The organism is Microbacterium sp. 20-116 (assembly GCF_041079415.1).
GTDB lineage: Bacteria > Actinomycetota > Actinomycetes > Actinomycetales > Microbacteriaceae > Microbacterium.
Genome location: NZ_JBFYGP010000002.1, coordinates 335,243 through 562,351 on the forward strand (window position 1 = coordinate 335,243; position 227,109 = coordinate 562,351).

The following is a 227,109-nucleotide window of genomic DNA, read 5'->3' on the forward strand; positions in this document are numbered from 1 at the left end:
TCGCGCATGAGCGTGCGGTTGTCGGTGACGCCGGGAGCCGAAAGGTTGACCGGCCCGGCGATCTCGTCGTGGTCGCGGATGAAGCGGACGGATGCCACCACATCGTCGATGTGGATCCAGCTGAAGCGCTGTCGCCCCGACGTCCTGCTCCAGCTCGAGCGCACGGGGCCCGTGGGACGGGGGCCGATTCCGCGGTAGCGACGGTGCGGGAACCACCAGCTGTCGATCTGGGGGCCGCCGAGACCGAGTCGCGCGAGGGCCAGGAGGATTCGGGTCGCCGGCCCGTCGCCGAACACGATCGCCATGCGCAGGGCCACGCGGCGCGTGGAGGGGAGGTCCCCCTCGAACAGGGCGCGTTCCCAGTTGGTCGCCACGTCGACCGAGAAGCCCTCGCCCGTGACGCCGTCCATCTCGTCGTTGCCCCGCTCGGTTTCGTGCCGATACAGGGTCGCGGTCGACGCGTTCATCCAGACCCGGGGAGGGTGCTCCGCGGTCGCGACGGCGTCGCGGAGCGCGCGGGTGGTGTCGACTCTGGAGCGCAGGATCTCGTCGCGATTCGCGTCGGTGTACCGGCACGACACGATCTTGCCCGCGAGGTTGATCAGCACGTCGGCTCCATCGACCCGCTGCGCGATCGCGTCCGCGTCCGTCCACACGGCGTCTCCGGTCCGTCCCACCGTCGCCACCTCGTAGCCGTCCGCGCGAAAGGCGTCGACGAGCGCGTGGCCGATGAAACCGCTTGCGCCGGCGATCACGACACGGGGTGGGGTCACGGCGTCCTCCTGGCCTGGGTGGGTCCCAGCCTAGGGGCGGGCTTCGTCGCGGCGGGTCTCGAGATGGGCAACGCGACCGCGAGGTATCTCGCCGTCGTCGGCTCGTCGTCGCTCTGACCACCGGGGCGTATCTCCTCTCCGGCCGACGACACCCGTCAGGCTCGGGCGCCCGCGCCTGACACAATGAGTTCCATGCGACGACAGGCCCGGGCGACGCGCGTAGCGCGCGGCACCGCCGCGGCATCCGTCGCCACCTTCGTCGCTCTGCTCTCGCACGTCAGCGGCGGAGGAGAGATTCCCGGCCTGTTCGGTGTCGCCGTGCCGCTCGCTCTGTCGTTCGTCGTGTGCACGGTGTTGGCCGGGCGCCGCCTGTCGACCTGGCGCCTCGCGGTGGCCGTTGCGGTGAGCCAAGTGCTGTTCCACACGCTGTTCGTGCTCGGCAGCTACGACCTGGCCGCCGCGGCGCACGTCCACGGCTCCGCTCTACCGGTGCTCACGGGCACCGCGCTCCCGGCGGTGAGCCCGGATGCCGCGATGTGGCTCGGCCACGCTGCCGCCGCTGTCGCCACGACCGTGGCCCTGCACCGGGGCGAGCGGACGCTCGCAGCCCTGCGCGTCCTCGCGGAGCGCAGCGTCGTCTGGCTCCGCGCGCGGGTGCGTGTCGTGCTGACCCTTCCTGCGGCGCCGTCCGTGCGGCGAACCGTGCCCGCCGTCGTCGTCGCGGTGCGTCCGCACTCGGCCCTCGTGGTCTCGTCCGCGCACCGGCGCGGGCCTCCTCTCGCGTCATCCTGAGTCTCGCTCCGCCCGCCTCTCGCGGCGGTGGAGCGATCGACCGCTGTGCCGTGCACCTCGCCGGATCAGCGCGATCGTCGACGTGTCTTCGGGCGCGTCCCACCCTTCCGGCCCACGCCGTCGCCCCTGAGGAGGGGCCGCCGTGGGCGACGGCGTCCGCACTGCGCGGCGTCCTGTCGCGAGCGCATCCTGCGCTCGGAAAGAGACCTCGATGTTTCCTGCTCGTCCCCTCACGCCGATCCCGGCCCCGCCGTCGATCGGAGCCCGCGCGTGACCGCCGTGGGCGCTGACCCGAAAGCCACACCGTCCGCTCCCTCTGCCGCAGCGGGGGCGTCCTCTCGCGGGTGGTTCACCGCGCTGCTGCGGCGCCTGCACTTCTTCGCGGGCCTGCTGGTGGGGCCGTTCATCCTCGTCGCGGCGGTGAGCGGCGCGCTGTATGCGATCACCCCGACCCTCGAGAGCACCCTGTACGCGCATGAGCTCACCGCCGCCACGACGGCGCCGGCGGTACCGCTCGCCGAACAGGTGTCGGCCGCGGAGCAGTACGTCGGGAGCGGGGCGACTCCCGTCGCCGTGCGTCCGGCACCCCAGGCCGGGGCGACCACGCGCGTGATGTTCGCCGACGACACCTTGCCCGAGAGCACGACCAGGGCGATCTTCGTCGACCCCGCCACCACCGAGATCCGCGGCGACCTGCCGGCCTACGGCACGAGCGGTGCGCTGCCGTTGCGGCACTGGATCAGCGACCTGCACCGCTCGCTGCACCTCGGAGACGTCGGCCGCTGGTACAGCGAGCTCGCGGCATCCTGGCTCGGGATCGTGGCGCTGGCGGGACTGGGACTCTGGATCGGACGGTTCGTGCGCAGCCGCAGGGGGCGCCGCGATCTGCTGCGACCGAACCGACGGCACACGGGTTACCGGCGTCTGTCGGGCTGGCATTCGGCCGTGGGCATCTGGGTCGTGGTCGGGGCGCTGTTCCTGTCGGCCACGGGCATCACGTGGTCGACGTTCGCGGGCGCGAACGTGGCCGAGCTTCGCACCCTCGTGGGTGGGGGAACTCCCGCTCTCACGACCACGCTCGACGGGGCGGCCGCGGCCGGAGGCGAGCACGCGCACCACGGCAGCGGGCATTCGTCGGGTGCGCCGTCCGCGGATCCTGCGACCTTCGACGCGGTGTGGGCCGTGGCCCGAGACGCGAACGTGAACTCCGGCGACCTCGAGATCCGTCCTCCCGCGTCCGCGGGCAAGGCCTGGGTCGTGCAGGAGATCCACCGGAGTTTCCCGACCGAGGTGGATGCCGTGGCCATCGACGCATCGACTCTGCGGGTCACCGACCGGGTCGACTTCGCCGATTACCCGCTGCTGGCCAAGCTCTCGCGCTGGGGCGTCGACCTGCACATGGGAACCATGTTCGGCCTGGCGAACCAGCTCGTGCTGTTCGCTCTCGCGATCGGCATCGCCGCTCTCGTGGTGCTGGGGTACGCGATGTGGTGGAAGCGTCGTCCGACGGGAGGAGCCACGGGCGCCCCCGCCCGCGGCGTGCTGCGCCTGGCACCGTGGTGGGGGATCGGGGCGGTGCTGGTCGCGTCGGTGGCGATCGGGTTGGTGCTGCCGCTGGTCGGGTACACGCTCGCGGTGTTCGTGCTGGTCGACGTGGTGATGGGGTGGCGTGCGCGGCGCAGCCCGAGATCCCTCTCGAGAGGGAGGTGACGACGAGGCGGCGTGCGTAGCGTGGGATTCTCCCCCCCCCGGAAGGAACCCCGTGACTCTCGCCCGCCGCCTCGCCGCCGTCCTCTCCGCCGCCGCCGTCGCGGCCCTCACCGCTTGCGCCAGCGCGGCACCGGATACGCCCGCGAGCCCGGCGGCATCCGTCGACGTTCCGAACACCCCCGTCGGGGAGCGCGTGACGTGGATCATCGACAAGCTGGAGGCCGAGGCCGACACCACCCCCGGGGAGTGGGCCCGCGTCCTGCACGAGAGCTTCCTCGCGCAGGTTCCGGCGGAGCAGGTCGCCGAGCTCGTCAACCGTCAGTTGCGACCGGCCGCCCCGTTCACCGTCACGGCCTACCAGGGCACCGAGACCCAGGCGGTGGCGACCCTCGCGGGCGCCCTCGGCGACCCCTTCGATCTCTCGCTCACGATCGACGGCGCGAGTCGCATCACCGGGATGGTCTTCGGCCCCGTGGCGAAGCCGTGGACCCCCTCGACCTCTCTCGACGAGGTCGAGCAGCGCCTCGCCGACCTCCCGGGCGAGGTCAGCGCCCTCGTGCTTCGCGGGGACGAGGAGGCGCTCGCCGTCGATGCGAACCGGTTGGCCCCTCTCGCCTCGGCCTTCAAGCTGTACGTGCTTCTGGCGGTGGCGGATGCCGTGGCCTCCGGCGACCTGTCGTGGGACGAGAAGCTCGTCCTCCGTGACGCCGACCGGAGCCTCCCCTCCGGCGAGCTGCAGACCGCGCCCACCGGGACCGAGGTGTCGGTGCGGGACGCAGCCTCCGCGATGATCCGCATCAGCGACAACACCGCGACCGATCTGCTGATCACGCGGCTCGGGCGCGAGCGCGTGGAGGCGGCGGTGGTGCGGTCGGGTCACAGCGACCCGGCCGTGCTCTCGCCCTTCCTCTCGACCAAGGAGCTGTTCACCCTCGGCTGGGGCGACGCCTCGCTGCGGACCGAGTGGGCCGCCGCCGACGACGCGGGAAAACGTGCCGTACTCGACCGCATCGACGCGGCGCCCCTCGCCGTGGAGGTCGCCGACGTCACCACCCCCGTGTGGCAGGACGGATTCGACTGGTTCGCCAGTGCGAACGACATCGCCGCCGTCCACCGCGCGCTGCAGCAGACGCAGGATGCCGAGGTGCTCGGCATTCTGAGCGAGAACCCCGGGCAGGGGCTCGATCTCGGAACGTGGCCGTACGCGGCCTTCAAGGGCGGGTCGAGCCTCGGTGTGCTGACGGGCAGCTGGTTCGCGCGCGACGGCGATCGGGAGGCGACCGTGGTGTGGCTCCTGTCGGACGACGACGCTCAGGCGGTCACGGGGGCGATGAGCGACTTCTTCCACCTGGCTCAGGACGCCCTGCGCCTCGCCCACTGAGACGACCGATCCGCGCACCCCGCGCGAGAGGCACGGGGTGCGCGGATCGTCGAGGCGCACGTCAGGCGTCGTCGGGGTGGGGCAGGCTCTGCGCGATCTTGCTCGACGCGGCCGAGTCGCGTCCGACGCCCGGCTGGAATCTCGCGATGGGGTCGTCGCCGTCGACATGCGGCTCGCCGCCGTCCTTCGACCGCGGCGGGGAGGCGGGAGTGCGGATCGCCCCGTCTTGCGTGTCGTCGTGCGGCTGAGGCTCGGGGCGGCCGGTGTCCTCGGTGTGGCGCGAGGTGGATCCACCCTCGCGACGGGCCTCGTCGGTTCCGCGCTCGGTCATGCCGTCGGCGGCACGCGTGCCGACGCCGGGAAGGTCGTTCTGGCTCGAGATGCCCTGGAGGCGCGCCTCGTCGTCGGGATCGATACGGGCCGTGCCCACGGCGCCGGAGTCCGCACCGGCGGCACCCGCGGGGACATCGGCGGCGAGGCCGTCGGATTCGGGGACGAGGTTCTCTTCGTCGGCTCCGGGGAGTCGGTCGGCGGGGATGTCCATGGTGTTCCTTCCGTGGGTGTTCCGCCACGCTAGGCGCGCCGCGGTCGCGGCCGGACGGGGTTGACGCGGCCCGCGATGCCAGGGGGCTGGCTAGGCTCGGATCACGCGTCGAAAGGAAACCGCAATGCAGCAGCGCCCTCTCTCCCGAACCGGCCGTCAGGTCTCGGCCATCGGTCTCGGTACCTGGCAACTCGGCGCCGACTGGGGCGATGTCAGCGAAGACGACGCGCGCGCCGTCCTGGCGGCCTCGGCAGAGGCCGGAGTCACCCTCTTCGACACCGCCGACGTCTACGGAGACGGTCGATCCGAGCAGATCATCGGTGCGTTCTTGAAGGACCGGGGGTCCGACGACATCACCGTGGCGACCAAGATGGGCCGCCGCGAAGACCAGGTTCCCGAGAACTACGTCATGAAGAACTTCCGCGGCTGGCTCGACCGCTCGCGGCGTCTGCTCGACACCGAGACGCTCGACCTCGTCCAGCTGCACTGCCCGCCGTCGGCCGTCATCGACGACGAGGCCACGTGGGACGCTCTCGACCAGCTCGTGTCGGAGGGCGTGATCGCCGCCTACGGCGCCTCGGTCGAGACGATGGACCAGGCCCTGTCGGCGCTGAAGCGATCGAACCTCACCAACCTGCAGATCATCTTCAATCCGTTCCGCCTCAAGCCGCTCGACGAGGTGCTGCCGCTCGCGGCCGAGAAGAACGTCGCGGTGTTCGCGCGTGTGCCGCTGGCCAGCGGCTTGCTGTCGGGCAGATACACGCGCAACACCACGTTCGATGAGAACGACCACCGTTCGTACAACCGCAACGGCGAGGCCTTCGACAAGGGCGAGACGTTCTCGGGCGTTCCCTTCGACGAGGGCGTCGCCGCGGCCGACGAACTGAAGGCATCGCTCCCCGAGGGCGTGACGCTGCCGGCCGCGACTCTCGCGTGGATCGCCTCGCGCGAGGGCGTCACCTCGGTGATCCCGGGAGCGCGCTCGGTCGAACAGGCGACGGCCAACGCCCAGGCAGCCGAGCTGCTCGAGGGCGGTTTCGACCTCGGTGCCTTCGACACCCTGGTTCGCGACGTCTACGACCGTCGTCTGCGGGCGGAGATCCACCCGCAGTGGTGACGCGCACATGACAGAAGCCGGGCCCGTCCCTCGCGGACGGACCCGGCTTCTGTCGTCGGAGGACGTCAGCTGACGTCGCCGCGCCACGCTCCGGACTCGGCGCCGCGCGACTCGATGTACTTCTTGAAGTTCTCGAGGTCCTTCTTGACCGAGTGGTCGTCGGCGCCGAAGGCGGCCCCGAGCTTCTCGAGGACACCGGCGGGCGCCCAGTCGATCTGGACCGTGACGCGCGTCTCGTCGTCAGAAAGACGGTGGAAGGTCACGACACCGGCGTGGTTCTCGTCGCCCCCCACGCTGTTCCACGCGACGCGCTCGTCGGGGTGCTGCTCGGTGATCTCGGCGTCGAACTCGCGCTCGGCACCGGCGATCTTGACCTTCCAGTGCGTGAGGGTGTCGCTCTTCTGCGTGATGGACTCCACGAAGCTCATGAAGTGCGGGAACTCCTCGAACTGCGTCCACTGGTTGTACGCGACGCGGACGGGAACGTTGACGTCGATGGTTTCGATGACCTGTGCCATGGTGTCCTCTTTTCGTGTGGTTTCCGGGGCTTCCCCCAGCTTCGACCGATGCCGCCGACCCGCCCCCGGGGTTGAGGGATGAGCCTTCGTGCCCTATACGCGTGGGCGAGAGGTCGTCGCGTCATCCGCCCGCTCTTCCGGCTCGCGGATCCCGACGGGGAGGGCGCGCGCCCGCATCATCCCCGTCCGCGCAAGATCAGGTGCCAGTACACCCATGGCAGGATCCGGCGGTCGGCGATCCACGACACGCGGCGCTCGCGATACAGCGAGCGCCAGAACGGCACCGTCGGCTGCAGCCGGCCCATCCGGTCGAACTCGGCGAACACGACCGTGCCGCGCGAGACGGTGAACGGAACGACGCTGTAGCCGTTGTATTTCGCGGACGGCTTCCGCCCGGCCAGCGCGGCCTTCATGTTCTTCACCAGCGCTTTCGCTTGCGGACGAATCGCCCCTCCCGACCGTCGCGTCGCGACGGTGGCGGCATCTCCCACGGCCCAGATCTCCGGGTGGCGGGTGTGCTGGAAGGTCTCGGGATCGACGTCGACGAAGCCGTACGGATCATCGGATGCCGAGAGCCCGCTGCCGGCGATCCACTCCGGCGCCCGCTGCGGGGGGACGGCGTGCAGCACGTCGTAGGCCAACGTCTCCTCGGCGTCGCCGCGACCGATCACGAGCGTGCGGGAGTCGGCATCCACCCGTCGAACGTCCCGGCTGTAGTGCACCTCGATGCCGTACTCGTCGAGCTTGCGGCGCAGTTCGGCGTCGATGGCGGGAATGCCGAAGGGCACGGGGTCCGGGCACACGAACACGACGCGGAGGTCCTCGCGCACCCCGATCGCCCGCCACCAGTCGCACGCGAGGTACATCGGCTTCTGGGCCGCGGCTCCGCACGAGGCGGGCTCCGGCGGCTGGGTGAAGACCACCGTGCCCGAGCGGAGGTCGCGCAGCACCGGTGACGCCTTCGCGGCGAGTTCGAAGTCGTAGTTCGAGATGCCGGTGGGGGCGGCCATCGCCTCGGGGAGACCGGGGATCTGCTCCCATGCCATGCGCATTCCGGCGCAGACCACGAGCTGGTCGTAATCGATGCGCCCGCCCGAGACGAGATGCACGCGTCGGGCATCGGCATCCACCGTGAAGGCTTCGTCGCGCAGCCACCGCACCCCCGGAGGGATGACCTCGGCCTGTGTCCGAGCGGCCTCGGACGCCCGAGCGACGCCACCCGCGATGTGCGACTGGAGGGGGGCGAAGACGTGGGTCGTGCGCGGTTCGATCACGGTGATGTCGCCGAGGCGTGCGCGGTGCAGGCGCCCGGCCACGGACAGGCCGGCGTTTCCGCCGCCGATCACGACGATGCGCGGGGATTCGGTCATGGGGGATCCTCTCGTCTCCCTCACGGTGCGGCCTCGCGCGACCCCCGGCCAGCGCCTTGACACCGCCGCGTGCGCGGTCGACTCGTCGGGCGCGCGGTTCGACCCCGGTGGTCGCGGCGCCGACGAGGGACGCCGTCCCCGGTGGCCGTACGAAGGCGGGGGCGTGCGTGTCAAGGGGCGGGGCTCGAGGCGAGGAGCCCCGTTGGATGAGGGGACCGCCGATGTCGGCGGTGACGTGCGCCCCACGAAAGGACCCCCATGAGCGACGCTTCGATCGACCCGACCCCCGACGCCACGACCCCGGCCGCCGACGCGGGCATCGCGGGCGTGCAGCCCCTCCGCGACGGCGACACCTCCATCGAGCCGGACCCCGCGCTCGACCCCGCCCAGGCGGAGTGGGACGCGACGACCGCGCTCGACGAGGGTGCGGACCCCGCCGACATCAACCCGGCCACCGCGACGGGCGCCGACCCGGCCGAGATCCCGGCCGACGACAGCGATATCCCGCTCGAGGACATTCACCCCGACTCGACCGGCACCGACTCGCAGGGGGAGGATCCCGGTGTCGTCGAGCTCGGCGAAGAGGGCCAGGGCGACCTCGCCCCCGAAGACCTCTGACACGCCTTCGATGCCCCGGGCCCGTTCGCGGCGTCCGGGGCATCGTGCTGCGGGGGCGCCGGGTCGTGAGCGCGGTAGCGTCGGAGGGTGACGGATGCCGCGGCAGGGCCGCCCCTCGTGCGCGCGTTCTGGGGCGCCACCCACCCGGGCCCGACCCTCGTGGTCACCCTCCTCTCGCTCGCCCTCGGCGTCGCGGCGGGCGTCGAGCCGTGGCGCCTGGCCGTGCTGGTCGTCGCCGTCTTCGCCGGTCAGGTCTCGGTCGGGCTCTCGAACGACGCGATCGACGGCGCGCGCGACGCGGCTGTCGGTCGTACCGACAAGCCCATCGCCGGGGGAGCGATCACCCCGGAGCGCGCGCTCGCGGTGGCCGTGGCATCCGCGGTCCTCGCCGTCGCGCTGTCGCTCCCGCTCGGACCGGCTCTGGTCGCCGCCCACACCCTGGCGCTCGCCTCCGCCTGGGCGTACAACGCGGGGCTCAAATCGACGCCGTTCTCGATCGTGCCGTTCGTGCTGAGCTTCGGGCTGTTCCCCTCGTTCGCGACGCTGTCGCTCTCGCCGCCCGCGCTCGCCGCGTGGTGGGCGTCTCTCGCGGGGGCGGCCCTGGGAGCGGCCGTCCACCTCACGAACGTCGTGCGGGATCTCGACGACGACAGGCGCACGGGAGTACGGGGCCTGCCGCACCGTCTGGGTGCCCGGGCGTCCGTGGCGATCGCGGCGCTGGGGATCGTGGCCGGAGCGGTCGCCGTCTTGGTCGGAACGGATGCCACGGTCACCGGCGTGGTCTTCTTCGCCGCGGTCACGGCGGTCGCCGTCGGCGTCGTCGTGCTCGTGTACGTGAGATCGCCCGGGCGGGCGGTGTTCCAGCTGACGATGCTGGCGGCGCTGCTGCTGGCGGCTCAGCTCGTCGTCTCGTGACGATCTCGTCCGTGCGGGCGTGCTCTTCCGACACGGGGCCGCACCGACCCCACGGCGGCGGCCGCACGACGTGCTGAGCTAGGCGGTCGCGGCCCGATCGAATCGCATCGCGTAGGCGCGCGCGAAGGCGGCGCCGCCCGGTCCCCGCAGGACCGTGCGCAGCGTCGCGGCCTTCGCCGCGTGGGCTGCGGGCCCCCGTGCCCGCCCGAGGAAGGTGTTCAGCGCCGCGAGTCGGGAGGCGTGCCGGGCCGAGGCGAGACGGTCGCGTTCCCACCGACCCAGGTCGTCCGCTGATCCCGTCCGCAGCCATCGCGACAGCAGGGGCGAGAGGGTCAGCGCGTCCAGGAGCCCGAGGTTCATCCCCTGGCCCCCGATGGGGCTGACCTCGTGGGCTGCGTCACCGACGACGAACACCCGTCCGCGCCGCAGAGCGGGGGCCACGGCGCGGCGGACGCGGAACATCGTCGCTTGCGGGATGTCGACATCGAGACCGGCGCGCTCGGCGACGGCGCGGCGCAGGAAGGCCGCGGCATCCGGGATCTCCTCCGTTCCGGCCCAGGCCACGAGGCGGCGCCGACCGCTCGGGAGGGGGAAGGACTCGAGCACGCCGGCGCGTTCGAGGTGCACGCGGGCGACGGGCCCGCCCGGGGCGACGACGTCCGCCATCGCGTAGCGGTCGGGGTACTCGTGCGTGCGGACGGCGCCGGGGCGGTAGACGAGCTCACGGCCCGCCCAGCCGGAGGCGACCACGACCACCCGGGCCCGGACCTCTTCGTCGCCGCGCTGCCCGGTCGTCTGCACACGCACCGACGGGCCGTCGTCGGAGACCGCCGTCACGGTGATCCCGCGCCGGACGGGAGGCGCGAGCCGGGTGAGGATCTCGGTGGTGTCGACCTGCGGGAGGGCGGCGACGTACGGGTGACGGGCGCGGATCCGGTCGAAACGGATCTCGGCCAGCACCGTGCCGTCGGCGCGCGCCTCGCCGCGTGCGATGCGGACGGCGCGCGAGAGAAGCTCGTCGGTCGCGCCCGAAGCCTCGAGGTGGGCCAGAACGGGGGAATGGATGCCGATGGCGCGGGTGCCGCCGCCGATCGCCGTCCGCCGCTCGACGACGTCGACGTCGACGCCGCGGGCGCGGAGGTCCGCGGCGAGGGCGAGACCGACGGGGCCCGCTCCGACGACGAGGACCTCACGCACGGGAGGCCTCCCCGCGGGCGACGGCGAGGACGCGGAAGGGCGCGGGTGTCTCTACGCGCCACGGTCCTCCGAGCGCTGCGGCGAGCTCGGGAGCCCGGTAGCTGCGACGGATCGAGCGGAGGCCGTCGACGCGAAGGAACGTGCCCGCCGACAGCGGTGCGATACCGACCGCGTACAGCCCGTAGGCCAGTCGTCCGCGTGCGATGTCGGCGTGCAGGACGCTGCCCCTCGACAGGGCGAGGGAGTCGTCGGTGAAGCCTCGGAGTGCCGCAGCGTCCAGGTGGTGCAGAACGTGGTTCGACACGACGATGTCGAAGCTCTCCCCGGCCGCGAGCAGGGCCCGCGAGTCCTGTGCGACGAACCGCACCCCCGGCCGGGCGCGATCGCGGGCGGCGGCGATCGCGCGGGGGTCGGGGTCGGCCCCGACGCACTCGAGCTCGAAGCCGTCACGCGCGGCCAGACCCGCCAACCTCACCAGGACGTCCCCTCCGCCGCACCCCAGGTCGAGCATGCGCGCGGGGCGGCCGAGGGCGCGCAGCTCGGGCCGCACGCGGGATCGGTAGACGTGCCCCCAGGCCGAGACCATGCGGTTCACGAGATCGAAGCGACGGTAGGTCGCAGCCAGCGCCTGCGGGTCGCAGTCGGGGTCGTCCATGAGCTCGGTCAGCGCGGTGTCGCGCCGCGCCAAGCCGGTCACGCCGCCGGACGGCGCAGCGTCAGACGCGCCGCCTCCACCGTGAGGCCGGGGCCGAAGGCGAGGGCGGCCACGCGGTCTCCGTCGCCGCGGGAGGCGTCGGCGAGCAGGTCGCGGAGGATGAACAGCAGCGTGGCGCTCGACATGTTTCCGTGCTGGCGCAGCACCTCTCGCGAGGGGGCGAGGGCCGCAGCATCGAGGGAGAGCGCACTCTCGACGCGGTCGAGGATGCTCCGCCCTCCGGGGTGCACCGCCCACGCGTCGATGTCGTCGAGGTCGCCGATCACATTCGCGGCGATCGCGGAGATCTCGCGACCGATGATGCGGGGCACCTCGGGGGTGAGGGTCATCTCGAACCCGGAGTCGCCCACCGTCCAGGCCATGTCTTTCTCGCCCTGGTCTACGAGGTGCGTGGCGAAGCCCTCGAGGTCGAGGCCCTCGTGGTCGGTATCTGCGGATGCCACGACCGCCGCTCCCGCTCCGTCGGCGAACACCGAGGCTGCGACGATCTGGTCGGGGTGGGACGAGGTCTGCCAATGCAGGGAACACAGCTCGGTGCACGCGACGAGCACGACCGCGGCGGGGTCGTCGCCGACGATGCGTGCGGCCAGCCGCAGGGCAGGGATGGCCGCCGCGCACCCGATGAAGCCGAGGTGGTAGCGCTCGACCGCGGGAGAGAGCCCGAGATCGCGCACCAGGTGGTAGTCGGGGCCCGGTGCGAACATGCCGGTGCACGAGACGGTCACGACGTGGGAGATGGCATCCGTGGTCCGTCCCGAACCTGCGATGGCAGCGCGAGAGGCCTCGGCGAACAGCGGTGGAGCGGTGCGACGGTACTCGTCGTTGCGCGCGCCGGTCGGGGGCATGAGGAGCGTGTCGCCGTCGCGGACCTCGAGTGCGTCCCCCTGCCCGCCCGCGAGTTGGGGGAGGACCACGTGCCGGGTGTCGATGGCCGCGGCATCGAAGGCGGCCCCCACGAGCCGCTGGGCCTTGCGGTCGAAACCGGGCTGTGCGGCGAACAGGTCACGCAGGGTCGACTGGTCGACACGAGTGTCGGGCAGGGCCGTGCCGATCGAGAGGATACGGGCGGTCATGCCTCACTGTAGACACGGCGCCGCCGCCCTTCGTCGGGGATGGCGCCGTGTCGGCACGCCGTCTATGGTGCGCCGGGCTCAGGCCGCCAGCATGCGCGACACGAGCAGGTCCTCGACCGTCGCTCGGTAGTCGGCGATCATGCGGCCCCGGTCCATGCGGGCCCGGGCCGCGAGGGCGGCTGCGCGCAGCGCCGGGCCGAGGGCGAGGGCGTCTCCCCAGGCCTGGACGATCGCGTCGACGTCGCGCGCCGTCACCAGGCCGAACCCCTCGACGAGGCGCGCGGCGTCTCCGACGTCGGTGGTCACCGGAACGGCTCCGGATGCCGCTCCCTCGACGAGGCAGAGGGGAGAGGCCTCGCCGAAGGCGCTCGTCAAAGCGATGACGTCGGCGATGCGGTACAGCTCAGGCATGTCCTCGCGAAGGCCCAGGGCGTGCAGGGGCACGCCGTCGTCGACGCCGCTGTCGGCGAGGAGCGAGACGAAGGCCGGGTTGGTGCGGGTCATGCCCGATCCGCACACGACGTACTGCGTCCCGGGCGCCGTGCGCGCGTGCGCCGCGACGGCCCGGAGGAACAGTCCGGGGTCCTTCATCGCATCGAAGCGCGCGGCCAGCAGCACCACGGGGGCGGAGTCCGGGATGCCGAGCCCCGCGCGGATCCGTCGCCGCTCGGCGCGCGTGCCGGGGCGGAAGCGGCGGGTGTCGATGCCGTTGTCGATGACCCAGGCCTCACAGGCCGAGACGCCGGCGCGCGCGTAGGCGCGGGAGGTCGACTCCGCGCAGGAGATCGTCGCCGTGACTGCCCCGCAGGAAGCCGACTCGACGAGCCAGCCGAGGGCGGGGCCGGAGTGGGTGGGGTCGGAGCGGTGCAGGCAGGCGGCGATCGCGCGGTCGGGCAGCATGCCCGCGCGCTCGAGGGCGACGACCAGGCTGAGTGGCTGCTCTTTCAGCGAGAGGATGACGTCGGCCTCCGCGAACAGGCGCGCGGCGTGCGTGAGCTCGTCCCTCGTGTACTCGTCGGGGCCCGGGGGGCGGTCACCGGCGACGCGATCGAACGTGTCGATGCGGACCCCGCGCTCCTGCAGACGACGAAACCGGGTGTCGTCGTGCGCGAACTGCAGGGACGCGTCCCGCCGTGCGGCGGACGTCAGCGACAGCACACGGTGCTCCTGCGTTCCGTCGGCCGCGAGCCCCTCGACGACATCGGAATGGAGGATTCGCGCGCCTCCGGCGAAGAAGCCTTCGTAGAGCGAGAGCACACGCACGGGTCGAGTCATCGAGGTCGCTTTCCAAGCCGGGATCCACTACCGCGGGTGCGGTCGTCCCATGCTGGAGCCTCGACCAGGTGCGGCGGGTTACACCGTGGAGACCATCGTGTGAACGCCCGGACACGAGCCGACGCGCCGACCTCCGGGGGAAGAAGCCGACGCGCCGGGTGAAGGGGCGGTGGAATCAGGCGCGGAGTGCGTCCGCCATCGCCTCACCGGCCGAGCCCGTGCGCGACCAGGGCCACCGCCTCGCCGTGCGCGGCGCGGGTGCTTCCTCGATCGAGCGCGGCCCGATGCCGTTGCCCATCGCGGCCGTCATGGCGATGCTCCACACCGAGCCCGTCTGTCGTCCGCTCTGCTGTCCGTGGATCATGGTGTTCTCCTTACTCCCGTCTCCCGACGGCGCTGTGTCCGTCATAGACCCGGGGGGAGGGGCGTGAGACCGGCTTGACAGGAGTCTCGACGTACCCATCACCCGGTCCGCCGCGTGTCGAGCGGCCGGTGGAGCATCCTGCGCCGCTCCGTGCAAGCGGACTGGACACTGGGCCGGAGTGGGTACGATCATGGGTCGTGCACTCGTCCCCCGAAACTTCGTCTCGCCCCGCGCCGGGGTCGGAGGTCGGCCGCGCCCTCCTCGCCTACGGCGAAGCCCGCCGGGTCGCCGCCGCGGAAGCGCGTCGTGAGCTGTCCTTGAACGAGCTCGACGCTCGCGCCCTGCTGTTCGTCGCCGAGAATCCCGGGGCTCGGCCCTCGCACGTTCGTGACCACCTCGGTATCACCTCGGCCGGCGTCACCACGCTCATCGACCGCCTCGTGCAGCGCGGTGCCGTGCGGCGCGACCTCGACGAACAAGATCGTCGGGTGAACCACATCACGGTGATCATCGACCTCGACAGTGCGCCGTGGTCACAGCTTCGCGCCTTCGACACCGCCGTCGAAGCGGCGATCGCCGACGTGGATCCCGTCGATGCCAAACGGCTCGCCGAAGTCCTCGACCGCATCACCGCGCGAGCCGTGAGCTGAGCTTCTTCGACTCGACCCGTCGCGCCCGGCGGCCTCAGACGTTCGCGAGAAAAGCCTCGGATCGTGCCTGGAGGAAAGAACACAACGCCGACAACGTCGCCAATTCACCCGACAGCGCCATGACGCGACCGGCCGGCAGGGGAGCGGCGTCTTCGCGGGGCTCGAACGTCACGGCCCATTCGGTGGAGTGCAGCTCGGGGCCGGGGGCGATGAAGAACGTCGTCGAAACGCTCTTCAGTCGGGCGGCGATGAGTCCCGCATCGGCGCCGTCGTCGAGGTCCTGGGGAATGACGCGCAGCATGTCGGCGTCGTCGTAGCCGAGCGCTCGGAAATCGTCGACCCAGCTTTGCAGCGTGGTGGTCGTGCGAAATGGCATGAGAGCTCCCTTCCCTGGCGGACGCCGGGTAGGCCCCGTCCTATTATGGGCCGCACCAGGCGCCCCGGGCGGGGTCACGAGCTCCGTCTCGAGGCGCCTGCCGACCACCGCGCCGGGGAACGGAGAGCGGTCAGGATGCAGCGAGTTGCTGCTCGGGGATGATGGCCGGTCGACGTACGTCGGGTCAATCTGCACGGAGTCCATCTTTCGCATTTCGGATGCCGATTGACGTACGCGGTCCGAATCCGCCGAAATGCGCATTGCAATTCCTATGAGCGATAGCGTGGAATGCGGATGGGGGGCATCCACGACGCCGCGGTCTCTTCGGCTGAGCGTGTGAGAGCGTTCCCATAGTGGCCCCCGCCACTGAGCGCAATGGTCTTGCCGCACATCCTCGGACTATTTAGGAAAAAGGCGTGGAGCATACGAACATCGAAACCCGCGACGCCGAGACGGTGGAGCACCTGTGGCAGACCGTCGTTCCCGGAGCGCGCATCTCGCGCGCCGAGGTGATCCAGCCGGCTCTCGCCTGGCATGCGGCCTCCGAGCCCGGTTTCGCTTTCTGCGATTACACGATCGGTTCGACGATGATCGTCGAGTCCGATCCGCGCGATCAGGTCGTGGTCGGTCGTATCGCCGGTCCCCGGGTATCGGGTACCTATCGTCGCGAGCGCATCGACACGGCGGTGCCGTTCATGGTCGTCGACCGCCCTCTCGAGATCGCCTTCACCGGGCGCATCGCCGGTACCGCCGTCTCGTTCGCGCGCTCCGACTTCGACGAAGCCGCTCGGCGGCTGTCGGGCGACGACACCCTGCGCGTCCGGCCGACAGGGTACGCGCCGGTGAGCGAGCAGCGCCTGCGCTACTGGTCGCGCACGTGGGAGTACGCCCGCGACGTGCTGCTGCGCTCACCCGAACGAACCCCGATCATCGAGCAGCAGGCCCGCACCCTTTTGCTGGAGGCCTCGCTCCTCGCCTTCCCGACGACCTTCACCGAGGCCCTCGCGGCCGGCCGCCCCTCGCGGCCGCTGCCCGCCCCGGTGCGAAGGGCCAAGGCGTACGTCGAGGCGCACGCGGCAGAGCCCGTGGTGCTGGCGGATATCGCGCAGGCGGCTCGTCTGTCGCCGCGCGGCCTGCAGTACGCGTTCCGCGCGGCCACCGGACGAACCCCGATGCAGTACCTGCGCCGCGTGCGTCTGGACGCCGCACGCGCCGAGTTGCGCAGCGCCGACCCGTCGGTCGAGACGGTCGCGGCGATCGCGGCACGGTGGGGGTTCTCGAACCTCGGGCGCTTCGCCGCGATGTATCGCGGGGAGTTCGGCGAGACGCCGTCGATGACGCTGCGGTCCTGAGGGCGGCGGGCTCGCGTCGAGCGGGATCCACCGGCGGGCTCGTGGCCCCGGCGTCACCCTTCGAGGCGAGCGCGGGGTCAGTGTCCCGCGCCGAGCCCTCCGCTCAGGCGCGCGTGCAGTCGGGCGGCGGTGTCGTTCATGCCCTCGATCTCGACCGTCGTGCCGAGGTGCGCGTACTTCGTCTGCACCGCGTCGAGAGCTGCAACCGTGGACGCGTCCCAGACGTGCGAGCGCGAAAGGTCGATGACGACCCGCCGAGGGTCGTCGTGGTACGCGAACTTCGTGGTCAGGTCGTTGCTCGAGGCGAAGAACAGCTCGCCCTCCACGGTGTAGCGAGCGGTGTCGCCCTCCACGGACCGCGTCACCGCGGTGACGCTCGCGACCCGTCGTGCGAAGAGCACCGCGGCGGCGATCACGCCCACACCCACGCCGATCGCGAGATTGTGCGTCCACACCGTCACGGCGACCGTGAGCACCATCACGATCGTCTCGCTCAGCGGCATCCGGCGAAGGGTGGAGGGGCGGATGCTGTGCCAGTCGAAGGTGGCGATCGATACGACGATCATCACGGCCACGAGCACCGCCATCGGAACGACGGCGACCACGTCGCCGAAGGCCAGCACGAGCACGAGCAGGAAGACGCCGGCCAGGAAGGTCGAGATGCGGGTGCGCGCTCCCGAGGCCTTCACGTTGATCATCGTCTGGCCGATCATGGCGCAGCCGCCCATTCCGCCGAACAGCCCCGACAGCAGGTTCGCCGCCCCCTGGCCGAGGGACTCGCGCGTCTTCGACGAGGGGGTGTCGGTGATGTCGTCGACGAGGGCCGCGGTCATGAGCGATTCGAGAAGGCCGACGATCGCCATGGCGACGGCGAAGGGCAGGATGATCGCGAGCGTCTCGCCGGTGAGCGGCACGTTCGGAACAAGCAGGGCGGGCAGGCTCTCGGGCAGGGCGCCCTGGTCGCCCACGGTGGGCACCGAGATGCCGAAGACGACCGCGGCTGCGGTGAGCAGGACGATCGCGACCAGCGGCGCCGGGACGACCTTGGTCACGCGCGGCAGCAGATACATGATCGCCAGCCCCGCCGCCGCGATCGGGTAGACCGCCCAGGGCACGCCGATCAGCTGCGGCACCTGGGCGACGAAGATCAGGATCGCGAGGGCGTTGACGAAGCCCACCATGACGCTGCGGGGAATGAATCGCATGAGCTTGGCGACCCCGAGAATGCCGAGGATGACCTGCAGGATGCCGCCCAGGATCACCGTCGCGAGCAGGTAGTCGGCCCCGTGCTCGCGGGCCACGGGGGCGATGACCAGGGCGATCGCGCCGGTGGCGGCGGTGATCATGGCGGGGCGGCCGCCGAGGAAGGCGATCGCCACGGCCATCACGAACGATGAGAAGAGCCCGAGGCGCGGGTCGACCCCGGCGATGATCGAGAAGGCGATCGCCTCGGGGATGAGGGCGATGGCGACGACGAGGCCGGCCAGCACCTCGCGGGTCAGCAGGCGAGGCGAACGCAGGGCCTGCAGGACGGTGGGCTCGGTGCGCGGGCGCGCGGGGGCAGAGGTCATGGTGATGCTCCGGGGTGGGGGAGGGGTCCGCTTCAACGCGGGGAAGAATAGGGGGGTCGCGATCGCGACCTATCGAACTCTACCGTAACGAGAGGGTTGCGGGATCGGGGATGGCATGACCGACGTGCGGCCGATGCAGATCGGCGAACTCGCCGAGCGGACGGGGCTGTCGATCCGCACCCTTCGCCACTACGACGAGATCGGGCTGCTCCGCCCCTCGGCGCGCAGCGAGGGCGGGTTCCGGCTCTACACGGCCGACGACGAGTCGCGGTTGCTTCTCATCCGCCGGATGAAGCCGCTCGGATACTCCCTCGAGCAGATGGGGGAGCTGCTCGCCGTGGTCGACGGACTCACCGAGGCCCCGGGCGATTCCGCTCTGGTGGCCCGTCTCGCCGACATTCGCGACGAGGCGCATCGCCGTCGCGAAGACCTGCGGCGCCAGCTCGCCGCCGCCGACGAGTTCGTCAGCCAGCTGGAGGCGCGATGACCGCTCACGACATCACGCTCGAGGGTCACGGCATCCGTCTGACCCCGGCGGAGCCGGCGGACGCGGCGCAGGCGTGGCCGCTGACCGACGCGGAGCTCTGGGGTCGCATGACGACCCCGTGGGCGGATTCGGTCGAGGCCTACGCCGCTCGGGTCGAGCAGCAGGTCGCGACGCCGGGGCTGTACGCCTTCACCGTGCGCGACGCCGAGACGCGAGAGGTTCGCGGTGCGACGACGTTCTACGAGTACGTGCCGCCGCAGAGGCGGGTCGAGATCGGGACGACCTGGTACGGCCGCGCCTTCCAGGGTGGGCGCACGAACCCCGCCGCGAAGCTGCTGCTGCTCGCCCACGCCTTCGACCAGTGGCAGGTGAACCGGGTGGCGCTGCGCTGCGACGCGCGGAACGAGCGCAGTGCGCGCGCGATCGAGCGCCTCGGCGCGACGCGAGAGGGGCGGCTCCGGCGGCACCGCATCGCACCCGACGGCAGTGTGTCGGACACGCTGTACTTCTCGATCCTCCGCGAGGAGTGGCCGGCCGTGCGCGCGGGTCTCGAGGGGCGTCTGGGCGGCTGACCCGCCCTCGCGAGCAGGCTCGCGCGGCGGAGGATGCCCGCGCGCGAGCGGAACGTTCTCCGCGGGCGAGGTGAGCGGGATGCTCAGCCGGCCGCAGCCTCGGCTGCCCGGCGGCGCGCGAACTCCCGCGCCTCGGTGAACAGCTCGAGGTCGATCTGCACGTGCCGGCGGGCCAGCTCGGCGGCCTGTTCGGGCGAGGCCTGAACGATCGCATCGACGATCGCGTCGTGCTCTCGCGCCGCGCGCGTCTCCATGCGGCGATGACTGCCGCGATCGCCCCACGGGTGCGCGGGTGCCGACAGTGACAGATGGCGCTCGTGCTCGAGCAGGATGTCGCGCAGCGCGGTGTTGTGCGCCGCCTCGATGATCGCGAGGTGCAGCAGGCTGTCGGCGCGCTGCTTGGGGTCGCCCGACTCGGCGGAGTGGAACTCGGCGAGGCGCTCACGCATGACGGCGATGTCGGCGTCGCTGCGCCGCTCGGCGGCGAGGCGCGCGAGCGAGGAGTGCAGCATCGAGCTCGCGGTGCACGCGTCGACCAGGTCGCTCCAGCGCTCCTCGAACCAGCGGTCGACGCCGACGACGATGGAGGCGGGCCACTCCTCGGCGACGAACGTGCCGCCCCCGCGCCCCCGACGCCGTTCGATCAGACCCCTCGTGGACAGGTCGTCGAGGGCCGCGCGCACCGTCGTCCGGCCGACGCCCAGGAGGGGCGAGAGGTCGCGTTCGGCGGGCAGGCGGGTACCCGGGAGGAACTCGCCCACCGCGACGGCGGTGATCAATCGCTCGGTCACGCGCTCCACCAGGGAGGCGTCGTCGGTGTCGGCCATGGGCTCCCGTCGTTTCTCCCATGTTAAATCCGGAGAAAAGGTTTGCCAACGCACCTTTAAGGGTCCACGATGACTGCATGCAGCGCGAGATCACCGTTCCCTTCCACGACGGCTTCACCTGGGCCCGACTCACCGAACCGGCCGAGCCCTCCGGGAATGCCCCCCTCTTCGTCCTCCACGGCGGGCCGGGGATGGCGCACGACTACGTCTCGAACCTGGACGCCCTCGCCGATCTGACCGGGCGCACCGTCGTGCACTACGACCAGATCGGCTGCGGCAAGAGCTCGCACCACCCCGACGCGCCGACCTCCCAGTGGGTGCCGCAGCTGTTCGTCGACGAGTTCCACAACCTCCAGCGCGCGCTCGGCTTCGACGAGTACCACGTGCTCGGGCAGTCCTGGGGCGGCATGCTCGGAGCCGAGATCGCCGTCCGCCAGCCCGCGGGGCTGCGGAGCCTGGAGATCTGCAACTCCCCGGCATCCATGGCCCTCTGGCTCGCGGGGGCGGCCCGCCTCCGTGCCGAGCTCCCCGCACGAGCCCGCGAGGCGCTCGACCGCCACGAAGCCGCGGGTACCCTCGACGACCCGGAGTACGCGGAGGCCACCCGCGTGTTCTACGAGCGGCACGTCTGCCGAGTGACCCCCATGCCGCAGGACTTCGTCGACAGCGAGCAGCAGATGCTCGCCGACCCGACCGTCTACTTCACGATGAACGGCCCGAACGAGTTCCACGTCGTCGGCACCGGTCGCGACTGGACGATCATCGACCGTCTGCCCCGGGTCGCCGTGCCCACGCTCGTGGTCGCCGGCGAGTTCGACGAGGCCACGCCCGAGACCTGGGAGCCCTTCGTCGAGCGCATCCCCGGCGCCCGGTCGCACGTCTTCGCCGGGGCGAGCCACTGCACCCACCTCGAGATGCCCGAGGCCTTCCGCGCGGTCATCGCCGACTTCCTCGCACCCCTTCCCTGACGACGTACCCCGACCCCCACCCGAACCAGGAGACCCGATGTCGCATCACGCCCCCGAGGCCCAGCAGTCGCTGGAGTCCTTCGGCTACAAGCAGGAGCTCAAGCGCTCCATGTCCACCCTCGACCTCGTGGTCTACGGTCTCGTCTTCATGGTGCCCATCGCGCCGTGGGCGATCTTCGGCGTCGTGTTCAACGCCGCCAGCGGCATGGTGCCGTTGGTCTACCTCACCGGGGTCATCGCGATGATCTTCACCGCCCTCGCCTATGCGCAGATGTCGAAGGCGTTCCCGATCGCGGGCTCGGTGTTCTCGTACGTCGGTCGGGGTCTGCACCCCACCGTGGGCTTCTTCGCCGGGTGGGCGATCCTGCTCGACTACCTGCTCGTGCCGACCCTGCTCTACGTCTTCGCGGCGTCGTCGATGGCGGGGATCTTCCCCGATGTCCCGCAGTGGATCTGGGCCGTGGTCTTCGTCGTCGTCAACACCGTGATCAACGTCCTCGGCATCGGCTCCATCAAGATCGCGAACCGCGTCATGCTCGCCATCCAGCTCGCCTTCGTGGTGATCTTCGTCGTCATCGCGATGATCGCGCTCTCGTCCGGCACGATCCCGGGCGCCGAGTTCACGATGGCACCGCTCTGGGATGCCGAGAAGGTCAACCCCGCCCTCATCGCCACCGCCCTCTCGATCGCGGTGCTGAGCTTCCTCGGCTTCGACGGCATCTCGACGATGGCCGAGGAGTCCACGGGGGACCGGAAGTCCGGCGGACGCGCGATGATCATCGCCCTGCTCGTGGTCGCGGTGCTCTTCATCGCGCAGACGTGGTTCGCGAGCGCCCTGGCCGCCGGCACCATCGAGTTCGGCGACGACGAGGTCAACAACGCGTTCTTCCTGCTGGTGGCCAAGGCCGCCGGCAGCGGGTGGGCCACGGCGTTCCTCGCGGTCAACGTCATCGCGGTGGGTATCGCCAACGCGGTGGCGGCGCAGGCCGCGACCTCGCGCCTGCTGTACTCGATGAGCCGTGACCGGCGCCTCCCCGCCTTCCTGTCGAAGGTGACCTCTCGCCAGGTTCCGATGGCCGCCATCCTGATGGTCAGCGCCATCTCGCTGGTGCTCGTGCTGTTCTTCGTCGGCCAGATCGCCGTGATCTCGTCGCTGGTGAACTTCGGCGCTCTGCTCGGCTTCATGCTGCTGCACGTGTCGGTGGCGGCGTACTACCTCGGCAAGAAGAAGTCGAAGAACTATCTGCTGCACCTCGTCGTGCCGCTGGTCGGGTTCCTCATCATCGGTTACGTGCTGCTCAACGCGGACATGACCGCCAAGGTCGGCGGCATCCTGTGGCTCGTCGTCGGGGGGATCGTGTACCTGATCTTCGCTCGCAAGCACGGGGGAGCCGCTGATCCTCTGCCCGAGCACGCCACGTCCACCGCCGGTGAAGGCGGGGGAGAGGTGGCCCCTCGATGACCGTCGACCACTGGCTCGGCAAGGATCACGGTCGTCCCGGCTACGACGCATCGGTGCCTCCGGTGCTGCGCCTACGGCCCGGGACCGGTGAGACGATCGCCTTCGAGACCGACGACGCGGTCTACGCCGAGCTCCACGACCACGGTGATCTCGGTGCGCTACGGGCGCCGATCAACCCGGTGACCGGGCCCGTGTACGTCGAGGGCGCCAAGCCGGGCGATGCCCTCGCCGTGCACGTGCACGAGATCCGCCTCGGCGACTACGGCTGGTCGCAGAGCCTCCCCGGCGCGGGCGCGCTGCAGCACCGCATGCCCGACCACGTCATCAGCCGTCGCATCCCGATCGACGCCGAGGGCGTGCATCTCACCGACCGGCACGTGGTTCCCGCGCGACCCATGATCGGGTGCATCGGAACGGCTCCCGCGTCGGGGCGCAACTCCACCGTGATGCCCACGACCGCTCTCGGCGGCAACATGGATCTCACCGACGTCGCTCCGGGGGCCACGGTCTACCTGCCCGTCGAGGTCGAGGGCGCGCTCCTGTCGATCGGCGACATCCACGCCGTGATGGCCCGCGGCGAGTCGTCGTTCGTCGCCATCGAGGCGGCGGGCGTCGCCGTGGTCTCGATCGATCTCATCGCGGATGCCGCTCTGCGGGCGCCCCGGGTCGAGACCGACGAGGAGTGGATCTTCGTCGGCCTCGGAGACCCGGTCCAGGAGAGCATCCGGCGCGGGTACGAAGACGTCTTCGACGAGCTCGTCGACGCGCGGGGATGGGACCGCATGGATGCCTACGCGGTCATGAGCGCGCTCGTGCACAGCGAGCTGGGCGGCCCGACCGGCTCCGAGGCGCCCGACCCGCTGCACCCGTTCCGGGCGGTGGGGGCGGTGACGCTGCACAGGTTGCCGAAAAGCGTGCTCTGACATACTGCGCCGGTGACCGACGCTTCCGACCCCGCCGCGAGGGGTGTTTCGCATGGCTGATCTCGACTTCGTGCTGCGCCTGCTGCTGGCAGCGGGGTGCGGCGTGCTCATCGGCTTGGAGCGGCAGTATCGCTCCCGCACGGCGGGCCTTCGCACGCAGGCGCTCGTGGCCATGGGAGCTGCCGCTTTCGTCCTCTTCGGCAGCGAGCTGGGGGTGGGCCAGGGCTCGCTGCAGATCGCCGCCTACGTCGTCTCGGGAGTCGGTTTTCTCGGCGGTGGTGTGATCCTCCGGCAGGGCCTGTCCGTGCAGGGACTCAACACCGCTGCGACCCTGTGGTGCTCGGCGGCCGTCGGCTGCCTGGCCGCGGGCGGGCTGGTGGTGCCGGCGCTGACGATGACGGCGCTGGTACTCCTCGTGCACGTCCTCCTCCGCCCGCTCGGTCGCCTCGTCGACCGCGCCCCCGACGCCAACGCCGAGACGATCGGGGCATTCGTCCTCACGGTGCGCGCGCTCGAGGAGCGCGAGCAAGAAGTGCGCGAGCTGCTCTCCGACACCCTGGAGTCACCCGATGTCCTCGTGCTCGCGATGTCGAGCCACGAAGACGACGGCGTCGATGAGGAGCCGGCGGGCGTGATCCTCGACGCCGAACTGCTCATCGAGGGAGACGCGCCCGAGTTCCTGGATGCCGTGACCACCCGGCTTTCGCGCGACACCGGTGTGCGCGCGATGTCGTGGAGGGCGGAGGACAGCCCGATCACCGTCCGAACCCGGCGCCGATTCGGGCGGGGCTGAGCGACGTGTAAGATCGTCCCTTGGAAGTGTGTCCGAGCGGCCTAAGGAGCATGGCTGGAATCCATGTAGGCGGGGTAACTCGCCTCGCAGGTTCAAATCCTGTCACTTCCGCCACGAGATGAGCCTCACCCTAAGGGGTGGGGCTCATCTCGCATGATGCGGGTCCCTCATAAGACATGGTTTACCCAGAGATCTCAGGTCAGGTCGGGGCGTATCGCCAAGCGTTGGATCTCGTCGGCTGACCAGTCCGCGCGCGTCTCGTCGTCCGGCAACGTGACGACTTTGTCGAACATGCGAACGAGGGGTCCGAGATCTTGCTGATCGGACCCGGCGCGCGCCGCGAGATGGTTCTCGTCACCGTGGACGGGGCGCCAGTCGAGTTGCCACCCCGCGGCTAGTGCGACGCGATTCCAGTAGATGCGCTGCACTCGTCCGTTGCCCTCTCTGAAGGGGTGGATGTAGTTGATTTTCTCGTAGTGATGGGCAATATGCTCGACGAACTCGTCGCGGCGTAGTCCGGAGAGATGATTGTCCTCGGCGAGTGCCGCGAAGCAGATGCTGGCGGCGTGCTCAATGTAGCCGACGGGGAGGAAGAACTCGGCGCCAGGAACATTCTTCCGTACGTCGATCGTCCTCACCTGCCCAGCTCAGTCGTAGATGTCCTGGAAGAGGTGAAGGTGGATCCGTTGCAGCTCGCGCAGATCGTTTGTCGCCGGAACCGGTTCATCCAGCAGCTGCAGTGCTCTCACGAAGGAGAGGTCTGCCTCGGCGGCGCTGAGATCAGCTGCGGAGGTGAGCCCGAGGAGGTTCCTCAGGACGTTGGTTCCCGGTATCAGATACGGATCGACGACTTCAGGAGAGGCCATACCTGCTGCGCACCCGGTCGACAAGCTCAGTCGAGTCGATCTTCCCGGCAACATACGCATCGGCGTCGGTGAGGGTCGCCTTGCTGATACTCAGTCCCTCGATCTCGGCGCTGTGGATCGCCGCCTCGACGCTCTTCGCCCGCACTGCGGTGGTCTCCATCTCGACTCCCGTCCCGTTCGTCACAGTCTACGAGCGACGGCTGACTCTCGACTGGACCCCAGACCTCCTGATCAATTCGGTGGGGTCGCACCAGGCGCGCGGTTCGTTCGGAGCAGCTGCTGAACTTCGGCGAGCGAGACCGAGCGTTTCGATGTGCCCCGTCTCTCAACCCAGCTGAACCCGCCTCCGAAATACTTCCCGGTAGCAAGAGTGCCGCCAAGGACTAAATGGGGGAGGTGCTCGGCGGGCTGTGGGGGGATATAGACAACGAGAACGCGATGATCGCCGCGCTCAATCACTTCGACCCTCAGATCCCGAGGGTGAGGTGTGATGTATCGATTGATGATCTCTTCGACGCGAGGGACTGCCGCATCGATGTTCCGAATGCCGTCCACGTTAGTGATCACATCACGATCAAACTCGTCCCGCGTTGTCGTGAACCCGACGACAATGACGCCGCCCGCCGGTGAGTTGGCGAAGCTCGCGACATCGAGGGCAAGTTCGAATTGACCGGCTGCGCTGTCCACACCCCACAGCTTTGCCTTTGCCTCTAGCCATGATGATTCTGGTACTCCCCGGAATGACTCCCACGCGTGGGAAAGGAGGGACTGCATCGCGCCGTGTGGAGAGTCGACAGACAGCATCGTTCCGCGGACGCTCGCGATGACCCGCATGCAATCACGTGCGAGCTCGCGCATCTCGACGCCAACGTCTGGGGTGAACGTCACCTCAATTTCGTCGCCTTCCGAGTGAGAACGGAAGGTGGCCGACTCGAAATGGAGGCTTCGCCACGAGCTCGCGCTTCGCCTCATCATCGATTCGACTTCGTCGGCGTCATCCATCGGCGGAAATTCTATGGATAGCGAGACGCGGTTGGGCGCGGTGTCAAACCACATGGCTTCACCTCCCCCCGTGCGATCCCTCATTCGTCTGCGAAGCGGGTCTGGTGGGAGGCCGAGGGCTTCTTCCGCGGATGCTGAGAACACAATCAGCGCTGCTTCGCCGGAGAGGTAGGGCGCGACCGACTCGAGCACCGCTCCAACACGGAGTGTCGCGATGGCGTCAAGGTGCACGTCTATGTCCGCATAGCAACCCACCGTTACTCCGTTCGGGAACGTGAATTGGCGCATACTGCAATTCTCGCGCGGCGTGCCTATACCGGCGATCGAGGATGTCCGTGTCCGCGGTCTAGGCGTGTGCGGCCGGCAGTGACTCGTCAGACGGCGGTGGTCTCTCGCTGGATCGCTTCGGCGCCGGGCCGAACGACGAGCGAGCGAGGGTACGCCCGCGCGAGGAACCGGCGCAGCGGTGCCGTTCTCTCATCGAGAGCCGCACGCACGCCCGTGACGGCGGCGACGAGACCGGGTCCCCGAGCGGGGTCGAAGCTGTCGCCCGCGTAGCTCACCCGTTCGACGGCCTCGCGGAGAAGACCGACGTCGTTGGACGGTGCGCCATGCTCCTCGACGAGCAGCACCGCGAAGGCGCGCGGAGACAGCGCGGACGAGACCGGGATGCCGAGATCCACCGCGTCCTCGAGCATCGCCGTCCACGCGGCCACCGGGTCGCCCGCGCGCGCGGCGGCGAGGCGTCGGCGACGCCGCACGATCCGGGCGACGGCCGGGACCCCGGCGAGCACCAGCAGCACGAGGATCCCGAGGACCGGGGCGACCCACGCGGTGCTCTGCCGCGCGGCGACTGAACCACCGCCGGTGGACTGCGCCCCGGGGTCGTTCTCGGCGGCCTCCGACGGCGCCGACGAGGGCTGATCGGCCGGGGCCTCGGCATCCTGGCTCGGGGTGTTCGGGGTGGTCGTGTTGTTCCCGGAGGAGCCCGAGGCGAAGTTCGTGGGGACGCCGAGGCTGTTCGTCGGCTCGAAGGGCACCCATCCGATGCCTTCGAAGTACACCTCGGGCCACGAATGCAGCTGACTCGAGCTGACCGAGTATTCGGTGCCGCCCTGCTGGGGGATGCTCGAGGCCGTGCCGGGAAGGTAGCCGATGACGATGCGCGCCGGGATGCCGAGGGTGCGGGCCATGACGGCGAAGGCCGAGGCGTAGTGCACGCAGTACCCGGCGCGCACCTGCAGGAACTGCGCCACGGCGTCGAGGCCCGCTCCGTCGAACCCGGAATCGACGGGGGCGTCGAGCGAGTAGCGGAACTGGCTGCCGCGGAACCAGTTCTGCAGGGTCACGAGCTTGTCGTAGGGCGTCTGCGCGTTCGCGGTGACCTCACGGGCGGTGTCGCCGATGACGGCGGGCACGTCGGCGGGGAGCGCGGTCAGCGCGGGGTCGAGGTCCGTTCCGCCGACGGTCTTGGAACGGATCTGCTCGAGGGTCGGGCGGGGGACGCTCGCCTGCACCTCGTAGACCTGCTCGCGTGTGGATCCGGCGCGGGTCACCACCGTGCGGTTCTGCGGCATGCCCAGCCAGTCGCCGTTCAGGCCCGTCACCGTCGAGGCCGGGTACGGCACCGGCAGCCAGGGGCTGTCGAGCTGGTCGACGGTGACCGTGGTCGTCCAATCGGCCAGGGCGACGTCGCCGTCGACGCCCACGCGGTCGAACACCGCGCCGTCGGAGGGCAGCGGGACGGTGTCGAAGCTGTCGGGCTGCCAGACGGCACCGTCGAAGCGCGACAGGGTGACCGCGCGCAGGTACGGCGCCGTCGGACCCGTCGTGCGCACCTTCAGCACCTCGACGTCGCGCGGCTGCCGCAGGTCGTTGCCGAGCTCGAGGTTGGGGTTGATCGTCGTACCCAGGCCGCCCGTGCCGCCGCTGGCGAACCGCAGGCCCGGCTGCGGGAGCAGGGGGGTCGCGACCACGGCGACGATCACGGCGACGGCCGCGACGCCCAGAGCCGTCGCCGAGACCCCGAAGAGACGGCGGCCCTGCGCGGAGCGAGCGCGATCGTCCCGGCGCGCGGAAGCCGCGGCACGGGCTCGCGTGTCGATGCGGAGCAGGAACAGCAGAGCGGCCGCCAGCGCCACGAAGCTTGCGACGTCGACGTCGGAGGGGATCGCGATCGTCGGGATGAGCGAGACGGCGACCAGGCCCACTCCGGCGAGCAACGGCATCCGGGCGGTCAGGACGACGTGGTCGAGGACGATGGCGAGCGCGCCGATCGCGGCGATCAAGAGGAACGCCAAGCCCTCATCCGGCGGGACGGGGGCGACGCCGTCGCGGATCTCCGCCGAGGCCTGGGCGACGAGCCCGGGTACCGAGGCGAAGGTCGAGGGGGTGGGGATGACACCGAACAGGGCCGTGGAGCGGCCGAAGATCGCCGTGAGCAGCACGATCCACACGACCACCTCCGCGATGCTCGCCACCAGGGCGGGCAGCCGCGACAGACGGACGATCAGCCCCGCGCCGAGTGAGCCTCCGGCGACGAGAACGGCCCCCGCGACCCAGGCGCCCGGGGCGATGACCGAGAAGACCGGCAGCATCGCGGCGGCGATCGCGGCGCACAGACCGATGGTCAGCAGGGTCGCGTCGCGGCGACGGCGGGGAGTGCGCAGCACGGTGAGATCAGCGACCGACACGGGCGTACCCCTGTTCCATCGCGTCGTCCCAGGCGAGGGCCACGTCCGCCCCCGGGCGCAGGTGCGCCGCGCGCCAGCCGGCGGTCCGCACGGCATCGAGCTGCGCGTGCTCGGCCACCACGATCAGTACGGGAAGGGCCGAGTGCGTGCCGACCGCCCCGAGGGCCGCGTGGTCCTCGGGCTGCAGGTTCCCCGTGATGACGACGACGGGACCCAGCAGAGCCGAGACGGTCACCGGCACCACGCGGTGGGACGCGTCGTCGGCGCGCGCCCTCAGGCTCGCGAAACCCGCGGCGGCCGCTCGCGCCTCGACGTCGTCGCCGCCTTCGACCGGGTCGGTGAGAAGAGTGCCGTCGCTGTCGACGACGTCGACGGTGTACCCCTCGTGCACGAGGTGGGCGACCGCCGAGACGCACGCGGTCACCGCCGTCTCGAAAGCGGGGTCGCTGCCGGGAGCGTGGGCGGCCAGCGGCGACCACCGCGAGAGCGCGCGGTCGATCACCACGGTGGCGGCCGGCGAGGACTCCTGCTCCTCCTGGCGCACCATCAGCGTGTCGCGGTGGGCGGTGGCCCGCCAGTGGATGCGACGCATCGAATCGCCCGGCGCGTAGGGACGGGCGACGAGGTTGTCGGCCCCCTGTCCCAGCTGCAGGGCCGCGGTCTGGCGCGTGCCGCCCGCCTCACCCGACGCCGAGGGGAGCGGAGCCAGATCGACGATCGCCGGGGCCACCGTCACGGAGGTCGCCCGGCCGAGGGCGATGCGACGGCGCACCAGGCCGAAGGGATCGGTGGTCGTCACTTCGAGAGGACCGATCGAGTGGATGCCGCGCGAAGCGCCGACCACGTCGTAGCGCACCTCGACCGTGCCCGCTGCACCCGAGAGCGTCGAGGCGATGGGTGCCGAGGTCCCCCGGGCATGGCCGGTGAGTCCCGCCGGAAGCGTGTCGCTCCATCGTCCGGGACCGGTGGGGAGGGCGCTGGAGAGCGTCGTCCGCACCACGACGGTCGCCGGACCTCCGACCTCGGGGGTCTCGGGCGTCACCACACGTGAGACCGACCCCGTGCCGCGCGTCAGCAGCAGCGCGATCGCCGACACCGCCAGCAGAGCCACGAGCAGGGTGGCGAAGTACAGCAGTTCCGGGATGCCGGCGCGCTGCGCGATCACGAACCCGGCGACGGCGAGGAGGACGGCCCCCGTGCCCCGCAGGGTGAAGGGCCACAGGCGCTTCACGCCGGTGCTCACGGCCGCGGGGCGAGAGGAACGCGCACGCTCGTCGCGATGCGCTCGAGCGCGTCGGCGACGACCGCGGCCCCGGCCCGCCCGCCCGCGGCCGAACGGTTGGCGATCAGGCGGTGCGCGAAGACCGGTGACAGCAGAGCGGTGATGTCATCGGGGATGACGTACGCGCGCCCGTCGAGAGCGGCGCGCACCTTGGCGGCGCGCACGAGCTGCAGGGTCGCGCGCGGGCTCGCCCCCAGACGGATGTCGGGGTGACTGCGGGTGGCTTGCGCGAGGGCGACGACGTAGTCCTCGAGAGCGGGAGCCACGTGCACGCCACGTGCCCAGGCGATCAGCGCGGTCACCTGACGCGCGGTCACGACCGGTGTCAGGGCGTCGAGAGGGTTCACCGCGTCGCGCTGGCGGAGCATGAGCGCCTCGGCCGCGGCATCCGGGTATCCCATCGAGATCCGCAGCAGGAAACGGTCGCGCTGGGCCTCGGGGAGCACGTACGTGCCCTCCATCTCGAACGGGTTCTGGGTCGCGACGACGAGGAACGGCGAGGGGAGCACGTGCGTGCGGCCGTCGACCGTGACCTGGCGCTCCTCCATGGCCTCGAGCAGCGACGACTGCGTCTTGGGGGAGGAGCGGTTGATCTCGTCGGCGATGACGATGTGCGCGAACACCGCGCCCGGGGTGAACTCGAACTGCCGCTGCACGGGGTTGAAGACCGACACGCCGGTGATGTCGCCCGGCAGGAGGTCGGGAGTGAACTGGATGCGGCGCACGTCCGCGTCGACCGTGGCAGCCAGTGCCCGCGCGAGCATCGTCTTGCCGACGCCCGGGACGTCTTCGATCAGCAGATGGCCCTCGGCGAGCAGCGCGATGAGGGCGCTGCGCACGGCGTCCGGCTTGCCGTCGATGACGGTCGACACCGAGGCCAGAATGTCCCCGGTCAGCCGGGCGAAAGACGCCGCGTCGAGAGGGGTGTCGACACCGGGCCGAGCCGAGCCGGTGGGGGTGTCTGCGCGGCGCAGCCGCGTGGTCGCCTCGGGCGTGACGGTCTCGTCCATGGCATCTCTCTTGTCGCGGAGGCGGGCGCGTCCTCGCCACCGTGACCCGATCGTAACCCGGGCCGCGGCGGCGGGGGTCGGAAAGCCGCGGGTGCACAGGCGTCACTCGGGGAGAGGGGGCTCGCCCCTAGGATCGGGGAGCGTTGGTCCACCCGAGGAGCCCGCGCATGTCGCACACCACCCCGTCCCTGCCCGCCGTCACCCATGTGCTCGCCGTCGACATCGGCGGGACCAAGGTCGACGCGGCCCTGGTCTCGGCCTCCGGCGAGGTGGTCCGCGCGAGCGTGAACCGACGCCCCACCGGCCGTGAGAACGACCGCGACGCCATCGCCGGAAACGTCCGCGCGGCCGCCGAAGCCGCGCTCGCCGCCGTACCGGGAGCCACGGTCACCGCGATCGGCGTCGGCAGCGCGGGCCCGGTCGACCTGCCCTCGCGCTCGGTGTCGCCCCTGAACCTCCCGCTGGCGGCGGGGCTGCCCGTCGACGAGGTGCTGCGCGGGCTGGTCGACGGCCCCATCCATCTCGCGCTCGACGGCACCTGCATCGCCCTCGCCGAGCACTGGCGCGGGGCCCTCGTCGGCTGCGACGACGCGATGGCCATCGTCGTGTCGACCGGCGTGGGCGGCGGCCTCGTCCTCGGTGGTCGTCCCGTCAGCGGAGCGAGCGGCAACGCCGGCCACTTGGGCCAGACCTTCGTCCGCACCCTCGAGGGGGGCGAGATCGTGGCGGCGACGCTCGAGGCCGTCGCCGCGGGGCCCGGGACCGTCGCGTGGGCGAGGTCGCAGGGCTGGGAGGGCGAGACCGGTCTGGATCTCGCCGCTTCGCACGCGGCGGGGGATGCCACCGCCATCGCCGCCGTGAGCCGTTCGGCGACCGCGGTCGGCCAGGCCATCGCCGCGGCCGCCACGCTGTGCGACCTCGAGGCCGTGGCCATCGCCGGCGGTTTCTCGCAGGTCGCCCCCGATTACGTCGACCAGGTGCGCGCCGCAGCCCAGGCCGCGTCGCTGCACGCCTATGCGAGGCGGTGCCGCATCGTCGGTTCGGGTCTCGACGGCGATGGACCGTTGCTGGGCGCGGCCGCACTGGCGCTGCAGTCCTGAGCGCACCGTACCGAGAAGTGCGTGGATGAGCGGGCGTAATCTGGGCGAGAGGGCCCGCGCCGCGGACCGGCGAACGAGGGCGGGGGTCATGCGCACCGGATCCAACCTGCCCGCCGTCGGGGAGTACAACCAGACGCTCGTGCTGGACCACATCCGGCGCTCGCCCGAGGGACTCAGCCGGGTCGAGCTGACGGCGCGCACCGGTCTCAGCGCGCAGACGCTCAGCAATGTCACCCGTCGCCTGGCCGACGAGGGACTCATCGTCGAGGCGGGCAAGGTCATCTCCGGCCCCGGCAAGCCGCGCACGATGCTCAAGCTCGCGCCGCGCTCGCGATTCGCGGTCGGCGTGCACCTGGATCCCGTGGTCGACACGATCGTGGTCGTCGACATGGCGGGCGAGGTCATCGTCCACGACGAGATCGCCCGCCCCGTCGTGTCCGCCCCCGGGAGTCTCGTGGATGCCGTGGGTGCCGCCGTCGACGCGATCGTCGAGCGCGCCGGCATCCCGCGCGAGCTCGTGCTCGGTGTCGGCGTCGCCGCCCCGGGTCCTTTCGACGCGCGTGGGGGGCGCCTGCTCGACCCGCCCCTGCTGCCCGAGTGGCACAACGTCAACGTGCGCGAAGACCTGGGAGCCGTGACGGGCCTGCCGGTCATCGTCGAGAAGGACGTGACCGCCGCCATGGTGGGCGAGATGTGGTTCGACCGCTCCGATGCTCTCGGCGACGCGATGTTCCTGTACTACGGTGCCGGCGTCGGCGTCGGACTTGCGATCGCGGGTGCTCCCGTGCGCGGACGGACCGGCAACGCGGGCGGCATCGCCCACGTCGTCGTCGATCCCGAGGGCCCGGAGTGCGCCTGCGGGGCACACGGCTGCCTGGGGGTGTCGATCGAGCCGCGCGTGCTGCTCGCCGAGGCGGGGTACGCTCCCGCTCGCGCCGGGGACACCCGTCCCGATCTGGATCGGCTCGTGCGAGACGCCCGCGAGGGCGAGGAGCGCGCGGCCGCCGTGCTGCGACAGGCGGGGGCGCGCATCGCCCGAGCGCTCGTGGTGACGAACAACCTCATCGACGTCGACGAGGTGGTCCTCGGCGGTCCGGTGTGGGAGCGTCTCGCGGGAGTCCTGGGCGACATCGTCGCCGAGCGCGTCGCGGTGGACGCCGCCTCGACCGCGACGCGCGAGATCGTCGTGCGCCGCTCACGTGTCGGGTCCGATGTGGCGGCCGTCGGGGCCGCCTGCCTCATGCTCGACGGTGCCTTCTCCGCGCGGCCGGCGCGCATGATGATCGCGCTCTGAGGCGCGCCCACCGTCTCTCATAGCCGGGCGAGTCCCGATCGTTACGCGCGCTCGCGCTCTCGGACTTGCCGAGTTAGTCCATTTGATTTATAAAAGGTTCTGGCGACGCGGTGTCTCCACCCGAGCAAGGGAGCTTCAATGAAGAAACTGACGATGGCGACCGGTCTTCTGACCGCCACCGCCCTGACCGTGGCCCTCGCCGGCTGCTCCGCGGGGAGCGCGGGTGCGGGCGACGGAAAGACGATCCGCGTCGCGTACCAGACCACGGCGACCTTCAACCAGATGCAGACGCTGATGGAGACCGCCAAGTCGCAGTACGAGGCCGCGCATCCGGGTATGACCGTCGAGCTCGTGCCGATCCAGGCCGAGGGCGCCGACTACTACACGAAGCTCGCGCTGATGAACAAGTCGGCCAGCACCGCCCCCGACGTCCAGTACGAAGACACCTTCAAGATCCAGTCCGACGCGGCCGCCGGCTACCTGCTTCCCCTCGACGACTACCTCTCGACGTGGAGCGACTGGTCGCAGTTCGCCGAGGGGGCCAAGCAGGCCGGTCTCGGCCCCGATGGCAAGACCTACGGCGTCTCGCTCGGCACGGACACCCGCGGCCTCTGGTACAACAAGGAGATCTTCGCGAAGGCCGGCATCTCGGTGCCCTGGCAGCCGAAGACCTGGGCCGACGTGCTCTCCGCGGCCGAGAAGGTCAAGGCGGCCGACCCCGACGTCATCCCGATCAACGTCTACTCGGGCAAGACGGCCGGCGAAGCGGCATCCATGCAGGGTCTCGAGATGCTCCTCTACGGCACCGAAGACAGCCTCTACGACACCTCCTCGAAGAAGTGGGTGGTGGGCAGCCAGGGCTTCAAGGACTCGCTGCAGTTCGTCAGCGACGTCTACCAGGGCGGCCTCGGGCCCTCGCTCCAGCAGGCGCTCGACCCCAACATCTTCACCAGCGTGACCGCCGACTGGCTGCCCAAGGGCAAGCTCGCCATCGCCCTCGACGGCTCCTGGCAGTCGGCCGCCTGGGTCGACGGCGGCACGGCCCCGTGGCCCGCATGGAGCGACGCCCTCGGCATCGCCGCGATGCCGACGCAGAAGGGGCAGGCGCCCGGCACGACCAGCATGTCGGGCGGGTGGACGCTCGCGATCGGCAAGAACACCAAGAACGCCGACGCCGCGTGGGACTTCCTCTCCACGGCCGTCAACAAGGACAACGCGACGTCCTACAACATCGACAACAGCCAGATCGCGGTGCGCTCCGACGTGGCCCAGTCCAGCGAGTACCTCGACGCGAACCCGAGCTTCAAGACGTTCTCGAGCTTCGTCGACACCACGCACTTCCGTCCGGCGACCGAGGACTACGACAAGATCTCGAACCAGATCCAGGTCGCCATGGAAGCCGTCATGACCGGGCAGTCCAGCGTCGACGACGCGGCCGCCGCCTACGATCAGGCCGTCATCGGCATCGTCGGCGAAGACAACACCCAGAACGGCTGAGCATGACCGCCCTGGCTCAGACCGGGGCGACCGGAACCGACCGGGGGTCGCGCGCCAAGACGCGCGGCCTCCGGTCCTCGGCCCGGGCGCTCCCGCTCCTTCCCGCAGCACTGCTGCTCGCCGTGTTCCTGCTCGGTCCGATCCTCGTCTCGCTGTGGGGCTCCCTCACCAACGCGACGCTCTCGGGCTCCACGGCGGTCGCGAGCGAGTTCGTCGGCCTCGACAACTACACCCAGCTCTTCAAGGCCCCCGACTTCCCGGTCGCGGTCGTCAACACGATCGTCTTCGTGTTCTTCTCGGCCGTCATCGGCCAGAACATCCTGGGTCTCGCACTTGCTCTCATGATGCGCTCGGGCAACCGCGTCGTCACCGCGGTGGTCGGCACGATCGTCGTCACGGCGTGGGTGCTGCCCGAGATCGTCGCGGCCTTCGCCGCCTACGCCTTCTTCCGCGACAACGGCACCCTCAACGCCATCCTCGCCGTCTTCGGGCTCGACCCGGTCAGCTGGCTGTTCACGATGCCGGTGCTCATGGTCATCTTCGCCAACATCTGGCGCGGGACGGCCTTCTCGATGATGGTCTATTCGGCGGCTCTGGCCGACGTGCCGCCCGAGATCACCGAGGCCGCCGAGGTCGACGGCGCGAGCGGCATCAAGCGCCTCCTGCTCATCACGATCCCCATGATCCGCTCGACCATCGGGACGAACTCGATGATCGTCACGCTGCAGACCCTCTCGGTCTTCACGCTCATCTTCGTCATGACCGGCGGTGGCCCCGGCAACAAGAGCACGACGCTGCCGATCCTCGCCTACCAGGAGGGCCTGAAGTTCGGCGAGCTCGGGTACGGCACTGCGATCGCCACGATCATGCTGCTCATCGGTGCGATCTTCTCCTTCTTCTACGTCCGCGCGCTGCGCGAGGAGGTCTCCTCATGACCACCGCCACCCTTCCCGAGGTCACCGGCGCTCGCGTCCGGTCGTCGCGCCGTGCACCCGCGCGCAAGAAGGCGTCCCTGTCGTCGCCGCGTACCCGTGTGCTGCGGGTCGTCGCCAACACGCTGCTCCTCGTCGTCGGCATCCTGTTCGTCGTGCCTCTCGTCTGGCTCGTCACGGCCTCGCTCGATGCGCAACCCACCCTCGCCATCAAGATGCCCGAGGTCGTCACCCTCGACAACTTCGCCGCCGTCATGAAGCCCGACCTGCTCTTCCAGCCCCTGTGGAACAGCGTCCTGCTGGCGGGAGGCACCTCGATCGCGACGGTCGTGCTCGCCTCGCTCGCCGCCTATCCGCTGTCGCGGTACAGGATGCGCGTGGGAAAGCCCTTCCTCTACGCGGTGCTCTTCGGCACGTGCCTTCCGATCACGGCGATCATGGTGCCGGTCTACAGCTTGTTCGTGCAGCTGAATCTCATCGACTCGATCGGCGGCACGATCCTCTTCCTGACCGCGAGCGCTCTGCCGATCGCGATCTGGATGATGAAGAACTTCATGGACGGCGTACCCGTCGAGCTCGAACACGCCGCATGGATGGACGGTGCGGGTTCGATGCGCACCCTCGTCCAGATCGTGCTGCCCCTCATGCGCCCGGGCATCGCGGTGGTGTTCATCTTCACGTTCATCCAGGCGTGGGGGAACTTCTTCGTTCCCTTCGTGCTGCTGCTCAGCCCCGACTACCAGCCGGCGGCGGTCAGCATCTTCAACTTCTTCGGGTCGTTCGGAGCCGTGGCCTACGGCCAGCTCGCGGCCTACTCGATCGTCTACTCCCTTCCGGTCCTCGGCCTGTACGTGCTCGTGCAGCGCGGACTCGGCGGCCCGTCGGCCCTCGCCGGCGCGGTCAAGGGCTGACCCGTCCCCCCAGACAAGGAATCCACCTTCATGCACGACCGCACCGCGCTCACCGAGATGCGCATCGAACGCTTCGTCCGCGAGCGTCTCGCCCCCGCCGTCTACCGCGCCCGCCAGCCCCTCGACATCCAGGCATGGGAGGCCCCCGGCGAGCCCGTGACCTTCGCCGAGGCTCGGGATGCCGAGTACCGCCCCTTCGCCGTCGGAACGCCGTGGGGTCGGGCGTGGGGCACCACCTGGTTCGCCGTGTCGGGAGAGATCCCCGCCGCCTGGCGTGACGGCTCGGGCACCTTGCCCGCCGGGACGGTGGCCGAGTTCGTCGTCGACCTCGGGTTCACCGCCGGGCAGAGCGGCTTCCAGTGCGAGGCGTTGATCTGGAACCGCGACGGGGCGCCGATCAAGGGCGTTTCGCCCTTCAACAACGCCACCGCGGCGGCCATCGGCACCGACGGCCGGATCGACGTGCTCGTCGAGGCCGCCTCCAACCCCGACGTGGGCAGTCTCTTCACGTTCGAGCCGACGCACCTCGGCGACCCCGCTACGGCGGGAGACACTCCTCTCTATACGCTGCGCGAGATGTCGATCGGCCTGCGCGACCTCGCGGTGTGGGAGCTGCTGCAGGACTTCCGGCTCCTGCACGGCCTCATCGCCGAGCTCGACGCCACCTCCGCGCGCCGGGCGACCCTCCTCGAGGGAATGGATGCCGCGATCGACGCGGTCGATCCCGATGACGTCGCGGCGACGGCGCAGGCCGGTCGCGACGCGCTCGCTCCTCTGCTCGCCGCCCCCGCGGCATCCAGCGCTCATGTCCTGCACGCGGTCGGTCATGCGCACATCGACTCGGCGTGGCTCTGGCCGGTGCGGGAGACCGCCCGTAAGGTGTCGCGCACCTTCAGCAACGTGCTCTCGCTCATGGACGAAGATCCCGAGTTCGTCTTCGCCAGCTCGTCCGCGCAGCAGTTCGCGTGGATGAAGGAGCACTACCCGGCCCTCTGGGAGCGGCTCAAGGCGCGCGTCGCCGAGGGGCGCTTCGTGCCGGTGGGCGGCATGTGGGTCGAGTCCGACACCAACATGGTGGGCGGCGAGGCCATGGCCCGGCAGTTCGTCGAGGGCAAGTCGTTCTTCCTCGAGGAGTTCGGCATCGACACCGAGGAGGTGTGGCTGCCCGACTCCTTCGGCTACAGCGCAGCGCTGCCCCAGATCATGAAGGCCGCGGGCGCCCGCTGGTTCCTCACGCAGAAGATCTCGTGGAACGAGACCAACCGCATCCCGCACCACACCTTCCGCTGGGAGGGGATCGACGGTTCGCGCATCTTCACGCACTTCCCGCCGGTCGACAAGTACAACTCCGAGGTCACCGCGGCCGACCTCGCCCACGCCGAGCGCAACTTCGCCGACAAGGGCCGCGCGCGCACCTCGCTCCTTCCCTACGGCTTCGGCGACGGCGGCGGCGGACCCACCCGCGAGATGACCGCGACGATCGCTCGCACGCACTCGCTCGAGGGCGCGCCGGTGGTGAAGCACTCCACCCCGCGTGACTTCTTCGAAACGGCCGAGGCCGAGTACGCCGATCCGGCCGTGTGGGCGGGGGAGCTGTACCTGGAGTTCCACCGCGGCACGTACACCAGCCAGTTGCGCACCAAGCAGGGCAACCGCCGCAGCGAGCACCTGCTGCGCGAGGCCGAGCTGTGGGCTTCGACCGCGACCGTGCGCACCGGTGCCGCCTACCCGGCCGAGGCGTTCCGTCGCCTGTGGCGCCTGGTGCTGCTGCAGCAGTTCCACGACATCCTGCCCGGCACCTCGATCGCGTGGGTGCACCGCGATGCCGAGCGCAACTACGCGGCGATCGCGACGGAGCTCGAGCAGATCATCGCCGACAGCCTCCGCGCTCTCGTGGGCACCGGGGAGCACGCGGTCGTGGCGAACGCCGCGCCTCACCGTCGCGCCGGCACCCCGGCGCTCGCGATCGCCCCCGCGGTCCCGGCCGGCGACGTCGCACCCCGGCCCGCGGGCGAGGGCTTCGTGCTCGACAACGGCCTCGTGCGCGTGGTCGTCGACGGCCGCGGTCTGATCACCTCGATGATCGAGGTCGCCTCGGGTCGCGAGGCCGTTCCCGCCGGAGAGTCGGCGGGGCTGTTCGAGGTGTTCCGCGACACTCCCACCCAGTGGGACGCGTGGGACATCGACGAGACCTACCGTCGCCATGTCACCCCCCTCGACTCCGCCGAGGCCGTCCGCCTCGACGGCGACGCGGTGCTGGTCGAGCGACGCACGGGCGATTCCACGATCGTCACGCGCATCGCCCTGGCCAACGGGTCGCGCACGGTGCGTCTCTCGCTCGAGGTCGATTGGCACGAGCAGCAGAAGCTCCTCAAGCTCGGTGTGCCCGTGGACGTGCACACCGATCGCGCGGCCAGCGAGATCCAGTTCGGTCACGTCGTTCGTCCGACCCACACGAACACCTCGTGGGACGCCGCGCGCTTCGAGACCGCCGCCCACCGCTGGGTCCGGGTGGCCGAGCCGGGGTTCGGCGTGGCCGTCACCAACGACTCCACCTACGGCCACGACATCACGCGCCACGAGCGCGGGGCGGGTGGAACCTTCTCGCTGGTGCGGCTGTCGATCATCCGCTCGGCGAAGTTCCCCGATCCCGGTCAGGACCAGGGAGCGCACCACCTCGAGGTCGGCATCGTCGTGGGCGCCGACGTGGTCGACGCCGTGGCCGAGGGCTACCGCACCAACCTGCCCGAGCGGACGGTGGCGGATGCCGCCGAGTCGACGGTCGCACCCCTGGTCACGCTCGATCGTCCCGGGGTGGTCGTCGAGGCGGTCAAGCTCGCGCAGGACGGCTCGGGAGACGTCGTCGTGCGCCTCTACGAGGCGTTGGGTGAGCGCACGCGCGCGCGCGTGGAGGCCGGGTTCGAGGTCGCGGGTGTCACCGAGACCGATCTGCTCGAGCGCGAGGTCGACGCCGCCGCGGTGACGAGCGTGGCGGGCGGGGTGGTCGAGCTCGACCTGCGCCCGTTCCAGCTGGTCACCCTGCGTCTCGCCCGCTGACCGCGCAGGATCCGCGGGGCGGGCGAGCGGCGAGGCCCTCCCGCCCCGCGGTGCCGTCGGGTGGGAGGGCGCGCTCAGTCGGCGTCGAGGCCGATCTCGGCGAGCAGCAGCGACGCCACCCGCCACGGCTCGATGCCCGCGGTTTGCCGGGCACCCGGTGGTGGTGCGGCCGCGATGACGGGGCGCGCGGCCCGGGCCGCGGAACGCGCGTCTCTTCCGCACACGTGACCTCGCGAGCCGCGCGCGGGGTCACACCGACGCCACCGCCATGAGAGCGACGGATGCCGCCATCGCACCGATCTGGGCACGGTCGAGCCGAGCCCGCATGCGACGCATCATCTCGAGAGACAGCACCGCGTAGACCGCCGCCGTGCCCAGCAGCACGGGCGCCAGGGCGAGCCCATGGGCGTGGCCGGCGGGGGCGGCGTGCCCGCCCATGCCGAGCTGCAGCCCGCCCATCACGACCATTCCGAGCGTCGTATGGACGGTCATCAGCGCGGGGACGCGCGGCGTCCGGCGTTGACGCGGCCGGCGCCACACGGTGAGTGCGATCGCGCCGGCGAGCAGGAGCCCCGTCCACCAGACCGGAGCGACCACCCCGAACACCGCGGCATCCAGCATCGCCAGGAGCATGAGGGCGGATGCCAGGACCTCGGGCGGCCGCACCCGCGCGCGATCGGCTGCCAGACAGCAGGCACCGACCGCGGCGGGGGCGACCGCCGCCACGTGGAGGATCTCGCTCATCGCCTCAGCAGTGGCATTCGGCGGGCGGGGCGTCGCCCGCGTCGTGGCCGTGCTCGTGCTCGGATGCGTGCGCGGCGGACGAGCAGTGCGTCGAGGCCGGTGCGGGCACGTTCAGCACGGGGTTCCGCTCGAAGAAGTTGTACGGCTTGAGCGTGAACTTGGCGTAGTCCATCGGCATGACGGGCCAGTCCTCGTTGCGGGGGAAGTGCGTGAGCCCGAAGGTGTGCCATAGCACCACGTCTTCGCCCACGAGCGGCTCGTCGCCGGCGATGAATGCCGGGATGCCGGCACCGCCGGGGTGCTGGTTGACGAAGTCGCCCGCGGCGTAGCGCTCGTCGGGGTCGTACTTCGTGACGTACAGGCTCTTCGTGGCGAACGCCGCACGGGCGGCGATCGACGACGTGTCGTCGGCGAGCAGCATCGGCGTCTCGGTCGGGAAGAGCACGTACGAGGTCGCCTGACCGCGTTCGGTGGTCTTCTCGGTCGAGGCGATCTGCCAGACACGGTTCACGGAGCCGTCGGCGAGACGGCCCGAGACCTTCTCGCTCGTGAGGGGAGTGACACTCTTGGTGAAGGCGTTACCGGCCGGGTTCTCGGCCGAGATCGGCACGCGCACGGCGTCGATCTCGTTCACGACGTTCGCGACGCCGTCGACCGTCATGTCCAGGCGCGCCGAGAAGAGGTGCTGGTGGTACGGGGCTCCCAGACCCGGTGCCACCTCCGAGGCGTACGGGTAGCCCTCGCCCGGGTAGGCCGAGGTGAACAGGATGCCGGTGAGCTTGGCCTCGCACTCGATGGTGCCGTCGAGGTAGAGGTACCAGTAGAAGCCGTAGTCGTAGTTGCCGACGGTGGTGAAGAACGAGATCACGAGACGTCGGGAACGGCGCACCTCGCTGGCGCCGGTGAAGATGTCGGTGTGCTTCCAGAGGGTGCCGAAGTCCTCCTCGTGCATGCACACGGCGTTGCGGACGGTCCGCGGCATCCCGTTCTCGTCCGAGAGCACGGCGTCGACGTAGGTGATGTCGCCGACGCAGTCGCAGCCGAGTGCGAGCTCGTTGGTGTAGCGGCCGAAGAGGTACTCACCGGTGTCGAAGTAGTTCTGCCAGAAGCGGTTCGGGGCGGGGTCGGCGTAGGGCACGATCATCTCGCTGATCGAGCCGCGGTACATCACGGGTCGTCCCGCGAACGACAGCTGGCGCAGGATCAAGCCCTCGCGGGTGTCGAAGCCGATGCGCAGGTCCCACTCGCCCCACGAGACGTGCTCGCCGTCGACGGTGAAGCTCGACCCTTCGGGCTGGGTGATGACGATGGGCTTCAGCCCCTCGAGCGGCGGGCCCTGCAGCTCGGGGTCGTCGTAGTTGCCGTGCGTCTCGGGCACGGTGAACCCGGGGGTGTCGATGATCTCGGTGACCCGGCGGTCGGCGACGTCGATGTAGGCGGTGAGGCCGTCGACGGGGTGCGCCCACGGGTGGTCGCCGGGGTGGTCCTGACGGAACGCGAAGGCGCGCAGCACGCGCCGACCCACCTCGTTCTCGTAGCCGTAGTGGCCGGCCGAGAGGGGCACGAGGACGACGTCGGCGGTCGTGAGCCCGCGCGCGGCGAGGGCCGCGACCCACTCGGCGCTCTCGCCCGCGATGACCCCGACCTCCTCGAACTCAGCGTCGAGGATCGGGAGCTGTCCGTCCGAGCCGTCCAGCTCGGTCTGACGGAGCACCTGACCGGTGGACAACGACACGACGAGGTCGAGCGAGTGCGCCGTGCGCAGGTTGAGCAGCTGGACGCGTGCCCGGCGCTCGGGGAAGGGGCCCTCGCCCCGCTCCCATGCCAGCACCTCGCCCTTCGGGGCTTCTTCGAGGCCGACGTAGGCGAAACGGGTGGCTTCGTCGAGCCCGTCGAGGCTGGAGGCGATCGCGTGCACGGCGGTGATCTCCTCGGGCGACAGGGAGGCCAGCGGGTGGGCGGGCGTCGCGGGCGCGGTGAAGGCGGTGGACGTCGGGTCGGTGAGGGTCATGATGTCTCTTTCGGGTGGAGCGGGAGGGAAAGGGGCGGGAGGGATGCCGCGACACCGGGCCGCGGCATCCGGTCATCCCGCGATGGCGTCGGTGAGCTTGGCGTAGGCGGCGGGGCGGCGGCGTCGGATCCAGGCGGCTTGGGCGTACCCTAAGGCGGGGACGACCACCACGAGCGCGAGCAGGGCCCAAGTGACCGCGCCGAAGGTGGGCGCGCCCTGGGCGTCGACGTCTCCGACCATCACGGGGAAGTAGGCGACGATCACCACGGCCGAGATCGCAAGCCCCACGAAGCCGAGCGCCGGCGCGATCATCGTGTTCCACGGACGACGGTCCTGGCGGTTGCGCGAGAAGTACACGATCACCGCGACCGAGGTCACGGCCATCAGGATGACGATGGCCACGGTCGCGACGCCGGAGAGCCAGGTGAACACCTGCAGGAGGGGGTCGAGTCCGAGCAGGGCGAACGCGGCGAGCAGGACACCCGCCGTGACGGTCTGCACGATCGACGACACGTGCGGCGAGAGGTGTCGTGCGTGCACTCCGGACACCGCCTCCGGGAGGACCCCGGCGCTCGACATCGCGTGCTGGTAGCGCGTCAGGACGTTGTGGAACGACAGGACGCACGCGAACATCGAGGTCAGCAGCAGGACGTTGACGATGACCTCGCCGACCGTGCCGAGGTACAACGCGACGGTGCGGAGCATCAGCGTCGCGGGGTTCTCCGCGGCGGCGGCGAGCACGCCGTTCGGTCCCCAGGCCATCACCAATCCCCAGGTCGACACGGTGTAGAAGACCCCGATGCCGATGACGGCGCCGTAGGTCGCCCGCGGGATCGTGCGGTCGGGGTCGCGCGCCTCGTCGCGGAAGATGGCGGTGGCCTCGAAGCCGATGAAGGCGGCGATCGCGAACATCAGCCCCACTCCGGGCGAGCCGCTGGCGATGTTGGCGGGCTCGAAGGGCGCGAGGCTCAGTCCCTCCGGGCCTCCGGTGGCGACCACCGCGCCGACCAGGACGAGGACGATCGCCACCTCCGCGATGAGAAGGACGCCCAGCACCTTGCTGGACAGGTCGATGTGCCGGTAGCCGAGGATCCCGACCAGCGCGACGGTGGCCAGCGCGTACAGCCACCACGGAAGATCCGGCCCGCCCACCGACACGATGGTGATCTCGAGCAGGTACCCGACGTAGCCGTACACCGCGACCTGGATGGTCGTGTAGGTCAGGATCGCGGTCCACGCCGCGGCGAGCCCGGAGGGGCGTCCCAGGCCGTATCCGATGTAGGTGAAGAAGGCGCCGGGGCGGGGGACGTGCCGGGTCATGGCCGCGAGGCCCACCGCGAACAGAAGCAGGATGACGGCGCTGACGGCGTACAGAGCCGGGTAGCCGACACCGTTGCCGATCAGGATGCCGAGCGGGCCGGCGCCGCCCACGACGGTGAGCGGCGATGCGGCGGCGACCACCATGAAGATGATCGCCGTGACACCGAGGGAGCCCTGCAACGTCCGCTTCGCCGACGCCGCCACTCCCTTCGATTCGAGTTGGGTCATTTCCAGTCCTCCGGAGTTCGGGTGAGGGTGCGCGGTTCGTGAGTCGAGGTTCCCGTGGCGTCGTTGCCGGACCGTGTAGTCGTCGTGAAGGTGTGCCCACACCGAGTGAGACGCCCGCCGGGGGTGTGTCTCAGTCGAGGTCACGAGCACGAAACACGCGGGTCGCCCGGGTGCAACGCCCGCCGCGTACGGTCGGCAGCACCCGACGGAGACCACGTGAACGCACTCGCTCGCGCCATCGCGCGCCCCGACCCTGTCGCCGGCTTCGGCGACCGGTCGCCCCTGCACGGGCTCGACAGGCGCCGGATCGGCATCGTCGACCTCGCCGCTCAGTCGATCGCGGCGGTCGCCCCGGCCGCGGCGGCGACGACGGTCGTCCTGCTGGTGGCGGGTGTCGCTCCCGGGGCGACGGTCACCGCGATCGTGGCCGCGGCGATCCTGAGCCTGGGGGTTGCCCGGACGATCTCGCAGTTCGCCCGTCGCTTCGCCGCCACGGGCGCCCTGTACACCTACACCGCTCGCGGTCTCGGCACACGGGCCGGCCTCGCCGCGGGGGCGGCGATCCTCACGGGGTATGGCGCGGTGGCGATGTTCGCCATGCTCGGCGGCGCGTACTACGCCACCTACCTGGTGTCGGGGGTCTGGCCGTCGATCGACCGAACGATCGTCACCGCACTCTTCCTCGTGGGTCAGGGCCTTCTCGTCGCGTTCGTGCTCGTCCGCGGCATCCGGATCTCCGCCCGTGCCGCTCTCGTCGTCGAGACCCTGTCGGTCGCCCTGATCGTCGTGCTCCTCATCGCGCTTCTGGTGCGCATCGGTCCGATCGACCTCGCCGCGGTCGCGGGGGTGGGGACGGCACACCTCGATCCGACGGCTTTCGCGGCGGGGGCGGTGATCGCCCTGACGGCGTTCGTCGGGTTCGAGTCCGCAGCGACGCTCGGCGTCGAATCGGTGTCTCCGTTGCGCAACGTCCCGCGCGCGATCACCGGCACCGTCGTTCTGTCCGGCCTTCTCTACGTCCTCGCGGCGTTGACCCAGGTGGCCGGGTTCGACGCCCTCGGAGCCGATCTGGCGACCAGCGTCTCGCCGGTCAACGAGCTCACCGAGGCGTACGGTCTGGGCGGATGGGGGGTGGTCGCCGATCTGGGCATCGCGGCGTCGTTCCTCGCCTGTGCGATCGGCACGACCACCGCGCTCGTGCGGGTGCTGTTCGCGCTGAGCCGCGACGGGGTGCTCCCGGACGCCGTCGGACGCGCGCATCGGCGCTTCGGTACCCCGGCGGCGGCCGTCGGGTGCGCGCTCCCGGTCATCACGGCTGCGCCGGTGCTCGTGGTCGCCGCGGGGATCGACACCCGCGACGCGATGCACATCACGATCGGGGTGGGGGCCGCGGGGTACATCGTGGCCTACATCCTCGTCTGCGTCGCCGCCCCCGTGTTCCTCCGCCGCATCGGTGAATCCACGGTCGGCGTCACGGTGGTCGCGGGGGTCTCGGCGCTCGCCCTCGCCGCGGCCCTCGTGTCGTTCTTCATCGACGACGCGGCCGAGGGCGGGCCGGTCGTCGCGATCGTCGCGGTGCTGGCCGCCGTGTCCGCCGCCGTCATCTCCGTCCTCCGTCGCCGGCACGGCCCGGGGGCGCTCGGTGTCTACGACGAGCCGGTCGCGGCGCAGGTGCTCGGGGGAGTGGTGTCGCCGCGGCATCCCGGCGATGCGTGAGCAACCGGCGCTTGCCGCACGCCAGCCCGGTGCCGTGCACTCCGCGCTCGCCGTCCTCGAGGCCGTCGCCCAGCTCGGCGCCGGGGTGAGCGCCCAGCGGATCTCCGCCGAGCTCGGTCTCCCGCGCGCCACGACCTACCGTCTCGTGAACCTCCTCGTCGAAGACGAGTACCTCGTTCGCACGCCGGATCTCGCGGGGTTCGCGCTGGGCGCGAAGGTCGCGCAGCTGGCGGCCGTCGTCGCTCCGCCGGCGCGTCTGTCGTCGGCCGCGCGGGCGGTGCTCGCCGAGGCGCGCCTGACCGTACGCGGGGGAGTGCACGTCGCGCTGTTCGTCGACGGGCGGGTCGCGGTGGTCGATGCCGATCCCGACTTCCCCCTGTCGGACGAGGCGCGTCTTGCGCGCGAACCCGCCCGGTATGCGCTCGGCCGACTCATGCTGGTGTCGCAGGGCGACGAGGGTACGCCCGAACTCGACCGCGCGCGCGACGACCTCGCACGATGGGGGGCGACACGCCAGAGCGGAGAACTCGTGGCCGCGTCCGGGTGTCTCGCTGTGCCGATCGTCGATGCGAGCGGCCTGGCGGCGGGCGCCGTGGCGTTCTCGGGGCCGCGACACCGTGTCGACGACCCCGTCGACGTGCTGTCGGCCCTGCGGCCGGCGGCCGACGCCCTCGCCCCGCTGATGGTGTGACGCGCATCGGGTAGGCTGTACTCGGCTCTCCGCGTGGCGGTATCCCGGCCAACTCCCCCAGGACGGAAACGTAGCAAGGGTAACCAGGCTCTACCGGGTGCGCGGAGGGTCTTTTCTTTGCCCGGAAGCCTCGTCTGCGCGACGGGATGCCGGCTGAGCTGCGCGCTTGTCGGACTGCGTTCCCGTCACCGGGAGGCGAAGGGCCCGTCGAGCACCGCCCACTGCAGCAGCATGATGGTCTTGGCATCCTGGATCGATCCGTCCCGGATCATCGAGAGGGCGACATCGATGTCGTACTCGAGGATCTCGATCTCCTCGTCCTCCTCGGCGAGGCCCCCGCGGTCGCCCTCGCGCTCGGCCCCGTCGTAGGCCGCGGCGAAGAAGTGCAGCCGTTCGGTGACCGAGCCCGGACTCATGAACGCGTCGAAGACGTGCTCCACCTCGGCTACCCGCACGCCGGTCTCCTCCTCGGCCTCGCGGCGGATCGCGGTGACGGGGTCGTCGTCGTCGAGCAGGCCCGCCGCGGTCTCGATGAGCATGCCGTCGGGGTGGTCGTTGACGTAGATCGGGTAGCGGAACTGTCGCGTGAGCAGGACGGTCCGCCGTTCGAGGTCGTAGAGCAGGATCGTCGCGCCGTTGCCGCGGTCGTAGGTCTCGCGGGTGAGGGTGGTCCACTCGCCGTCGTCGCCTCGGTACCGGAACGTGGTCGCGCGCAGCACGTGCCATCCGGCGGCGAGGAGCTCGACGCCGGTGACCTGCACACGGGGGTTCCTGTCGAGGTCGAGTCCGGTCCGGTCGAGGCCGGTGCGGCCGCGGTGGTCGGGAACGGTGGAGCCGGGTGGGGGGAGGGTCATGAGTCGGAACGATAGTGCAGAAACGTGCAAGAATGCGAACGTGATGCTCGCCGCCGCCCGCAAGGACGCCCTCCTCGACCGCCTCCGCCGCGATGGCCGACTCGTCGTGAAGGACGTGGCCGTCGAACTCGGTCTGTCCGAAGACAGCATCCGTCGGGACCTGCGAGAACTGGATGCCGCGGGCCTGGCCGTCCGCGTCTACGGCGGCGCCCTCCCGGCATCGCCGGCCGTCGCCGACTACTCCGCGCGTGCCGAGGTCGCCCGGTCGAGCAAAGCACGTGTCGCGGCGGCGGCGGTGGCCGTGATCGAGCCGGGCGCCACCGTGCTGCTCGACGGCGGCACCACGACCCTCGCGATGCTCGACGTGCTACCGCGCTCGTTCTCGGGAACCGTCATCACGCACTCGCCGACGATCGCCGCGGGGCTGCTGCACCACGACGCGGAGGTCATCGTCCTGGGCGGGCGCATCTTCAAGCACTCCGCCGTGGCCTGCGGGGCAGCCGCGATGGAGGCGGCCCAGAACATCAGCGCCGACCTCTTCTTCCTGGGGGTGACGGGCGTGCATCCCGAGGCCGGGCTGTCGACGGGAGATGCCGAGGAGGCGGCGATGAAGAGAGCGCTCGCCGCCCGCGCGGCCGAGACGTTCGTTCTCGCGAGCGAGGAGAAGCTGGGCGCAGCCTCGCGCTTCGGCATCCTGCCGCTGGACGGAGTGACCGGGATCATCGCCGACCTCGATCCCGGGGCCGCGCTCGCGGGAGAGCTGCGCGCGGCGGGAGCGCGCCTGCTTCCGGCGTCGCCGTGATCACTCGACGCCGAAGCAACCCCGCAGCGGTGTCGGAGGCGCGCAATAGGCTGGACGCGTGACGCAGAGCATCTACATCACGTCGGCCGAAGGTCATTCGGGCAAGTCCTCCGTGGCCCTGGGCGTCCTCGACGCGCTCAGTCGTGTGACGCCGCGCGCGGGGGTGTTCCGGCCCATTGCGCGATCCACCGCCGAGCGCGACTACGTGCTCGAGATGCTGCTCGACCACGACAGCGTCGACCTCGACTACGACGACTGCGTCGGCGTCACCTACGACGACGTCCGCGACGACGCCGATGCGGCTCTGGGGCGGATCGTCGAGCGCTATAAGGCCGTCGAGGCGCGGTGCGATGCCGTCGTGATCATCGGCAGCGACTACACCGATGTCGGAAGCCCCGCCGAGCTGGCGTACAACGCCCGGATCGCGGCCAACCTCGGTGCCCCCGTGCTCCTCGTGCTGGGCGGTCGCGCGCAGCAGGGCCACAGCGAGACACTCGGCATGTCGGTCGCCCGTACCCCTCACGAGGTCGGCCAGATCGCCTCGCTCGCGGTGGCAGAACTCCAGCACGAGCGAGCGGCGCTGTTCGCCGTGATCGCGAACCGCGCCGATCCCGACCACCTCGACGAGATCATGGCATCCGTCCGCCAGGTCGTCGACGCCGTGCCGGTCGGTGCGCCGGCCGAGCAGCGCAGCGTCCCCGTGTGGGCCCTCCCCGAAGACCGGTTCCTGATCGCCCCCTCGGTGCGCGGCGTGCTGCGCTCGGTCGAGGGTGAGCTGATCAAGGGCGACCCGGCCCTGCTCACTCGCGAGGTCCTCGACGTCGTCGTGGCGGGCATGTCGATGGTCAACGTCCTCCCGCGTCTCAAGGAGTCGGCGGTCGTGGTCATCCCGGCCGACCGCAGCGAGGTGCTCCTCGCCGCCCTCCTCGCCAACGCCTCGGGCACGTTCCCCTCGCTCGCGGGCATCGTTCTCAACGGCGGCTTCGAACTGCCCGACGCGATCGTGCGCCTGATCGACGGGCTGGGCTCGCCGCTGCCGATCATCGCCACCGACCTCGGCACCTACGACACGGCCGTGCGCATCATGAACACGCGTGGCCGTCTCGCCGCCGATTCGCAGCACCGCTACGACACCGCCCTGGCGATGTTCGAGCGCCACGTCGACACCGAGCTGCTCACGCGCGAGCTGGGCGTGGCCCGCCCGAGCGTGGTCACCCCGCTCATGTTCGAATACGGCCTGGTCGACCGTGCTCGCAGCGACCGTCGCCGCATCGTCCTGCCCGAGGGCACCGACGATCGCGTACTGCGGGCCGCTGCCACCGTTCTCTCGCGCGGCATCGCCGACCTCACGATCCTCGGCGAGCCGATCGAGGTGCGCGGGCGCGCGATCGAGCTCGGCATCGACATCCGCGACGCCGAGGTGCTGAGCCCCTTCGACGCCGTCCACGTCGACAAGTTCGCCACCGAGTACGCCCGGCTGCGCGCCCACAAGGGCGTCACCTACGCGCAGGCCGCCGACACCGTCACCGACGTGTCGTACTTCGGCACGCTCATGGTGCACCTGGGCCTCGCCGACGGCATGGTGTCGGGCGCCGCGCACACCACGGCCCACACGATCCGTCCGGCCTTCGAGATCATCAAGACCGCCCCGGGTGTCTCGGTCGTCTCGAGCGTGTTCCTCATGGCCCTCGCCGACCGCGTGCTCGTGTACGGCGACTGCGCCGTCATCCCCGACCCCACCAGCGAGCAGCTCGCCGACATCGCCGTGTCGTCGGCCGCGACCGCCGAGCAGTTCGGCATCGCGCCGCGCGTGGCGATGCTGTCCTACTCGACCGGCGAGTCGGGCACCGGCGCCGACGTCGAGAAGGTGCGCACCGCCACCGCCCTCGTGCGCGAGCGGGCGCCCGAGCTGCTGGTCGAGGGCCCCATCCAATACGATGCCGCCGCCGACGCCGCCGTGGCCCGGGCCAAGATGCCCGACTCCGAGGTGGCCGGGCGCGCGACGGTGTTCGTCTTCCCCGATCTCAACACGGGAAACAACACCTACAAGGCCGTGCAGCGCTCGGCCGGAGCCGTCGCCATCGGGCCCGTCCTGCAGGGGCTGAACAAGCCCATCAACGACCTGTCGCGCGGCGCTCTCGTCGACGACATCGTCAACACCATCGCCATCACCGCGATCCAGGCCCAGGGGGTCACCCAGTGAGTGTCGTCCTCGTCGTCAACAGCGGGTCGTCGTCGTTCAAGTACCAGCTGCTCGACATGGCGCGTGAACAGGTCCTCGCCTCGGGACTCGTCGAGCGCATCGGCGAGGGCACCGGCGTCGCGAAGCACACGGTGAAGGCGGCGTCTTTCGGCGCAGCGGGCGAGCCCGTGCCGACGGTGACCGATGCCACCTCGACCATCGAGCGCGAGATCGCCGATCACACGGCGGGCTTCGCCGTCATGCTCGAGGCCTTCGCGCAGCACGGCCCGTCGCTCGACGAACGCCCGCCCGTCGCCGTCGGGCACCGGGTCGTGCACGGTGGGGCGCGGTTCTTCGCACCCACCGTCGTAACCCCCCTCGTCGAGATCAACATCGACGAGCTCTCGGTGCTGGCGCCGTTGCACAACCCGGCCAACCTCGCGGGGATCGTCGCGGCCAAGAAGGCCTTCCCCCACGTGCCGCACGTGGCCGTCTTCGACACGGCGTTCCATCAGTCCCTCGCCCCCGAGGCGTACACCTACGCGATCGACCGCGAGGTCGCCGAAGCCCACCGCATCCGTCGCTACGGCTTCCACGGAACGAGCCACAAGTTCGTCAGCGAAGCCGCCGCGGCCTTCGTCGGCCGCCCTCTCGGCGAGCTCAAGCAGATCGTCTTCCACCTCGGCAACGGCGCCTCGGTCGCCGCGATCGAGGGGGGCCGCTCGGTCGACACGTCGATGGGACTCACCCCGCTCGAGGGACTTGTCATGGGCACGCGTTCGGGCGACCTCGACCCCGCGGTGCTGCTGCAGCTCGCCCGTCGCGCCGACATGTCGACCGCCGACCTCGACACGCTCCTCAACAAGCGCTCCGGCCTGCTGGGTCTGGCGGGTGTGTCCGACATGCGCGACATCGGACAGCGCAGAGAGGCCGGCGACCCGTCGGCCCAGCTCGCCTTCGACGTCTACATCCACCGCCTGCGCGCGTATGCGGGCGCGTATCTCGCGCAGCTCGACGGCGTCGACGTCATCTCGTTCACCGCGGGCGTGGGCGAGAACGCCGCCGCCGTGCGAGAGGGCGCCATGGCCACCCTCGGCTTCGCGGGCGTCGAGATCGATCCCGAGCGCAACGCCTCGCGAGAGCGCGGCATCCGGCGCATCTCCACCGACGCCTCGCGTGTCCAGGTGCTGGTCGTCCCCACCGACGAAGAGCTCGAGATCGCCCGTCAGACCCTCTCCGTCACCGGCTGAGTCGCTCGCGGCCCCTCACCTCTTCGAACGGCCCGCCGTGCAACCGGCTCGGTCCGCCCCCGACCGCTACCCTGAGATCGCCGCGCATCGGCGCCCGTGACCCGCACACCGATCTGGAGCCCGCCGTGACCGACAGCCCCGACCTGCCCGACCTCACCGCTTTCGAGGGAGTGCTGTTCGACCTCGACGGCGTCCTCACGCCCACGGCCGAGGTCCACATGCGCGCCTGGAAGACGATGTTCGACGAACTGTTCGCGGCGTGGAAGATCGAGCCGGCCTACACCGATCGCGACTACTTCGAGTACGTCGACGGCAAGAAGCGGTACGACGGCGTTGCGAGCCTGCTGCGCAGCCGCGACGTCGAGGTCCCGTGGGGCGACCCCTCCGACGATCCGTCCGAAGACACCGTGTGCGGAGTGGGCAACCGCAAGAACGAGGTGTTCTCGCGGATTCTCCGTAGCGAAGGCATCGCGCCCTACCCGGGTTCGGTCGCCCTCCTCGATGTGCTGCAGGCCGCGGGAACCCCCATCGCCGTGGTGTCGAGCTCGAAGAACGCCGTCGAGGTGCTCGACGCGGCCGGCATCCGCGAGCGCTTTCCCGTCGTGATGGACGGCGTGATCGCCGAGCGCGACAACCTCTCCTCCAAGCCCGCCCCCGACGTCTTCGCCGAAGCCGCACGCCTGTTGGGCGTCGACCCCGCCCGATCCGTCGCCGTCGAAGACGCTCTGAGCGGCGTGCAGTCCGCCGTCGCCGCCGGTTACGGCGTCGTCGTGGGCGTCGACCGAGGCGTCGGGGCGGACGACCTCCGTGCCGCCGGGGCCACCGTGGTCGTCGACGACCTCGCGGCGTTCGTAGACTGAGCCGTCGCCACCCGCGACACGCGTCATCGCCCGCCCCCATCGGCGAGACCGAGCACCACCCGCGCGAACGGCCCGAGGCCGCCCCGCGCCTACCCGAACCTGCCACCGGAAGGCACGCCCCGATGATCGACCGCGATCGTTTTCCCGTCGACGAATGGCGCCTCGTCGAAACCGAGTTCTCCCTCGACGACGTGGGGGTCACCGAGACCCTCTTCGCCGTCGGCAACGGGTACCTCGGTTTGCGCGGCAATTCCATCGAGGGGCGCTTCGCCCTCGAACAGGGCACCTTCATCAACGGCTTCCACGAGACGTTCCCCATCCGGCACGCCGAGCAGGCCTACGGCTTCGCCGAGGTCGGGCAGACGATCATCAACGCTCCGGATGCCAAGGTCATGCGCGTCTACGTCGATGACGAGCCGCTCTCTCTCGACGTCGCCGACGTCCGCGAGTACGAGCGCGTGCTCGACATGCGCCAGGGAATCCTCCGCCGCAACCTGCTGTGGGTCACGCCCTCGGGCAAGCGCGTGCGGATCGAGGACGAGCGTTTCGTCTCGTTCGACGAGAAGCACCTCGCCGTCCTCCGTCTGACCGTGACGGTGCTCGACGCCGACGCTCCCGTCACCGTGAGCAATCAGCTGCTCAATCGTCAGGACGGCGAGGGGATCTACGGCGGCTCGCCCATGGCATCCAAGCAGTCCGGTTTCGACCCGCGAAAGACCGAGAAGCTCAGCGATCGCGTGCTGCAGCCGCGCGAGTACTGGCAGGACGGCAACCGTTCGGCGCTCAGCTACGAGGTGAGCGAGTCGAACATGACGCTCGCCGTCATCGCCGACCACCTCGTCGAGACGGAGAACGAGTACACCTCGCGTCAGCTCGTCGAGCCCGACATCGCCAAGAACATCTACCGCGTGCACGCGAAGGCCGGCGTGCCCACCACGATCACCAAGCTGGTGAGCTATCACACCTCGCGGGGCGTCCCCACGGGTGAGCTGCTCGATCGCTGCCGACGCACGATCGACCGTGCGGTCGAGACGGGGGTCGACGGGCTCGTCGAGAAGCAGATCGCCTGGTACGCCGACTTCTGGGACCGCTCCGACGTGCGCATCGGCGGTCACGGCGACCTGCAGCAGGCCACGCGCTGGTGCCTGTTCCAGCTCGCGCAGGCCGCGGCCCGCGCCGACGGACAGGGTGTCCCGGCGAAGGGCGTCACCGGTTCCGGGTACAGCGGTCACTACTTCTGGGACACCGAGGTCTACGTCCTGCCGTTCCTGGCGTACACCTCGCCGCTCTGGGCCCGAAACGCCCTGCGCATGCGGTACCTGATGCTCCCTGCCGCCCGCAAGCGCGCGCACCAGCTCAACGAAGCGGGTGCCCTGTTCCCGTGGCGCACCATCAACGGCGAAGAGGCGTCCGCTTACTACGCTGCCGGCACCGCGCAGTACCACATCAACGCCGACGTCGCCTTCGCCCTGGCGAAGTACGTCCGCGCGACGGGGGACGAGGAGTTCCTCGCCCGCGAGGGTGTGGACATCGCGGTCGACACCGCCCGCCTCTGGTCGACGCTGGGCTTCTGGCGCTCGAGCGACGCCGCCGAAGACGGGGAGCGCGACTCGTTCCACATCCACGGTGTGACCGGACCGGACGAGTACACCACCGTCGTCAACGACAACCTCTTCACGAACGTCATGGCGCGCTTCAACCTCCGCTTCGCCGCCCGCACGGTGCGCGACCTCGCCGAGAACAACCCCGAGGCCTATGCGCAGATGGCCGACCGCATGAACCTCGACCCCTCCGAGCCGGAGCGCTGGGACAAGGCGGCCGAGGCCATGCACATCCCGTTCAGCGAGGCCCTCGGCATCCATCCCCAGGACGCCGTCTTCCTCGAACGCGAGATCTGGGACCTCGAGAACACCCCGCCCGACCAGCGCCCCCTGCTGCTGCACTTCCACCCGCTGGTCATCTACCGCTACCAGGTGCTCAAGCAGGCCGATGTGGTGCTCGCGCTGTTCCTGCAGGGAAATCACTTCACGGATGCCGAGAAGCTCGCCGACTTCGAGTACTACGACCCGCTGACGACGGGCGATTCGACGCTGTCGGCGGTCGTGCAGTCGATCTTGGCGGCCGAGGTGGGCTACCAGGACCTCGCCTTGGAGTACTTCCGGCAGGCCGCCTTCGTGGACCTCGGAGACCTGCACCACAACGCCTCGGACGGCGTGCACGTGGCATCGGCCGGTGGGGTGTGGACCGCCCTGGTGAGCGGCTTCGGCGGCATGCGCGACCACTTCGGCCTGCTCACCTTCGACCCGCGCCTTCCGGCCGACTGGCCCGAGCTGTCGTACGTGCTGCACTGGCACGGCACGCGCCTGGACATCACGCTCACCGAGACCGCGCTGACGCTGCGCGCCGGGGGAGAGGGCGACCCCGTCACCTTCGCGGTGCGCGGGGCGACGTACACCGTGGCTCCGGGTGAGACCGTGCGCGTCGCGCTCCACGGGCAGGGCCCGGTGCGGCCGGGTCGGCCCTCGATCCGCCAGCTCGAGGGCTCGGTGCGCGAGGACGGCACGCTCCTGTCGGCCTCGGTGCCGATCGTCACGACGGCGATTCCGATCGTCGGCGACGACGACGGGCCGATCGCGGTCGGGCTCGACGGCGGTTTCTGAACCATCGACGCGGCGGCATCCTCCGGGATGCCGCCGCGTTCGGCGTCTCGGGCGCCGCCGCGCGATGACGGCCCGGGGCTCGGCATCCGTTGTTCTGGCGGGGCCGATCGACCGCGGCGGATGCGATGTCGGAGGTACGCCGTAGGCTGGTGTGGTGACGACAGCCCTGTACCGCCGATACCGCCCCGAGGCGTTCGGCGAGATGATCGGGCAGTCTCAGGTGACCGAGCCGCTCATGACCGCACTGCGCAGCGATCGCGTGGGTCACGCGTATCTGTTCTCGGGTCCGCGCGGCTGCGGTAAGACCACGTCAGCCCGTATTCTCGCGCGTTGCCTGAACTGCGCCGCCGGCCCCACCGACACCCCGTGCGGCACGTGCGACAGCTGTGTCGAACTCGGTCGCGGTGGCGGCGGATCGCTCGACGTGGTCGAGATCGACGCGGCGAGCCACAACGGCGTCGACGACGCCCGCGACCTCCGCGAGCGCGCGATCTTCGCACCCGCGCGCGATCGCTTCAAGATCTTCATCCTCGACGAGGCGCACATGGTGACGCAGCAGGGCTTCAACGCGCTGCTCAAGCTCGTCGAGGAGCCGCCCGCGCACGTGAAGTTCATCTTCGCCACCACCGAGCCCGAGAAGGTGCTCGGCACGATCCGTTCGCGCACGCACCACTATCCCTTCCGGCTCGTTCCGCCCGCGGCCATGCTCGAGTACGTCCAAGAGCTGTGTGAGACCGAGGGCGTCGGCGTCGAGGCCGGTGTGCTTCCGCTCGTCGTCCGCGCCGGTGGCGGATCGCCGCGCGACACGCTCTCCCTGCTCGACCAGCTCATCGCCGGCTCCGACGCGGACGCGGGCGGTCACGTCCTCGTGCGGTACGAGCGCGCGGTCGCGCTCCTCGGTTACACGCACTCCGAGCTCCTCGACGAAGTCGTCGACGCCTTCGCCGCCAACGACGGTGGGGGAGCCTTCGCCGCCGTCGACCGGGTCGTGCAGACCGGTCAAGACCCGCGTCGTTTCGTCGACGACCTGCTCGAGCGCTTGCGCGACCTGATCGTGGTGGCAGCCACAGGCGCGGGCGCCTCGGCGATCCTGCGCGGCATCCCCGACGATGAATTCGATCGCATGTCCCGTCAGGCGACGGCGTTCGGCGCGCCGCGCCTCTCGCGCACCGCCGACCTGGTGGTCGCCGCCCTCGACGAGATGACCGGGGCCACGTCCCCGCGCCTGCAGCTCGAGCTGTTGGTCGCACGCGTGCTCACCCACGCCGGCGTCGCCCAGGGCACGTCGCCCGCCATGGCGCACGATCTCGAGGCGACGCGTGGCGGCTCGCATGCCTCCGCTCCGGCCCCCGCGACGGGAAGACCGGCGTCTCCCGCGGCCGACATCGCCTCTCCCGGCACATCGCCGGCGTCCCCCGCGGTAGCGAGCCCCGGAGGATCGCGAGTTGCCGCGCCCGGGATCGCCTCCCCGGGCAGCACTTCTCCGGCGGTTGCCTCCCCCTCCGTCGCGCCCCCGACTGCGTCTCCCGCGGTCGCTTCTCCCGGTGTCGCCGCGCCAGCCGCTGCGTCTGCCGGGAGGATCGCGTCGCCCGGTATCGCCGCACCGGGTGCCGCGACACCCGGTGTGGCCGCACCCGGTGCCGCTTCGCCCGCTCCGGCGGCACCCGCCGCGGCCTCACCGGGAAAGCCGCAGGCGGTTCCGGTGCGCCCGGCCGATGCAGAACCGCCCTCTTTCGGACCGAGCGACGACGATGCACCGCCGCCGTTCACCGACGACGACGCTCCTCCGCCTTTCGACGACGACGAGCAGTCGCCGTCTGAGACGGCAGCGCCACCCGCGCGCGGCGCAACGGGGGCGATCTCCCCGTCGGGCCCGAGCCCGTCCGACCAAGAAGACACTCGGGCGTCGGCAGGATCGCCGTCGCGCCCCGCCGCGCGTGCTGCGGCGTCTGCGGGTTCCGGTCGTGTCGAGGCGTCGGACGACGTCCACCCGTTCGACACGGCTCCGACTCCGCAGACCGCGTCGTCCGAACTCGACCCCGAGCCCGAATCGGCGCCCACCGAGGCCCCCGCGGCAGCAGCCCCGCGCCACGACGCCGCTGCGTCCTCGGCGTCGGAGTCGGCTGCACAGCGACCCGCCGCGGCGTCGACCTCGGGCGCGCCGTCCGACGACACGGAAGACGCCTCGCCGCTCGAACCGACCGCGCCCACGCCGCCCGCCACTCCCGTCGGCCCGATCGAGCTCGGACACGTCCGCGACGCGTGGCCCGAGGTTCTCGGCCAGCTCGAGGTCGCGAGCCGGTCGTCGTGGCTCATCGTGTCGACCGCCGCCGTCGCCGCCTTCGAGGGCGACGTGCTCACGCTGGCATTTCGGACGGGGAGCGATCTCACCGCCTTCAAGACGCGCACCCCGGAGGGCGGCCCGAGCGAAGATCTCCGCCAGGCCATCCAGGCGGTCCTCGGCGTCCGGGTCAAGTACCTCGCGCGCCTCGAGGGAGACGGTCACGGGGGATCCGGTCCCGGCGGCTCCTCGCGAGGCCCCTCGGCTCCCACGAGTGGCCCGGCGTCGGGCGCTCCCACGACCACGACTCGCGCTCCGCAGGGTTCGGCGCCGTACTCATCGTCGGTGACCGAGTGGGCCGTCGCGCCGATCCCGGCATCCGACGGCTCCGCCCCGGCGGCGATGCGGGTCCCTGCGGCTCCGTCCACGGCCCTCGCCGTCGACGACGAGCCCGACGAGGCGACCGCGGTCGCCCCCTCCGAGCTGCACGAGGGCGTTGTCCTGCCGCCGCGCGAGGTCACCCCCTCGGTGGCCGCACCGGACGAGGTCGACGACGACGACGTCATCCCACCGGTCGACGAGGTCGAGGCCCCGCTGCCGCCGGTCGTCGTTCCGCGCATGGCCCCGCTCAGCGGGGGCGTCCAGCGATACGGCGAAGCCGTGGTGCGCCAGATGCTCGGGGCGAACTACGTGCGCGATGAGCCCTACGAGCCCCCGACGAGGTTCACCTGATGTACGACGGCATCGTCCAAGACCTGATCGACGAGTTCGGCCGCCTTCCGGGCATCGGCCCGAAGTCGGCTCAGCGCATCGCATTCCACATCCTGCAGTCGCCGTCGTTCGATGTATCGCGCCTGTCGACGCTGCTCGGAGAGATCCGCGACAAGGTGAAGTTCTGCGAGATCTGCGGCAACGTCTCCGAGCAGGACCGCTGCTCGATCTGTCGCGACCCGCGTCGCAATGCGACCTTGATCTGCGTGGTCGAAGACGCCAAAGACGTCGCGGCGATCGAACGCACCCGCGAGTTCCGCGGCCTCTACCACGTGCTAGGCGGCGCCATCAGCCCCATCGCGGGGATCGGTCCCGACGATCTGCGCGTCACCCAACTCATGCAGCGCCTCGCCGACGGCACCGTTCAAGAGGTCATCCTGGCGACGAACCCCAACCTCGAGGGAGAGGCCACGGCGACCTACCTCAGCCGGCTGCTGCACACCCTCGAGATCCGCGTGACGCGTTTGGCATCCGGTCTCCCCGTCGGCGGCGACCTGGAGTACGCCGACGAAGTGACCCTGGGCCGCGCCTTCGAGGGGCGTCGGACGCTCTGACGTCCGTGCGCGCGGGGTCAGGGTATCCCGGCACCCCCGCTACCGCCGCACGCGCGCTCGCACCCGGGGAATACCCGACGGGTCGCCCGCACGGGCTGGCCCCGGGGTGCGCCGGTTACCGCCGCACGCGCGCTCGCACCCGGGTGACGCTCGACAGGGTCGCCCGCACGGGCTGGCCCATATAGATGCCGAGAGAAGCACCGACGGCGAGGGCGATGCCGATGGTCGCCGCCCCGGCGAGCGTGGTGACCCCGGTCATGAGCACGGCAGGATCCTGCCCCGACTCCACGATCCCGAGAAGACCGCGGAAGACCGCGGCACCGGGCACGAGGGGGAGGATCGCCGCGGTCGTGATCGCCACCGACGGCACGTGCAAGCGGTAGGCGATCACGATGCCCGCGAAGCTTCCGACGAAGGCCCCCACGCCGCTCGCGGCGGCGACCTCGAAGCCGAGGCCGGAGGCCGCGACGTAGCCAGCCCAGGCCACCAGGCTGAGGGCGGCGCTCACCACGACGATGCGCGCGCCGGCACCGTTGAACACCGCGACGGCGATGGCGATCACCGCGGCTCCCACGAACTGGACGCCGACGGGTCCGAGCGGCAGCGCGTTCGACGGCGGCGACATCCCCATCCCGAGAACGCGCACCGTTTCGAGCCCCGCGAGAATCCCCAGCACCACGCCGAGAGTCTGCGTGGTGAGTTCGAGGATGCGTCCCGTCGCGGTCAGAGCGAAGCCGTCGATGGCATCCTGTGCCGCGCCCACGACGGTGAGACCGGCGAGCATCAGGACGATTCCGGATGCCACGATCACCGACGGTCTGATGGCCGCGGCCGCGTCGAGACCGGTGTAGCGCAGCAGCGGCGACAGCGCCGCGAAGACGGTGAGGACGAAACCGCCGGCGATCTGCGCGAAGAAGTACGGCACACGCGCGCGCGCCAGCACGTATTGCGTGGTGGCGGCGAGGGCCGCGGCGATGAAGGACAGCACGAGGGCGAGCCAGTTCGCCCCGAACATGATCGCCACTCCCGCGGCGAGCGACGCCTGTGAGGCGATGACGATCGCGGGGCGATAGCGGAAGGGCAGGCGACGGATGGCCCGACACCGCACAATCGCATCGTCGAGCCCCAGGCCGCCGGTGATCTCCTGCACCAGGGCCTGCAGGCGCTGCAGCTTCGCGTGGTCGGGGACCGAGCCCCGCACCACGCGCAGCAGGGTGGTCGGGTGGCTCGCGCCCGGGCGGCTGTGCGCGATCGTGATCGAGTTGTAGGTCACGTCGACGTGTACCGGGTCGAGTCCGTACGCCCCGCACACCCGAACGATCGTGAGGGTCACCTCGTTGGCCGGGGCACCGACGACGAGCATGGTCTCGCCGATGCGGATGGCGAGATCGAGAATGCGCGTCGACAGGGCCTCATCGATGATCGGAAGCAACGTCGTGTCGGGGGAGGAGACCTCGTCGACATGGACGAGCCGGCGCAAAGACGACAGCAGTCGGCGCGGGGTGGGGGACAACCGCGGGCCTCCAGAGAAGGGGGAGAGAGGGAGGGTTCGATCCTATCGACGGGCTCTGCGATTTCTCCCGGCGTCGACCCATGACGGAGGCGGTATGCGCCCGCCTCTAGGATGATCCTCGGGCGCGGCACGAGCGCCCCGTCGTGGCATCCCGACGCGCGACCTCTCCGGGAGTTCTCCTCATGGCTCTGATCGTCCAGAAGTACGGCGGTTCGTCCGTCGCCGACGCCGAGAGCATCAAGCGGGTCGCCAAGCGCATCGTCGACACCCGCCGCGCGGGTCATGAGGTCGTCGTCGCCGTCAGCGCGATGGGCGACACCACCGACGAGCTGCTCGATCTGGCGAACCAGGTCGCGCCCATCCCCGCGCCGCGCGAGCTCGACATGCTGCTCTCCAGCGGGGAGCGCATCTCGATGGCGTTGCTGGCGATGGCGATCCACTCGATGGGCTTCGAGGCGCGCTCCTTCACCGGCAGCCAGGCCGGAATGATCACGGATGCCACGCACGGCGCAGCCCGCATCGTCGATGTCACGCCCGTCCGCCTTCGCGAGGCGCTCGACGAGGGAGCGATCGTGATCGTCGCGGGCTTCCAGGGCTTCAACCGCGACACCCGCGACATCACGACCCTCGGTCGTGGCGGATCCGACACCACGGCCGTGGCGCTCGCCGCGGCGCTGAAGGCCGATGTCTGCGAGATCTACAGCGACGTGGACGGCATCTTCACCGCGGATCCCCGCGTCGTGCCCCTCGCGCGCAAGCTCGACCGTGTCGGCAGCGAGGAGATGCTCGAGCTTGCCGCCAATGGCGCGAAGGTCCTCTACATCCGCGCGGTCGAGTACGCGCGTCGTCACGGCGTCCTCATCCACGCCCGTTCCACGTTCAGCTCGGGCGAGGGCACCTGGGTGCTCGACGCTTCGAAGACCTCCGCACTCGTCCCCGAAAGAGAAGTCATGGAAGAGCCCATCGTCGCAGGCGTCGCCACCGACCTCAGCCAGGCCAAGATCACCGTCATCGGTGTGCCCGACGTGCCCGGCAAGGCCGCCGACATCTTCAAGATCGTCGCCAAGTCCGGCGCGAACGTCGACATGATCGTGCAGAACGTCTCGGCCGCTGCCACGAGCCGCACCGATATCTCGTTCACGCTGCCCAAGACCGACGCCACCGCGGCCCTCAAGGCGCTCGCCGCGGAGCAGGCCGAGGTCGGGTTCGAAAGCCTCGTGCACGACGACCAGATCGGCAAGCTCTCCGTCGTCGGCGCGGGCATGCGCACGCACTCGGGCGTTTCGGCGACTCTCTTCGAGGCGCTCAGCCTGGCCGGCGTCAACATCGAGATGATCTCGACCTCCGAGATCCGCATCTCGGTCGTGGTGCGTGGTGTCGACCTCGCCGAGGCCGCCCGTCTCGTGCACACGGCCTACGGGCTCGACGGTGACGCCGAGGCGACCGTCCACGCCGGCACCGGTCGCTGATCACCGTCTCGCCTCGACGCGCAGGATGTCGCTGGGCGCGGAGGTCGCCGCGTTCCAGAACGACGCAGGCGCGTCTCGGGATGGCGTGATCGGTGACGCCGACTAGTTCGACGTCTCCCGTCTTTCCTGATCGGTCCGGGGAAAGGGCTCCGGCAACCGGTCACCCGAGAACGACCAGACGATGATGTACAGCACCGCGCCGATGAGGAAGAGCCCGAGAAGGACCACTCCGGCGATCGCCCCCGGCCACAGGAGCACGAGCAGTCCGGCGGGTCTCGTCATCGCGCGCGAGACCAGGCCGCGGGTCATGAGCTGGAACAGGACCACCAGCACACCGCCCGCGTAGGCGCTGCACAGTCCCAGGGTCAATCCAAGAGTGCCGAGGGGATCGCCCGCCGTGGCGTAGACGACGATGCCGATGAGGTCGAGGACGAGAGCACCCGCGATCGCCCACGAAGTGAACTTCGACAGGGGCCCATCGTCCATCCGAGACGCGACGATGGAGCGAAACAGGTCACCCAGGTTGCGCTGCATGCGCCGGAGCCACAATCCCAGGATGGCGATGGCTCCCGAGAACAGGAGGGCCTGGACGATCGCGCCGGCGAGATGACCGAGGCCGGTGTCGATGCGCCATCCCCACAGGCCGCCGGTCGGAACGCAGACCGCGAGCAGGGCCACGCACAGGCCGAGGACGACCGAGACGGGGAAAACCAGCGCCCTGCTGGCGGCGAGCTCGAAGAAGACCTCGTTGTCGTCGTCGCCGGGGGCCTTCGCTACGCGACGAGCCGTCTCGAGGAGGGCGTCGGATCCGCGCTGACCCGGTCCGCCGAAGACGGCGAGGACGCGTTGGGCATCGTCGTTCGTCGGGTCGATGCGCAGCGCGGAGGCGGCACTCTCGCGAGCTTCGCGCGAGCGGCCCACCTTCCACAAGCACGTCGCGCGCGCGAGGTGCAGATCGATGTCATCGGGCTGCGTCTCGAGCGCACGCTCGAGGGCGGGGATGGCCTCGGCGGCGCGACCGAAGGCATGCAGGACGCGCGCGTAGGTGAACACCGCGAACGAGACCTCGGGGGCCAGAGCGTACAGACGGTTGGCGGCGTACAGGGCCTCTGCCTCGTGCGCGGTCTCCATCTGGGTGAGGGCGAGCAGGCGCCACGCCCACGCGTCGTCAGGAAACGATGACACCGCGTCTCGGGCGAGCGGCGTGAGTTCGTCCCAGCGCTCCAGCTCGACCAGGGCCTCTCCGACGATCCGCTGTGCTTCCGCGTTGCCGGGGTCCCGCGCGAGCACCGCTCCCGCCTCCTTCAGTGCCTGTTGGCGCCGTCCGAGACTTAGCAGCGTATCGGCGTTACGGAGTGTCCGTGCGTCGTCGCTCACAGGCGGCGCACGCTTTTGAGGTAGTCGCGCAACTGGGTGAAGGTGCCGTCGTCTTCGCCGAAACGGACGACGTTACGGGCCGCCTCGAGCCAGGGGCCCGTAGACGAGGTGGTCTGAGCGACGCCATGTCGCAGATCGTCCATGCCGATGAGACGCGCCGTGCCGGTTCGTGCGCTCTCGAGCAGCGCGTTCTCGCTCGCGACCTCGCAGACATAGGCGATGTCGGCGCCGCTGTAGCCGTCGGTCAGCCGTGCGAGCTCCGCGAGATCGACACCCTCGACGGGACGGCGGGCCAGGTGGTGGCGGAAGATGGCCCGCCGAGCCTCATCGTCGGGAGGGAGGACCAGCACCGTGCGGTCGAGGCGGCCCGGTCGCCTCAAGGCGGGATCGACATCCCACGGCTGATTCGTCGCCGCAAGGACGAAGACGCCCTCGTTGTCGCTGGCGACACCGTCGAGTTCTTCGAGCAGGGCGACGACGACCCCGCGCATCCCGCTGTGGCGGGCCTGCGAACGGCGCTGCCCAATGGCATCCAACTCGTCAAGGAAGATGACCGTCGGGGCGTCGCGGCGCGCAAGCTGGAAGAGGTCTCGGACGTTGTGCTCGCTCTCGCCCATGTACCGGTCGAGGATGTCGCTGATGCCGACGGAGAGGAACGACGCCCCGAGTTCGCCGGCGATCGCACGGGCGATGAACGTCTTGCCGCACCCCGGCGGTCCGTACATGAGCAGTCCGCCCCGCAGGCTCTTGCCGTAGAGCGCACGCAGCTCGGGATTCTTCAGCGGGGCGAGGAACGCCGCATTCAGCCGCTCTTTCACCTGGGACATGCCGCCGACATCGGTGAGGGTCGTCGTGGGTCGCTGCAGGTCGTGCGCGTCGAACGCCGGGGCACTCTCGCCGTCGACGAACGCGGGCCGCGCGATGTGACCCACCTCGGTCTCGGCGGCCGACCAGTCGAAGCCGGCCTCCGGACGGGGTGGGGAGGGAGGGGCCGCAGGTCTGAGGCTCGCCGGGTCGGGGGCCGCGGGCGCACCCAGCGCTCGAGCGAGCAGTTCGCGGGCCCGCGAGTCGGCGGGGGAGTGCGATAGAACGGTGCTCGCCTCTGAGACGGCCTGGTCTGCGAGTCCGCGTTCCCAGAGCTGCGTCGCGAGATGCAGACGCAACTCGTCGTCGAGTGGTGCGGCCTCGACGGCGCGACGCAGGGCTTCGATCAGCGGGTCGTTCATCGGTCTCCTCGCGACGGGGGTGCCCTGCCATTGTGGGCGAGACCACCGACACGTGCCATATCGTCGTCTCACCTGTGGATTGTTCGCCGTGCGAGAGCAGCGGTCCTGCCATCCTGGCGTTCACGACCGCCGGAGCGGCCGGCGCTGATCGGCGACCCCCCGAGCGCACGCTACTCTGGCACGAATGTCGCGCGCATCCGTCCGCGCGCCCCCGCGTACCCGAGGAACAGCCATGACCCGCATCTCCGATTCCGGAATCTCCCTCGCAGTCGTCGGCGCCACCGGCCAGGTCGGCACCGTCATGCTCGAGATCCTCGCCGAGCGCGCGTTCCCGATTCGGGAACTCCGACTGTTCGCCACCGCGCGCTCCGCCGGCTCGTCGATCGAGTTCGCGGGCCATTCCGTCGTCGTCGAAGACGTGGCCACCGCCGACCCCGCGGGCGTCGAGGTCGCTCTGTTCTCCGCCGGAGCTACGGGGAGCCGGGCGCACGCGCCGCGCTTCGCCGAGGCGGGCGCCCTCGTCATCGACAACTCCAGCGCCTGGCGCATGGATCCCGAGGTCCCGCTCGTCGTGAGCGAGGTCAACCCCCACGCGATCGACCAGGCCGTCAAGGGCATCGTCGCCAACCCCAACTGCACCACCATGGCCGCCATGCCGGTCCTGAAGGTCCTCGACACCGAGGCCGGCCTCGAACGCCTCATCGTCAGCACCTACCAGGCCGTCTCCGGCTCCGGCCTCGCGGGCGCCCGGGAGCTCCTCGGCCAGGTCGAGGGCGTCCTCGCCCAGGGCGAGGTGGAGCGTCTCGTGCGCGACGGCTCTGCCCTCGATTTCCCCGAGCCCGAGAAGTACGTCGCCCCGATCGCCTTCGACGTCATCCCCTTCGCCGGCAACCTCGTCGACGACGGACAGAACGAGACCGACGAAGAGAAGAAGCTCCGCAACGAGAGCCGCAAGATCCTGGAGCTCCCCGACCTGCGCGTCGCCGGTACGTGCGTGCGGGTCCCCGTCTTCACGGGTCACTCGCTCAGCATCAACGCCGAGTTCGCTCGCGACCTCTCGCCCGAACGCGCTCGTGAGCTCCTCGCCGAGGCCCCCGGTGTCAAGCTCGAAGAAGTGCCCACGCCGCTCCAGGCCGCCGGCACCGACCCCAGCTACGTCGGTCGCATCCGCGCCGACCAGTCCGCTCCCGAAGGCCGAGGTCTCGTGCTGTTCATCAGCAACGACAACCTGCGCAAGGGCGCGGCTCTCAACGCGGTGCAGATCGCCGAGCTCGTGGCGCACAAGCGCCTCGCGACTGTCTGAGACACGGCATCCGGATGCCGGGTGCGAGGTGTCTCGACATCGAACCGACGGTTCTCTCGATGTCGAGACACCTCTCGGCCCGCACCTAGAATCGACGGGTGACTGAAAACGTCGATGTTCTTCTCATCGGTGGCGGCATCATGTCGGCCACTCTCGGCACGCTGCTGAAGGACCTCCAGCCCGATCTCAAGATCGCGGTGCTCGAGCGTCTCAGCGACGTCGCTCAAGAGAGCTCGAACGCCTGGAACAACGCCGGCACCGGTCACGCGGCGCTGTGCGAGCTCAACTACACGCCCGAGGCCAAGGACGGCACGATCGACCCGGCCAAGGCCGTCACGATCAACGAGCAGTTCCAGCAGAGCCGTCAGCTGTGGGCCTCGCTCGTCGCCGAGGGTGTTCTCGATGAGCCGTCGACGTTCATCAACGCCACGCCCCACATGACGTTCGTCCGCGGCGAGAAAGACGTCGCCTTCCTCCGCAAGCGCTACGAGGTCCTCAAGCAGCAGCCGCTGTTCGCGGGTATCGAGTACAGCGAGGACTCGCGCGTCATCAACCAGTGGGCTCCGCTGCTCATGCAGAAGCGTCGCAAGGGCGAGCCCTTCGCCGCCACGCGAGTGCCCGCCGGCACCGACGTCGACTTCGGCTCACTCACGCGTCAGCTGTTCGCGAACCTGCGCGAGAAGGGCGTCGAGGTGGCTACCAACCACGACGTCAAGAAGCTTAAGAAGCAGAAGGACGGGTCGTGGGAGGTCTCGTACCGCCACGTCATCGGCGGGACCCCCGGCTCCATCAATGCGAAGTTCGTCTTCGTCGGCGCGGGCGGCTGGGCCCTCAAACTCCTGCAGCGCTCGGGAATCCCCGAGATCAAGGGCTACGGTGTCTTCCCGATCGGCGGGCAGTGGTTGAAGACCTCCAACCCCGACATCGTGGCGAAGCACCGCGCGAAGGTGTACTCGCAGGCGTCGGTGGGTGCACCCCCCATGTCTGTGCCGCACCTCGACACGCGCGTGATCGACGGGGAGTCGTCGCTGCTGTTCGGACCGTTCGCGACCTTCAGCCCGAAGTTCCTCAAGAACGGCTCGATGCTCGACATCGTCACGCAGGTGCGTCCGCACAACATCCTGCCGATGCTCAAGGTCGCCGTCGACAACCCGAGCCTCATCAAGTACCTCGTCAGCGAGTTGCTCAAGACCCACTCGAAGAAGGTCGACAGCCTTCGCGACTTCATGCCCACCGCGAAGGACGAGGACTGGGAGCTGCTCGACGCCGGCCAGCGCGCCCAGGTCATGAAGCGCGACAAGGACAAGGGCGGCGTGCTCCAGTTCGGCACCGAGGTCGTCACCTCAGCCGACCACTCGATCGCCGGTCTCCTCGGGGCATCTCCGGGAGCCTCCACCGCCGTGTCGATCATGCTGGGGCTCATCAAGACCTGCTTCCCCGAGCGCATGGCCGACTGGGAGCCGCGCCTGCGCAACCTGATCCCCAGCTACGGCGAGACGCTGAACACGAACCCCGCCGCCGCGCGCAAAGAGCTGGATGCCACGGCCCACGCTCTCGCGATCAACCCCTGAGTCGCGCGTGGCGAAGCTGTACTTCCGCTACGGAGCGATGAACTCGGGCAAGTCGACAGCCCTGCTGCAGGCGGCGTACAACTACGAGGAGCGTGGTCAGCGCGTCCTGCTGGCCAAGCCCGAGATCGACACCAAGGGCGCTGATCAGATCGACAGCCGCCTCGGCGTGAAGCGCGCGGTCGACTTCCTCGTCGCCCCTGACGACGACCTGCGCGAGGTCTTCCACAGCGCCGCGGGCCACGCACCCGTGGCGTGTCTGCTGGTCGACGAGGCGCAGTTCTTCACCGCCGCGCAGGTCGACGACCTCCTGCGCATCGCCGTGCTCGACGGCATCCCCGTGCTCGCCTACGGCATCCGCACCGACTTCCGCACCGAGGCCTTCCCCGGATCCGCCCGCCTCATGGAGATCGCCCACAGCCTCGAAGAGTTGAAGACGATCTGCCGGTGCGGTCGGAAGGCGATCTTCAACGCACGGCTGGTGGGCGGCCGGTTCGTCTTCGACGGCGATCAGGTCGCCATCGACGAGGGGCAGATCGAGGGCGAAGTGACGTACGAGTCGATGTGCGCCGCGTGCTACCTGCGCGAGTCGGGCGGGCGGCTCGACGGGCGCTGAGCCCCTCTCGCGCGATCAGCGCGGTGGTGCCCGAGCGATAGCCTGGAGGCATGCGCGTACTCCTGGCCGGCGGAGCCGGTTACATCGGAACCCACACGGCCGTCGCCCTTCTCGAAGCGGGCCACGACGTCGTCCTCCTCGACGATCTGTCTGGCACGCACGCGGTCGCCGCCGAGCGGGTCGAGAAGATCACCGGCAAGCCCGCGCCCCTCATCGTGGGCGATGCGGCCGACGAGGCGGTCGTCGCGTCGGCGTTCGACGAGCACGGACCCATCGACGCGGTCATCCACCTGGCCGCCTTCAAGGCCGTGGGGGAGTCGACGCAGAAGCCGCTCGAGTACTACTCCAACAACCTCGACACGACTTTCGCCCTGCTGCGGGTGGGCATCGCCCACGGCATCCGGAGCTTCGTCTTCTCGAGCACCGGAACGGTGTACTCCGACCCGGCCGACCTCCCGTTCACCGAGGAGTCGACGACGAGCATCGATCTGTCGAACGCGTACAGCAAGTCCAAGCGCATGAACGAGGTCGTGCTCGCCGACGTCGCGCGCGTGAACCCCGAGCTGAACGTCACGGTGCTGCGTTACTTCAATCCGGTGGGCGCGCACCCGTCCGGCCTGATCGGTGAAGACCCCGCCGGCATCCCGAACAACCTCATGCCGTTCGTCTCGCGCGTGGCGATCGGCACGCTCGACGAGATCGGGGTTTTCGGCGCCGACTACGACACCCCCGACGGCACAGGTTTGCGCGACTACATTCACGTCGTCGACCTCGCCGAGGGTCACGTCGCCGCTCTCGAGCAGGCGCAGCCCGGCCACCAGGTGTTCAACCTCGGGACCGGTCGTCCGGTGAGCGTGCTCGAACTCGTCGCCTCGTTCGAGAAGGCCGTGGGGCGCGAGCTGCCGAAGAAGATCCTCGACCGTCGCCCCGGAGACGTCGCCGCGACGTACTGCGACCCGTCCAAGGCCGGCGAGGTCCTCGGCTGGCGCACGCGTCTCGGCATCGACGACGCCTGCCGCGACTACTGGAACTGGCAGACCACGAACCCGGCCGGGTATCGCTCGACCGCCGACGCCTGATCATCCACGCGTAGGCTGGTGTGGTCGGGCCACACCAGCGTGCTCGACGGAACGGGGACTCCTTGCCGAACATCGCACCCCGTGCCTGGCAGATCGTGCTCGAGCGCATCGAGGGCGATCTCCGCGAGGGGCGCCTGTCGCCCGGCGACAGACTGACTCCCGAGCGCGAACTCGCGGCCCAGCTCGGGGTCGGCCGATCGAGCGTGCGTGAGGCGGTGCGGGTGCTCGAGGTGCTCGGGGTCGTGCGCACGGCGACGGGCTCGGGGCCCACCGCCGGGGCCATGATCGTGACGACACCACGGGGCGGCCTCGCCGCCTTCCTCCGGTTGCAGGTCGCCGCGAACGGTTTCCCCTTGACGGACGTCGTCCGCACGCGCATCGTGCTCGAGGTCGATGTCGTCGATCGGTTGGCCCGCGACGACGCCGATCTTTCCGAGGTGGTCGGCATCCTGGACGCGATGGATGCCGAAAGCCTCGCCCCCGACGAGTTCCTGGCTCTCGACGCGCGTTTCCACCAGGCCCTGTCCGAGGTGTCCGGCAACGCGGTCGTCTCGGCGATGATGGCGGGTTTGCGCAGCTCCATCGAGGCATACACCCGGGCGGGGGCCGCCCGCCTCGACGTGTGGCCGGTCGTCGCCGAGCGGTTGCGCTCCGAGCACCGACACATCCTCGCGGCGGTCTCGCGTGGCGACGCCGAGGGCGCGCGCGAGGCCGTGCGCGCTCACATCACCGATTACTACACCGAGGTGGCGCAGGCGCTGAGCCCGTCCGATGCGGACGAAGCCGCCGTCGGTGATGCGGCGCGTGCCGCCGTACGTTCTTCGCCGTCCGCTTGAGAGGATCCTTATGAGCGATCGACCCGCGCGCCCGCCGCGCCCGCAGCACATTCTGCACGTCGTCGAGACCGAGCGTCTCACCCCGCACCTCGTCCGCGTGCGCGCTCGAGGGGGGGATCTCGCGGTGTTCCGGAACAGCCCCCACACCGACAAGTACGTCAAGATCACGTTCGCCAAGCCGGAGCTCGGCCTCGAGCCGCCGTACGACCTGGCTTCACTGCGCAACACGCTCGCGCCGGAGGACCTTCCCGTCACCCGCACGTACACGGTGCGCGCGGTCGAGGGCGATGAGCTGACGATCGATTTCGTCGTGCACGGCGACGAAGGTCTCGCGGGCCCCTGGGCGGCGGGTGCACAGCCGGGGGACCGTCTTGTGGTGTCGTCGCCGGGGGGCGGCTACGCGCCCGACTCGACGGCGGACTGGCACCTGTTCATCGGCGACGAGTCTGCTATCCCCGCGATCGCCGCGGCTCTCGAAGCCCTGACTGCGGATGCCGTCGGCGCGGCGTTCCTCGAAGTGCAGGCCGCCGACGAGCAGCTCGCGTTGGCCGCCCCCGCCGGCATCGAGATCACCTGGGTTCACCGAGGGACTGCGGTGGCGGGTGCAACGAACGTCCTGGCGGATGCCATGTCCGCGTGGCATCCGCTCGACGGACGAGGACACGTGTTCGCGCACGGAGAGCGTGAGGCGATGAAGCGGATCCGCGATCTCGTCTTCACCCGGTGGGGCTTGGCCCGCGAGCAGGTCTCCCTGTCGGGCTACTGGGCCTACGGCCGCACCGAGGATCGGTTCCAGGCCGAGAAGCGCGAGCCTATCGGACAGATCCTCTGACGGCTCGCGCTGCCCGGGCTCACTCCCCGGTTCGTGCGGGGAGCGTCGGGATGAGCTTCTCGAGGAACGCGGCGGTGTCTTCCCACCCGTGGACGGCCTGGCACTCGACGCCCATGGCCAGCACGGGGTAGTCGTTGCCATCGGGATCGAGGCGGTCGCCGACGAAGAGCATGTCGTCGAGGGGGATGCCGGTGGCCTCGACGAGCTTGTTCATGCCGTAGGCCTTGTCGATGCCGCGGTGGGTGATGTCGACGGAGGTCGATCCGCCGGAGCGGACCTCGAGGTCGGGGATCCGGGAGGCAACGGCTTCGCGCAGACTGTTCTTCTTCTCGCCGGTGGGGTCCCAGGCCATCTTCGCCTCGAGAGGGGCGGACTGCCCGAGTGCCGAGAACGTGATCTGCGAGCCGCGGTCTTCGAGGATGTCTCCCCACGGCTCCGACTCCCAGAGGCCGAGGCGCTCGGCCTCCTCGCGAACGGCGGTGAGGGCGCGCTGCTTCTCGTCGTCGGTGAGCGAGTGGGCGTACACGGTCTCGACGCCGGCGGGTGTGAGCAGGTAATACTGGGTGCCGCAGGTGGGCATCAGGTGGAAGTGCGCGAGCAGCTCGGGGGAGGCCTGGGGAAGGCGCTCGACGACCTGGCTGCGGAACTGCTGAAGCTGCCCGCCGGAGATGATCGCGACCTCGACCTTCTCGGCGAGAGCGAGCAGCAGGTCGCCGATGCGCGGGTCGATCGCCGACTTCGAGGGGGCGAGGGTGTCGTCGAGGTCGAAGGCGACGAGGCGGGGCGAGGCGTCGGACACGGTGCTCCTGAAAGGTGAGAGGTCGTCGCACGGAGGTGTCGCGTGCGCGCGGCGGGCGGGCCGGCGAGGGGCCCGCGTACGAAGTGATTCTACCGGCGGGCTCCCGTCGCCCCTTGCGTCGTGCAGTGGGTGGGGGCGCGGGTTCAGACGGCTCGGGTGAGGATGCCGATCCGAGAACCAGCGCGGTCGAACACCGTGAGCGTATCTCCGGCGATTGTCGCGGTGGCCACCCTGCGCAGCCAGGTGTCGACGCCCATGCAAGCCTTCAGCGTCGACAGCCCGAGACCGACGGTGAGCGTGTCGCCCTCCCGGGAGTACGAGCCGTTGAGCCCATTGCAGCCGTCGCTGCCGGTGAGGACCTCGTCTTCCAGTGTGAGGAATTCCGGTCCCTGCCCGGCCCAACGGCCGTACTCGGATGCCGGGGCGGTACCGCTCGCGGGGGCGGCGCACGCCGCGGCAATCATGCCGCCGACGGCAAGCGCGGAGAGGGCAGCGAAACGGCGGGACATGAGAATCTCCTCATCCACATCGAAAAACGAAATCGACTTCATATACAACGCTCAGGTTCCCTTAAGGTGATCCTCGACGCTGAGAGATGGGTGGGGGCCCTATCGAGATTCCCGTCCTGCCTCATCGCGCGTTTTCACCGACACATGAGATGAGACGATCACACTAATCATGAAGCGTATGGGGTGGGCTGCAGCGTCCACCGCCGTCGCGCTCACCGCTTCCGGTCTGCTGGCCCCCGCGGCCTTCGCCGGGGAAGACCAGTCGCTCGCGCCGACCTCCGGTCCGGCATTCGATGCGACCGCACAGCAGCCCCTGGTCAACGACGACGTTCAGGCTGTGACGATTCCCATTCTGCTGAAATGAGGTTTACGAAACCGGAGTTGTGCGGCACTACGCACATCGCGCCCAAAGGGATCATCTCCGCCACCCGCATAGCCGGTGCCGCATATCAATTCTTGCGTCCTAAATCGCACGTGCCTGTCACCCATTTGGAGGGCAATCACCCTCTACGAAATGCCGCGTCGACCCCGAGGTGCGTGTGCTACCCCGAGACGAGGAACGCGTGAGGAACGAATCTTGCATCCATGCCGTGGGTGCATAGTCCGGGCGTTGTCCCCCATATGGCCGACTTGACAAGGAGGATCACGCAACTGGACGCCCACTGTGCGTTCGATCCGAGCGTCTTCGGCAACAAGAAATACTGGGGCTCCCCATCACGTAAATCCCCGGTCAGGTTACATATTGATACTCGCCGGTGGTTGCCTCGAGTCATCGATCCTTGATTTCCACAGCTCCGTCCTGCTAGACACGAAGCGCAATAGCAAGTAAATGAATCCGGCATCCGGATCGAATAAGGGGGCATTTGAATGGGGAACAGGATGAAAAAGTCATGGAGCCGCACAATCGCCGCGGTCGCTGCCGGGGCCGTGCTTGCCATCGGAGGAGTCGTCGCAGTTGCCGCGCCTGCGAACGCAGCCCCGTCGGGGTGTCAGACTCAGGGGAAAAGCTGTCTGTGGTCGGGATATGACTACGGCACTGATGCGGCTCAGAACTGGCGGATGCTGTACTTCGAATACTGCATCGACAATTTGGGGAACTACAGCTACAACGACATAACCTCGTCGGCGTACAACTACGGGTTCTCGGACAACGCTCGGTTCTACGAGCACGACCTCCAGAACGGGTATTACTTCACGATTCTCCGCCACGACGGTAAGCCCAATCTCAACAATGTAGACGGCCAGAACTGGAACGACCGTATTACGTCCGCCTACTTCACGGGTGCGCTTGGATCCAAGGGCACCTCTCGATGCGCTTGAGTCACCTCACGCAGCGCGGCCGGCGATTCGCGCCGGCCGCGCTATTGGTCACGGCATGTTTTGCAGTTTCGGGGTGCACCTTCAGTGCCGAGCCGAAGCAGCCTGATCAATCCACGGGAGTAGTTGAGATGGGGCAGCCTGTTTCTGAAAAGAACAGGACGCAATGGTCGCTCCCGCTTGAGGAGTTCATCGTGTACTCACCCGAATTGAGCAACTACGCGGAGCAGTTGCTCATTTCAAAATGCCTCACCGGGCAGGGATACGAGTGGCCGGTGCCTTGGCGCGACTCAGCCTTCCTCTGGCCTGAAGGGTTCAACAAGATCGGATACCGCTTGTTTGACGAGCCTCTTGCCAAGCGTTTTGGGTATCACTTCGCGCCTCCTAGAGACGCAAACGAGGCCGATGCGTGGGCAGCATTCGCAGACTTCGCCAACTCGTACACTCCCGACGACGACTTCACGGGAAAATTCGAAGAATGCTCTGACGAGGCTCGAAGCGAGAAGACTGTTCGTGACGTCGACGCACAGAACTACGTGATGGGACTGGCGATGCAGGCGAGCGATGTCGCCGTCCAGGACGCGAGTGTTCAGGAAGCCGTCGCTCGGTGGCGAGAATGTCTTACTCCGAAGGTGGATTTCGCCGTGTCAGACACCCCCTGGAAGCAGATGCCGCCGCAAGCTGTGGCGGAGCGCTTCGGTCTGTACGGCGAGTCTCGAACGATGGCGGCGTCCGGGGATGAGATCGCCGTCGCGGTAGCCGACGCTCAGTGTCGCGAGTCCAGCGGCGTCAGCGAGACGCGATACAACCTTGAGTGGGACCAGCAGAAGAAGTTGATGGACCAGAACCGCGATCAGCTCGACCGCATCCGTGCCGAGGCGGGCGCTCACAAAAAGGATCTGCTAGCGATCATCGCAGAAAATGCACCGGCCGCCCCCATGGGTTGACTGGAGCGCTCCTGCTAGCGCATAGCTCTCGGACCTATAGCTAGGTGATCGTAAGGTTCAGGAAAGTGCAGGTTTAGTCATTCATCGGACCAGAAACTCCAAATACGGGTGGTGGACCGCCGTCTCTGTCGTCTCCGCTGTGGCGATGCTCGGTTGCGGGTGGTGGCTCGCAACGTTGTTCCAGTCGCCCGAACAGCTCGAGGCGAACGCAACCGCTCCATCGCCCGGCCCCGTTTTTTCCATCGTTGCGGAGGGGTCGCTTGCTGAAGAGCATACTTTCACCGGAAAAATAGGGCCTTCGTCCACCATGGAGGTAAACCTTCTCCCTGCTCCCGACGCGGCGATGACTGTCGTCACCGGGCGTGCCATAGGTGAGGGGGATATAGTCAGCAATGGCGGTGTGCTTATCGAGACGAATGGACGTCCAGTGCTTCTGGCGCAGGCACCTTTTCCGTTCTATCGCGATATGGGCTTTGGAGACCAGGGGCCCGACGTGGAGGCTCTCCAGCGGGCATTGTCGAGCGCAGGATACTCCGTTCAAGCGGACGGCCGTTTTGGGGTTGGAACCGCTCAGGCCCTGCAGAGCTGGTACAAAGACGCTGGTTACATCGCGCCTACGCGTCCGCGACCGGAGGGCGAACCGTCGCGATCATCGCGCTCGTCAACCGCCGATACTGGCGCTAATCGGGATGTGACCGCTGATAGCAGTGATGCAAAGAGCAACCTCACGCCGCTCGAAGCGCCGAAGGTCATCGCAGACGCTTTCATGCCCGTGGCGGAGGTCGTAGGCATGACGACCTCTTCAGCAAAAGTCCTACGCAGCGTGCCTGTGGGTACGCGCGTCGCTGTCAGCGGCACTCCAGACATTGTCCTGGGTTCGTCCGAAGTGGTGGTGTCGGTCTCGGCAGCTGCGGCGGACGTGACCAAAATCGTTGAAGGCGACACCGCGACCATTTCGCTTGCAAATGGTGAGATTCAGGCAACCATCGGCGCAATCACTCCGTCCGTGGCTGGCAAATCGCAGGTCTCATCAAAAGATGCGGCTGCCGGGACGGCCGGTGACGACGTGGATGCGGATACCACCTTCCTCGTCATCCCACGCTCAGCTCTCGACGTGCCCACTGGAGCGACGCAGGCGAGGGTGACAGTAGTAAAAAACATTCTTCCCGAGCAAGCTCTTCTTGTGCCCGTTCTGGCGGTCACGGACCGGGGCTCGGGGAATACGGTCGTTCATAAGCGCCAACAGGACGGGACCCTCGCGGAGATTCCCGTTCGAGTCCTCGGTTCCTTGAACGGCCAAGTCGCCGTTGCAGCCTCGGCAGACTCGCTCGTGGCGGGGGAAGAAGTGCGGGTCGGCTGACGTGCCACAGATTCATCTCAACCACGTCTCCCGGACATACTCCTCAGCGCGGGGTCCTGCCGTCGTCGCTCTGCGCGACGTTAGCCTCGAGATTGAGCAAGGTGAGTTCGTCGCGATCGTCGGACCTTCCGGGGGCGGCAAGACCACATTGATGAACATCCTGGGTCTCTTGGACGAGCCCACCAGCGGTGAGTACCTGTTGGATGGACAAGCCGTGAATGTGGGAGGACCTCGTAACGCGCCGCAGCTGCGCGCTAGAATAATCGGGTTCATCTTTCAGGCTTTTCACCTGCTGCCAGCGCGGCCGGCTGTCGATAGCGTGGAACTTGGCCTTCTCTATCGCGGTGTCCCGCGCGCGCGACGACGTGCACGCGCGCAAGAGGCTCTGCTGTCTGTGGGACTGGCTGAACGAGCTGCAGACAGCACATCCCAGCTGTCGGGAGGACAGCGGCAACGAGTCGCCATTGCTCGCGCCATAGCCGGTGACGCCAAGCTCATCCTCGCCGACGAGCCCACGGGAAATCTTGATTCGGAGAATGCCGAGCGAGTCTTAGACGAGTTGCAACGTCTGAATGTCAAAGGTTCGACCGTGATTGTCGTTACCCACTCGTCCGAAGTTGCTTCCCGTGCTCAGCGCATCGTGCGTCTCGCAGACGGCGCCGTAGTGAGCGATCAGTGGCGGGGCAGACCGCTCACTTCGGATGCGCTGTCCCCCAGCGTCGGTCTAGGACGGTCGGCTAAAGAGTCCCTCAACGCCGGAGAGCCACAAGTAGCTTCCAATACTCTGTTGTTGCCAACCAGCACATATAGCCGGCTCAGAGTCCTCGACCTCTTACGCGACGCGTGGGCGTCGGTGCTCTCACGACGGAACCAGACCATAGGGCTTAGCTTCGCAGTCGCCATTGCCGTAGCGCTTACGATCACGACGCTTGGTCTGTCGTCTTCTGCCACAGCGCAGGTATCTGCGACCTTCGATGCCCATCTGAACCGTGAGGTCACCGCGCGATGGTCTACGGGGACCGCGCACTCGCCCACGCTGACCAGCGTTCCAGAGGTGGTGGGAGACCTGAGAGGCGTCGAGGCCGCCGCCGTGTTGCTGGACCTCAGTCCCAGCACGGTATCTTCCTTCGCTGAGTCGCGCCAGGTACAACCGCACGTCGCCGTGGGAAACATCACAGCGGCGGGGCGGCTAGAGGTGGCGGAGGCGCCATGGCATAGCGGCGAACTGCATGCGGACGAGGTTCTTATCGGTGACCTGTTAGCGTCACAGTTGCAGTTGAGTTCACTCGCCGGCGCTCCTTCGATCTACATTGACGGGAACAACTACGTCGTCGCGGGGTTGATCACGGGGTCACCACGACTTCCACTACTGCGTGGAGAAGTGGTGATGGGGGCCCCAGCAGACATTAATACTCATGCGGCAACAGATGCGAGCCTGCTGGCGATAACTGCTCCTGGCGCTGCCCCGCAGGTCGCAAGGCAGATGCCCGCGGCGATAAACCCTTACCAGCCAGACGCCATTTTTGTCGCCGCCCCGAGTGACTCTGCAATCCTCCGCGGGCAAGTGGAAGAGGGTTTGCGGACAGCCCTAACCGCGTTCACCGTTCTCGCTTTGATTGTGGCTGTGGCGGCGCTGATGAACGCGACATTACTCGCTGTGCATACGCGGCGGGGAGAGATCGGCATGCGGAAAGCCCTGGGGGCGCGCAATGCGCAGATCGGCGCACTGATAACCATAGAGTCGGCATACGTGGGGCTGCTCGGCGGCGCGATCGGTCTCTTACTTGGCATGGGCGCGATACTCGTAGTTACCATCAGTCAAAAGTGGTCTCCGGTCTTCGACACCGCGTTGACACCGGTGGCCATGCTCGTCGGCCTCGTGGTCGGGGCGAGCGGCGGAGGACTAGCGGCGATTCAGGCCGCACGGCTCAAACCGGCTGACAACCTGAGGAACTAGCGACGATGCAAATCTGGCCCGGCGCAGGACCCAGCACTCCCGGCGACGACCTTCTGAATCGCCTGACCTTTGTTCCGTTCTTGAAGCGAGGATGGAACTCGATGAATAGGAACTATTCGCCGGAGATGCGTGAGCGGGCGTTGCGGATGCTCGCGGAGACGCGGCCGTCGCATTCGACGATGATGAGCGCGGTCCGTCACGTGGCCGGGTTGCTCGGGATGAGCCTCGAGACGCTGCGCCTCTGGTAGCGCCGTTACGAAGTCGATGCCGGCGTTAAGCCGGGGTTGACGACCGAGGCGGCGGCGGAGATCAAGCGGCTTCAGAAGGAGGTCTCGGAACTGCGGAAGGCGAACGAGATCCTCAAAGCTTCGAGCGTGTTTTTCGCGAAGGAGCTCGACCGCCGTTGACCGAGATGATCCGGTTCATCACCGAACACCGGGATCGTTTCGGGGTCGAGCTCATCTGCCGGGTGCCGCGCCCAGCGGTTCAAGGGTTCCTCACCTCCCGTGGCTACCGCGCCGCTGTCGGCCGGATGCCATCGGCGCGGCAGTTGAAGGACGAGCTTCTCGTCCCGCAGGTCGCCAGGCTGCATGCGAAGAACTACGGCATCTACGGGCGTCGGAAGATACACGCGCTGATGCGTCGGCAAGGGTGGCAGGTTGGTCGCGACAGACCGAGCGCCTGATGCGTCTGGCCTTGGTCCGCGGCGTGCGCAAGTCGAAGCGGGTATTCACCACGCGCTCCGACAAGACCACGGCGCTACCCGCCGATCTCGTGAACAGTCGCTCCACCGCGCCGGCGCCGAGGAGACTTTGGGTCTGCGACGTGACCTATGTCGCGACGCGGTCCGGGTTTGTGTACGTCGTGTTCGTCACCGACGTCTACTCCCGCCGCATCGTCGGGTGGAACGTCGCGTCGACGCAGTGGTCGGAGATCCTGCCGATGCAGGTGCTCGATATGGTCGCCTGGGGCGCCGGCAGCCGACTCGACGGGCTGATCCATCACGCCGACCACGGCTCGAACTACACCGCGATGGTCTACACCGAGCGGATCGTCGAACTCGGCGCCGTTCCCTCGACCGGAACGGTCGGCGACAGCTTCGATAACGCGATGGCGGAGGCGGTGAACAACCTTTGCAAGACCGAGCTGATCCGTCAGCGCGGCCCGTGGCGCACGGTCGAGCAGGTCGAGCTGGCGACGCTCGAGTGGGTGTGGTGGTGGGACAACTCCCGCCTCCACGGCGAGCTCGACATGCGCACACCGGTCGAGGTCAAGCGCGCGTACTACGCTGACCTCGAATCAGCCAATTCGGTCTCTGCCGGACAAAGCTCCCGACAGGAGTGAAAGTCAGGCCGATTCAGAGAGCGTGTCCTCGGGGTCGGTGACCGCTGGTTCGCAATTAGTCTCTGCAGAATGGACGCTCGTGCGCACTGCCGCTAGGAGAGGTCCACGTGCCCATCCCTCTTCGCTCCAACGGGCCACTTTCGCTGGTCACCGAGGCCCGCGAGGCCCCCGTGACGACGTGATGGGCTGGTTGTGCGTTGCAGCTTTCCCCTCAACGCACCTGAGACTCCGAACACCTCGCTCGCAAAGACCAAGAAATGAAGTCAGCTCTCGCGTCTGAGCAGCGAAAGCTGGAGGACCAAGAGGAGCGGCTCATCGAGTTGGTGGCCGATGGGGCGGTAGCAACACTGAATCTGCGGGAGAAGCTGAATCAGATCGCATTACAGAAGGGGGCGGTGGCGGAGAAGCTTGAGCGCACTCTCGCCAGTCTCGACGCCGGAGTCAAACGAGCGCATGCGCAGCTCGATTTACCCCAGGACCCCGCTCATCTTTACCGCATGTCGCCCGGAAACGTTCGCCGCGATGTTCTGTGCGGCCTTTTCCGTAAGTTAACCATCTAGAGGGCCGCGGAAGGTGAAACGTCCATAAGGGGTGAACGTGCGGTCATCAATCAGGCCATGCACGCTCTCCGCGCGTCCCGGCGAGACGTCGAGTCAACAAAACCTCAAAGGGCCTCCCGCGCGTCTGCGGAAGGCCCTTTGAGTGCAGGCTTCGAACGCGTTTCTTCGTCCGAAGGGTGGAACATTCTTGAAGTGGTCGGGGTGACAGGATTTGAACCTGCGGCCTCGTCGTCCCGAACGACGCGCGCTACCAAGCTGCGCCACACCCCGTTGCAACTAGACAAGTCTACCCTGCACCGAGGAGTGCTTCGAACCACTCCGGGGGTTTGAGTTCAATCAGTCGGGTTCTGCCGGGGTGGGATGCGGGTCGTGGAGCGGCGCACGCCCACCCCGGCAGAACATCAGCCGGCCAGTGGTTCTGCGCGTCGGCGACCCCGCCGCCACGCATACATTCCCGAGGCGATGGCGGCAGCGGAGACGCCGCTCGTCACTGCCAGCGAAGTCCCGGAGACTCCTGTCAATGCGAGGGCCGCGGGAACCAGCGGGGGTGCTGGCGGTGTCGGCGGAATGACGGTGGCGACGGTCGCGGGGGTTGTCGTCGGGGAGGGGTCAGGGGCAGCGGGAGGCGGAGAGAAGGCCAGTTGCTCCGTCTGCGCGGGAGTGGCGAAGCGCTCCATCCAGAAATAGCGCGAGGGGAAGTGCGCGACCGAGTCAGGGTCTTGGGATGTGCGCTCGATACGCCACACGGCCGTGTACACGCCCGGACCGGGCAGGGAGACCGAGGTCGTGCGGTAGACGGCGGGGCCGATTCTCGGGTCGGTCCGGAGCTCAAGGTGTGCGACCGGGCTGAGATTTGACGGGATCTCGGTGGCCTCGGCGGGAAACGCGTTCGTCCGGTAGACGTCGGCACTTGCACTCACGACCACGAAAGTTCCGTCGCTGTGTCGCGGCCAGACACCGTCACCGGCAGACACCATGACGTCGTCGACGAACCGGCCACGGGAGTCGATCGTGGCCGCCGTCTCGATCCGCGGGGCGAAGCGCAAGGGCCGCGGTGAGGCGTCTTCGGTCGCCAGGGTGAAGGTGGTGGGTTCGGCCGGCCCCGCGGACTCCTGCTGCCCTGGGGTCGAGTAATACCGGATGGCTGCCGAACGCACGGTGAATGTACCTGCGGCCCGTACGACGTACGGTCGTCCGTCGTCGGACGCCGTCGCCGGGGCGATGATCGGGTACGTGACCGCCCCCTGGATTCCGGCACGCTCGGAGCTTCCCGTGTCGGCGAAGACCGCGTTTTCGAGTCGAAGTGTTCCCGAGGCGGTCGGGTCGACATCGAGCGTCACCGCTCCCCGCGTGGGATCGTCTTCGTCCATCGACAGCGTCAGCGAGCCGCCCACTCGTGGAACGGGCATGCCCTCGGCTTCGGCCAGATACCGCACGGTGCGCTGCTGAATCGCGGTGCTGTTCTCGGGGCTCGCTCTCCGCATGATGTAGTCGATCGCCTCGGTCAGCTCGTTCCCGCCGTACCCCCAGGAGTGCAGCGTCGTATCCCGGTCGACGATGGCTTTCACCGCCCACCCGACGCTTGCGGCCTGCACCGCGTCGCCGGTCTGCCCGTACGTGCTGACGAGGTAGTTGATGGAGATCAGCTGCTGCGGGGTCAGTCCGTTGACGTCGGTGGTGATGCCGTGGTCCGTCGTGGTTCCGGTGGCGACGGGAAGGCCGGGATGTATGCAATAGGTGTGAACATCTCCCACCCGCATCGAGCCGTGCCAACCGGTGCGGGAGAGCGGGGCCCACGTACCGAAGCCCGTGCCTCGGTCAGCGGCGTTCGCAGCCGGGGCCACGGCGACGCCCAACAAGACGGCGACGAGCGTCAGGACGGCGGGGAGACGTCGGAGAGAGGGTGGACGGTGGCGCATCGGGGGAGTCCCTTCGGTCGAGGAACTCGATCTTCGGGGAACGACACGTCCTCTCGACGCGCGAAGGGGCCGATCCGTGTACGGATCGGCCCCCGAGGCGGCTGTGGAGAATCCGTCAGCGCGGAAGCAGCGTGAGCAGCGATGCCTCCGGGCGGCACGCGAAACGCACGGGCGCGTAGATCGAATGACCGAGCCCCGCGCTGACGTTCAACGGCACGGTGCGGCCTTCGTAGGTCCAGTCGCTCAGTCCGCGCGCCTGATCCAACGGGATGTCACAATTGGCCACCAACGCGTCTCGACGGAACGGCACCCGCACCTGTCCGCCGTGCGTGTGACCGGCGAGCAGCACGTCGGCACCGAAGTCGGTGAACGTGTCCAGAGTGCGCCGATAGGGCGCGTGCATCACGCCGAGCGTGAGGTCGGCGGCATCCAGGCGTTCCACTACCGGCGGGATGAGCTCGGGGTGGTCCCACTTGCGGTGGGCGTCGTTGACGCCGAAGGCGGTGACGCGTAGGCCCTTCACCTCGAGCGACACAGCGGTGTCGTCGAGGATGCTCCACCCCAGGTCATCGGTGAAATACCGGTCGAGGGCGTCGACATCGAGGTGCTTGTGCGCGGGCTGATGACCGGACGGCCCCAGAAAGTACCGCAGGGGGTTGCGGGGTGCCGGCTCTTGGAAGTCGTTCGACCCGTGCACGACCAGTCCGGGCACACCCCGTAGGGGTGCGAAGGCCGTCCGGATGCCGGTGAGTCCGTCGCGGTGACCGAGATTGTCGCCCGTATTGACGACGAGGTCGGGCGATAGCTCGGAGAGACGCGCCATCCATTCCTGCTTGCGGTTCTGCCAGGGAGCCATGTGCGCGTCGGAGACGTGAAGGACGCGGATCGGCTCGGCCCCTTTGGGGAGGACACACAGCGCGTGGTAGCGCACCGTGAAGAGGTAGCGCTCGATGCCCACGCCCCACACGGCGGCCCCGACAGCGGCCGCCCCCGCGACCCCGAGGGGTGCGAGGGCGGCCGTCATGAGAGGACGCGTCACGAGCACTTCTTCGCGACGATGGACAGAGCGATCGCGGCGCTCTTGTTCGTCGCCGTGCCGGCGGCAGGGTTCGTCGCCGTCACCTGGCCCTCGTTCGGAGCGTTGCCCTCGGGCTGACATGCGCCGATGGACACGTTCGTGAAGCCAGCGGCATTCAGCGCTGCCTGGGCCGCGGGAACAGTCTGCCCGCCCACGTTCGGCACCGTCGCACCCTGGCCGTTACCGGGGCTCAGCGTGATCTGCGAGCCCGCGGGAGCAGAGCCTGCGCCGGGGTTCTGCGCGGCGACGGTGTCAGGACCCGACGGGGAGTCGACGGGGTCACCGACCGAGACGCGGAAACCCGCGTTCTGGAGGGTCGAGGTGGCGTCGGAGATGCTTTGGCCCACCACGTTCGGTAGATCCCGCATCTGGGTGCGGAGGAGGTTCGACGAGGGGTCGGGGAACCGGTCGCCGCCGTAGAAGTCATCGGATGCGCGCTGCACATCGGCCGCCAGGGGATAGCGGATGTCAGAGAGAGCGCGACCGCCCCAGAACTTCTTAAAGACGTTGACGCCACCCTCGTAGTTGCCGACCCAGGCAGCGGTCGTCGTGTTGGTCGACGACTCGATCATCCAGGTCTGCCACTCTTCGTGGGTACCGGTCTTACCGAGAACGGGGGTGCCATCGCCGGGGTTGCCACGGGCGCCGGTCCCGCCGCGGGCCATGACGCCCTGCAGGGCGTATGCGGCCGTTGCAGAGACCTCCGGGGTCAGCGCAGCCGAGCAGGTGCGTTCGGGGATGGCACGCTCCGCGCCGCTGCTGTCGGTGACCTTGTCGATCACCTTGGGCTGGCAAAGCGTTCCACCGTTGGCGACCGTGGCGTAGGCCCCGGCCATCGCGATGGGAGAGACGTTATCGCTGCCGATGACGTTGTTGGCGTACTGCATCGTGATGTCCGAACCATCACCCCGGGTCACGCCGAGCTTCTTGGCCGTCTTGGCGATGTCACAGAGGTCGAGCTGCGCCGCCATCTGGAGATAGCCGGTGTTGAGCGAATCGCGCGTGAACATCATCGGCGTTCCGACGTAGCCGCTGTCGTTGCCGAAGTTGTTGATGCGGTCGTTGTTCTTGTTCACGTAGTTGCCGGTGCACGAGTTCGTCATGTTCGGCACGGGACCGATCCGGCCGTTCAGCGTCTCGTTCAGGGAGTGCCCTGTCTGGAGCCAATCCACGAGAGTGAAAAGCTTGAAGGTCGATCCCGCGTTGAAACCGATGGACCCGCCGTTCGTGCTGTCGCCCGCGAAGATCACGGAGTTATAGGAGGGATCGGACTCCGCTTGCCCGGGGTCCTGCGTGAACTTCGTGTTCTGCGCGATGGCGAGGATGCGCCCGGTCTTCGACTCGAGGTTGACGACGGTCGAACCGAATTTCATGCCGTCGATGCTCGAGGGCGTGTACGCGTTCATCGCGTTCTGCGCGGCATCCTGAACGCGCCAGTCGAGCGTCGTCTGGATAGTCAGGCCGTCCTGGCGGAGGGCGCGCACGCGGTCGTCGGTGTCGGTACCGAACGCCGGATCGTTCAGGATCGTCGACACCACGTACTGGCAGTAATACGGCGCAGCGGACGAGGCGCACCCCTGGCTGGTCGGTGTGATCTTGGGGGTAATCGGCTCGACCGCTGCAGCGACGTACTGCTCGTGCGTAATCTTGCCGTCGGTCTCCATGCGGCTGAGCACGTAGAGCTGGCGGCCCTTGGTCGCACTGTAGCCGTCGGCGGCGTTGACGAGCTGTTCCTGGGTGATCTCGCCGTTGTCGCGCAACGTATAGAGGGCCTGGACTGTGCTCTGGTCGACATCGTCGATCGAGCCGTCGGGGGCCTTGTTGTACGAGGTCTCGCCGTCGCTGATCGAGCCTTCGGGGCGGTCGATCCGGAAGCGGTTGGGGTTCTGCACCATGCCCGCGAGGACCGCTGCCTGACCCACGCTCAGGTTGGCGGCAGGAGTGTCGAAGTAGTAGCGCGCCGCGGCGTCGATGCCGTAGGTGGTGCCACCGAAGTTGGCGATGTTCAGGTAGCCGAGAAGGATCTGATCCTTCGTGTACTCCTTCTCGAGCTGGATCGCGTACCGCATCTCCTGCAGCTTGCGCTGGTAACCCGCTGCACCGTTCGCCTGCACTGCCTCGAGGGCGCACTTCTGCAGCGCTTCGTCACGCGAGACCGCCGCGGTGGTTTCTGTGGCCTCGACGGCCTTCGCGTCGCGCTCACAGCGCTGCACGAGCACGTTCTTCACGTACTGCTGGCTGATAGAGGAGCCGCCCTGAGTGTCGCCGTCCGGGTTCGTCGCGTTGCTGAGCAACGCGCGAGTCGTGCCGATGAGGTCGACACCGCCGTGCTGGTAGTAACGAGGGTCTTCCGACGACAGGATCGCGTCGTACATGACGGGTGAGACCTGGTCGAAGGTGACGGGGGAGCGGTTCTGGTCGTAGAACTTCGCCAGCACCCGGTCGCCGGCCATGAGCGTCGTCGGCTGCATGAGCTCGTCGGGCTTCAGGTAGCTGGGCATGTTGTCGAAGACGGTGATCGCGCTGGAGGCAGCGGCACCGGAGACGGCGATGGCCGGCGTCACGGCAGCGGTGACCAGGAGTCCGGCGACCGCGCTCAGGCCGACCAGGCCGACGATGCCGCCGAGGGCACCGCTAGCCGTTCGTTTGTTCTCGGGCATAGGCTTGATGCTAAGCGACGTTGCTGGGCGATGCCTTGAAGGCGTGCGCTCGCGCGGACGCGTCCATCCTCGCGCGCATCACCGTTGCGCGCTCCGAGCCACCTCCGGGAGCCCGTCATGACCACGTGGGAGTACCTCACCACCCCCCTGCTCATCCACAACACCGCGGCGATCCTCAACAACTGGGGCAAGCAGGGGTGGGAGCTCGTGCAGGTGGTCACCGGTCCCGAGGGTGGACTCGTCGCCTACTTCAAGCGCCCCACCGGTGGCGGCGCGGCCAACGCCGGCCTCGGTGCCGCCGAGACGGCCGCACGGCAGTTCGAGGGCCAGCAGTGAGCGTCTCGGAGCGCCTCGCCGCCCTCGGCGTCGACGTGCCTGCGGTCGTTCCCCCGGTCGCGTCCTACATCCCGGCCAAGCGCCATGGCGATCTCGTCTACACCTCGGGTCAGCTCCCCATGGTCCAGGGAGCCCTGCGCGCGACCGGCAAGGTCGGCGAGTCCGAGGGTCTTGTCGCCCCCGCCGACGCGAAGACCTACGCCCGTCAGTGCGCGCTCAATGCGATCGCCGCTGCTGCGGCCCTCGTCGGCGGCGTCGACAACCTCACCGGCGTGCTCAAGCTCACCGGCTTCGTGGCATCCGTCCCCGATTTCACCGGGCAGCCCGGCGTCATCAACGGCGCGAGCGAGTTCCTCGGCGAGGTCTTCGGCGAGACCGGCGCACACGCGCGCTCCGCGGTCGGTGTGCCCGTCCTTCCCCTCGACAGCCCCGTCGAGGTCGAGGTGATCTTCACCGTCGCCTGACGATGATCCCGGATGCCGGCACCCCGGCCTTCGCACGAGAGGGACGCCCTGGTCGCACGGGGCGTCCCTCTCGTCATCGTCGGGTATCTGTCTCGGCTGATTCAGAAGTGTGCGGGGGCAGGATGCCCCCGTGACCTCCTCTTCCGCGCCGAGTGGGCCGTCGACGGCCGAGAGCGCACTTCTCACTTCTTCGGCTCACCTCCGGCGCGACATCGTGGTGGCGATCTCGACCATCGTCGTGCTCCTCGCCGTGGGATTCATCCTCCGCTTCGTGCCGATAGACGTGGCGTTCTCGAACGCGGCGCATCATCTGCATGTCAGCGTCCTCACTCAGGTGGCGGAGGCGTTCTACCGCTCGCTGAAACCGCTGCCCGCCGCGGGCATCATGATCGTCGCCACGGTCGCCGTGGGCCTTCTCTCCCGCCGGTGGCAGGTCGCCCTCGCCTTCTTCGGGGGAGTGGCGGTGACGTTGGGTCTCGCGGAAGCGGCGAAACTCATCGTCGACCGACCGCGCCCCGGGATGTCAGAGGCCATGACGCAAGCGGTCGGCGCGACGGCCGATCCGTCGTTCCCGAGCGGTCACGTCGCTTTCACGGCATCGTTCGCCGCCGTGTTGATCTGCGCGCTCTGGACGACGCGATGGCGCGCCCTCGGCATCTTCGTCGGGGTGGTGCTGGTCGTGGGGATGTCGGTGTCGGTCGTGGTCATCGGCGTGCACTACGCCGGGGACGCCCTGGCATCCATCGTCTGGGTGGCGGGGGTGTATCCGGCGGTGCGGGTGGGAGGGGCCATGCTCGTCATCCCGTGGGCCGAACGCGCGATACGGCGATCGGTCTCGTCGCGGGGGCGCTGATTCGCTAGCATCGAGGCCGAGTCGATCACCGGGGGGAAGGACTCGCATGGATGACGCCGCGCAGATGCTGCTCGCTATCGCCGGGCAATTGGAACGAGCCCAAGAGCTGTCGAATGTGGCCGAGGAACTGTCGGGCGAGCTCGCCACGCTGACGGGGATGGGTCGAAGCGACGAAGACGGGGCCACGGTGACGGTCGACCATCAAGGAATCGTCATCGATGTCGTCTTCTCGGATGCGATCCGGGATGCCGACGGGCCCACCGTCTCGGAGTGGGTGATGTCGGCGACGACCCGTGCGATCGAAGACCTGCAGAAGCAGGCAGAGCCCATCCGGGCAGCGATTCTGCAACCGCATCTGGCCGCTCCGGCGGTCGACTTCTCAGCGCGGATCGACGAGCTCTTCGAGAGGGTGCAGCGGTTGGACGCCGAGACTTCGGCCGCAACGCCCGTGAAAGACGAGTTCGAGGGGGGCTCACGATGACGGATCTCGAGGTCCAGGCCGATGCGCTGCACGCGCACGCCTCTCGGCTGAACGGCTCGGCCGACCAGTTGAACGACGCAGCCGTGGCCGCGTTGAGTGCCGTGGCACTGCAGCCGGTGGCTTTCGGATTGCTCTGCTCGTTCCTCGTTCCCGTGGTGACCCTGCAGCAGTCGACGACAGTCGCCGGACTCTCGGCGCTCCGCCTGGCACTCGCCGCCGAGGCCACCGCGGTTTCAGCGGCTGGTACGACATACTCTCTGCTCGACGATCACCTGGCCGCCGAGATCGCGAAGGTCATCTGATGTCGCTCATCGCCGCACCGACGTACGAGAGCGGGCTGAGCGGGGAGGCCGTGCTGGGTGCGTTGCCGGTCGCCGGGGGGATCGCTGATTCCGTGCGCGACTTCGGCAGCGGCAACATCACATCGGGCGTGATCGATGCGGCCGGCTCAGCGCTCGATGTCGTCAGCCTGATCGCGAACCCGATCGCGACGCTCGCGTCATCGTGCGCATCGTTCCTGCTCGATTACATGTCGCCGCTGCACGAAGAGCTGGAGCTGCTGACCGGCAGCCCCGAGATGGTGCGTGCACTCGGCGAGACCTGGGACAACGTCGGAGACGCCCTCACGGCCGTCGCGGACGACCGGGATCAGGCGCTCGGAAACCTCCGTGAGTCGTGGCAGGGAGCCGCCGCCACGGGCTACGAGACGGTCGCGACCGGCCTCACCGCGATCCTGCGGTCCCTCGCGGAGGCCGCCCACAGCAACGCGAACGGGCTTCGTTTGGCGGCATCCGTCGTTCAGATCGTCTACGAGATCGTCAAGGGCATCATCGCCGACCTCGTCGGACAGCTCATCCAGGCGGTCGTCGAGGCGCTGGCCACCGTCGGCGTGGGGCTCCCGGTGATCATCGCCCAATGCAGCACCAAGATCGCGACCCGCGTGCCTCAGGTCGCCCGGTGGGTCGAGAAGATTCAGGAGGTGATGCAGAAGATTCAGAAGATCGTGGAGCAGTTCACTCAATTCGGGAAGAGGTTCACATTGGACGCGGGTGAGGTCTCGGGAGCGCTCGGCAAAGCTCAGGTTGAGATCGACTTCCGTGCATTCGACCTCGTCAATGCGATCAAGGGAACCAATAGTGCGGTCGGTGCGGTTCACGATGAGAACGCGAGTGCGGGGGGAGGGCGATGATGCCCACGCCCGACTTCTCCGGCACGCCGCTCGACGTCCAAGAGCGGATCGCCCTACGTGAGGCTCAGTACGCTGCTGCCGCCAATCGCGGCGCTGCGTTCATGGCCGCACAGACGGCCATGGCGACGGTGGAGGGTGTTGCGTCCTCATTCAACGGGGAGGTGAAGGTCGTCGTCTCGTCGCGAGGTTTGCTCGTTGACGTTCAGATCTCGTCGCGTGGCTTGGCCCTGGGGCCGCGAGCGCTGAGTCGACTTCTCACGACAACCATCCGCGAGGCACTGCTCGACCTGCAGAACAGCTTGGCAGAAGCCGTCGGGGCGGTCGGCGGGGGTATCGCTGCCGAGACAGTGATCGCCGAGGTGAATGCCGGCCTGGCATCGCCTTTATCGGCGCTGGAAGATCCCCCGCCGCCGTCTCGCTTTTCCTGAAGTGAGGCGACCCAGCCATCGACGTCTCGTATCGCAGGACTTCTCGCCGCTGCTATGTGTCCTGTCGTTGATGTCTGTTGAAGGATCACATTCGCGGTCTGGGGTCGCTCAGCGATTTGGCAAAGAGACCCGGGTGGGGTGAGTGGCCTATTGAATCACCGCCTCAGAGAGGTAGGCTGCAGCGCCCCGCCTTTGCTCTACGGCGGTGAGGCTCGTGCTCCCATTGCTCTGGGGTCAGCGCCGGCGATCAGGCACGTGGAGCCTCTCCATCGTGCAAGATCGTGGACGCCACAGTCGGGATACCCAAAGGCATCCCCGAGCCGATGGTCGCACGTCCGAATTGTGCGCTCAGGGAAAAGCCCGGTGCATCGTCGGGGGTGGGCTCCCACACCTCTACCGCCTCGCTGCGCTTCAACATGACATTCTTCGGGGCGCCGGGCGCGTCTGGCCACGGCACTTTCTCCGCCAGCCCGAAGCCTTTCCAGTCGGGGCGCACAAGACGCTGGTCGAGTGAAAGGCTGGCCCCGCCGGGGACGCGCCGTGGAAACACCCCGGTGCCCGCGACGAGAGCGTCGGCGCGGCCCCAGGCGTTGCCGGGCACCGCCTCGATCAGTGCAGCAAGGGTCGTCGCGACGGTTCGAATGGTCTGCGCATCGTAGCGCTGCAATCCATAGGCAAGGATCATTCCCGCGCGGATGACGACGGCTGTGAGAGGGGGAAGGGTCGCAAGCGCCGTGACGAATGTCGAATGAAGGAGGTCCGAGGCGAACTGCGGGACGAAACCTTCGACCCGCCATCGTCCGTCGGTCGTCCTCGCAGGGTTCAGTGGGGGAAGAGGGAGCCCCTCGTCCTTCTCCGTCGACGAAGCGTCTACGAGACGGATCTCGGGCAGCGAGTCGGGCAGGTCGATCCACACCGCGCTCGTCTCGCGACGATCCCCGTACGGAATGCCTCCGTTCGTCGTGGTGTAGTCGTAGCCGATGAGTCGCGCGGCGCGAAAGGGACGGGTGTTCACCATGCCGTCGACGACATCGCCTAAGCCGACCGTCCAGATTTTGAACCGCTCGGGGCCTCGAAGGGCCGCCTCCGAGAGTTCGAAAGCGGGCGCGGGCTGGGCGTCGCTCCACCGCCACCCTTGCTCGGCGGCGGCAGCTTTCAGCTCTTCGCGCTGCTGCGCAGTCTGCTCATGCCTTCGCTTGCCGAAAATCACGTTCGCAGTCTAGGCAGACCGAAGCGATCAGAAGGACTTAGCGAGCGAATCCTCCGTCGCGGCAATTGCCTCACCCGTTCGCAGAAGCACCTCCGCGCACCCGTCCAACAGCGTCTGCATCGACCGCATCTGTTCTTCCCACTGGGCGCGTGCGACGGAGTACGCCTCCCGCGCCTCGCCTCGCCACCCGCTTTCCATGGTCGCCAGTCTCGTGTCGAGGGCGTCGAGCTCGCCTCGGATTCCCCCTGAAGCGGCGCGGAGCACCTCGACCGTTTGACTGACCCTGCCGAACTCGATTCGAATGTGATCCGCCACGCTCATCCCCCCGGAACAATGGTTTCGACCCCTGTCACAATACGAGATCGCACGGCCACGGAGAGCGCCGCGCTCGACTTCGCCGGAAGATCCCGGATGCCGAAGCCCGCGGCATCCGGGATCCGAGCTCACTTCACTTGGGCGCTGATGACGCTCATGACGGCCGTGTCGGCGAGCGTGGTGGTGTCTCCGACTTCGCGGCCCTCGGCGACGTCGCGCAGGAGTCGGCGCATGATCTTGCCCGAGCGGGTCTTGGGCAGCTCGCCGACGATGTAGACGTCGCGGGGGCGGGCGATGGGCCCGATCTGCTGGCCGACCCAGGTGCGCAGCTCATCGCCGAGACCCTCGACGGGGTGCTCCTTCAGGTAGCGGCTCTTGATGATGACGAACGCGACGACGGCCTGACCGGTGGTCTCGTCGCTCGCCCCGACCACGGCGGCCTCGGCGACGCCCTCGTGTCCGACGAGAGCGGATTCGATCTCGGCGGTCGATAGACGGTGGCCCGAGACGTTCATGACGTCGTCGACCCTGCCGAGCAGCCACACGTCGCCGTCGTCGTCGAGACGGGCGCCGTCGCCGGCGAAGTAGTAGCCCTTGTCGGCGAACTTCTCCCAATAGGTCTCGCGGTACCGGTCGGGGTCGCCCCAGATGCCGCGCAGCATGCTCGGCCACGGTTCGGTGATGACGAGGAGGCCGCCGCTGCCGTTGCCGACCGGCTCGCCCTTCTCGTCGACCACGGCGACCGAGACACCGGGGATCGGCACTTGGGCGGAGCCGGGCTTGGTCTCGGTCACTCCGGGGAGAGCGGAGATCATCATGGCTCCGGTCTCGGTCTGCCACCACGTGTCGACGATGGGGGTCTTGTCGGCGCCGATGATCTCGCGGTACCAGATCCAGGCCTCGGGGTTGATGGGTTCGCCCACCGAACCGAGCAGACGCAGCGACGACAGATCGAACTTCTGGGGCACGTCGCGCCCGATCTTCATGAACGATCGGATGGCCGTCGGCGCCGTGTAGAAGATCGTCACGCCGTGCTTCTCGATGAGCTCCCACCAGCGTCCCGGATGCGGAGTGTCGGGGGTGCCTTCGTAGAGCAGTTGCGTCGCGCCGTTGGCCAGGGGGCCGTACGTGACGTAGGTGTGTCCCGTGATCCAGCCGATGTCGGCGGTGCACCAGTACACGTCTGTTTCGGGGTGCACGTCGTGGACGACGCGGTTGGTGAATGCGGCTTGGGTGAGGTACCCGCCCGAGGTGTGAAGAATCCCTTTCGGCTTTCCGGTGGTTCCTGACGTGTAGAGGATGAAGAGGGGGGTCTCGGCGGGGAACGCCTCGGCCTCGTGGTCGGCGGAGGCCTTCGGAACCACGTCGTGCCACCAGAGATCGCGGCCCTCGGACCAGTCGACCTCGTTGCCGCCCCGCTTGACCACGAGCACGTGCTCGATCGTCTCTTGCTCACCGGAGCCGTTGCGGTCGGCGAGGGCCAGGTCGACCGCGGGCTTCAGGGGCGACACCTTTCCCTTGCGCCATCCCCCGTCGGCGGTGATGACGAGCTTGGCGCCCGCGTCGTCGATGCGCGCGCGCAGGCTGTCGGCCGAGAACCCGCCGAAGACGACGGAGTGCACGGCGCCGATTCGCGCGACGGCGAGCATCGAGGCGATGGCCTCGGGGATCATCGGGAGGTACAGCGCGACGCGGTCCCCTCGCTCGACACCGAGCTCGGTGAGGACGTTCGCCAGGCGCTTCACCTCGTCGGTCAGCTCGGCGTAGGTGACGTTGCGCTGGTCGCCGGGCTCTCCCTCCCAGCGCAGAGCGATGCGATCGCCATTGCCCGCTTCGACGTGCCGGTCGAGGCAGTTGTACGCGACGTTGAGCTCACCGTCGGCGAACCACTCCGCGAACGGGGGGTTCGACCAGTCGAGCACCTGCGTGAAGGGGCTGTGCCAGTGGAGCTCACGGGCTTGCTCGGCCCAGAAACCCTCGCGGTCCGCTGCGGCGCGCTCGTAGAGATCGCGGTGGGCGACGGCCTGGGCGGCGAAGTCGGCCGGCGGCGCGAACCGGCGGGTCTCGTTGAGGAGGTGGTCGATCTGGCTGCTCATCGCGGCGCTCCTTCGCGTTCACGGACCCGCGCACCTGCGCGCGGTGTCCTCACTGTGGTCACGCTATCGACCCCCTCCTGCACCGGTTACCTCCGATAGATGGGATCGGGGTGAATGGGAAACAGGTGATATATCGCCGTGAATAGGTCGGTCGAGTTGGCCGGACCCATCTGCACGCGTACTCTAGCTAGCGCCCGAACATCGCTTCCGGCACTCGCGTCGGGGGGAGCCCCCCAATTTTTCCCCGGCGCGTGGCGGCATCCCTCGCCCCCCACTGTAGGGATGCCGCCCCCTCTTCTTTGGTGCTGTTGGCCCCTCGCTGTCGAGGGTCTGTCCCGAAACGTTTTTGGTGGTTCCTCCCCAGGAGCGGTTGTTCACTCCGCCTCCACCGATCGCCTCGGACGGCCCGCGGACGGTCGCATCGTGACCCTACGGTCGTCGCGTGACCTTCCTCACCCCACTCCGCAACGGCCTCGACAACGGGGTCGTCGACACGCTCGATCCCGCGGTGGCGTTCCTCCGTCCCTTCCTCGACGACCCGCGTGTCACGGACCTCTTCGTGAACGGCGACCGGGGACTCTTCGTCGACCGGGGTGAGGGGGTCGAGCGGGTGACGTCGTGGCTGGCGAGCGAGGCCGAGGTGCGCCGTCTCGCGGTGCGCCTGATCGCGCTCGGGGGTCGTCATCTCGACGACGCATCGCCCTGCGTCGACGTCCGGCTCGAGAGGGGAGTGCGGGTTCACGCCGTTCTGGCACCCGTGGCTGCGAGCGGGACGAGTATCTCCGTGCGGGTCCCGAAGTTCGACGGCCCTGATCTCGGCGACCTCCAGCGTGCGGGCATGTTCTCAGCGCGTCAGCGGGAGCGGCTGGAGCGCCTCGTCGACCGGCGAGAGAACGTGCTCATCGCCGGGCCGACCGGGGCGGGGAAGACGACCCTTCTCGCTGCGCTGCTCGCTCGGGTCCCCGCGACGGAGCGCATCATCACGATCGAAGAAGTTGCGGAACTGCATCCCGACCATCCGCACCACGTCGCGCTCGAGGCGCGACAACCCAACATCGAGGGCGCCGGTGGCATCTCCCTCTCCCGTCTCGTGCGCGAAGCGTTGCGCATGCGCCCCGACCGGCTGGTCCTCGGCGAGTGTCGGGGGGAGGAGATCCGGGACCTGCTCATGGCCCTCAACACCGGCCACGACGGGGGAGCGGGAACCCTCCATGCGAGCAGCCTCGTCGATGTCGCGACGCGTCTCGAAGCCTTGGGGGCCCTCGCGGGAATGGATGCCAGAACCTGCGCGCGCCAGAGTGCCGGGGCCATCGGCGCGGTCATCCACGTGGAGCGTGTCGGCGGGCGGCGACGCGTCACCGGCTGGGGTCGTCCCGTGCTTCGGGACGAATGCCTGCGGGTCGAACCGGAGAAGTGGGCGTGAACGTCAGGATCCTCGGCCGAACGAGTCGGAACTCGCGTGGCGACGGGCGGAAAGCTGATCCGATCGAGACGGTTCTGCGTCTCGCCGTTCTGTTGTCGGGCGGAACCGCCCCGACTCTCGCCTGGAGATACCTCGCCGAGGGCGGTGACCCGGCGCTGACCGCTGCGGCTGACGCCGCCGAGCGGGGAGCCGACGTCGGTGCCGTCCTTCGCGCGGCGGGGGACTCCTGGCATGGCCTCGCCGCGATCTGGAGTGTGGCGGTGGCCGCAGGGGCTCCGCTGTCCGACGCCCTCCGCTCGGTCGTCGGCGCGCTTCGCGAGACCGCCGAGGTGTCGGCTGATGTGCGCGTCGCTCTCGCCGAACCGGCTGCGACAGCCCGCCTCCTCGGCTGGCTGCCCCTCGTCGGCATCCCTCTCGGTGGTCTTCTGGGTTTCGACCCGGTCGGCACCCTGCTCGCAGATCCATTCGGACGAGGCTGCCTGGCCCTCGGGCTCATCCTGATGGCGACGGCGTACGTCTGGATGCGGCGCCTCTCCCGGAGGGCGCAGCCGCCACGGGTGACTCCCGGGCTGGAGGCCGAGCTGTGGGCGGTGGCTCTGTCTGCGGGGGTCTCCGTCGACCGGGCTCGCGGAGTGATCGACGACCTCGGAATCGACCCGACGGGGCGCGCCGAGGTGAGGGACACTCTCGAGCTGGCGACCCGCGCAGGCGTCCCGGCCGCCGAGCTGCTCCGCGGCGATGCCTGGATCGCGCGATACCGCGCGCGGACCGACGGTCGAGTCGCCGCGGCGCGTCTGGCTACACGACTGCTCGTCCCCCTCGGCGTGTGCACACTCCCCGCCTTCCTGTTGATCGCCGTCGTGCCTGCCGCGCTCGCCGTCCTGCGGTCCACGGCATTGCCGTGACCGCCGTCCATCCGCCCCCGAGAAGAAGGAAAGATCCATGATCCGTTTCGTTCGCACCGCGATCCGCCCTCGACCCGCCGCAGACCTGCCCTCCCTCACGAGCGCTCGCGCCGGCGCCCTGTTCCTCGACGAACGCGGCGCTGCGACCGCCGAGTACGCCATCGCGACGATGGCTGCCGTCGCTTTCGCGGGACTACTCGTCGTCATCATGCGCAGCGATGAGGTACGCGGGATCCTGACGGACCTCGTGCGCCGTGCACTGACGGTTCAGTGAAGATCCCGCAGCTCGGGGAGCGCGGCGCGGCCACCGCTGAATTCGCCGTGGCGCTGCCGGCTGTCCTGCTCGTGCTCGCGCTCGGCGTCGGTGTGCTCGGATCGGTGGCGACCACCGTCCGCGTGCAGCAGGCGGTGGCCGAGGCCGCCCGACTCCTCGGTCGCGGCGACGAGGACGCCCTGTCACGCCTCGCGGAGGTCGGCGCGACCGCCTCGGTGGACCGCGGCGGAGGAGTGGTGTGCGTCCGCGCCTCCGTTCCGGTGCCGCTGGGGCTTCCCCTCCCGCCCTCATCCGCCCGGGCGTGCGCCCTCGATGGAGGTCGCTGATGCCCGGCACCGTGACCACTGTCGGCGTGGTCGCCGTGATCGCGGGTCTCGTCTGCGCTCTGGCCGTGGTCGGCGGGGCTTCGCTCGCCGTCGAACGTCTGGCGGGCACGGCGGACGCTGCCGCCCTCGCGGCCGCGGACGCCGCGAGCGGGGCGGTGGCGGGAGTGCCCTGCGACGAGGCCGCCCGCATCGCCGAGGCGGGGGACGCGAGCCTACGAGAGTGCGATGTCGAGGGCCTGATCGCCACCATCACCGTCGCCGGGGCGTACGGTGGGATTTCATTCGATGCGCGCTCACGGGCCGGACCCCCCGAGGCCGCGAGCCCGTGAGACCTCCCGGAACCCGAACAGGGAGGCGTGTGTATGGTGTGCATCGACGAAAGGACCCCAGTGGCAAACGGAAAGAAGCTCGTCATCGTCGAGTCTCCGACGAAGATGAAGTCGATCCAGGGATACCTCGGCGACGACTACGAGGTGCTCAGCTCGGTCGGTCACATTCGCGACCTCGCGTCGAAGAAAGAGATCCCGGCCGACAAGAAGGCGGCGTACGGCAAGTACTCCATCGACGTCGAGAACGACTTCGACCCCTTCTATGTCGTCAACGACCGCAAGACCAAGACGGTCGCCGAGCTCAAGCGAGCGCTCAAGAGCGCCGACGAAGTCCTGCTCGCCACCGATGGCGACCGCGAGGGCGAAGCCATCGCGTGGCACCTGCTCGAGGTTCTCAAGCCCAAGGTCCCCGTTCGTCGCATGATCTTCCACGAGATCACCAAGGACGCCATCAAGGAAGCGGCCGAGCACACGCGCGAGCTCGACGTCTCTCTCGTCGACGCGCAAGAGACGCGCCGCGTTCTCGACCGTCTCTACGGTTGGGACGTTTCGCCGGTGCTCTGGCGCAAGGTCGGTTCCGGCCGCGAGGGCACGGCGCTCAGCGCCGGCCGCGTCCAGTCCGCGGCGACCCGCATGGTCGTCGAACGCGAGCGGGAGCGCATGGCGTTCGTCTCCGCTTCGTACTGGGACGTGGAAGCCCTTGCCTCGCAGGCGGGATCCTCCTTCACCACCCGGTTGAACCGTCTCGACGGCGCCCCCATCGCGCGCGGTGGCGACTACGACGACAATGGCCAGCTCAAGAAGGCCGTCGTGGTTCTCGACGAGGCGCAGGCCCGTGCCCTCGCCGACGCGATCACCGCCGCCGGTACCGCGACCGTCGCCAAGGTCGAGGCCAAGCCCGGCACGCGCAGCCCCCGTGCTCCCTTCACGACGTCGACGCTCCAGCAGGAGGCGGGTCGCAAGCTCTCGATGAGCGCCAAGCACGCCATGGGGGTCGCGCAGCGACTCTACGAAAAGGGCTTCATCACCTATATGCGTACCGATTCGGTCGCCCTGTCGGGGCAGGCCATCTCGGCGGCGCGCGCGCAGGCCGTCTCGCTCTACGGCGACAAGGCGGTCCCCGCGAACCCGCGTATCTACAAGAGCAAGTCGAAGAACGCGCAGGAGGCCCACGAGGCCATCCGCCCCTCCGGCGAGACCTTCCGCACTCCCGCCTCGCTCGCTTCCTCCCTCGACCGCGATGAGCAGAAGCTCTACGACCTCATCTGGAAGCGCACGGTCGCCAGCCAGATGGCGGATGCCAAGTACGAGACGACGACCGTCACTCTCACCGTGAAGGCGGGTGCCCAGGTCGCCGAGTTCACGGCATCCGGAACCGTCTACACCTTCAAGGGGTTCCTCGAGGCCTACGAAGAGGGCGCTGACGAGAAGCGCAACGACGACGACGCGGACCAGTCGCTGCCGGCCGTCGCCGTGGGCGACACGCTGTCGGTCAGCGACGTCGAGCCCAAGGGCCACAGCACCTCTCCGAAGCCGCGCTACACCGAGGCCAGCCTGGTCAAGGCGCTGGAAGAGAAGGGGATCGGCCGCCCGTCGACCTTCGCCAGCATCATCGGCGTGATCCTCGACCGCGGCTACGTCAGCAAGCGCGGGCAGGCCCTGGTACCCAGCTGGCTCGCCTTCAGCGTCGTGCGCCTGCTCGAGGAGCATTTCGCAGACCTCGTCGACTACGACTTCACCGCCGCCCTCGAGGACGATCTCGATGCCATCGCCCGCGGCGATCAGCGTCGCACCGAGTGGCTGAAGTCGTTCTACTTCGGCTCCGAGAAGCAGGTGGGGCTCCGCCACATCGTCGACAACCTCGGCGAGATCGATGCTCGAGAGCTCAACTCCACGCGCATCACCGACACCGCGACCCTCCGCTTCGGCAAGTACGGGCCGTACCTCGAGGTCACCGACCCCGCGGCCGGCCCCGAGGCGAAGCCCCGCATCGTGAACATCCCCGAAGACCTCGCCCCCGACGAGCTCACGCCGGCGAAGGCGCAGGAGCTCATCGACGCCCCGGTTGCCGGCGACCGCGTGCTCGGAGAGAACCCCGAAAACGGCAAGCTCGTCGTCGTCAAGGACGGTCGCTTCGGGCCCTACGTCCAAGAAGTCGATGCCGAGGAGCCCGAAGAGGTCGATCAGGCTACGGGCGAGGTCGTCGAAGCCCCCAAGAAGCGCGGCGCGAAGAAGGAAGCAGCTCCCAAGCCCCGAACGGCGTCGCTGTTCCGGTCGATGTCGGTCGACACCGTCGATCTCGACACCGCTCTGCAACTGCTGTCGCTTCCGCGCGTCGTCGGCACCGACCCGGAGTCGGGCGCCGAGATCACCGCGCAGAACGGTCGCTTCGGTCCTTACCTCAAGAAGGGCACCGACTCACGGTCGCTCGACGACGAGAAGCAGATCTTCGACATCACACTCGAGCAGGCTCTCGCGAAGTACGCCGAGCCGAAGTACGGCGCCCGCCGGGCATCCAGTGCGCTGAAGGAGTTCGACGCCGACCCCGTGAGCGGCAAGCCCCTCAAGCTCAAGGACGGCCGTTTCGGCCCGTACGTCACCGACGGCGAGACGAACGCCACGGTTCCCCGCGGTGAAGACGCGATGGCCCTGACCTTCGAGCGCGCGGTCGAGCTGATCGCTGACAAACGCGCCAAGGGTCCGGCGCCGAAGAAGACGGCGGCGCGCAAGGCTCCGGCCAAGACCACGGCCACGAAGACGGCCGCGGCCAAGACCACGGCCACGAAGACGGCCGCGGCCAAGACCACTGCGGCGAAGACGGCCGCGGCGAAGACCACGGCCACGAAGACCACCGCGGCCAAGACGGCCGCGGCCAAGACCACCACGGCAGCGTCACCCAAGACCACGACCACGCGCAAGGCGCCGGCGAAGAAGTCGTGACCGAGGATCGCACCCGGCCGCTGACCGTCCCCCGGGCGGCTGCGGCCGGGGGGCCCGGCCTGTTCGTGACCTTCGAGGGCGGCGACGGCGCGGGCAAGACCACCCAAGCCTCGATGCTCGAGGAGTGGCTGACCGCCCGTGGCAACACGGTCGTGCGAACCCGTGAGCCCGGTGGCACCGAGGTGGGCGTGCGCATCCGCGACATCGTCCTGCATCATCGCGGTCACATCGCGGCACGCGCCGAAGCTCTGCTGTACGCCGCGGATCGGGCTCATCACGTCGAGACCGTCGTGCAGCCGGCCATCGCCCGCGGCGACGTCGTGATCCAGGACCGCTACCTCGACTCGTCCGTCGCCTATCAGGGCGCGGGCAGAATCCTGGATGCCGACGACATCCGCGCCCTGTCGCTCTGGGCGACGGGCGGGCTGCTGCCGGATCTCACGGTGTTGCTCGACCTCGATCCGGCCGCGGCGCGTCGGCGCCTGGATGCCGACGACAAACCGTTCGACCGACTCGAGGCGGAGAAGAGCGAGTTCCACGCGCGCGTACGCACTGGCTTCCTCGCCCTCGCCGCCGACGAGCCGCGGCGTTTCCTCGTCCTCGATGCCATGCGCCCGGCCGACGAGCTTGCTCATCACGTCCGTGCGGCCATCGCCGAGCGTCTCGGCTGACGCGGGGCCGGACGATGCACAGCCGACCGCCAGCGGCCGTGTCCGACCCCGCCGTTAGGCTGGAGCCCATGTCCGTCGCCCTCGATTCGCCCGCTTCCTCCGCAGGGACGACGGCATTCCCGTGGGATGCCGTGTGGGGGCAGGACGAGGCGGTCCAGACGCTGCAGCACGCGGCATCCGATCCCTCCGCCCTTGCCCACGCGTGGCTCATCACCGGCCCTCCCGGTTCGGGCCGCTCAACGCTGGCGTACGCGTTCGCCGCGGCGCTCATCGCCGATCCGGGCGACGAGCAGGCGCAGCGTCAGGTGCTCGCCCGCACCCACCCCGATCTCACCGCACTGCGCACCGAGCAGGTCGTCATCCGCATCGACGAGGCGCGACGCCTGGTCGAGCGTGCCTCTTTCGCCCCCTCGCTCGGACGCCACCGCGTGATCGTCGTCGAAGACGCCGACCGCATGGCGGAGCGCACCTCGAACGTTCTCCTCAAAGCCCTCGAGGAGCCCCCCGAGAAGACGGTGTGGGTGCTCTGCGCGCCCAGTGACGCCGATCTCCTGCCGACCATTCGCTCCCGTGTGCGCGTGCTGCGCCTGCGCGAGCCGTCCGTCGCCGACGTCGCCGCTCTCATCGTGGAGCGCACGGGGGTGAGCCCCGACATCGCCGAGGAGTCCGCGCGGCACGCGCAGCGCCACATCGGCATGGCGCAGCGGCTCGCGACCGACGACGACGCGCGCGGCCGTCGGGCCGAGACCATCGCCGCCGTCCTCGCCGTGCGCGGCATCGGCGACGCGGTCGACGTCGCGGGGCGCATCGTGCGCCTGGCCACCGACGACGCCAAGGCGCTCACGGCCACGCGCGATGAGGAGGAGCGTCGCTCGCTCCTGCGCATGCTCGGTGTGGCAGAGGGGGCCGCGGTGCCGCCGTCCGTGCGCGGCCAGGTCAACGCCCTCGAAGATGACCAGAAGCGCCGTGCGACCCGCAGCCTGCGCGACGGCATCGACCGCGTACTCACCGACCTGCAGTCGCTTTTCCGCGACGTCGTGATGATCCAATACGGCCGGGAGGGCGATCTCGTCAACAGCGAGCGTCTCGAGGCCCTGCGTGCCGTGGCCTCCGAGTGGTCTCCCTCCCGCACACTCGGAGTCCTCGACCGCATCTCGGTCACCCGCCGCAACCTCGAACAGAACGCCGCCCCGCTGCTGGCGCTGGAGAGCCTCATGATCACCGTCGCCAACGGATCCGCCCCGTGAGCGTGCGTCGCCGTCTGGCCGCCGTCGTCGCGGGCATCGTGGGTCTGTCTCTCGCACTGTCGGGCTGCCTCTACGCGCAGATCCCGCCCATGGCTCCCGCGGTCGGTCCGTCGCCGGCTCCGCAGACCGAAGGCATCGATGCCGCGCTCTTGCCGTATTACGGGCAGACGCTCACCTGGACCGACTGCGGTTCGGCGGGTTTCGACTGCACCACGGTCACGGCCCCGCGCGATTACTCCGATCCGTCCCAGGGCGAGCTCTCGCTGGCTGTCATCCGCCACCGCGCGACGTCGGGTCAGCCCCTGGGCTCGCTTCTGACCAATCCCGGCGGACCCGGTGTGAGCGGCGTCTCCACCGTCCGCGACTCCCTCTCGCTCGTGGCGGATGAGACGCTCACGAAGGACTACGACGTCATCGGCTTCGACCCCCGCGGCGTCGGTCAGTCTGCTCCGGTCACCTGCTACGACGCGGCGGGCATGGATGCGTTCCTCTACGACATCCCGCCGGGAGCGCGCGGCAGCGACGAGCGCAACGCCGCCCTCGAGAAGCGTCAGGCCGATTTCGCGCAGGCGTGTCAGCAGAACAGCGACGGCATCCTGCCCTACGTCTCCACCGAGAACGCCGCGCGCGACATGGATCTGCTCCGCGCCGTCCTGGGAGACGAGAAGCTCAACTACCTCGGCTTCTCCTACGGCTCGTTCCTCGGTACCACCTACGCGGGGCTCTTTCCCGATCGCGTGGGTCGCATGGTGCTCGACGGCGGCATCGACCCCAGTCTGCCCGGCAGCGCGAGCGGGATCGCTCAGGCGGTCGGATTCGAGAACGCCTTGCGCGCCTTCATAGCGGACTGCCTCGAGAACTCGGACTGCCCGTTCACCGGGTCCGTCGACGATGCGATGAATGACCTCTCGTCGGTGCTCGAGCGGGTCGACGCGCGTCCTCTCGCCGGTCCCGACGGCCGACAGCTCGGCGCGGACACTCTGGTGACATCGATCGTGGCGGCTCTCTACAGCGACCAGAACTGGCCATACCTCCGTATCGCGCTGAGCGGTGTGCAGAACGGTGACGCCTCCGTCGCGTTCCAACTCGCCGACTTCTACAACGGTCGCGTCGACGGGAAGTACCAGGACAACACGATGCAGGCGCTGCGCGCCTACAACTGCGTCGACTATCCCGACGAGGGCGACGAGAACAATCCGCAGATCGAGCAGGAGCTCCGAGAGAAGGCGCCGGTCGTCGCCCCGTACTGGCTCGGGCCCGACGCCTGCGAGGCGTGGCCGGCACCGCCGACGGGCACGCGTGAAGCGATCACCGCCCCCGGCTCCCCGCCGATCGTCGTCCTCGGTACGACGGGCGATCCCGCGACCCCGTATGCCGAGGCGCAGGCGCTCGCCGGTCAGCTGTCGCAGGGTGTGCTCGTCACCTACGTCGGCGAGGGGCATCTCGCCTACAACAAGGGCAACGACTGCGTGAACTCGGCGGTCGACGATTACCTGATCGACGGCACCGTGCCCGCCGCGGGGCTGCGCTGCGAGTAGCGCCGCGTTCGGGCCCGACCGTCCGCGTAGGCTGAAGACGTCACATCCCGAGGAGACCCCTATGAACGCGCCCATCGTCGACCTGGCGTCCTACATCGACCACACGCTGCTCAAGCCCGAGGCCACTCGCGCCGATGTCGAGCGCCTCATCGCCGAGGGCTCCGAGCTCGGCACCTACAGCGTGTGCATCTCGCCGTCGTTCCTGCCCGTGCAGCTCCCCGAGGGCCTCAAGCTCGCCGTCGTGTGCGGCTTCCCCAGCGGCAAGCACCACGCCGAGGTCAAGGCGGCCGAGGCCGCCCTGTCGGTCGCCCAGGGCGCCGACGAGATCGACATGGTCATCGACGTGGGTGCGGCGATCGAGGGGCGTTACGACGTCGTCGAGTCCGAGATCCGCGCCGTGCGCGCCGCGGCTCCCGCCCCCACCGTGCTGAAGGTCATCATCGAGTCGGCGGCGCTGAGCGACGAGGCGATCGTCGCCGTCTGCGAGGCCGCGGTGAACGCGGGCGCCGATTTCGTCAAGACGTCGACTGGTTTCCACCCCGCAGGCGGAGCGAGCGTCCACGCCGTCGAGCTGATGAAGCGCACAGTCGGCGACCGCGCCGAGGTCAAGGCTTCGGGGGGAGTGCGTACCCGCGCCGCCGCCGAAGAGATGATCGCCGCGGGGGCCACGCGCCTCGGTCTGTCGTCGAGCCGGGACATCCTCGCCGACCGCACCGCGGTGGGCGACTACTGAGCGCGTACCTCGGCACGCGCTGGAGCATGTAAGATCGATGATCGTGCACGCGACAGCGAGCACATGCCGCCTTAGCTCAGACGGCAGAGCGATTCACTCGTAATGAATAGGTCAAGGGTTCGATTCCCTTAGGCGGCTCCGAAGGCCCTCACCCGCTTCCACCGGGTGGGGGCCTTTCTTCGAAGGGCTGGATGCCACGGCCGCGGCGTTTCCTTTCCTCGCCTACGGCACCGAATGGCTGGCGTTCGCCCACCTGCTGATCGCGGCCGCCCTCCGGGGGCATCCCGTGGGTTGGCAGGTGATCGACATCTCGTTCGGGGTGGTTGCGGCCGTGCAGCTCACCGTCGCGCTGGTCGCGACGCGTCGTCCCTGGGCGCTGTCGCCGGCTCCGGCGACGATCTCGGCACCCGCCCGATAGGCTGAACCCGCCTCGTTCCGCGCCCGCGTGACGGCCGTCCTCCGCCCGCTGACCCCGCTGGAGCCTCCGTGTCGAACGCCCTCGATGCCGTCATCGAGATCTTCACGTGGGTGGGTCTCGGCGGTGGACTGCTGTTGGCATTCGCGGCGGTGTTCCTCCTGCTCGCAGATGGCACCTGGCTGCCCGTCCGCGCGGTCGTGGAGCACGTCGACGACGGTCGCGTGGTCCGTTGGTTCGACGCCGACGGGGGAGTGAACGAAGCGCCGCTCTCGGCGCACGACGAGGTGAAGATCGGCGCCGCCGATATGGCCGATATCTTCTACCGCCGCGGCTCGTCGAATCGCATGCGGCTCACGCGCTCCTCGCCCCTCGTTCGATTCGTCTCCTTCCTCGCCGCGGGAGTGCTGGGCCTGGGCGTGGTCGCTTTCGTCGTCTCGATCGTGGTGCTTTTCGCGCGAGGCTGACGAACTGGCGAAGAGGATATATTGCTAGATAAGCTAGCTATATGCCCGACTCGCCTGCGTCCATTCGTCGCTCCACCCGCGCAGCCACGCGCCGCTCGCTACGACCCGCGCGGGTATCGCGGTGGCTGCGCATCGGAATCCCGAGTCTGCTCGTCCTGCTGTGGGCGGCGGGCGGATCGATCGGTGGACCGTTCTTCGGCAAGGTCGATCAGGTTGCGACGAACGACCAGTCGTCCTTCCTGCCGCAGTCGGCCGACGCGACCCGCGTCAGTGAACGGCTGACCGATTTCACCGGGAACGACACGATTCCCGCGATCGTGGTCGCCTCGACCTCCGACGGCAGCGCGCTCAGTGATGCGCAGGTCGCCGCGCTGCAGAGTCTCGCAACGGACGTGGCCGCCGTCGAGGGGGTGCCGGGCGACGCCTCGCCCCCTGTCGTCTCGGACGACGGCCGCGCGGCGCAGATCTTCGTGCCGATCGACAGCTCCGGCGAGGTGCGTGAGGTGGTCGAGCAGGTGCGCGAGACGGTTGCGGCCGGGGTGCCCGCCGGAGTCGAAGCGTGGGTCACCGGTCCCGCCGGGTTCACCGCCGATCTCGTGAAGGGCTTCCTCGGTATCGACGGTCTGTTGCTGATCGTGGCCCTCGTGGCGGTGTTCGTCATCCTCGTCGTCGTGTACCGCTCACCGCTGCTGCCGATCCTCGTCCTACTGACCTCGGTCTTCGCCCTCTGCGTCGCGCTTCTCACCGTCTGGTGGCTCGCGTACGCCGGGGTCGTCGTGCTCAACGGTCAGGTGCAGGGGATCCTGTTCATCCTCGTCATCGGTGCGGCCACCGACTACGCCCTCCTCTACGTCGCGCGGTTCCGCGAAGCCATCGGCGAGGGCCTGACGAGATGGGATGCCACGACCCGGGCGTGGAGGCGGGCGTTCGAGCCCATCCTGGCCTCGGGAGGCACCGTGATCGCCGGGCTTCTCTGCCTGTTGCTGTCCGACCTGGCCACCAACCGTGCTCTGGGCCCGATCGCGTCGATCGGGATCGCGTTCGCCGTGCTCTCGGCACTGACGTTTTTGCCCGCCCTGTTGGCGCTGGTCGGCCGGGCGGCGTTCTGGCCGTTCCTGCCCCGGCCGGGCCGATCGGCGATCCCCGCCGACCTCACGCAGCCGGCGAGGGGCCTCTGGCCGCGCCAGGCGCGATTCGTGGCCCGTCGCGCTCGCCCGGTGTGGGTCGTGTGCACACTCGTCCTCCTGGCGGCGTGCGTCGGCGTCACGCAGCTGCGCGCCGACGGGGTGCCCGCGAGCGACCTCGTGCTGGGGGCTTCGGAGGCGCGCGACGGTCAGGCGGCCCTGGCCGAGCACTTCCCGGGCGGCTCCGGGAGCCCGGCATACGTTCTCGTCCCCGAGCAGGAAGCTGCTCGGGCTGTGACCGTGCTGCAGAACGCCTCGGGGATCGACGCAGTCTCGGTACTCAGCGCCGACGCCCCCGGGGGACAGTCGCCCGTGAGCGTGGTCGACGGCGCCCTGCAGACCACGACGTCGGGTGCGCCCGGAACGCCCGCCCCGACCCCGACCGTCGCCGAGGGCGACGTGCTGCTGGCCGCGACCCTCGCCGACACGGCCGATTCCTCGGCGGCAGACGACACGGTCCGTCAGCTCCGCGTCGCTCTGGCTACCGAGCTGGGAGAGGGAGCTGCCCTGGTGGGCGGGGTGACCGCGACCGACATCGACTCGATCGACACCTCGATCCGCGACCGCTCGTTGATCATCCCGATCGTGCTCGTCGTGATCCTGCTCATCCTCATGGCGTTGCTGCGCTCGGTCGTGGCCCCGCTCGTCCTCATCGGTACCGTCATCGTCTCGTTCGGCGCTGCTCTGGGGGTCAGCGCCCTGGTGTTCGACGGCATCCTGGGCTTCCCGGGCGCGGATCCGGCGGTGCCGTTGTACGGCTTCGTCTTCCTCGTCGCCCTGGGCGTGGACTACAACATCTTCCTGATGTCGAGAGTGAGGGAGGAGTCGCTCGTGCACGGCACGCGCGCGGGAATCCTGCGCGGACTCGTCGCCACCGGTGGGGTCATCACCTCGGCGGGTCTCGTGCTGGCGGCGACGTTCGCCGCTCTCGGGGTCATTCCGATCCTGTTCCTCGCGCAGCTCGCCTTCATCGTGGCGTTCGGGGTCCTGCTCGACACGTTCGTGGTGCGATCCCTCCTCGTGCCGGCGCTCGCCTATGACCTGGGTCGTCGCATCTGGTGGCCTTCGAAGCTGGGCAGGGGAGATGTCGGGGCGCGTAGGCTCGACGCATGACGCGCGCCCTGTTCATCGTCGACGTCCAGAACGACTTCACCGAGCGCGGTGCGCTGGGTGTCGAAGGAGGCGACGCGGTCGCCGAGCGCATCTCGCGGTACCTCGCCGAGCACGCCGACGATTACGCGCTGATCGTGGCTTCGCGTGACTGGCACCACGGCGACGACGACAACGGCGGCCATTTCTCCGAGGCCCCCGACTTCGTCGACACGTGGCCGGTGCACTGCGTCGGCGGAACCTTCGGCGCCGATTACGACGAGGTGTTCGACACCGCGCGCGTGACCCACCACCTCAAAAAGGGGCAGGGCAAGCCTGCTTACTCGCTGTTCGAGGGCGTCACCGACGAGGGCGAGACCGCGGCGCAGCTTCTCGAGGCTCACGGCATCCGCGACATCGACGTCGTGGGGATCGCGACCGATTACTGCGTGCGGGCTTCGGCCCTCGACGCCCTCGGCGCCGGGCGTCGCGTGCGCGTGCTGATCGACCTGATCGCGGGCGTGCACCCCGATTCGAGCGCCGCCGCCCTCACCGAGATCGAGACGGCCGGAGCGCAACTCGCGACCTCGGGCGACTGAGGCGCCGCGCTCAGTCGCGCTCGTCGTCGGCGCGGGGGAGGGTGATGGTCACGCTCGTCCCCTCGCCGAGAACGCTGGTGATGCGCAGCGTGCCGCCGTGCTCGCTCACGATCCGCTGGACGCTCGCGAGCCCGATGCCCAGACCCCCGTCCCCGGGGTCGGCGAAGCGGCCGCGGTTGCCCTCGTGGGTGATCGAGGCGAGATCCTCGGGGTGGATACCGCGTCCATGATCGCGCACGCGGATCGCGGCGCCTTCGTCCGTTTCGAACGCCTCGATCTCGATGAGGTCGTCCGAATACTTGGCGGCGTTCTCGAGCACATTCGCGATGGCCCGCCGAAGGCCCAGCACGTCGCCCCAGACGGTCACGGCATCCATCTGGCCGAAGACGACCCGGCCGGGCGCGTCTCCGGGAAGGACCAGTGAGACCGCCCCGCGAGCGATGAAGTCCAGGCTCGCTCGGCTGCGGCCTCGCTGACCCGCGGTGTCGACCTCGGCCATGAGGGCCTGCGCCATCGCGATGAGGTGGTCGCTCGCTTCTCCCGCAAGATGCAGGAGTCGGTGGTCGGGGGGCAGCTCCTCGCCGATGAGGTCGAGATAGCCGCGCAGGGCGGTGACCGGCGAGAGCAGATCATGCGCGAAGGTGCGCTGCAGGGCCAGACGCTCGTCGGCGGCCTGCTTCTCGGCGGTCAGGTCGCGCACGATCTTGACGAAGCCCCGAACCTGGCCGTGCTCGTTACGGATGGCGGAGATCGTCACGCGCGCCCAGAACTCGCTGCCGTCGCGACGGACGCGCCAGCCGGTGTCCTCGACGTGGCCGTCTCGCTGGGCTGCGGCCAGCAACTGGTCGGGCTTGCCGCGGCGTCGGTCCTCCTCGCGGTAGAAACGCGAGAAGTGCGAACCGAGGATGTCGTCCTCGCTGTACCCCTTGATGCGTTCGGCGCCGAGATTCCATCCGCGCACGAACCCACCGCTGTCGAGCTTGACGATCGCGAACAGGTCGACCTGCTCGTCCCAGTCCTGCGGAATCGAACGTCGGATGCTCATCAAGGGGCGGGTGGGTTCGTGATCGGGTGAAGTGGACGTCATCCGCGGTCCATCCGTGGCCGTGGTCATACGAGGGCGCCCGTGTGGGCCGGGGTGCTTGCTGAAGGCATACGCCGATCATGCCGCGGGGGTGCGCCCGGAAACAGAGATTGACATTCCCGGGCGGCACCTCACGACGAGACGGTGACGAGCGTCCGCTGCCAACCGCTCGAGCCGTCGGGGGCGATCGGCGCCTGATCCTGGATCTGCAGGTTACCCTGCTTGTCGGTGGCTCGGACGGCGATGTAGTGCGTACCGGCGTCGGCGGTCCAGTCGAGCTTCCACTGCACCCACGACTGGTCGTTGATCGGCGTCGACAACTGGGTCTCCTGCCATTCGCCGTTGTCGATGCTGACTTCCACCTTCTGCACGCCCACGGGCTGAGCCCAGGCCATGCCGGCGATGACGACGGGGCCTGCCGGGACGGGCGAACCGATCTTGGGTGTGTCGACGCGCGACGACATCTTGATGGGGGCCTCTGCGGAGTAGCCGCGGGGCGTCCAGTACGCCTCGTCTTTGTCGAAACGCGTCACCGTGAGCTTGGTGACCCACTTCGTCGCCGAGACGTAGCCGTACAGGCCCGGCACGACCATGCGCACGGGGAAGCCGTGCTCGAACGGGAGCGGTTCGCCGTTCATCTTCACAGCGAAGATCGCATCGAGGTTGTCGTCGGTGAGGGACGAGAGGGGAGTGGATGCCGTGTACCCGTCGACGCTCTCGGAGAGGACCATGTCGGCATCTCCCTGAACGCCGGCCATGCGCAGGACGTCGCGGATGGGGATTCCGGTCCAGATGGCATTGCCGACGAGTCCGCCGCCGACCTCGTTGGACACGCAGGTGAGGGTGACGCCGTACTCGTCGAGTCCCATGTTGACGAGATCGTCGAAGCTGAGCTCGATCGGGTTGTCGACCATGCCCTCGATCGAGAGACGCCACGTGGTGGGGTCGACGTTGGGGACCGTGAGCGCGGTGTCGACGCGGTAGAAATCGCCGTTCGGGGTGATGATCGGGGTCAGGCCGTCGATCTCCCAGTTCGCACCCTCGGGCACGGTCACCGTGGTGCGAGCCGAGGGGATCCGCAGGGCATCGCGGGCGGCGGCGACCGACGAGGTGGCGGCGTTGAGCACGCGGGCTCCGACGCCCACCACGACGGCGCCCACCGCGGTGAGGCCGGTGAACAGCAGGAACTGGCGACGGTCGGTGCCCACGGCATCCGCCTTTCCCGCGGTCGCGGCCGAGACCCAGCGACGCAGGCGCACGATGGCGAGGAGCAGGACGAGGACCCCGGCGACGGTGCCGATGACCGGGGGGAGCCAGGCGAGAGCTCCGGCTCCGGCGCGCGTGACGATGGCCGCGGTCGCGAGGATGCCGCCGATGCCGAGCAGGATCACCCCCACGAAGCGGAAGCGGTACTCGAGCACACCGGCCACGGCGGCGGCCACGGCGGCACCGAGACCGACGCCGGCGAGCAGGGCGATCTTGTCGCTCTCGCCGAACAGCGTGATCGCGAGCTCTTTCAGGGGGCGCGGGACGATGTCGACGATGAACGAGCCGACGGCCAGGATCGGACTCGCCGATCGGGCGACGAGCGCCGCGAGCGCTTCGGCGACGGCCAGCAGAGCCGCCGCAGACACGATGCCGGCCAGGGCGGCCCAGATCCAGGCGTGCGGGCGGCGGACCGTGGTGGTCTTGTCTTCCCGGGCCGCGGTGTCGGTCGTCATGGCATCCCTCGTCTCCGCTCCGCGCGTATTCGCGAAGAGCCTTCCTACCTGTTCGGAGCGGAGGGCGGAACGGATGCCGTCAGGAGCCGGCGTCGGGAGCGCTCGCGGACGCGGGGGACAGCGCGAAGACCGCGACGCCCGTCGTGATCAGTGCCAGGGCGAAGCCGAGGCCCGGGCCGAGGGGCTCTCCGAGGAGCGGCACGGCCACGACGGCGGTGAGGACCGGGCTGAGGGCTCCGGCGGCGGCGGGCAGGCTGCTGCCGAGGTTCTTGACCGCCACGACGTAGCAGGCGGTCGAGAGCAGCCCCGTGCCCACCCCCTGCACGAGGGCGTAGGTGCCCACGGTGCTCAGGTCGGCTGTGCCGGTGAGGAGGGTGGAAGGCAACACGCCCGTCGTCGCCAGGAGCAGGGCGGATGCCACGGACGTCACCGACACGACCACGATCACCGTGATCGGATCGAGCCGGGCGCGGGCGACCCCGAGCGTATAGGCGGCCCATACGAGGCCGGCAGCCAGAAGCACGGCGATACCGGCGGGCCCCGCCGGTCCGCCGGTGAACAGCGCGCTGGTCAGCACTCCCGCGACGATCGCGGCGAGGGCGAGCAGGCGGCGCGGCGACACCCTGCGGCGCGCGCACAGGAAGAGCAGCACCGCGACGAACAGGGGGACGGTCCCCGGCACGAGCAGTCCGGTGAGCGCCGCAGAGGTGAGGTGGGCGCCCCAGGCGAACAGCAGGAAGTGCGGCAGGCCGGCCAGGAGTACGAGAGCGAGCACAGCGGGGCGCTCGGCGCGGAGAGCGCGGAATGCGCGGGGGATCCACGGGCTCAGGACGATCGCGGGAACGGCGAAGCGAACGATCGCGGCATCGATCATCGTGAGTCCGGCGCCCTCGAGCGCGCGCGTCGACAGGGCGAACGACGACCAGAGGGCGACGACGGCGGTGAGAGCCGTCAGGCCGACGACGGTGCGGCGGGGCAGCGCTCGGGGTAGGGGCAGGGTGAACGTCGTCACCCTGCGAGCGTAGAAAGATCGCCGACGCAGCGGATTGCGATTCTTGCCCATAATCCACGAAAGTTGGCAGAATCTGCTATATGACTTCGCTCGATCGCATCGACCGACTGATCCTGCGTGAACTGCAGCAAGACGGTCGGCTCTCCAATCAGGAACTGGCCGATCGCGTCGGTCTCTCGCCGTCGCCGTGCCTGAGGCGCGTGCGTCAGCTCGAGCAGGCGGGCGTCATCGAGGGCTATCGCGCGGTGGTGTCGCCGAGAGCGGTCGACCTCACCATCACGGCCTTCGTACGCTTGCGGCTCGCCTCGCACGAGGGGGCGACGGTGGATGCCGTCGAGGAGCGCTTGCGCGCGATCCCGCACATCGTCGAAGCCCACCTGCTCGCCGGCGACTGGGACTACCTGGTGCGCATCGTCACGCCGAGCTTCGAGGAGTACGAGCGACTCCTGCGCGATCACCTGCGCGCGATCCCTTTGCTGTCGTCGATCGACACGACCTTCGCGTTCGGGGTCACCAAGCCCGTTTCGCCCCTGCCGCTGGAACCGGCCCCCGGGCACGCGTAAGGCCCGGGTCGATGATCGCGACCCGGGCCCGGGGCTATTCAGCGCTGCGAGCGCTGCTTGAGAACCTTCGCCTGCACCTTGCGGCGGATCTTCTGTACCTTGGGGTCTTTCCAGACCCGGTAGGCCACGGTTCCGGCGGCGACCGCACGGCCGACTGCCGTCCGGGCCAGGACGGCCCCTGCGAGTCCGACCGCGCCGGTTCCGATCCAACGTGCGACACCCATGACGCCTCCTCGATTGCGTGTGGGTTCTCACCTCACACGATCCAGCGCCGGATGCCGCGCCGCTTGCGCCGACGCCGTGGTTGTGCGTCGCTCAGCGCAGCGACCCGCCCGAGGGGGCGGCGAAGGGCTCGAGGGCGGCGATCACGTCGTCGCCCAGTGTGGCCTTGCTCGCCTCGACGGCGTCGTCGATCTGGCTCGGGCGCGAGGCGCCGATGATCGCGGTGGTGACCACCGGGTCACGCAGCACCCACGCCACGGCCAGCTGCGGGATCGACAGCCCCGCATCGCGGGCGACCCCGTCGATGCCGCGGATGCGTTCGAGGTAATCGTCGGTGAGGGCGGACTCGTCGAGGAAGCGGCTGTCGGCCGCTCGCGAGTCGGCGGGGACGGTGCCGTCGAGGTACTTCGCGGTCAGCAGGCCCTGGGCGAGCGGCGAGAAGACGGCGCTGCCGACCGAGAGCTCGCGCAGCGTGGGGAAGAGCTCGGACTCGGGCGTGCGATCGAACAGCGAATAGCGCGGCTGGTGGATGAACAGGCGCACGCCCTCGGCTGCGAGCAGCTCGTGCGCGCGGCGGGTGAGTTCGGCCGGGTAGTTCGAGATGCCGACGTAAAGCGCCTTGCCGCTGCGGACGATGTCGGCGAGAGCGGTGACCGTCTCTTCGATCGGCGTCTCGGGGTCGACGCGGTGGGAGTAGAACACGTCGACGTAGTCGGTGCGCATGCGCGTGAGGCTCTGCTCGAGCGAGCGCACGAGGTACTTGCGCGACCCTCCGTCGCCGTAGGGCCCGGGCCACATGTCGTACCCGGCCTTCGTCGAGACGAACAGCTCGTCTCGGTAGGGGCGCAGGTCGCTGTCGAGCACCGTGCCGAAGGTCGTCTCGGCCGCGCCGTAGGGCGGGCCGTAGTTGTTGGCGAGATCGATGTGCACGACGCCGCGGTCGACGGCGTGGCGCAGGATCTCGCGCTGCGAGTCGAGCGTGCGTCCGCTGCCGAAGTTCTGCCAGAGACCCAGCGAGATACGGGGGAGGGGGATGCCGCTCGCCCCGGCGCGCAGGAACGGCACGTCGTCGTAGCGGGTGGAGGACGCGGTGAACGCGGACGTCAGGCGGGGGTCATCGGCGGCGATGGGCATGCTTCTCCTCGACGGTGAAGGGGGTCACCGTCGACTCTGCCACGGATCGCGCGGCCCTCAGGCGGGAACGTGCGCGAGTTCTTCGCGAAGGATGCCGGCACCCGCCGAGAGCGCGCTGAGCTTGTCGAACGCCACCTGGCGCGGAAGGGGCGCCATGCCGCAGTTCGAGCTCGCGATGAGCTTGTCGGCATCCACGAACTGCAGGGCACGCCGCAGGGTGTCGGCCACCTCTTCGGGGGTCTCCACCTCGTGGCTGGCGACGTCGATCGCGCCGAGCATGACGTTCTTGCCGCGGATGAGCTCGATGAGGTCGATCGGCACGTGCGAGTTGTGGCTCTCGAGCGACACGGTGTCGATGCTCGAGCGCTGCAGCAGGGGGAACGACTCCTCGTACTGGCGCCATTCCGCCCCCAGGGTCGCCTTCCAGTCGGTGTTCGCCTTGATGCCGTAGCCGTAGCAGATGTGCACCACCGTCTCGGCGCGCAGTCCCTCGGCGGCGCGCTCGAGGGTGGCGACGCCCCAGTCCTTCATCTCGTCGAAGAAGACGTTGAAGGCGGGCTCGTCGAACTGGATGATGTCGACGCCGGCGGCTTCGAGTTCGAGCGCCTCCTGATTGAGGATGGTGGCGAACTCCCACGCGAGCTTCTCACGGCTGCCGTAGTAGCGGTCGGCGAGAGTGTCGATCATCGTCATGGGGCCGGGAAGGGCCCACTTGATCGGGCGATCCGTCTGCTGACGCAGGAACGCGGCATCCTGGACGAAGACGGGCTGGCGACGGCTCACCGCGCCGACCACGGTCGGTACGCTCGCGTCGTAACGGTCGCGGATACGCACGGTCTCGCGGTTCTCGAAGTCGACGCCCTCGAGGTGCTCGATGAAGGTCGTCACGAAGTGCTGGCGGGTCTGTTCGCCGTCGCTGACGATGTCGAGGCCCCGGCGCTCCTGCTCCTTCGCGGCGCTGCGCAGGGCGTCGTGCTTGCCCTCGACGAGCGTGTCGCCGTCGAGTTCCCACGGCGACCACAGCACCTCGGGCTTGGCGAGCCAGGCGGGCTTCGGGAGGCTTCCGACGATGGAGGTGGGCAGGAGAGTGTTCACGGCGGTCGCCTTCGGGGAGGTCATCGGGTGGGGAGGGCGTCGGCGACGAGCCAGGCGTCGAGCACGGCACGGTGAGGCTTCACGAAGTGCTCCTCGGTGTATCGGCCCTGCGTGATGCCCAGGCGACTGCGCTCGTCGCGGTCGTAGGCGATGTCGGTGCGGGTGAAGTCCTCGTGCGCCAGCGTCGGGCGGTAGACCTCGCCCGCGGGCTCGTGCGCGTTGTAGATCTCGGGACGATAGATCTTCTGGAACGTCTCCATCGTCGCCACCGTGCCGGCGAGCTGCAGGTCGGAGTAGTCGGCCAGCAGGTCGCCGCGGAAGTAGAACGCCAGCGGGGCCACGCTGCCGCGCGGCATGAAGTACCGCACCTGCAGGCCCATCTTCCCGAAGTACTCGTCGGTCAGCGAGAACGAGTCCTGCTCGTACTCGTGCCCCAGGACGGGGTGCACGACACCGGTGCGGTGGTATTCGCGGCTCGTCGACACGCTGATGCACACGACGGGCGACTGCGTGTAGCGCTCGCGGTAGGCCTCGGAGTCGAGGAAGTGCTGGAAGAGCTTGCCGTGCAGGATGCCGAAGCCCTCGGGGAGCGTGAAGGCCTTGCCCTCGCCGTTGGCCGCCGGCAGCAGCACGCTGAAGTCGTAGTCGCGCAGGTAGGACGAGAAGTTGTTGCCCACGATGCCCTGGTGGCGCTCGCCGGTGGCCGAGTCGAGGAGGTGGAGGTCGAGGACCTCGAGCAGGGGGAACTCGCGATCGTCGCCGTCGTCGTCGAACTGCAGCTCGGCCGAGACGATGTCGAGCTCGACCCGGTAGCGGTCGCCGTCGGGGTTGTCGGCGTCGGCGAGTTCGTTGAAGCGGCGGTCGATCATGGCCAGCGCATTGCGCAGGTTCTGCCGGCGGTGCTCGCCCCGGGCGAGGTTGGCGAAGTTCGTGGTGATCCGCGAGCTGGTCGAGGGGGCGTAGTCCTCGTCGAAGCGCGTGGTGGAGATGCGGAACGTGATGTCGTTCGCCATGTCGAGCCAATCGGATAGGGCCGGGGTGGGCCGTGCGGTGATCGTGTCCTCATCGTGCGCCCTCTGCGGGGGCATCGAGTAATTCCGCTCCGCTATACACGGGTATAGCTTTGGGCTATGGCAAAGCGCGCGAGTGGCATCACGCTGCAGCAGATGCAGTACTTCATCGAGGTGGCGGCGGAAGGATCCATCAGCGCCGCGGCCGACCTGCTCTACGTCGCGCAGCCCACCATGTCGGCCGCGATGCGCGATCTCGAGACGCGGGTGGGCCGGGACCTGTTGACCCGCTCTGCGCGCGGCGTCACCCTGACCGTCGACGGGGTCGAGTTCCTCGGCTACGCCCGGCAGGTGGTGGAGCAGGCCGAGCTGCTCGAGCAGCGCTACCTCGGTCGACCGCCCTCACGACGCCTGCTGGGCGTCTCGGCCCAGCACTACTCGTTCGTCGTCGACGCGTTCGTGCGGATGGTGAAGGCGACGGATGCCGCGGAGTACGAGTTCTCGCTGCGCGAGACCCGCACCTTCGACATCATCGAAGACGTCCGGACGCTGCGCAGCGAGCTCGGCATCCTGTTCCGCAACGACTTCAACCGGAACGTGCTCGACAAGCTGCTGCGGGACTCGGGGCTCGCCTTCCACCCGCTCTTCCGCGCCGAGCCGCACATCTTCGTCTCTCGACGCAATCCGCTCGCCGGTCGCGAGCGCGCGACTCTGGACGACCTGGCGGACCTCCCGCGTCTCACCTTCGACCAGGGCGCGAACAACTCGTTCTACTTCGCCGAGGAGATCCTCTCGACCCTCTCCAGCAGGCAGGAGATCCGGGTCTCCGACCGCGCGACGATCTTCAACCTCATGATCGGTCTCGACGGATACACGATCTCCACCGGCATCATCAGCGACGACCTCGACCCCGAGATCGTCGCGGTCCCCCTCGACGTCGACGAGCGGATCGAGATCGGCTGGATCGGGCGGACCGCCATCCCCCTCACCGAACAGGCGCAGCGGTACCTGGGCGAGGTGCGCGATGTCGTGGCGGGGTTCGGGGTGGAACTGCTGGATTGAACGCCCGCGGACGCCGAGAGGCGACGACTCCCGAAGGAGCCGCCGCCTCTCGGGATCGCTCAGCTCGCGCGGGTGCGCGGGCGACGCATCGCCCAGCCGGCCGCTCCGGCGACCAGCAACATCGCTCCGAGCAGGGCGACACCGAACGGAGCCTGAGCCCCGGTCGCGGCGAGGGTGCCCTTCGCGGAGACCGTGACGGGCAGCCGCGCGATCTCCGACCCGTCGGCGGCCCACACCACGATGTGGTGCTGGCCCGTCGGGAGCGACGGGGGGATGCGCACGTCGAAGCTCACGCGTCCGTTCGCGTCCGCGACGGGGATCCCCGTGATGCGGATCGGATCGCTGCGCAGCTCGGCCGTGACCTGCTCGCCGGGGGCGAGACCGCTCACGCTCACGCGCACGACGCCACCACGCTCGACCGCGTTGACCGACGACATGGCCGTGCGCGGCGTCGCGGTGCCCGCCGTCGGCGAGCCGGTACCGCCCGCGGTGGGCGAGGCGGTGCCCGACGGGCCGGGGCCCGCCGTTGCGGTCGGCTGCGGGCCGGCGGTCTCGGTGGGTTCCGGGCTCGCGGTTCCCGTGGGCTCCGGGCTCGGCGCATCGGTGCGGACGACGGCGACCGTGTAGGTCGTCTTCGTCCGGTGATCCTGCGCGTAGGCCTCGAGGGCGAGCGTCGGGGTGCCCTCGCCGAGGGCCACCGTGCGCACCTTCGTGTCGTCGATGAGGATGCCGTTCGCGAAGACCAGCCCGCTCGGAACGGCCGGGTCGGCGTCGAACGTCACCTCCGTGCGACCCTTCGGCACACTCAGCGTGTATGCGGTCGTGGTCCCGTCGAAGGCGGGCGAGAGCGTTCCCCCGTCGAACGACAGATCCGTCAGCGCCGACGCCGTCGCGAAGGCGGTCTGCGTCGCCGTGAACACGCCGTACACGCCACCGACGAAGCTCGATCCGTTGCTCTGGAACCGCACCGTGACGACGGGGATCTTCTTTCCCTCGGCATCCAGCACGTAGCCCCCGTTGGCATCCTTCTTGTACCGGTCCTTCGCCTCGGTGTCGGACAGGAACGACGCGGGGATCTCGTCGTATTGCACGTACCACTGGTCCGCTCCTGCGGCGTTCGTGATCCGCTCGCTCTTGAGCTTCTGATCGTTCACGTAGACGTCGAAGGTGCGTCCGTCGTCGCCGCCGTAATAGCGCACGCCGAGGTAGTTCTTCGGCGCCGAGGGGTCGATCTGCAGGTCGTACTGGAAGAACGCCGCGGGGTTCGCCTGCGCGTCGCGATAGCCCATGCCCCGCCACACGCCGACCTGCGAGAGGTTGGTCTTGTAGCTCTTTCCCGCCTCGCTGTTGTTGTTGTCGAACGAGACCAGCGAGTCGACCGTGGTCTCGTCGATGCGCAGCTGCTCCTTCTCTTTGCGGATCATCGCCTGAGCGGCGGCGGAGTCGGGCTCGATGAGGTTCATGTACAGGCCGTAACGGACGTTGTACATGCTGTAATACGGCTCGAATGTCAGGGCGGCTGCGGCGCTGTCGACGTTCTTCAGGCCGAACCGCATCACCGACCGATCGTTGTTGTCGAGACCGTTCTCCAGACGCACCAGGTTGGCGGCGATGTTCTTCTTGAAGTCATCGACGTTCGACACCAGCACGTTGTTGCTCACCGACTTGTCGGCCACGCTCATCTGCACCAGGATGCCGGCCTCGTACGAGGCGTCGACGTTCGTCGAACTGAGCGCCGTCGAGAGCACGATCGGGCCGTACCGGAAGGCCACCCAGTTCGGGTTGCCGGCGTCGGAGTCGACCGTGACGGAGGCGGGGAGGGTGTACACGAGCTTGTCGCCGGCGGATACCGGAACCACGAGGTACCCGTTCTCTCGGGCGACGTCGACGGTGTTGCCGTTCACCGTCAGCGTGGGGTTCGGCGACCAGTCCGGCACGCGCAGACGCAGGGTGGTCCCGCTGGCCAACGCGGTGCCGTCGAGCGACGCGACGGAGAACTCCACCACGTCGGTGTTGGGGACGTCCGCCGTCTGCGTCAGCTTCAGGTTCTGCTCGGGGGAGTCGAGCTCCGACGAGCGGAACATGTTGACCCACACCGAGGTGCCCTTGTGGAAGTAGATCGAGTCGCCGAGCTTCGTGAAGCTCTCGGTGGCGGTGCCGTGATCGCACCAGAACTCGTCCTCCTTCTTGCCGAAGACCTTGGCATAGCCCGCGGTCTGGGGCTGGAAGTACGTCATCATTCCCGTCTCGGGGTTCTGCGACGCGAGGATCGTGTTGATGTACGTGTTCTCGTAGTAGTCGGCGTACTTCACGTCGGGGGCGACGCGGAACAGCGCTCGCGTGAGCTTGAGCATGTTGTACTCGTTGCACCCCTCGACCGTGGAGTTCTCGCCGTAGCCGCTGGTGTTGCCGTTCGTGGCGAAGTCGTACAGGGTACCGGGCTGTTGGAAGTGCTCGGAGTAGCTGTTGCCGCCGCCCACGTAGGAATGGTCCTCGACCACCATCGCCCAGAAGTTGTCCGCCGCCTGTCGGTACATCCCGAGGTCGGCCTTCTCGGCGTCGCTGAGTCGGGCGTACAGCGTCGGGTCGTCGGTGAGGACCGTGTACCGCTTCAGCGCGCCGATCAGCTTCGGGATCGTCGTGTTCGCGTGCTTGCCGGCGAGGACGTCCTGACCCGCCGCGAGCTGGCGGAACAGCGTCGTCTCGTCGAAGTACTGGGCGGCCTTCTTGTGGTTCTCATCCATCGAGATGCTGTAGAGGTCGTACAGGGCTTCGTTCATTCCGCCGTACTCGGTGTTGAGCAGTTCACCGGGGTTGGCCTGACGCGATCCCCAGGTGTTCAGCCAGGTTCCGAACTTCTCGGCCACGGTGAGCGCCTCGTCTCCGACCGCCTCGGGCGCGTATTGGTGCGCCTTGAGGAGTCCGGCCAGCACCTTGTGCAGGTTGTAGAACGGCACGATCAAGCCGTCGCGACCGCCGGGCAGGTACGACACCGGGAACGGTGAGACGTAGCCGGCGTTGTCGGGGTCGTTCTGCGCGTAGGCGTCCTGTGCCGCTTTGAGCCCGTCGACCGCCGTCGTGAGCTTCTCGAGCAGCTGCGCCTTGCGTGCGGCATCCGTCTCCGTGGCGTACGCCTGCGACAGCGCGGAGAGGAAGTGGCCGAAGAAGTGGCCCTGGAAGCGCGCGCCGGTGGTGCGCTCCCACCCGCCGTAGGGCTGGGCCGTGGTCGGAATGCCCGAGAGCTGGTCGAAGGAGTAGAGGAAGCGCTTCGGATCGAGGGTCAGCAGCCAATCGACCATCTTCGTGTGGCTGTTCTGCAGGTAGGGGTCTGCGACGAAGACCTCGTTGAGATCGGTGTCGTCGACGTACAGCGAGGCGGTCGATCCCTCCGCCGGCACCGTGACCGTGAACGTCTTCGTCCGGGCGGTGCTGCCGCCGTAGGTGGCGCTGGCCGTCAAGGTGACGGAAGAATCCGCCCCCTGCGGGCGGACGACCGCGGCCTGTCCGGCCTGGACCGCGATGACGTCGGCGTTCGACGAGGTCCACGACAGCTCGGATCCGTTCGCCGTCGAGGTCGGCACACCGAAGTCTGCGGTCGCGGTCGTGGGGACCGACACGGAGTCGAGGCCCTTCTGCGCGATGGTCGAGGGGTCGAAGGTGGGGTCGTTCTGCCGCTGGAGGGCGACGACGTCCGACGTGGTGGCGACGGCGTCGTAGAGCGTGTAGTCGTCGAGGGCGCCCTGGCTGTACGCGCCGTTGTGGACGACTCCGTTGAAGCCGATCGTCTTCTCGACATCCGTGGTGCCGAGCACGCCCGAGGCGTTCGGGCCCACCGGGACGACGACCGTCGAGGTCTGCTTCTCGCCGTTGCGGTAGAACGACACCGCCTTGGTGGTCTTGTCGTAGGTGACGACGACGTGCGTCCAGGCGTCGCTCGGGAAGAACGCATCCCGCGTGCCGGTCACCGCGACCTTGTAGGGCTGGTTGTTCCCGGGCCCCACGGAGAGCGCGAGCGGGGTATTGGGTCCTTCAGAGGTCAGGTACCACCCGTCGGTGAACCACTCGCGCTTGTTCCAGGTGAACACCTGTTCGGCATCGCCCATGCTCCCGTCGGGTTTGAACCAGAAGGAGGCGGTGAGGTTCTCGGGCTGCAGGGAGGGGGACGTTCCCAGGCCCAGCGCGTCATCTCCCGAGAGCTTCAGCGCCCGACCGTCGATTCCCGCGGTGTACTCGGCCGCCCCTCGGATCATGGAGGTGGGGTTCCCGCGGGGGCCGCTGTCGGCGATCGAGTCGTCGAAGGGGAGGTCGAGGACCTTCGAGCCGTCGAGCCCGGTGTCCGCCGAAGCGGCGAGCGGCGTCGTGAGCGCCACCGCCCCGCTGGCGACCATGAGGGCCACGGCACCGAGCGCGACCGATTTTCGGATACGGGACATGCTGTTCCTTCCTGCGGCATCGCAGAACGAGGAAGTCGGGCGTGCGGCGGAAGGCGTCGAGGCCTTTCACGAAAGGGGGCCGGACCTCCTGGCGGAGCGTCATTGCGCGGCGACGTCTTCGTCGCCTGAGTTGATGTTAGCGCTCACAGAGCGAGGCCGATAGAGCTATCTCGGGCACAGTTACCTGATCGTGACGGCAATTCGTCCATTCACCGCGTCGTCAGATGAGAAACCGATGAGAAGGATCTCCGCGCCCTTCCTGCCGGCTCGGGAATGCGTTTACTGTCTCAGGACGCGACACCGACGTCGCGGACCATTCGAAGGAGAGTGACCATGCAGCACGCATCCCCCCGTCCCCGTGCCCTCGTTCAGCGCATCGTCGTCGCGGCCGCAGCGCTCGCCGCCGTCATCGCCCCCTTGGCGGCGACCTCGACACCTGCCGAGGCGGCCGGGCGCATGACCTACACGCTCTATACCGAGGCGAACCCCACGGCCGACCAGGCCGATGCGTACGACCGCATCCGAGCGGCGATGGATGCCGCGGTCTCGCGCTACAACGAGTTCAGCGACTTCGACCGGCACTTGAACGTCTACTACGTCCCCGGGGTCCCCACCGCCGAGGCGAGCATCGACGGGACGATCCGGTTCGGCGAGAATCGCGGCTTCATGCAGGAGCGCACGGCGCTCCACGAGATCTCGCACACCGTCGGCAACGGCACCGCCAACGCCTGGTACGCGATGTGCCAGAACGGGCAGTGGACCGGCCCCAACGGCAACGCGAAGCTGGCCGAGTTCGATGGAGCCGGGGCCGTGCTCAACTGCGGAGGATCGCACATCTGGCCCTACGGCCTGAACTACGACAACGAGATGTCCGATCTCAACGCCGACCGGCACGTCCAGCTGATCTGGGCGATGATCGCCGACGGCATGTGAGTCCCGGGTCGAGCGTCGCCTGGCGGCCCCTCCCGCCGGGCGACGCTCGACCTCAGGCGCACCAATCGGGCCGCGTGCCCGAGAGCTGCGTCTCGATCTCGCCCGACTCGGCGTCGACGATGCGCGTCGAGCGGCCCACGCGGTCGGCGCGTGCGGGATACCCGTCGATCGGCGCTGCCTCGGGTGCGCTTCCGACAGCGAGGTGTCGGCCGCTCGGTGAGGCACACACCTCCTGGAGACGTTCGCCGCTCCCCGCGACGGCGAGCAAGACCCCCGAGCCGTCTGCCGTCGACCGTGTGATCTCCTGGCCGGTCCACGTGAGGACGGACGTGGGGGAGAGCACGAGACTGCCGAGCGTCGAGGTGGCCGCGGGGGCCCCGGTGACATCCGTCACCGACCCGTTCGTCAGATCGAGGACCGAGGTCGCGGCATCCGACGACACCACGACCGACGTCGTCCCCGGGAGGATGCCGCGCAGATCGCCGAGCTGGCCGAGTGCCCGCGGCGGAGCGACCCCCGTCCCATCCACGAGGACGAGACTCCGATCGGCGGCCTGCGCCACCAGGTAGGCGCTGCCGGGCACGAAGAACCACGCGTCGGTGCGCAGCGGCATCCCGTCTATGCCGTGGACGGCGCGCGGCGCGGAGTCGTCCGCCGGGTCGGTCAGAAAGAGCGTGTTCGTGTACTCCGTCGTCCCATCGGCGGAGGGACCGGTGAAGACGTACCCGACTCGCCCGGCGTCGGCGGATGCACGAAGGAGTCGGATGTCGCCTCGGCCCGGCGCGGGAAGGGCGGCTTCGACACCCGCATCGTCGACCGTCTGCAGGCGTGCGCCTCCCTCCGGGGCGAGCACGAGCGCCACGACCCCGTCCGGAGTGTCGGCGTATTCCTGGATGCGCGGCGCCGACAGCAGAGTGGTCTCCGTCCCGCGTGACAGGTCGTGACGGACGACGCGGTCCGGGGTGTCGTCGACCCGGTCGAATGCCCCGCCCCGCTCGAGGACGGTGACCGTGTTCGAGGGCGTCGTGAAGGTGTACTCCACCGCGCTCGTGGCGCCCGTGGCCCGTGATCGCAGACCCGGGGCGACGATGCGGTACACCGTGTCGAAGTCGAGCAGGTCGGTGAAACGTACCCGGACCGAGGCGCCGTCGAGGTCGATGTCGGCGGGCGCCGCGGGTTCGATACGCAGCCCCTCCATCGAGGAGGAGTCGAGCGGTTGGTCGGTGCGCAGGGTGAGCGTCAGATCGCGTTGAGAGACGGTGAGCGAGACATCGCCGGTGACGGCGCGCAGGCGGGGCCCGCGATCCAGGGCCACAGCCGCCATCGCGACGCTCGCGCCGACGAGGACGAGGACGACGATCGCCGCGACGACGAGGAAGCGGCGCCGCGTACGGCGGGGTTCACGAGAGGTAGGGATCATCGGGTTCGGGCACCTCCTCGATCGTGTCGGGACGGAGCACGGTCGCGCCGTCGTCGTCGGTGAAGGTTCCCGCGACACGGACCCAGGCGCCGGTCTCGACGCCCGCGGGCAGGGCGGAGCGCTCGATGCGGACCGCGAAGAGCTGGGCGTCGACCGTGCAGCAGGTGACCGCGTAGCGGCCGATCCGCGCGGTGTCGGTTGCGGCGTCGAGAAGGACGAAGCCGGTCACGTCGGCCTGCTGCCCCACGAGATCGGATGCCGTGGACCCGGCGCCGAGTATGGTGGCCCAGTCTCGCAGCGAGAACCTCGTGGGATCGCTTCCCACCAGTGAGGGTGCCGCGACATCGCCTCCGCCGCTGGTGGCGGCGGTGCTCGTCAGTGCGCGCTCGGCACTCAGCACGGCCGGCGGCGCGACGAGCAGGGCGAGGGCAGCGACGACGACGAGGGTCCCGCTCACGGCGGTGGCGAGAAGACCGCGGCGAGGCGCGTGGTCATGGCCGTGATCGTCGTGCTCCGGCGCTCGCCGCGCGAGCGAGAACCACACGGCCAGAGCGAACAGGGCCGCTCCCACCAGCGTGAGGACGACGGTGAAGACCACGTACCGCGGGTGGATGTACAGCGTCAGGTCGCCCCGGGCGGCGAGGGCGAGGGTGCAGAGCACGCCGATGCCGCACAGAATGAGCCCGGTCCACCGGGAGAGGAACTCAGACAACGAGGTTCACCGCTAGGCCGATCGTCACGGCACCGAGGGCGACGAGAAGGGTGAGCCCCGCCAGCGCGCGCACGCGGAAGGTCGTGGACAGCATCGCGAGCATCTTCACGTCGATCATCGGCCCGAACACGAGGAAGGCGACGAGCGCTCCCGGCGAGAAGGACGACGCCAGGGAGAGGGCGAAGAACGCGTCGACGTTGGAGCAGATCGCGATCACGAAGGCGAGCACCATCAGCGCCAGGATGCCGACCACGGGGTGCCCGCCGATCCCGGTGAGCGTCTCGCGAGACATCGCGACCTGGATGATCCCCGCGATCGCCGCGCCGAAGAAGAGCGCCGGCAGCATCGCCGAGACCTCGTCGCGGAACATTCCGGCTGCTCGCGCGAGAGAGGCCCGTCGGCGGGCGGAGGGCGCGGCGGCGCAGGTCGCCGCCCACGCGGGGGCGAGAAGGCGCTCCGGTTCCGGGTGCAGGCTCACCACCCACCCGACGAGGTTCGCGATGACGAACCCGCCCAGCAGCCGCGACACCAGGATGCCGTCGTCCCATCCGAACGCCTGATAGGTCGTGATGAGGGTCACCGGGTTCACGATCGGAGCGGCCAGCAGGAACGTCACCGAGTCGGCGACCGAGAACCCCCGCAGCATCAGCCCGCGCGCCAGGGGCACGTTGCCGCACTCGCAGACGGGGAGCACCACTCCCAGCAGCGACAGCACGGCGCGGCGGGCTACACCCCGGCGGGGGATCACGGCATCCATGATTCTCGTCGGCACCCACAGCTGCACCGCGATCGAGATCACCACGCCCAGGAAGACGAACGGCAGGGACTCGATCACCACGCTCGCGGCGAGGGTGATTCCATCCGACAGCGCGCTGGGCAGAGGAGTGTCGGCGCCGATGGTGACGAGTCGCACGGCCGCGGCGGCGACCACCACCGCCGCGATGACGAGCAGGGGGCGTCCGAAGGGCCTCCGCCCCGGCTCGGCCGGGGCGGAGACAGCCGGGGACGTGCGGTTGCTCAGCTGCCCCGAGGGGGCTCTGCTCATGACAGCCGTCGGCGGCGCAGCGCCCGCACCGCGACCCCGGCCAGAAGTGCTCCCGCGCCCAGCAGACCCGCCGCGAGCGCCACGTCGGCGCCGGTCTTCGCAAGCGACCCGGCGGCGACGACCTCGACGCCGAGGCGACTGAAGACGGCTCCGTCGGCGCGTGCGATCTCGAGGGTGTGTGCGCCCGTGGCGAAGTCGGCGGGGACGACGACGCGGAAGGCCACGCGACCGGAGGCATCGGCCACCGGAATGCCGGCGATCGGCAGCGGAGTGCTGCGCAGGACGGCGGAGATCTGCTCGCCGGGGTTCAGCCCCGTCACGGTCACGTCGAACGACTGGCCCTGCGCGACGCGCGTCGCGCTCGCGGTGGCGACCGGGCCGGAAGCGCCGGGGGAGGGCTGTGCGGTGGGCTCCGGGGAGGGCGAGGGGCCGCCCGCGGGCACGACCGTGACGGTCATCGTCACCGTGCGCAGGGCCGGCAGCACCTGCTCGTCCTTGCTCATGTCGAGCACGGGTCGATCACCGGCGGCCCAGTGGACGCGTCCGATGCGGGTGTCGCGGCCGTTGCCGGCCACGCCGTCACCCCAGGTGTGGAAGACGTAGAGCTCGTTCCCGTCGTCGTCGGTGGTGACCGCTCCGTGGCCGGGGCCCTGGGGGTAGGTGAGGTAGTCCCACACCCCCTCGGGCATCGGCACGCTCTTCATCAACGGGGTGTTGTACTTGTGCCAGCTGTCGATGTCCATGAGATCGCTGTCGAGATCGGCCCAGACGCCGCCGACGACGTAGCGCGGGCTCACGCCGTCGCTGGAGTAGATCAGGTAGATCCTGCCGTCGCGTTCCATCGCGAACGACCCCTCGGCCAGGCGCAGCTCCCACGAGAGCGACGGCGAGATCACGGGCTTCGCCTCGCCGACGATCCGGGTGGGGTCGGCGGGGTCGACCTTCGCGATCCACGTGAGCGGGTCGCCGAAGCCGGGGGAGGTGAAACGCTGCGACCACGTGTAGTACGCCTGCCCGTTCGCCTCGAAGTACGTCATGTCGAGGCTGATGTTGCTGTAACCCTCGCGGCCCAGAGCCGTCCCGTCGGCTTCCAGGACCGCGGCGGGCTTCGACCAGTCCGCGGGGTCGGCGGGGTCGCCGCCGTCGCGGAGCTGCATGATGTGCGATTGCACGGTGCGCCAGTCGGCGCCGTCGTTGGCCTGCGCGTCGCCCGAGTTGAAGCACGGCGAGAACAGGATCGACAGCTTCCCGCCGATCTCGTGGATCTCGGGTGCCCAGTAGCACCCGGCGATCGTTCGACCGTCGGTGGTGGTGTCGCGCCGTGTCCAGCGGTTCAACAGGTCGACCTCGCGCTGGGCTCCGCCGGCGGCATCGGAGAGTCCGTCGAAGGTGTCGGAGACGCGGATGGGCAGGTGGGCCGAGGCGATGTTGTTGTTGTTCGTGTCGTCGGTCGCGATGAACAGATACTGCGTCTTGCCCGCGCGCTCGTAACGGTAGATGGTCGGGTCGGCGCGGTTGGCCGCGAAGGGAACGCTGTAGTCCTTCTGCCGGACGGTGCCCGTGACGGTGACGGTGCCCGAGGTGGCCGCCCGGGCCGCCGCGAGCTCGTCCGTGTTCCAATCGACGGGGAGCGTCGCGGTCGACCCGTCGCTGTACGAGAGGTCGGCGCGCGTGCGGTCGAGGTCTTCGCCGGCGCCCGCCGCGATCGTGGCGGGCGCGACCGTCACCGCCGTGTTGACGACGCGGTCGTAGCGTTCGGCGAGAGCGGTCGCGATCGTCCCGCTGACGGGCAGGATGCCGCCGGGCTCCGCGTTGGCGACGCGTTCGGCGAACGAGCCCCAGCCGGGGTCCGCGACGCCGATGGGGGAGCCGACGACGACGTCGCCGCGGTTTCCGGCGGAGACGACGCGGCTGCGTGTGCCGTCGTCCTCGGGGTTGAAGGGGTCGGCAACCTGCTCGGTGCGGGCGAGGTCGGTCACGGTCGTGTATCGGGCGGTGCCCGAGGCGTCGGTCCACGACACGAGGTAGCGCTGCTGGGCCGAGTCCCACACGGCGCGCGGAGAGACGACCCCGTCGGTCGTTCCGAGGTCGATGGTGCCGAGCTCGGCGAACTGCGAACCCCGATCATCCTCGGCGCGGAACACGAGCGCCCCGCTCTGGGCCGTGGCATCCGGTGTTCCCGACATCTCGACGCGCGTGGCGACGAAGCCGAGCCGGCCGTCGGCGAAGAAGAACGGCGAGGGGGAGCCGATCCCGCGCTGCTCGACGTTGTCGAGACCGACGTGCTCGCCGCGGGCGAAGACCACACCGTAGTTGTTCTGCAGGGGCTGCGCGGTGTCGGCCGACGTGCCGACCGCGAGGTGGATGCTCCGCGCGACGGTGTCCTGATTCGCGTCGTGGTCGTTCGTCGGCGTACGGGTGTAGGCGACGAGGCTCTGCGCCGTGGCGGGATCGAGCACGGTCACCGTGAAGGTCTTCGAGAAGGTGGTCGTGCCCCAGGCCGCGGTCGCGGTTACTTCCGCGGTTCGGTCGCCGGAGCCCGGGTTCACGAGCGCCCCGTTCGAGACGGCCGCGCCGCTCCAGCGCAGGTCCACGCCCGCGACGCTCGGAAGGGAGGTCCCGGATGCCACGACCGGCGGCACGACGAGCGAGGTGCTCAACCGCGCCGAGAGGTCGGCCGCGGAATCGGCTCGCACGGTCACCTGCACGGGTGCGCCGATCGCTGTCGCCCCGGCGAAGGCGGCGGTCGGCGTCAGCGTGACGGTAGCGTCCGACAAGCCCGGCGCGGGCCGCGTCACCCGGCCGTCGGGTGAGACGACGTCAGGGTCGCTCGACGCCCAGGACAGGGTCGAACCACCGCTGCCGACGCGGGGAAGCGCGAGATCCGAGACGACGTCGGAGGTGTCGCCGAGCTCGACGGCGGTTGCGTCGGCTCGCGCGATCGCCTCTGCCGCGGGGGCCGCGATCTCGCGGATCTGTTCGGTGCCGAGCGCTCGGCGATCCACGCGGACGTCGTCGATCGCCCCCGCGAAGAACGGGTCTCCGGGGTAGAGCGACTTGCCGATCAGCCCCGAGAACAGCGAAGATCCCACGGTCGCGGCACCGGTCGCCGTCGTCGCGGTGGAGGCCACGGCTTCGCCGTCGACGTAGGTGGTGACGCGCTGTCCCGACTGCAGGGAGACCGCGATGTGGCTCCACCGGCTCGATGCGGCGGGGCCGTTACCGGTCGCCCGCTGCTCGGTGCCGGACTTGACGGCTCCGATCAGGTTTCCTCCGCAGCGCGGGGTGGCGAACAGGTATCGCTCGTTCGAGCTGCCGAGGCTGTAGGCCCACGAGCACTCCTGCCCGCCCGACCACCGCATCCACGCCGAGATCGTGATGTCGCCCGTCGTCGTATCCGTCAGGCCTGGTGCGATCTCCACGAAAGCCGCCCCAGACGTCGACGAACCGCCCGGTAGCGCCAGCGCACGGTCGGAGCCGCCACGCGGGCCGGTGACGATGTTCGCGCCGGCACCGCGCACCGTTCCGTTGTGGGCCCCCGCGGCATCCGGGATCTGCGCTCCCGCGGCGATGGGCCCGGTGGGAAGGGCGTCGAAGTCGTAGACGAGTGCGGCGGTGGGAGCCTCTGCCTGGGCCGGAGCGATGCCGGTGACCAGTCCGGTCCCGACCAGGGCGACGGCGAGGGCGAGGGCGGCAGGACGACGTGAACGCATGCGGGGGAGCCTTTCGGGCGTACGGCGAAGCGTCTCGTCCGGGTCGCCGGCGAGGCGACCGGACCGCACGTCGTCGTGGCGGTCCCGGGCCGGTAATGCGGTTTCCGGCCTGGGTCGCGACCGACATTAAACAATGAGCGCGGGCTAGCGCAAGGCACATGTGAACCTTCACGTCGTGACCGCATCGATGCTTGACCGCCGCACGAGCGCCTTGTACGGTGCTTCTGAGTGTGAGCGCTAACACAGCGCCGACTCGAAAAGTCAGCAGAGCTGCTGTCCTTTCGTATTCGGTGAACGGCGCCGCATCGCCCGCCCGTCCCCGCATCCGAACGGAGCGTCCTGCCCATGCGCGTCCCCCGTCTCCTCGCCGCCACCGCCGTCGCCGCAGTCGCCGCGTCGACGTTCGTCACGGTCCCCGCTGCTTCGGCCGCGGCCGTGCCCGAGCCCGGCCTGCACTACACCTTCGACACCCTGAGCGGCACCCTCGGTGCCGGGGCGGCGATCCCCGACACCGGCACGCGGTCGCCACGAGCCGACGGCGTGGTTCAGAACGGCGGCATCACGATCGTTCCGGGCGTCACGGGCGCTGCGAACGACAAGGCCATCCGCCTCTCGGGCGGTCGCAACGACGCCGATGCGGTCGCCCCGTACGTGACGCTGCCGAACGACGTCGTCGCCTCCACCGATACGGCCCTGACCGTGAGCCTCTGGACGAAGTGGGAGGGCGCGGGCAACGGCTCGTGCCAGCTCGCTTTCGGTCTCGGCCGTTCGACGACGAAGAACGTCCTGGCTTCGACGAGCTGCAACGGCACCTACGGGGCGGTGTCGGACGGCTCGGGGGAGCGTCGCGTCGGGAACGGCGGAGCCGCCCTCCCGGTGGGGCAGTGGGCCAACGTCACCCTCGTCTTCCAGCCGGGTCAGCGCCTGAGCTACTACGTCAACGGTCAGCTCGACGGGGCGGATGCCGACCTCACCGGCATCACGCAGACCATCGACGCCGCACTCGGTCAGAACGGCGTCGGCGGCTACCTCGGGCGCTCCTTCTGGGACGACCCCTTCTACGTCGGAGCGATCGACGACGTCCGCATCTGGAACAGCGCGCTGTCGGCCGACGACATCCGCAGCGTCGGAGCGGACGGATACCGCGCCGTCCTGGCATCGGACTCCGTGTCGCTTGGCGACACCTCGAGCGTCGACCGGGATCTGCAGCTTCCGGCCACCACGGCGGCCGGCTCCTCGATCTCGTGGGCGACGAGCGACGCCGACGTGGTGGCCGCCGACGGCACCGTCACGCGTCCCTCCGCCAGCGCCGGAGACGCGACGGTCCAGCTGACGCCGACCTTCACCCTCGGCGGTCAGACGCGCGTCGCCCCGGCCATCGCGGTGACGGTGCGCGCTCTCTCCGCGACGGAACAGGACGAAGCCGTCCGCCAGGTCGCCGACGCCCTGCCCTCGCAGGCCGGGCTCTCCGGTGACGTGCGCGGTTCGATCACCCTTCCCGACACGGGCGCAGATCTGAAGCGCACGTTCTCGTCGTCGCAGGCCGGCGACGTCGAGATCTCGTGGTCGTCGTCCGACACCGCGGTCATCACCGACAGCGACTCGGGCGTCTCGCCCGACGTCGTGGCGAAGGGCCGCGTCACGCGCGGCGCCGCCGACACGGCGGTGACGCTCACCGCGAGCCTCCGCCTCGGGGCGGCAACCCGTACCGTCGAGCTCCCCGTCACCGTTCTCGCCGCGTCCGAGCACACACGCGAAGACGACGAGGCGTACATGTTCGTGTACTTCCGCGACAACACGATCGACGGTGAGAAGATCCGCTTCGCCGTCTCCGAGGGAAACGACGCGCTCAACTGGCGCACGTTGAACAACGCCAATCCCGTCCTCGAATCCACCCAGGGCGACATGGGCCTGCGCGATCCGTTCGTGCTGCGCTCGAAAGAGGGCGACCGGTTCTTCCTCATCGCCACCGACCTGTCGGCCGCGCGCAAGGGCTTCCCGACCGACAACGGCAGCCGCTACCTCGAGATCTGGGAGTCGACCGACCTCGTCAATTGGGGCGAACAGCGTCACATCGAGGTCTCACCTCCCAGCGCGGGCATGACGTGGGCGCCCGAAGCGCACTACGACCCCACCATCGACGCCTACGTCGTGTACTGGTCGTCGCGCCTCTTCCTCGACGACGCGCACACGCAGGAAGACGGCAACGGTCCGCAAATTCTCATGGCCACGACGCGCGACTTCGTGACCTTCACTCCCGCCGTCCCGTACATCAAGTCGGGTGACATCGAGGGGCTGCGCAAGACCAACGCGGGCCTGATCGACACGACGATCATGGAGCGCGACGGCACCTACTACCGCTTCACGAAGGGCACCGAGCAGACCGCCTGCCGCCCCGACATCGTGGCCGAGAAGGGCACCGACCTTCGGGCACCCTCGACCTCGGGGGAGTGGACCAAGTTCGACACGTGCCTCTCGGCCAACGCGGGACTTCCCGAGACCGAAGGGCCCTCGGCCTTCCGATCCAACCCCGGCGACATCAACGGCGACCGCAACTACGTCCTCGTCGACTGGTACGGCGGCGGCGGCTACATCCCGCTCTACACGGACTCGCTCGAAGAGGGGAAGGTCGATTGGAAGGTTCCCGCGAAGTACTCGCTGCCGCCCTCCCCGCGTCACGGCGTCGCTTTCGGCATCACCCGCGAGGAGCGCGACCGCCTCATCGCGAAGTACAACCCCGAGCAGCTCGTGACCTCGGTCGAGCCGTTGTCGTTCGACGTGGCCCCCGGCACCACCTCGGTGGCTCTGCCGGCGACGGTGAAGGCCGCCCGCTCCGCGGGCGCGATCGACATCGGCGTCACGTGGGAACAGCAGGATCTTTCGGCCCTGAAGGCTCCGGGCGACAGCGTGCAGATCCGCGGGGCGCTCGACGACGGCTCCGTGACCCCGGCGATCGCCACCGTGACCGCGGTGGGTGGCTCGGTGGCATCCACCTCTCTCTCGATCGGCTACGACTCGCGTGCGCTCGCCGTCGGGGCGACCACGTCGCTCACCGCTGCGGTGGCACCCGCGAACGCCGACCAGAGGGTGACCTGGACTTCGAGCGCCCCCGCGGTGGCCTCGGTCGACGGATCGGGGAAGGTGACCGCCGTGTCGGCCGGCACCTCGACCATCACGGCCGAGACGACCGACGGTCGCACGGCGACGATGACGCTGACGGTGGTGAAGGCCGAGGCCGATCTGCTGCTGCGCTACAGCTTCGATGGAACGGATGCCACGACCGACGGCTCCCGCGTGACCGACGTCTCCGGACGCGGGCACGACGCCACGATCCGCGGCACGGGTGCCACGATCGCGGCGGGCGCACGGGACGCGGCCGGGGACTCTGCCCTGTCGTTCCCGGGCGGCCGCGCGGGCTCGAACGCGGCCTACGCGACGATCGCGGGAGACGTGGTGCCCGACGGCACGCGTGATCTCACGGTGTCGACGTGGATGAAGTGGGATGGCGCGGCCCCCTGCGAGTGGCCGCTGTCGCTCGGCTCGAGCACGACCAACTACCTCTTCACCAGCGCTGACTGCGGGGGCGTGGCCGCCGCGATCAAGTCGGGCTTCACCGAGAACAAGTCGGGCGCAGCGGCCCTGCCCACCGGTACGTGGGCGCAGGTTACCCTCGTGCTCACGGGCAAGAAGACCCTGGCCACGTACGTCAACGGCGCGAAGGTCGCCGAGATCGCCACGATCTTCGACGCCTCCGATCTCGAGGCATCCGGCGGGATCGGCGGCCTGCTGGCCAAGTCGCAGTACGGGGCGGACAGCTTCTACGGCGGCGACCTCGACGAGGTCCGGGTCTGGGGACGGGCACTGGATGCCACCGAGGTCGGCACCCTGTTCACGAAGGGAACCCTGGTGACCGAGGTGACTCCCTCGCCGGAGCCGTCTCCCGACCCGTCGACCTCGCCGGACCCGTCGGTCTCTCCCTCGCCGAGCGCCTCCGCGCCCGGCCAGCCCTCGGCGTCGCAGACCCCGTCCGCGGGCCCGACGGCAACGGCGAGCTCGACGCGTGTCGAGCAGGGTGGGTCGTTCACGGTCTCGGTGACGGGGCTCGCGGCGGGCGAGCAGATCAGCGCAGTGCTCAACAGCCAGCCGCTGACGATCACCGGCATCCCGGCCGCGGACGCTCGCGGCGCGGTCACCTTCCGCGTCACGGTTCCCGCCGACTTCGCGACGGGCGCGCACACGCTGGTGATCACGCGCGCCGACGGCTCCACCCTCTCGCGCCTCGGCGTGCAGGTGGTCGCTGCCGGAACCCTCGCCCGTACCGGCGCTGAGCTGCCCTGGGGCCTCGGCCTGGGCGCGTTCGCGCTGATCGCGGCGGGCGCGGGGCTGGTGGTGCTGCGGCGTCGCTCGCGGGTGAGCTGATGGCTTGGTCGTGGGCCCCGTCATCAGGGCGGGGCCCACGACCGCTGACGCTGAATCGGTGCGTGTGCCTCCGCCACCGCGGGGGAGCTTCGTCCCTAGACTCACGCCATGCTTACCTTTCTCGAGGCCGCGCCTCTTCTTGCAAACATGCAAACCACGGATAACTCCGGATCGACCGTCGGCGGTGCAATCGGCGGTGTCATCGGGTACATCCTGTTCGTCGCTGCCGTCTGGCCGCTCCTGAAGAAAGCCGGGCAGCCCGCATGGGTGGCACTGATTCCCGTCGTCGCCGCGTTCTTCATCGTCCGCGCCGCGGGTCTGTCCGCGTGGTGGACGCTGCTCTACCTCGTCCCCATCGTCAACATCGTCTTCGCCGTCATCGTCGCCCTACGACTGGGGCGAGCATTCGGCCACGGCGCTCTCTTCTCGATTTTCCTGCTCTGGCTGTTCCCGCTGATCGGATACTTCATCGTCAGCTACTCTCGCGACACCCATAACCCCGCCCGCATCTGAGATTGCCCCACACGCTTCGCGACGAGTTCGAATGCGGGCACCTGAAGGAGCTGACCCTGCGATACCTGCGCCTGCTCGAGCGCGGCGTAGAGATCGAGTTCTCCAGCTCAGCAACCGCTCCGAGTGTCTCTCGCGTCCTCGTTCCCCGGCCCGAACAAGTGGGGGATGCAACCTGGAACGCCTTCGACGGCACGACGGCCAGCGTCCGCGAATGGACTCGCTGGGGCATCGCCATACCCGTTCAGGAGGCCTACGACACTCAGGCCCAATCCGGGTCAGTGGATGATCAAGGAACAATCAGGCTGCACATGCCATAACGGTCGGTGCGGGGCTGGCGCTGCGGCGTTGGTCGCGGGTGAACTGACTACTTCCCTGAGAGACCGTCTGTGGGAGCTAGCGCGGCGTCCATTGCCACCATCGCGCGTGATGCTCGCCTTCGTCGACGCGGAATGCTCTTCCGCAGATGGTGCACTCGCACTCGTAGGTCACTGGCCACCCCGAACGATCCTGACTGAGCATTCTCACGTGACCGCGGTCCTCTTCCCTCGTCGGGTCGAAGGCGAGGAGACGCCGGTAGTCATCGCACCAGCACTTCCATGCGCGGTAGTTCTGCACTTTGTCGAGGGCGTGGACCAGGGCGTCTCGGTTCGGGGAGATCATCCCGCCGAGTTCGATGGTCGCTGTAGCCCGTTCGATCGCGGGAAGCGCGAGACGGAGATGCTCCAGGACGTTCTTGTCGCGCGTCCCGATGATGTCCCACGAGGCCTGCCAGATGCGCTGTGGGTCGCCGGAGAGAAAGTCGGCGAGGGGGTCGGCCATCGCGTCAGAATATGGCGGCGAGCACCCGGTGAGAAATCCAGCAGCGGGACCTGATCGGCGTCCGCATTCGCGGCGATTGGTACCTCGAAAGGCTCGGCAGTTGACCGCCGACGTGAAGATGGCGTTCGTCGAGGGCTACGAGCGAGGTGAGCCGACCGCCGACTAGCCACGAAGCTCGGTGTCCATCGGGCGACGCTCGACAACCTGATCAAGCGTCTTGAGCTCACCCGCGAGGATCCCGATGCCGTCCCCTTGGTCATCCACGACGAGATCGTTGCGTCGTGTCGAGCAGGGGAGACGCTCGCGGTCATTGGTAGCCGGCATGGCTTTAGCCCGAGCAAGGTGCAGTGGTTGCTGGTTGCGGCAAGGGGTGAGCTTTCGTCGCTCGCAGCGTGACCATGCGCAACTCAACCAAGCATCGGACCGCTGGACTGTCGTGCGAAGCACCTGACCCGTGATGCTCAGCATCGAGTGCGAATGGATTCGCGCCGGGACGAAAGACACCTCAGCCGCTCCACGCATCTGCTCAGGCGCGATTCCAGGGGGGAAGCGGGAGTTGCTCCCCTGAAGGAGGGATAGAAAGCACCACCGCCGTAGATCCGAGGACGATCACCGCGCTGATCGCCACAAGAACGCCTGCGAGCAATGGTCGCTTGCGCGTACGACCGTGGAACAACACGAAGAAAGAAATCGTGGCAAGCGCCAGCCACATCACCAGCGAAGTCAATCCCGCTTGGACGTGCCACAGCCGCTCTGCGTCCCATCGAGGCGAATCGTCAAGGACCGAAGTCGGCTTAGAGAATGTCCAATCGAGCCCCGTCACGCCGAACGCGAAAGGGCACACGAGACCAACTAGCGTTGCGATCACCAGAAAGACGATTCCCCCGGTGGGGCGAATGTCGGGGCGTTCGTCTCGGGTAACCATCAATTAAGACCGGAAATTCTGATGGGAAGTGTCTTCGGAGGGGGCAAGTCTCACAGACATCGCTCGTGGCGATTTTTCGAGTAACGATGACGTGGTGGGCCCCGTGGGGCTCGAACCCACGACCCGCGGATTAAAAGTCCGATGCTCTACCGACTGAGCTAGAGGCCCTCGCCGACAAGCCTACCGGCCTCAAGGGGGCGTTCGTGCTCACCGGCGTCGACGCGACACGATCCAGAACAGATACGCGCCGCCGACGACGGCGGTGAGGAGCCCGACGGGAATCTGCAGCGGGGCCAGAGCGCGCTGAGCGATCACATCGGCGACCAGCAGCACCGCCGCGCCCGTGACAGCGGAGCCGACCAGGGGGATCCCACTCGAGCCCATGGCCCGCCGGGCGAGCTGCGGTGCGGCCAGGGCGATGAAGCCGATGGGCCCGGCGACGGCCGTCGCCGTCCCCGTCAGAAGGGCGGCGACCACGATCAGCGTCAGGCGCGCGCGGCGGGTGCGCACACCGAGTGCGATCGCGGTGTCGTCGCCGAGTTCGAGAGCGCGGAAGTCGCGGTATACGGCGAGCAGCACGAGCGACAGGATGCCGATCGAGGCGAACAACAGCGCGACGTCGTCGAACGAGGTCGCGGCCAGGCTCCCGTGCAGCCACTGCGTCGCGTTGCGCGCGATCTCGAGGGGAGCGCGGGTGAGCAGATAGTCGTTGACGGCCGAGAGCAGGGTCGACAGGGCGATTCCCGCGAGGATCGTCCTCTCTCGTGAGACGCCGACGCTGCGGGCGATGGCCATGACGATCACGATGGTGAGCAGCCCGCCCATCCACGCACCCGCCGCGGGAGAGGCTGCCGGTGCGAGAAGCGTGAGACCGACGAGCGCACCCGTGGCGGATCCGGCGCTGAACCCGATGATGTCGGGACTCGCGAGCGGATTGCGGGCGAGGGTCTGGAACACCGCGCCGGCGAGCCCGAGGGCGGCCCCGATCGCGAGGGCGGCGAGCACTCGCGGCACCCGCAGCCCCACCACCACGACGGTGGTGCGTCCGTCGCCCTCTCCGGTGAGGGCGGATGCCACTTGCTCCAGCGACGCGTGGAAGGAGCCCGTCGTGAGGCCCACGACGGCGGCGATCGAAGCTACGACCAGGGTCGTCACGAGGACCAGGGCGTACCGGCGACGCCTCCGGGATCGAGCGGACGTGCGCAGGGGCGTTCCCAGGCTCACGGTGTCTTCGTCTTTCGCAGGATGAGCCACAACAACAGCGGGGCGCCGAGGAAGGCGGCAACGATTCCGGCCTCGACCTCACCCGGAAGAGCGATCACGCGTCCCAGTACGTCGCTCGCCAGGGTCAGGGCGGCGCCCGTGACGGCCGCGAGGGGGAGTGAGACGCGCACGGATCCGCCGACCGCTCCGCGCACGGCGTGCGCCACGAGCAGCCCGATGAAGGCGAGAGGGCCGGCAGCCGAGGTCGCGGCGGCGCAGAGCAGGGTGATCGCGGCGCCGGCGCCGAGCATGATGAGCGCCGGAGAGACACCGAGTGAGCGGGCCAGGTCGCTTCCGAGCTGCAGCTGATCGAGGCCGCGTGAGACGAGAAGGACCAGAACGACGCCCGCCACCGCGAACGGGAGGAGTTGCGCGGCCACGTCGGGATCGCGCCGCTCGAACGAGCCGACCGCCCAGAAACGGAACGACTCGAAGGTGTCGTCGTCGACCACGGTGATGATCCGGACGACGGCGCCGAGACAGGCGCTGAGCGCGACGCCCGCGAGAACGAGGCCGATCGCGTCGTCACGGCGGTCCCCTCGAGCCGCCAGGTGGACGAGCAAGGACGCTCCCGCCGCACCGGCGAACGCGAACCAGACGTACCCGCTCGCCGTCGCGACGCCGAAGAACCCGATGGCGACGACCACCCCCAGAGCAGCCCCCGCGTTCACACCGAGCAGGCCCGGGTCGGCGAGGGGGTTTCGTGTGGCGGCCCGCATGAGCACTCCCGCGACGCCGAGGCAGGCCCCGGCGAAGATCGCGGTGAGCGTGCGGGGCAGGCGCAGCTCGTAGACGATGACGCCCACGGCATCCCGTCGATCCGTGAGAAGGGCGGACCACACCTCGGAGGGCGCGAGAGCACGCGACCCCACCGCGAAGCTCGCGAGGATCAGAAGACACAGGATGCCACCGACGGCGAGGGTGATCGAGAGAGCTCGAGCACGCGAGGAGCGTCGTCGGCGTCCCGGGAGAACCACGCCCGGGGCGACGGACGGGTGGACGTCGAGCATGCGGGTAAGGATAACCTAACCCCGTGACTCTCTTTCGTTTCTCGTCCCACCGTGCCCGTTTTCGTCCCCGACATCTGCTCGCCACCGGGGTCGTCGCGACCGCCCTGGCCCTGGCCGGGTGCGCCGGCCCCGCGACGGGGCCCTCGACCGTGGATGCCGAGGCGGGCTCCACCGGGCAGTGGATCGTCTCGCGAGACCTCGAACCCGGGATGGGCTCGCCCGAGGCCGATGGCGTCTTCCCCCGCGAGGTGACCCACTTCGCGGGAACGACGAAGATCGCGGCCGAACCCCAGCGCATCGCGGTCGTCTCCACGGGGCAGCTCGACGCGCTGCTCTCCCTCGGGCAGGTGCCCGTCGCCGCGACCCGCGCCGAGAACAGCGGCCTCGTGCCGCAATACCTCCGTGAGGCGCTTCCCGACAAGGCGGCGGCGCTCGATGCCATGGCCGATATCGGCGAACGCACCGAGCCCGACCTCGAGGCGATCGCACAGGCCGCCCCCGACCTCATCCTGATCAACTCGACCCGGGGCGCGCAGCTCTACGACGCCCTCTCCGCCATCGCACCGACCGTCGTGACCAAGGGCAACGGCGTCAATTGGAAGAGCGACTTCCTCCTCATCGCCGACGCCCTCGGGGACGAGGGGACCGCGCGCGGAGTGCTGGACGACCTGCAGGGCGAGAGCGCTGCCTTCGCCCAGACGCATCCCGCCGGCGAGCCCACGGTGTCGTTCCTGCAATCGACCGGTGACCGCACCCGCATCATGGGACTGCCGTCGTTCGCGGGAGGTATCGCCCAGGATCTCGACCTGGGGCGCCCGGCGTCGCAGCAGTTCGACGAGACGTCGCAGGAGATCAGCGCCGAGCAGATCGACCTGGCCGATGCGGACCGCGTCTACTACGGCGGAACCGGGCAGGGGCGGAGCTTCATCGAGAGTGCCCCGCTCTGGCCGACCCTCGGCGCGGTGGCGGACAAGCGAACGGTCACCGTCGACTTCGACCCGTGGTTCATGAACGCCGGGCCGATCGCCGCGCGTCTCGTCCAGGAGGAGATCATCCGGACCGTCGGGGACTGACGAACCCCGCAGACACGAAAGCGAGCGCCGGACCCCCTCGCCTGGGGTCCGGCGCTCGCCGTCAGGGTCGGTCGATCATCGACCGCTCGGAAGCGCGGATGAACGCGCGTCCGGGAATTACATGGTGGGGGGCATCAGCACCGAGTCGATGAGGTACACGGTGGCGTTGGCCGTCTGGACGCCACCGCAGATGACGTTGGTCGAGCCGTTGACGGTGATGGCGTCACCCGAGCCGGCGACGGTGACGTCCTGGCCCTCGACCGTGGCGTGCGTGCCATCGATCTCGCTGGGGGTGAGCTGGCCGGGGATCACGTGGTACGTGAGGATCTTGGTCAGCGTGGCGGAGTCGGTCTTGAGTCCGTCGATGGTCGCGGCCGGGATCTTGGCGAACGCGTCGTCGACCGGGGCGAAGACGGTGAACTCCGAGCCGTTCAGCGTGTCGACGAGGTTCACGTCGGGGTTCAGCTGGCCGCTGACGGCCGCGGTAAGCGTCTTCAGCAGCGGGTTGTTCGAGGCGGCGGTGGCCACCGGGTCAGCGGCCATACCGGCAACCGAGCCCGAGCCCGAGGGAACGGCGGCGGCGTAGTCGGCGCAACCGGGGCCGACCAGGTTCGCGGCGGGGTCCATGGCGCTGGACGACATCGACGGCGATGCCGACATCGAGGGCATCGAGCTCTCTTCGGTGGTCGAGCCACCCGAGGTGGTGCCGCCCGAACATGCGGTGAGAGCGAAGGCCGAACCCAGAACGAGGGCGAGACCAGCGACAACGGGCTTCTTGTTGGTGAGCATGACATTCCTCCGAAATCATCCGGATCGCGTCTGCGACCCGTCAGGGACACCCCGGTGCGAGGGGCGGTTCGCCGTGGAGCGGCTTACACAGGGTCTTCGGGACCCCCTCGCGATCGGATTGCGAAATGTTGCGAATTCGGCCGCGCGCAGGTGTTGTCAGGCATAAAAAAGCCTGATGAGAAGCTCGTAAATATTCTTGAGAATGTTTTTGAACCGCACCGCCGGATGCTGCTTCGCCTCGGGGTGGCCGGGTAACGGTTTGCCCATATCTGTTCCGCCACGCGCGTGCGCTCGCGTGGGCGCGCGCGAGAGGTAGGCAATGATGGATGCCATGGTGATCGACGGTTTCGACCTTCCCGACGACGGGGTGGAGAACGCCGACCACGTCGGGAGTCTCCTGCTGCGCGTGGCCGATGGCGATCGGGCGGCCTTCGCGGAGCTCTACGACTCACTGTCCGCTCGCGCCTTCGGCCTGATCCTGCGCGTGCTCGTCGACCGCTCGCAGAGCGAGGAAGTGCTTCAAGAAGTCTTCTTGGAGATCTGGCAATCCGCCGGGCGCTTCACTCCGAACAAGGGACAGGGAAGATCGTGGGTTCTCACGATCGCTCACCGTCGAGCGGTGGACCGCGTGCGGTCATCGCAGTCGAGTGTCGATCGAGACGTGCGCGCGGGCTTCCGGGATATGGACGTCGCTTACGACGCCGTCTCCGAGAAAGTCGAACTGAAGATGGAAGGGCGGCGCGTCGTCGATGCACTGGCGGCGCTCCCGGACGCTCAGAAGGAAGCACTCACGCTCGCTTATTTCGGCGGGTACAGCCAAAGTGAGATCGCGACCCTGGTCGGGGCGCCGCTCGGTACGGTCAAGACACGAATGCGTGACGGATTGTCGCGGTTGAGAATCGAGATGGGGGTGGACAAGTGAACGAGAGGGATTTCGCCGACCTCGCCGTCGGACACGCGCTCAATGCGCTCTCCGAGGCAGATGAACGCGCGTACCAGGAGGCTTTGGCGGGCAACCCGCATTGGGACCACCACGTCCGCGATGCAGCCGACGCCGTCGCCGCCATCAGCGCCTCCGTCGAACCCGTCGAGCCCCCGCCCTCCGTGCGGGCCTCGCTGTTCGCGCGTATCTCCGAACTGCCGCAGGAGTCGGTCGGCGTGGCGACCCTTCCTGCCTCATCATCCGCCGACGAAGACTACGCCGCCGCTGGTGTGACGCCGATCGAGCCGGAGCGCGAGACGTCGTCGACCGGTGTGTCCGCGGCATCCGGCTGGGGACCCCGCCGGTGGTTCACCCTCGCGGCTTCGTTCGCGGCCGTCCTCGTTCTGGGCTTCGGGGCCGTCACGGTCAGCCAACTGGTCTCACCGCCGGCCTCCGTCGTCGCTCTGAGGTCGATCGAGCAGGCCCCCGACGCCCAGTCGGCGTCGACCACCCTCCCCGACGGAACGGTGGCGACCGCGCACTGGTCGCCGTCGACCGGGCAGAGCGTGCTCGTCACCGACGGGATGCCGGCCCTCGCCGCCGACAAGACCTACGAGCTGTGGTTCGTCCGCGGCGACACCCCGATCGCGGCCGGGACTTTCGAGCCCGACGAAGCGGGGAAGGCTACGGCGGTCCTCCAGGGAGAGATGCACGCGGGAGACGTCATCGCGGTGACGATCGAGCCCGCCGGCGGATCGCCCGACGGGACGCCCAGCACCGCCCCCGTCGTGGTCGTCGCCACGGCTTGATTCCTCGTGCCTCCTCGGCCGCTCGCGGGGACAGGCGAGCGGCCCGGGGGAGCAGATCGACGCTCTAGCCTGGATGGATGAGCGATTCCCCCCGCGAGTTCCACAAGCCGGTTCGGCGTCCCGCCGAGCTGTTCGATCGTCTCTTCTCCGCGGAGGATCCGGCCGAGGTATCGCGGGTTGCGCACAGCACGGCGCAGGCCCTGCTGTCGCGAGTGCGGGCCGATCCGAGCGTCGACGTGGTCGAGCGTCTCATCGCCTTCACCGACGACCACGGCATCGACGACATCGCCGAGCTGTGGTCGCGCTCGCCCGCCCGATCGCTGCCCGGGGCGCTCTGGCGGCTCTACCTGCTGCAGCTGATGATCCACGATGACGCGGCGACGGCAGCTCTGCTGTACGAACGCGGACGTGTGGAGATCACGACGGTGGATGCCGTGGTCGCCGGCGCCCCCGCCCCCGCGGGCCCCGAAGAACTCGTGCGGTTGATCGACACGATTCTGCGTGGGCTCTTCGAAGGGGACTTCGCCGTCGCCCTCGACCGCGCAGCGGCGTTCTGCCGTGTGCAGGCCGCGGGCTCGACACACCTGGCCGACGACTACGAGAACACCGAATCGGAACGGGCCTCGGCCTTGACGACGCGGGCCCTGCGCCTCGCCACCTACGCGGGAGACCTCTCGGCATCCGCCGCTCTCTGGCGCCGTGACGCGCTGACCTGAGCGGAAAAGATAAGTGCCGGACCGCAGAACGCCTCTCGGCGCATGGCCGCTCATAGCGGCAGAAGATGGAGCCCGGGGTTACTGCGGCCCGGCTATAGGAGTGTAACAAGACCCGCCTGCGGACATTCCCTTCCGCGGCCCCGTTGACAAGGCTCGGGCGTGTCGGTCGTGCGGCGTAGGCTCGCCCCATGGCTTGGCGCTTCGCTCTCGTGATCGACCCCGTGGCATCCGACGTGCAGCGCAACGACTACTCCGACACCCTGCGGGAGATCGACCCCGACGGCCCCGCTCTCGGTGTGGGCGAGCTGAGCGCACAGCGCGGTGACGGGATCTTCGAGAGCCTCGGCGTCGTCGACGGGCACGTTCAGGAGGTCGAACCCCACCTCGCGCGTCTGGTGCACTCGGCCGCGCTCTGTGACCTCCCCGTGCCGAACCTCGCGCAATGGCGCGTCGCGATCCAGCGCGCCGCGCGCGCCGCGGGCGAGGGCGAGAACGTCATGAAACTGCTCCTCAGCCGCGGTGTCGAGCACGGGCCCGCCCCGACCGCCTGGGTGACGCTCGCCGACGCCCCCGACAACGACCGCGCACGCTCCGAGGGAGTCCGCGTCGCGACGCTCGACCGCGGCTACGCCCTCGACGTGCCCGCTCGCGCTCCCTGGCTCCTGCTCGGGGCGAAGACGCTGTCGTACGCGGTCAACATGGCCGCGATCCGCGAGGCGAAGCGACGCGGTGCCGACGACGCCGTGTTCGTCACGAGCGACGGTCATGTGCTCGAGGCGCCCACGGCATCCGTCGTCCTGCGCTTCGGGGATCGTTTCGTCACGCCGGAACCTCAGGCCGGCATCCTCCACGGGACGACGCAGCTCAGCCTGTTCGCCTTCCTCGAGGGCCGCGGCTTCGCCACGACGTACGAGACGGTGCCGGCCGAAGATCTGACGAGAGCGGATGCCGCGTGGCTCCTCTCGAGCGTCCGGCTCGCGGCCCCGATCCGTTCCGTCGACGGCATCGAGGTGGCGCTCGACCGCGCGTTCACCGACGAGCTCAACGCCTACCTGCTCAGCCCGCGCGACTGAGGGCTCGAGAGAACGACGAAGGCCCCGCCGGAGCGGGGCCTTCGCCTGAGAGCTGGTTATCCGAACCGGCCGGAGACGTAGTCCTCGGTCGCCTGGACACTCGGTGCCGTGAAGATCGACGCGGTGTCGTTGTACTCGATGAGCTTGCCGGGCTTGCCGGTGCCCGCGATGTTGAAGAAGGCCGTCTTGTCGCTGACGCGCGAGGCCTGCTGCATGTTGTGCGTCACGATGACGATCGTGTACTCGCTCTTGAGTTCGCCGATGAGCTCCTCGATCGCGAAGGTCGAGATCGGGTCGAGCGCCGAGCAGGGTTCGTCCATCAGCAGCACGTCGGGTGAGACGGCGATCGCGCGCGCGATGCACAGACGCTGCTGCTGACCGCCCGAGAGGCCGCCGCCGGGCTTGTCGAGGCGGTCCTTGACCTCGTTCCACAGGTTCGCGCCCCGCAGCGACTTCTCGACGAGGGCGTCGGCGTCGCTCTTGGCCATGCGCTTGTCGTTGAGCTTGGCACCGGCCAACACGTTCTCTCGGATCGACATGGTCGGGAACGGGTTCGGGCGCTGGAACACCATTCCCACGTGGCGGCGCACGAGCACGGGGTCGACGCCGGGGCCGTAGAGGTCGTCGCCGTCGATGAGAACGCGTCCCTCGACGCGCCCGCCGGGAATGACCTCGTGCATGCGGTTGAGTGTGCGCAGGAACGTGGACTTGCCACAGCCCGACGGCCCGATGAACGCGGTGACCGAGCGCGGCTCGATGTCGATCGAGACGCCCTCGACCGCGAGGAAGTCGCTGTAGTAGACGTTGAGGTCCTGGACCTCGATGCTCTTGGACACGAGTGTGTGCCTTTCTGGGCTCAGCGCGCCTTGGGCGCGAACACCGCCGCCACGATACGGGCGATCAGGTTGAAGATGACGACGAGGACGACGAGAAGGAAGGCCGCACCCCAGGCGTTCGCCTGCGAAGCGTCGATGTCCTGCCCCGGGAAGCTGTACGCGGTGTACGCCATGACGGGCAGGGTCTGCATGGGGCCCTCGAACGGGTTGGCGTTGAAGTTGTCGGTGAAGCTCGCGGCGATGAAGATCGGTGCGGTTTCCCCGACCACGCGGGCGACGGCCAGGACGACACCGGTGATGATCCCCGATGCCGCGGTGCGCAGCACGACCTTGATGATCGTCGCCGATCGGGGCACGCCGAGAGCGAGCGAGGCTTCGCGCAGGTCGGCGGGGACCAGACGCAGCATCTCTTCCGTGGAGCGGATGACGATCGGGATCATGAGCACGCACAGGGCGATGGATGCCGAGAACCCGCTGAACGCCTTCGGTCCGACGACCAGGCTGAACAGAGAGAACGCGAACAGACCCGCGACGATCGAGGGGATACCGGTCATCACGTCGACGAGGAAGGTGATCGCGCGGCGCAGCGGGTTGTTCGGCTGCGCGTACTCGACGAGGTAGACCGCCGCGAGGACGCCGATCGGCACCGAGATGAGGGCTGCGATGCCCGTGATGATGAGCGTGCCCGTGATGGCCTGCCAGGCACCGGCAGTGGCGACGACCTCGAGCGTGTCGGGGTTGAACGCGGTGCCGCCGACCTGCGTGACGAAGTTCCAGTTGACGACCGCCAGGCCCTTGGACACCACGGTCCACAGGGTCGAGACGAGCGGGGCGACCGCAAGTAGGAACGCGACGGTCACGAGTCCGCGCACGACCCGGTCCACGGCCTTGCGGCGGTTCTCGACGATCGAGGAGCCGACTCCGATGGCGATCAGGTAGAGCACCGCGGACAGGACGAGCCACGCCGCGAGGTTGAATCCCCCGAGCAGGAACTGGACTCCGGCCACGACGATCGCGACCCCGAGCAGGAGCGCGGGCTCGATGAAGCGGGGGAGCTGGCCGCTGGTCAGCGCCAGGGGAGAGGAGGACGAGGGGGCCGTGACGGTCATGAGCGCTTGCCCTTCTTGCGACCCTTCGCACCGGGACCGGTGGCCCCGATGATGTAGCGAGCGAGCATGTTCACCGCGAGCGAGACGACGAACAGCATGAGACCGGTGCCGATGAGCGCCGAGCGCTGCAGGTCGGTGGCGATCGGGAAGTTCAGCGCGATGTTGGCCGCGATGGTCTGCGAGTTGTAGCCGTCGGTGAGCAGCAGCACCGAGTAGATGAGGCTGGGCGAGACGATGAGCGCTATGGCCATGGTCTCGCCGAGCGCGCGGCCGAGGCCCAGGAGGGTGGCCGAGACCATACCGCTGCGTGCGTAGGGGAACACCGCGAGACGGATCATCTCCCAGCGTGTCGCGCCGAGGGCGAGGGCAGCCTCTTCGTGCAGGCGCGGGGTCTGAAGGAAGATCTCGCGGGTGATGGAGGTGACGATCGGGAGGATCATCACGGCGAGCACGACGCCACCGGTGAACATCGTCGAGCCGGTGGTGGACACGGGGCCCTGGAAGAGCGGGATCCAGCCGAGGTACTGGTTGAGGAATTCCCCGACCGGTACGAGCAGGGGGCGCATGACGATGATGCCCCACAGGCCGAAGACGATCGAGGGGACCGCGGCCAGCAGATCGACGATGTAGCCGAGGAAGCCGGCGATGCGACGGGGCGCGTAGTGCGAGATGAACAGCGCGATCCCGATGGCGACCGGGGTGCCGATGACCATGGCGATGAGGGCGGCCCAGATGCTGCCGAAGAGCAGCGGACCGACGTACTCCCAGAAGTTCGTCCAGCTGCCGTTCTGGTACCCGGCGAGATCGCCCTCGGTCCAGTTGCCGGTGATGGCGGGGATTCCGCGGATGATCAGGAAGATCGCGACCCCGGCGAGGATGATCATGATCGACACGGCGGCCGTGGTCGACAGCCCCAGGAAGACGGAGTCTCCGACGCGGCGCTTGCCGACGATCGACGTCCGCGGCGGGGGAGGGGAAGACGGGGCGGTCTCTGTGTCTGCGACGGTGTCAGTCACGGGGGATCTCACGCTCGGCACGGGTCATGGGTTCTCCTCGGTCGGGTGTTCTCTGAGGATGTCGGCTCAGCGGAGCATTCGACGGTGTCGACCGCTCCGATCAGCCCGGCCCGACCCGCACGCGAGGTGCGGGCCGGGCCGAGTCCGAAGCGATGTTTACTTGATCGACGCGAGGGTCTCGGCAGCAGCCGAGAGCACCGAGTCGGGCAGCGGCGCGGAGCCGGCGTTCTTGGCAGCGACCTGCTGGCCGAGCGTGCTGGTGACGAAGCCGAGGTACGACTTGACGAGCTCGGACTGCTTCGCGTCCTTGAACGTGGTGCAGGCGATCGCGTACGACACGAGCGGGATCGGGTAGGTCTCAGCCGTGAGCTTCGAGTAGTCGAACTTCTTCGACAGGTCGCCCGCGACGCCGTTGCTGGCGTCGACCGCGGCAGCGGCGAAGGTCGCCGTGACGGCCTCGGGGCTGTAAGCGATGGCGGTGCCGTCCTGGATGATCGACGCGGCGTTCAGGCTGCCGATGGCGGAGTGGTCGGCGTAGCCGATGGTGCCGGTGCCGGCCTTGACGGCCTCGACGACGCCCGAGCCGCCCTTCTGCTTCGACACGTTGCCCTCGATCGGCCAGTCCTTGCCCGCGGGCTTGGTCCAGACCGACGACTGCGTCGCGGCGAGGTAGTTGGTGAAGTTCTGCGTCGTGCCCGAGCCGTCCGAACGGGCGACGGTGGTGATGGCGCCGGCGGCGAGGGCCGTTCCGTTGTCCTTCGTGATGGCCGGGTCCGACCAGTCGGTGATCTGCAGGGCGAAGATCTTCGCGATCGTCTCACCCGAGAGCTTCAGGCTGGTCACGCCGGGGATGTTGAAGATGATCGCGACACCGTCGAGGTAGACGGGGATGTTGACGCCGCCGTCGGTGCAGAGGGCCTTGGACTGGGCCGTCTGGTCGGCGTTCAGCGGCGAGTCGGAGCCGGCGAAGTCGTACGCGCCGCTCAGAAAGTTGGTGACGCCACCGCCGGAGCCCTGCGACTTGTCGTAGTTGATCGTGACGCCCTTGGCCTGAGCGTTGTAGGCGCTCGTCCATGCGGCCTGCGCGTTCGCCTGGGCGCTCGAGCCACCGGCCGTGATCGTGCCCGAGAGGTTCGGGTCGACGGTGAACGCGACGTCGGACGAGGTCGACGTGGGGGTCGAGCCCGCGGCGTCGCCGGAGCCCGAGGTGCCGGCGCAGCCGGCGAGTGTCAGAGAGGCCACGGCGGCCACGGTGCCCAGCTGGGCGAGTCGGGAGAGCTTCACGGTGTGAATCCTTCGCATGTCGGGAACAGGAACCCGGTGCAGGGTTCGTCGTGAACGGTAAACAGCGACGGAGAACAGACTGCGTTGCACGGGTGAACGGGAGGTGAACCGGGGCGGCCGTCCCGGGGTGTTTTCCTGGGGGTTGTACTGTTCACCTCCGTGACGACCTCCGCTTTCGAAGCTCAGGCCCCGCTGGACCGGACGGGGGCTGCGCCGCCCGCGCGCACTCTCATCGACATCCTGACCGACGTCGCCGCTCGGTATCCCGAAGCCTCCGCGATCGACGACGGGTCGGGTGCCCTCAGCTACCGCGAGCTGCTGGCGCGTGTGTGGCGGACGGCAGCGGCTCTGCATGACGCCGGAGTGCGACGGGGTGACCGGGTGGGCGTGCGCATGCCGTCCGGTTCCAAGGAGCTGTACGTGTCGATCCTCGCGGTCATGGCGGCGGGCGCCGCCTACGTGCCGGTGGATGCCGACGATCCCGACGAGCGCGCCCGCCTGGTGTTCGGCGAGGCCGGGGTGCGCGGCATCGTCGCGGGGGACGGCGAGTTCGTGGCGACCGAGGGCGACCTCGTTCGTCTCTACGACGGAGACGCTCCGCATCCGGGCACGAACGCCGTGCCGATCGTCGCCCCGCCCACGGCCGACGACGACGCGTGGATCATCTTCACCTCGGGTTCGACCGGCGTCCCCAAGGGCGTCGCGGTCTCGCACCGCTCGGCGGCTGCCTTCGTCGAAGCGGAGGGGCGCGTCTTCCTGCAGAGCGAACCGCTCGGACCGGGGGACCGTGTGCTGGCCGGGCTCTCGGTGGCCTTCGACGCCTCGTGCGAGGAGATGTGGCTCGCCTGGGGCCACGGTGCGTGTCTCGTGCCGGCTCCCCGTTCTCTCGTGCGGTCGGGCGAAGACCTCGCGCCCTGGCTGCTCCGCCAGGGGATCACGGTCGTATCGACCGTGCCGACGCTCGCGGCGATGTGGCCGGCGGACTCGATCGAGAACGCGCGCCTGCTGATCTTCGGCGGAGAGGCGTGCCCGCCCGAGCTCGCCGCGCGCCTGGTGGCCGAGGGACGCGAGGTCTGGAACACGTACGGACCGACCGAGGCGACGGTCGTGGCGTGCGCGGCTCCGCTCGACGGCTCGCTGCCCGTGCGCATCGGTCTGCCCCTCGACGGCTGGTCTCTCGCGGTGGTGGATGCCGAGGGACTCCCCGTGGCGGAGGGAGAGGTGGGCGAACTGATCATCGGCGGCGTCGGTCTCGCCCGCTATCTCGACCCGGCGAAGGACGCCGAGAAGTACGCGTCCATGCCGACTCTCGGGTGGGAGCGGGCCTATCGCTCGGGCGATCTCGTGCGCTTCGAGCCCGAGGGTCTGGTGTTCCAGGGGCGCGCGGACGACCAGGTGAAGGTCGGCGGCAGGCGTATTGAGCTCGGTGAGGTGGAGTCCGCCCTGCAGGACCTTCGCGGTGTCAGCGCCGCCACGGTCGCCGTCCGCACCACCGAGGCGGGCGTCCCGGTGCTGGTCGGCTACCTCGTGATGGAGGAGGGCGTCGAACTCGACCGCGCCGCCGCTCGCGCCGCCCTCGCAGAGCGCCTCCCCGCCGCGACCATCCCGCTTCTGGGCGTGGTCGACGCTCTTCCCGTGCGCACCTCGGGCAAGGTGGACCGGGCGGCTCTGCCGTGGCCGCTCCCCGGTGTCGAGGCGCCCGCCCCCACCGACTTCTCCCTCGATGAAACCTGGCTGGCCGAGCAGTGGCAGGCCGTCCTGGGCCTGCCGGTCACCGAGCGCAAAGCGGACTTCTTCGATCTGGGCGGCGGGTCGCTCGCGGCGGCCCAGCTCGTCTCGCGCATCCGTGCACGCGTGCCCGAGTTCTCGGTCGCCGACATCTACGACGTGCCGAGACTGGGGGCGATGGCCAAGGCGCTCGGACCCCAGCTCGCCGACGAGACCGCCGCCGAGTTCCACCGCGCCGAACCGACGCCGCGCACGACCCAGTGGGCGCAGACGCTGCTCGGTGTGCCGCTCTTCGTCCTCTCGGGGGTGCGGTGGCTGCTCTACCTGCTGACCGCCTCGGCGATCCTGCGGCTCGTCCCCGGCTTCGACGTCCTGCCGACGGTGCCGTGGCCGGCTCTCGTGGTCGGCCTCGTCGTCTTCGCGACGCCGTTCGGGCGCATGGCGATCGCGGTGGCGTCCGCTCGCCTCCTGCTCGCGGGCCTGCGCCCGGGCGACTATCCGCGCGGAGGGTGGGTGCACATCCGCCTGTGGCTCGCCGAGCAGATCGCCGACCAGGTGGATGCCGTGGGTCTCGCGGGCGCCCCCTGGGTGTCGTACTACGCCCGCGCTCTCGGCGCGCGAATCGGTCGCAACGTCGACCTGCACGCGCTGCCGCCGGTCACGGGAATGCTCGTCGTCGGCGACGGAGCCTCGATCGAACCCGAGGTCGATCTGACCGGGTACTGGATCGACGGCGACCTCGTGCGCATCGGAGAGGTGCGCATCGGGGCGGAAGCCACCGTGGGTGCTCGTTCGACCCTCGCTCCCGGAACGCGCATCGGTCGCCGCGCCGAGATCGCGCCGGGATCCGCGGTCTTCGGCCGCGTCAAGGCCGACCAGTCGTGGGCCGGGTCTCCGGCCGTGCGCGTGGGCGGCACGGCGAAGGGCTGGCCGACCGAGCGCCCGGCGTCGCCCACCCGCTGGCTCTGGGCGTACGCCGCGTCGGCGGTCGTCCTGGCGCTGCTACCGCTCGCGTCGTTCACCGTCGGCGGGCTCGTCGTCGCGCAGGGCATGCGCGGCGCGAGCGATCTCGCCGAGGCAGCCGCGGGGGCCTTCGCCTGGCTCGTTCCCGGCGTCGCGGTCACGGGCCTGGTGTTCGCGGCATCCGTGGTCCTACTCGTGCGCGTCATGTCGATCGCGCTCATCGAGGGGACGCACCCCGTGCGCAGTCGCGTCGCCTGGCAGGCGTGGACGATCGAAAGACTCCTGGATGCCGCCCGCACGGTGCTCTTCCCGTTGTACTCGTCACTGTTCACCCCCGTATGGCTGCGCCTGCTCGGTGCGCGCGTGGGCCGCGACGTCGAGGCGTCGACGGTGCTGCTCATCCCGTCGATGACGCGGATCGAGGACGGGGCGTTTCTCGCCGACGACACCATGGTGGCCTCATACGAGCTGCGAGCCGGCTGGCTGCGGATCGGGCCGGTGCGCATCGGCAAGCGCGCGTTCCTCGGCAACTCCGGCATGGCCGCTCCCGGACATCGCGTTCCGCGCGATGGGCTGGTCGCCGTGCTCTCGGCCGCGCCGCTCAAGGCCAAGGCGGGCTCATCGTGGCTCGGCTCACCCGCGGTGCGCCTGCGCCGGAGGTCGGCGGAGGGCGACGAGTCGCGCACCTACCGGCCGACGTCGGCGCTGCGTCTCGCGCGAACCCTCTGGGAGCTGTGCCGCTTCGTGCCGGTGGTCGTGACGTGTGCGCTCGGTCTCGGCGTGATCTTCGCACTCGCTGCACTGTGGCAAGGCCTGGGCCCGGTGTGGACGCTGTTGCTCTCGGGCATCGTGCTGCTCGCGGCGGGCGCCGTGGCGGCCGGCGTATCGACGGCGGCGAAGTGGGCGATCGTCGGCGTCATCCGCGCGGGGGAGCAGCCGCTTTGGTCGAGCTTCGTGTGGCGCACGGAGGTGTCGGACACCTTCACCGAGATGGTCGCCGCCCCGTGGTTCGCGCGCGCGGCGGCGGGCACGCCGGCGCTCGCCGTGTGGCTGCGCACTCTCGGCGCGAAGATCGGGCGCGGGGTGTGGTGCGACAGCTACTGGCTGCCCGAGCCCGACCTGGTCACTCTGGGGGACGCGTCAACCGTCAACCGCGGATGCGTCGTTCAGACGCATCTGTTCCATGATCGAATCATGAGTATGGATACCGTCGAGCTGGAGCCGGGGTCGACCCTCGGTCCGCACAGCGTCGTCCTTCCCGCCTCGACGCTCGGCGCGCATGCGACCGTGGGCCCCGCGTCGCTCGTGATGCGCGGGGAGACGGTACCGGTCGGCTCGCGGTGGAGCGGCAATCCCATCGGTCCGTGGCGTGCGGTGAAGGTGCGCGCCTACCAGTCGACGACGTGAGCGTGGTCGACCGGTACGCCCCGCAGAGCGGCGACCTGTCGTACGACGTCGAGTCGTACGACCTCGTGATCGGTTACCGCGTGCGCACCAATCGCCTCGAAGGCGTCGCGACGATCGTCGCGGTCGCCCGCGAGGCGGTCTCGTCTTTCGCCCTCGACCTCGTCGGCCTCCGCACCTCGCGCGTGCGCGTCGACGGTGCGAGCGCCCGGTTCTCGGCCGGTCCCCGCGTCCTCCGCGTCACCCTGCCGCGCGCGCTCGCCGCGGGTGATCGTTTCGAGGTCGAGGTGGCCTACGCGGGGGCCCCGGCTCCTCGCCGTTCCCGGTGGGGAACCCTCGGGTGGGAGGAACTGACCGATGGTGCCCTCGTCGCCGGCCAGCCGACCGGCGCGCCGACCTGGTTCCCCTGCAACGACCGCCCGGACAACCGCGCGCGTATGCGGCTCGAGATCACGGTCGACGAGGGATACGTGGCGGCGGCCACGGGGGTCGCCGGTCCGAGCGTGCGGCGGGGCGGTCGGGTGACGACCACTTTCGTCTCCGACGTCCCCACGGCCACGTATCTCGCGGCCGTGCACGTGGGGCGCTATCGCACACGCCAGCTCGAGGGCACCGGTGATTCGCTCGTGCCCGCGGTCACGGTCACGGCCCCTCCGGGACTCAGCGCGGCCGTCGATCGGGCGTTCGCGACGGTGCCCGGCATGCTGCGGGCCTTCGATCGGTTCTTCGGGCCCTACCCCCAGCAGGCGTGCACGCTCGTGGTGACCGCCGACGAGCTGGAGATCCCGCTCGAGGCCCAGGGGTTGGCGGTCTTCGGCATGAACCATCTGGTTCCCGCGGCGCAGCGCCTCGTGGCGCACGAGCTGGCGCACCAGTGGTTCGGCAACAGCGTCGGCATCGCCCGGTGGAGCGACATCTGGCTCAACGAGGGCTTCGCTTGCTACGCCGAGTGGTTGTGGTCGGAGACTTCGGGTGGCGCGTCCGTCGAGTCGTGCGTCGCAGACTTCTACGCCCGTCTCGCCGCCAAACCCCGCGATCTTCTTCTCGTCGATCCGGGCCCCGACGACATGTTCGACGACCGCGTCTACAAGCGCGGCGCCCTGACCCTGCACGCTCTTCGGCGCACGCTCGGCGACGACGCGTTCTTCGAGCTCCTGCGATCGTGGACGGCGGAGCATCGGCACGCTCTCGTGACCACCGACGATTTCCGCGCCGCGGTCGAACACGCCGGGGGAGCGGATGCCGCGGCGGTGCTGTCACGGTGGATCGACGACGTGGCTCTGCCGGCGCGACCCTGACGGTCGAACCGCAGCGCCATCGCGACTCGCGGGACCGGACCGATGGCCTCGGCCGGCGGAGCCACCGGACAGAGCATCGGGCGGTTTCGGCGCACCCACCCACGGCGCCTCACACCGAGACGTCGTCCGCGCGCGCCTCCACGGCCACCGCGAGCACGACGCCGTCGGGACCGTCGAGGTCCCATCCGCGCCAACGCCGTTCGCGCGCACCCGCCTCGCCGTCGTCCCCCGCCTCAGCGCTGTCGGACGAGGGCGACCGCACCCGGGCCGACCACCGCGCACCGTTCAGGGTCACCTCCACGCACCGCGGATCCACGCCGAGTGCCCGGCCGTCCGCCTTGAGGACGGCCTCCACCCGCGCCCACGCCCGGGCCTGCTCGCCCCCGGCCGCACGGTGCCCCGCCTCTGCCCGCGTGGCGCTCGTCTCGAGGCCGGCCGGCCGGTCGCACACCACGGGGGGAAGAACCCGTTCCAAGCCGGCCGCGTTCCCGGGCACCGCATCCACACCGACGCTCTCGTGCCCCGACGCCGTGGCCACGACGGCCCAACCCTCGGCGTACGACACCGAGGCCGCGGCATCCGCCCCCTCCACGCGCACGCGACCGTGGTCCGCACCGCACGCGGGGCAGCGCGACGTGAACCGCGCCCCCGGCAGCAGCTCGGCGAGCAGTGCACGCGAGACGTCCCGCCGCTTCGAGCCCGCGGGAACCTCGCGCCACGCGACACGGATGCCGGCGGGAAGCGTCACACCTTCGGCTCGTGCGTCTCGATGGCCACGATGCCGGCACCGGGATGCTCGACCGGAATGTGCACGACCGAGAACGCGGCGGGCTCGAGCGCCGAAGCACTGCCCAGGTAGGAACCGCCCATGGTCCCGGTCGCGAGCGCGAGCTCGTGCAGGATGTCGGGGAGCACCGGCCGATGGCTCGACACGACCACCGGTTTGCGGGCGCGCACCCGCTCGCCGATGAGGGTGCGCGAGTCGGCGCGTCCCTCCTCCCAGGCGTCCTGACTGACCGCGTCGGTCAGGTGGATGCGCTGGCCCAGGGCCTGGGCGAGGGGTGTCGCCGTCCGAATGCATCGCTCCGCAGGGCTGGAGTACACCCGCCGCACGCCGAACGCGAGCAGGGGTCCGACGATCGCCTCGGCTTGGCGGCGACCGCGCGGGGTCAGTGGCCGCACGCTGTCGGAGCCGTCCCATTCCTCACGCGCGCGTGCTCTCGCGTGGCGCAGCACCACGATCGGGAAGGTCGGCAGGGCCCCTTCGTCGACGATCCGCGTGAACTCGTCGAGGATCTCGATGTCGACGGGATAGGAGAGGTTCTTGCGCGCCTTCTTCAGGCTCACCCACTCGATCGCCGCGACCTCTTTGTTGGGGACGAACGTCGAGCTGCGCACGGCGGCGTCCGTCGCCTCCGCCGCCCAGTAGTGCACGATCTTGGTGCGTGAGCTCGGCATCCGGTATCTCGAGACGCCCACGGGCACCCCGAGCGAGACCCGGATGCCGGTCTCCTCGCGGATCTCGCGCACGGCGGTCTCGGCGAGCGTCTCGCCGGGGTCGACCTTTCCCTTCGGGAGGGTGAGGTCCCGGTACTTCGTACGGTGGATGAGCAGAACGCGGAGCTTGCCCTCCACGAAGCGCCACACGACGCCGCCGGCCGCGTAGACGGCCGTCTCGGGTTCGGCCTTCGTCACCGCGCCGTCCGGGCCCGGCGCTTGCGCTGCACGAGCGCCATGGTGTGCTCCTGCAGATCGATGAGAGGCGCACCGGACTCGTCGACGCTGTGCCGCGTCCACTCTCCCTCCGAGCCGAGGTGCCACGAGCTCGTGCCGTCGTCCATCGCGAGGGTGAACAGCGTCGTGAGCTCCTGCACCTGAGCCGGGTCGACCACGCGCACGAGCGCCTCGACGCGGCGGTCGAGGTTGCGGTGCATCATGTCGGCGCTTCCGATGAAGACCTGCGGGTCACCGTCGTTCTCGAAGGTGAAGATGCGCGAATGCTCGAGGTAGCGACCGAGGATCGATCGCACCGTGATGTTCTCGCTCATCCCGGGGACGCCCGGCTTGATCGAACAGATTCCGCGCACCCACACCTCGACGGGAACACCGGCCTGGCTCGCGCGGTACAGCGCGTCGATGATCTCCTCGTCGACCATCGAGTTGACCTTGATCCGCACGCCGGAGGGCTTGCCCTCGAGCGCGTTGCGACGCTCCTTGTCGATGTGACGCAGCAGCCCCTTGCGCAGGTGCAGGGGAGCCACGAGAAGACGCTTGAACTTCTTCTCGATCGCGTAGCCGCTGAGCTCGTTGAACAGGCGCGTGAGGTCGCGGCCCACCTGGTCGTCGACGGTGAACAGCCCGAAGTCTTCGTAGATGCGGCTCGTCTTGGGGTTGTAGTTGCCCGTGCCGACATGGCTGTAGTGGCGCAGGCGACCCTCTTCTTCGCGGATGACGAGCGCGAGCTTGCAGTGGGTCTTCAGCCCCACCAGACCGTAGACGACGTGGACGCCGGCCTTCTCGAGCTTGCGGGCCCAGACGATGTTGTTGGCCTCGTCGAAGCGCGCCTTGACCTCGACGAGCGCGAGGACCTGTTTGCCGGCCTCGGCGGCGTCGATGAGCGCCTGCACGATGGGGCTGTCGCCCGACGTGCGGTACAGCGTCTGCTTGATGGCGAGCACGTGCGGGTCGCGGGCGGCCTGCTCGAGGAAGGCCTGCACGCTCGTCGCGAACGACTCGTACGGGTGGTGCACGAGCACGTCGCCCTTGCGGATCGCACCGAACAGGTCGGCGCGTCCGTTCTGCTCGGGCGGCTGGAAGGCCAGCGCCGTCTTGGGCACGTGCGGCGGGTAACGCAGGTCGGGGCGGTCGATGCGCGACAGGTCGAACAGACCGCGCAGGTCGAGGGATCCCGGCAGCCGGTAGACCTCCTGCTCGGTGATGTCGAGTTCGCTCAGCAGCAGCGAACGCGTGACGTCGTCCATGTCCTCGGTGATCTCGAGGCGGATGGGGGGACCGAAACGACGACGCAGGAGCTCGGCCTCGAGCGCCTGGATGAGGTTCTCGGTCTCGTCCTCCTCGATCGTCATGTCCTCGTTGCGCGTCAGACGGAACGCGTGGTGGTCGAGGACCTCCATCCCCGGGAACAGATCGCCCAGGTGGTTCGAGATGAGTTCCTCGAGCGGCAGGTAGCGCACGCCGGGTCCGTCTCCGCCGATCTCGACGAAGCGCGGGAGCATCGGCGGCACTTTGAGACGCGCGAACTCCTGGCGGCCGGTGCGAGCATTGCGGATGCGGATTGCGAGGTTGAGCGAGAGCCCCGAGATGTAGGGGAACGGGTGCGCCGGGTCGACGGCGAGCGGCATGAGCACCGGGAAGACGTTCCGCTGGAAGTACTCGGTCAGGCGCGCGGCGGTGTCCTCGTCGAGCGACTCCCACGACACGACCTCGATGCCGGCTTCGGCGAGGGCGGGACGCACCTTCTCGGTCCACGCGGCGGCGTGACGCAGTTGCAGGCGGTGGGCCTCGGCCGAGATGTCGGCGAGCACGTCGAGCGGGGCGCGGCCCACGTTGGTGGGAACGGCGAGCCCCGTGACGATGCGGCGCTTGAGGCCCGCCACCCGCACCATGAAGAACTCGTCGAGGTTGCTGGCGAAGATGGCGAGGAAGTTTGCCCGCTCCAGGACCGGGACCGTGGGGTCCTCGGCGAGCTCGAGCACACGCTGATTGAACGACAGCCAGCTGATCTCACGGTCGAGGTAGCGGTGGTCGGGCAACTGGTCGTCTTCGGCCTCTACGGCCTCGTCGAAGTCGTCGTCGTCGGCGTCGCCGAGGCCGGCATCGAGCGAGTCGTGTTCCATCATTCCCACATCATTGCAGGGGTCGGTGACACGGGGGTGAACACGCGGTGCGTGCGACCTTATGCGGAGGGGGATGCCGCGGCGGGGGCGTCGTCTTCGTAGACGTTGAACCGGTAGCCGACGTTGCGCACGGTGCCGATGAGCTGCTCGAGATCGCCGAGCTTGGCGCGGAGGCGTCGAACGTGCACGTCGACCGTGCGGGTGCCGCCGAAGTAGTCGTAGCCCCAGACCTCGCTGAGCAACTGCTCGCGGGTGAACACGCGCGACGGGTGCGTGGCGAAGAAGTGCAGGAGCTGGAACTCCTTGTAGGTGAGGTCGAGAGGCTTGCCGTGCACCTTGGCCGAGTACGACGACTCGTCGATCGTAATGCCGGAGGTCTGGATACGCGTCGACACCTGGTCAGCGGCCCGTCGCCCCATGGCGAGGCGGATGCGCGCGTCGATCTCGGCGGGACCGGCGCCGACGAGGACGACGTCGTCGATGCCCCAGTCCGTGGAGACGGCGGTGAGACCGCCCTCGGTCACGATGAGCACCAGGGGCGCCTCGACGCCGGTGGTCGTGAGGATCTTGCTGAGCGACTTGGCCCCGACCAGGTCGAAGCGGGCGTCGACGAAGATGACGTCGGCACTGGGGGCGTTCACCAGCTGCGCGGCCTCGGCGGGTATTTGCCGCACCCGGTGGCTCAGCAGTTCGAGCGCAGGCAGAGCAGCCCCGCCGCCCGGGGCGGAGCTGAGTACAAGAAGCTGAGCCAAGAGGACCTCCCGTGCGGCGTGCCGCGCACCCGATCATCTTAGGGTGACGCGCGGAGCCGCTCGACACCGGCGCTGCGCGTGCGCGCCGAGGGGGTCGTGAGTGATGATGGGGTCATGTCCACGCCTGACCTCGCGCCGCGTCGCACATTCGGCGGCATCGTCGCCGTGTGGGTGCTGGCCGCGGTGGCCGGAGTGCTCATCGGCCTGTTCGCTCCGGAGCACTGGCGCGCCCAGTGGATCACCGTCGCTCTGGGGGGCTGCATCATCGTGGCGTTCGCCGTGCAGCTCTGGTACGGCCGCTCGCAGGCGTTCATCCAGCGCATGGCGTTGAGCAGCCTCGGGGCGATGGTGGTGCTGGGCATCATCACGGCCGGGTTCGGACTCGCGGCGCTGGTGTCGGGCTAGGATTGGGCTATGGACCTTTTCGCGCTCGAAGCGTTCTTCGTGGGACTTCTCGGCCTCGCCTCGCTGGCGATCGCCTTCGTGTCCGGAACGGTCATCTGGAACCTCTACCGCGGCCAGCGCTGAGCGCGTCGTGATCGAGATCCCGACCGATCTTCCGGCCGACCTCGTCCCGCTCTCGTGGCTGGTGGGCGTCTGGGAGGGCACCGGCGTCATCGACTACGAGGTCGATGGCCGATCCTTCTCGGGCGAGTTCGCCCATCGCGTCAGCTTCAGCCATGACGGCGGGGGATTCCTCAACTACTCCGCCGATGCGTGGCTGATCGAGGGCGACGGGCGGCGCCCCCTCGTCTCCGAGATCGGCTACTGGCGTCTCGCACGACCCGTCGGCGACGCCGACGCCGGCCCCGGGCTCCTCCCCGCGACGGCCGAGCCCGTCACCCGTACGGCCGACGACGTCGAAGCCCTGCGCAACGCCCAGGGCGGCTTCGACATCGAGGTGAGCCTGGCGCACGCCGATGGCATCCTGGAGCTCTATGTCGGGCAGGTGAAGGGGCCGCGCATCGATCTCGCGACCGATGCCGTCGTCCGTACCGCCGGTGCGAAGACCTACACGGCGGCTACCCGCCTGTACGGGCTCGTCGACAACCACCTTCTCTGGGCGTGGGACATCGCGGCCCTCGGTCGAGAGCTGGGCTCGCACGCCTCGGCTCGACTGGCCCGGGCAGAGTGACCATGTCATCCCTCTCCGCCGTCCCCGGTGCGGTGATCGACGATCGCGGGCTGCGCCACGTCGGCTCTCCCGTGGCGGAGCAGCGCCGCTTGGCATCCGGAACCGCTCTCGCGCCCCTCGGCGACCGCCGCGTCATCACGGTCTCGGGTGAGGACCGCCTCAGCTGGCTCGACTCGCTGTCGTCGCAGGCCCTCACGCACCTCGCGCCCGGCGTCTCGACCGAGTTCCTCATCCTCGACCCCCAGGGACGCGTCGAGCACGCCGCCTCGGTGGTCGACGACGGCGAGACCGCGTGGCTTCTCGTCGACGCGTCGGATGCCACGGCCCTCACCGCGTGGCTGACGCGTATGCGCTTCCGCCTGCGCGTGGTGGTCGCCGACCGCTCCGACGACCTTTCCGTGCTCGGCGGAACGCGCGAGGCCGTGGGGGTCCTCTCGTCCGTCGCGCCGGTGTGGGTCGACCCGTGGCCGGACGTCTCGCCGGGTGGGTGGGCTTACGCCCGCGTCGACCCGCACCCGGGTGCCGACCGCGACTGGGCCGAGGCGATCGTGGATGCCGCGGAGTTCGAGCGCGTGATCACGTCGGCCGTGAGCGGAGAGACGGCCTTGGCCGGTCTCGACGCGGTCGAAGCCCTGCGTATCGCGGCGTGGCGCCCTCGCGTGGCCGTCGACGCCGATGAGCGACTGCTCCCGCACGAGATGGACTGGCTCCGCACGGCGGTGCACCTCTCGAAGGGGTGCTACCGCGGCCAGGAGACGGTGGCGAAGGTCCACAACCTCGGTCACCCTCCGCGCCGCGTCGTGGCCCTCCAGCTCGACGGCAGCGACAACGTCCTCCCCGTCTGCGGAGACGCGGTACGCGCGGGCGATACCGTGATCGGCGCCATCACCTCGGTGGCCGTCCACCACGAAGAGGGGCCGATCGCCCTCGCCCTCGTCAAGCGCACCGCTCCCGAGGGCGAGCCGCTCATCGTCGACACCGCCGACGGACCGCTGGCCGCGGCGGCCGAGACCGTCGTTCCCGCCGACGCGGGCGCCACAGCCGCTGTTCCCCGTCTGCCGCGCCTCGGGCGCCGCCGCGCCGCGGAATGACCCCCGACGACTCCTCGACGACCGTCGGGGTCGTCGTCGCCGGTCCGCGCTGGCGCTCCACCGTCGGGCGCCGGGTCAACCGCGTGCGCGAGTCGCTGCCGGCGATCGCGCAGATCGTCGTCGCCGCGACCGCGGCGTACGCTTTCGCGCACTTCGTGCTGGGGCACTCGGTCCCTCTGCTCGCGGCGACGGTCACGGTGTCGAGCCTCGGGCTGGTGCGCGACGCGCGCCCGTGGCGGGTCGCCGAGACGGTCATGGGCATGCTCGTCGGCATCCTCATCGCCGAGGTCGTCCTGCTCGTCGCCGGGGCCGGATGGTGGCAGATCGCGCTCGCGATGACGGTGACCCTCGTCGTGGCCCGGTTCCTGTCGCCCCAGCCGGGCTTCGCGCTCGCGGCGGTCGTCCAGTCGCTCATTGCCCTGGTGCTGGTGTCGGGTGTGCCGTTCCTGCGCCTCGTGGACGGGGCGATCGGCGGCGTCGCCGCGCTCATCGTGACCGCGCTGATCCCGCGCACCCTCCGCCGCACCGAGCTGCGCGACGCCGACGAGCTGTTCGACGCGCTGGATGCCGCCATGGACACCATCGTGCGGGCGCTGCGCAGGGGCGATCGCGCACGCGCCGAGCGCGGTCTGGAGCGCGCGCGTTCGCTGCAGACCTACGTCGACGCGTGGAGCGGGTCGCTCGAGTCGGGCCGCGAGGTCGCGCGCATCTCGCCGTTCCTGCGCCGCCAGCGCACCGAGCTCGATCGCCACGAACGCGTCCGCGGCGCCCTCGACCTCACCACGCGCAACCTTCGCGTGGTCGCCCGGCGCGCCGCCTACCTCTGTGCGGACGGTGAGAGCCGACCCGTCCCCGCCGATCTGCTGGCCGAGCTTGCCCGGGGCGCGGGCCTCGTCCGCGACAGCCTCGACGACATCTCGCTCGAGCCCGTCGCCCGAGAAGCCGTCGGAGCAGTCGCGCGACGACTCGATCCCGCGGTTCTGCTGCCCGAGGGGCGCGTGGGCGAGCTCAATCTCGTCGCGGCCCTGCGTCCGCTGGCGGTCGACCTGCTCGTCGCGGCCGGGATGCCCTCCGCCGACGCCCGGGCGCTCCTTCCGCGCGTCTGACGCTCAACTCGGAGCGACTGCCTCCCACGCCACGCCCACTTCGCCGAGCCGCCACCTCTCGCGGCGCAGCAGGGGCCACCCCGCGTCGGCCAGGGCGAGCATCGCCGTGCGCCACCGGTGGACCGGCCCGAACGGGGCGACCGCCGCGGCTCGGGCCCATTCGCGATCGAGCGAGGTCACGAACTCATGCACGCGTTCCCCCTCGACGTTGCGGTGAATCAGGGCCTTCGGCAGGCGCTCGGCGGCGATCGCGGGGGAGTCGAGCTCGGCGAGACGCAGCGAGATGGTGAGACTGCGGGCCACGGCATCCGCTCCCACCTCCGCCCAGGTCGCGACGCGGCCGATCTCGTCGCAGGTTCCCTCGACCAGGATGCCGTCGGGCTGCAGCCGCGCGCACATGCGACCCCAGGCGTCCGCGACGTCGCCCTCGTCGTATTGGCGGAGCACGTTCATGGCTCGGATGATCGCGGGGCGACGAGATGCCGGCAGGGGGACTTCGAAGCCCCCGCGCGCGAAAGATACGCCCTCGACCCCGGCGGACTGTTCGCGGGCCCGAGCGACGCGGTCGGGGTCGATCTCGAGGCCGAGGACCTCGGCGTCCGGTCTCTGGCTGCGAAGCCGGGCCAGGAGCTCGAGGGGTGTCACCGCACTCGCTCCGAAGCCGAGGTCGACCACGAGCGGGTCGTCGGCACGACGAAGGACCGGATGCCGAGCGATCCAGCGGTCGATACGACGAAGGCGATTGACCCCGGTCGTGCCGCGGGTGGGACGGCCGACGGGGGAGGGGGTCACTCGAACATCTTGTCAGGCCGTCCAGCCCCGGCCCGCGGCCCTCACCTCGATAGCATGGAGTCATGCCTCACACGCTGATCCTCCTCCGCCACGGGCAGAGCGAGTGGAACAAGACCAACCAGTTCACCGGCTGGGTCGACGTGCGACTCACCGACCAGGGCAAGGCCGAGGCGAAGCGCGGCGGCGAGCTGCTCGCCGAGTCCGGTGTCCTTCCCGACGTGCTGCACACCTCGGTGCTCAGCCGCGCGATCCAGACGGCCAACATCGCCCTCGATGCCGCCGATCGCCTCTGGATCCCGGTCAAGCGGTCGTGGCGCCTCAATGAGCGTCATTACGGCGCTCTGCAGGGCAAGGACAAGGCGCAGACCCTCGAGGAGTTCGGTAACGAGCAGTTCATGCTCTGGCGTCGTTCGTTCGACGTTCCGCCGCCGGCCCTGCCCGCCGACGACCAGTACAGCCAGGTCGGCGACCCCCGTTACGACGGGATCGACGGCGAGGTGCCCGACACCGAGTCCCTGAAGATCGTCATCGACCGCATGCTGCCCTACTGGCACAGCGACATCGTCCCCGACCTGCAGGCAGGCAAGACCGTGCTCGTCACGGCGCACGGCAACTCGCTGCGCGGTCTCGTGAAGCATCTCGAGGGCATCAGCGACGCCGACATCGCCGAGCTGAACATCCCGACCGGCATCCCGCTGGTCTACCGCCTCGACGACGACCTCAAGCCCCTCGGCCCGGGCGAGTACCTCGACCCCGAGGCCGCGGCCGCCGGCGCCGCCGCCGTCGCCGCCCAGGGCAACAAGCACTGACGTCGAACAGAAAGAGGGGGTGGATGCCGGTCGGCATCCACCCCCTCTTCTCGCGTTCCGCGGTCAGATGACCGGGCTCGGTTCGTGGGTGGATTCGTCGTCGGCGCCGGCCCAGTCACCGGTCGCGAGGTAGATGACCTTCTTGGCGACGGACACCGCGTGGTCGGCGAAGCGCTCGTGGTAACGGCTGGCCAGGGTCGCGTCGACCGTCGCCGTCGCCTCACCCTTCCAGGAGTCGCCGAGCACCTTCTCGAAGACGCTGACGTGCAGTTCGTCGATGTCGTCGTCGGCGTCGCGGATGGCTTCGGCGAGCCGAAGGTCCTGCGTGCGCAGCAGCTCGGCGAGCTTGCGCGATACCTCGACGTCGAGCTCGCCCATGCGGGTGAAGGTGCTCTTCAATCCCTTGGGGATCGCGCGCTCGGGGAAGCGCGAGCGCGCGAGCTGTGCGATGTGCTCGGCCATGTCGCCCATGCGCTCGAGTGAGGCGCTCACCCGGAGCGCGGTGACGACGATACGCAGGTCGCGCGCCACGGGCTGTTGGCGGGCGAGGATCTCGATCGCGAGCTCGTCGAGTTCGAAGGCCTTCTCGTCGATGATGGCATCGGCTTCGATGACCTCTTCGGCGAGGGAGACGTCGCTGGTGCCGAACGCGCGGGTGGCGCGGTCGATCGCAACGGTCACGAGGTCGGCGATCTCGACCAGTCGGCTCTGAACGTCCTCGAGGGACTGGTGGAATACTTCGCGCATGGGCGGGTACCTTCCTCGTCGGCGGCACGGCACATAGGTGTCCCGCAACCCTGGGGGATTCTTCCCAGCGAAGGTTAACGAGTGGTGCTGTGACAGTGAATAGTAGCCTCTGCTGCGGCTCTCACGGGGGTGAACGGCCGGTGACGCTCAAGGGGCGCCTCTACTGTGGAGGCATGCAACAACCGCAGCTCGTGCTGCTCGCGCTTCTGGCTGGACTCCTCGTCGGAGCGGCGGTCGTCGGCCTCGTGGTCGCGGCACTGCGTGCCCGTGACCGCTCTCTCGCGCAGACCTCCGCCGAGGTGCCCGAGGGCGTGGAGGCCATGCTGGGGGCGATGGACGACCCCGCTTTTGTGTGCGACACCTCGTCGACGGTGCTGGCGCTCTCGCCGGCCGCCGAGGTCTTCGGCGTCCAGGCCGGCGAGGTGATCGCGAGCGAAGAACTCAAGCGTGTGGCTCGCGTGGCGCGCGACACCGGCTCGGGCATCGCCGAGAACCTGCGCTTGCGGCGCGGCGCCGCTCCCGCCGAGCCGCGGCTGGTCGCCGTGCGCGCCACTCCCATCTCGGGTCGTCTGACCCTCGTCGTACTGCGCGACATCACCGAGCACGAGCGCGTGGAGGAGATGCGTCGCGATTTCGTGGCGAACACGAGCCATGAGCTCAAGACACCCGTGGGTGCGGTGAGTCTGCTCGCCGAGGCGATCGAGTCGGCGGCCGACGATCCCGCTCAGGTGCGGCACTTCGCGTCGCGGCTCCAGGCCGAGGTCACGCGATTGGCGGCCCTGGTCAATCGCATCCTGAGCCTTTCACGTCTGCAGGCCTCAGACGAGTTGCGCGACGTGCGCGACGTATCGATCGACGAGGTCGTCACCGCCGCGGTCGAGGGGTACGCCATCCAGGCGGATGCCGCCCAGGTCACGGTCGTCCGCGGAGGCACCAAGGGGCTGTGGGTGCGCGGCGAGCCGCAGATCCTCACCGAGGCCGTCGGCAACCTCGTGGCCAATGCCATCGCGTACTCCCCGCAGGGCTCGAAGGTCGGAATCGGCGTGAAGCTCGACGCCACCGTGGTCGAGATCGCGGTGACCGACCGCGGTATCGGCATCCCCGAGAGCGATCAGCACCGCGTCTTCGAGAGGTTCTACCGCGCCGACCAGGCTCGCTCGCGTCGAACCGGCGGAACCGGGCTCGGCCTCTCGATCGTCAAGCATGCCGTCCAGCGCCACGGGGGCGAGGTGCGGCTCTGGTCGCGTCCCGACCGCGGCTCGACATTCACCATCCGACTTCCGATGTCGGAGGCTCCCGATCTGGAGAGCGTCCGCCCCAAACCCCGCCGCAAGGGCCGCAAGGGCTCCGCGACGACCCCCGTACCCGCGAAGGGAGACACCGCATGACCCGCGTTCTGATCGTCGAGGACGAACCCGATCTGGCCGACCCGCTGGCCTACCTTTTGCGACGGGAGGGCTACGAGGTCGAGATCGCCGAAGACGGCGCCCTCGCCCTGGTCGCTTTCCGCGATCGCGGTGCCGACATCGTCCTGCTGGACCTCATGCTTCCCGGGATGCCCGGGACCGAGGTCTGCCGCCAGGTGCGACTGAGCTCCCAGGTTCCGATCATCATGCTCACGGCCAAGGACTCCGAGGTCGATATCGTCGTCGGTCTCGAACTCGGCGCGGACGATTACGTCACCAAGCCGTACTCGACCCGCGAGCTGTTGGCGCGGATGCGGGCTGTGCTGCGCCGCCGCGCACCGGAGGAGGCCGACCTCGACGACCGCATCCTCTCCGGCGGGCGCGTGGTGCTCGACATCGACCGGCATACTGTCGCCGTCGACGGGGGAGAGATCAACATCCCCCTCAAGGAGTTCGAACTGCTCGAGGTGTTGATGCGCAACGCCGGTCGCGTGCTCACCCGCGGACAGCTCATCGATCGCGTCTGGGGAACGGACTACTTCGGCGACACCAAGACGCTCGACGTGCACATCAAGCGCATCCGCTCGCGCATCGAGCAGAACCCGAGCGAGCCGAGCATGCTCGTCACCGTGCGAGGCCTGGGCTACCGGTTCGAAGCCTGACGGTCGCGGGAACGACGAAGGCGCCGACGGAGAACCGTCGGCGCCTTCGTCGTGTGTTCAGGACGCGGGAGTCGCGCTGGGCGTCGGCGACGGCGTGGCCGGGAACGAGGTCGACGCCTCGGGGCTCGGCGCGAGAGGGGCGAGGTACTCGAGCGCCCCGTCGAGGACGGGCACCTGGATGAGAGCACCCTGTCCGTCGCCGGACTGGAAGTACACGGGGACCGTCGAGCCGGGGGCCGCGTCGATGTCGTCGAGGCGGAGCGGCTCGACACCGTTGGCCAGATCGCCGAGGCTGAGGGTTCGGTTGGCCGGCACCGTCACCGAGGCGGGGACGGCGGTCGCGCCCTCGCCGACCTCGAGCTTCAGTGTGAGCACGTCGGTGGTGTCGTTGACGATGGCGGCGACGAAGTTGCCGGTCGTGCCGTCTTCGTCGGCGACGATCATCGCATTGCGGATGTGCAGCGGACCGGAGTCGGCGGGCACGTTCACACCGTCGGACGCGGAGTAATCGATGGTGGTCGCCTGCGGGGCGAGGATGTTGCATCCCGTCGTACCGAGTACGACAGCTGCACCCACGGCGATGGACGCGATCAGGCGCGTTTTCACGGATCCTCCAAGATCGACAGACGGCATCCAGATCATCCTACGGGGTCGGCGGTACCGGGCCGCTCGCACGCGCACGAGAGGAGGAGTCTGCGGGGAGGGCGGAACCTTAGCGCATGCGGGCCTGTGGTATCCTGGATGTTGCCGAAAGGACATAACTCCATGCTTTTTGAGGTTGGCGAGACCGTCGTTTACCCGCACCATGGCGCGGCCACGATCATCGAGGTCAAGGAACGCGTTATCAAGGGCGAGACGAAGAAATACCTGAAGCTCAACGTCACCCAGGGAGACCTCGTCATCGAGGTCCCGGCTGACAACGTCGACCTTGTCGGCGTTCGTGACGTGATCGGCAAAGAGGGTCTCGACCGTGTCTTCGAGGTGCTCCGCGCACCCTTCACCGAGGAGCCGACCAACTGGTCGCGTCGCTACAAGGCGAACCTCGAGAAGCTCGCTTCGGGCGATGTGATCAAGGTCAGCGAGGTCGTTCGCGACCTCTGGCGCCGCGATCAGGACCGCGGCCTGTCCGCCGGCGAGAAGCGCATGCTGGCGAAGGCGCGCCAGATCCTGGTGTCCGAGCTCGCTCTCGCCGAGAAGACCGACGAAGACCGCGCGAGCGTCGTGCTCGACGAGGTCCTCGCGTCCTGATCCCGCTCGGTGCGTCGCCCGTTCGTGGCGGCGCGCTAGCGTGAACGGGTGACTCTCACCCCCGTCCCGCGTCTCGCGGTCATCGTCGTCGCCGCCGGCTCCGGTACCCGTTTGCAGGGTGGTGCGCCGAAGGCGTTCGTCGGCATCGACGAGAGGTCGATTCTGCATCACGCTCTACGCGGGGTGTTCGCCGCGACGTCTGCGCAGGTCGTCATCGTCGTGCCGCGGGGGTACGAGGGCGAAGCGCTGGCCGATGCGCGGGATGCCGCGGGAGACCGCGCCGACCTCGTCACCGTCGTGGTGGGCGGGGCGACTCGGCAGGAGTCGGTCGCCGCGGGGCTCGGCGCGCTGTGGGGCGATGTAGAGATCGTGCTCGTGCACGACGCCGCGCGTGCGCTGACGCCGCCCGCGGTCTTCGACCGCGTGGTCCAGGCCGTCGAGGCCGGAGCCGCTGCCGTCATCCCGGTCCTCCCTGTCGTCGACACCATCAAGCGCGTCGACGCGGAAGGTCGCGTGATCGGCCCCGTCGATCGCACGGAGCTCGCGGCGGCTCAGACACCGCAGGGATTCGCTCGATCGGTTCTCGAGGCGGCTCTGGCCGAGGTCGACTCCGATCACACCGACGACGCGGCCGCGGTCGCGGCAGCGGGGCACCCCGTCGTCACGGTCGAGGGAGACGCGGTGGCGTTCAAGATCACGACCGGCCCCGACCTCGACCGCGCTCGTGCCCTTCTCGAGACGGGCCCCGCGGCATCCGTCGTCCCCCCGTCGACCCACTCGGCGCCGCGCGTGGGCATCGGCACCGACGTGCACGGCTTCGGGGGAGAGGGCACGCTGTGGCTCGCGGGTCTGGAGTGGCCGGGCGAGGAGGCGCTGTCGGGGCACTCCGACGGTGACGCCGTGGCGCACGCGATCGTCGACGCGCTTCTGGCCGCGGCCGGTCTCGGCGACATCGGCACGCACTTCGGCACCGACCGGCCCGAGTTCGCCGGTGCTCACGCGTCGGCGTTCCTCGCCCACACGGCCGGACTCCTGTCGGCGGCCGGGTGGCGCATCGGGAACGTCTCCGTGCAGGTGCAGGCGAACCGCCCGCGTTTCGCGTCCCGTCGCGTCGAGGCGGAGCGGGCGCTGTCGGCGGCCCTCGGCGGTGCGGCGGTGTCGGTGAGCGCCACGACAACCGACGGACTCGGCTTCACCGGGCGCTCCGAGGGGGTCGCCGCTTTCGCGACGGCCCTCCTCGTGCCGGCCTAAAGCTCGCGGGTCATGAAGGTCGACAGCGGGTCGGGCTTGTACGGCGCGAACGCGGGGCACTCCACGAAGCCCTCGCTCGCGTAGAGACGACGAGCGGGCAGGAAGTCGTCGGTACTCCCCGTCTCGAGCCAGAGACTCCGGACGCCGCGCTCGCGCGCATCGTCCATGATGTGCCGCAGGATCGCGCGGCCGATGCCCTGGCCGAGGAAGTCCTCGGCGACTCGCATGGACTTCAGCTCGGCGCGATCGAGGTCCAGGTCTTTGCACGCACCGATGCCGGCGAGCTCGTCGTCGACCCAGGCGGACCAGACCGTGACGCCGTCCGCGGTGAGCCGGTCCACGTCGAGGGCGTGCACGCTCTCGACGGGTGTGTTCTCGAGCATGCCGGCGAGGTGTGCGGCGACGAGAGCGCGCGTGGCGTCTCCGGACAGGTCATCGGGGCGAATCACAAGGGGCACCCCCGCACATTAGCGGCGCTATGTTTCGCTCAGGGGTCGTGAGGGGGCGGCCGGTAGGCTGGGCCGGTGACTGTTCGGCTGTACGACACGAAGGCGCAGGGACTGCGCGACTTCGTCCCCCTCGACCCCTCGAACGTCACGGTCTACGTCTGCGGGCCCACCGTGCAGTCGGGCCCGCACATCGGCCACGTGCGCGCAGCCCTGGCCTTCGACCTGCTTCGCCGGTGGCTCGAACGCCGCTACGGCCGAGTCACGTTCGTGCGCAACGTCACCGATATCGACGACAAGGTCCTCGCCAACGCGACCGAAACCGAGCCGTGGTGGGCTCTCGCCTACCGCATGGAGCTGGAGTTCTCGCGGGCGTACGAGGCCGTCGGCATCCTTCCCCCCACCTACGAACCCCGCGCGACGGCATCGGTGACGCAGATGCAGGAGCTCATCGCCGAGCTCATCGAGCGCGGCCACGCCTACGCTGCCGCCGGCGACGTCTACTTCGATGTGCGCTCGTGGCCCGCGTACGGCGAGCTCACCCGTCAGAGCCTGGATGCCATGGAGCCGGCGTCCGACGCCGATCCCCGGGGCAAGCGCGACCCTCGCGATTTCGCCCTGTGGAAGAGCGCGAAGTCCGATGAGCCGGCATCCGCGACCTGGAACTCTCCCTGGGGCGTGGGACGGCCCGGCTGGCACATCGAGTGCTCGGCGATGTCGCGCCGCTACCTCGGACCCGAGTTCGACATCCACGGCGGCGGTCTCGACCTGCGCTTCCCGCACCACGAGAACGAGATCGCGCAGTCGACGGCAGCCGGGGACTCCTTCGCGCGCTACTGGGTGCACAACGGCCTCGTCACCGTCGACGGGCAGAAGATGTCCAAGTCGCTCGGAAACTTCACCCTGGCCGCCGACGTGCTCGCCGCTCACGACCCGCTCGTGGTGCGCTACGCCCTCGCCGCGGCGCACTACCGCTCGAACCTCGACCTGAGCGAGGCGTCATGGACCGAGGCCGAGACGGCCCTCGGCCGGATCCGGACCTTCCTCGACCGGGCAGAGCGTCTCGTGCAGCCGGGGTGGACCGAGGCGACCGATGCACTCCCGACGGAGTTCGGCGAGGCCATGGACGACGATCTCTCCGTACCCCGGGCGCTCGCCGCGATCCACACGAGCATCCGATCGGGAAATGCGCTGCTCGACGCCGGCAAGTACGATGAGGCGAAGCAGGACGTCATGGATGTCATGCAGATGACGCTCGTCCTGGGGATCAACCCCCACTCTTCTCAGTGGGGTGACACCGGCGGGGGAGCGCAGACCGCCGCTCTGGACGCCCTCGTCCAGACGATGATCACGCAGCGTGCGCAAGCGCGCGCGGACAAGGATTGGGCGGCCGCGGATCGCATTCGAGACGCGATCGCCGCCGCAGGAATCACGCTGGAGGACACTCCGGCCGGAACGCATTGGAGTATCGATGGCTAAGCCTGGACGCCCGGGAGCACGCAACCCCGGCAAGAAGAAGGGGCCCCTCAAGGGCACCGGCGGCCACGTCCGCAAGGCACTCGAAGGGCGCGGACCCACCCCGAAGGCCGAAGACCGCGCCTGGCACCCCGCGGGCAAACGCAAAGCCGCCCAGGAGCGCTACGCCGCCGCCGGTGGCAAGGCGAAGCCGGGCGTGCGCGCGGTGGGGAGCAACCCGAATCGCAAGAGCCCGAAGGCGGCCGACGACACCGAGACGGTCACCGGTCGCAACTCCGTGCTCGAGGCGCTGCGGGCCAAGATTCCCGCCACGGCGATGTACGTCGCCCAGCGCATCGAGATGGACGACCGCGTCAAAGAGATGCTGTCGATGGCGACGAACCGCGGCATCCCGGTGCTCGAGGTCACGCGTCCCGAACTCGACCGTATGGCCGGCTTCGACGGCGTGCACCAGGGCGTCGCGCTCAAGGTGCCCCCGTACGCCTACGCGCACCCCCAGGACCTGCTCGAGCAGATCGTCGACCGCGGTCAGGTTCCGCTGCTCGTCGCGCTCGACGGTGTCACCGACCCTCGCAACCTCGGAGCGATCATCCGTTCCACCGGCGCGTTCGGCGGTCAGGGCCTGATCATCCCGCAGCGTCGATCGGCGAGCGTCAACTCCGCCGCCTGGAAGACCAGCGCCGGGGCCGCCGCGCGTATCCCGGTCGCGCTCGCTGCCAACCTCACGGCCACGCTCAAGGAGTTCAAGAAGCAGGGCGTGTTCGTGCTCGGCCTCGACGGCGACGGTGACGTGTCCCTGCCCGCCCTCGAGCTCGCCGATCGTCCCGTCGTGATCGTCGTCGGTTCCGAGGGCAAGGGCCTGTCGCGCCTGGTCACCGAGACGTGCGACCAGGTCGTGTCGATCCCCATCTCCGCCGCAACCGAGTCGCTGAACGCCGGCATCGCGGCATCCGTCGCCCTGTACCAGGTGTCGACGCTCCGCGGCACCGTCTGATCCACCGAGAGGAACGCTCATGCCCCGCATCGCCGTCATCGGAGGCACCGGTTACGCCGGTAGCCACATCGTGACCGAGGCCGTCCGCCGCGGTCACACGGTCGTCTCGATCGCCCGCTCGGTTCCCACCGAGCGCGTCGAGGGTGCGACCTACCTCGAGGGCACCGTCCTCGACGTCCCCGGTCTCGTCGCCCAGCTCGAGGGCGTCGACGTCGTGGTGTCGGCCGCCGCTCCCCGCGGTGACATGGAGGGCAAGCTCCGCCCCGCGATCGCCGAGCTCGTCACCGCGCTCCCCGAGAACGTCCGCGTGGGCGTCATCGGCGGCGCCGGCGGTTCGCTCGTCGCCGAGGGCGGCCCGCGCCTGATCGACACCGACGGCTTCGCCGAGGAGTACAAGCCCGAGGCGCGCGAAGCGATCGGCATCCTCGAGGATCTCCAGGCCGACGACACAGGGCGCGACTGGTTCTACGTGCACCCGGCCGGCGGCTTCGGCTCGTGGGCACCGGGCGAGCGCACCGGCTCGTACCGCGACGGCGGCGACGTGCTGGTGGTCGATGGCGAGGGCAACTCGTTCATCGGCGGCGCCGACTTCGCCATCGCCGTCCTCGACGAGATCGAGAACCCGAAGCACACGCGCGGGCGCTTCACCGTGGGGTACTGAGCCCACGACGCACCGAGGCCGTGGCATCCTGGATCGATTCCGGATGCCACGGCCTCGTCGTTTCGTGGGGTGCGGTGCTCGCGCCGCTGCGCTCGTCCGCGCGTCCTCTCCGCCGCGAGGACACGCGATCTGGACGAAATGACACGATTTCGCGTGTGATCTCGGCGAGATCGCGTGATTTCGCGATCGTGCCGCGAACACGGGACTGGTGCGGACGGAGGGCTCGGCGGCGACGTCAGACCAGGTCTCGCCAGTCGACCGAGTCGGTGTCGGTCGTGGGCACCTCGCCGGTTGCGGGGGCATCGGCATCGGAGATCGTCGGCAGCGACATCGTGTCGGTGGGCGGGCCCATGACCGTCGCCTCGTCGCGGCGGTGGCGCAGGACGTCGTCGATGTAGGAGCTCACGACCTCGGCGAGCGGCACGGAGCGACCGCGCGCCTGCGACATGTACCAGCGGTGCTCGAGGACCTGGTGGAACACCTCGGCGGGCTCGAGCTTGGCTCGCAGATCCCACGGGATCGCCATGACGATGGGTTCGAACACACGGGTCAGCCACTCGTGCGCGACCATCTCTTCGTCAGCGCCGAGACGTGAGACGCGCGCGCGGAACTCGTCGAGGTCGTTGAGCAGACGGCGGGCCTGGTTCTCTTCGACGTCGAGCCCGGTCAGGCGCAGCAGACGGCGCTGGTGGTGACCCGCATCGACGACCTTGGGCTGGATCGACACCTTCGTGCCGTCGCTCGCCGTGCGGATCGACATCTCACCGATGTCGAAGCCGAGGGCGTTGAGACGGTGCACGCGCTCGGTGATGCGCCACGACTCGTCGACGGCGAAGGACTCCCTGTCGGTGAGGGCGCCCCACAGCGAGTGGTACGACGACACCAGGCCGTCTGCGATGGCCACGGCATCCACTCCGCCCTCGAGGCGACCGCCGGCCTCGAGGTCCATGATCTCGCCGGCGATGTTGATGCGGGCGATATCGAGGTCGTGCGCGCGCTGACCGGGCGTCAGGCGGTTGCCGTGCAGTTCGCCCGTCTCGGCGTCGACGAGATACGCCGCGAACTCGCCGGCGTCGCGGCGGAACAGCGTGTTCGACAGCGATACGTCACCCCAGTAGAAGCCGACGTTGTGCAGGCGTACGAGCAGCACCGCGAGAGCGTCCACGAGACGCGTCGCGGTGTGCGGGCGCAGCACCTGCGTGAACAGCGCGCGGTAGGGGAGCGAGAAGCGCAGGTGCGAGGTGACGAGGGCCGCGGGAAGAGGGCGACCCGAGGCGTCGGTGCGCCCGGCGATCACGGCGACACGGTCGACGCAGGGGGCATCGAGGCGGTCGAGATTGCCGAGCATGTCGTACTCGCGCCGGGCCATCTCTTCGGTGGTCTCTTTGATGGCGACGACGCGACCGGAGAGGTTTGCGAAGCGCACGAGGTGCCGCGAGATGCCCTTGGGAAGTGCCACGATGTGGCTGCTGGGCCAGTCGGCGAGAGCGGTCGACCAGGGCAGCTGCAACAGGCCCGGGTCGACGGTGCTCGCCGTGATGCTGAGGGATTCGGACACGGGAACCTCCGGGAAAACAGTGCGGCGCGCCCCCGACCCGACGGATCGGGATCGGGGACGCGCCGCGTCGGTGCGTGGATCAGGCCGAAGCGATGGCCCGGTCGGTGAGGCGGTCGCCGGTCTCCACGTCGAAGACGTGCACGTGGCCGGGAACCGGCGCGAGCACGACCGTCTCGCCCGCGTTGGGGTGACGGCGACCGTCGACGCGAGCGACGAGGTCGGTGCGCTTGCCGTTGATGTCGGTGTGGCCGTAGAGGTAGCCGTCGGCGCCGAGCTCCTCGACGAGGTCGACGACGACCGAGAGGCCGCGACCGTCGGCGGGGGCGACCTGGATGTCTTCCGGACGGACGCCGATGGTGACCGCGGAGCCGTTGGCCTTGCCGATGGTGTCGGCTTCGACGGGGACGACGAGGTCGCCGAAGCGCACGCCACCCTCAGCGAGGTCGGCGGTGAAGAGGTTCATGGCGGGCGAGCCGATGAAGCCGGCCACGAAGACGTTCTTCGGGGTCTCGTACAGGTCGCGCGGGGTGCCGACCTGCTGGAGCAGGCCGTCCTTGAGCACGGCGATGCGGTCACCCATGGTGAGCGCTTCGGTCTGGTCGTGCGTGACGTAGACCGTGGTGACACCGAGGCGGCGCTGGAGCGACGCGATCTGGGTACGGGTCTGGACGCGCAGCTTGGCGTCGAGGTTCGACAGCGGCTCGTCCATGAGGAAGACCTGGGGCTGACGGACGATCGCTCGGCCCATGGCGACGCGCTGACGCTGACCACCCGAGAGGGCCTTGGGCTTGCGGGTCAGGTACTGCTCGAGGTCGAGCAGCTTGGCGGCCTCGAGCACGCGCGAGGCGCGCTCTTCTTTGCCGACACCGGCGATCTTGAGCGCGAAGCCCATGTTCTCGGCGACCGTCATGTGCGGGTACAGCGCGTAGTTCTGGAAGACCATCGCGATGTCGCGGTCCTTCGGCGGGACGTCGGTCACGTCGCGGTCGCCGATCAGGATGCGTCCGGAGTTGACCTCTTCGAGACCGGCGAGCATGCGCAGCGAGGTGGACTTGCCGCAGCCGGAGGGGCCGACGAGAACCAGGAATTCGCCGTCTGCGACGTCGAGGTTCAGCTTGTCGACCGCGGGGCGGGTTCCGCCGGGGTACAGACGGGTTGCGTTGTCAAAGGTGACGGACGCCATTTTCTCTTCTCCTTCACCGGCAGGTACGTGCCGGACGATCCGTAGTGAATGGAATGAACGGGGGCGACCCCGTGCGCCCGACCTTGGACGCATTCGTCAGTATCGCACGTGTCTGGTCATTTCTCAGCCAGCCTGGCTACCATCGATCCTCGTCGCCCCACCCGCGCGACCCCCCTGATTTCATGCGGCATCGTCCGTGCCCGGAAGGTTTCATGTCCAACGACCAGTCACCGAATGTGCCAGCAGAACGCGACCGCCGTGAGGCGGTGCGCGAGAAGGCGCAGCAGGTCAAGGCGAAGCAGACGCGCTGGCGTATCGCGCGTCGCTCGCTGCTGGGTATCGGGGCCGTCGCCGTGATCGCCGTCGGCGCCGTGGGCGTCTCGTTCGCGCTGAACTCGCGGGAGTCTCGCTCGCAGGCGCTTCCCGACGCCGCCACCGACGACGGTTTCGTCATCACGAGCGCCTCGCAGGTGGCCGACCCGCTCGCCGATCAGACCGTCGACGGCAGCGCCGCGACGATGTCGGCACAGGCCACTCCTCCGGCCGCCGAGCCCGCACCGGCGACCGAGCCGACCCCCGAGCCCACGGGCACGGCAGCGCCCGTCGACATCCGCGTCTACGTTGACTACATGTCGGCCGAGGCGCGCGAGTTCCAGACCGCGAACGCGAGCCAGCTGTCGAAGTGGGTCGGCGACAAGGCCGCCACCCTCACGTACTACCCGGTGGCGATGCTGACGTCGAAGTCGAACGGCACGAAGTACAGCCTGCGCGCGGCCGGTGCCGCGGCGTGCGTGGCGACGCACTCGTCGGACCGCTTCTTCGCGTACAACCACGAGCTGCTCACGAACCAGCCCGCGGTCGACTCCGACGGGTACAGCGACCAGCAGCTCGCCGACATGGCGCAGGGCGCCGGCGTGAGCGACATCGGTGCGGTCCGCGACTGCATCGAGGGCGAGACCTACACGGCGTGGGCCAAGGCCGCCACCGATCGTGCGATCAAGGGCCTGCCCGGCACGAAGGGACAGGCGCTGACCGCCACCCCGACCGTGCTCGTGAACGGCACCGAATACGTCGGCAACATGGATGACGCGAAGGAGTTCGCCCAGTTCGTGCTCACCGTCGACAGCAACGCGTACTACTCGACCGCCACCCCGACGCCGTCCGTCTCGCCGTCGGCCACTCCCGCGCGCTGACGCGTCGGCGCGAATGCGTCGCTGTATGAGATTCTGGTGACATGAACGAAGAGCTTGAGGACTCGCCCCCGCGGCGGTCCCTCACGCAGCTGAAGGCATGGGTGCAGGAGTTCCGCGACCAGGGTCACCTGTTCGCAGGCCAGCTCAAGGTCGTCGAGCAGGAGGATGCCGACAGCCAGGACACCGGTCTCGTGGTGATCAACCTGATGAACGCGCGCGCGTCGATCTACATGCAGCCGCAGGGCTATGACGAGCCTCTCTGGGAGGCGACCCTCACGGCGCGCCCGGAAGACTTGACACTGTCGCCGCACGAGATGGCGAGCTTGGCCGCCGAGCTCGTAGTGGCGGGCAACCTGTGCTCGTTCCTGCAGTGGAAGTCCTTGGAATGGGACCGCGACAGTGGGAAGCACCGCATCTGATCGGTCTCGAGTGACCCTTCCGCCGCTCTAGACTCGTCCATCGAGGCGTCACGCGTCTCATGCCGGCTTGGCGCAATTGGTAGCGCACCGTACTTGTAATACGGGGGTTGCAGGTTCAAGTCCTGTAGCCGGCACCTCGTACCTGGCTCATTCGCGCTCAACCGTGCTGCGCTGTCCATTCGCGGAAGGGCAGCGAAGCCCCCTCGACCGACACCTGCTGCGTCGGTAGCGACCGTTCGTCCGCGGGCTTCGCGTACTCGTCGTAGAACGTGGCGAGGCTCATGAGCCGGTTGCCGTCCTCGTAGTGCTCACCCTCTTGCTCCCTCGTCACCGCGTAGATGAGGCGGTCGGGCTGCGCGTAGTACACGGCGCCGAGGCACATCGGACAGGGGTAGGCGGTGACGAACATGTCGTAGCCCGACAGGTCGGTGATTCCCCGCTCTGCGGCGGCACGGATGGCGCGAATCTCGGCGTGCGCCGTGGGGTCGCCTTCCTGTGCGACGTGGTTGACCGCCTCGACGACGATCTCGCCCTCTTTCACGATGAGGCAGGCGAAGGGCTTGCCGCCGTTCTGCACGTTCTCCCTCGCGCGAGAGATGGTGAGGGCGGACAGTTCGGCGTCGTTCATGGCCTCACGCTAGGCGTCCCGAGCCCGGGGAGGCGGCCCTTGCCCCTGCGGTGCTCATCGTGCCATGCGGGTCACGGCAACGCCTTCGCGAGAGCGACGAGAAACACGGCCGCCGCCACGATCATCGCCAGCCCCGCCAACAAAGCCCCCGCAATAGCGGCCCCGCGCAGCGGCCCCCGCCGTCGGCTCGCGTCCAGCGAGAACAGCAGCGCGCAGACCGCGACGACCAGTACGAGCAGGTCGCCGATCAGTCCCGGCGGCGCCCACACCGATGTCGCGATCGCGACGATTCCCGCCGCCAACGCGCCCACGTGCCACGCGGGGCTGCGTGCTCCAACGGGATCGTCGGACACGGCTCAGCGCATCCGCACGCGCAGCCACCGCACGCCGTGGGGCGCGAGGGTGAGACCGGCGCCCAGCCAGACGGGCTGCGACGACACGAGGTCGAGGGCCTCCGGCGTCATTCCCGACAGCGTCAGCGCATTGATCTCTGCGGACGAGTCACCCACGTTCGCGAGCACGAGGACAGAGAACCCGTCGCCCGGGCGCAGGAACGACACGACGGACGCCGTGTTCGCTCCGAAGGCGATCAGCTCGTTGCCCGCGAACTCCGGCGTGGATCGGCGCACCTCGGTGAGACGCGACAGCCGCGAGTAGATGCGACCGGCCGGGGTGCCGGCATCCGTTCGATCCTCGTAATTCTGCTCGGGACGGAAGGGGCGGTTCACCCAGCGACTGTCGCCCGCTTCCTCCGGCCGCTCGGCGAACGAGTAGTCGTTGAGCTGGGCGACCTCGTCGCCGAGATAGAGCAGGGGGATGCCGCCGCTCGAGAGCGCCAGGGCGTGGGCGAGAACGACCCGGTCCTCACCTCCGGCGTCACCCGCCTCGATACCCGCGAGCGACGCGGTGGTGCCCGTGACGCGGGCATCGCCCGTGCGCGGGTTCTCCTGGAACGGCACGCCGCGCGCGAACGATCCCTCGGCACGGCCGACGTAGAAGTCGTTGAGGAAGCGGCGGTGCGGGTAGCCGTCGATGCCGAGCTCGGCGGCATCCTCGTCGGCGAACGTCCAGCCGATGTCGTCGTGGCTGCGCACGTAGTTCACCCACGCGGTGCCGGCGGGCAGGGCGTGGCGGCGCTCGAGCGCCTGCTGCAGCAGCCGGCCGTCGCGAGTGGCGAGCGCCTCCCAGGTCAGGGCCATCTGCAGGGGGTTGTAGGAGATCTGGCATTCCTCCGGCGAGATGTACGAGATCACCTCGTCGGGGTGCACGATGGCCTCCGACTTGAAGAGCAGACCCGGAGCCGCCATACGCAGCACCGCGTTGAAGGCCTGCAGCAGCAGATGGGCTTCGGGCAGCGACTCGCAGGCCGTGCCGAGCTTCTTCCAGATGAAGGCCACGGCATCCATGCGGAGGATCTCGACGCCCTGGTTCGCGAGGAAGAGCATCTCCCCGGCCATCGCCTCGAAGACCGCGGGGTTGGCGTAGTTGAGATCCCACTGGAAGTGATAGAACGTCGCCCAGATCCAGCGTCCATCGTCGAGCTGGACGAACGACCCCGGGTGGTCGTCGGGGAAGATCTCGCGCGTGGTCCGCTCATAGGCGTCGGGCAGCTCGCGGTCGGGGTAGATCAGGTAGAAGTCCTCGTACCCCGCTTCGCCCGCGACGGCCCTGCGCGCCCACTCGTGCTCGTTGCTCGTGTGGTTGAAGATGAAGTCGACCACGAGCGAGATTCCCGCCCGGCGCAGATCGGTCGCGAGGGCCGCGAGCTCTTCCATCGTGCCGAGCGCCGGATTCACCCGGCGGTAGCTCGACACCGCGTAGCCGCCGTCGCTGTTGCCCTCGGGGCTCTCGAACAGCGGCATGAGGTGCAGGTACGTCAGGCCCAGTTCGCGGAAGTACGGAATGGAATCCCGGATGCCGTTGAGCCCGCCCGCGTACCGATCGACGTAGCAGACACCACCCAGCATGCGCTCGCTCTCGAACCAGTCCGGCGCGCTCTCGCGCTCCCGGTCGAGGGCCTTCAGCGTGCGCGGGCGCGCCGTCCACGAGGTGCGCGCGAGATCGAGGACGGATGCCAAGCGCTCGAGGCCGTCGGGTCGATCGCCGTAGAGCTGGGTGAAGAGGTCGTGCAGGCGGGGCAGATGCTGTTCGGCGTGCGCGAGGAACTCGCGGTCGGCGTCGGCCGCGCGGAGGTCGTCGATCAGGCGCGAGACGTCGTCGGGGCCGGGGTGGAGCTGGGTCACGGGTCACAGCCTGACGCATCCGGACCACCGCGGTCGACATCGACGTGCCGCGGCGCTGGTGGGGAGCGAGACCGTGAGTCATCATGGGCCCGTGGTCCCGGAATCCGTAAGTCGCCCGTCGTCTCTCGTCGCCGCATCGACGGGGGTGGTCGTGGTCGCGGTCTACGCGAGCATCGCCCTCTTGCAGATCCTCGTGTGGAACCCCGAGGCGGCCGTGCCGGGCTTCACGGCCCACGCGGTCTGGCGCGCGGTGGAGGAGGCGGATCAGGGCCCGCCGAACGGGTTCGTCGTCGCGATCATCGCACTGGGGCCGCTGTTCGCGGTCGTCTTCCTCGTCCTGTTCACCGTCACCGGCGCCGGGGTATGGCCGACCGTCGCGGGCTACCTCGGTCTGCTCGCCGCGGGAATGCCCGGGTACTTCGTCGCTTCGTTCGGCCCCAGGATGGGACTCGCCGACACCTACGGCATCAGCGGTGGCGATTTCGCGGTCGGTGGGGCTGCGTTGTATGCGGTGAGTCTGCTGTCGCTCGTCGCCCTCGTCGCGATCTTCGTCGGCGCAGCAGTCCGCAATCGCCGGGAGCGGGACGCTCTGGCGGCCGGGTGAGTGAGCGACGGGGAGACGGGTGACCGCCGGCTCGGCCCCACCCCGCGTCGTACGATCGACGGTGGCTCCCGCGCGGGGGCGCGAGGGGAGAGCCGTGGCGGAGCGGGGTTCGGTCGGGCTGGCCGTCGGAGGAGCGGTGCTCATCGGCGCCCTCACCGCGCTCCAGGCGCGCATCAACGGCAGTCTCGGTGCGGAGCTGGGGGACGGTTTCGTCGCCGCCGCGATCTCGTTCAGTTCGGGCCTGCTCATCCTCATCGCGTTGTCGGCGCTGATCCCCGGCGGCCGACGCGGGTTCGGGCGTTTGGTCCGCGGCATCCGGTCTCGATCGATCCCGCCGTGGATGCTGCTGGGCGGTCTGCTCGGGGCGTTCACCGTCGCGAGCCAGGGCCTGACGGTGGCGACCATCGGCGTCGCATTGTTCACCGTCGGTTTCGTCGCCGGGCAGACCACCGGTGGGCTCGTGCTCGACCGCATCGGGTACGGACCGGCCGGCGTCGTTCCGGTGACCGTGCGCCGTCTGATCGGTGCGCTGCTGGCGATCGCCGGCGTCGTCGTCTGCTTGTCGGGGGACACGCTCGGCGCGGTTCCCCCCTGGATGCTCGTCGTCCCCGTGATCGCGGGTGCGGGCGTGGCGTGGCAGCAGGGCACGAACGGACGTCTGCGCGTTCGCGTGGAGAGCCCGTTGACCGCGACGCTGGTGAATTTCATCGGCGGAACGGTGGTCCTGCTGATCGCCGCGGGCGTGCACGTCGCGGTCGTGGGGGCGCCGCGCACCGTGCCGACCGAGCCGTGGCTCTACATCGGCGGGGCGGTGGGCGTGATCTACATCTTCTTGTCGTCGGTCGTGGTGCGCCGCACGGGTGTGCTGCTGCTCGGTCTCGGCTCGGTCGTGGGTCTTCTCGTGACCTCGGTGCTGCTCGACGCGCTGTGGCCCGCGCCGGCGGCCCCCTCGACCCTGGTGGCTCTGCTCGCCGCGACCGTGGCGATCGGCGGAGTGACCGTCGCCGCGGTCCCGTTCCGCCGCCGTCGCTGACGGCGGAAACGACGACGCCGCCGAGGACCGGAGTCCCGCGGCGGCGTCGAACGAGCAGGGGTCAGAGACGCGTCTCGTCGACCGAGCGCTTCTTCTTGCCTCCGGGCATGCGTGAGATGTGCTTGGCGGCATCCACGGTCTTGCGTCGCGTGGCGCGGGTGCGAGGGGGCTTGCCGCCGATGTAGAGCCACCCGAGCAGGACCTCGCCCTTGTCGAGCCCGTGCGCCTTGGCGAGCACCTTGCTGCGGGTCTTGTCGTCGGTGCGCCAAAACACGCCGAAGCCCGCTTCGTCGAGCACGAGGCTCAACATGTGGGCGACTCCGGATGCCACGGCCTCCTGCTCCCACGCGGGAATCTTCTTCGAGCGGAGGTTCGCCACCACCGCGATGATCAGCGGTGCGCGCCGGGGCTTCGACGACATCCCCTTCTTGCCATCCGCCTTGTTCAGCGCACGGGCGAGGATGTCGCGGTCGGCGCCGCGGATCTCGATGAGCCGCCAGGGCTTCAGACTTTTGTGGTCGGCGACGCGACCGGCCGCGGCGACGAACGCCTCGAGCTCGGGACCGGTGGGGGCGAGGTCGGTGACCTTCGACCACGACCGGCGGTCGCGCATCGCCTCGAGTGCGCTCATGCCTTGTCTTCGGGGGTGAAGTTGAGCGACAGCGAGTTCATGCAGTACCGGTCGCCGGTGGGCGTGCCGAAACCGTCGGGGAAGACGTGTCCCAGGTGAGAGCCGCAGTTGGCGCAGCGGACCTCGGTGCGCTGCATGCCGTGGCTGTTGTCTTCGATGAGTTCGACCGCCTCGGGGCGGACCGACTCGTAGAAGCTCGGCCACCCGCAGTGCGAATCGAACTTGGTACCGCTCTGGAAAAGCTCGGCGTTGCAGGCGGCGCAGGTGTAGAGACCGGCGCGGCTCTCGTCGAGCAGCTCACCGGTCCAGGCGCGCTCGGTACCCGCCTGGCGAAGCACCGCGTACTGCTCGGGGCTGAGTTCGGCGCGCCACTGGTCGTCGGACTTGTCGACGGCGTAGGTCATGTTCACTCTCCTTCTTCGGCTCTATTCTCTCGTGCCCGGCAGCGGTCAGGTCGTGACGGCATAATCTCCGGGTGACCCAGGATGCCGTGACCGCCGTCGTCGATCGTTATCGGCGTTTCTCCGAAGACGAGGCTCCCGGTCGTTCGGCGGTGTACGCGAACTGGGCGGAGCGTGTCGCGGACGACACCGCGGTGGCTGCCGCCCTCGCGAGGATCCCGGAGACGCGACGACAGCCGCCGCTGGTGTTCGCCGTGATGCGTCTGCTCGGCGCGCCCCTCGACGACGTCGATGCGTGGGCTTCATGGGTCACGGCCCACGCTGACGCCATCGTCGAGGAATGCGGTCGCCGGAGCGTGCAGACCAACGAGCCCCTCCGCTGTGCGGCCCTGCTCCCCGCCCTCGCTCTGATCGAGGGGCCGATCGCCCTGCTCGAGGTGGGGGTGAGCGCGGGGCTCTGCCTCTATCCCGATCGGTACTCGTACCGCTATCACCGTGAAGAGATCGTCGCGGTCGACCCCGTCGACGGCCCGAGTCGCGTGGTTCTCGACAGCGACCTCGAGGGGTACCCCGACCTGCACATGCCGCAGATCGTCTGGCGTGCGGGCATCGACCTCAGCCCCCTCGACGCCCGCCGCGCACAGGACCGCGACTGGCTCACCGGCCTCGTCTGGCCGGGGGAGGAGGGGCGTCTCGAACGCATCGAGGGGGCGCTCGACATCGCGGCGGCCGACCCGCCTCTGCTCGTCGCGGGCGACGGCGCCGAGGCCCTTCCCTCGCTCGCCGCCCAGGCTCCGGCCGGGGCGACCCTGGTCGTGACCACTCCGGGCGTGCTCGCTCACGTGCCCCGGGTGCACCGCGCCGCCGTGATCGATGCCGCCCGGGCGGCAGGCAGGTGGATCACCCTCGACGCGCCCGGCCTGCACGACGGCTGGACGCGGCGCCCCGAGCCCGCGCGGGGCGGATTCGCGCTCGCTCTCGATGGAGAGGTGCTCGCGGAGGTCGACCCTCTCGGGGCGTGGGTGGCGTGGCATCCGGGATCGTGAGCGATGGCGCAGTAGCGTAACGGCGTGCCTCTGTCGGACCGTGACCTCGCCTTCCTCGCTTTCGAGGGCCAGTGGCGCCGTCATGCGGGGGCGAAAGAAGAGGCCATCCGCGCGGAGTTCTCGATGACGCCCGCCCGGTATTACCAGCTGCTCGGGCGCTTGATCGACACCCCCGAGGCGCTCGCACACGATCCGATGCTCGTGCGCCGGTTGCGGCGGCGGCGCGATGACGCGGCGGATCAGCACCGCGCTCGTCTCGGCCGGACGGCGGCCCGCTGACGGGCTCGCCTCGACGCGACCGATAGCATCGTCCAATGGCCAGATCGACCTTCCCTCGGGATCGCTTCGACGACCTGCCGACTGAATCCGGCCGCGTCGGCGCTCACCGGGCCGAGAACCCCCGTCTGCGCGGATGGATCGTGTTCCTGTGGGCGGCCATCGCCACCCTGGTGCTGATCATCGCCGGCATCTTCGCGACGCTCCTGGTCTCGGGGCGTATCTCGCTCGGTTCCGACGCCGCGCCCAGCCCGACCGTCTCGGTCGAGCCGACCATCCCGGCCGTCGTCGACACGTCGTACTCGGTGGTCGTGCTCAACGGCACTCCCGACAACGGCCTCGCGGCCTCCGTTCGCGACCAGATCGTGGCCGCGGGCTGGAGCGGCGACAACGTCGAGACCGGCAACTCCGACAGCACCGATTTCGCCGACACCACGATCTACTACCGCCTCGAGAGCGACGCGGCCGCGGCCGAGGGCCTGGCCCAGACGATCGGCGGTGCGCAGATCGCGCAGAGCGACTTCCTGCAGCCGACGGACGACCCGAACACCCCGGCCGACGAGAGCGACGTCAAGCGCCTGATCGTCGTGATCGGACTCGACCGCGCGAGCGATCAGCCCTCCGCTTCGCTTTCCTCCTGAGTCCGCGAGCGCCGCGTGTTTCCGCGGCGTAACAACTTGGATGCACGCGCGTCAACAATGCTCCGGAACCCCGATTCCGCGGCATCCTCCGTGCTTACGATGACCTCGTCGTTCAGCAACAGGAGATTCGCATGACGCAGGGAACTGTCAAATGGTTCAACGCCGAGAAGGGCTTCGGCTTCATCACCGTCGATGACGGGCAGGACGTCTTCGTCCACTACTCGAGCATCGAGATGTCGGGTTTCCGTGTCCTCGAAGAGGGGCAGGCCGTCGAGTTCACCGTCGGCACCGGTCAGAAGGGCCCTCAGGCGGAGTCCGTTCGCCTGGCCTGAGCTCTGGCGAGAACGCCGCGGCATCCGACTTCCGGATGCCGCGGCGTTCGGCGTTTACGGGGCGGCTCGTGGCTTGCACTCCCTAGGGGCGAGTGCCAGAATGAATTAGCACTCGCTTTCGTCGAGTGCCAAAATCTGCAAGTCACCCGTCCGGGAGGGACGACACACTTATGGCAAAGATCATCGCTTTCGACGAAGAGGCCCGGCGCGGTCTCGAGCGCGGCCTCAACACTCTCGCCGACGCCGTCAAGGTGACCCTGGGCCCCCGCGGTCGCAACGTCGTGCTCGAGAAGAAGTGGGGCGCCCCCACGATCACGAACGACGGTGTCTCGATCGCCAAGGAGATCGAGCTCGACGACCCGTACGAGAAGATCGGCGCCGAGCTGGTCAAGGAGGTCGCCAAGAAGACCGACGACGTCGCGGGTGACGGCACCACCACCGCCACCGTTCTCGCCCAGGCGCTCGTGCGCGAGGGCCTGCGCAACGTCGCCGCCGGCGCCGACCCCATCTCGCTCAAGAAGGGCATCGAGAAGGCCGTCAAGGCCGTCACCGACGAGCTCCTCGCCTCCGCCAAGGAGGTCGAGTCGAAGGAGCAGATCGCCGCGACCGCGTCGATCTCCGCCGCCGACCCCGCGATCGGCGAGCTCATCGCCGAGGCCATCGACAAGGTGGGCAAGGAAGGCGTCGTCACCGTCGAGGAGTCGAACACCTTCGGCACCGAGCTCGAGCTCACCGAGGGCATGCGCTTCGACAAGGGGTACATCAACCCCTACTTCGTCACCGACCCCGAGCGTCAGGAAGCGGTCTTCGAAGACCCCTACATCCTGATCGCGAACCAGAAGATCTCCAACATCAAGGACCTTCTTCCGATCGTCGACAAGGTGATCCAGGAGGGCAAGGAGCTCCTCATCATCGCCGAGGACGTCGAGGGCGAAGCGCTCGCGACCCTGGTGCTGAACAAGATCCGCGGCATCTTCAAGTCGGTCGCCGTCAAGGCTCCCGGCTTCGGTGACCGTCGCAAGGCGCAGCTGCAGGACATCGCGATCCTCACCGGCGGCCAGGTCATCACCGAAGAGGTGGGCCTCAAGCTCGAGAACGCGACCGTCGACCTGCTCGGCCGTGCGCGCAAGGTCATCATCACCAAGGACGAGACCACGATCGTCGAGGGTGCCGGCGAGTCGGAGCTGATCGAGGGTCGCGTGACCCAGATCCGCCGCGAGATCGAGAACACCGACAGCGACTACGACCGCGAGAAGCTCCAGGAGCGCCTCGCGAAGCTCGCCGGTGGCGTCGCCGTCATCAAGGCTGGAGCCGCGACCGAGGTCGAGCTCAAGGAGCGCAAGCACCGCATCGAAGACGCCGTGCGCAACGCCAAGGCCGCCGTGGAAGAGGGTGTCGTCGCCGGTGGTGGCGTCGCGCTCATCCAGGCCGGCAAGAACGCTCTCGCGAACCTCGAGCTCACGGGTGACGAGGCCACGGGCGCGAACATCGTGCGCGTCGCCATCGAGGCCCCGCTCAAGCAGATCGCGCTCAACGCCGGTCTCGAGCCCGGCGTCGTCGCGAACAAGGTCGCCGAGCTCCCCGTGGGCCACGGCCTCAACGCCGCGACCGGCGAGTACGGTGACCTGTTCGCACAGGGCATCATCGACCCCGCCAAGGTGACCCGTTCGGCTCTGCAGAACGCCGCCTCGATCGCCGGCCTCTTCCTCACCACCGAGGTCGTCGTCGCCGACAAGCCCGAGAAGGTCGCCGCTCCCGCGGGCGACCCGACCGGTGGCATGGACTTCTGATCCCCGCCTAGGCAACACACGGAACGCCCCCTCCTCCGGGAGGGGGCGTTCTGCGTGCTGCGGACGTGGCCGCTGTCAGTTCAGCGGGCGGCAGACGTCGGTGACCAGAGCGTCACCCGGTACGCGGTCGGGGGTGGTCAGGTAGACGTTGAAGACGCGCGAGGCGAGAGTGTCGTCGCCGCGCGGGCTCAAGCCGTCTTCCACGAGGCGGGCGTTGATCATGTCGTGCGCCTGTGCGATCTGCTCGTACGGGCCCGTCACACGCGCGACGAGGCAGTCCCGGGGAGGCAGCTCGATCACGGTGAGAGGGGCGTCCACCGTCGTCCCGGGGGCGACGGGCAGGAAGATCGACAGATCGACATCGTGCTCGACGTACTGGTCGTCGTGCTCGATGACGCCGCAGGCTCCGATCGGTGCGATCGACCGCTCGGCGAGGAGAGGCATGAGGCGGCCCCAGAGCTCCCCTTCGTGGGAGTAGGACGGCACGGTGCCGCGCAGGGCTACCGCGGTCAGTGCGGGGACGGTGGTGCGGGTGAGCGTGATGGACATGGGATGGTCTCCGGTTTCGAGAAGGCGGGTGATCAGCGACACCCTCTCCCTCGCTGCGCGAGCTTCCTCATGAAGTTCCGCGCGCTGCATCTGCAGTGCGCGAGTCCACGCCGGAGTGCCACGCGCGTCGAGGAGGGCGCCGATGGCGGAGACGCCGAAGCCCACGTCGCGGAGGTTGCGCACGTCGGCCGCGTCGATCAGCTGGTGCGGGGCGTAGCGCCGGTATCCGGTCCAGGGGTCGATGTCGGCGGGGACCAGCACACCATGACTGTCGTAGTGGCGGAGCATCCGCACCGACAGGCGGGTGAGGGCGCTGAACCGACCGATGCTCATCAGGTTCGGGGTCTCGGCCATGAAGCCATCGTGTCCTCTCACATCGTGTGAGGGTCAAGCGTCGGGGCGTCCGTCACGTCTGCGCGTCGGGCCGGTACCCCTCGGGCAGGCGTTCGAGCGGCTGTGTCTCGATGAGTGCGTGCTCCTGGGCGTCGCGGCGATCAGCGAGGGGGAGGGAGACGCGGAAGGTCGCTCCGCCCCCGGGGGTATCGCGCACATCGACCGTGCCGTGCAGCAGATCGACGATGGATGCCACGATCGACAGGCCGAGACCCGAGCCGCCGGTCTCGCGGGTGCGCGAGGTGTCGGCGCGCCAGAAGCGCTGGAAGATCTGCTCGCGGATCTGCTCCGGCACCCCCTCGCCGTGGTCGATGATCTCGATCCATCCCATGTCGGACTCGCCGTCGACGCCGACGCGCAGCCCGATGGGGGAGTCCTCGGCGGTGAAACGCCGCGCGTTGCCGAGCAGGTTCGCCACGACCTGACGCACCTTGTTCTCGTCGCCCATGACGACGGGGGCGAGGCGCGGCACGGGACGGACCACGCCGATCGGTGTGGCCGGGGTTCCATCCGCAGGAGTGGATGCCGCCAACTCGGTGCCGTCCTTCGATCGGCGCCGAAGCCGCGAGAGGGTGGCGCCCGCTATCGCCATCGCCGAGGTGGTGGGAGCGGTGCGACGGCGACCGTTCCCGTTCGCAGGCTTCCCACCGGCGTCCAGTAGCGGGTCGAGGGTGATGGTGGGAAGGATCAGCTCGTCGCGCGAGGTGGCGTCGTCGACCGTGACCTCACGCTGGGGCGAGGTCACCCGCAGGTCGAGGGCGGCGTCGCGCGCGATCGGGCGCAGGTCGAGGGCGGTGATGGTGACGTCACGGCGTTCGTCGAGGCGGGCGAGCGCGAGGAGGTCCTCGACCAGGGCCCCCATGCGGATCGCCTCCTTCTCGATACGCTCCATCGACTGCGCGACATCCTCGTCGGAGCGGATCGCCCCCATGCGGTACAACTCCGCGTAGCCGCGCATCGTGACGAGGGGTGTGCGAAGTTCGTGGCTGGCGTCGCCGATGAAGCGACGCATCTGCCGCACGGTGGCATCCCGTTGTCCGAGGGCGCCGTCGATGCGGGCGAGCATCGCGTTGATGGCGGTCTTGAGCCGGCCCACCTCGGTGTCGGGGACGATGTCCGTCAGACGCTGGCTGAAGTCACCGGCCGCGATGTCCATGGCCGTCGTCTCGACCTGGCGGAGGTTGCGGAACGCGAGGGTGACGAGCCACCGGGTCAGCAAGGCCGTGGCGATGAGGATCAGCATCGCGACGAAGGCGTAGATGCCGATGTAGGCGGCCACGATCCGGTCGGTCGGGGCGAGCGGCTGGATCACCATCTGCGTGTAGACCCCGGGGTTTCCGGGCACCTGCAGCACCCCCACCCGGGCGACGAAGTGCTGACCGGACTCGGGCGACTCGAGTTCGATGCGGCGGTCGATCTGGCTGTAGGTCTGCTCGACCGTGAAGGTGGGGGGGATGTCGGGCAGAGCGGTCGTCGATGTGCCGTTGTAGAACGCCTCGCGCTGTCCGTCGGGACCGTACACGACGACCATCGACCCGATCTGCGGGGCGTTCTCCACCTGCGAGAAGACGACCCGCCCGTCGACGGGAGCCGTGGTGAAGATGCTGTTCGCGATACTGCCGGCGGCCTGCTGCGCGAGCTGCTCGTCGAGGTTGTTCACCAGGGTGGTGCGCAAGAACACCATGGTCCCGATGCCCGCGGTGAACAGCCCGATGGCGAGCAACGCGACGGTGACGCCGGTGACCTTGGTGCGCAGGCTCAGCCCGCGCCACCAGCGCGTGAGCGAATCGTCGGAGTGCGACAGGAGCGAGCCTTTCGCTCAGGCGGTCTTGCCCGACTTCAGCATGTAGCCGAAGCCGCGCTTGGTCTGGATGAGCGGCTCCGAGGAGTGCGGATCGATCTTGCGGCGCAGGTACGAGATGTAGCTCTCGACGATCCCCGCGTCGCCGTTGAAGTCGTACTCCCACACGTGGTCGAGGATCTGCGCCTTCGAGAGCACCCGGTTGGGGTTCAGCATCAGGTAGCGCAGGAGCTTGAACTCGGTCGGGCTCAGGTCGATCGAGACGTCTCCGACGCTGACGTCGTGGGTGTCCTGATCCATCGTCAGTTCGCCGGTGCGGATGATCGACTCTTCGTCGGCCTGCATCGTGCGGCGCAGGATCGCCTGGATGCGGGCGACGATCTCATCCAAGCTGAACGGCTTGGTGACGTAGTCGTCGCCACCCGCGTTGAGCCCCATGATCTTGTCTTCGGTCTCGTCCTTCGCGGTGAGGAACAGGATCGGCGCGGTGTAGCCGGCGCCGCGCAGCCGCTTGGTGACGCTGAACCCGTTCATGTCGGGGAGCATCACGTCGAGCACGATGAGGTCGGGTTCCTCTTCGAGCACGGCCGAGATCGTCTGCGCGCCGTTGGCCACGGCTCGCACCTGGAAACCGGCGAAGCGCAGGCTCGTGATGAGCAGGTCGCGGATGTTCGGTTCGTCGTCCACGACGAGGATGCGAGGAGCTGTCATGCCCTCATTATCGTGATCTGACCCAGCAATGTGCTGGATATGGAACGGAAAGCCGCGTGCTGGTATGCGTCAGGCGGCCTGGGCGTCGATTCCGTCGGCATCCAGGATCGTGTAGGCGTACCCCTGCTCGGCCAGGAAGCGCTGGCGATTCTGCGCGAAATCCTGGTCGACGGTGTCACGCGCGATGAGCGTGTAGAAGCTCGCGGTGTGGTTCGACTGCTTCGGTCGGAGAAGTCGACCGAGGCGCTGAGCCTCTTCTTGGCGCGATCCGAACGACCCCGACACCTGGATGGCGACCGAGGCTTCGGGCAGGTCGACCGAGAAATTCGCGACCTTCGAGACGACCAATAGCGGAATGCTCCCGTCGCGGAAGCCCTGGAAGAGCTCCTCGCGCTCGGGGATCGGCGTGGCGCCCGTGATCTGCGGGGCGTTCAACGCCTCGGCGAGCTCGTCGATCTGATCGAGATACTGACCGATGATCAGAACCCTCTCACCCGGATGCCGTTCGACCAGACGTCGGGCGACCTCGATCTTCGCGGGGGCGGTGGCGGCGAGACGGTAGCGATCCTCGTCGGCGGCTGCGGCGTACTCGAGCCGCTCATCGGCGGGAAGGTCGATACGCACCTCGTAGCAGGCCGCGGGTGAGATGAAGCCCTGAGCCTCGATCTCCTTCCACGGCGCGTCGAAGCGCTTCGGGCCGATCAGGCTGAAGACGTCTCCCTCGCGGCCGTCCTCGCGCACGAGAGTTGCGGTGAGGCCCAGGCGGCGGCGCGCCTGCAGGTCGGCGGTGAGCTTGAACACCGGTGCGGGAAGCAGGTGGACCTCGTCGTAGAGCACGAGGCCCCAGTCGAGGGCGTCGAGCAGGGCGAGGTGGGCGTACTGGCCTTTCCGCTTCGCGGTGAGGATCTGGTAGGTGGCGATGGTGACCGGCTTGATCTCTTTGACCTGCCCGGAGTACTCGCCGATCTCTTCGGGGGTGAGGCTCGTGCGGCGCAGCAGCTCGTCGCGCCACTGTCGTGCGCTGACGGTGTTCGTGACGAGGATGAGCGTGGTCGTGCGGGTGTCGGCCATAGCGCCCGCACCCACGAGCGTCTTACCCGCTCCACACGGGAGGACGACGACCCCGGAACCGCCCTCGGAGAAGGATTCGACCGCCTGGCGCTGGTAAGGGCGGAGGCTCCAGCCGTCCTCGGCCAGGTCGATCGGGTGCGGGGTCCCGGGCGTGTAGCCGGCGAGGTCTTCGGCGGGCCAGCCGATCTTCAGCAGTTCCTGTTTGATGTGCCCGCGCGCCCACGCGTCGATGAGGAAGCTGTCGGGGCTCGGGCGGCCGATCAGGAGCGGGGCGATGCGCTTGTTGCGTGACACCTCGCTGAGCACCGCGGCGTCGGTCGAGCGCAGCACGAGCTCGCCCTCGTCGTTGCGCTCGATGACGAGGCGCCCGTACCGGTTGACGGACTCGCGGATGTCGGTGCTGACCGAGGCCGGCACCGGGAAGCGGGACCACCGATCGAGGGTGTCGAGCATGGCCTCGGCGTCGTGGCCGGCTGCACGCGCGTTCCACAGCCCCAGGCGGGTGATGCGATACGTGTGGATGTGCTCGGGTGCACGCTCGAGCTCGGCGAAGACGGCGAGCTCATGCCGCGCCGTCTCTGCCTGCGGGTGCGCGACTTCGAGGAGCACGGTGCGGTCGCTCTGCACGATAAGGGGGCCGTCAGCCATAGCGTTCGAGTCTACCGGTGTCGAAGAGGGCAGGGCGTTCGCGGCCGTCACTCGACGGGCGCGACGCCGTCGATGTGCGACAGGGGGAGGGTGCGCTCGACATCGGCTCCGCGGTCGCGACCGCGCAGGCGTCCGCCGCCGAGTCCGGTGGCCTCCAAGCGGAAGACGCGGGCAGAGCCGTCGGGCAGGCGCACCGTCACGTCGATGATCGATCGCGCGCGAACCGCCTGATCGAGTTCGCGCTCGAGCCACGCGGCATCCGAGTCTCCCGCGCCCGTGCGCAGACGCTCGATGAGGTCGGCGTAGGTGTCGGCGGGCGCCGTGGCCGTGGCACCGGGGGATGCCAGTTTGGCGCGCTCAAGAGCGCGCGGGCGCCCCTCGGCGTCAACCGCCACCGCGGGGTAGTGCGCGTCGGTGAGGGCCCAGAAGACGACGTCGGCCGAGACGTGCGAGACCAGTTCTTCGTCGGTTCGGGTGAGAGCGATCGAGCGCAGCGACTGGTCGACTTCCATCGAGCGCAGAAGCGTCTCGTCGTCCGTCATGACTCGAGTGAGGTGCGACTGCGCGTCGGCGGTGACGCGCACGCGGCCGTGTTCGGCGGCGGTGCGCTCGATGACGTACGCGAGCGGCTGGGGGAGGCCCGTGAGCGAGATACCGGTCAGGAAGGCGCGAAGGCTGTCCGCCGTCTCGCCCGCGGTGATCGCGGCGCCGATGCTCGCGGCGCTGAAGCGATAGCTCGAGGCTTGAGCCCGCGACTCGCGCGCGGCCATCGAGCGCAGACGCACGTCGAGGTGCGGAGCGAGAGGACCGGGGGCGATCGCCGTCAGGTCGTTCTGCAGGTACACGCGATCGACCTCGGGCGGCAGCAGCTCGCGCAGGGCCGAGGTGTCGACGTCGCCGCCTTCGGCCAGCGGGAGCGCCCAGGGGGTCGCGTGGCCGTCGGCGTCGAGGAGCCCCCAGCGGACCAGGCGCTTGATCCAGAGGTCTGCGCGGTCGGGGCCTTCGGGGTCGAACGGTGTCGCGGAGCGCCAGTGCTCGCTGGGGATCCACCCGCCGTCGGTGGAGCGGTACGCCGACGGAAGGGCGTCACGCAGGGCCTCTGCGGTGCGCTGCCATCGTTCGAGAGTCGGTAGGCGCAGCCACTCGCGCCCGGCGGGAGAAACGAGCCAGGCACGCTCGTTCGTTCCGAGAAGGCCCACCTCGGCCGCGAGCCCGACGAGCAGGTCCGCTTCGGCTGCGGTGGTCACGGCCCCGGCGTCGACGAGGCGTCGTCTCTCGGTCGCGCCCAGCGACCCCGATCCGATGCGTCCGAGCGGGGCGTCGAGGGTCTGCATGAGGACGTCGGCGAGGGATGCCGCGTTGGTGAACACCGCTTCGGAGGCGGCCCCGGTGCTCTCGGGCGTCGCATGGGTGCGGCGCGGGGGCGCGGCATCCGGGATCCCCGAGGGCAGGATCTCGCGCGCGGCGTCGATCACCGTGGGGAAGGGGAGCCCGTCGTCTCCGATGAGGGCACGGGATCTCAGACGCTCGCCGATCTCACCGGTCGTCGGTCGTCCCTCGGCGGCGTCGAGCAGGGCGACGGCTTCGTCACGACTCAGCGCGGGAAGCCCGCGCGCGACCGAGACTGGGTCGAGCAGCGCTTCAGCCGCGTCGAACATGTCGCGCCACGTGCTCGACGGCGAGATGTGGCGTTCGGCGAAGAGTTGGGCGAGGTCGGTGTCGCTGCGCGCGCTCAACGAGACCGCAAGTGCGCGTTGTGCGGAGGTCTCGGGCACGTCGTCAGGCCTTGTTGGCCTTGGCCCTTCGGATGAAGCTCATGATGAGCACGGCGAGGAGGCACGCGAATGCCACCGGGGGAGCGACGTAGACGAGGAGGCCGATGACGGGCCAGACGCCGGAACCCATGTCGGCTCCGGAACTGGAGCCGATGATGATGGCGAAGAAGCACACGATCGACAGCGCGAGAAGGCCCAGCGACATGAACGCGAGAATGCGGTCGATGCGGCGGACGGGGACGTCGTCGCCCGGTGTGCTGCCACCGGAGGTGCGGGTGCTCATCGGGCTCAGCCTACCGCTTGGCGGCGGTGCCGTAGGCTGGAAGACCGGGATCCGTTCGGGTCCCGTGTTCCCCTGCGCTTTCCGCGCACTCATCCAGCGAGGTGTCCATGCCCACCGGCAAGGTCAGGTTCTACGACGACGAGAAGGGCTTCGGCTTCATCGTCACCGATGACGGCCAGGACGTGTTCCTGCACGCAACCGCCCTGCCCGCCGGAGCCCCCGGACCGAAGGCCGGGACGCGCCTCGAATTCGGGGTCGCCGATGGAAAGCGCGGTCTGCAGGCGCTGTCGGTGCGCGTTCTCGATGCTCCCGTGAGCCTGTCGAAGCGCTCGCGCAAGCCCGCCGACGACATGGCGATCATCGTCGAAGACCTCGTCAAGCTGCTCGACGGTATCGGAGGGGACCTGCGACGCGGTCGCTACCCCAACGCTCCGCACGCGCAGAAGATCGCCGCGGTCCTGCGCAAGGTCGCCGATGACTTCGAAGCCTGAGCAGCCCGTCGATGAGCGCCTGACCGGCGCCCACGACCTCGCGCTCGCCGCCCTGCACGAGATCACCCCGGCCGACACCGTCGGCCCCGCAGCCGGATACACCGCGGAGGAAGGCGGAGCGGTCTCGCTGCGCTTCCACACCCGGCTCGCGGGCTACCCGGGCTGGTTCTGGACGGTCACCGTGGCCGTCGTGGACGGCTCCGAGCCGACCGTGCTCGAGGTGGAACTGCTGCCCGGCGACGGCGCTCTGCTGGCCCCCGACTGGGTGCCGTGGGCGACTCGTCTGGCGGAGTACCAGGCGGCCCAGGTCGCTGCGGTCGTCGAGGACGACGACACCGACGAAGACGAGCCGGACGATGACGAGCCGGACGACGACGATGAGGACGACGAAGACGACGACGAGCCGAAGGCGCGCTTCCACGCGGGAGACCTCGACGGCGTCGACATCGACGAGTTCGACGGCGCGGACGACGATGTCGACTCGGACGAAGATGTCGACTCGGACGACGAAGACTCCGATGACGACGACTACGACGAGGGCGATCGCAGCTACTGACCGCCGCTCATGACGAAGGCCGTCCCGCTGGTGCGGGACGGCCTTCGTTCTTGTCAGCTCAAGCCTGCGGCAGGCGCTCGATCGTGTAGTCGATCGCGCCGATGAGGCGGCGCACATCCTCGGGCTCGATCGAGACGAAGGTCGCGATGCGCAGCTGGTTGCGGCCGAGCTTCCGGTAGGGCTCGGTGTCGACGATGCCGTTCGCGCGCAGGCTCTTGGCGATCGCCGCGGCGTCGATGCTGTCGTCGAAGTCGATCGTGACGACCACGGGGGAGCGGTCGGCGGGATCCGTCACGAAGGGAGTCGCCACCGCGCTCGCATCGGCCCACTCGTAGAGAGCGCCGGACGATTCGGCGGTGCGGGCGCCGGCCCACGAGAGGCCGCCGTTGTCGAGGATCCATCCGAGCTGGTCGTCGAGGAGCAGGAGCGTCGCGAGAGCAGGGGTGTTGAGCGTCTGCTCGAGACGCGAGTTGTCGAGCGCGTTCTTCAGGCTGAGGAACTCGGGGATGTAGCGGCCGGATGCCGCGATCCGCTCGATCCGCTCGATAGCGGCGGGCGAGACAGCGGCGTACCAGAGCCCTCCGTCGGAGCCGAGGTTCTTCTGGGGCGCGAAGTAGTAGACGTCCGCCTGAGCCACATCGAAGTCGATGCCTCCCGCGGCGCTGGTCGCGTCGATGACGGTGAGGGCTCCGGCATCCGCCTCCACGCGCCGGATCGGGGCGGCCACCCCCGTCGAGGTCTCGTTGTGCGGCCAGGCGTAGACGTCGACGCCGGCGACGGCCTCGGCCGCCGAGCGCGTACCGGGCTCGACCTTGCGCACGTCGGGTGCCTGCAGCCACGGGGCGGCGGCCGCCGAGGCGAACTTGCCGCCGAACTCGCCGAAGACGAGGTTCTGGCTGCGGTTCTCGATGAGCCCGAACGCGGCGGCATCCCAGAAGGCCGTCGATCCGCCGTTGCCGAGGATGATCTCGTACCCCTCGGGCAGACGGAACAGCTGCGACAGGCGCTCGCGCGTGCTGGCGACGAGGTTCTTCACCGGTGCCTGGCGGTGCGAGGTTCCGAGGACCGACGCACCGCGGGTGACGAGGGCCTCGAGCTGCGCACCGCGCACCTTCGAGGGGCCGCACCCGAAGCGACCGTCGGCGGGCAGGAGATCGGTGGGCAGTTCCACGTGCGACATGGCACCGATTCTAGGGTCACCCTCGGACGCCGCCCGCGCTCATGTCGGAGGGGGTCGGTAGGCTGGGAGGACTTGCCGCGCGAGATCGAGGACACCCGAATGACCGACCTGATCGACACCACCGAGATGTATCTGCGTACGATCCTCGAACTCGAAGAGGAAAAGATCGTGCCGCTGCGCGCGCGCATCTCCGAGCGCCTGGGGCACTCGGGGCCCACCGTCTCTCAGACGGTCGGTCGCATGGAGCGCGACGGTCTCGTGGTCGTGTCGGAAGACCGCCGCCTCGAGCTGACGGACTCCGGCCGTCAGAAGGCCGTCGACGTCATGCGCAAGCACCGACTCGCCGAGCGTCTGCTCAGCGACGTCATCGGTCTCGACTGGGCGTACGTGCACGATGAGGCCTGCCGTTGGGAGCACGTGATGAGCGAGCAGGTGGAGCGTCGGCTCGTCGAGCTCCTCGGCCACCCCACCGAGTCGCCGTACGGCAACCCGATCCCGGGTCTCGACCAGCTGGGCGACGCAGCGAGCGCCACCTTCGACGACGGAGTGATCGGTCTGGTTCGCAAGCTGACGGATGCGGGCGCCCCCATCACGGGCACGGTTCGCCGGCTCGCCGAGCCCGCTCAGGTCGATCCCGAGCTGCTGCAGCAGCTCAAGGCCGCCGGCGTCCTGCCGGGCGCCCGCGGTGACTACCGCTTCAACGAGGGATACGTCCTCATCCAGATGGACGGCGTCGACGAGGGGCTCGAACTGCCCGTCGAGGTGGCCTCGCACATCTTCCTGGTCGCCGAGGACTGAGCTCGGCCGCTTTCCGCAAGGTCGGGCCGAGCATCGCCTGGGAGCGGTTACCGGAGCGTGACTTGTTCGTTATCTTCGGGTAGCCTCAGAAAGTCCACAGGTGAGAAGCCCGCCGTCGGACCCCTCGCGGTTTGCCTCATCGGCTCGTCGTCCGCGCAGGGCCCAGCCCGCACATCGTGCCCCCTATTCGAGTGCTGACGAGCCAGCGTCCCCGAAGACGCAGAGGCGCCGGAGGAACTTTGGCTGAACACAACGAGCCCGCAGCGGACCTACCCGAAGGCACCGCGACGGAACCCACCCGCAAGAGCACTCGTGCCGCGGTGACCCGACCGACGAGCCGCGCTCTGCAGACCGCGCCCCTCACGACTGCTCCGGTTGTTCGCCCCACCCCCGCTCGAGGCGCATCGACGCCTCGCCGTGTCGGCAAACCGCTGCGCAGCGCGGTGATCCTCTCGATGGTCGCCGGCCTCGTCGCGACCGTCGCGATCCCTGCCTACGCCGCGACCATGCCGGCCGCCGAGACCATGACGTTGCAAGAGATGTCGGCTGCCGACAACCAGTCGCTGGTCGTGGCGTCCGACGCCGCCGCTGAGACCCTCGACCGCAGCAGCTACTCGGCCACCACGGCTGACGAGATCCAGAAGAAGAAGGATCAAGAGGCAGCTGCCGCCGCCGCCGCCGAGCGCGCCCGTCAGCTCGCCGCCAACGCCTCGAAGGCGTCGACCTCGGTGAGCTCCATCGACCTCAACATGACCGCACCCGGATCGGGCGAGGTGCGCTGGCCCCTCACGAGCTACACCCTCGGTCGTGGTCTGTGGGATTCCGGCTATCACCAGGGTGTCGACCTGCTCGCTCCCGGCGGTCAGCCCATCTTCGCCGCCGCCGGTGGAGTCGTCAGCGTCTCGCAGGAGAGCTACGGCGGATACGGTGTCGCGATCGTGATCGAGCACGTGATCAACGGCCAGAAGGTATCGACCACGTACGGCCACATGACCTACGGCAGCCGTCAGGTGCAGGCCGGCCAGACCGTCGCCCCCGGCCAGCTCATCGGTCTGGTCGGATCGACGGGCAGCTCGACCGCCAATCACCTCCACTTCGAGGTGCACATCAACGGCTCGGTCGTCGATCCTTACGCCTGGCTGCAGCAGAACGCCGGCTGATTCTTCTGACGGGGCGGCGTGGCGGAGGACATCGTTCTCCGACACGCCGCTTTCCGTTTGCCCCCTCGGCCGACCCCGGGCGTGTCGTGGTGGGTTAGCCTGTCACCGACGTCGGAAGAACCGAAGGGACCAGCCGATGAACACCAGCCCGCGCATCCGCACCATGGATGCGCTCGGGCTGCTCGTTCTTCGGCATCGTGTGATCGGATGCCGCGGCCCCGCCGCGACTTCTCAGGCGCTGTCTGTCTAGGCAGCGCCTTTTTCATACCCTTTCGCGCCTGCCGTCGTCGCGAGTCGAACATCCGAGAAGCCGTCTCGGCCATTCGAGAGGACGAGAAATGCGCACACTGGTGCTGAACGCGGGCTACGAGCCCCTCGCGGTCGTGTCTTTCAAGCGAGCCCTCGTGCTCGTCATGAACGACAAGGCCACCGTCATCGAGAGCGTGGACGAGGACCCGGTCTGGGCCGCCCACGGAACCTACGACCGTCCGGCGGTGATCATCCTGACGCGCTACGTGCGCGTGCCGGGCGCCCGCCAGGTACCGGTCACCCGCCGCGGTGTTCTGCGCCGTGACGCGCACCGCTGCGGATACTGCGGCAAAGCGGCGTCGACGATCGATCACGTGCTTCCCCGCTCGCGCGGCGGTAAGGACACGTGGGAGAACCTCGTAGCGTGCTGCCTGCTCTGCAATAACGTGAAGGGCGATCGCACACCTCAGGAGATGCGCTGGGAGCTCCGGCTGGTGCCGGCGCCCCCTCGAGGCTCGTCGTGGACCGTGCGCGGCGTGGACAAGAGCGACCCGCGTTGGGAACCATATCTGGCGCTGGCGGCCTGAAAACGACAAACTCGGGACCTCCTCCCGCGGGCGTCGATAGGCTGAAACGGTCGGCGCGATCGGTTCCGCGGTGGCGTGGGGACGGCCTCGACTCGAGCCGTTCACACGATGCCCATGCGCCGATCCGTCGCGGTCTCGTCGTCCCCGACGGGATCCACGCGACGCGAAGGGCAGTCCTCGATGGCCACCGATTCTCACCGCACCGTCTCCGCTGTCGAGCGCATCGGCTTGATGGATTCGCCCCCCGAAGAGCGCTTCGATCGCATCACCCGGCTCGCGCGAGAGATGTTCGACGTGGACTACGCGCTCGTCAACATCGTCGGCGAAGACGAGGTGTACACGAAGTCGCAGCCGCCCGAGACCCACTTCGGTCGCACTCCCCGCGAGGCGGTGTTCTGCGGTGAGACGGTCAAGCAGGACGGCATCCTCGAAGTCGACGACGCGACCCTCGACGAGCGTTTCCGTGACATCGCCTCGGTGACCGAGTACGGGATGCGGTTCTACGCGGGCTTCCCGTTGCGCACCGACGACGGTGAGCCGGTCGGTACCCTCTGCCTCATCGACCCCGATCCGCATGCCCTCGACGAGGATCAGCGTCGGTCGTTGGAGCATCTCGGTCGATGGGCGCAAGCCGAGATCCGACAGAGCGATCCGGGTCCGGTCGAGGGTGCCGTGGCGACCGGCCGAACGCCGCGAGCGGACGACTTCACCGCGGACGGTGTGCGATTGGCATCCCTCGCCATTCCGCACGGGGTCGTCAGCGGCGATCGGAGCGGGTGGCAGGAAGTGGGCGGACGCGTGGTCGTGACGCTCGCCGACGTCATGGGCAAAGGCGAGGCGGCGGGTGCGGTGGCGGAAGCGCTGTTGCACGCACTGCAGGCGCGTCGAGACATGTCTCCGGTGGCGGCGATGCTCTCGGTCGAGGACGAGGCCCGCTCGAGCGGCCTCTACCTCGACACCTTCGCGACGGTGTTCCACGCGGTCATCGACGCCGCCACCGGCACGGTCGACTACATCGACGCCGGTCATGGTCTGACCCTGGTGCTCCGCGCCGACGGGTCGTCGGAGCGTCTGACGTCGCGGAACCTCCCCCTGGGGCTGCGCCCCGCTGACGTCGAGTGGGAGGCCGGGCGCGCGAGCGTCAGCCGAGGAGACCTGCTCGTGAGCGTGTCGGACGGCGCCCTGGACGCGTACGACTCGACCCTCGAGAGCCTGCGTCTCATCGGCGACGACCTGCGCGCGGCCGCCGACCCGCACGGATTCTTCGACGGCTTGACTCTGCGGGTGTCGACGCACCAGGTCGACGACGACGTCACCGCGGTCGTGCTGTCGGTGAGCTGACGGCCTCCGCGCAATCCGTCACCCCGGCGAACCGATCACGGTCGTCGGGGTGACGGCATCCTGGGTCTGCTCCAACGTCAGCGGGATGACGGAGAAGAGGAATCGCTTTCGGACCATGAAGAGGATGAGTCCGATCACGACGCTGTGGATGAGCGTTCCCTGCCATATGCTGCCGCGGTCGAGGCCGGGGATGTTCGCGACGGCGAGCACGAAGAACACGTGCACGATGAACACGTAGAGGCTCGCCTGGCCGAGGGGGATCCACAGCCAGCCCATGCTCTTGTACAGCGGCTTCCACGCCACCGTGAGCACCGCGTACGAGCACACGATCACGAGGGGCAGATCGAGCAGGCGTCCCCATTCGAGGAAGATGCGCTGGTACCCCGAATCGTAGAGCGAACCGTAGAGGTCGGCGGGGAACGGGACGGGCGTGAAGCCGTAGGTCTGACCGGCCCAGAGGTACACGAGGAAACCCGCGTAGCCGACGACGAACACACCGACGCCGATCTTGCCCGGGATCGAGGTGAGGGCGCGGATGATCTGTCGCCGGTAGTAACCGATCACCAGACCGTGCGTGAACAGCACCTGCCAGAGGGCCAGGGGGAAGACCGCATCGAACTGCGAGGGGAGGCTCAGCGCACCGGGCGCCACATAGTGCACCGCGTAGACGCCCCAGCTCAGGGCGAGGACGAGCCACCACATCTTGCGTCGGATCAACCACATGAGGGCGGGATAGGCCAGGCTCAGCACCACGAACAGGCCCATGATGTTGAACGGCCACGGGCCCATCTCGAGCAGGAGGAACTGCCGAACCGCGTACCAGGGCGGTGGGTAGTCGAGCAGGCGTTCCGCGTTGGGGTAGAGGTCGTAGACGCGGCCGCTGTCTCCGGTGCCCCCTTCGCCCGTACCCCGGTCGGTGAAGGTGGTGATTGCGGTGGTGTCGACGAAGGGGACGAAACCGACGGCGAAGATCAGCAGGATCACGGCCAGGGCGACGAGATACTGCTTGCGTGCGCGAGCCCATGCGGCGAGGGCGGCGGCCCACTCACCCCCGCGCGCGATGGCGGCCGGGAAGACCATCCCCAGGACGATGCCGCTGAGCAGGACGAAGAGCTCGGCGCCGGTGATCGCGCCGATCGCCTTGAGCGATGCATAGGCGAAGGGGCTGGTGACCTCGATGTGCGTGACCACCACGACCACGATGATGAAGCCGCGCACCATGTCGATGCGCAGATCCCGGCTCGCGGAGGAGTCGTCGTACCGCCACTTCGGCACGGCACGCCCGACGATGCCGGATGCCAGGAAGGCCACGGCCAGCACCGCGGCGCTGCCGGCGATCCAGTTCATCTCGTCGGTGGGCTCGGCGCCGCCCTGGCGGACCTGGACAGTCGCGGCGGAGGCCTGTTCGGGGGTGACGACGGTCGTCACCGGACCCCAGCGGATGAGCCCTGCGGCATCGAGGTCCGCCCGAAGCGATCCGGCGAGCTCACCGTTCGCCGTCGCCCGCCAATCGACGACCTGACCACCCGCCTCCGCCTCCTCGCGGACGACCTCGAGCCAGGTGACCCCCGTGAGGAGAGGGTGGTCGGGGAGTTCGGCCAGGATCTGCCGCCACCACCCCTGCTTGACCGCGAGCTCGGTGTCACCCTCGCGGCCGAAGTCGTAGAGCGCACCGGTGTCGAGGAGCATGGGCTTGTCCTCGGCGACGGCGAAGCGGTCGTAGAACGATGTGCGCTGGCCGGTGGCGTAGCCCCAGCTCTCGTCGAAGCGCGCGGCGACCTCGCCCTCGTCGGGGGCGCTGTTCGTTTCGAGCGGGACGTCACGTCCGGCGGCGGCCGCCGACTCGCCCTTGCCGAAGTAATACATCGTCAGTCCTACGCGATCGACCGCGTCGGGGTCGGGGAAGTACGGGCCGTACGGGTCGTCGGCTTCGGAGAAGAGCCCGTCTCCGTCGGTGTCGAGGGTGAGGCGGTCGCTCTTCGTCAGGGTGTCGAGTCGCCCGTCCGCGCGTTCGAAGGGGTAGCCGGCGGCGTACGAGGGGCTCCACACGGTCTCGGCCCGCGACGATCCCGCGTGCACCACCTCGGCCACTCGTTCGAAGGCGCGGACGTAGGCGGTCGGCTGCTGTCCCCATGACACCCACGACCCGTTCATCTCGGGGGCGAAGCGCACGAACTGCACCGCATCGTACTGCGAACGGTAGTTCTCCAGACGGGAGTTGAGGTCGGCCGCGTCGGCGTCGGTGAGCCGGTCGAGGGGTACCGAGGGCTCAAGGGTCAGGACGAGGGCGGCACCCTGACCGGCGACCTGTGTCGCCGCGCGCTCCCACTCAGAGATCGCCCGACCGTCGAGGGGATACGACAGGCGAACGGTATACATCGCGGGCTGTTCGCCGAGGCGACCGCGGTACCCGTCCGGGCCGTCGTCACCCCAGTTGAGCTCGGCCCCGAACCATACGCCGTCGTCGGTGGGGACTGCGGCGGCGGCCGGAGCCGCCACGGTCAGAAGGAGCGCGGCGGTGAGCCCCAGAGCCGCCGCGACCCGCTGTCCGATCCGTCTCACGTTCTTCTCGACTCCAGGGTCCACACGTTCCGGTCGCCATCACGGTCGAGAGCCACGTCGTCGACGCTCGCACGGGCGAGAGCGAGGCCCCGGCCGCTGACCTCCTCCTCGCCGGCCATACGCACGGCGTCCAGATCGAGGAGGGGAGGATCGCCGTCGTCGCGGAACGTGGCCCGGATCACCCTGGAATCCGCGAACAGTTCCAGGGTGAACCGGCGCTCATCGGCATCCCCCCGCGAATGTTCGACGACGTTGCCGGCGATCTCGATGACGGCGGTCTCGAAACCGAGACGAGTCGCGGCGGGGACCTCGCCTACCTCGGACCACCACGCGGCGAGCAGCTCGAACACCGCCTCTAGGCTCGCCGGCGCGACCGCGGCGTCGAGCGAGCGGTGGGCGGTCGAATCAGCCACGGAGGGCCTCGTCGACGCTGGGGCGCGGACGCAGCACGCGATCGAGATTGGTCAGACCCAGAACCATCGTGACCTGCTCGGACGGCGCGGCCAGACGCAGGTCGCCGCCCGACTGTCGCGCGACCTTCAGGCACGATACGAGGGCGCCGAGCCCCGACGAATCGACGAACTCGGTCTGCGAGAGGTCGACCACGACGATCCCACCCGCCCCGCGGTCGATCTCGGCGGTCACGGTCTCACGGAACGTCTTCGCCGAGACCATGGTGAGTCGGCCTCGGGGGATGACGACGGTACCCCCGTCTCGGGTGTCGATGTCGACCTGGAGCATGTCAATAACCCTTCGGTTGGTGATCGGAGGCGGAGTACAGCACCGCGCGCACGATGATGCTGAAGACAGCGAGGTCGTAGAGGACCCACGCGATGTTGATCAGGGGAGCGATGCCCTCGGCCTGACCGGCGGCATAGCGGATCGCCACGACACCGAGGGAGGCGATCATGGCGCCCATCACCCACAGCTGCGGCTTCACCAGATCCCACCGCGGGCGGTTCTCGAGCGAGCGCGTCTTCGGGGTCACCGAGAAGCCGAGCGAGCGACCGCGGTAGACGTTGTCGAACGCGCTGGTCACCGCACGGATCCAGACCGGGAAGAGCGCCAATGAGTACTGCGCGCCGCGCCAGGTGGGGCGTCCGTTCGCGACGACGAGGAAGAGCACCTGGTTGATGACGAAGAACGGGATGAAGCGGGCGAAGAAGTCCACGCTCCACGCCTGGACGGGCATGACCCCGAAAGACAGGTACAGCACGGGGGCGGCGACGTAGACGATCGCCGCGAACCCGGACAGGTAGCTCCACATGGTGCCGAAGTACATCAAGCGCTGACCCCAGCTGAGGCCCTTCTGCACCAGCGGATTCTCGCGGAACATGACCTGCATGGTGCCCTGGGCCCAACGCAGGCGCTGGGTGAGCATGGTGGGCAGGTCCTCGGGGGCGAGTCCCTTCGCGAGGACCTCGTCGTGGTAGACCGACGTCCACCCGAGGCCGTGCAGGCGCATCGAGGTGGCCATGTCCTCGGTGACCGAGATGGTGGCCAGGGGCATGATCGCCTGGGCCTCCTCTTCGCGTCCGACGTCGAAGGACTCCACGAGCATGCTCACCGACTCCACCGCGGCCAGCGGCGACAGGCTGCGCTCGCCGAGGGCGTCGAGGGCGAGGTCGTCGACGGCGGCCAGAGCGGCGGGGTCGCCGGTGACCTCGGCCAGCTCGGCGAGTTCGGCGCGCACGCTCGCGATGTCCTGGTCGGCGAGCTCTCGGCGCACCTCGACGATGCGGCGCTGGAACGCGAACGTCAGATCCGCCAGAGCGTCCCCGCGGGCGATCCCCGACTTCAGATCGTCGAGGGCTCGCCCGACCGCGTCGAGGGATGCCGTGATGCGGGGATCGGAGACGTGCTCGCGGCGAGCACGGGCGAGAACCCGACGGGAGGAGCGGATGCCACGGTTCACCGCGAGGGTGACCTCGCCGACGTAGCGCGAGACGCCCAGTTGCATCATGGCCTCGCGGCGGAGGATCGCGTTCGACCCGCAGAAGAAGGCGGCGTTCCAGCCGTCCTTGGATTGCTGGATGGGGCCGTAGAACAACGGGGCCTGGCTCCCCAGCGGGTCGCTCACGGGCACGTTCACGAACCACTGGGGCGTCTGGACCAGCGCGACGGTGTCGTCTTCGAACCACCCGAGGGTGCGGTCGAGGATATCGGGGGACGGCACCTGATCGGCATCCAGGATCAGAAGGAACTCGCCCTCGGTCACCATGAGGGCGTTGTTGAGGTTGCCGGCCTTCGCGTGGCGCGGGCGGTCCCGCCACGCCTCTGAGCGGGTGACCACCCCGATGCCCTCGGCCTCGGCGAGAGCGCGCAGCTCGGGGCGATCGCCGTCGTCGAGGATCCACGTCTCGTGCGGGTAGCGGATCGCTTTCGCCGCGCGGGCGGTGTGCATCACGAGGTCGAGGGGCTCGTTGTAGGTGGTCACGAGCACGTCGACCGTGACGTCGTGCCGGAGCGGGGGAGCGTCGTGGCGCTCGCGGAGTCGCCACGCCCCCAGGCCGAACAGCAGGGAGTCGATGAGGCTGTAGGTCTCGGCGAGGACGAGGGGGACGGCGATCCACCAGGACTCCCAGTTCACCGAGGCGAGCCAGCGCCACGTGATGTAGTTGAGTCCCGTGGCGGCCGACAGGATCACGATGATTCGCACGAGAGCGAGACGTCGCGCCTTCGACAGCTCTCGACGCCGAACCTCTCGTCGCAGGTCGTCGCGATGAATGGTGGTTTCGACGATCACGTTTGTGAACCTTTCCGTCTACTTTTCATCCTGTTTGAGAAGAAGTTCACCCGCACAGTCCTTGACGCGCGAGCGACCGAAACGACAAGGTTCGTCTCCTCGGTCCGAGAAGCACCGCTCGGGTGGTGAGATGGATGCATGGCCCGCGCTCTCCTCGTCATCGACATGCAGCAGGGGTTCGACGACCTCGCCTTCTGGGGGCCGACCGCGAACCCCGACTGCGAACGCAACGTCGCCTCGCTGATCGACGCCTGGCGCCGGGCGGAGGAGCCGATCGTCGTCGTGCGGCACGATTCGGCCTCTCCCGGTTCCCCCCTTCACCCCGATGCCGAGGGCAACGCCCTCGTGGAGGTGGTCGCCGACGCCCCGGCGGACCTCGTCGTGTCGAAGAGCGTCAACTCGGCGTTCTACGGAGACCCCGACCTGCACGCTTGGCTGGGCGAGCGCGGCATCCGGGAACTGGTGATCTGCGGCATCCAGACGAACATGTGCGTCGAGACGACCGCGCGCATGGCGGGAAACCTCGGCTACGACGTGACCGTGGTGCTGGATGCCACGCGCACCTTCGACCTGAGCGGAGAGATCGCGGGGCTCGGGACCGTCACCCGCACGGCCGCCGAACTCATGGCGAACACGGCCGTCGTGCTGCAGCAGGGAGGGTTCGCGCGGATCACCGCGACGACCGATCTGGTCTGAAACGGCGTGTGCACGGAGCCGTCCTCGGCGGGATGTCGGCGAGCCCGCGCGCGCTTTTCGTTTCGCGATCGGCGCTTTCCGCGCGATGTCGGAGGTCGATCGTATCTTCGACCCACAGGGATTGAGGTCATCGAACAGATGTTCTAACCTGTGGGAGTGAGGGCGATCGTGAGAGACCAGGTACAGGCCGTACCCGATATCCATGCGCTGCGCGATCGCCTCGAGCGCATGCAGGGGCGCCGCATGGACGCCCCCGTCCTGCCGACGCACCCGGCGTTCTCGTCGTTGCTACCCGGTGGGGGCCTGCGGCCGGGGTCGGCGTACGCGCTGACCCGCTCGGCCTCTCTTCTGCTGGCGCTCATGGCCCGTCCCTCCCAAGACGGGGCGTGGTGCGGGGTGATCGGCATGCCCGAGCTCGGCGCCGAGGCCGCAGAGAAGTACGGTCTCGATCTCGACCGTCTCGTGTTCATCCCCGATCCGGGTCCCCGGTGGCTGGCCGTGACGGCGACGATCACCGAGGTGCTCCCCGTGGTGGCCGTGCGCCCTCCCTCGGGATCGACGGCCGCGCGCGGGGGTGCCGAGACCACGCGACTGGCCGCTCGCCTGCGCGATCGCGGGTCGGTGCTGCTCGTGCAGGGAGCCTGGCCCCAGGCCGAGGCCGTGATCGACGTGGCCGACCCCCGATGGTCGGGGCTCGGCCAGGGGCACGGGTATCTGGCTGGTCGCGAACTGACCGTGTCGGTGACCAGCCGCCGTTCGCCGAACCCCCGGCGCGCCCGCATGCTGCTGCCCGCGGCCGACGGGTCGATCGAGCTGCTGGGCGCTCCGGCCGAGCGTCTGGTTCCGCGCGAGCGCACCGCGTTCCCGGTGCGGGCGGTGGGGTGATGCAGGCCCCGACGCGCAGCCTCGTGCTGTGGTTCCCCGACTGGCCCATCACGGCGTTCGTGAGCGAGGCCGTCAGTCCTCCTCGACCGGATGCCGCGGTGGCGGTTTTCGCGCACAACCTCGTCATCGCGTGCTCGTGGGCGGCTCGCGCACAGGGCGTACGCCGCGGGCAGAAGCGCCGTGACGCGCAGGCGTTGTGCCCCGGGCTGCAGGTGGTGCCGGCCGACCCGGTACGGGACGTGCGGGCGTTCGCCCCGGTGGTCGCCCGGATCGAGGAGCGCGCGCCCGGGGTGCATGTCGTGCGGCCGGGGCTCTGCGCTCTTCGGGCGCGGGGGCCGGCGCGGTACTACGGCGGCGAACTCGAGGCGGCTCGGATGCTGATCCGTCAGCTCGACGACGACGGGTTCGCCGGCGTGCGTGCGAGCGTCGCCGACGGGGTGTTCACCGCCGAGCAGGCCGCTCGTTCGGCTGCGGCCGACGACCCCGTCCGCATCGTCGAACCCGGCGAGGCCGGAGCTTTCCTCGCGCCCCTCTCGATCGCGACCCTCGACGACGACGAGTTCGGCAGCCTGCTGTCGCGGTTGGGCGTGCACACCCTGGGAGAGCTGGCCGGGCTCTCGGTCGAACGAGTACGAGAGCGTTTCGGCGAGAGGGGCGTGCGCCTGCACGCGCTCGCCGGGGGACTCGATTCCCAACCGGTCCAGCCGCGCACACCCCCGCCCGAGTTGCACCGCGATGTCGCGTTCGAACCACCGCTCGAGCTCGCCGACCAGATCGCGTTCGGCATGCGCGTGGCCGCCGAGGAGTTCATCGCCCAGCTCGGTGCGCACGACCTCGTCTGCACGGAGCTGCGGGTCGTGCTCTCGGGGGAGCGGGGCGAGCGCAGTGAGCGCGTATGGCTGCACCCCGGCTCGTTCGACGCCGCCGGGGTGGTCGACCGCGTGCGTTGGCAGCTCGCCGAAGATGCCCAGGGCATCTTCGGCAGCGGTGTCGCGGGCGTGCACATCGAGCCCGAGGCCGTCGACGCCGCAGCGCACCACGCCAAGGGGCTGTTCGGGGCCGGACCCGACGAGCGTGTGCACCACGCGCTCTCGCGCGTGCAGGCCATGCTCGGACACCGCGCAGTCGTGACCCCGACGATCGGCGGCGGGCGCTGGCTCGCCGAGCGCCAGGTGCTCGTGCCGTGGGGTGATCGTGCGGTCACCGACAAGGTGCGGACGCGGCCGTGGCCCGGTAGCCTCCCCGACCCCCTGCCCGCCACCGTCTATCCCGAACCGCGTCTGGTGGGAGTCACCGACATCGCGGGGGCTCCGGTCACGGTGGGCGAGCGCGACGTCTTGAGCGCTCCGCCCGCCGTTCTCGAGACCGCGGGGCAGCGACGCCGCATCAGCGAGTGGGCGGGCCCCTGGCCGATCAGCGAGCGGGGGTGGGACGCCTTGCGCGCGCGCAAGGCGCACCGGTTCCAGGTGGTGGACGCCGATGGGGGTGCGTGGCTCCTGGTGGTCGAAGAGGGCGAGTGGCGAGCGGAGGGGCGGTATGACTGAGAACCGACCCGACTTCGTCCTCGGGGTCAGGGCGCGCTGATGGGGTGGACCAATCCTCCCGTGAAGTGGTCGGAGCTCGAGCGCCTGCTCAGCGACGCCCGCCGTCCTACCAGCGCCCCGCCGAACGGTGACGGCGGCGACAGTCCGGCGTGGTCGCACAAGCGCGGCGCCTACGTACCGCCCTCGATCGAGCGACCGGCCGACACCGTGCCCTATGCCGAACTGCACGCGCACTCGTCGTACTCGTTCCTCGACGGTGCGTCCTCTCCCGAAGAGCTCGTCGAAGAGGCCGAGCGACTGGGCCTGCACGCTCTTGCTCTGACGGACCACGACGGCTTCTACGGGATCGTGCGATTCGCCGAGGCGGCCGAGCAGAGGGCGGTGCACACCGTCTTCGGTGCGGAGCTCTCGCTCGGGCTCACCGGTCCCCAGAACGGTGAAGCCGACCCGATGGGTTCGCACCTCCTCGTCCTCGCCCGTCAGGAAGAGGGCTACCACCGTCTCGCCGCGGCCATCACCCACGCCCAGCTCACCGGCGCCGAGAAAGGGCGACCTGTCTACGACCTCGAGGACCTCGCCGAGCGCGCCGGAGGACCGAGCGACCCGCAGTGGGCGGTGCTGACCGGATGCCGAAAGGGGGCGGTGCGTCAGGCTCTCGCCTTCGAGGGTCCGACCGGAGCCGCGCGTGAGCTTGACACCCTCGTCGCCCTGTTCGGCGCGGAGGCCGTCTACGTCGAACTGACGGATCACGGCGACCCGCTCGACTCCCGCCGCAACGATGTACTCGCCGGCCTCGCCGCCGAGCGGGGCCTGCCGATCCTCGCCACCAACAACGTGCACTACGCCGCTCCGCAGAAAGAGCTGCTCGCGGCCGCCGTCGCCGCGGTGCGGGCGAACCGCGGCCTCGACGAGCTCGACGGCTGGCTCCCGGCCCACGCCGGGGCGCACCTGCGCTCGGGGGTGGAGATGGCGGCGCGGTTCCGGCGGTATCCGGGAGCGGTGGCCCGCACGGTCGAGCTCGCCGATGAGATCGCCTTCCCGCTGCGTCGGGCCAAGCCCGCCCTGCCGAAGCAGACGGTGCCCGAGGGGCACACCCCCATGTCGTGGCTGCGGCACCTGGTGTGGGAGGCCGTCCCGCGGAAGTACCCCAACCTGTCCGACGACGACCGGCGCCGCATCGAGCGCGAACTGGGTGTCATCGAGATGAAGGACTTCCCGGGCTACTTCCTCATCGTCTACGGCATCGTCGCCGAAGCGCGTCGGCGCGGCATCCTGTGCCAGGGGCGCGGCTCGGCGGCCAACAGCGCGGTCTGCTATCTGCTCGACATCACCGCGGTCGACTCGATCTTCTACAAGCTGCCGTTCGAGCGGTTCCTGTCGAGCCTGCGCGACGAAGAGCCCGATATCGACGTCGACTTCGATTCCGACCGCCGGGAAGAGATCATCCAGTGGGTCTATGGCGAGTACGGGCGGGAGCGAGCGGCCCAGGTGGCGAACGTCATCCAGTACCGACCGAAGAACGCCGTGCGCGACATGGCCCGGGCACTCGGGCACTCCCCGGGGCAGCAGGACGCCTGGTCGAAGCAGGTCGAGCGGTGGGGGGCGACGCTCGAGACCGGAGCCGACCACGACATCCCCGACCAGGTCATCGAGTTCGCGTCGGAGCTGCTGAAGGCACCGCGGCACCTCGGCATCCACTCGGGCGGCATGGTGCTCACCGACCGCCCGGTGGGCGAGGTCGTTCCCATCGAGCACGCGCGCATGGAGAACCGCACGGTGATCCAGTGGGACAAAGACGACGCCGCCTGGATGGGGCTGGTCAAGTTCGACCTGCTGGGCCTCGGCATGCTCGCGGCGCTGCAGTACTGCTTCGACCTCATCCGCGGGGCGACGGGCGAGAACTGGGAGCTGTCGACACTGCCCAAGGAAGAGAAGGCGGTGTACGACATGCTGTGCCGAGCCGACTCGATCGGGGTGTTCCAGGTGGAGTCGCGCGCCCAGATGGGCCTCTTGCCTCGACTGCAGCCGCGGAAGTTCTACGACCTCGTGGTGCAGATCGCCCTCATCCGTCCCGGGCCCATCCAGGGCGGGGCCGTCCATCCGTTCGTGCGTCGCAAGCTCGGACAGGAGGCGATCACCTACGTGCACCCCAAGCTCGAGCCGGTGCTCGAGCGCACGATGGGGGTGCCGGTGTTCCAAGAACAGCTCATGCAGATGGCCGTCGCCATCGGCAACTGCTCCGCCGAAGACGCCGACCTGCTTCGCCGGGCCATGGGCTCCAAGCGTGGGCTCGAGCGCATCGACTCCCTCCGCGAGACGCTGTACGCGGGCATGGCCGAGAACGGTCTGGTGGGGCAGGTCGCCGACGAGCTCTATGCCAAGGTCCAGGCGTTCGCCAACTTCGGTTTCGCCGAGTCGCACTCGCTGTCATTCGCTCTGCTGGTCTACGCCAGTTCCTGGATCAAGCTGCACTACCCGGCGGCGTTCCTCGCCGGTCTCTTGCGCGCGCAGCCCATGGGGTTCTACTCACCCGCCACGCTCACCGCCGACGCCCGCCGCCACGGGGTGCAGGTGCGTCGACCCGACCTCCTGCGTTCGGGAGTCGAGGCCACCCTCGAGAGAGCCGATGACACGCCGGGAAGGACCGGAACAGAGCGGGCGGATGCCGTGGGCCCGGCGGCGGAGACGGGATCGGAGCCCCATCCGGCAAGAGGTGTACCGACCGGGCTCGACGCGTGCGCGCACGCGGTTCAACCGCCGACGGGGGAGTTCGACCCTTCCGAAGCCGACGAGACGCGCGCTCATCGCCGCGACGGGGGATTCGCCGTGCGTCTCGGGCTGGCCGGGGTCACCGGAATCGGTGCCACGGTCGCCGAGCGCATCGTCACCGAGAGAGAGGCCAACGGGGACTACCGCGATCTGCGCGACCTCGTTCGCCGTACGGGGATGGTGACCGCGCAGCTCGAGGCCCTCGCCACGGCCGGCGCATTCGAGTGCCTCGGGCACACGCGGCGCGAGGCGATCTGGCTGTCGGGCTCGGCCGCTCTGGACCGCCCGGAGTTTCTTCCCGACTCGCTGGTGGCCGTGCAGCCGCCCTTGTTCACCGATCCGTCGAGCTATGAGATCCTCGCGTCCGACCTCTGGGCGACGGGGCTGTCGGCCGACGACCACCCGCTCACCCACTTCCGCGCCGCTCTCGATGCCCGCGGGGTGCTGACCTCGCGCGAGTTGCGCACCTGCGAAACCGATCGGCGTATCGAGGTGGCCGGACTCGTCACCCACCGGCAACGGCCGGCGACGGCATCCGGGATCACGTTCCTCAACCTCGAAGACGAGCACGGGTTGATGAACATCATCTGCTCTGTCGGCGTGTGGAACAGATACCGCCGGATCGCACGTGAATCACCCGCTCTCATCGTGCGGGGGATGCTCGAACGCTCGGTCGAGGGAGTGACAAATGTGATCGCCGACGGGTTCACCGATCTCCGGGTGGGCGTGGCGCACGCGTCGCGAGACTTCCGATGACGTCGGATGCCATCACTAGACTCGGGCCATCTCGCCCGGTTCCGCACCTGACAGGGGAAACGACATGACTGACACTCCCACTCCGCCCGACGGCTGGTATCCCGACCCCGCGGGGGGCGGTGGTCTACGCCGCTGGAACGGCACGAGCTGGACCGATGAGGTACGTTCCGCGGGCGGCGAGCCGGCCGCGCCGAGCGAAACCGAACAGCACGCTGCCGCTGACTCCGGGGCGGGATCGCGCACCGGTGAAGAGTCCGCCGCGTCCCCCGGGTCCGCGCTCGCCGAGGCATTCTCGTCGGCTGACGGTTCCACGTCTGCAGACCAGTCCGCGGCGGGCCACAGCCCCGCGGAGGGACTCGATAGCGACTCCCCGTCCGGTGGTGCGAACGCCACCGGGTCGTCGCACGACATCTCGGCGAGCCTCGACCCGCACGACGGTCCCGCAGCCGTGACCCCGGCAGGGGCCGCATCTACCGCAACCGGCACGAGAGTCCCGCCCGTGACGCCGCCCGCCGCTCCCGTCGCTCCTCCCGAGGCCCCGGCGTACACGTCGGCTCCGGCGTTCCCGAGCGCCCCGTCGTACCCCGCCGCTCCGGCGTACGGTGCGGGTGCGGCCGCCGCAGGTGCGGGTTACGGCGCGACTCCCGGCTACCCGAGCGCACCTCCGGTGACCTACGACACCGCCGCCCCCCGCCGCGACATCAAGACCAACACCGTGTGGGTGTGGCTGATGGTCTTCCTGCCGCTGCTCAGCCTGCTCGGCGTGGTCATCTTCGACTGGTCGTCGTACTTCCGTGACGCCTTCTACGCCGGCGTGTACTCGTACGATTCGGGTCCCGCGTCGATGGCCGGCACCAACGCGGCGACCGCACTCATCACCGTGGTGACGTCGGTCGTGAGCATCGTGGTTTCGGCGCTCACGGTGCTGTTCGCCTTCCTCGACTGGCGTCAGCTGCGCGCACGCGGCGTCGATCGCCCGTTCCACTGGGCTTTCAGCTTCTTCGTGCTGGCCATCGGCTCGGGGCTGGTGTACATCATCGGCCGCGGCGTCATCCTGCGCCGCCGCACCGGTTCGGGGCTCGCCCCGATCTGGGCGTCCATTGCGGTCAACGTCGCCGTGGTCATCGCGTTCATCGTCTGGATCGTCGTGCTGGTGTCACAGATGACGGCGCTCATCAGCGAGTTCTCCAGCAGCTACGGCTACTGACGCGAAGGGGGTGCTGCCGATCGATTCGGTGGTGCCCCCTTCTCTTCGACGATGACGTTGCGTGACGTTATGTTCCGCTCCGCGACATCGTCGCCCGAGGCCTCTTTCGGCTGGCATACGCTCCTCGAACCGATGCCCGATGTCGGTACCGCCGGGGAGGCCACGCATGTCCACACCATCCATCGCTCAGCAGGTCGACGACTTCAACGTCGGCTTCGAATCACAGATTGGCGATCGCCTCGCCGCGGTCTTCTCCGGGGAGCAGAGCGAGCTTCGCGCCGCCGGTGTGCCGGACGGCGCGCTCGGAGAGGGCGACACGGCTCCGGACGCCGATCTGCTGACCGCCGACGGCGCGGCGGTCTCGTTCTCGTCCGTCCTCGACGACGCCGCGACCGTCGTCGTCTTCTACCGCGGCGCGTGGTGCCCGTACTGCAACATCACCCTGCGTACCTACCAGCAGGACCTCCTGCCGGCGCTCGAAGAACGAGGGGCGCAGCTCGTGGCGATCTCACCCCAGACCGCCGACGGCACCGCGCAGAGCCAGGGCAACAACAGCCTCGATTTCACGGTTCTGTCCGATCCGGGCAACGTCCTGGCCGACCGGTTCGGAATCGTCACGGAACCGAGTGCGCACGCCCAAGAAGCGCACACGGAGCTCGGATTCGCCGTCTCGGACAGCAACGCAGACGCGACGGCGCGCGTGCCCTTCCCCTCGGTGTACGTGATCGATCGAACCGGACGCATCCGTTTCGCGGATGTCCACGTCGATTACACCTCGCGTACCGAAGTCACCGACATCGTCGGAGCCGTCGACCGCCTCGGCGACAACTGATCGTCGCCGTCCGCCGGGGCGTCGGGCCTCGGCGGGCGGCTTGCGACCGCTCCCTCAGCGGCGGCGCACCGCCAGAACAGCGTCGAGCACAGCGTGCGCCGTGTCGTCCTTCGAGCCCGACGTGATCGCGACGATCTCGCCCGCGGCATCCACGATCGTCAGCGCATTGCCCGTCGTCTCGAAACCGCGCGTCCAGCCCACGGCATTCGCGGCCAGAAGATCGACTCCCTTGCGGTCCGCCTTCACACGAGCCCGCTCGAGGAGTTCCGCGTCGTCGGCGACCGTCTCGGCGGCGAAAGCGACGATCGTCTGCCCCACCCGCCGTGCGGACACGAGCCCCGCGACGATGTCACGGTTTTCGCGCAGTTCGAGGACGAGGCCGTCGGGGGAGTCCTGCTTGCGGAGCTTGTGCTCCGACACCGCGGCGACGGAGTAATCCGCCACCGCCGCGGCCATGACGATGACATCGGCGTCGGGTGCCACGGCATCCATCGCCTGTCCGAGTTCGTCAGCGGTGCCCGCGGCGATCACCTCGACGCGAGCGTCGGGACGGACGTCGGCGTCGAGATGGGCGGCGACGAGTGTCACACGTGCGCCGCGATCGGCAGCGGCTCGCGCGATCGCCACCCCCTGCCGTCCGCTCGAGCGATTGCCGAGGAAGCGCACGGGGTCGATGGGCTCGCGCGTGCCCCCGGCACTCACGACGATCGAGAGTCCGTCGAGGTCACGGGGTCGTTCGACCAGAGCGAGGGCGACGGCGACGATCTCCTCGGGCTCCGACATGCGCCCCGGGCCTGAGTCGCCGCCGGTGAGGACGCCGTCGGCGGGTCCGACCACGTGCACGCCGCGAGCGCGCAGCACGTTCATGTTGTGCTCGGTGGCCGGATGCCGCCACATCTCCGTGTGCATCGCGGGGGCGACGACCACCGGGGCGGTCGTCGCGAGCAGGGTCGTGCCGAGCAGGTCGGACGCCAATCCCGCCGTCATCGCGGCGAGGGTGTTCGCGGTCGCGGGTGCCACGATCACGAGATCGGCGGACTGGCCCAGGGCGACATGTCGGACGCGCGCGACGTCGTCGTGCACGGAGGTCGTCACCGGGTTGCGACTGAGCGCCTCCCAGGTGGGCAGGCCGACGAAGCGCAGAGCGTCTTCGGTGGGGATGACGTGCACGTCGTGTCCCGCCTTCACGAGGAGGCGCACGAGGCTCACGGTCTTGTAGGCGGCGATGCCCCCGGTCACTCCGACGACGACGAACATCGTCACAGTCTTCCAGGTCGGCGTCCGCGACGGGTGCAGGCGGTGCGACGAGAACAGGGACAATGACCAGAACAGGGGGGTTCGGAGTCGAAGGGCCCGTTCCCGCGCCGCGTCTGTTCTCCTGACGGACGCCGGCACCCTCGGACCTGCCCGACGCCTGCCTCGCGAGGGTAGCGTGGGGGCAATGTGCACCGTCGTGATCGACGTCCCCACCGCTCCCGGCGAACCCGTGCGGGTGCTCGCCGTCCGCGACGAGGACCGCGACCGCCCCTGGCGCGGCATCGGACCCTGGTGGCCCGAGCGCGACGGCATCGTGGGCGTGCGAGACGACCGCGCCGGCGGTGCCTGGCTCGCAGTCGATCCGACCGCTCGGCGGCTGGCGGTGCTGCTCAATCGCGAGGACCTCTCCGACCGCCGCGACGATGAGGTCGTCAGCCGTGGCAGCGTTCCCCTCGACGCGGTGGGGGCCGGCATCCCGAACCGTCCCGCCACCCGCGGCTTCAATCTCGTGGAGGTGGATGCCACGGGCGCGCACCTGGTGGAGTGGGACGGCCTTGTCTCGCGTCGCACGCCGCTGACCCCCGGCACGCACATGGTCGCCCACCACGCCGTCGACGACTCGGGCACCCCCCGTATCGCCCGCTGGCTCGACGCCTTCCGCGGGGCGGGCCTTGCTGCCGGAGACGACTGGTGGATGCCATGGCTCGGCGTGATCGAGAGGGCCACGCACGAACCCGAGGCGTCTGTCCTGCGCCGGGACGCGCATGACGGGCTCGTGCTCGAGTCGCTCCTGGTCTGCGTCGCGAGCATCGGCCCCGACGGGGTGGATCTGCGCGAGGCGACGCTCGCGGAGCCGGGGCGGTGGGATGCCGGCCTCGTCGACGCCCTGCGTGAGAGCGTTCCGCTCGCGCGTCCGTCCGGCGCCGCGCGCGCGGAAGCGTCGCAGTAGGCTGGGGTGATCCCGCCTCCGTAGCTCAGGGGATAGAGCGCCGCACTCCTAACGCGGGCGTCGCAGGTTCGAATCCTGTCGGGGGCACACCGAGGGGACACGCTCGACAGGGTCGTGTTCTCGTCGCGATCGCACTCAAGCGAGCGGCGTCATGGGCTCATGACGCCCAGCGTGCGAGATGACCGTGCTGGTGGCCTCCGAGATGCGGCCGCGTGTACGCGGCGCCGCGGACGCGGACGAGGTGGTGCTCGACGAAGGCACGGAGCATCTCGACCGTGACCGCCAACTCTTCGGCGACCTCGCCGGTGCTTAGCCCGATCGATTCGAGCCGCGCGTAGTGAGCGGGGGCGACGAGCAGGGCGGCCGCGTACGCATCGGCCGCGGCCTCGGCGGCGGGATCGTCGCGCCCTTGGTGACCGTGGAACGCATGACCGAGCTCGGGCGCGAGGACGCACGCGCGCTTGATGGGGGTGAGGCCGAAGTGGGAGACCACGGGCTCGTGGCTTTCTTGACGTACTCGGACGAGGTGCACCCCACTGCCAGGCTCGTTGCATCCTTGGGGAAGTAGCCGATGAGCTAACGCCGCGCCGGGCCAGCATCGAACGTCATCGAGCGCAGCACCTTGCAGCCGCGCACCTCGACCGTGCGGACGATCGCGATTCGCTTGTTCTTGTCGAAGATGAGGCCCCCGGCTCGAGGGAGCGCTGCAGCTGTGACACGGGCAACCACACGTGCACCATGCGAATGATCACATGAGCCGACGGGGTGTGAACGCTCGCCCATAGCGGCAATGTGAGGTGAGCGCCGTTGCCTCGGGAGACGCCTTCTGCCATGATTACTGAACGATCGGTCGGAAAACCTCGCGGGTGAGGTGGACGGGCCCCGCCAGAGTCGGCGGGGGAGAGGGTGGCGATGGCGGACGCGTTTCTCATCGGAGGTGTGCGCACCCCGGTCGGACGGTACGGCGGGGCTCTGGCATCCGTTCGTCCCGACGATCTGGCGGCGCTGGTGGTCGGCGAAGCGGTGGCTCGCGCGGGCGTTCCCGTCGAGGCCGTCGACGAGGTCATCCTCGGTGCGGCGAACCAGGCCGGCGAAGACAATCGCAACGTCGCCCGCATGGCCGTTCTGCTCGCGGGGCTTCCCGACAGCATCCCGGGGCTCACCGTCAACCGCCTCTGCGCCTCGGGAATGAGCGCGATCGCGCTCGCCGCTCAGGCGATCCGCGCGGGCGATGCCGAGGTGATCGTCGCGGGCGGCGTGGAGTCGATGACCCGTGCTCCCTGGGTGCAGGCGAAGCCCGAGAAGCCGTGGGCGAAGCCCGGGGCGGCCTTCGACACGTCGATCGGCTGGCGCTTCACCAACCCGCGCCTCGCCGCGCGCGACAAGGCCACCTTCGCCATGCCCGAAACGGCCGAAGAGGTCGCCCGCGTCGACGGCGTCTCGCGCTCCGACGCGGACGCCTTCGCACTGCGCAGCCACCAGCGGGCGATCCAGGCTCAGGATGCCGGTCGCTTCCGCGCCGAGATCGTGGCCGTCGAGACCGCCCGGGGCGTGATCGACACCGACGAGGGTCCGCGTCGCGACACCTCGCTCGATGCGCTCGCGCGACTCCGACCCGTCGTCAAGGGCGGCGAGGTCGTGACGGCGGGCAACTCCAGCTCGCTCAACGACGGGGCGTCCGCGATCGTCGTGGCCAGCGCCGCCGCCGTCGAACGGTTCGGACTGCGTCCGCGCGCGCGGATCGTCGCGCATGCCTCCGCCGCGCTGGCGCCCGAGGTCATGGGGCTCGGTCCCGTGCCCGCGACCGAGAAGGCTCTCGCCAAGGCGGGGCTGTCGGCATCCGCTCTGGGAGCCGTCGAACTCAACGAGGCCTTCGCGTCGCAGTCGATCGCGTGCGTGCGGCGACTCGGGCTCGACCCCGAGATCGTCAACGCCGACGGCGGGGCGATCGCGCTGGGTCACCCCCTGGGGTCGAGCGGCTCGCGGTTGATCGTGACGCTGCTCGGCCGCCTGGAACGCGAGGACGCGCGGTACGGCCTCGCGACGATGTGCGTCGGGGTGGGGCAGGGCACGGCGATGATCCTGGAGCGGGCCCATGGCTGAGTCGCCCCTGGCCAGGGGGCGGGAGGCTTCGCCGGGTTCCGACGCCGATGCGTCAGGCTCGCCCGCCCGGCTCCGCATCGACGCCCGCGACGACCGTGTCGTCGCCACCCTCGACAGACCCGACCGCCGCAATGCGATCGATCAGGCGATGGTCGACGAGCTGCACGCCCTCTGTGCGGACCTCGAGGAGCGTCCGCGCATCCTCATCCTCACCGGAGCCGGCGGCATCTTCGCCGCGGGGGCCGACATCGCCCAGCTCCGCGACCGCACGGGCGACGACGCCCGCCGCGGGATCAACGCCACGGTGTTCGATCGCATCCGCCGCCTGCCCATGCCCGTGGTCGCCGCCGTCGACGGATTCGCGCTGGGCGGGGGAGCCGAGCTCGCCTACGCCGCCGACATCCGCCTGGGGACACCTCGCGTGCGCTTCGGCAACCCCGAACCGGGTCTCGGCATCATCGCCGCGGCGGGAGCCTCGTGGCGCCTGCCCGAGATCGTCGGACACGCCCGCGCGAGCGAGCTGCTGCTCACCGCCCGCGTGATCGACGCCGACGAAGCGCTCGCCTGGGGGCTGCTCTCGAGCATCCACGAGCCCCAGGATCTGCTCGACTCCGCTCACGCGGTCGCCGACCGGATCGCCGCGAACTCCGCACGCGCGACGATCCTCACCAAGCGTGCCCTGCTCGCCCCGCGCAACGCGCACCCCGCCATCGACGGCGAGCTGCAGGCCGAGCTGTTCGACAGCGCGGACAAGTACGCCCGCATGACCGCGTTCCTCGAGAGGAAGAAGAGATGACCTCCCCCGTTACCGCCACGGTCCGAGACACGCCATCCGTTCCCGTCGTCGTCGGTGTGCTCGGCGGAGGCCGCATGGGGGCCGGCATCGCCCACGCGTTCCTGATCGCGGGAGCCCGCGTGCACGTCGTCGAGCGCGATGCGGAAACCGCCGCCCAGGCGCGGGGCCGCGTCGAGGCCGCTCTCGCCCGCTCGGCAGCGCGGGGCACGCGGCTTCCAGATGCCGACGCCCTCACGACCGGCACCGACACCGACGCGTTCGCCGAGGCGGGCCTCGTGATCGAGGCCGTCCCCGAGGACCGCGCTCTCAAGCTCGACGCCCTCGCGCGCATCGAGGAGACCGTGCGCGGCGAGGCGGTCGTGGCATCCAACACCTCCTCCATCTCGATCGACGCGCTCGCCGCGTCGCTCCGACGCCCTCAGCGCTTCCTCGGCCTGCACTTCTTCAACCCCGTGCCGGCATCGGCGCTGGTCGAGGTCGTGACGGGTGCCGACACCGCGCCCGAGGTTGTGACGCGCGCGACCCGATGGGTGGAGGCCATCGGCAAGACCGCTGTCGTCGTGCGCGATGCGCCGGGCTTCGCGTCGAGCCGCCTCGGGGTCGCCCTGGGCCTCGAGGCCATCCGCATGCTCGAAGAGGGCGTCGCCTCGGCGCGAGACATCGATACCGCGATGGAGCTGGGGTACCGGCATCCGATGGGCCCCCTCCGCACCACCGACGTCGTCGGGCTCGATGTGCGCCTGGGCATCGCCGAGGAGCTCGAGCGCGCGTACGGCGCGCGCTTCACCCCGCCCGCCTTGCTGCGCGATCTCGTCGCCCAGGGGCACCTGGGCCGAAAGACCGGCCGCGGATTCTACGAATGGAGCGAATGATGACGTTTCTCCCCAGCTATGTGAACGGCCACTGGTGGGCCCCCGAAGGCGACCCGGATGCCGCGATCGTCCGCGACGCGTCGACGGGCGTCGAGATCGTGCGCATCAGCACGACGGGTCTCGACCTCGCCGCCGCCGTCGCGTACGCCCGCGAGACCGGTCAGAAGAGCCTCGGCGCCCTCACCTTCCACGAGCGCGCGATGGTGCTGAAGAACCTCGCCATCGCGTTGAACGAGCGTCGCGAGGAGCTCTACGTCCTGTCGGAGCGCTCCGGCTCGACGCGTCGCGACTCCCTCAGCGACGTCGACGGCGGCATCGGGGTGCTCTTCACCTTCTCGTCGAAGGCGCGGCGGGAGCTCCCCGCCGGCAGGGTCGTGCTCGACGGTCCGATCGAGCCCCTGTCGAAGGACGGCACGTTCCTCGGGAGGCACGTCTACACGCGTCTGCCGGGAGTCGCGGTGCAGATCAACGCCTTCAACTTCCCGATGTGGGGCGCGCTCGAGAAGTTCGCGCCCGCCTTCCTCGCCGGCCTTCCCACGATCGTCAAGCCCGCGACCCCCACGGCCTACATCGCCGAGGCGTGGGTGCGCATCGTCGTCGAGACCGGCCTGCTTCCCGAGGGCTCGCTGCAGCTGGTGAGCGGCAGCGTCCCGGGTCTGTTCGATCTGCTCGACCTCGGCGACACCGTCGGCTTCACCGGCAGCGCCTCGACCGCCGAGCGGCTGCGCGCCCAGGCCAAGCCCGGTGTGCGCTTCACGAGCGAGACCGACTCGATCAATGCTTCGATCCTCGGTCCCGACGCCGTGCCCGGCACCCCCGAGTTCGACGCGTACGTCAAGCAACTGCTCGTCGAACTGACCACCAAGGCGGGCCAGAAGTGCACCGCGATCCGCCGCGCGATCGTGCCGGTGGGGACCACGGATGCCGTGGCGCAGGCGCTGCGCGACAGGATCGCCGAGCGCGTGGTCATCGGAGATCCGCGCGCCGAGGGCGTGACGATGGGCCCGGTCGTCTCGATCGAGCAGCGCGACGAGGTGCTGCGCCAGGTTCGCGCCCTCGCAGACGCCGGCGGTCGCTTCGTCGTCGGTTCGGCGGAGGCACCTTCGGGGGTGCCCGCCGATGGCGCCTTCCTGCAGCCCATGCTCCTCGCCTTCGCGGATGCCGCGACACCGGCCGTCAACGACATCGAGGCCTTCGGTCCCGTCGCCAGCATCGTCGAGTACGCCGACGTCGCCGAGGCGGCCGAGATCGTCGGTCGCGGCGGCGGCTCGCTCGTCACGAGCGTCGCCACCCACGACCCCGACGTCGCCACCGAACTGCTCACGCGCATGGGGGCGATGAACGGCCGTGTGCTGTTCCTCGACCGCGACGACGCCCGCACCTCCACCGGGCATGGGGCACCCGTCCCGCACCTCGTCCACGGCGGGCCCGGTCGCGCCGGCGGCGGCGAGGAGCTCGGCGGCATCCGCTCGGTGCTCCACTACATGCAGCGCACGGCGATCCAGGGCTCGCCCCGCATGCTCACCGCGTTGACCGGGGTGTGGCATCCGGGAGCCGACACCGACACCGCGGGGGCGCACCCCTTCCGCAAACCCCTCGCCGACCTTCGGATCGGGGATGCCGTGGAGTCGGTCGAGCGCGAAGTCACCCTCGACGACATCGAGGTCTTCGCGAACTTCACCGGCGACACGTTCTACGCGCACATGGACGAGGAGTCGGCCGCGGCCAACCCCTTCTTCCCGGGGCGGGTCGCGCACGGCTACCTGCTCGTGTCGTGGGCGGCGGGACTGTTCGTCGATCCGGCGCCGGGTCCGGTGCTCGCCAACTCCGGGCTCGAGAACCTGCGCTTCGTCACCCCCGTCTCACCCGGAGACCGCATCCGCGTCGCCCTGACGGCGAAGCAGATCACCCCACGCGAGACCGACGACTACGGCGAGGTGCGCTGGGACGCCGTGATCCGCAACCAGCACGACGAGATCGTCGCGCAGTACGACGTGCTGACGCTCGTGGCGAAGACATGGCAGCCTGCTCCCGCGGCGGTGCTCGCATGAGCCTGCGGCCGATGATGCAACGCGATCAGGCATCGGCCATGCTCGGCATGGTCGTCGAGCACGACGCGCCGGGGGAGTCGCGGGTGTCGATGACCGTGCGCGACGACATGCTCAACGGCTTCGCCATCACCCACGGCGGGCTCGTCTTCACCCTCGCCGACACGGCGTTCGCGATCGCGTGCAACGAGGACGAGCGCGTCACCGTCGCCGGTGGGGCGGACATCACGTTCCTGAAGTCGACGACGTCCGGGCAGACGCTCACGGCGACCGCCGCGCGGCGCGCCCGGAGCGGCCGGACCGGCCTGTACGACATCCGCGTCACCGACGAGAGCGGCGACCTGGTCGCGGAGGTACGCGGCCGGAGCATCACGACGGATCGGCGCCCGCCGGCGCCCGCCGCCGCACCCTCAGCGATTCACACAAGCTCAGCGCCACACGCCGCGACCGCGACTGAGGATGTGCAGATCGCTAAGGGTGCGCGCGCGACTGACCCCCACCCCGCGCGCGCGACCGACCCCCACTCCGCGCGCGCGACCGACCCCCGCACACCCCACGACCCCGCCCCCGAGCGCAACGCCGCGCTCTCCACCACGGAGGTGTCCCGATGACCATGACCGTTTCCTCGCGCCCCGGCCTTCTGGCATCCGTCGACCCGGCCGGCATCGCGCTCGAGAACCTGCGCGCGCTGCAGCTCGAGCGCCTGCAGTGGACGGTCCGCCACGCCTACGAGAACGTCGCCCTGTACCGGCACAAGTTCGACGAGGCGGGTGTGCACCCCGACGACATCCGCAGCCTCGACGACATCCGCCTGCTGCCCTTCACGACCAAGGCCGACCTGCGCGAGACGTATCCCTTCGGCATGTTCGCGGTGCCGATGGCGGACGTTCGCCGCATCCACGCCTCGTCGGGCACGACCGGGCGCCCCACGGTCGTCGGCTACACCGGCGGCGACCTCGACCGCTGGGCCGACCTCGTCGCGCGCTCGCTGTCTGCCGCCGGCATCCGCCCCGGCGATCGCGTCCACAACGCCTACGGGTACGGGTTGTTCACCGGCGGCCTCGGCGCGCACGCGGGCATCGAACGCCTCGGCGCGACGGTCATTCCGATGTCGGGTGGGCAGACGGCACGCCAGGCGCAGCTCATCCAGGACTTCGCACCCGATGCCATCCTCTGCACGCCCAGTTACCTCTTGACCATCGCGGACGCGCTCGAGTCCGCGGGCATCGACCCGCGCTCGACGTCGCTTCGGGTCGCCGTCCTCGGGGCCGAACCGTGGACCAACGAGATGCGCCGCGAGATCGAGCGTCGTCTCGACCTCACCGCCGTCGACATCTACGGCCTGAGCGAGGTGATGGGCCCGGGTGTGGCATCCGAGAGTGCGCTCACCAAGGACGGCCCGCACATCTGGGAGGACCACTTCCTCCCCGAGACGATCGACGGCGATACGGGGGAGCCCGTGGCCGATGGCGGTCTCGGCGAACTGGTCTTCACCTCCCTCACCAAGGAGGCGTTCCCGGTCATCCGCTACCGCACGCGCGATCTCACCCGCCTGCAGCCCGGCACCGCGTTCCCGGCCATGCGCCGCATCGAGAAGATCACCGGACGCAACGACGACATGATCATCCTGCGCGGGGTGAATCTCTTCCCGACGCAGATCGAGGAGATCGTGCTCGGCATCGAGAAGCTCACCCCGCACTTCGTGCTCGAGCTGCGCCGCGAGGGGCGGATGGATGCCATGACCGTCCGCATCGAGAGGCACCCGGCCCTGGAGCGCGAGGTGTGCGAGGCGGCGGGCGTCGTGCTGCGGCAGCGCATCAAGGTGCTCATCGGCACGAGCGTCGACGTCTGTGTCGAGGAGCCCGGTGTCCTCCCGCGCAGCGAGGGGAAGTACAAGCGGGTGTACGACCTGCGCTGAGGGCGACGACCGCCGAAGACGTGGCGCATCGTCGGGACCGCACCCGGTCGATCTGGTGCGGGCCCGACGAACACGCGCGCCCGGTCCTAGGCTCGCGCGCGCATGGCGCCGCCGAGATCGGGGTTCGGGGTCACGCCCGTTGCGGTCCGCGACCCCCTCGGCTACAGTTTTACTGAACGATCGGTCTGTAAAAGGAGTCGACGATGACGATGACCGCACCCCCCACGGATGCTCTGGACGGCGAGGCGATGTTCGACGCCCTCATCGAGGCCGACGGCCGGATCGAACCGCGGGACTGGATGCCGGACGGCTACCGTCGCACGCTCATCCGGCAGATCTCGCAGCACGCGCACTCCGAAATCATCGGGATGCAGCCGGAGGGGGCGTGGATCACCCGCGCCCCGAGCCTCAAGCGCAAGTCGATCTTGCTCGCGAAGGTGCAGGACGAGGCGGGGCACGGCCTCTACCTCTACTCCGCCGCGCAGACCCTCGGCATCACGCGCGACGAGATGACGCAGCAGCTCGTCGACGGCAAGGCGCGCTACTCCTCGATCTTCAACTACCCGACCCCGACCTGGGCGGACATGGGAGCGATCGGCTGGCTCGTCGACGGCGCCGCGATCTGCAATCAGGTGCCCCTGTGCCGCGCCTCGTACGGTCCGTACGGCCGCGCCATGGTGCGCATCTGCAAGGAGGAGTCGTTCCACCAGCGCCAGGGGTTCGAGATCCTGCTCACCCTCATGCAGGGCACCGACGAGCAGCGTCGGATGGCGCAGGATGCCGTCGACCGCTGGTACTGGCCGAGCCTGATGATGTTCGGGCCCCCGGACGACGATTCGCCCAACTCGGCGCAGTCGATGGCGTGGAACATCAAGCGGTTCAGCAACGACGTCCTGCGCCAGCGGTTCGTCTCGATGCTGGTGCCGCAGGCGGCGGTGCTGGGGGTGACCCTGCCCGACCCCGAGCTGCGGTTCAACGACGAGACGGGCGAGTACGACATGGGCGAGATCGACTGGACCGAGTTCCACGAGGTGCTCGCGGGCCGCGGCCCCCTCAACACGATGCGTCGCCAGCACCGACGCGATGCCCACGAAGAGGGCGCGTGGGTGCGCGAGGCGGCCGCGGCGTACGCGGCGAAGAAGAACGCGAAGGCGGCCGCCTGATGGCCACCCCCGGCGGGACCCCCGCTGAGACCTGGCCGCTCTGGGAGGTCTTCGTGCGCGCGAACCGCGGCCTCAGCCACGTGCACGTCGGCTCGCTCCACGCACCCGATGCAGAACTCGCCGTCCGCAACGCCCGCGACCTGTACACCCGTCGCGGTGAGGGTGTGTCGGTCTGGGTCGTGCCCTCGGATGCCGTGACCACCAGCGACCCCGGAGCCAAGGGCGCGTTCTTCGAGTCGCCGGCCGGGAAGAACTACCGGCACGCGGTGTACTACACCGCGTCCGAGGGGGTGCCGCACCTGTGAGCACTTCGACCGATGCCGACCCGCACGGCGACGTCGCCCTCGACGCCCGCGAGCTCTCGGCCGAGTTCGCCGGGGGAGAGGCCCGCGCCACCGACCCCGACGTGGCGGCGTACGCCCTGAGCCTCGGCGACGACGCGCTGATCCTCGCGCAGAACCTCTGTGGGTGGGTCGCCCGGGCCCCCGAGCTCGAAGAAGACGTGGCCCTCGGCAACATCGCCCTCGACCTGCTCGGTCACGCGCGCTCGCTCCTGCGCTACGCGGGATCATACGACGGTCGCAGCGAAGACGATCTCGCCTATTGGCGCGACGAGTCGGAGTTCCGTAGCGCCTGGCTGTTCGAGCTCCCCAACGGCGACTTCGCGCACACGATCGCCCGCCAGCTGTTGGCATCCACCTATCTTCTCGAGCTGTACCGAGAGCTCGCGGCATCCGCGGATCCTGTTCTCGCCGCCGTCGCGGCAAAGGCCGAGAAAGAGGTCGACTACCACCGCGACCACGCCGTGCAGTGGACGCTGCGCCTGGCCGGGGGCACCGAGGAGTCTCGGCGCCGGTTCCTCGTCGGCCTCGACGACGCGTGGCCGTACCTCGACGAGCTGTTCCGCGACCAGCCCGTGCACGACCGCCTCGACGGCGTCGCCGTGCGCCCCTCGACCCTGCGCGCTCGTGTCGACGACGTCCTCGCCGCCGTGCTGGCGGAAGAGGACGTGGCCGTGCCGACGGTTCCCGGCTCCTCCGCCGGCGGTCGTCGCGGCCTCCACCATCCCGCGTTCGGTCCGCTCCTCGCCGAGATGCAGGTGCTCGCTCGCCGCCACCCGGGAGCGACGTGGTGACCGCGACGCTCGAGCACGCCCGCGAGGTGGTCGCCGCCGTCGTCGATCCCGAAGTGCCGGTGCTGACGATCGACGACCTCGGCGTGCTCCGCGACGTGCGTCTCGACGGCGGCACCGTCACCGTCACGATCACGCCGACCTACTCGGGCTGCCCCGCGGTCGACGCGATCCGCGACGACATCGTGCTGGCCCTCACCTCGGCCGGCTTCGACCGTGCTGTCGTGCAGACGACGCTCAGCCCCGCATGGACGACCGACTGGATGAGCGACGCCGGAAAGCGCAAGCTCACCGAGTACGGCATCGCCCCGCCCACCGGGCGCGCGCCGGCCGGACCCATCCGGCTCACGCTCAGCGTCGCCTGCCCCCGTTGCGGCTCGCTCGATACGCGGGAAGTCTCGCGCTTCGGCTCCACCTCGTGCAAGGCGCTGTGGGAATGCCGAGCCTGCCTCGAACCCTTCGACCACTTCAAGGCCCTCTGATGACGATGACGGATGCCGAGACCCCGGCCGCCGCGCGCACCCGCGCACGCTTTCACACCTTGCGTGTCGCGGACGTGCGGCCCCTCACCCCCACGGCGATCGAGGTGACCTTCGCCGTCCCCGGTGAGCTCGCCGCCGCGTTCGACTACGCCCCCGGGCAGTACGTGGCACTGCGCGCCGTCGTCGACGGAGAGGAACTGCGCCGTTCGTACTCGATCTGCCGGCCGCCGGCGCAGGGGAGCGTCAGCGTCGGCATCAAGCGCGACCCCGACGGACGCTTCTCGACCTGGGCGCACGAGCGCCTGCGCCCCGGCGACGAGATCGAGGTCATGAGCCCGTCGGGCGCCTTCGTCTCGAAGGTCTCGACCTCGACGGGGCACGTGGTCGCGATCGCCGCCGGCTCCGGAATCACCCCGATCATGGCGCTCGCGGCCAGCGTGCTCGAGCGTTCCGCCGACGCGCGCATGACGATCGTGTACGCCAACCGGTCCTCGACCGACGTCATGTTCGTCGACGAGCTCGCCGACCTCAAAGACCGCTACCCCTCGCGTCTCACGCTGCATCACGTGCTCTCGCGCGAGCAGCGCGCGGCGCCCGTGTTCTCGGGGCGCATCGACCAGGAGCGGCTGCGCCTTATCCTGTCGCGGCTGATCGATCCGGCATCCGTCGACGAGTGGTTCCTGTGCGGACCCTTCGCGCTCGTCGAACTCTGCCGCGACACGCTCGCCGAGGTCGGTGTCGCGCGCGAGCGCGTGCGATTCGAGCTGTTCACCGCGGGAGACGCAGACGCCCCCGCCCAGACCGGCGGAGCTCGCCCCGTGCGGGTCCGCGACGACGAGCCGGTGCGCTCGATCGACTTCACCCTCGACGGCCAGTCGGCCCGCGTCGACAGCCCCGTCGCGGCGAACGAGACGATCCTCGCCGCCGCCCTGCGCGTGCGCCCCGACGTCCCCTTCGCGTGCGCGGGCGGGGTGTGCGGCACCTGCCGCGCGCGGGTGATCGAGGGTGCGGTCACGATGACCGAGAACTACGCGCTCGAGCCCGATGAGATCGAGCGCGGCTACGTCCTCACCTGCCAGTCGCACCCGACCTCCGACGCCGTCCGCGTGGACTACGACGGGTGAGCGCGGTGATCGACTACGTGTTCGACGCCGGCGTGGCCGAGATCGTCCTGAACGCCCCGGCCCGTCGCAACGCTCTGGGCCTCGACGACCTGCGCGCGCTCGGCGAGGCCTACGACCGAGCCGAGGTCGACGGCGCCCGCGCCCTCCTGCTGCGCGGCGAGGGTCCGTCGTTCTGCGCCGGGCGCGACATCTCGGGGGTCGATCCCCGCACCGACGACGTCGCGGGCTACCTCGATGACACGCTGGCGCCCCTGCTGCGGCGCATGGCGGCCTTTCCCGCGCCGACGTTCGCGGCCGCCCACGGGGCCTGCCTGGGTGTGGGCCTGGGCCTGCTCATCGCCACCGACGTGGTCTACGTCGCCGACGACGCCAAGATCGGCTCGCCCTTCGCCGCCCTCGGCGCGACCCTCGACTCCGGCGGTCACGCGCTGTTCGTCGAGCGCCTCGGTGCGCACGCCACGCTCGATCTCATCTACACGGGCCGACTGATGTCGGGGCTCGAAGCCGTTCGTGCCGGACTCTTCTCTCGCGCCTTCCCGGTGGGGGAGATCCAGGATGCCGCGACCTCCGCGGCCCGCGGGGCCGCTGCCGGTCCCACGCAGGCGTTCCGCGCCAGCAAGCGCATCGTCGGCGCGATCCGCGACGAGCGCCTGGGCCTGTGGGAGGCGATGGCGCTCGAGAACCGCGCCCAGGCGGCGCTCGCCGCCACCGAGGATTACCGCGAGGGCTTCGCCGCGTTCCAGGCGAAGCGTCCGCCGGAGTTCACGGGTCGATGACGGGTTCGACGATGGGCTGAGCGCCGACGAGGCACGGTCCGGCCACGCGGTCGGCGAGCGAGGCGAGGACGACCCCGCGCGAACGGATCCGGCCGCGAAGCGCACTCCGACCAGGATTCGGCGGACGTATCAGCGTGGCCTCGGCGGAGAAAGCCGCGACGGCGGAGAAGACCCTGATTGAATCGGGGCATGACGAGCATCGACGACGATGACGAACTCGCGACGCTGCGCCGCAGGGCCTACGCGCCCGGAGCCGACATCTCCTCCGACCCCGCCGCCCTGCGCCGCCTGATGGAACTGGAGCAGCGAGAAGCCGTCGTCGAAGACGCCGCTGACCGAGTGCCCGAAACCCCGCACGCCCCTGCCGAAGATGAGCGGGAGCCGCAGGCGCCTCCGAGGCGCCGGATGCCGCGACTGCGTCGATCGAGCGTCATTCTGCTCTCGGCGGCCGTACTCGTCGTCGTATGCGCCGCGACCGCGCTCATCGTGGTGCAGCGCACTCAGACCGACCCGCTGCAGGCGGGGGCGACGCAGGTGGCACGTCTTGCGGCGGACCCGTCGTTCGATGTGCCGAGCGTCCTCACCCCGGGAGTGAGCAGCGGCACCACGGGGTACGCCGAGTACGAGGGCTTCCGTGTCGCCACGTACGCGTCGTTCGACACGGGCGA

At 69.4% G+C, this 227,109-nt stretch carries 208 protein-coding genes, 6 tRNA genes and 1 other RNA gene (2 of these 215 only partly in view); 128 read left to right on the plus strand and 87 right to left on the minus strand.

Features of this window, described 5'->3' with window-relative positions; genetic code table 11:
• Positions 1 to 773: the 5' portion of an epimerase gene (locus tag AB6V29_RS05650; RefSeq protein ID WP_369357468.1), read on the minus strand. It extends 232 nt beyond the left edge of the window; only the first 773 of its 1,005 coding nucleotides appear in the window; the start codon lies at positions 771 to 773; the stop codon falls past the left edge of the window.
• A 192-nt stretch (positions 774 to 965) separates the two neighbouring features.
• On the opposite strand from AB6V29_RS05650, the gene AB6V29_RS05655 reads away from it, so the two are divergent.
• The 3 genes from AB6V29_RS05655 (at position 966) to AB6V29_RS05665 (ending at position 4,656) form a co-directional block, all read left to right on the plus strand.
• Entirely contained in the window at positions 966 to 1,565 is a 600-nt protein-coding gene (locus tag AB6V29_RS05655) for a hypothetical protein (RefSeq protein WP_369357470.1), read from the plus strand.
• Positions 1,566 to 1,844: 279 nt separating this feature from the next.
• Positions 1,845 to 3,275, plus strand: coding sequence for a PepSY-associated TM helix domain-containing protein (locus tag AB6V29_RS05660; RefSeq protein ID WP_369357816.1), 1,431 nt, complete (start codon positions 1,845 to 1,847; stop codon positions 3,273 to 3,275).
• 52 nt (positions 3,276 to 3,327) lie between these two features.
• Positions 3,328 to 4,656, plus strand: a complete 1,329-nt coding sequence (locus AB6V29_RS05665; protein WP_369357472.1) for a Cpe/LpqF family protein — start codon at positions 3,328 to 3,330, stop codon at positions 4,654 to 4,656.
• A gap of 61 nt (positions 4,657 to 4,717) precedes the next feature.
• On the opposite strand, the gene AB6V29_RS05670 is transcribed toward AB6V29_RS05665, so the two are convergent.
• A complete protein-coding gene (locus AB6V29_RS05670) occupies positions 4,718 to 5,200 on the minus strand; it encodes a hypothetical protein (protein WP_267787795.1) in 483 nt (160 codons plus the stop codon).
• Between the two features lie 124 nt (positions 5,201 to 5,324).
• Between AB6V29_RS05670 and AB6V29_RS05675 the strand changes: the two genes are divergently transcribed.
• Positions 5,325 to 6,317: an aldo/keto reductase gene (locus AB6V29_RS05675; protein WP_369357474.1), complete on the plus strand. Its 993-nt coding sequence runs from the start codon at positions 5,325 to 5,327 to the stop codon at positions 6,315 to 6,317.
• Positions 6,318 to 6,382: 65 nt separating this feature from the next.
• On the opposite strand, the gene AB6V29_RS05680 is transcribed toward AB6V29_RS05675, so the two are convergent.
• The gene (locus tag AB6V29_RS05680; protein WP_267787792.1) at positions 6,383 to 6,835 is read right to left on the minus strand and encodes an SRPBCC family protein; all 453 of its coding nucleotides are present in this window, start codon (positions 6,833 to 6,835) and stop codon (positions 6,383 to 6,385) included.
• 176 nt (positions 6,836 to 7,011) lie between these two features.
• A complete protein-coding gene (locus AB6V29_RS05685) occupies positions 7,012 to 8,205 on the minus strand; it encodes an NAD(P)/FAD-dependent oxidoreductase (protein ID WP_369357476.1) in 1,194 nt (397 codons plus the stop codon).
• 258 nt (positions 8,206 to 8,463) lie between these two features.
• Here AB6V29_RS05685 and AB6V29_RS05690 point away from each other — a divergent pair, with 258 nt between their 5' ends.
• Both AB6V29_RS05690 and AB6V29_RS05695 read left to right on the plus strand, forming a co-directional pair.
• On the plus strand, positions 8,464 to 8,823 hold the full coding sequence (locus tag AB6V29_RS05690) for a sugar ABC transporter ATPase (protein WP_267787788.1): 360 nt from the start codon (positions 8,464 to 8,466) through the stop codon (positions 8,821 to 8,823).
• An 87-nt stretch (positions 8,824 to 8,910) separates the two neighbouring features.
• Positions 8,911 to 9,738, plus strand: a complete 828-nt coding sequence (locus AB6V29_RS05695) for a UbiA family prenyltransferase (RefSeq protein WP_369357479.1) — start codon at positions 8,911 to 8,913, stop codon at positions 9,736 to 9,738.
• Positions 9,739 to 9,816: 78 nt separating this feature from the next.
• Here AB6V29_RS05695 and AB6V29_RS05700 read toward each other — a convergent pair whose 3' ends face one another.
• From AB6V29_RS05700 to AB6V29_RS05720, 5 genes are all read right to left on the minus strand, one after another.
• Positions 9,817 to 10,935: an FAD-dependent oxidoreductase gene (locus tag AB6V29_RS05700; RefSeq protein ID WP_369357481.1), complete on the minus strand. Its 1,119-nt coding sequence runs from the start codon at positions 10,933 to 10,935 to the stop codon at positions 9,817 to 9,819.
• The gene (locus AB6V29_RS05705; protein ID WP_369357482.1) at positions 10,928 to 11,623 is read right to left on the minus strand and encodes a methyltransferase domain-containing protein; all 696 of its coding nucleotides are present in this window, start codon (positions 11,621 to 11,623) and stop codon (positions 10,928 to 10,930) included. Before AB6V29_RS05705 ends, AB6V29_RS05700 begins: the two co-directional genes overlap by 8 nt.
• A gap of 5 nt (positions 11,624 to 11,628) precedes the next feature.
• The gene (locus tag AB6V29_RS05710; RefSeq protein ID WP_369357484.1) at positions 11,629 to 12,723 is read right to left on the minus strand and encodes a type III polyketide synthase; all 1,095 of its coding nucleotides are present in this window, start codon (positions 12,721 to 12,723) and stop codon (positions 11,629 to 11,631) included.
• Positions 12,724 to 12,801: 78 nt separating this feature from the next.
• The gene (locus tag AB6V29_RS05715) at positions 12,802 to 13,998 is read right to left on the minus strand and encodes a glycosyltransferase (protein WP_369357486.1); all 1,197 of its coding nucleotides are present in this window, start codon (positions 13,996 to 13,998) and stop codon (positions 12,802 to 12,804) included.
• Positions 13,999 to 14,173: 175 nt separating this feature from the next.
• Positions 14,174 to 14,362 carry a hypothetical protein gene (locus AB6V29_RS05720; RefSeq protein WP_369357487.1) on the minus strand — a complete coding sequence of 63 codons (189 nt, stop codon included), beginning with the start codon at positions 14,360 to 14,362 and terminating at the stop codon, positions 14,174 to 14,176.
• Positions 14,363 to 14,559: 197 nt separating this feature from the next.
• On the opposite strand from AB6V29_RS05720, the gene AB6V29_RS05725 reads away from it, so the two are divergent.
• Entirely contained in the window at positions 14,560 to 15,012 is a 453-nt protein-coding gene (locus AB6V29_RS05725; RefSeq protein WP_210073517.1) for a MarR family winged helix-turn-helix transcriptional regulator, read from the plus strand.
• 34 nt (positions 15,013 to 15,046) lie between these two features.
• Here the strand turns inward: AB6V29_RS05725 and AB6V29_RS05730 are convergent, their stop codons facing one another.
• Positions 15,047 to 15,388, minus strand: coding sequence for a hypothetical protein (locus tag AB6V29_RS05730; RefSeq protein ID WP_307312888.1), 342 nt, complete (start codon positions 15,386 to 15,388; stop codon positions 15,047 to 15,049).
• Between the two features lie 416 nt (positions 15,389 to 15,804).
• On the opposite strand from AB6V29_RS05730, the gene AB6V29_RS05735 reads away from it, so the two are divergent.
• Positions 15,805 to 16,740 (plus strand): AraC family transcriptional regulator, encoded by a 936-nt coding sequence (locus AB6V29_RS05735; RefSeq protein ID WP_210073521.1) that lies wholly within the window; start codon positions 15,805 to 15,807, stop codon positions 16,738 to 16,740.
• A 77-nt stretch (positions 16,741 to 16,817) separates the two neighbouring features.
• Here the strand turns inward: AB6V29_RS05735 and AB6V29_RS05740 are convergent, their stop codons facing one another.
• A complete protein-coding gene (locus AB6V29_RS05740) occupies positions 16,818 to 18,311 on the minus strand; it encodes a SulP family inorganic anion transporter (RefSeq protein WP_369357490.1) in 1,494 nt (497 codons plus the stop codon).
• A gap of 115 nt (positions 18,312 to 18,426) precedes the next feature.
• Between AB6V29_RS05740 and AB6V29_RS05745 the strand changes: the two genes are divergently transcribed.
• Positions 18,427 to 18,798, plus strand: a complete 372-nt coding sequence (locus AB6V29_RS05745) for a MerR family transcriptional regulator (RefSeq protein WP_307312885.1) — start codon at positions 18,427 to 18,429, stop codon at positions 18,796 to 18,798.
• Positions 18,795 to 19,370 carry a GNAT family N-acetyltransferase gene (locus AB6V29_RS05750; RefSeq protein ID WP_369357492.1) on the plus strand — a complete coding sequence of 192 codons (576 nt, stop codon included), beginning with the start codon at positions 18,795 to 18,797 and terminating at the stop codon, positions 19,368 to 19,370. The genes AB6V29_RS05745 and AB6V29_RS05750 overlap by 4 nt, the downstream gene beginning before the upstream one ends.
• A gap of 83 nt (positions 19,371 to 19,453) precedes the next feature.
• Here AB6V29_RS05750 and AB6V29_RS05755 read toward each other — a convergent pair whose 3' ends face one another.
• On the minus strand, positions 19,454 to 20,197 hold the full coding sequence (locus AB6V29_RS05755) for a FadR/GntR family transcriptional regulator (RefSeq protein ID WP_307312883.1): 744 nt from the start codon (positions 20,195 to 20,197) through the stop codon (positions 19,454 to 19,456).
• A gap of 77 nt (positions 20,198 to 20,274) precedes the next feature.
• Here AB6V29_RS05755 and AB6V29_RS05760 point away from each other — a divergent pair, with 77 nt between their 5' ends.
• From AB6V29_RS05760 to AB6V29_RS05780, 5 genes are all read left to right on the plus strand, one after another.
• Positions 20,275 to 21,165, plus strand: coding sequence for a proline iminopeptidase-family hydrolase (locus AB6V29_RS05760; RefSeq protein WP_369357495.1), 891 nt, complete (start codon positions 20,275 to 20,277; stop codon positions 21,163 to 21,165).
• Positions 21,166 to 21,202: 37 nt separating this feature from the next.
• Positions 21,203 to 22,627 carry an APC family permease gene (locus AB6V29_RS05765; protein ID WP_307312880.1) on the plus strand — a complete coding sequence of 475 codons (1,425 nt, stop codon included), beginning with the start codon at positions 21,203 to 21,205 and terminating at the stop codon, positions 22,625 to 22,627.
• A complete protein-coding gene (locus AB6V29_RS05770) occupies positions 22,624 to 23,550 on the plus strand; it encodes an acetamidase/formamidase family protein (RefSeq protein WP_307312879.1) in 927 nt (308 codons plus the stop codon). The genes AB6V29_RS05765 and AB6V29_RS05770 overlap by 4 nt, the downstream gene beginning before the upstream one ends.
• 52 nt (positions 23,551 to 23,602) lie before the next feature.
• Positions 23,603 to 24,343, plus strand: a complete 741-nt coding sequence (locus tag AB6V29_RS05775) for an MgtC/SapB family protein (protein WP_210073536.1) — start codon at positions 23,603 to 23,605, stop codon at positions 24,341 to 24,343.
• A 22-nt stretch (positions 24,344 to 24,365) separates the two neighbouring features.
• A tRNA-Ser gene (locus tag AB6V29_RS05780) sits at positions 24,366 to 24,457 on the plus strand.
• Positions 24,458 to 24,537: 80 nt separating this feature from the next.
• Here the strand turns inward: AB6V29_RS05780 and AB6V29_RS05785 are convergent.
• From AB6V29_RS05785 to AB6V29_RS05815, 7 genes are all read right to left on the minus strand, one after another.
• On the minus strand, positions 24,538 to 24,981 hold the full coding sequence (locus tag AB6V29_RS05785; RefSeq protein ID WP_369357498.1) for a Fic/DOC family protein: 444 nt from the start codon (positions 24,979 to 24,981) through the stop codon (positions 24,538 to 24,540).
• Between the two features lie 9 nt (positions 24,982 to 24,990).
• A complete protein-coding gene (locus AB6V29_RS05790) occupies positions 24,991 to 25,209 on the minus strand; it encodes a hypothetical protein (RefSeq protein WP_369357500.1) in 219 nt (72 codons plus the stop codon).
• Positions 25,196 to 25,369: an antitoxin VbhA family protein gene (locus AB6V29_RS05795; RefSeq protein ID WP_267787761.1), complete on the minus strand. Its 174-nt coding sequence runs from the start codon at positions 25,367 to 25,369 to the stop codon at positions 25,196 to 25,198. The genes AB6V29_RS05790 and AB6V29_RS05795 overlap by 14 nt, the downstream gene beginning before the upstream one ends.
• A gap of 71 nt (positions 25,370 to 25,440) precedes the next feature.
• On the minus strand, positions 25,441 to 26,499 hold the full coding sequence (locus tag AB6V29_RS05800; RefSeq protein ID WP_369357502.1) for a helix-turn-helix domain-containing protein: 1,059 nt from the start codon (positions 26,497 to 26,499) through the stop codon (positions 25,441 to 25,443).
• 86 nt (positions 26,500 to 26,585) lie between these two features.
• Positions 26,586 to 28,904 (minus strand): DUF3488 and DUF4129 domain-containing transglutaminase family protein, encoded by a 2,319-nt coding sequence (locus AB6V29_RS05805; protein ID WP_369357504.1) that lies wholly within the window; start codon positions 28,902 to 28,904, stop codon positions 26,586 to 26,588.
• Positions 28,891 to 30,147: a DUF58 domain-containing protein gene (locus AB6V29_RS05810; protein ID WP_369357506.1), complete on the minus strand. Its 1,257-nt coding sequence runs from the start codon at positions 30,145 to 30,147 to the stop codon at positions 28,891 to 28,893. Before AB6V29_RS05810 ends, AB6V29_RS05805 begins: the two co-directional genes overlap by 14 nt.
• The gene (locus tag AB6V29_RS05815) at positions 30,144 to 31,196 is read right to left on the minus strand and encodes a MoxR family ATPase (RefSeq protein ID WP_307312873.1); all 1,053 of its coding nucleotides are present in this window, start codon (positions 31,194 to 31,196) and stop codon (positions 30,144 to 30,146) included. Before AB6V29_RS05815 ends, AB6V29_RS05810 begins: the two co-directional genes overlap by 4 nt.
• A gap of 167 nt (positions 31,197 to 31,363) precedes the next feature.
• On the opposite strand from AB6V29_RS05815, the gene AB6V29_RS05820 reads away from it, so the two are divergent.
• The 6 genes from AB6V29_RS05820 to AB6V29_RS05845 all read left to right on the plus strand — a co-directional run bounded on the left by AB6V29_RS05820 (position 31,364) and on the right by AB6V29_RS05845 (position 39,987).
• On the plus strand, positions 31,364 to 32,296 hold the full coding sequence (locus AB6V29_RS05820; protein ID WP_369357509.1) for an ROK family protein: 933 nt from the start codon (positions 31,364 to 31,366) through the stop codon (positions 32,294 to 32,296).
• 88 nt (positions 32,297 to 32,384) lie between these two features.
• Entirely contained in the window at positions 32,385 to 33,590 is a 1,206-nt protein-coding gene (locus tag AB6V29_RS05825; protein ID WP_210073544.1) for an ROK family transcriptional regulator, read from the plus strand.
• A gap of 138 nt (positions 33,591 to 33,728) precedes the next feature.
• Positions 33,729 to 35,087 (plus strand): extracellular solute-binding protein, encoded by a 1,359-nt coding sequence (locus tag AB6V29_RS05830; RefSeq protein WP_267787754.1) that lies wholly within the window; start codon positions 33,729 to 33,731, stop codon positions 35,085 to 35,087.
• Positions 35,088 to 35,089: 2 nt separating this feature from the next.
• Complete coding sequence (locus tag AB6V29_RS05835; protein ID WP_210073548.1) at positions 35,090 to 36,022, plus strand: carbohydrate ABC transporter permease; 933 nt, start codon at positions 35,090 to 35,092, stop codon at positions 36,020 to 36,022.
• Complete coding sequence (locus AB6V29_RS05840; protein ID WP_267787752.1) at positions 36,019 to 36,930, plus strand: carbohydrate ABC transporter permease; 912 nt, start codon at positions 36,019 to 36,021, stop codon at positions 36,928 to 36,930. The genes AB6V29_RS05835 and AB6V29_RS05840 overlap by 4 nt, the downstream gene beginning before the upstream one ends.
• 30 nt (positions 36,931 to 36,960) lie before the next feature.
• A complete protein-coding gene (locus AB6V29_RS05845; protein WP_369357512.1) occupies positions 36,961 to 39,987 on the plus strand; it encodes an alpha-mannosidase in 3,027 nt (1,008 codons plus the stop codon).
• 74 nt (positions 39,988 to 40,061) lie between these two features.
• Here the strand turns inward: AB6V29_RS05845 and AB6V29_RS05850 are convergent, their stop codons facing one another.
• From AB6V29_RS05850 to AB6V29_RS05865, 4 genes are all read right to left on the minus strand, one after another.
• Complete coding sequence (locus AB6V29_RS05850; protein ID WP_369357514.1) at positions 40,062 to 40,211, minus strand: hypothetical protein; 150 nt, start codon at positions 40,209 to 40,211, stop codon at positions 40,062 to 40,064.
• A 25-nt stretch (positions 40,212 to 40,236) separates the two neighbouring features.
• A complete protein-coding gene (locus AB6V29_RS05855) occupies positions 40,237 to 40,731 on the minus strand; it encodes a hypothetical protein (RefSeq protein ID WP_369357515.1) in 495 nt (164 codons plus the stop codon).
• 4 nt (positions 40,732 to 40,735) lie between these two features.
• Positions 40,736 to 42,742, minus strand: a complete 2,007-nt coding sequence (locus AB6V29_RS05860) for a primary-amine oxidase (protein ID WP_369357517.1) — start codon at positions 42,740 to 42,742, stop codon at positions 40,736 to 40,738.
• A 72-nt stretch (positions 42,743 to 42,814) separates the two neighbouring features.
• Entirely contained in the window at positions 42,815 to 44,290 is a 1,476-nt protein-coding gene (locus tag AB6V29_RS05865) for an APC family permease (RefSeq protein ID WP_369357519.1), read from the minus strand.
• A gap of 216 nt (positions 44,291 to 44,506) precedes the next feature.
• Here AB6V29_RS05865 and AB6V29_RS05870 point away from each other — a divergent pair, with 216 nt between their 5' ends.
• From AB6V29_RS05870 to ffs, 3 genes are all read left to right on the plus strand, one after another.
• The gene (locus AB6V29_RS05870) at positions 44,507 to 46,006 is read left to right on the plus strand and encodes an APC family permease (RefSeq protein ID WP_369357521.1); all 1,500 of its coding nucleotides are present in this window, start codon (positions 44,507 to 44,509) and stop codon (positions 46,004 to 46,006) included.
• Entirely contained in the window at positions 45,999 to 46,697 is a 699-nt protein-coding gene (locus tag AB6V29_RS05875; RefSeq protein ID WP_210073559.1) for a helix-turn-helix domain-containing protein, read from the plus strand. Before AB6V29_RS05870 ends, AB6V29_RS05875 begins: the two co-directional genes overlap by 8 nt.
• A 20-nt stretch (positions 46,698 to 46,717) precedes the next feature.
• Positions 46,718 to 46,814: signal recognition particle sRNA small type (gene ffs / locus AB6V29_RS05880), an RNA gene on the plus strand.
• Between the two features lie 68 nt (positions 46,815 to 46,882).
• Here ffs and AB6V29_RS05885 read toward each other — a convergent pair.
• On the minus strand, positions 46,883 to 47,551 hold the full coding sequence (locus tag AB6V29_RS05885; protein ID WP_210073562.1) for an NUDIX domain-containing protein: 669 nt from the start codon (positions 47,549 to 47,551) through the stop codon (positions 46,883 to 46,885).
• 43 nt (positions 47,552 to 47,594) lie between these two features.
• Between AB6V29_RS05885 and AB6V29_RS05890 the strand changes: the two genes are divergently transcribed.
• The 7 genes from AB6V29_RS05890 to recR all read left to right on the plus strand — a co-directional run bounded on the left by AB6V29_RS05890 (position 47,595) and on the right by recR (position 58,911).
• Positions 47,595 to 48,353 (plus strand): DeoR/GlpR family DNA-binding transcription regulator, encoded by a 759-nt coding sequence (locus AB6V29_RS05890; RefSeq protein ID WP_210074163.1) that lies wholly within the window; start codon positions 47,595 to 47,597, stop codon positions 48,351 to 48,353.
• Positions 48,354 to 48,411: 58 nt separating this feature from the next.
• Positions 48,412 to 50,556: a phosphate acetyltransferase gene (pta, locus tag AB6V29_RS05895; RefSeq protein WP_369357523.1), complete on the plus strand. Its 2,145-nt coding sequence runs from the start codon at positions 48,412 to 48,414 to the stop codon at positions 50,554 to 50,556.
• Positions 50,553 to 51,785, plus strand: a complete 1,233-nt coding sequence (locus AB6V29_RS05900; protein ID WP_369357525.1) for an acetate/propionate family kinase — start codon at positions 50,553 to 50,555, stop codon at positions 51,783 to 51,785. Before pta ends, AB6V29_RS05900 begins: the two co-directional genes overlap by 4 nt.
• 125 nt (positions 51,786 to 51,910) lie before the next feature.
• The gene (locus tag AB6V29_RS05905; RefSeq protein ID WP_267787737.1) at positions 51,911 to 52,645 is read left to right on the plus strand and encodes an HAD family phosphatase; all 735 of its coding nucleotides are present in this window, start codon (positions 51,911 to 51,913) and stop codon (positions 52,643 to 52,645) included.
• A 122-nt stretch (positions 52,646 to 52,767) separates the two neighbouring features.
• The gene (locus tag AB6V29_RS05910; RefSeq protein WP_267787735.1) at positions 52,768 to 55,305 is read left to right on the plus strand and encodes a glycoside hydrolase family 65 protein; all 2,538 of its coding nucleotides are present in this window, start codon (positions 52,768 to 52,770) and stop codon (positions 55,303 to 55,305) included.
• 154 nt (positions 55,306 to 55,459) lie between these two features.
• On the plus strand, positions 55,460 to 58,318 hold the full coding sequence (locus AB6V29_RS05915) for a DNA polymerase III subunit gamma and tau (protein ID WP_267787733.1): 2,859 nt from the start codon (positions 55,460 to 55,462) through the stop codon (positions 58,316 to 58,318).
• Positions 58,318 to 58,911, plus strand: a complete 594-nt coding sequence (gene recR, locus AB6V29_RS05920; protein ID WP_056229546.1) for a recombination mediator RecR — start codon at positions 58,318 to 58,320, stop codon at positions 58,909 to 58,911. The genes AB6V29_RS05915 and recR overlap by 1 nt, the downstream gene beginning before the upstream one ends.
• A gap of 115 nt (positions 58,912 to 59,026) precedes the next feature.
• Here the strand turns inward: recR and AB6V29_RS05925 are convergent, their stop codons facing one another.
• On the minus strand, positions 59,027 to 60,424 hold the full coding sequence (locus AB6V29_RS05925; RefSeq protein ID WP_369357527.1) for a threonine/serine exporter ThrE family protein: 1,398 nt from the start codon (positions 60,422 to 60,424) through the stop codon (positions 59,027 to 59,029).
• Between the two features lie 182 nt (positions 60,425 to 60,606).
• On the opposite strand from AB6V29_RS05925, the gene AB6V29_RS05930 reads away from it, so the two are divergent.
• Positions 60,607 to 61,893, plus strand: coding sequence for an aspartate kinase (locus AB6V29_RS05930; protein WP_210073576.1), 1,287 nt, complete (start codon positions 60,607 to 60,609; stop codon positions 61,891 to 61,893).
• A 102-nt stretch (positions 61,894 to 61,995) separates the two neighbouring features.
• Here the strand turns inward: AB6V29_RS05930 and AB6V29_RS05935 are convergent, their stop codons facing one another.
• Entirely contained in the window at positions 61,996 to 63,270 is a 1,275-nt protein-coding gene (locus tag AB6V29_RS05935; protein WP_369357529.1) for a tetratricopeptide repeat protein, read from the minus strand.
• Entirely contained in the window at positions 63,267 to 64,496 is a 1,230-nt protein-coding gene (locus tag AB6V29_RS05940; RefSeq protein WP_369357531.1) for an AAA family ATPase, read from the minus strand. Before AB6V29_RS05940 ends, AB6V29_RS05935 begins: the two co-directional genes overlap by 4 nt.
• A gap of 232 nt (positions 64,497 to 64,728) precedes the next feature.
• On the opposite strand from AB6V29_RS05940, the gene AB6V29_RS05945 reads away from it, so the two are divergent.
• From AB6V29_RS05945 to AB6V29_RS05970, 6 genes are all read left to right on the plus strand, one after another.
• Positions 64,729 to 65,799 (plus strand): aspartate-semialdehyde dehydrogenase, encoded by a 1,071-nt coding sequence (locus AB6V29_RS05945; protein WP_210073589.1) that lies wholly within the window; start codon positions 64,729 to 64,731, stop codon positions 65,797 to 65,799.
• Positions 65,800 to 65,897: 98 nt separating this feature from the next.
• On the plus strand, positions 65,898 to 67,370 hold the full coding sequence (locus AB6V29_RS05950) for a malate:quinone oxidoreductase (RefSeq protein WP_307456060.1): 1,473 nt from the start codon (positions 65,898 to 65,900) through the stop codon (positions 67,368 to 67,370).
• Between the two features lie 7 nt (positions 67,371 to 67,377).
• Positions 67,378 to 67,983, plus strand: a complete 606-nt coding sequence (locus tag AB6V29_RS05955; RefSeq protein ID WP_369357533.1) for a thymidine kinase — start codon at positions 67,378 to 67,380, stop codon at positions 67,981 to 67,983.
• 50 nt (positions 67,984 to 68,033) lie between these two features.
• Positions 68,034 to 69,062, plus strand: coding sequence for a UDP-glucose 4-epimerase GalE (galE, locus tag AB6V29_RS05960; RefSeq protein WP_369357534.1), 1,029 nt, complete (start codon positions 68,034 to 68,036; stop codon positions 69,060 to 69,062).
• 62 nt (positions 69,063 to 69,124) lie between these two features.
• Positions 69,125 to 69,898, plus strand: a complete 774-nt coding sequence (locus AB6V29_RS05965) for a FadR/GntR family transcriptional regulator (RefSeq protein ID WP_369357536.1) — start codon at positions 69,125 to 69,127, stop codon at positions 69,896 to 69,898.
• Between the two features lie 10 nt (positions 69,899 to 69,908).
• Complete coding sequence (locus AB6V29_RS05970; protein ID WP_369357538.1) at positions 69,909 to 70,730, plus strand: siderophore-interacting protein; 822 nt, start codon at positions 69,909 to 69,911, stop codon at positions 70,728 to 70,730.
• A 19-nt stretch (positions 70,731 to 70,749) separates the two neighbouring features.
• Here AB6V29_RS05970 and AB6V29_RS05975 read toward each other — a convergent pair whose 3' ends face one another.
• Together AB6V29_RS05975 and AB6V29_RS05980 are read right to left on the minus strand one after the other, a co-directional pair.
• A complete protein-coding gene (locus AB6V29_RS05975) occupies positions 70,750 to 71,529 on the minus strand; it encodes an HAD-IIB family hydrolase (protein WP_267787719.1) in 780 nt (259 codons plus the stop codon).
• 143 nt (positions 71,530 to 71,672) lie between these two features.
• Positions 71,673 to 72,038: an META domain-containing protein gene (locus AB6V29_RS05980; protein ID WP_369357540.1), complete on the minus strand. Its 366-nt coding sequence runs from the start codon at positions 72,036 to 72,038 to the stop codon at positions 71,673 to 71,675.
• Between the two features lie 169 nt (positions 72,039 to 72,207).
• Here AB6V29_RS05980 and AB6V29_RS05985 point away from each other — a divergent pair, with 169 nt between their 5' ends.
• The 8 genes from AB6V29_RS05985 (at position 72,208) to AB6V29_RS06020 (ending at position 79,523) form a co-directional block, all read left to right on the plus strand.
• Entirely contained in the window at positions 72,208 to 72,402 is a 195-nt protein-coding gene (locus AB6V29_RS05985) for a hypothetical protein (RefSeq protein ID WP_369357542.1), read from the plus strand.
• Between the two features lie 515 nt (positions 72,403 to 72,917).
• Positions 72,918 to 73,358 (plus strand): hypothetical protein, encoded by a 441-nt coding sequence (locus AB6V29_RS05990; protein ID WP_267787714.1) that lies wholly within the window; start codon positions 72,918 to 72,920, stop codon positions 73,356 to 73,358.
• A gap of 191 nt (positions 73,359 to 73,549) precedes the next feature.
• Positions 73,550 to 74,302 (plus strand): hypothetical protein, encoded by a 753-nt coding sequence (locus tag AB6V29_RS05995; protein WP_267787712.1) that lies wholly within the window; start codon positions 73,550 to 73,552, stop codon positions 74,300 to 74,302.
• 145 nt (positions 74,303 to 74,447) lie between these two features.
• Positions 74,448 to 75,662, plus strand: a complete 1,215-nt coding sequence (locus AB6V29_RS06000; RefSeq protein ID WP_267789341.1) for a peptidoglycan-binding domain-containing protein — start codon at positions 74,448 to 74,450, stop codon at positions 75,660 to 75,662.
• Between the two features lies 1 nt (position 75,663).
• Positions 75,664 to 77,619, plus strand: coding sequence for an ATP-binding cassette domain-containing protein (locus tag AB6V29_RS06005; protein ID WP_267787711.1), 1,956 nt, complete (start codon positions 75,664 to 75,666; stop codon positions 77,617 to 77,619).
• Positions 77,620 to 78,031: 412 nt separating this feature from the next.
• The gene (locus AB6V29_RS06010) at positions 78,032 to 78,304 is read left to right on the plus strand and encodes an IS3 family transposase (RefSeq protein ID WP_267789340.1); all 273 of its coding nucleotides are present in this window, start codon (positions 78,032 to 78,034) and stop codon (positions 78,302 to 78,304) included.
• Positions 78,304 to 78,963, plus strand: a complete 660-nt coding sequence (locus tag AB6V29_RS06015; protein ID WP_369357544.1) for an IS3 family transposase — start codon at positions 78,304 to 78,306, stop codon at positions 78,961 to 78,963. The genes AB6V29_RS06010 and AB6V29_RS06015 overlap by 1 nt, the downstream gene beginning before the upstream one ends.
• A 257-nt stretch (positions 78,964 to 79,220) precedes the next feature.
• Positions 79,221 to 79,523: a hypothetical protein gene (locus tag AB6V29_RS06020; RefSeq protein WP_267787708.1), complete on the plus strand. Its 303-nt coding sequence runs from the start codon at positions 79,221 to 79,223 to the stop codon at positions 79,521 to 79,523.
• A 193-nt stretch (positions 79,524 to 79,716) separates the two neighbouring features.
• Here AB6V29_RS06020 and AB6V29_RS06025 read toward each other — a convergent pair.
• From AB6V29_RS06025 to AB6V29_RS06040, 4 genes are all read right to left on the minus strand, one after another.
• Positions 79,717 to 79,793, minus strand: a tRNA-Pro gene (locus tag AB6V29_RS06025).
• 131 nt (positions 79,794 to 79,924) lie between these two features.
• Positions 79,925 to 81,442: a hypothetical protein gene (locus tag AB6V29_RS06030; RefSeq protein WP_267787707.1), complete on the minus strand. Its 1,518-nt coding sequence runs from the start codon at positions 81,440 to 81,442 to the stop codon at positions 79,925 to 79,927.
• A 115-nt stretch (positions 81,443 to 81,557) separates the two neighbouring features.
• Complete coding sequence (locus tag AB6V29_RS06035; protein WP_369357818.1) at positions 81,558 to 82,466, minus strand: metallophosphoesterase; 909 nt, start codon at positions 82,464 to 82,466, stop codon at positions 81,558 to 81,560.
• Between the two features lie 11 nt (positions 82,467 to 82,477).
• Complete coding sequence (locus AB6V29_RS06040; RefSeq protein ID WP_369357546.1) at positions 82,478 to 85,180, minus strand: transglycosylase domain-containing protein; 2,703 nt, start codon at positions 85,178 to 85,180, stop codon at positions 82,478 to 82,480.
• Positions 85,181 to 85,297: 117 nt separating this feature from the next.
• Here AB6V29_RS06040 and AB6V29_RS06045 point away from each other — a divergent pair, with 117 nt between their 5' ends.
• The 7 genes from AB6V29_RS06045 (at position 85,298) to AB6V29_RS06075 (ending at position 88,931) form a co-directional block, all read left to right on the plus strand.
• A complete protein-coding gene (locus AB6V29_RS06045) occupies positions 85,298 to 85,516 on the plus strand; it encodes a hypothetical protein (RefSeq protein WP_056229468.1) in 219 nt (72 codons plus the stop codon).
• Complete coding sequence (locus AB6V29_RS06050; protein ID WP_369357548.1) at positions 85,513 to 85,980, plus strand: RidA family protein; 468 nt, start codon at positions 85,513 to 85,515, stop codon at positions 85,978 to 85,980. Before AB6V29_RS06045 ends, AB6V29_RS06050 begins: the two co-directional genes overlap by 4 nt.
• A gap of 130 nt (positions 85,981 to 86,110) precedes the next feature.
• Positions 86,111 to 86,833 carry a phosphatase PAP2 family protein gene (locus tag AB6V29_RS06055; protein WP_369357550.1) on the plus strand — a complete coding sequence of 241 codons (723 nt, stop codon included), beginning with the start codon at positions 86,111 to 86,113 and terminating at the stop codon, positions 86,831 to 86,833.
• Between the two features lie 46 nt (positions 86,834 to 86,879).
• Positions 86,880 to 87,314 (plus strand): YbaB/EbfC family nucleoid-associated protein, encoded by a 435-nt coding sequence (locus AB6V29_RS06060; protein ID WP_210073621.1) that lies wholly within the window; start codon positions 86,880 to 86,882, stop codon positions 87,312 to 87,314.
• The gene (locus AB6V29_RS06065; protein ID WP_141376141.1) at positions 87,311 to 87,616 is read left to right on the plus strand and encodes a hypothetical protein; all 306 of its coding nucleotides are present in this window, start codon (positions 87,311 to 87,313) and stop codon (positions 87,614 to 87,616) included. Before AB6V29_RS06060 ends, AB6V29_RS06065 begins: the two co-directional genes overlap by 4 nt.
• The gene (locus AB6V29_RS06070; RefSeq protein WP_369357553.1) at positions 87,616 to 88,503 is read left to right on the plus strand and encodes a WXG100 family type VII secretion target; all 888 of its coding nucleotides are present in this window, start codon (positions 87,616 to 87,618) and stop codon (positions 88,501 to 88,503) included. Before AB6V29_RS06065 ends, AB6V29_RS06070 begins: the two co-directional genes overlap by 1 nt.
• On the plus strand, positions 88,503 to 88,931 hold the full coding sequence (locus AB6V29_RS06075) for a YbaB/EbfC family nucleoid-associated protein (protein WP_369357555.1): 429 nt from the start codon (positions 88,503 to 88,505) through the stop codon (positions 88,929 to 88,931). The genes AB6V29_RS06070 and AB6V29_RS06075 overlap by 1 nt, the downstream gene beginning before the upstream one ends.
• 247 nt (positions 88,932 to 89,178) lie before the next feature.
• Here the strand turns inward: AB6V29_RS06075 and AB6V29_RS06080 are convergent, their stop codons facing one another.
• The 3 genes from AB6V29_RS06080 to acs form a co-directional block, all read right to left on the minus strand.
• Positions 89,179 to 90,141 carry a hypothetical protein gene (locus tag AB6V29_RS06080; protein WP_369357557.1) on the minus strand — a complete coding sequence of 321 codons (963 nt, stop codon included), beginning with the start codon at positions 90,139 to 90,141 and terminating at the stop codon, positions 89,179 to 89,181.
• A 27-nt stretch (positions 90,142 to 90,168) separates the two neighbouring features.
• The gene (locus AB6V29_RS06085; protein WP_369357559.1) at positions 90,169 to 90,456 is read right to left on the minus strand and encodes a WXG100 family type VII secretion target; all 288 of its coding nucleotides are present in this window, start codon (positions 90,454 to 90,456) and stop codon (positions 90,169 to 90,171) included.
• Positions 90,457 to 90,584: 128 nt separating this feature from the next.
• On the minus strand, positions 90,585 to 92,552 hold the full coding sequence (acs, locus tag AB6V29_RS06090; RefSeq protein ID WP_369357560.1) for an acetate--CoA ligase: 1,968 nt from the start codon (positions 92,550 to 92,552) through the stop codon (positions 90,585 to 90,587).
• 442 nt (positions 92,553 to 92,994) lie between these two features.
• Between acs and AB6V29_RS06095 the strand changes: the two genes are divergently transcribed.
• From AB6V29_RS06095 to AB6V29_RS06160, 14 genes are all read left to right on the plus strand, one after another.
• The gene (locus tag AB6V29_RS06095) at positions 92,995 to 93,975 is read left to right on the plus strand and encodes a TadA family conjugal transfer-associated ATPase (protein WP_369357562.1); all 981 of its coding nucleotides are present in this window, start codon (positions 92,995 to 92,997) and stop codon (positions 93,973 to 93,975) included.
• Positions 93,972 to 94,880, plus strand: coding sequence for a type II secretion system F family protein (locus AB6V29_RS06100; protein WP_369357564.1), 909 nt, complete (start codon positions 93,972 to 93,974; stop codon positions 94,878 to 94,880). Before AB6V29_RS06095 ends, AB6V29_RS06100 begins: the two co-directional genes overlap by 4 nt.
• Positions 94,881 to 94,917: 37 nt before the next feature.
• A complete protein-coding gene (locus tag AB6V29_RS06105) occupies positions 94,918 to 95,154 on the plus strand; it encodes a DUF4244 domain-containing protein (RefSeq protein WP_210073659.1) in 237 nt (78 codons plus the stop codon).
• The gene (locus tag AB6V29_RS06110) at positions 95,151 to 95,480 is read left to right on the plus strand and encodes a TadE family type IV pilus minor pilin (RefSeq protein ID WP_210073661.1); all 330 of its coding nucleotides are present in this window, start codon (positions 95,151 to 95,153) and stop codon (positions 95,478 to 95,480) included. Before AB6V29_RS06105 ends, AB6V29_RS06110 begins: the two co-directional genes overlap by 4 nt.
• Positions 95,480 to 95,809, plus strand: coding sequence for an Rv3654c family TadE-like protein (locus tag AB6V29_RS06115; RefSeq protein ID WP_369357565.1), 330 nt, complete (start codon positions 95,480 to 95,482; stop codon positions 95,807 to 95,809). The genes AB6V29_RS06110 and AB6V29_RS06115 overlap by 1 nt, the downstream gene beginning before the upstream one ends.
• 60 nt (positions 95,810 to 95,869) lie before the next feature.
• Positions 95,870 to 98,749, plus strand: coding sequence for a type I DNA topoisomerase (gene topA / locus AB6V29_RS06120; protein ID WP_369357567.1), 2,880 nt, complete (start codon positions 95,870 to 95,872; stop codon positions 98,747 to 98,749).
• The gene (tmk, locus tag AB6V29_RS06125) at positions 98,746 to 99,420 is read left to right on the plus strand and encodes a dTMP kinase (protein WP_267787680.1); all 675 of its coding nucleotides are present in this window, start codon (positions 98,746 to 98,748) and stop codon (positions 99,418 to 99,420) included. Before topA ends, tmk begins: the two co-directional genes overlap by 4 nt.
• Before the next feature lie 68 nt (positions 99,421 to 99,488).
• On the plus strand, positions 99,489 to 100,667 hold the full coding sequence (locus tag AB6V29_RS06130; RefSeq protein ID WP_267787679.1) for a DNA polymerase III subunit delta': 1,179 nt from the start codon (positions 99,489 to 99,491) through the stop codon (positions 100,665 to 100,667).
• Entirely contained in the window at positions 100,664 to 102,205 is a 1,542-nt protein-coding gene (locus AB6V29_RS06135; RefSeq protein WP_369357569.1) for an alpha/beta hydrolase, read from the plus strand. Before AB6V29_RS06130 ends, AB6V29_RS06135 begins: the two co-directional genes overlap by 4 nt.
• A gap of 61 nt (positions 102,206 to 102,266) precedes the next feature.
• Positions 102,267 to 102,938 carry a deoxyribose-phosphate aldolase gene (gene deoC, locus AB6V29_RS06140; RefSeq protein WP_307312784.1) on the plus strand — a complete coding sequence of 224 codons (672 nt, stop codon included), beginning with the start codon at positions 102,267 to 102,269 and terminating at the stop codon, positions 102,936 to 102,938.
• A gap of 65 nt (positions 102,939 to 103,003) precedes the next feature.
• Positions 103,004 to 103,076 (plus strand) — tRNA-Thr (locus AB6V29_RS06145).
• A gap of 348 nt (positions 103,077 to 103,424) precedes the next feature.
• A complete protein-coding gene (locus AB6V29_RS06150) occupies positions 103,425 to 103,820 on the plus strand; it encodes a hypothetical protein (protein WP_210073674.1) in 396 nt (131 codons plus the stop codon).
• A gap of 41 nt (positions 103,821 to 103,861) precedes the next feature.
• The gene (locus AB6V29_RS06155; RefSeq protein ID WP_369357572.1) at positions 103,862 to 106,117 is read left to right on the plus strand and encodes an efflux RND transporter permease subunit; all 2,256 of its coding nucleotides are present in this window, start codon (positions 103,862 to 103,864) and stop codon (positions 106,115 to 106,117) included.
• Positions 106,114 to 106,692 carry an isochorismatase family protein gene (locus AB6V29_RS06160; protein WP_267787676.1) on the plus strand — a complete coding sequence of 193 codons (579 nt, stop codon included), beginning with the start codon at positions 106,114 to 106,116 and terminating at the stop codon, positions 106,690 to 106,692. Before AB6V29_RS06155 ends, AB6V29_RS06160 begins: the two co-directional genes overlap by 4 nt.
• Before the next feature lie 10 nt (positions 106,693 to 106,702).
• Here the strand turns inward: AB6V29_RS06160 and AB6V29_RS06165 are convergent, their stop codons facing one another.
• From AB6V29_RS06165 to AB6V29_RS06175, 3 genes are all read right to left on the minus strand, one after another.
• Complete coding sequence (locus AB6V29_RS06165; RefSeq protein WP_369357574.1) at positions 106,703 to 107,737, minus strand: ATP-binding protein; 1,035 nt, start codon at positions 107,735 to 107,737, stop codon at positions 106,703 to 106,705.
• Between the two features lie 170 nt (positions 107,738 to 107,907).
• Positions 107,908 to 109,497 (minus strand): molybdopterin-dependent oxidoreductase, encoded by a 1,590-nt coding sequence (locus AB6V29_RS06170; protein WP_369357576.1) that lies wholly within the window; start codon positions 109,495 to 109,497, stop codon positions 107,908 to 107,910.
• Between the two features lie 79 nt (positions 109,498 to 109,576).
• Positions 109,577 to 110,509, minus strand: a complete 933-nt coding sequence (locus AB6V29_RS06175) for a DMT family transporter (RefSeq protein ID WP_369357578.1) — start codon at positions 110,507 to 110,509, stop codon at positions 109,577 to 109,579.
• Positions 110,510 to 110,589: 80 nt separating this feature from the next.
• Here AB6V29_RS06175 and AB6V29_RS06180 point away from each other — a divergent pair, with 80 nt between their 5' ends.
• Positions 110,590 to 111,072: an Lrp/AsnC family transcriptional regulator gene (locus AB6V29_RS06180; RefSeq protein WP_369357579.1), complete on the plus strand. Its 483-nt coding sequence runs from the start codon at positions 110,590 to 110,592 to the stop codon at positions 111,070 to 111,072.
• A 38-nt stretch (positions 111,073 to 111,110) separates the two neighbouring features.
• Here AB6V29_RS06180 and AB6V29_RS06185 read toward each other — a convergent pair whose 3' ends face one another.
• From AB6V29_RS06185 to AB6V29_RS06200, 4 genes are all read right to left on the minus strand, one after another.
• A complete protein-coding gene (locus AB6V29_RS06185; protein ID WP_307312775.1) occupies positions 111,111 to 111,296 on the minus strand; it encodes a hypothetical protein in 186 nt (61 codons plus the stop codon).
• A gap of 91 nt (positions 111,297 to 111,387) precedes the next feature.
• Positions 111,388 to 112,428: an aldo/keto reductase gene (locus AB6V29_RS06190; RefSeq protein WP_210073689.1), complete on the minus strand. Its 1,041-nt coding sequence runs from the start codon at positions 112,426 to 112,428 to the stop codon at positions 111,388 to 111,390.
• Between the two features lie 57 nt (positions 112,429 to 112,485).
• The gene (locus AB6V29_RS06195; protein ID WP_307312772.1) at positions 112,486 to 113,523 is read right to left on the minus strand and encodes a methionine synthase; all 1,038 of its coding nucleotides are present in this window, start codon (positions 113,521 to 113,523) and stop codon (positions 112,486 to 112,488) included.
• Between the two features lie 20 nt (positions 113,524 to 113,543).
• Complete coding sequence (locus AB6V29_RS06200; RefSeq protein WP_369357582.1) at positions 113,544 to 114,536, minus strand: putative oxygenase MesX; 993 nt, start codon at positions 114,534 to 114,536, stop codon at positions 113,544 to 113,546.
• A gap of 117 nt (positions 114,537 to 114,653) precedes the next feature.
• Between AB6V29_RS06200 and AB6V29_RS06205 the strand changes: the two genes are divergently transcribed.
• The gene (locus AB6V29_RS06205) at positions 114,654 to 115,595 is read left to right on the plus strand and encodes a LysR family transcriptional regulator (RefSeq protein WP_267787669.1); all 942 of its coding nucleotides are present in this window, start codon (positions 114,654 to 114,656) and stop codon (positions 115,593 to 115,595) included.
• 59 nt (positions 115,596 to 115,654) lie between these two features.
• On the opposite strand, the gene AB6V29_RS06210 is transcribed toward AB6V29_RS06205, so the two are convergent.
• Positions 115,655 to 120,028, minus strand: a complete 4,374-nt coding sequence (locus AB6V29_RS06210) for a beta-L-arabinofuranosidase domain-containing protein (RefSeq protein WP_369357584.1) — start codon at positions 120,026 to 120,028, stop codon at positions 115,655 to 115,657.
• A gap of 333 nt (positions 120,029 to 120,361) precedes the next feature.
• Between AB6V29_RS06210 and AB6V29_RS06215 the strand changes: the two genes are divergently transcribed.
• Positions 120,362 to 120,961 (plus strand): hypothetical protein, encoded by a 600-nt coding sequence (locus AB6V29_RS06215; RefSeq protein ID WP_210073697.1) that lies wholly within the window; start codon positions 120,362 to 120,364, stop codon positions 120,959 to 120,961.
• A gap of 52 nt (positions 120,962 to 121,013) precedes the next feature.
• Here AB6V29_RS06215 and AB6V29_RS06220 read toward each other — a convergent pair whose 3' ends face one another.
• Genes AB6V29_RS06220 through AB6V29_RS06235 form a run of 4 tightly spaced genes read right to left on the minus strand, consistent with a single transcriptional unit; the run spans position 121,014 to position 127,851 of the window.
• On the minus strand, positions 121,014 to 122,381 hold the full coding sequence (locus AB6V29_RS06220; RefSeq protein ID WP_369357586.1) for a hypothetical protein: 1,368 nt from the start codon (positions 122,379 to 122,381) through the stop codon (positions 121,014 to 121,016).
• The gene (locus AB6V29_RS06225) at positions 122,362 to 123,093 is read right to left on the minus strand and encodes a TIGR03943 family protein (RefSeq protein ID WP_307312768.1); all 732 of its coding nucleotides are present in this window, start codon (positions 123,091 to 123,093) and stop codon (positions 122,362 to 122,364) included. Before AB6V29_RS06225 ends, AB6V29_RS06220 begins: the two co-directional genes overlap by 20 nt.
• The gene (locus tag AB6V29_RS06230; RefSeq protein WP_369357588.1) at positions 123,086 to 124,138 is read right to left on the minus strand and encodes a permease; all 1,053 of its coding nucleotides are present in this window, start codon (positions 124,136 to 124,138) and stop codon (positions 123,086 to 123,088) included. The genes AB6V29_RS06225 and AB6V29_RS06230 overlap by 8 nt, the downstream gene beginning before the upstream one ends.
• A complete protein-coding gene (locus AB6V29_RS06235; RefSeq protein ID WP_369357590.1) occupies positions 124,135 to 127,851 on the minus strand; it encodes a LamG-like jellyroll fold domain-containing protein in 3,717 nt (1,238 codons plus the stop codon). Before AB6V29_RS06235 ends, AB6V29_RS06230 begins: the two co-directional genes overlap by 4 nt.
• A gap of 345 nt (positions 127,852 to 128,196) precedes the next feature.
• On the opposite strand from AB6V29_RS06235, the gene AB6V29_RS06240 reads away from it, so the two are divergent.
• On the plus strand, positions 128,197 to 132,270 hold the full coding sequence (locus AB6V29_RS06240; protein ID WP_369357592.1) for a LamG-like jellyroll fold domain-containing protein: 4,074 nt from the start codon (positions 128,197 to 128,199) through the stop codon (positions 132,268 to 132,270).
• Positions 132,271 to 132,378: 108 nt separating this feature from the next.
• The gene (locus AB6V29_RS06245) at positions 132,379 to 132,783 is read left to right on the plus strand and encodes a DUF5684 domain-containing protein (RefSeq protein ID WP_369357594.1); all 405 of its coding nucleotides are present in this window, start codon (positions 132,379 to 132,381) and stop codon (positions 132,781 to 132,783) included.
• Between the two features lie 393 nt (positions 132,784 to 133,176).
• On the opposite strand, the gene AB6V29_RS06250 is transcribed toward AB6V29_RS06245, so the two are convergent.
• The 5 genes from AB6V29_RS06250 to AB6V29_RS06270 all read right to left on the minus strand — a co-directional run bounded on the left by AB6V29_RS06250 (position 133,177) and on the right by AB6V29_RS06270 (position 136,800).
• Entirely contained in the window at positions 133,177 to 133,602 is a 426-nt protein-coding gene (locus tag AB6V29_RS06250) for a hypothetical protein (protein ID WP_307312763.1), read from the minus strand.
• Between the two features lie 526 nt (positions 133,603 to 134,128).
• Entirely contained in the window at positions 134,129 to 134,527 is a 399-nt protein-coding gene (locus AB6V29_RS06255) for a hypothetical protein (protein WP_369357596.1), read from the minus strand.
• A 92-nt stretch (positions 134,528 to 134,619) separates the two neighbouring features.
• Positions 134,620 to 134,695: transfer RNA gene (locus AB6V29_RS06260), tRNA-Lys, on the minus strand.
• 39 nt (positions 134,696 to 134,734) lie between these two features.
• Complete coding sequence (locus AB6V29_RS06265; RefSeq protein WP_369357598.1) at positions 134,735 to 135,751, minus strand: FecCD family ABC transporter permease; 1,017 nt, start codon at positions 135,749 to 135,751, stop codon at positions 134,735 to 134,737.
• Complete coding sequence (locus tag AB6V29_RS06270) at positions 135,748 to 136,800, minus strand: FecCD family ABC transporter permease (protein ID WP_369357600.1); 1,053 nt, start codon at positions 136,798 to 136,800, stop codon at positions 135,748 to 135,750. Before AB6V29_RS06270 ends, AB6V29_RS06265 begins: the two co-directional genes overlap by 4 nt.
• Positions 136,801 to 136,823: 23 nt before the next feature.
• Here AB6V29_RS06270 and AB6V29_RS06275 point away from each other — a divergent pair, with 23 nt between their 5' ends.
• Positions 136,824 to 137,873 carry an iron-siderophore ABC transporter substrate-binding protein gene (locus tag AB6V29_RS06275; RefSeq protein ID WP_307312760.1) on the plus strand — a complete coding sequence of 350 codons (1,050 nt, stop codon included), beginning with the start codon at positions 136,824 to 136,826 and terminating at the stop codon, positions 137,871 to 137,873.
• 117 nt (positions 137,874 to 137,990) lie between these two features.
• Here AB6V29_RS06275 and AB6V29_RS06280 read toward each other — a convergent pair whose 3' ends face one another.
• A complete protein-coding gene (locus AB6V29_RS06280) occupies positions 137,991 to 138,662 on the minus strand; it encodes a fasciclin domain-containing protein (protein WP_210073724.1) in 672 nt (223 codons plus the stop codon).
• 156 nt (positions 138,663 to 138,818) lie between these two features.
• The gene (locus tag AB6V29_RS06285; RefSeq protein WP_267787640.1) at positions 138,819 to 138,995 is read right to left on the minus strand and encodes a hypothetical protein; all 177 of its coding nucleotides are present in this window, start codon (positions 138,993 to 138,995) and stop codon (positions 138,819 to 138,821) included.
• On the opposite strand from AB6V29_RS06285, the gene sigK reads away from it, so the two are divergent.
• The 4 genes from sigK (at position 138,982) to AB6V29_RS06305 (ending at position 142,182) form a co-directional block, all read left to right on the plus strand.
• The gene (sigK, locus tag AB6V29_RS06290) at positions 138,982 to 139,584 is read left to right on the plus strand and encodes an ECF RNA polymerase sigma factor SigK (protein WP_210073725.1); all 603 of its coding nucleotides are present in this window, start codon (positions 138,982 to 138,984) and stop codon (positions 139,582 to 139,584) included. The two genes, AB6V29_RS06285 and sigK, sit on opposite strands and share 14 nt — an antisense overlap.
• Positions 139,581 to 140,393, plus strand: a complete 813-nt coding sequence (locus AB6V29_RS06295) for an anti-sigma factor (RefSeq protein WP_369357602.1) — start codon at positions 139,581 to 139,583, stop codon at positions 140,391 to 140,393. Before sigK ends, AB6V29_RS06295 begins: the two co-directional genes overlap by 4 nt.
• A gap of 77 nt (positions 140,394 to 140,470) precedes the next feature.
• Positions 140,471 to 141,109: a DNA-directed RNA polymerase subunit beta gene (locus AB6V29_RS06300; RefSeq protein WP_369357604.1), complete on the plus strand. Its 639-nt coding sequence runs from the start codon at positions 140,471 to 140,473 to the stop codon at positions 141,107 to 141,109.
• A 188-nt stretch (positions 141,110 to 141,297) separates the two neighbouring features.
• A complete protein-coding gene (locus AB6V29_RS06305; protein WP_267787637.1) occupies positions 141,298 to 142,182 on the plus strand; it encodes an aminodeoxychorismate lyase in 885 nt (294 codons plus the stop codon).
• Positions 142,183 to 142,238: 56 nt separating this feature from the next.
• Here AB6V29_RS06305 and pstB read toward each other — a convergent pair whose 3' ends face one another.
• From pstB to AB6V29_RS06325, 4 genes are all read right to left on the minus strand, one after another.
• Positions 142,239 to 143,018, minus strand: a complete 780-nt coding sequence (gene pstB / locus AB6V29_RS06310) for a phosphate ABC transporter ATP-binding protein PstB (protein ID WP_103206156.1) — start codon at positions 143,016 to 143,018, stop codon at positions 142,239 to 142,241.
• A 20-nt stretch (positions 143,019 to 143,038) separates the two neighbouring features.
• A complete protein-coding gene (gene pstA, locus AB6V29_RS06315; protein WP_210073729.1) occupies positions 143,039 to 144,127 on the minus strand; it encodes a phosphate ABC transporter permease PstA in 1,089 nt (362 codons plus the stop codon).
• Positions 144,124 to 145,143, minus strand: coding sequence for a phosphate ABC transporter permease subunit PstC (pstC, locus tag AB6V29_RS06320; RefSeq protein ID WP_074696616.1), 1,020 nt, complete (start codon positions 145,141 to 145,143; stop codon positions 144,124 to 144,126). The genes pstA and pstC overlap by 4 nt, the downstream gene beginning before the upstream one ends.
• A gap of 156 nt (positions 145,144 to 145,299) precedes the next feature.
• On the minus strand, positions 145,300 to 146,427 hold the full coding sequence (locus AB6V29_RS06325; protein ID WP_210073730.1) for a phosphate ABC transporter substrate-binding protein PstS: 1,128 nt from the start codon (positions 146,425 to 146,427) through the stop codon (positions 145,300 to 145,302).
• 159 nt (positions 146,428 to 146,586) lie between these two features.
• Here AB6V29_RS06325 and AB6V29_RS06330 point away from each other — a divergent pair, with 159 nt between their 5' ends.
• Complete coding sequence (locus AB6V29_RS06330; protein ID WP_369357608.1) at positions 146,587 to 150,525, plus strand: Pls/PosA family non-ribosomal peptide synthetase; 3,939 nt, start codon at positions 146,587 to 146,589, stop codon at positions 150,523 to 150,525.
• Positions 150,522 to 151,820: a M1 family metallopeptidase gene (locus AB6V29_RS06335; RefSeq protein ID WP_369357609.1), complete on the plus strand. Its 1,299-nt coding sequence runs from the start codon at positions 150,522 to 150,524 to the stop codon at positions 151,818 to 151,820. Before AB6V29_RS06330 ends, AB6V29_RS06335 begins: the two co-directional genes overlap by 4 nt.
• 109 nt (positions 151,821 to 151,929) lie before the next feature.
• Here AB6V29_RS06335 and AB6V29_RS06340 read toward each other — a convergent pair whose 3' ends face one another.
• Genes AB6V29_RS06340 through AB6V29_RS06355 form a run of 4 tightly spaced genes read right to left on the minus strand, consistent with a single transcriptional unit; the run spans position 151,930 to position 156,429 of the window.
• Positions 151,930 to 152,568: a hypothetical protein gene (locus AB6V29_RS06340; RefSeq protein ID WP_369357611.1), complete on the minus strand. Its 639-nt coding sequence runs from the start codon at positions 152,566 to 152,568 to the stop codon at positions 151,930 to 151,932.
• On the minus strand, positions 152,565 to 153,515 hold the full coding sequence (locus AB6V29_RS06345) for an NUDIX domain-containing protein (RefSeq protein ID WP_267787633.1): 951 nt from the start codon (positions 153,513 to 153,515) through the stop codon (positions 152,565 to 152,567). Before AB6V29_RS06345 ends, AB6V29_RS06340 begins: the two co-directional genes overlap by 4 nt.
• On the minus strand, positions 153,512 to 155,680 hold the full coding sequence (locus AB6V29_RS06350; RefSeq protein ID WP_369357613.1) for an RNA degradosome polyphosphate kinase: 2,169 nt from the start codon (positions 155,678 to 155,680) through the stop codon (positions 153,512 to 153,514). The genes AB6V29_RS06345 and AB6V29_RS06350 overlap by 4 nt, the downstream gene beginning before the upstream one ends.
• Positions 155,681 to 155,736: 56 nt before the next feature.
• Positions 155,737 to 156,429: a winged helix-turn-helix domain-containing protein gene (locus tag AB6V29_RS06355; protein WP_056229289.1), complete on the minus strand. Its 693-nt coding sequence runs from the start codon at positions 156,427 to 156,429 to the stop codon at positions 155,737 to 155,739.
• Positions 156,430 to 156,543: 114 nt separating this feature from the next.
• On the opposite strand from AB6V29_RS06355, the gene AB6V29_RS06360 reads away from it, so the two are divergent.
• The 4 genes from AB6V29_RS06360 to AB6V29_RS06375 all read left to right on the plus strand — a co-directional run bounded on the left by AB6V29_RS06360 (position 156,544) and on the right by AB6V29_RS06375 (position 159,761).
• On the plus strand, positions 156,544 to 156,834 hold the full coding sequence (locus tag AB6V29_RS06360; protein ID WP_267787632.1) for a hypothetical protein: 291 nt from the start codon (positions 156,544 to 156,546) through the stop codon (positions 156,832 to 156,834).
• 130 nt (positions 156,835 to 156,964) lie between these two features.
• Positions 156,965 to 157,564 carry an FABP family protein gene (locus AB6V29_RS06365; protein ID WP_210073736.1) on the plus strand — a complete coding sequence of 200 codons (600 nt, stop codon included), beginning with the start codon at positions 156,965 to 156,967 and terminating at the stop codon, positions 157,562 to 157,564.
• Positions 157,565 to 157,566: 2 nt separating this feature from the next.
• A complete protein-coding gene (locus AB6V29_RS06370) occupies positions 157,567 to 158,655 on the plus strand; it encodes a folate-binding protein YgfZ (protein ID WP_369357615.1) in 1,089 nt (362 codons plus the stop codon).
• Complete coding sequence (locus AB6V29_RS06375) at positions 158,652 to 159,761, plus strand: aromatic acid exporter family protein (protein ID WP_210073738.1); 1,110 nt, start codon at positions 158,652 to 158,654, stop codon at positions 159,759 to 159,761. Before AB6V29_RS06370 ends, AB6V29_RS06375 begins: the two co-directional genes overlap by 4 nt.
• A gap of 3 nt (positions 159,762 to 159,764) precedes the next feature.
• Here the strand turns inward: AB6V29_RS06375 and AB6V29_RS06380 are convergent, their stop codons facing one another.
• On the minus strand, positions 159,765 to 160,553 hold the full coding sequence (locus AB6V29_RS06380; protein WP_307455958.1) for a class I SAM-dependent methyltransferase: 789 nt from the start codon (positions 160,551 to 160,553) through the stop codon (positions 159,765 to 159,767).
• 62 nt (positions 160,554 to 160,615) lie between these two features.
• On the opposite strand from AB6V29_RS06380, the gene AB6V29_RS06385 reads away from it, so the two are divergent.
• Positions 160,616 to 161,362, plus strand: coding sequence for a phosphoglyceromutase (locus AB6V29_RS06385; RefSeq protein ID WP_210073741.1), 747 nt, complete (start codon positions 160,616 to 160,618; stop codon positions 161,360 to 161,362).
• 63 nt (positions 161,363 to 161,425) lie between these two features.
• Here the strand turns inward: AB6V29_RS06385 and phoU are convergent, their stop codons facing one another.
• Entirely contained in the window at positions 161,426 to 162,109 is a 684-nt protein-coding gene (phoU, locus tag AB6V29_RS06390) for a phosphate signaling complex protein PhoU (RefSeq protein WP_210073743.1), read from the minus strand.
• A gap of 173 nt (positions 162,110 to 162,282) precedes the next feature.
• Here phoU and AB6V29_RS06395 point away from each other — a divergent pair, with 173 nt between their 5' ends.
• On the plus strand, positions 162,283 to 163,497 hold the full coding sequence (locus tag AB6V29_RS06395) for a cell wall metabolism sensor histidine kinase WalK (protein ID WP_307312746.1): 1,215 nt from the start codon (positions 162,283 to 162,285) through the stop codon (positions 163,495 to 163,497).
• Positions 163,494 to 164,177, plus strand: coding sequence for a response regulator transcription factor (locus AB6V29_RS06400; protein ID WP_210073747.1), 684 nt, complete (start codon positions 163,494 to 163,496; stop codon positions 164,175 to 164,177). The genes AB6V29_RS06395 and AB6V29_RS06400 overlap by 4 nt, the downstream gene beginning before the upstream one ends.
• A 57-nt stretch (positions 164,178 to 164,234) precedes the next feature.
• Here the strand turns inward: AB6V29_RS06400 and AB6V29_RS06405 are convergent, their stop codons facing one another.
• Positions 164,235 to 164,783: a DNA modification methylase gene (locus AB6V29_RS06405; protein WP_210073749.1), complete on the minus strand. Its 549-nt coding sequence runs from the start codon at positions 164,781 to 164,783 to the stop codon at positions 164,235 to 164,237.
• Between the two features lie 159 nt (positions 164,784 to 164,942).
• Between AB6V29_RS06405 and AB6V29_RS06410 the strand changes: the two genes are divergently transcribed.
• Together AB6V29_RS06410 and ispD are read left to right on the plus strand one after the other, a co-directional pair.
• Entirely contained in the window at positions 164,943 to 165,425 is a 483-nt protein-coding gene (locus tag AB6V29_RS06410) for a CarD family transcriptional regulator (RefSeq protein WP_056229249.1), read from the plus strand.
• A 48-nt stretch (positions 165,426 to 165,473) separates the two neighbouring features.
• Complete coding sequence (gene ispD / locus AB6V29_RS06415; protein WP_369357619.1) at positions 165,474 to 166,676, plus strand: 2-C-methyl-D-erythritol 4-phosphate cytidylyltransferase; 1,203 nt, start codon at positions 165,474 to 165,476, stop codon at positions 166,674 to 166,676.
• Here the strand turns inward: ispD and AB6V29_RS06420 are convergent.
• On the minus strand, positions 166,673 to 167,134 hold the full coding sequence (locus tag AB6V29_RS06420; protein ID WP_369357620.1) for a GNAT family N-acetyltransferase: 462 nt from the start codon (positions 167,132 to 167,134) through the stop codon (positions 166,673 to 166,675). The genes ispD and AB6V29_RS06420 overlap by 4 nt on opposite strands.
• A gap of 66 nt (positions 167,135 to 167,200) precedes the next feature.
• Here AB6V29_RS06420 and cysS point away from each other — a divergent pair, with 66 nt between their 5' ends.
• Genes cysS through AB6V29_RS06435 form a run of 3 tightly spaced genes read left to right on the plus strand, consistent with a single transcriptional unit; the run spans position 167,201 to position 170,253 of the window.
• Complete coding sequence (gene cysS / locus AB6V29_RS06425; protein WP_369357621.1) at positions 167,201 to 168,601, plus strand: cysteine--tRNA ligase; 1,401 nt, start codon at positions 167,201 to 167,203, stop codon at positions 168,599 to 168,601.
• On the plus strand, positions 168,594 to 169,592 hold the full coding sequence (gene rlmB, locus AB6V29_RS06430; RefSeq protein WP_267787625.1) for a 23S rRNA (guanosine(2251)-2'-O)-methyltransferase RlmB: 999 nt from the start codon (positions 168,594 to 168,596) through the stop codon (positions 169,590 to 169,592). Before cysS ends, rlmB begins: the two co-directional genes overlap by 8 nt.
• Positions 169,593 to 169,611: 19 nt before the next feature.
• The gene (locus tag AB6V29_RS06435) at positions 169,612 to 170,253 is read left to right on the plus strand and encodes an NAD(P)H-binding protein (RefSeq protein ID WP_210073755.1); all 642 of its coding nucleotides are present in this window, start codon (positions 169,612 to 169,614) and stop codon (positions 170,251 to 170,253) included.
• A 235-nt stretch (positions 170,254 to 170,488) separates the two neighbouring features.
• Here AB6V29_RS06435 and AB6V29_RS06440 read toward each other — a convergent pair whose 3' ends face one another.
• Together AB6V29_RS06440 and AB6V29_RS06445 are read right to left on the minus strand one after the other, a co-directional pair.
• Positions 170,489 to 171,811 (minus strand): DUF4032 domain-containing protein, encoded by a 1,323-nt coding sequence (locus tag AB6V29_RS06440; protein ID WP_210073757.1) that lies wholly within the window; start codon positions 171,809 to 171,811, stop codon positions 170,489 to 170,491.
• A 79-nt stretch (positions 171,812 to 171,890) separates the two neighbouring features.
• Positions 171,891 to 172,994 (minus strand): ABC transporter ATP-binding protein, encoded by a 1,104-nt coding sequence (locus tag AB6V29_RS06445; protein ID WP_103206182.1) that lies wholly within the window; start codon positions 172,992 to 172,994, stop codon positions 171,891 to 171,893.
• 212 nt (positions 172,995 to 173,206) lie between these two features.
• Here AB6V29_RS06445 and AB6V29_RS06450 point away from each other — a divergent pair, with 212 nt between their 5' ends.
• From AB6V29_RS06450 to AB6V29_RS06460, 3 genes are all read left to right on the plus strand, one after another.
• Positions 173,207 to 174,187: a DsbA family protein gene (locus tag AB6V29_RS06450; protein ID WP_369357624.1), complete on the plus strand. Its 981-nt coding sequence runs from the start codon at positions 173,207 to 173,209 to the stop codon at positions 174,185 to 174,187.
• A gap of 41 nt (positions 174,188 to 174,228) precedes the next feature.
• Positions 174,229 to 174,606 (plus strand): hypothetical protein, encoded by a 378-nt coding sequence (locus AB6V29_RS06455; RefSeq protein ID WP_267787623.1) that lies wholly within the window; start codon positions 174,229 to 174,231, stop codon positions 174,604 to 174,606.
• Between the two features lie 61 nt (positions 174,607 to 174,667).
• Positions 174,668 to 174,740, plus strand: a tRNA-Thr gene (locus tag AB6V29_RS06460).
• Between the two features lie 23 nt (positions 174,741 to 174,763).
• Here the strand turns inward: AB6V29_RS06460 and AB6V29_RS06465 are convergent.
• From AB6V29_RS06465 to AB6V29_RS06475, 3 genes are all read right to left on the minus strand, one after another.
• Positions 174,764 to 175,234, minus strand: a complete 471-nt coding sequence (locus AB6V29_RS06465) for a nucleoside deaminase (protein ID WP_369357626.1) — start codon at positions 175,232 to 175,234, stop codon at positions 174,764 to 174,766.
• Between the two features lie 71 nt (positions 175,235 to 175,305).
• Positions 175,306 to 175,587, minus strand: a complete 282-nt coding sequence (locus AB6V29_RS06470) for a hypothetical protein (RefSeq protein ID WP_369357628.1) — start codon at positions 175,585 to 175,587, stop codon at positions 175,306 to 175,308.
• Positions 175,588 to 175,590: 3 nt separating this feature from the next.
• A complete protein-coding gene (locus AB6V29_RS06475) occupies positions 175,591 to 177,438 on the minus strand; it encodes an amylosucrase (protein ID WP_369357820.1) in 1,848 nt (615 codons plus the stop codon).
• A gap of 130 nt (positions 177,439 to 177,568) precedes the next feature.
• Between AB6V29_RS06475 and AB6V29_RS06480 the strand changes: the two genes are divergently transcribed.
• Together AB6V29_RS06480 and AB6V29_RS06485 are read left to right on the plus strand one after the other, a co-directional pair.
• Entirely contained in the window at positions 177,569 to 178,081 is a 513-nt protein-coding gene (locus AB6V29_RS06480; RefSeq protein WP_369357630.1) for a hypothetical protein, read from the plus strand.
• A 94-nt stretch (positions 178,082 to 178,175) separates the two neighbouring features.
• Positions 178,176 to 179,114, plus strand: coding sequence for a DMT family transporter (locus AB6V29_RS06485; RefSeq protein ID WP_369357632.1), 939 nt, complete (start codon positions 178,176 to 178,178; stop codon positions 179,112 to 179,114).
• A gap of 61 nt (positions 179,115 to 179,175) precedes the next feature.
• Here the strand turns inward: AB6V29_RS06485 and AB6V29_RS06490 are convergent, their stop codons facing one another.
• Positions 179,176 to 179,745, minus strand: coding sequence for a nitroreductase family protein (locus tag AB6V29_RS06490; RefSeq protein ID WP_267787618.1), 570 nt, complete (start codon positions 179,743 to 179,745; stop codon positions 179,176 to 179,178).
• Positions 179,742 to 180,149, minus strand: coding sequence for a peptide-methionine (R)-S-oxide reductase MsrB (gene msrB, locus AB6V29_RS06495; RefSeq protein ID WP_103206243.1), 408 nt, complete (start codon positions 180,147 to 180,149; stop codon positions 179,742 to 179,744). The genes AB6V29_RS06490 and msrB overlap by 4 nt, the downstream gene beginning before the upstream one ends.
• A 71-nt stretch (positions 180,150 to 180,220) precedes the next feature.
• Here msrB and AB6V29_RS06500 point away from each other — a divergent pair, with 71 nt between their 5' ends.
• The 5 genes from AB6V29_RS06500 to groL all read left to right on the plus strand — a co-directional run bounded on the left by AB6V29_RS06500 (position 180,221) and on the right by groL (position 184,231).
• Positions 180,221 to 181,192 carry a DUF2332 family protein gene (locus AB6V29_RS06500; RefSeq protein ID WP_369357635.1) on the plus strand — a complete coding sequence of 324 codons (972 nt, stop codon included), beginning with the start codon at positions 180,221 to 180,223 and terminating at the stop codon, positions 181,190 to 181,192.
• A gap of 24 nt (positions 181,193 to 181,216) precedes the next feature.
• Positions 181,217 to 181,471: a DUF3263 domain-containing protein gene (locus AB6V29_RS06505; protein WP_210073773.1), complete on the plus strand. Its 255-nt coding sequence runs from the start codon at positions 181,217 to 181,219 to the stop codon at positions 181,469 to 181,471.
• Positions 181,472 to 181,506: 35 nt separating this feature from the next.
• Positions 181,507 to 182,109 (plus strand): LytR C-terminal domain-containing protein, encoded by a 603-nt coding sequence (locus AB6V29_RS06510; protein WP_369357637.1) that lies wholly within the window; start codon positions 181,507 to 181,509, stop codon positions 182,107 to 182,109.
• Between the two features lie 131 nt (positions 182,110 to 182,240).
• Complete coding sequence (locus tag AB6V29_RS06515; RefSeq protein WP_056229192.1) at positions 182,241 to 182,441, plus strand: cold-shock protein; 201 nt, start codon at positions 182,241 to 182,243, stop codon at positions 182,439 to 182,441.
• A 170-nt stretch (positions 182,442 to 182,611) separates the two neighbouring features.
• Entirely contained in the window at positions 182,612 to 184,231 is a 1,620-nt protein-coding gene (gene groL / locus AB6V29_RS06520) for a chaperonin GroEL (protein WP_210073777.1), read from the plus strand.
• A 75-nt stretch (positions 184,232 to 184,306) separates the two neighbouring features.
• Here the strand turns inward: groL and AB6V29_RS06525 are convergent, their stop codons facing one another.
• The 6 genes from AB6V29_RS06525 to AB6V29_RS06550 form a co-directional block, all read right to left on the minus strand.
• Complete coding sequence (locus AB6V29_RS06525) at positions 184,307 to 185,134, minus strand: MerR family transcriptional regulator (RefSeq protein ID WP_369357639.1); 828 nt, start codon at positions 185,132 to 185,134, stop codon at positions 184,307 to 184,309.
• 52 nt (positions 185,135 to 185,186) lie between these two features.
• The gene (locus tag AB6V29_RS06530; RefSeq protein ID WP_369357641.1) at positions 185,187 to 186,896 is read right to left on the minus strand and encodes an ATP-binding protein; all 1,710 of its coding nucleotides are present in this window, start codon (positions 186,894 to 186,896) and stop codon (positions 185,187 to 185,189) included.
• Between the two features lie 96 nt (positions 186,897 to 186,992).
• A complete protein-coding gene (locus AB6V29_RS06535) occupies positions 186,993 to 187,685 on the minus strand; it encodes a response regulator transcription factor (protein WP_055838218.1) in 693 nt (230 codons plus the stop codon).
• A gap of 69 nt (positions 187,686 to 187,754) precedes the next feature.
• Complete coding sequence (locus tag AB6V29_RS06540) at positions 187,755 to 189,404, minus strand: DNA repair helicase XPB (RefSeq protein ID WP_307312730.1); 1,650 nt, start codon at positions 189,402 to 189,404, stop codon at positions 187,755 to 187,757.
• A gap of 47 nt (positions 189,405 to 189,451) precedes the next feature.
• Entirely contained in the window at positions 189,452 to 191,179 is a 1,728-nt protein-coding gene (locus tag AB6V29_RS06545) for a helicase-associated domain-containing protein (RefSeq protein WP_369357642.1), read from the minus strand.
• Between the two features lie 4 nt (positions 191,180 to 191,183).
• Entirely contained in the window at positions 191,184 to 191,462 is a 279-nt protein-coding gene (locus AB6V29_RS06550; RefSeq protein ID WP_210073785.1) for a multidrug ABC transporter ATPase, read from the minus strand.
• Between the two features lie 107 nt (positions 191,463 to 191,569).
• Between AB6V29_RS06550 and AB6V29_RS06555 the strand changes: the two genes are divergently transcribed.
• Positions 191,570 to 191,953: a cold-shock protein gene (locus AB6V29_RS06555; protein ID WP_210073787.1), complete on the plus strand. Its 384-nt coding sequence runs from the start codon at positions 191,570 to 191,572 to the stop codon at positions 191,951 to 191,953.
• Positions 191,937 to 192,509, plus strand: a complete 573-nt coding sequence (locus AB6V29_RS06560) for a DUF3027 domain-containing protein (protein WP_267787613.1) — start codon at positions 191,937 to 191,939, stop codon at positions 192,507 to 192,509. Before AB6V29_RS06555 ends, AB6V29_RS06560 begins: the two co-directional genes overlap by 17 nt.
• 58 nt (positions 192,510 to 192,567) lie before the next feature.
• Here AB6V29_RS06560 and serC read toward each other — a convergent pair whose 3' ends face one another.
• Complete coding sequence (gene serC, locus AB6V29_RS06565; RefSeq protein ID WP_369357644.1) at positions 192,568 to 193,689, minus strand: phosphoserine transaminase; 1,122 nt, start codon at positions 193,687 to 193,689, stop codon at positions 192,568 to 192,570.
• A 99-nt stretch (positions 193,690 to 193,788) separates the two neighbouring features.
• Here serC and AB6V29_RS06570 point away from each other — a divergent pair, with 99 nt between their 5' ends.
• From AB6V29_RS06570 to AB6V29_RS06585, 4 genes are all read left to right on the plus strand, one after another.
• Positions 193,789 to 194,487: a metal-dependent transcriptional regulator gene (locus AB6V29_RS06570; protein WP_210073793.1), complete on the plus strand. Its 699-nt coding sequence runs from the start codon at positions 193,789 to 193,791 to the stop codon at positions 194,485 to 194,487.
• A 320-nt stretch (positions 194,488 to 194,807) separates the two neighbouring features.
• Positions 194,808 to 195,647: a M23 family metallopeptidase gene (locus tag AB6V29_RS06575; RefSeq protein WP_369357646.1), complete on the plus strand. Its 840-nt coding sequence runs from the start codon at positions 194,808 to 194,810 to the stop codon at positions 195,645 to 195,647.
• Between the two features lie 338 nt (positions 195,648 to 195,985).
• Positions 195,986 to 196,483, plus strand: a complete 498-nt coding sequence (locus tag AB6V29_RS06580; protein ID WP_115919011.1) for an HNH endonuclease — start codon at positions 195,986 to 195,988, stop codon at positions 196,481 to 196,483.
• 180 nt (positions 196,484 to 196,663) lie between these two features.
• Positions 196,664 to 197,824, plus strand: coding sequence for a SpoIIE family protein phosphatase (locus AB6V29_RS06585; RefSeq protein WP_369357648.1), 1,161 nt, complete (start codon positions 196,664 to 196,666; stop codon positions 197,822 to 197,824).
• A gap of 18 nt (positions 197,825 to 197,842) precedes the next feature.
• On the opposite strand, the gene opgC is transcribed toward AB6V29_RS06585, so the two are convergent.
• From opgC to AB6V29_RS06605, 4 genes are read right to left on the minus strand one after another with little or no spacing between them, the layout of a single operon-like run.
• On the minus strand, positions 197,843 to 200,386 hold the full coding sequence (gene opgC, locus AB6V29_RS06590) for an OpgC domain-containing protein (RefSeq protein ID WP_369357651.1): 2,544 nt from the start codon (positions 200,384 to 200,386) through the stop codon (positions 197,843 to 197,845).
• Positions 200,383 to 200,799, minus strand: coding sequence for an ATP-binding protein (locus AB6V29_RS06595; protein WP_210111979.1), 417 nt, complete (start codon positions 200,797 to 200,799; stop codon positions 200,383 to 200,385). Before AB6V29_RS06595 ends, opgC begins: the two co-directional genes overlap by 4 nt.
• Positions 200,792 to 201,127 (minus strand): STAS domain-containing protein, encoded by a 336-nt coding sequence (locus AB6V29_RS06600; RefSeq protein WP_210073799.1) that lies wholly within the window; start codon positions 201,125 to 201,127, stop codon positions 200,792 to 200,794. The genes AB6V29_RS06595 and AB6V29_RS06600 overlap by 8 nt, the downstream gene beginning before the upstream one ends.
• 1 nt (position 201,128) lies before the next feature.
• Positions 201,129 to 203,045, minus strand: coding sequence for a glycosyltransferase family 2 protein (locus AB6V29_RS06605; protein ID WP_307317812.1), 1,917 nt, complete (start codon positions 203,043 to 203,045; stop codon positions 201,129 to 201,131).
• A 225-nt stretch (positions 203,046 to 203,270) separates the two neighbouring features.
• On the opposite strand from AB6V29_RS06605, the gene AB6V29_RS06610 reads away from it, so the two are divergent.
• The 6 genes from AB6V29_RS06610 (at position 203,271) to AB6V29_RS06635 (ending at position 211,821) form a co-directional block, all read left to right on the plus strand.
• Positions 203,271 to 203,828, plus strand: coding sequence for a cysteine hydrolase family protein (locus AB6V29_RS06610; RefSeq protein ID WP_210073800.1), 558 nt, complete (start codon positions 203,271 to 203,273; stop codon positions 203,826 to 203,828).
• Between the two features lie 228 nt (positions 203,829 to 204,056).
• Positions 204,057 to 204,713 (plus strand): hypothetical protein, encoded by a 657-nt coding sequence (locus tag AB6V29_RS06615; protein ID WP_307317810.1) that lies wholly within the window; start codon positions 204,057 to 204,059, stop codon positions 204,711 to 204,713.
• A complete protein-coding gene (locus AB6V29_RS06620; protein WP_369357654.1) occupies positions 204,713 to 206,257 on the plus strand; it encodes a DNA polymerase Y family protein in 1,545 nt (514 codons plus the stop codon). Before AB6V29_RS06615 ends, AB6V29_RS06620 begins: the two co-directional genes overlap by 1 nt.
• A gap of 39 nt (positions 206,258 to 206,296) precedes the next feature.
• A complete protein-coding gene (locus AB6V29_RS06625; RefSeq protein WP_369357655.1) occupies positions 206,297 to 209,782 on the plus strand; it encodes an error-prone DNA polymerase in 3,486 nt (1,161 codons plus the stop codon).
• A gap of 64 nt (positions 209,783 to 209,846) precedes the next feature.
• Positions 209,847 to 210,989: a DUF2510 domain-containing protein gene (locus AB6V29_RS06630; RefSeq protein ID WP_369357657.1), complete on the plus strand. Its 1,143-nt coding sequence runs from the start codon at positions 209,847 to 209,849 to the stop codon at positions 210,987 to 210,989.
• Between the two features lie 166 nt (positions 210,990 to 211,155).
• Positions 211,156 to 211,821, plus strand: coding sequence for a peroxiredoxin-like family protein (locus AB6V29_RS06635; RefSeq protein ID WP_369357659.1), 666 nt, complete (start codon positions 211,156 to 211,158; stop codon positions 211,819 to 211,821).
• A 54-nt stretch (positions 211,822 to 211,875) separates the two neighbouring features.
• Here AB6V29_RS06635 and coaBC read toward each other — a convergent pair whose 3' ends face one another.
• Positions 211,876 to 213,078, minus strand: coding sequence for a bifunctional phosphopantothenoylcysteine decarboxylase/phosphopantothenate--cysteine ligase CoaBC (gene coaBC / locus AB6V29_RS06640; protein WP_369357661.1), 1,203 nt, complete (start codon positions 213,076 to 213,078; stop codon positions 211,876 to 211,878).
• Between the two features lie 184 nt (positions 213,079 to 213,262).
• Here coaBC and AB6V29_RS06645 point away from each other — a divergent pair, with 184 nt between their 5' ends.
• Positions 213,263 to 214,027, plus strand: a complete 765-nt coding sequence (locus tag AB6V29_RS06645; RefSeq protein ID WP_369357662.1) for an NRDE family protein — start codon at positions 213,263 to 213,265, stop codon at positions 214,025 to 214,027.
• Between the two features lie 14 nt (positions 214,028 to 214,041).
• Positions 214,042 to 214,114 (plus strand) — tRNA-Arg (locus tag AB6V29_RS06650).
• Between the two features lie 70 nt (positions 214,115 to 214,184).
• Here AB6V29_RS06650 and AB6V29_RS06655 read toward each other — a convergent pair.
• A complete protein-coding gene (locus tag AB6V29_RS06655) occupies positions 214,185 to 214,520 on the minus strand; it encodes an ImmA/IrrE family metallo-endopeptidase (RefSeq protein ID WP_369357664.1) in 336 nt (111 codons plus the stop codon).
• A gap of 419 nt (positions 214,521 to 214,939) precedes the next feature.
• Between AB6V29_RS06655 and AB6V29_RS06660 the strand changes: the two genes are divergently transcribed.
• The 13 genes from AB6V29_RS06660 to AB6V29_RS06720 form a co-directional block, all read left to right on the plus strand.
• Entirely contained in the window at positions 214,940 to 216,130 is a 1,191-nt protein-coding gene (locus AB6V29_RS06660; protein WP_369357665.1) for an acetyl-CoA C-acyltransferase, read from the plus strand.
• Entirely contained in the window at positions 216,123 to 216,926 is an 804-nt protein-coding gene (locus AB6V29_RS06665; RefSeq protein WP_369357667.1) for an enoyl-CoA hydratase/isomerase family protein, read from the plus strand. Before AB6V29_RS06660 ends, AB6V29_RS06665 begins: the two co-directional genes overlap by 8 nt.
• Entirely contained in the window at positions 216,923 to 217,798 is an 876-nt protein-coding gene (locus AB6V29_RS06670; RefSeq protein WP_369357668.1) for a 3-hydroxyacyl-CoA dehydrogenase family protein, read from the plus strand. Before AB6V29_RS06665 ends, AB6V29_RS06670 begins: the two co-directional genes overlap by 4 nt.
• Positions 217,798 to 219,849, plus strand: coding sequence for a phenylacetic acid degradation bifunctional protein PaaZ (gene paaZ, locus AB6V29_RS06675; protein WP_369357670.1), 2,052 nt, complete (start codon positions 217,798 to 217,800; stop codon positions 219,847 to 219,849). The genes AB6V29_RS06670 and paaZ overlap by 1 nt, the downstream gene beginning before the upstream one ends.
• Before the next feature lie 11 nt (positions 219,850 to 219,860).
• Positions 219,861 to 220,457, plus strand: a complete 597-nt coding sequence (gene paaI, locus AB6V29_RS06680) for a hydroxyphenylacetyl-CoA thioesterase PaaI (protein WP_369357671.1) — start codon at positions 219,861 to 219,863, stop codon at positions 220,455 to 220,457.
• A gap of 2 nt (positions 220,458 to 220,459) precedes the next feature.
• Positions 220,460 to 221,764, plus strand: coding sequence for a phenylacetate--CoA ligase PaaK (gene paaK / locus AB6V29_RS06685; RefSeq protein WP_307317990.1), 1,305 nt, complete (start codon positions 220,460 to 220,462; stop codon positions 221,762 to 221,764).
• A 203-nt stretch (positions 221,765 to 221,967) separates the two neighbouring features.
• Positions 221,968 to 222,927 carry a 1,2-phenylacetyl-CoA epoxidase subunit PaaA gene (gene paaA / locus AB6V29_RS06690; RefSeq protein ID WP_267787580.1) on the plus strand — a complete coding sequence of 320 codons (960 nt, stop codon included), beginning with the start codon at positions 221,968 to 221,970 and terminating at the stop codon, positions 222,925 to 222,927.
• Complete coding sequence (paaB, locus tag AB6V29_RS06695) at positions 222,927 to 223,232, plus strand: 1,2-phenylacetyl-CoA epoxidase subunit PaaB (RefSeq protein WP_307317776.1); 306 nt, start codon at positions 222,927 to 222,929, stop codon at positions 223,230 to 223,232. The genes paaA and paaB overlap by 1 nt, the downstream gene beginning before the upstream one ends.
• Positions 223,229 to 224,062 carry a 1,2-phenylacetyl-CoA epoxidase subunit PaaC gene (paaC, locus tag AB6V29_RS06700; RefSeq protein ID WP_267787578.1) on the plus strand — a complete coding sequence of 278 codons (834 nt, stop codon included), beginning with the start codon at positions 223,229 to 223,231 and terminating at the stop codon, positions 224,060 to 224,062. Before paaB ends, paaC begins: the two co-directional genes overlap by 4 nt.
• Complete coding sequence (gene paaD, locus AB6V29_RS06705; RefSeq protein WP_267787577.1) at positions 224,059 to 224,541, plus strand: 1,2-phenylacetyl-CoA epoxidase subunit PaaD; 483 nt, start codon at positions 224,059 to 224,061, stop codon at positions 224,539 to 224,541. Before paaC ends, paaD begins: the two co-directional genes overlap by 4 nt.
• Positions 224,541 to 225,665 carry a 1,2-phenylacetyl-CoA epoxidase subunit PaaE gene (paaE, locus tag AB6V29_RS06710; protein WP_369357674.1) on the plus strand — a complete coding sequence of 375 codons (1,125 nt, stop codon included), beginning with the start codon at positions 224,541 to 224,543 and terminating at the stop codon, positions 225,663 to 225,665. The genes paaD and paaE overlap by 1 nt, the downstream gene beginning before the upstream one ends.
• Positions 225,666 to 225,670: 5 nt before the next feature.
• Positions 225,671 to 226,441, plus strand: coding sequence for an enoyl-CoA hydratase/isomerase family protein (locus AB6V29_RS06715; protein ID WP_369357823.1), 771 nt, complete (start codon positions 225,671 to 225,673; stop codon positions 226,439 to 226,441).
• A 189-nt stretch (positions 226,442 to 226,630) separates the two neighbouring features.
• On the plus strand, positions 226,631 to 227,109 hold the 5' portion of the coding sequence (locus AB6V29_RS06720) for a hypothetical protein (RefSeq protein ID WP_369357676.1). 241 nt of this gene lie beyond the right edge of the window; only the first 479 of its 720 coding nucleotides appear in the window; its start codon is at positions 226,631 to 226,633; the stop codon falls past the right edge of the window.

What these genes read in the sequence shown, in the direction of transcription:
- AB6V29_RS05655 (WP_369357470.1), top strand. Translation starts at nt 966, where the DNA reads ATGCGACGACAGGCCCGGGCGACGCGCGTAGCGCGCGGCACCGCCGCG.
- AB6V29_RS05670 (WP_267787795.1), bottom strand. Translation starts at nt 5,200, where the DNA reads ATGGACATCCCCGCCGACCGACTCCCCGGAGCCGACGAAGAGAACCTC.
- AB6V29_RS05675 (WP_369357474.1), top strand. Translation starts at nt 5,325, where the DNA reads ATGCAGCAGCGCCCTCTCTCCCGAACCGGCCGTCAGGTCTCGGCCATC.
- AB6V29_RS05680 (WP_267787792.1), bottom strand. Translation starts at nt 6,835, where the DNA reads ATGGCACAGGTCATCGAAACCATCGACGTCAACGTTCCCGTCCGCGTC.
- AB6V29_RS05685 (WP_369357476.1), bottom strand. Translation starts at nt 8,205, where the DNA reads ATGACCGAATCCCCGCGCATCGTCGTGATCGGCGGCGGAAACGCCGGC.
- AB6V29_RS05690 (WP_267787788.1), top strand. Translation starts at nt 8,464, where the DNA reads ATGAGCGACGCTTCGATCGACCCGACCCCCGACGCCACGACCCCGGCC.
- AB6V29_RS05710 (WP_369357484.1), bottom strand. Translation starts at nt 12,723, where the DNA reads ATGACCGCCCGTATCCTCTCGATCGGCACGGCCCTGCCCGACACTCGT.
- AB6V29_RS05715 (WP_369357486.1), bottom strand. Translation starts at nt 13,998, where the DNA reads ATGACTCGACCCGTGCGTGTGCTCTCGCTCTACGAAGGCTTCTTCGCC.
- AB6V29_RS05720 (WP_369357487.1), bottom strand. Translation starts at nt 14,362, where the DNA reads ATGATCCACGGACAGCAGAGCGGACGACAGACGGGCTCGGTGTGGAGC.
- AB6V29_RS05730 (WP_307312888.1), bottom strand. Translation starts at nt 15,388, where the DNA reads ATGCCATTTCGCACGACCACCACGCTGCAAAGCTGGGTCGACGATTTC.
- AB6V29_RS05740 (WP_369357490.1), bottom strand. Translation starts at nt 18,311, where the DNA reads ATGACCTCTGCCCCCGCGCGCCCGCGCACCGAGCCCACCGTCCTGCAG.
- AB6V29_RS05745 (WP_307312885.1), top strand. Translation starts at nt 18,427, where the DNA reads ATGACCGACGTGCGGCCGATGCAGATCGGCGAACTCGCCGAGCGGACG.
- AB6V29_RS05750 (WP_369357492.1), top strand. Translation starts at nt 18,795, where the DNA reads ATGACCGCTCACGACATCACGCTCGAGGGTCACGGCATCCGTCTGACC.
- AB6V29_RS05755 (WP_307312883.1), bottom strand. Translation starts at nt 20,197, where the DNA reads ATGGCCGACACCGACGACGCCTCCCTGGTGGAGCGCGTGACCGAGCGA.
- AB6V29_RS05760 (WP_369357495.1), top strand. Translation starts at nt 20,275, where the DNA reads ATGCAGCGCGAGATCACCGTTCCCTTCCACGACGGCTTCACCTGGGCC.
- AB6V29_RS05765 (WP_307312880.1), top strand. Translation starts at nt 21,203, where the DNA reads ATGTCGCATCACGCCCCCGAGGCCCAGCAGTCGCTGGAGTCCTTCGGC.
- AB6V29_RS05770 (WP_307312879.1), top strand. Translation starts at nt 22,624, where the DNA reads ATGACCGTCGACCACTGGCTCGGCAAGGATCACGGTCGTCCCGGCTAC.
- AB6V29_RS05775 (WP_210073536.1), top strand. Translation starts at nt 23,603, where the DNA reads ATGGCTGATCTCGACTTCGTGCTGCGCCTGCTGCTGGCAGCGGGGTGC.
- AB6V29_RS05790 (WP_369357500.1), bottom strand. Translation starts at nt 25,209, where the DNA reads ATGGCCTCTCCTGAAGTCGTCGATCCGTATCTGATACCGGGAACCAAC.
- AB6V29_RS05795 (WP_267787761.1), bottom strand. Translation starts at nt 25,369, where the DNA reads ATGGAGACCACCGCAGTGCGGGCGAAGAGCGTCGAGGCGGCGATCCAC.
- AB6V29_RS05800 (WP_369357502.1), bottom strand. Translation starts at nt 26,499, where the DNA reads ATGCGCCAATTCACGTTCCCGAACGGAGTAACGGTGGGTTGCTATGCG.
- AB6V29_RS05815 (WP_307312873.1), bottom strand. Translation starts at nt 31,196, where the DNA reads ATGGACGAGACCGTCACGCCCGAGGCGACCACGCGGCTGCGCCGCGCA.
- AB6V29_RS05820 (WP_369357509.1), top strand. Translation starts at nt 31,364, where the DNA reads ATGTCGCACACCACCCCGTCCCTGCCCGCCGTCACCCATGTGCTCGCC.
- AB6V29_RS05825 (WP_210073544.1), top strand. Translation starts at nt 32,385, where the DNA reads ATGCGCACCGGATCCAACCTGCCCGCCGTCGGGGAGTACAACCAGACG.
- AB6V29_RS05830 (WP_267787754.1), top strand. Translation starts at nt 33,729, where the DNA reads ATGAAGAAACTGACGATGGCGACCGGTCTTCTGACCGCCACCGCCCTG.
- AB6V29_RS05835 (WP_210073548.1), top strand. Translation starts at nt 35,090, where the DNA reads ATGACCGCCCTGGCTCAGACCGGGGCGACCGGAACCGACCGGGGGTCG.
- AB6V29_RS05840 (WP_267787752.1), top strand. Translation starts at nt 36,019, where the DNA reads ATGACCACCGCCACCCTTCCCGAGGTCACCGGCGCTCGCGTCCGGTCG.
- AB6V29_RS05845 (WP_369357512.1), top strand. Translation starts at nt 36,961, where the DNA reads ATGCACGACCGCACCGCGCTCACCGAGATGCGCATCGAACGCTTCGTC.
- AB6V29_RS05855 (WP_369357515.1), bottom strand. Translation starts at nt 40,731, where the DNA reads ATGAGCGAGATCCTCCACGTGGCGGCGGTCGCCCCCGCCGCGGTCGGT.
- AB6V29_RS05860 (WP_369357517.1), bottom strand. Translation starts at nt 42,742, where the DNA reads ATGACCCTCACCGACCCGACGTCCACCGCCTTCACCGCGCCCGCGACG.
- AB6V29_RS05865 (WP_369357519.1), bottom strand. Translation starts at nt 44,290, where the DNA reads ATGACCCAACTCGAATCGAAGGGAGTGGCGGCGTCGGCGAAGCGGACG.
- AB6V29_RS05875 (WP_210073559.1), top strand. Translation starts at nt 45,999, where the DNA reads ATGCGTGAGCAACCGGCGCTTGCCGCACGCCAGCCCGGTGCCGTGCAC.
- AB6V29_RS05885 (WP_210073562.1), bottom strand. Translation starts at nt 47,551, where the DNA reads ATGACCCTCCCCCCACCCGGCTCCACCGTTCCCGACCACCGCGGCCGC.
- AB6V29_RS05890 (WP_210074163.1), top strand. Translation starts at nt 47,595, where the DNA reads ATGCTCGCCGCCGCCCGCAAGGACGCCCTCCTCGACCGCCTCCGCCGC.
- AB6V29_RS05910 (WP_267787735.1), top strand. Translation starts at nt 52,768, where the DNA reads ATGATCGACCGCGATCGTTTTCCCGTCGACGAATGGCGCCTCGTCGAA.
- recR (WP_056229546.1), top strand. Translation starts at nt 58,318, where the DNA reads ATGTACGACGGCATCGTCCAAGACCTGATCGACGAGTTCGGCCGCCTT.
- AB6V29_RS05930 (WP_210073576.1), top strand. Translation starts at nt 60,607, where the DNA reads ATGGCTCTGATCGTCCAGAAGTACGGCGGTTCGTCCGTCGCCGACGCC.
- AB6V29_RS05940 (WP_369357531.1), bottom strand. Translation starts at nt 64,496, where the DNA reads ATGAACGACCCGCTGATCGAAGCCCTGCGTCGCGCCGTCGAGGCCGCA.
- AB6V29_RS05945 (WP_210073589.1), top strand. Translation starts at nt 64,729, where the DNA reads ATGACCCGCATCTCCGATTCCGGAATCTCCCTCGCAGTCGTCGGCGCC.
- galE (WP_369357534.1), top strand. Translation starts at nt 68,034, where the DNA reads ATGCGCGTACTCCTGGCCGGCGGAGCCGGTTACATCGGAACCCACACG.
- AB6V29_RS05970 (WP_369357538.1), top strand. Translation starts at nt 69,909, where the DNA reads ATGAGCGATCGACCCGCGCGCCCGCCGCGCCCGCAGCACATTCTGCAC.
- AB6V29_RS05980 (WP_369357540.1), bottom strand. Translation starts at nt 72,038, where the DNA reads ATGTCCCGCCGTTTCGCTGCCCTCTCCGCGCTTGCCGTCGGCGGCATG.
- AB6V29_RS05985 (WP_369357542.1), top strand. Translation starts at nt 72,208, where the DNA reads ATGAAGCGTATGGGGTGGGCTGCAGCGTCCACCGCCGTCGCGCTCACC.
- AB6V29_RS05990 (WP_267787714.1), top strand. Translation starts at nt 72,918, where the DNA reads ATGAAAAAGTCATGGAGCCGCACAATCGCCGCGGTCGCTGCCGGGGCC.
- AB6V29_RS06000 (WP_267789341.1), top strand. Translation starts at nt 74,448, where the DNA reads ATGCTCGGTTGCGGGTGGTGGCTCGCAACGTTGTTCCAGTCGCCCGAA.
- AB6V29_RS06010 (WP_267789340.1), top strand. Translation starts at nt 78,032, where the DNA reads ATGATCCGGTTCATCACCGAACACCGGGATCGTTTCGGGGTCGAGCTC.
- AB6V29_RS06015 (WP_369357544.1), top strand. Translation starts at nt 78,304, where the DNA reads ATGCGTCTGGCCTTGGTCCGCGGCGTGCGCAAGTCGAAGCGGGTATTC.
- AB6V29_RS06020 (WP_267787708.1), top strand. Translation starts at nt 79,221, where the DNA reads ATGAAGTCAGCTCTCGCGTCTGAGCAGCGAAAGCTGGAGGACCAAGAG.
- AB6V29_RS06030 (WP_267787707.1), bottom strand. Translation starts at nt 81,442, where the DNA reads ATGCGCCACCGTCCACCCTCTCTCCGACGTCTCCCCGCCGTCCTGACG.
- AB6V29_RS06035 (WP_369357818.1), bottom strand. Translation starts at nt 82,466, where the DNA reads ATGACGGCCGCCCTCGCACCCCTCGGGGTCGCGGGGGCGGCCGCTGTC.
- AB6V29_RS06040 (WP_369357546.1), bottom strand. Translation starts at nt 85,180, where the DNA reads ATGCCCGAGAACAAACGAACGGCTAGCGGTGCCCTCGGCGGCATCGTC.
- AB6V29_RS06045 (WP_056229468.1), top strand. Translation starts at nt 85,298, where the DNA reads ATGACCACGTGGGAGTACCTCACCACCCCCCTGCTCATCCACAACACC.
- AB6V29_RS06060 (WP_210073621.1), top strand. Translation starts at nt 86,880, where the DNA reads ATGGATGACGCCGCGCAGATGCTGCTCGCTATCGCCGGGCAATTGGAA.
- AB6V29_RS06065 (WP_141376141.1), top strand. Translation starts at nt 87,311, where the DNA reads ATGACGGATCTCGAGGTCCAGGCCGATGCGCTGCACGCGCACGCCTCT.
- AB6V29_RS06070 (WP_369357553.1), top strand. Translation starts at nt 87,616, where the DNA reads ATGTCGCTCATCGCCGCACCGACGTACGAGAGCGGGCTGAGCGGGGAG.
- AB6V29_RS06075 (WP_369357555.1), top strand. Translation starts at nt 88,503, where the DNA reads ATGCCCACGCCCGACTTCTCCGGCACGCCGCTCGACGTCCAAGAGCGG.
- acs (WP_369357560.1), bottom strand. Translation starts at nt 92,552, where the DNA reads ATGAGCAGCCAGATCGACCACCTCCTCAACGAGACCCGCCGGTTCGCG.
- AB6V29_RS06105 (WP_210073659.1), top strand. Translation starts at nt 94,918, where the DNA reads ATGATCCGTTTCGTTCGCACCGCGATCCGCCCTCGACCCGCCGCAGAC.
- AB6V29_RS06115 (WP_369357565.1), top strand. Translation starts at nt 95,480, where the DNA reads ATGCCCGGCACCGTGACCACTGTCGGCGTGGTCGCCGTGATCGCGGGT.
- AB6V29_RS06130 (WP_267787679.1), top strand. Translation starts at nt 99,489, where the DNA reads ATGTCCGTCGCCCTCGATTCGCCCGCTTCCTCCGCAGGGACGACGGCA.
- deoC (WP_307312784.1), top strand. Translation starts at nt 102,267, where the DNA reads ATGAACGCGCCCATCGTCGACCTGGCGTCCTACATCGACCACACGCTG.
- AB6V29_RS06155 (WP_369357572.1), top strand. Translation starts at nt 103,862, where the DNA reads ATGCCCGACTCGCCTGCGTCCATTCGTCGCTCCACCCGCGCAGCCACG.
- AB6V29_RS06160 (WP_267787676.1), top strand. Translation starts at nt 106,114, where the DNA reads ATGACGCGCGCCCTGTTCATCGTCGACGTCCAGAACGACTTCACCGAG.
- AB6V29_RS06165 (WP_369357574.1), bottom strand. Translation starts at nt 107,737, where the DNA reads ATGAGCATCCGACGTTCGATTCCGCAGGACTGGGACGAGCAGGTCGAC.
- AB6V29_RS06170 (WP_369357576.1), bottom strand. Translation starts at nt 109,497, where the DNA reads ATGACGACCGACACCGCGGCCCGGGAAGACAAGACCACCACGGTCCGC.
- AB6V29_RS06180 (WP_369357579.1), top strand. Translation starts at nt 110,590, where the DNA reads ATGACTTCGCTCGATCGCATCGACCGACTGATCCTGCGTGAACTGCAG.
- AB6V29_RS06185 (WP_307312775.1), bottom strand. Translation starts at nt 111,296, where the DNA reads ATGGGTGTCGCACGTTGGATCGGAACCGGCGCGGTCGGACTCGCAGGG.
- AB6V29_RS06190 (WP_210073689.1), bottom strand. Translation starts at nt 112,428, where the DNA reads ATGCCCATCGCCGCCGATGACCCCCGCCTGACGTCCGCGTTCACCGCG.
- AB6V29_RS06200 (WP_369357582.1), bottom strand. Translation starts at nt 114,536, where the DNA reads ATGGCGAACGACATCACGTTCCGCATCTCCACCACGCGCTTCGACGAG.
- AB6V29_RS06205 (WP_267787669.1), top strand. Translation starts at nt 114,654, where the DNA reads ATGGCAAAGCGCGCGAGTGGCATCACGCTGCAGCAGATGCAGTACTTC.
- AB6V29_RS06210 (WP_369357584.1), bottom strand. Translation starts at nt 120,028, where the DNA reads ATGTCCCGTATCCGAAAATCGGTCGCGCTCGGTGCCGTGGCCCTCATG.
- AB6V29_RS06215 (WP_210073697.1), top strand. Translation starts at nt 120,362, where the DNA reads ATGCAGCACGCATCCCCCCGTCCCCGTGCCCTCGTTCAGCGCATCGTC.
- AB6V29_RS06220 (WP_369357586.1), bottom strand. Translation starts at nt 122,381, where the DNA reads ATGATCCCTACCTCTCGTGAACCCCGCCGTACGCGGCGCCGCTTCCTC.
- AB6V29_RS06230 (WP_369357588.1), bottom strand. Translation starts at nt 124,138, where the DNA reads ATGAGCAGAGCCCCCTCGGGGCAGCTGAGCAACCGCACGTCCCCGGCT.
- AB6V29_RS06235 (WP_369357590.1), bottom strand. Translation starts at nt 127,851, where the DNA reads ATGCGTTCACGTCGTCCTGCCGCCCTCGCCCTCGCCGTCGCCCTGGTC.
- AB6V29_RS06240 (WP_369357592.1), top strand. Translation starts at nt 128,197, where the DNA reads ATGCGCGTCCCCCGTCTCCTCGCCGCCACCGCCGTCGCCGCAGTCGCC.
- AB6V29_RS06245 (WP_369357594.1), top strand. Translation starts at nt 132,379, where the DNA reads ATGCTTACCTTTCTCGAGGCCGCGCCTCTTCTTGCAAACATGCAAACC.
- AB6V29_RS06250 (WP_307312763.1), bottom strand. Translation starts at nt 133,602, where the DNA reads ATGGCCGACCCCCTCGCCGACTTTCTCTCCGGCGACCCACAGCGCATC.
- AB6V29_RS06255 (WP_369357596.1), bottom strand. Translation starts at nt 134,527, where the DNA reads ATGGTTACCCGAGACGAACGCCCCGACATTCGCCCCACCGGGGGAATC.
- AB6V29_RS06270 (WP_369357600.1), bottom strand. Translation starts at nt 136,800, where the DNA reads ATGCTCGACGTCCACCCGTCCGTCGCCCCGGGCGTGGTTCTCCCGGGA.
- AB6V29_RS06280 (WP_210073724.1), bottom strand. Translation starts at nt 138,662, where the DNA reads ATGCTCACCAACAAGAAGCCCGTTGTCGCTGGTCTCGCCCTCGTTCTG.
- sigK (WP_210073725.1), top strand. Translation starts at nt 138,982, where the DNA reads ATGATGGATGCCATGGTGATCGACGGTTTCGACCTTCCCGACGACGGG.
- AB6V29_RS06285 (WP_267787640.1), bottom strand. Translation starts at nt 138,995, where the DNA reads ATGGCATCCATCATTGCCTACCTCTCGCGCGCGCCCACGCGAGCGCAC.
- AB6V29_RS06300 (WP_369357604.1), top strand. Translation starts at nt 140,471, where the DNA reads ATGAGCGATTCCCCCCGCGAGTTCCACAAGCCGGTTCGGCGTCCCGCC.
- AB6V29_RS06305 (WP_267787637.1), top strand. Translation starts at nt 141,298, where the DNA reads ATGGCTTGGCGCTTCGCTCTCGTGATCGACCCCGTGGCATCCGACGTG.
- pstA (WP_210073729.1), bottom strand. Translation starts at nt 144,127, where the DNA reads ATGACCGTCACGGCCCCCTCGTCCTCCTCTCCCCTGGCGCTGACCAGC.
- AB6V29_RS06350 (WP_369357613.1), bottom strand. Translation starts at nt 155,680, where the DNA reads ATGATGGAACACGACTCGCTCGATGCCGGCCTCGGCGACGCCGACGAC.
- AB6V29_RS06360 (WP_267787632.1), top strand. Translation starts at nt 156,544, where the DNA reads ATGTCCACGCCTGACCTCGCGCCGCGTCGCACATTCGGCGGCATCGTC.
- AB6V29_RS06370 (WP_369357615.1), top strand. Translation starts at nt 157,567, where the DNA reads ATGTCATCCCTCTCCGCCGTCCCCGGTGCGGTGATCGACGATCGCGGG.
- AB6V29_RS06375 (WP_210073738.1), top strand. Translation starts at nt 158,652, where the DNA reads ATGACCCCCGACGACTCCTCGACGACCGTCGGGGTCGTCGTCGCCGGT.
- AB6V29_RS06385 (WP_210073741.1), top strand. Translation starts at nt 160,616, where the DNA reads ATGCCTCACACGCTGATCCTCCTCCGCCACGGGCAGAGCGAGTGGAAC.
- phoU (WP_210073743.1), bottom strand. Translation starts at nt 162,109, where the DNA reads ATGCGCGAAGTATTCCACCAGTCCCTCGAGGACGTTCAGAGCCGACTG.
- AB6V29_RS06395 (WP_307312746.1), top strand. Translation starts at nt 162,283, where the DNA reads ATGCAACAACCGCAGCTCGTGCTGCTCGCGCTTCTGGCTGGACTCCTC.
- AB6V29_RS06400 (WP_210073747.1), top strand. Translation starts at nt 163,494, where the DNA reads ATGACCCGCGTTCTGATCGTCGAGGACGAACCCGATCTGGCCGACCCG.
- AB6V29_RS06410 (WP_056229249.1), top strand. Translation starts at nt 164,943, where the DNA reads ATGCTTTTTGAGGTTGGCGAGACCGTCGTTTACCCGCACCATGGCGCG.
- rlmB (WP_267787625.1), top strand. Translation starts at nt 168,594, where the DNA reads ATGGCTAAGCCTGGACGCCCGGGAGCACGCAACCCCGGCAAGAAGAAG.
- AB6V29_RS06435 (WP_210073755.1), top strand. Translation starts at nt 169,612, where the DNA reads ATGCCCCGCATCGCCGTCATCGGAGGCACCGGTTACGCCGGTAGCCAC.
- AB6V29_RS06445 (WP_103206182.1), bottom strand. Translation starts at nt 172,994, where the DNA reads ATGGCGTCCGTCACCTTTGACAACGCAACCCGTCTGTACCCCGGCGGA.
- AB6V29_RS06450 (WP_369357624.1), top strand. Translation starts at nt 173,207, where the DNA reads ATGTCCAACGACCAGTCACCGAATGTGCCAGCAGAACGCGACCGCCGT.
- AB6V29_RS06455 (WP_267787623.1), top strand. Translation starts at nt 174,229, where the DNA reads ATGAACGAAGAGCTTGAGGACTCGCCCCCGCGGCGGTCCCTCACGCAG.
- AB6V29_RS06465 (WP_369357626.1), bottom strand. Translation starts at nt 175,234, where the DNA reads ATGAACGACGCCGAACTGTCCGCCCTCACCATCTCTCGCGCGAGGGAG.
- AB6V29_RS06490 (WP_267787618.1), bottom strand. Translation starts at nt 179,745, where the DNA reads ATGAGCGCACTCGAGGCGATGCGCGACCGCCGGTCGTGGTCGAAGGTC.
- msrB (WP_103206243.1), bottom strand. Translation starts at nt 180,149, where the DNA reads ATGACCTACGCCGTCGACAAGTCCGACGACCAGTGGCGCGCCGAACTC.
- AB6V29_RS06510 (WP_369357637.1), top strand. Translation starts at nt 181,507, where the DNA reads ATGGCCAGATCGACCTTCCCTCGGGATCGCTTCGACGACCTGCCGACT.
- AB6V29_RS06515 (WP_056229192.1), top strand. Translation starts at nt 182,241, where the DNA reads ATGACGCAGGGAACTGTCAAATGGTTCAACGCCGAGAAGGGCTTCGGC.
- groL (WP_210073777.1), top strand. Translation starts at nt 182,612, where the DNA reads ATGGCAAAGATCATCGCTTTCGACGAAGAGGCCCGGCGCGGTCTCGAG.
- AB6V29_RS06525 (WP_369357639.1), bottom strand. Translation starts at nt 185,134, where the DNA reads ATGGCCGAGACCCCGAACCTGATGAGCATCGGTCGGTTCAGCGCCCTC.
- AB6V29_RS06535 (WP_055838218.1), bottom strand. Translation starts at nt 187,685, where the DNA reads ATGACAGCTCCTCGCATCCTCGTCGTGGACGACGAACCGAACATCCGC.
- AB6V29_RS06540 (WP_307312730.1), bottom strand. Translation starts at nt 189,404, where the DNA reads ATGGCTGACGGCCCCCTTATCGTGCAGAGCGACCGCACCGTGCTCCTC.
- AB6V29_RS06550 (WP_210073785.1), bottom strand. Translation starts at nt 191,462, where the DNA reads ATGAGCACCCGCACCTCCGGTGGCAGCACACCGGGCGACGACGTCCCC.
- AB6V29_RS06555 (WP_210073787.1), top strand. Translation starts at nt 191,570, where the DNA reads ATGCCCACCGGCAAGGTCAGGTTCTACGACGACGAGAAGGGCTTCGGC.
- AB6V29_RS06560 (WP_267787613.1), top strand. Translation starts at nt 191,937, where the DNA reads ATGACTTCGAAGCCTGAGCAGCCCGTCGATGAGCGCCTGACCGGCGCC.
- serC (WP_369357644.1), bottom strand. Translation starts at nt 193,689, where the DNA reads ATGTCGCACGTGGAACTGCCCACCGATCTCCTGCCCGCCGACGGTCGC.
- AB6V29_RS06570 (WP_210073793.1), top strand. Translation starts at nt 193,789, where the DNA reads ATGACCGACCTGATCGACACCACCGAGATGTATCTGCGTACGATCCTC.
- AB6V29_RS06580 (WP_115919011.1), top strand. Translation starts at nt 195,986, where the DNA reads ATGCGCACACTGGTGCTGAACGCGGGCTACGAGCCCCTCGCGGTCGTG.
- AB6V29_RS06585 (WP_369357648.1), top strand. Translation starts at nt 196,664, where the DNA reads ATGGCCACCGATTCTCACCGCACCGTCTCCGCTGTCGAGCGCATCGGC.
- AB6V29_RS06600 (WP_210073799.1), bottom strand. Translation starts at nt 201,127, where the DNA reads ATGCTCCAGGTCGACATCGACACCCGAGACGGGGGTACCGTCGTCATC.
- AB6V29_RS06610 (WP_210073800.1), top strand. Translation starts at nt 203,271, where the DNA reads ATGGCCCGCGCTCTCCTCGTCATCGACATGCAGCAGGGGTTCGACGAC.
- AB6V29_RS06615 (WP_307317810.1), top strand. Translation starts at nt 204,057, where the DNA reads ATGCAGGGGCGCCGCATGGACGCCCCCGTCCTGCCGACGCACCCGGCG.
- AB6V29_RS06620 (WP_369357654.1), top strand. Translation starts at nt 204,713, where the DNA reads ATGCAGGCCCCGACGCGCAGCCTCGTGCTGTGGTTCCCCGACTGGCCC.
- AB6V29_RS06625 (WP_369357655.1), top strand. Translation starts at nt 206,297, where the DNA reads ATGGGGTGGACCAATCCTCCCGTGAAGTGGTCGGAGCTCGAGCGCCTG.
- AB6V29_RS06630 (WP_369357657.1), top strand. Translation starts at nt 209,847, where the DNA reads ATGACTGACACTCCCACTCCGCCCGACGGCTGGTATCCCGACCCCGCG.
- AB6V29_RS06635 (WP_369357659.1), top strand. Translation starts at nt 211,156, where the DNA reads ATGTCCACACCATCCATCGCTCAGCAGGTCGACGACTTCAACGTCGGC.
- coaBC (WP_369357661.1), bottom strand. Translation starts at nt 213,078, where the DNA reads ATGTTCGTCGTCGTCGGAGTGACCGGGGGCATCGCCGCCTACAAGACC.
- AB6V29_RS06645 (WP_369357662.1), top strand. Translation starts at nt 213,263, where the DNA reads ATGTGCACCGTCGTGATCGACGTCCCCACCGCTCCCGGCGAACCCGTG.
- AB6V29_RS06660 (WP_369357665.1), top strand. Translation starts at nt 214,940, where the DNA reads ATGGCGGACGCGTTTCTCATCGGAGGTGTGCGCACCCCGGTCGGACGG.
- AB6V29_RS06665 (WP_369357667.1), top strand. Translation starts at nt 216,123, where the DNA reads ATGGCTGAGTCGCCCCTGGCCAGGGGGCGGGAGGCTTCGCCGGGTTCC.
- AB6V29_RS06670 (WP_369357668.1), top strand. Translation starts at nt 216,923, where the DNA reads ATGACCTCCCCCGTTACCGCCACGGTCCGAGACACGCCATCCGTTCCC.
- paaZ (WP_369357670.1), top strand. Translation starts at nt 217,798, where the DNA reads ATGACGTTTCTCCCCAGCTATGTGAACGGCCACTGGTGGGCCCCCGAA.
- paaI (WP_369357671.1), top strand. Translation starts at nt 219,861, where the DNA reads ATGATGCAACGCGATCAGGCATCGGCCATGCTCGGCATGGTCGTCGAG.
- paaK (WP_307317990.1), top strand. Translation starts at nt 220,460, where the DNA reads ATGACCGTTTCCTCGCGCCCCGGCCTTCTGGCATCCGTCGACCCGGCC.
- paaA (WP_267787580.1), top strand. Translation starts at nt 221,968, where the DNA reads ATGACGATGACCGCACCCCCCACGGATGCTCTGGACGGCGAGGCGATG.
- paaB (WP_307317776.1), top strand. Translation starts at nt 222,927, where the DNA reads ATGGCCACCCCCGGCGGGACCCCCGCTGAGACCTGGCCGCTCTGGGAG.
- paaE (WP_369357674.1), top strand. Translation starts at nt 224,541, where the DNA reads ATGACGATGACGGATGCCGAGACCCCGGCCGCCGCGCGCACCCGCGCA.